The following is a 223,665-nucleotide window of genomic DNA, read 5'->3' on the forward strand; positions in this document are numbered from 1 at the left end:
CGCCGACCTTCGTGGAAACTTCGTTTCCACTCAGTCCCGGCAAGTCAACTGCGACCAGTCGAAAAAATTGCTCGACCAATTACCACATCTGACCATCAACTCATAGATTAGTACCATCGCAGTATCGAGTAGACCGTGATTTCATAAAATAACGTAAAACTGAGCGGGACTTCCGTGGTGCGATTTCAGGTTGCCCTGTGGCATTTTCAGCGGCGGATAGTTCGTACTCTCATCTCATCAAATAACATCGAGTTTCGCAAATGACACGTCTGCTATCTATCGTATAACTAACACCAGACTATCCGTAGTCGGGTTGTCATGAAGCAACGAATGGCAGGGGTGAAGGTCGCCCACTCTGTAATCCGGTCGCCGGAGACGTTCTACGCGAATCTCGAACCGGGTGCGAGCTATCGGTTCCCCCTCATATACGCCGCTGCCTCGGCGGTACTCGGTGGCATCGTCCTCGGCGGTATGAGTCTCGTGTTCGAAGTGACAGTGCTTACGGACACCCTTCGAAGCCTGTCGACTCGAATCTTCGTGTTTGGCCTGCTTGGCTACTTGCTCTTCCTCGGTCACACCCTCGGGACGCACGTTGTTGCGGTTGTGTTCGGCGCACACGGCTTTCACAAGACAGTCGAGGCGATGGCGTATCCGACCATCTTGATACTCACCTGTGGGTGGATTCCGGGCATCAACCTCATCGTTGGCCTCTACGGACTCTCGTTACAGGTGACGGGCCTCTCGCGTCTCCACAAGCTGAACCGCTTTCTCGCGGGGACGTCCGTCGTGCTGGGCGGCGTTTTCGGCCTCATATTCGTGTTCGTACTTGCCTCGCTCATCGGCGCACTGGTCGTGGCTTGATCGCAAGTAACGGGATTTCTCCGACCGACACGAGACAGTCAGCCGTTCGTACCACTGCCCAGTAACACTGCCCAGTAATACTATATATGGCGTCCTCCCCACTACGTTCCTCACTCCTGTGAGACGTTTAGTTGCCAATGAGCGAGGAGGGACTCATCGTCGAAACCCACCCTGCGCTCCACGGCTTCCTCTACGACCGGGGGATCGACCCACAGGAAGCGCCGACGTGGCGGCTGTTCGGGTCGGGCGAACTGGAAAGCACAGTCGACGACTCCCGCGTGACGGTTGCAATTACTATCGACGGCGAAACACTGATGGCGACGGTGGATTCAACTGGCACGGTCACGAGCAGCAGTCGAACCGACCGATAGCCGAGAATACAGCGTCCCTCGCACCTAGAATTATCACGGAGGGCGATGAGCACTCTAGCGATGGATTCAGACACCTATGACGACCTGGTGCAGTCGCTGACGCCCCACGAAGCCGCAGGTGGCGTGACGACCTACCGGAACACGGTGCGCATCGCGTGTCCTGCCTGCGACAAACCGTTTGACGACCTCGTTGTCTGCGAAGACGACTACAACAGCCTCGAACTGAGTCGGTTGCTCGACCTCTGTGTCTCGACGCACGACAACGACGTGTTGTTGTTCACCCACCAACACTGAGCGACCTGTAATCGAGCCTAGCTTTTTGGACTGGCCCCGCGTCTGTTCAGGTATGAGCAACATGCACCCCGCGGAAATGACTGAAGGCGAGATTCAGCAATTGCTTGACCGCGGTGGGTCGGGTGTGCTTTCGCTTGCGATGGACGCAGACGCCTACGCGATTCCGATTTCTTACGGCTTTGACCCCGGTTCGACTCGTTTCTACTTTCGCCTTGGATACGGCACCGAGAGCGAGAAACGGAGCTACGTCGAGCACACCCAGACCGCGAGGCTCGTGGTGTATGAAAACATAGACGGCGAGTGGAAGAGTGTCATCGCGGCCGGTACGCTGCGCGAGATTGCAGACGACGAGTTGAACCTCGAAGTCGTCCGCGCGCTCCGCCAAGCAGACCTTCCACTGCTCGATATCTTCGACACGCCACGCGACGAACTGGTGTTCTCGATGTACGCCCTCGACGTGGCGGAGCTGACGGGTCGAAAAACGACTGCTCACTCGATGTAGCGCGGCGATTCGTCTGCGTCCTCGGCCGCTTCCTCCGCGTTTGCGCGCGCTTCGTGCATCTGCTCTACGTCTTCTTCTCGAATCCGCACCGTCAACACGGGTGCATCCGCATTTCTGACGACTTCCTCTGCGACACTGCCGAGAATGCGCTTGTGCTCCCCGGTTCGGCCGTGGGTTCCCATCACGATGAGGTCGATGTCCTCTTCGTCTGCGTATTCGAGAATCGCCTCGTGGGGGACACCTTGGAGCAGTTCGTAGATGGTCGGAATATCGTCACCTTCTGCATCGATGCGCGTTTCGACCTGCGCCAGCGCGCGTTGGCCCTCTTCGATGAGCAGTTCGATGATGCGTTGTTGGGTTTCTTCGGGGAGAATGATGTACGACCGTACATCGACGATGTAGACAACGTGCACCGTTGCACCGCTTTGTATTGCCTGATAGAGACACTGGGTGAGCACGTTCGACATCCCGAGACTCCCATCGGTTGGAAACAGAATTTTGTCGTACATCTCGGCTACTTGTACTGTCGTTCGGAAACAATATAGCCTTCTTGCCGAGTCTAAACCGCTGACACATCAAACTGTTAAACTTTCATCATTTACCAGATTATTTTATTGTCTGACAAACTAAGCACGTATCAATGACTGGGCCATTCGGGTTGCGAGCGTACATCTCTCGCGCGCTTACGCGTGACTCACGTGGACAATCAGCGCCCATTGGCACTGTCCTCCTGCTAGTAATCGTGCTACTTGGAACAACGGCCGTCGCCGCCCTTGGCGCGGTGGTTATCGAAGATACCCGCCAGCAGTCGGAGCTCGAACGCGCAGAGCAGTCGATGACGCTGTTCGACTCGCGCGCCGCGCTGGTCGCGCTTGGCTCGTCGAACCAACAGACGATTGAGTTCCCGAACGGCGACGGACAGTTCGAAGTGCGCGAAGACCTCGGGTGGATTCGGATAACGCACAACGACTACGACGGAATGGGATCAGAAGAGACGATTTACAATCGAAGTCTCGGCGCGGTTGTCTTTACCACCAGTGACGCAGAAATCGCCTACCAAGGCGGTGGCGTCTGGCGCAGAGACGGTGGCGGCCCCGCACGTATGATCTCCCCGCCGGAGTTCCACTACCGAGAGGCAACCCTGACGCTCCCGCTGATACGGACTGTCGGGTCTGAAACGTCATCCGGGGCGACCAGCATCTCCATCGACCAGGGTGAAAGCGGACACGCCATCTTCCCGAACACCACCGCGAGCGCCCAAGCCGCAGACGGGACGGAGATTGGCGCACCGTACAACGGCACGAAAGACGCATATGAGAACCCCCTCAAAAACGGGACCATCAACGTCACCGTGAAAGGCCCCTACTCTGAGGGGTGGGAGGAGTACTTCCGCACGCACACGACGGGCACGGTGTACGCAGACCACGACAACGACATTGTCACCCTCCAACTCGAATCGACCGGTGAGGCGCTCCAAGACTTCCAGATGCCAGAACGCGACGGCTCCGTCTCAGTGCCCGCCATGGCCTCGAATCACAAAATCAACAACTTCACGATTCACCTCTCTTCTGAGAAAAACGACTTCAACCAGCTCCACTGGTCGTTCTACACCGAAGACACGGCCGACGTCGAGTTCGAACTCCACGTTGCCTCACAGCAGAAACTCTGTGGCGGCGGTGCGGGCGACCTCGACGTGAGTCTCTACTACTACAATGCCACCTCGGGAACACACCACGAGTGGCAAAACACGTCGATTGACCCCGCAACAGACCCGAACTTCAACATCGATTGCGCTACGGAAGTGCTCACAATGAACTTCACGAGCGATACGCCGCTCACCTATGGCGACATCGACACACAAGGCAGCGACAACAAGTGGCACTACGGGCCTGAGATTGAGAGTCGAAACGTGAGTGCATCTGCGACGGCAAACGAGCACATCGCAGACTGTGACACAGACGACGACGGCATCTGCGACGCAGGAGAAAACTACCCAAGCTACACAGAAGATGCGAGCAAAGCGTCGCTCGACTTCCTCACCAACCACTACTTCTCGCTGATGAGCCCGGATTTCGAACTCACCGTCCACGAAGGCCCCGGAAAGGGGAAGGGGAGTCAATCGACGCGAGTCGACACCGGGAACTCAGGCGGCACGCTCGACTACGAAGTGACCGCAGACTCACGGTTCATTACCTTCCTCCACATCACTGAAAACGAGATTGCGGTGCGGCTGCGCTGAGTTGCGTCACTCGATTTCGATAGTCGTCCGAATCGTCGTAACGGAGCCTTTCTGCACGCCGTCGAGCCGACACGCGACTGTGTTGTCGTCGGTCACAACCTCCGCACAGCTTCCGTCGTCGTTGAAATACGATTCCCACGCTTCACTTCGAGGACTCGTGACGTTCAGCCACATTTTGTAGGGTTCGTCGTCCCCCGTCTGGTCGAGCGTCGTCGCGTCGTGAATTGCGCGCACGCGCACCGTTTTCGACCCGCCTACGTCTTCGTTGGTCGGCGTCCACGTCCGGACGAGCAGCACCATTGGCTGGTCACCGTCTAAGATAAACATCGGTTCGTTCACCATCCGCGAGGTGTCCGATTGGTGGCGAATCACTGCACCACCCTCGTAGACCAAGTCCGTACCCGTGTGCGACGAGTAAACGATTGGCTTAATCGAAACGTTGTAGGCGTACTCGCTGATGCCACTCGCATTGATGAAGTTGTACTCGACATACACCTCCTCGTTTACGGAGAGTTGGGCGTCGTCCAGTCGCACCTCGGTCGCCCGACTCGGCGCGCCGTGTTGCGTGATATCGCCGATGTTGTGCGCCATCACGTCGAAGGCGCGTTCTGCGTTGTTGACGCGTTCGGCGTCCCGCGTGTCGTCGAGGCCACCCACGCCCGAGACGTAGATGATGCCGATGGTGACCGAGATGAGCGAGAAGATGAGGATGAATCCGAGCACGTCGCTCACGGCACGATTATCCATTTTGCACCTCCACTGCGGTACCGTCGCCCACGATGGACACCGACCCGCCATCAACCGACGATTCGGTGATGGTCGTCTCGGCTCTGAAATCAATTTGCACCGAAACGTCTGTCCGAGAACTTCTGAGCAGGAGCGAATACTCGTCACCCGTTTCGTGGATCACGGTGATTCGATAGTGCTCACCGGCGACCAACGTCGGCAAGTCGCGTTCGATGGTGATAGCCCCACCTTCTGCCGTGAATCGATCTGCCGCCGAAATATCGTTTACCATCTGCTGGCCAAGCACGGACAGTTCGTTGCGAATGACCTGTTCGCGCTGGTCTTCGATGAGGTTCCCGCCCGCGATGAGTATCCCCACCACGAGCACCGTCGCAATCCCAAGCCCGAGGATGTAGTTGAGCGTCGAGGCAACCCCTCTGTTGTCCATCATGCTGACTCCTCCGGAACCACTTCGACCGTGTTAGAGTACGTGAGGTCGGGATGCTTGTAGGTGATGTCAATGGTCGTCGCGTAGATGGCATCCTCGTAGTCCGGTTCGCTGTCGGTACTGCCGTACTGCGCCGAGTCGAACGAATTACTTCCGATGACGAGTTCGTAGGTGCCGACGGTCTGGTCGCCGTTTACGAACCGCACGTCGTAGTCCGGTGAGAGTCCTTGCCCGAACTGTAAGGCGTCACACGGCTGGCCGCCAACCGTTCCAGCGGTTACGTTAATCCACGCCGTTGCGCTGGTTGTCGAGCACGTGTAGGTTCCCGTGGCGTTTTCCACAGCGACTTCGACATTCCCGCTACCGTCTTCTTCGACGTTCATCCGCCACGTGTCACCGCTTGCATCTTCGAGCTCGACGTAGAAGCAATCAGAGAACTGGGTGCAGCTCGTTGACTCAGGGTTAACGTTCATTCGGAAGTTACGCACGCCTTCTGCGTCCGTCGCAAGCGTCCAGCTAGCCGTTCCCGTTCGGTTCGTGAGCGTCGAAGACGCGCGCTGTTCGACCTGAATGCCTCGCGTGTGCGATGTGACCACAGCGTCGGTCACTTTCCCGTTTCGCGCGTTGTGTATCGAACTCAAATTATTGTAGTCGCGAACGCTCTTTTCGACGCTCGCTTCGAGCGTGGGATAGTCCGCGTTATCGTTCGCGTTCGCGTACTCAATCGCGTCCTGTGTGCTCGCGATGGCGTCGTGGTGGTACTCGATGGCACTGTCTGCCGCGCCGTCGTTACTGCGCGTCGCGAGGTTCTCCGTGAAGATGGCCGTGTTCAACACCAGCGAGAGGGCGACGAACATCACGGCGAGGACGAGGCCGATAACCAGAATAATCTGGCCACGGTCGCCTACATCCGCCATACGACCACCTCGATTTTGACCACGTTGAACACCGCGCTGTCCGGCGCGGCATCGGTCATGTAGAACTCGTCTTTAGTCGCCGCTTCTGAGACCGTGTAGTCAGTTGGGTTGCCGTCTGCGTCGTACAGCACGTCGTCGTCGTAAATCGTCACGAGTCGGGTGGCGGTGACCGCGTTATCGCTTGGCACCCCGCGGTAGACGAGTTGGCGGGTACGTTCGTCGCCAGACGTAGTCAGGTGGACGAGGTTTACGTTGAACGCAATCCCTGAATCCCCGAACGTGCGTTCGAGCATATTCCCGAACGTCAACGCCGAAGGCAGGTTATCGACGTAGTACTGGCGCGACGTCGTATCGTGGAATTTGTAGGTCGAGTTGTTCCAGTAGAGCGGTGCGACGTGGAGCGACTCGTTTTCGAGCGCGCTCGCTAAGACGCCAGTTGCGATCGCGCGTTCTTGATTCTCGATGTGCTGGCTCGATGTACTCGCAGACAGCGGGGTCACGGCCGTCGCCTGCAGCGCGAAGACCAGCCCAGTGATGAGCAAGAACGACGCGATGATTCCTTCGAGCGTGTGTGCTTGTGCTCGCATGATTACCACATCCTCACGATAAGTGACACGTCCTGCCCATCGAGGTAAACGACCCGTCGGGCAACGACCACAGACCCCGTCGACGTTGGCGGACTCCGACCCTCTTTGAGGAGGAAGCCGCCGGAATCGACGATGTTGCCAGCACCGTCCATCCGCAGAATTTCGCGGTCGCCATCACCATTCGTGTCACGCTCAATGGTGATGTTGAGTTGTTGCGTGCTCGAAAGCCCGAATCTATCCCCGACTGGCGTTCCCGGGTCGAAATTGCAATCTCCTGGGTCGTCTGTTTCATCGAAGAACGCCTCCGTACACTGGGCATCTAAGATGAACGGCTCCGCGGTTGACCCAAGCATCCCCTTCGAGAGCTGCGTCGCTACGCGGTCTACGGCGACCGTATCCTCTTGGACGCTGTCGTTGAACGGCTCGATGAGGCCGGGGACGAACGAGAGGACGAAGATGACGATGATGAGGAACATGCTCATCCCCACCAGAAAGTCCATCGATGTTTGTGCGCGTTCGGTCATATTAGCATGAAGACGAGCAGGGCGAAGGTTGGCAGGATGACTGCGTACTTCACGCCGCTCATGAGACTTGCATCGCGCATGTAGCCCGCGATGAATCCGGACAGGACGGCCTGTAAGGTCACGGCGTGGAAGAACAGCATCGACAGCATCTGCGTGTCGATACCGCCACCGAAGCTTCCTGAATCGCCGCTTGCCTGCGCAGAGAGGCCAGCCATCACGTCAAGGAATTTTACCTTTAGGATGGCCATGACGCCGAGCAACACCAGATAGGTCATGATGATGATGACGATCTGCATGCGCGTGCGGCCAACCCGCTCGCGGTCGATGTCGTCTTGATTCTCGGAGGCCTGTGCGGCCGTCGAGAGAACCGCGGTGATGTTACTCGAGGTCTCTTGGGCCTTGCTGATGAGCTTCACCGTGCGGGCGAGACGCGGAATGTGGTAGGTGTTGTTGAACTCGATGAGCGCCTCTTTCAGGCTCATGCCGTAGTTCACCTTCGCGTGAATGGCTTCGAACTCCTCTGCCAGTTTTCCGCGCGACGTATCAGAGACCACTTTCAGCGATTCGAGCAGGGTCAACCCCGTGTCGTTCGCGCTCGACAGCTTGCGCAGGTCATCAGAGAGGTTCTTGATGATTTTCCAGCGCGAGCGGAGGTTCCACTCGTTGAACACCGCGAGCGGGATGAGCGTGATGTACACCGGCATGTACACCCAGAAGAACGTCCCACCAATCGGATTCGCGATGAGTTCTTCGAAGGAAGCAGGCGCGAGACCGGACAGGATGGCGAACGCGAGCAACACGAGTGCTGCGGGCACCGTGAGCGCGAGCGTTGCCACCGGGTAGTCACGGAAGAAGTGGTGCGGATTCTTGAGCAGCTCCATCGTGACGAACGTCCCTTCCTTGCTCTTGATGCGGTCGAAGATGGCGTACGTTCCCGTGTAGCGCTCGATGATGCCGAGGCTGAAGATGCCTTGTTCGCTCTGTTGAATTTCCATCCCCTTCTCTTGGAGGTAGCCGTCGCCGGGTTCGTCCTGCTTGACCGTCGCGACGAGTACGAGGAAGCCAACGCCCGTCATCGGGATGAGGCCGTAGACGGTCCCGTAGAGCAGGAAGTCTTGGGCCTCCCCGAGCATACTCATGATGACGAGGATGATGATGAGCAGGAGTGGGAACAGCGAGAGCGTCATGTACATCTCACCGAACAGCTCTAAGGTTTCGAGCGTGAGTTCCTGTTCCTGCTTTGCCGTGCGCATGTGCTTTTCTTTCTTGTCGTCCAAGAAGCGCGTCATGTCGCCACCAGAGTTGACGATCGAGAGCATGTCCGTGAGGAACTGCCCCAGTTCGTCACTCGGTGACTGCATTGCCTGGTTGCGAATTGCAGACCGGTAGTCCGTGTCGAAGTAGTCGGTTTCGAGGACGATGCTCTGGAACTCCTTTGCGACCTCGCCGTAGGTGTCTTCGGCTTTCGCCATCGCTTGGAGAATCTCGATCTGGTTCATCCCCCCAACCGAGAGGGCGTACATGAACGAGATGGCGTCCGGCAGGAGCATGTTTATCTCCCGCTTTCGCTCACCCGCCCGGTAGTACGGCACGAAGACGATCGAGCCAAAGCCAATCCCGAAGCCAATCAGCCCAAAGACGAGGCCAGTCACCAACACCAACGCCGGTATCTTGATGGCGTTGACGAAGGCGAGCATGTCGGGTGACAGATTCAATCCGAGCAACACCGGCGTCCCGTCGATAAACAGGACGAAGATGATGTAGCCAAGGGCAATCCCCGCGAACCAGAGCATGAGCCCGAGTAAGACGCCGATGGCGAGCGCCCACGAGAGGAAAAACTCCACCGTGTGGGGCATTCGTGCCGCGCCGAGTTTTTCTTCTACGTCAGAGACGAACTCGCTGTCGTCGCTGAACAATCGTCGGTAGAGCGGGTAGAACGAATCGCTGATGGACTTTTCTTCAAAGCCACTGCTAGCGCTCATCGTTTCTGGGGCCATTTACTCGTCGTCCTCCAGTGGCTCAAACCCACCGCCGAAGTCGAATGCCTCGAACGGGTCGTCCTCGTCGTCGTCGGTATCGTCGCCGCCGTCAGTGGCGGCTCCCGCCTCGTCAGCACCGGAGGCAAGCGCCGGTTCGATATCTGGCATCTCTTCCGTGCGGTAGCGTGCAAAGAGGTCTTCCTCGGCTTCCGCGAGGATTTCATCCGTGTGCGCCCGCAGCTCTGCGTACGGATCTGGCCGTGGAATCATCGCCTCCTTTTCGGGGTCAATGTCGATCATGACGCTCTCCATCTGCCGGAGTTCCTCAAGGCGTGCTTCTAACTCGTCGCTTGCGATGAGCGACATGATGGTGTCGTTGTCGTTCATGAACCCTTGCAACGCGGCGGCCACCTGTGGGTAGCTGTTCAGCCCCTTGTTGATGAGATAGGCAAGGACGATTTTCCGCAGGTAGATTGCTTCGTCCAACTGGTCGTACGACCAGCCACGGTCGAAGCGAATCTCGTCGAGCGTGTTCGACTCACCCATCCGCAGGAACTCGTCGGATTCTGCTTGCCACTGGAACACGTCTTGAACGTTGATTTCGTCGTTCTCCGGGTCGTAGTGGTTGATTTCCGTGATGGACTTGCTGCGGCGCACTTTGTTCCCGTGGACGCGCGTCGAAGTCTGAATGCTCACGAGGTCGAGCGCGGTGAACATCGTCTTCGAGACGTTGATTGGGTCTGTCGTAAAGCGCTTGATAACCTCACCCACCGAGTCCGCGTGGAACGTCGTGAGCGTGGTGTGACCCGTGGACATGACCTGGAACAGCGTCCGGCCCTCTTCCCCACGAATCTCACCCATGACGATGTATTCTGGGCGCTGCCGGAGTGCGGCGGCGAGCAAGTCGAACTCGTCTACGTCACCTTGGTCGTCAGCCGTAAACGAAGGCCGCGTCGTCGAGGCAATCCAGTTGCGCTGTGGCAACTCGACTTCGCGCGTGTCTTCGATGGACACAATCTTCGACTTCGACGGGATGAACAGCGACACCGCGTTCAGGCTGGTCGTCTTCCCGGATGCAGTACCGCCTGCGAAGATGAGCGACTTGTTGTTCTCGATGCACACCCAGAGGTAGGCCATCTCATCAAGCGAGAAGGTGTGCCAGTTGATGAGGTCCACTGGCGTGAACGGCACCTCCTTGAACTGCCGGATGGTGTAGTTCGTCCCGTGGTCTGACACCTCGCGCCCGAGTGTGAGCTGGGCACGCGAGCCGTCTGGCAGGGTTGCCCCGACCTGTGGCTGGCGCTTCGAGATACCTTTGCCAGAGCGCTGGGCGAGTTTGACGACGAAATCGTCGAGGTCTTTCTCGCCGTGGAAGATGTTCGAGATGATTTGCTCGTAGTCAGAGTGGTAGACGAAGACGGGTGAGTTGTACCCGTCACACGAAACGTCCTCCACGTTGATGTCGTATTTCACGCCGTCGATGCGCTCGAAACCAATGAAGTCGCGTTTCAGCATGTAGAGCAGCTTCTCGACCTGGTACTCCGTGACCATCCGCGCGTCCTCTTCGAGAAGCGCGGGCTCCGGTCGAGTCAACATACCGTTTAAGTCGCGGATGACTTCTTCCTCTTCGAGTTCTTCGGCTCGGCCAAGCAGTTCTAAGAACTGTTGTTTCAAGCTCTGCTTTTCGTCCGCTGGCCGGGCGTAGAGGTCGTAGCGTTCGAGGAGTCGTTCGGTCTCGCGCGCGATGACGGCTCCGCGGTCTGCCTCGTCGCCTTCGACGATGACATCTTCATCAGAGTATTTGATTGCCGTGCGGAGTTTGTTCGTCAGGTACTCCTTTAGCTCGCGCTCGATTGGCGTGAGGTACGGCTCTACGAGGTAGTACTTGTGTTCGTTCTCCTTGCTCGAGTGGAAGATACTCACGAACGCAAACGGCTTGTTGACCCAGTACCGGTCAACCTCGTGGAAGTGTGATTTCTTCGAGAGCGGCACGGCCTTTTCTAAGTCGTACCGATTGACGACGGTCTTCGTCCCGTCTGGGTTTCTAAAGAAGGCGTCCTCATCGAGATCTTCGAGCACGTTGACTGTGCGTTCTTCTCTAACGTCACCGATGCACTCCCCAACGACGTTCCCGTAGCTGAGAACGCTCGGCAGCGAGGTTGGGTCGAAGCCGAGGTACTCGCTCGCGTCGAACTCGACGACTTCTCCGGTTTTCTTATCAACCGGCGGCTTGCCCTCCTCGTCGTAGTAGTACTCGATTTTGAAGTGTTCCCAGTAGTAGTCTCCGACCGCAACGTCGGTTGTCTCTACGTCTAGGAACGAATCGAAGTGGTCATCGAGGACGGCTGCCTTGCCTGCTGCCTTCGCCAACCGAGCCTCTATGTCGGTCGGGTCGAAGCCAAGGTACTCACTCGCGTCAAATTCGATGACGTCTCCGATGAGGTCGGTTGGGCGTGCTCCGTTCTCGTCGTAGTAGACCTCTCGCTTGAAGTCTTCCCACGTGTACGCACCCATTACTGCACCGACAGAGGTTTCCTCAGTCGTTTCCGTGACGGCGTCCCCCCGGTCGCCGTGCTGGTCAGAGCCAGCAGTGTCGGCGTTATTCTTCCCCATATCCTCTGATAATACTCTGTATGAGAGAAAAAGTGTTGCGCTTATATATCTGATTTCTTACACTGTATGGTTATGAAGAGCTAAATTGACCAAAATACCTGATTCTCTGGATTAAGCGACAATTTCCACGTCATAACTGCTGGAAACATAGGTTACAGTTGACTACTATCTAAAGAGTCTTTCACAGTCAACGTGTAATAATCACGACTTCACGCGCAACAGGTGATAGAGAAGTACTTTTCAGAAAATCTGATGAAACCGGTATTCAAACGGGCTGCTCGCTGGCTATCCCCACTCGCTGTGTCTGAGCCAGTGTCTACGAATTGGGCACATTTATATCATATTCCGTGAAAGAACCGCCATCCATGCGCTACGATGCGGTCATTTTCGATAACGACGGTGTGCTCGTTGAGCCACCGAATAGAACGACCGTTCGTCGCGTGGCAGAAGCAACGTTCCATAGCTTCGACCTTCGCCGTCCAACGCAGGACGACCTCCGCCAGCTCGGCGCGCACAATCTCGAAACGATTCGACAACTCGCCCAGCAATACGATATTACTCCGGTGCGGTTTTGCGGGAAGATGACCGACTTCATCGAATCCGAGCAACAACGTGAGTTCAGACAGGGGGTTCGGTCGCTCTATGAAGACGTGACCGCGCTGTTCGACCTCGACCTGCCACTCGGCATCGTCAGCGACAACCCGCCGAAAGTGCTGTCCTACATTCTCCGTTTTTTCGGCCTCGAAGCGTACTTTTCTACGGTTTACGGCTGCCCGTTCACCCCCGAGGGCCTCAGTCGAAGAAAGCCGAGCCCCTACTACCTGAACGCCGCACTTTCCGACCTCGACACACAGAACGCGGTGTACATCGGAGACCAGCCCTGCGATGTGGCCGCCGCCGAAAACGCGGGCATCGATTCAGCGTTGCTCACACGCGATGACACACCAGTTGACTGGGACGTCGCCCCAACCTACCAGATCGCCAGTCTTAGCGAACTCCCCGCGCTCATCGCGTAAGACGTCGGAACCTCGCCCGAATTGCTGCGTGTCGTCAGTTTTCAACTCACTAGTGCTCACACAAGCCGCTGACCCAGCCGAGCGGCCAGTTCTATCCAAGTACGCGCTCGAATACGCCAAAGAGACGGCGATTCTATATCTCAATATGTGGTTTATTGAGAAGAGAGGGCCGCGTAGCTCGAACGGTAAAATCGGCTGAAAACCGGGGTCTCACCCGAGGAACGCTTCGATTCGTGCCATCGCCTCGCGCAACTCGTTCAGGCCCGCTGCATAGGACACTCGAAGATGGCCGTCCCCGCTCTCGCCGAACACATGGCCGGGGACGAGTGCGACGCCCTGTTCTTGTAACAGCGCCTCTGCGAAGGCGTCGGTGTCGTCCCACGGACACTTGGGGAAGACGTAGAACGCGCCTTTAGCCTCGAAACAGTCGATACCCATCTCCTCGAACCGCGAGAGGACGAACTGGCGACGGCGGTTGTACTGCTTTCGCATCTCGATGACCTCGTTATCACACGACTGCAGGGCTTCGAGCGCGGCGTACTGCGCCGTCGTCGGCGCAGAAAGCATCGTGTACTGATGGACGCGATTCATCGCAGCGATAACCTCGGGTGGCGCCATTGCGTATCCCAGTCTGAGGCCGGTCATCGCGTAGGCTTTCGAGAAGCCGTTGAACACGACAGTTCGCTCGCGAAGCCCCTCAAATGTGGCAATAGAGGTGTGCTCGTCGCCGTAAGTGAGGTCTGCGTAAATCTCGTCTGCGAGCACCGTGAGGTCGTGTTCGCGCACGAACTTTGCGACTTCTGCCATCTCCGCTTCGGTCATGATGGCTCCCGTCGGGTTGTTCGGGTAGCAAAGCACCAGCATGTCGGCATCGGCCACGCCGTGTGCATCGAGTATCTCCGTGGTGAGTTTGAAGTCGTCTTCCTCGCGGGTTGGCACGGAGAGCGGCTTGCCGCCTGCGAATGTGACTCCCGGGACGTAAGAGATGTACGACGGTTGGGCGATGGCGACCACGTCGCCCGGGTCAACGAGGGCGCGAAACGCCACGTCAAGCCCTTCGCTCGCCCCTGCGGTGACCAGAATCTCGTCGTCAGGGTCGTAGGCGAGGTCGTACTGGGAGGCGACGCGCTTTGCTATCTCCTCGCGCAGTTCACGCATCCCACGATTCGCGGTGTAGGAGGTTTTTCCCGCCTTGAGCGAGTCAATCGCGGCTTCGCGTGCCGCCCACGGCGCGGTGAAATCGGGCTCACCGACCCCAAGCGAGATGACGTCGTCCATCTCCTCTGCGATTTCGAAGAATTTGCGGATCCCAGACGGCGGAATCTGCTGGACGCGGTCTGCGATTTTCATGGCGAAAACGAGAGCCGGCCATCGTCGTGGCCGTCGCCCATCTCGAGGCCGCGGTCTTTGTACGTCTCCATGATGTAGTGGGTCACCGTCTGCGTGATTTCGGGGACGGGAGCCACCTTCTCGCTGATGAATTTCGAGACTTCTCGAAGCGAGTCGCCCTCGACTTCGAGCGCGAAGTCGTAGTCGCCGCTCACGAGCCGCAGCGATTTCACCGGCGGGAATTTCACGAGACGACCGGCGATGTCGTCGTAGCCGGTTTCGCGGTCGAGCGTGACGTTCAACTCGACGAGCGCCCGGATGCGCTCTTGGTCTGCTCGGTCCCAATCGACGACCGCTTGGTAGCCGCGGATGAGGCCCGACGCTTCCAATTCCTCGATTGCTGCTGCTACTGCTTCCGCGTCTGCGCCCGTCTGTCGGGCTAAGTCTTCAGTCGAATAGCGGGCATTTTCGAGTAGGAGCGCTAAAAGCTCATCTCGCGTGCTCATACTCCGTGAGAACAGACGCCTCACAAAAAGACTTGCTACCGGTGCAATAAACTGGATGTCACGATATGGAATCGTAAGAGAGGCAGTTGCCTTATTCGCGCTCTACGCGTCTATTCTGCTATGCAACGGGTGGAGGGTACTGATGAGCGGTGACGAGCCGGATGCGGAGTTTGATTTCAACGAATCATACGTCGGAACGCCGCCGTGGGACATCGGTCGGCCACAACCAGCACTCGTTGAACTCGAGACTTCGGGCGTAATCGAGGGAACCATTCTTGATGTGGGCTGTGGAACTGGTGAAAACGCCCTCCACTACGCATCCCAAGGACACTGTGTTCTCGGTGTTGATGCAGCCATAAACGCGATAGAGAAAGCACGAGCCAAAGCAGCACACCGCGGACTCAGTGACCGGGCTCGCTTCACCGTACACGATACGTTCGACCTTGCTTCACTCGGCGAGCAGTTCGATACCATCACGGACTGCGGTCTGTTTCATATGTTCGGCCCCGAGGACGCAGTCGCCTACGCAGAGAGCCTCAAGACCGCGCTCAGGTCCGACGGGCGCTACGTCATGCTTGGGTTCAGCGAACGCGATGGCCGCATCGGTCCAAGCACGAATGAAACCCTGATTCGAAAAGCGTTCGCTGTGGACTGGAAGATTGAAGAAATCCGTGAAACAACGTTCGAGACGACAGATCCAGCCACCTACAACCATCACGCGTTACTCGTGGTCGTGAGGAACGTCTGACCCTCAGCTATCGGTGCGCGCCTCACGTTCGATACGGTGGATGAACTCGTCTTTACCGTCGGTGTACGCGCCGATATCGTTTCGATGGATTTCTGCAAGGTCTCGTTTCAACGCGGCGTACTCGTCTGCGATGGCTGGGTGTTCTCTGAGATAGTTGCGGAACGCGAGATGGCGCGTCCAGAATTCGCGTCCCGTTTCGACCATATGTAGGTGGTGGGTTCGCGTTCCACCCACTGTTTTCCGGAAATACCGGCGTTCCGGCATAACGTCCTCGAACGATGGCACGTACTCGTAGCCGAGTTTTTCGAGTGGTTCGATACATTCGACTGCGTCTTCGAGCGAGGCAACACCGGCCAGCATGTCGATGATGGGCTTCGCCGGGAGGTTTGGAACCGCCGTGCTCCCGATGTGTTCGACGCGTTCTATGTGGTCGCCAATGGCGTCACGTATGTCGGTGGTTTCCGCGTCGAATTGGGCTGGCCAGTCGGGGTCATACTCGGCGATGATGATTGGTGTCTGGCTCATGTGGCGGGTGATTTTGTAGTTCTGAAAGGTTTTACTGGACAGTATTACTTAGCAGTAATACTAGCCAATCGACATCCGCAACCGCGTCGCGTACTCGACAATTTCCGTCCCGAGTTTCTCGATGCGCGCTTCGAGCGCGTCATTGACGAAGCCGTCGTCGTCGAACTGGCTCCGAACGCTTGGAATACCGACTTGGTGGGGCATCACCCAGCCATGGACACCCCGAACCGTGATTCTGAGGTGGTCGAGAGTGCTCCCATAGGAACTGCCACCGGCGACTGCGAGGAGGCCAACTGCGGTGTCGGAAAACTCGTCAAATCCACAGTAGTCGTGGAAGTTCTTGAACGTAGAGGAGTAGGAGCTGTGGTACACTGGCGAGCCGATGAGGACGCCATCCGCCTCGCGGACGATTTTGAGAAGCCTATCAAGCTCCTCGCTCTCGTCGTGTCCGGGGTGATAGAGCGGGAGTGATGCAGCACCAAGGTCGATGAGGTCGGTCTCTGCCCCGGCCTCTGCAGCGGCGCCGAGTGCGTGTCTCAGTGCACGTTTCGTGTAGCTCTGTCGACGTCTACTGCCCGAGATTGCGACAATTGTGGGGGTCGTCATTGGTCACCGTTGGCCACTCGCAGTGAAAAACTCCCTTACTCCGCACACCAGTTCTGTTCATCACAGCACAATATTTTATTTTATTTAAATTCGTAGTAAAATTTATAATTATTACACTCGGTTGTTAAGTCGCACCATGGGTGACAAACTCCCGATTGGACGGCGTACATTTTTAAAAGCAACCGGTTCTGCGGCACTTCTCGCTTCGATGGGGCAGGTGACTGCACAGGGACCAAACAACGGGCGGCGTCGCGGGTCAAAGGAAAACGAAGTTCTCGTCGGCGTTTCAATAGGCGCACCCGACCACCGTGCGGAGGTCGAAAAACACGTTCCCGAACACGCAGAGGCAGTCCACGACTGTTCGTGTCTTCGCTACGTTGCGGTCAAGTTTAACGACAACGCGAGCGACCAAGCAAAGGAGAAGTTCAAGAAACGCATTCGCAAGAAAGCGTACATCAAATACGCAGAAGACAACGCAACGGTCTCGACGGCGTACACGCCAAACGACACGCGCTATGGCGACCAGTACGCAGACCAGATGGTCAACGCACCAACGGCGTGGGACACGACGCTCGGCAGTTCTGACATCACCGTCGCCGTGGTAGACCAAGGGGTCAAATACGACCACCCAGACTTAGACGGCAACATGGACGGGGGCGTTTCGAACTACGGCTACGACTTCGTTGACGACGACGCAGACCCGTACCCAGACGTGCTCGCAGACGAGTACCACGGCACGCACGTCGCCGGAATCGCGGCCGGTGAAGTGGACAACGGCGAAGGCATTTCCGGCATCGGGAACTCCTCAATTCTCTCTGCCCGCGCTCTGAGCGAGGAAGGGACGGGTTCGACCTCCGACATCGCAGACGCCATCGTCTGGGCCGCGGACAACGGTGCAGACGTCATCAACCTCTCGCTCGGTGGCGGCGGCTACACGCAGACGATGAAAAACGCCGTCTCGTACGCCTACAACACCCACGGTGTCTTCATCGCCGCAGCCGCTGGGAACGACGGTGCAGGCTCGGTGTCGTATCCAGCCGCGTACTCTGAATGTCTCGCTGTCTCCGCGCTCGACCCGGACGGCTCGCTCGCCTCGTACTCGAACTACGGAAGCAACCTCGAACTCGCCGCACCCGGCACGAACGTCCTTTCGACGTGGACTGACGACGGCTACAACAAAATCTCTGGCACCTCGATGGCGACGCCGGTCGTCGCCGGGGTTGCCGGATTGACGCTCGCACAATGGAGCCTCTCAGCGTCTGAACTCCGGACGCACCTGAAGAACACGGCGGTAGACGTAGGTCTTTCATCGAGCCAGCAAGGCAGCGGCCGCGTAGACGCCGGAAACGCCGTCACGACCGACCCTGACGACGGAGGCGCAGGCGGTGGCGGCGGCAGCGGCGAAACCGACACGACGACGGTGAACGACTCGCTATCGAGCAGTGCTGACGCAGACTGCTGGTCGTACGCGTGGAGCTATTCGGCCCCAAGCGAGGTCGAGATTACGCTTTCGGGTCCGAGCAGCGCTGACTTCGACCTGTACGTGAGCGACGGCACGGGTGCCTGCCCGACGACGTACTCGTTCGATTACTACTCCTACAGCGCGAACAGCGAGGAAGCGGTCATCATCACGAACCCGGACGTTTCGACCGACCTCCACATCCTCGTCGATTCCTACAGCGGCAGCGGGAGCTACGAGCTGACCATCACCGAGACACAGTAAGTCTTGGCTGAGACTCCTTTTTGAGTCGCGTTGACGGCCATTGCTGTAGACGTAAGCGTTACCCGTGAGCGTCTGATAAGCCCGCCAATGAGCGACGCCGCGTTCGACGCAGACCAGTGGGCCTCGGAACTCGAAGCCCACCGCGAAGAGAAAGACCAGTTTTTCAGAGACCACAAACAGTCGCCGGTCGCCCCCGAAAACCGAGACCAGTTCGACGGCCTCCAGTACTTCCCACCCGACCCTGCCTACCGTATCAACGCGACGGCAACCGTCCACGACGACCCCGATACCGTCTCACTCGAAACGACGGCGGGACCGGAAGTCGAGTACGAACGCTCACTCACGCTCAGCTTCGAGGTGCGCGACGACGAGTTCACGCTCGCAGCCTACCGCCAAGGTGACGGCCCGTACTTCGTCCCCTTCCGCGACAAGACAACCGGCCAGCAGTCGTTCCAGTACGGTCGCTACATGGAGTTTGAGACCGACCACGCGGTCGAAGACGGTGACGTGCTCACGCTCGATTTCAACCTCGCGTTCAATCCGTTCTGTGCGTACTCAGACGCCTTTACGTGCCCATTGCCACCGCGCGAAAACTGGCTCGATGTGGTCATCACTGCGGGCGAGAAGTGGGAGTAAGCCCTCGATTCCGGCTCCGACACTTCCCGACGCACTGATAAATTCCCGGCGAAGAACGCGAAACTGTTTATACGGCCTTATTGGGTATTATGCACCAATGGTCAGTATCGAACTTCGTGATATTCGGGCAGCGCGAAAACGGTTCGACAACGAGGCCGTTGTTCGCCACACGCCGCTCGAAACGAGTCGCTCGCTGAGCCGAATGTCCGGCGCGGACGTTCACCTCAAAATGGAACATCTCCAGCGGACGGGGTCGTTCAAAACGCGCGGGGCGTACAACAAGCTAAAACAAGTCGCCGCCGCAGGCGGAGTCAACCGAGTTGTCGCCGCAAGCGCCGGAAATCACGCACAGGGTGTTGCCCTCGCGGCGACGACGGTCGGCATCGAATCGACCATCGTGATGCCAAAAAGCGCCCCACAGACGAAAATCGACGCAACCCGCGACTACGGCGGCGACGTCGAACTCCACGGGAGCAACTTCCCCGAGGCGATGGCGTACGCGAAGACGCTCACTGAGGCCGACGACACTATCTTCGTCCATGCCTACGACGACCCGGACATCGTCGCCGGGCAGGGAACCATTGGTTTAGAGATTCACGCAGACCTCCCGGAGGTCGATACGGTCATCGTCCCAATCGGTGGCGGCGGGCTGATTGGCGGCATCTCGACGGCGCTCAAGGCGCTCGACCCCTCGATTCACGTCGTTGGCGTCCAAGCCGAGGCGGCGGCAACGGTACCAGAAAGTCTCGATAAGGGGGGCCCTCACTCGATTGACCACCCGGACACGATTGCAGACGGGATTGCGACCGGCGGCATCTCCGAGTTGACCTACGACCTCATCGAACGCCACGTAGACGAAGTCATCACCGTCTCAGACGACCAGATTTCGAGCGGGATTCTCATTCTCTTAGAGCGCGCAAAGCAGTTGGTCGAAGGAGCCGGGGCCGTGTCGGTCGCCGCCCTCCTCAGCGACGACCTCGACGTCGAGGGTGAAACTGTCGTCCCCCTGCTCTGTGGCGGGAACATCGACATGTCCATGCTCCAGACGGTGTTGACCCACGCGCTCACCGAACGCGCACAACTGCTTCGCCTGCGCGTGAAAATCGACGACCAGCCGGGCAAGATGACCCAGATTTCCGGCATCATCGCAGACGAGGGAGCGAACATCCGCGACGTGCGACACGACCGTGCCGTAGACGACCTGCGCGTTGGCGAGGCCTACCTCGTCTTCCAAGTCGTCACGAGCGGGACCGAACACGCAGAGTCAATCGGGCGAGCTATCGAGAGCGCAGGCTACGAAGTCGAGCGGATGAACTAACCCGCGCAGTTGGTTTTCTTTCTCGCAGAACAGTCGTCAAAAACCGACAGACGGCCCTGCAGTAGACCTCCCGCTGTCTGTGCCGGATAATAAACGGACGCACATATGTGGCAGAATGGTATTGGTCTACAGCCCAAAATCTTGTCAAACGTGACCGAGGTGCCTGATAGCATACATGTTGCTCAACACTGACACTATCGGCACGCAACCGAGGTCGAGAAACCATGAGAGATGAATTAGAATTTTCGAGACGAGAATGGATGAAAGCAACTGGTGCGCTGGGTGCAACCGCGGTGTCCGGCCTCGCTGGCTGTCTTGGCGGTGGTGGCGGCGGTGGCGAGGGTGCCCCGCTGTCGATGATTGAAGCCGAACCCCACCCCGGGTTGTACGAGCCATCCGAGGAAGAGAAAAACAACCAAGAAACGCTCGCACACCTGACCTGGACGGGCTACGATGCAGAGAACGTCCAAGGGCCGTTTCGCCAAAAGTTCAACGCCGAGACGAAAATCGACCTGTTCACGTCGAATCCGAAGGCGTTCAACCGCCTGAAATCGGGTGAGTGGCAGCAGTTCCACCAAGCCACGTTCGACATGGCGTGGATTCCGCGGCTCGCAGAGGCCGACCTTATCCGGCCGATGGACTACGAGTCGTGGAAGCCCTACACCTTCGACCAGTACATCGACCTGTTCAAGCGCGAAAACGGGTACAAGTACGCCTTCCTCAATGAGGACGATTACACGTTCGACACGGAGGGCAAACTCTACGGTCTCCCACAGCGGTTCGGGTGGGCCTCGTTCGCGGTGAACACCGACACGGTCGCAGAGAACGATTACAAGAGCTACGACGCCGCGTGGTCGGGCGACTACAACGTCGGTGTCTACGACCTGATGTTCTGGGGCATCCAGATTATCATGCTCCGGGAGGGCATCGACCCGTTCAAAGAACACACCGAAGAGGAAGTAGAACAGGTCAGACAGGCCACGTTCGACCTGTTCGACAACGCGACCACGTTGCTCCCTGATTTCGCGTCGATGAACCAGGCACTCAAAGCCGGCGAAATCGACATCGGATTCATCAGCGGTAACTGGATTAACGGCACGCTTCGGCGCGACGGGAACTACGAGTTCGAAGCCGTCGTGCCAGACGAAGGGAGCGTCATCTGGGTCGAAACGACTGCCTTCGTCAAAGGCGAGCAGCCGGACATCTCTGACAACTACATGGCCTACATGATGAACGGCGAGAACGCCCTCAAACTCTCGTGGCCGAGTTCGGGCGGGACGAACGTTGTGCCCCACAAAACGGCGTGGGAGAACTACAACGACGAACAGCGCAAGGTGCTGCGCGTAGACGATGTACCAGACATCATCGACCGGAGTGTCTTCTACGAAGGTATCCCGGACTTAGACAAGTTCGAACCAATCTGGCGCGAAGCGAAGACCCGCATCTAGTCCCCCTCCCCCATTTCGACATACACCACACACATGTTACAAGCGACAAATCTACGCAAGGAATACGGCTCGCTCGTCGCCGTCGAGGACGTCGATTTCGAAATCGAATCCGGAGAGTTCGCCACCATCGTCGGCCCCTCTGGCTGTGGGAAGACAACGCTCCTCCGGATGATCGCCGGGCATCTCACGCCAACCTCCGGGACGCTCGAATTCGACGGGCAAGACATCACGACGCTCGAACCACAGGAACGGCCGACGAGTCTCGTGTTCCAGTCCTGGGCGCTGTTCCCGCACATGACCGTCCGAGAAAACATCGAGTTCCCCATCAAAGCCCGCGGCGGCGAGGTAAACGGCAAGGTAGAGGAGCTGCTCTCACTCGTCCGCCTCGAACCCGACGTGTATGCAGAAAAGCAGGCAACAGAACTCTCTGGCGGGCAAAAACAGCGCGTTGCACTCGCGCGTTCGCTCGCCTACGACCCGGACATCCTCCTGCTCGACGAACCGCTCGCCTCGCTCGACTACGTGCTTCAAAAGCGGCTCCAGCGTGAGTTGGCAGACCTGAACGTCGAACTCGACATGACGTTCATCTACGTCACTCACTCGCTCGAATCTGCGCTCGTCATGAGCGACAAACTGTTCGTCATCGACGACGGCAACATCATCCAGACGGGCCCGCCAGAGGAGATCTACCGCAACCCGAACAACAAGTTCATCGCGGAGTTCATGGGTGACGCGAACGTGTTCGAGGTGGACACCACGGTGCGCGAGGACACGGTACTCGTCGCCGGAGCAGAGTTCGACGGTTCGACCGAAGTCCCACGACGGGGGTCGAGCGACGACCGCCTCACTCACCTCGTCGTTCGCCACGACGACTGCGCCGTCGAACCGACGTTGACCCACGACATGGGCACCGAGGTGAAAGTCACCAACGTCCTCATCAAGGGGAACACCGCGCTCATCGAGGTCAAGTCGACAGACGCAGGCGCTGAGTACGTCGCAGAGATGAGCTTCGACCGCGTCCAGCAACTCGGTATCGAGATGGGCGACACTGCTATCCTCCAGTGGGAGGCAGCGAAAGCAATCCCGGTTCCGGAGTGACCATGTCTACGATAGAAAAACTCCAGCACCAGCTTGGCACTGCGGGCGACGAGAGCATCCTGCGGACGCTTGCCCGCCCGCCGACGGTGTTCATGATTCCGCTCACGGTGCTGTTGGTGTTCATGTTCATCGGCCCGATTCTCTCCATCGTGCTGTACTCGATGATGCCGAGCAACGCACTGTCGCTCAATCCAGCGACGTGGACGGTCGCCAACTACGCAGAGATTATCGGCGGCGTCATCGACGGGACGGGCGTCTACGGCGAAGTGATGTCGAACACCGTGCTCATCAGCGTCGCAACGACGCTCGCCACGCTTGTGTTCTCGTATCCGGCCGCCTACGCGCTGGCCCGCAAAATCAAGCGGTTCAAGCTGCTGTTCTTGCTCGCACTCATCGTGCCGCTGTTCACGAGCGTCAACATCCGCGTGTTCGGGTGGGTGTTGTTCCTCGTCAAACGCGGCGTTCTCCAGAGCCTCCTCGGGCAGTTCGGCATTGCGACGCCGTCGTTGCTCTACCAAGAGTGGACCATCATCCTCGGGACGACGTACGTCTACATGCCGTTCATGCTGTTCCCGATTTACCTCTCCATCGGCGCGATCTCCGATGAGACGTTCGAGGCCGCCCGTGACCTCGGGGCGAGCCGGTACATGCTGTTTCGGGACATCGTGCTCCCGATGAGCAAACCCGGCATCATCATCGGCTGTCTGTTCGTGTTCGTCCTGAGTCTGGGTGCCGAAGTCGAGGCGCTCTTGCTCGGTGGTGGGTCGATTTACACTGCCGCGAACAACATCAGCTACTCGTTTGGCTACTCACAGAACTGGCCGCTCGGGTCGGCACAGGCGGTTGGCCTGCTCATCATCACGGTCATCGCGGGCATCGTCATCCTGCGGACAATCGACCTGCGCGAAATCGCGTCACGGGGGAGCTAACATGAGTACCGAACAATCCACCTCACTCGCATCGCGCATCGGGGGCGGCCTCTGGTACGGCTACGTTGGACTCGTGGCACTGTTTTTCATGTTGCCACTGTTCAGCCTCGTCATCGCGTCGTTCTACGACGGCCAGATTTTCTCGTTCCCCTACGAGTTTACGACCGACTGGTACGCGAAGGCGCTCGCCTCTTCGAGCGTGCAGTCTGCGGTGCTGACGACCGCGAAAATCACCATCCCGGTGACGATTCTCTCGACCATCATCGGGACGGCTGGCGCGCTTGCCTACACCCGCCACGAGTTCGCGGGCCAAGAGCTGTTCAAAATCTTCGCGCTGTTGCCCATCTTCTTCCCGCTCATCTTGCTCGGACTCGGGATGTCGATGTGGGCGAACCTGACCGGGCTTGGCTACGGCGTGCTTCCGGCGATTATCGGCGAACTCGTCTGGATTTCACCCATCGTGATGTTCGTCGTCTCCATCACCGCGCTCAGCGTCGACCCGAACTTAGAGGAAGCCGCGAAAGACCTCGGTGCGGACACGGTGACGCTGTACAAGGACGTTATCTTGCCGCTCGTCTCCGATGGCATCGTGTCGGGGGCGATCTTCGCGTTCGTCCTTTCGTGGAACAACTACTACATCGTCTCCTACCTCAAGGGGTCTGACATCACCGTCACGACGTGGATTCACGGGCGGATGACCCAAGGGTTTACGCCCATCGTCCCAGCGCTCGCGTCGATGATTTTCTACCTCTCACTCACGCTGCTCGTCATCGCCGTCATCATCGAGTTGCGCGGCGACAAAATCAAGGCAGCGCTCAGCCGCGACTAGGCTCGCTCACGACGTTTTTTCTCACAACCGAAACAGTCTGACTGGCGGTCCATCTCTCACCCAGTAAGGACAATCCGCAGGTATATGTGGTGTGCCAGCTAAGCGCATTCAATCCCCGGACTCCTATGCTCGAATACACCTTTAGCATCAAACATCGAGGATGCTGGACGGAAGCTGTCAACGTCACGTTTCCCGACATCGAAGCGACGATAATCTATTCCTATCGCCTGGGAAGCACGAGCGTGACGATGATTGAGGCGACCAACGTCGCAGACCCGGATGCGTTCGTCGCGTGGCTTTCTGACCACGAAGTGATGACGACAGCCCACCTCATCAACTACGACGAAGCCCAACAGACGGCGTTCGTGAGTCTCGCTGGCGACTACGACACCGAGACGGAGCCGGTGCTCAACGTCCTCCTGCGAAACGAATGTTTCCCGACTGTCCCTTCGACGGTCGAAAACGGGTGGGAACACTGGAGCGTCGTGGCTTCCTCACACGAACTCGTGAGCAAAGCCCACAAAGACTTGAGCGAGCTTGGAACCGTCGAGGTCGAATCGCTCAAATCCCCTGAACTCGACCGGATGCTCACTGGATTGACGGAAGTAAAACAAGCCGTCCAGAACCTCTCACCTCGCCAGCGAGAGGTGTTGGGTCGGGCCATCGACGAGGGCTACTACGACTCGCCGCGAGCGTGTAAGCTGGCCGAACTCGCGGAACTCGATTCTGCGAACACTTCGACGGTTGGCGAGCATTTGCGTCGGTCTGAAGCGAAAATCCTCAAAGCCGTAAAACCGCTGCTCACCAAAGAAGCGAACGCCTAGAACTCGTCTAAATACTCGTCGCGCTCCCACGACGTGACGTGGTTCTGGTAGCGGTCAAACTCGTCGCGCTTGATTTTGATGAACTCGGTGACGAGATCGTCGCCAAGCGCGTCACGGAGCACTTCGTCTTGCTCTAAGTGCTGTAACGCGCCCCACAGCGTCCGCGGGAGCGTCTCGTAGTCTTCGTTGTACGCATTTTTCGTCGTTGGCTCGCCCGGGTCAGTTTCGTTTTTGATGCCGTCGAGTCCGGCCGCGAGCGTGGCGGCCATAGCGAGATACGGGTTAATCGACGTGTCAGGGACGCGGTGTTCGATGCGACTTGCGCTGCCGAGTTCCGGCGGGATGCGGAGCACCGTCGAACGGTTGTCCGGCCCCCACGCAATCGACGAGGGTGCCCAGATGCCGGGGATGAGTCGCTTATACGAGTTGACCGTCGGCGCACAGATTGCGGTGAGCGCTTTCATGTGGTCGAGCAGGCCGCCGATGAAGTAGCGCGCGTCGTCCGAGATTCCGGCTCCCTCTGCGGGGTGTTGGCCTGCTGGGAAGTCGAGGTTGTTCTCGGCTGCGGCGAACTGGTTTTCCTCAACGGTACTATCCCACAGGCTGAGGTGGAAGTGCATCCCGTTTGCGTCCTCGCCCGAGTAGGGGCGGGGCATCATGGTCGCTTTCAGGCCGTGGCGTCGCGAGACGGCTTTCAGCATATGCCGGAAGAACATGACGCCATCTGCCGCCGTGAGTGGGTCGTCGTACTTGATGTTGACCTCGTACTGGCCGGGCTGTGACTCTTGGTGTGCGCCGGTGACTTCGTAGCCCGCGGCGGCCATCGCCTCGCGCCAGTCTTCGAACTGCGAGCGCGCTTGGTCTACGGCGTCCATGTCGTACGAACAGCGCGTATTGAACGGTTCGAGGCCGTCTTCGGTCTCGACCATGAGCGAAAATTCCGTCTCGATTCCGGCGAGCGGCGTGTAGCCCTCCGCTTCGAGTTCCGCGATGACGTTCTTGAGCACGCCGCGCGAACAGAGGTCGAGTTGCGAGCCATCGACGCGCGTGAGGTCTGAGAACACCATTGCGGTGTTCTCTTCCCACGAAACCGGCTTCAGCGAATCCGTGTCAGGGATGGCCATCATATCCCCAGATTCTGGCCCGTACTTTGGGTCGTCGAGCAGGCCGGGCTCGAGCGTGAGTTCTGCGACACCGTTTGCAAACCCGACACCCTCGTCTGTGGCGTGTTCATACTCCGCTTTCGGCAGCGAAATACCGCGGGCGACACCGTTTAAATCCGTCCACACCAGTCTGACCCAGTCAATGTCGGCTGTATCAAGTTGCAAACTCATCTAAGCGTCTGTGTAGTCAACGCATGGCACAGTCCATAGCCTTTGACCCGCAGACTTGCGATATATTATAACTGCACCCGCTCCTGCAATCGGTTTTTCCGAGAACTACCCGTTTCGACCCCATATAAAGAGTCCCAACATGGTGGAGTAACCGATAGGCGTGTCACCGATGTTCACACTGGTATGGTCGAATATGAACTGCTCATCGACGGCGACGGGCGGGAGGGAGAAGCGACCCTCTCCGTCACGAATCCAGCCACTGGCGAGTCGCTTGGCAGCGTTGCGAAAGGGACGCGCGAGCAGGCTCGAGAGGCAATCGCCGCGGCCGCGCGGACGAAAGACGAGTGGGCAAGCGCCGCACCCAGTGAGCGCACAGCCGCGCTCACCACGGTCGCAGACGAACTCGAAGCGGTCGCGGGCGACCTCGCGTATCTGCTCGCAGAAGAGACGGGCAAACCACTCGCCACCGCAGAGGGCGAGGTTGGTGAGGCAATCGCCCAGTTCCGATTTTACGCGGGCGTGACCGACAAGGTGAGAGGCGACACCGTTCCAACCCCCGACCACCGGTTCAACTACACGAAGCGGGTACCCTACGGCGTGACGGCGCACATCGTCCCGTGGAACTATCCGCTGTTGCTCGGCACGCGGAGCATCGCCGCCGCGCTCGCCACCGGCAACACGCTGGTCGTCAAGCCGCCGAGTCAGGCACCGCTCGCAACGATGTGGGTGTGTGAACTCTTAGTCGAGGCGACCCCTGCAGGCGTCGTGAACGTCGTCCCCGGGTCGGGCAGCGAAGTCGGCGACGAACTCGCATCGAACGCCGACGTCGATGCCATCACGTTCACCGGGTCGGTCGGCGTTGGCCAGCACGTCCTTTCTGCGGCGGCCGAGCACATCACGCCCGTGGACGTGGAACTCGGCGGGAAAGCCCCCGCCATCGTCCTCGACGATGCCGACGTGGAAAATGCCGCCCGCGGCGTGGTACAGGGCATTTTCTCGAACAATGGGCAAAACTGCGTGGCCACCTCTCGACTCGTCGTCCACGAATCGCTCCACGACGAGTTGGTCTCGCGCATCCTCGAAAAGACCGAACGCATCACGCTCGGGCCGGGAACCGACCCCGAGACGGACATGGGACCGGTCATCACCGACAGCGCACTCGAAGAGATGCTGGCGTACGTAGAAGGGGCAACGGCAGAAGGTGCGACCGTCATCGCAGGCGGGAAGCGCCCGGACGACCCCGCCCTCGAAGACGGCCATTATCTTGAACCGACGATTATCGATGGCGTCACGAACGACATGACCGTCGCGTGCGAGGAAATCTTCGGGCCAGTGCTCTCGATTATCACGGTCGATTCGACCGCCGAAGCCATCGAGGTGGCGAACGATTCGCGCTTTGCGCTCGCCGCCTCGCTCTGGACAGACCGACTCGAGGCGACACAACTCGCAGACGACTTAGACCACGGCCTCGTCGCCGTGAACTCGTTCCCCGTCTCGATGCCACAGAGTCCATGGGGCGGGAACAAAGAGTCAGGCATTGGCAGAGAAGGCGGCCTCGAAGGCGTCGAAGCGTTTACGACGGTCAACAGCGTCGTCGTCGAGTTCGATGAGATGGAGGACCCCTACCTGTGAGCGGTGAAACCGTCGTTATTGGGCGCATCAAACACGAGACGCACACGTTCTCGTCGCTCACGACCGATTACGACGAGTTCGCGGCCACGTCGCTGTTTTACGGCGACGAAATCGTCCCCGAGTTCACCGACACGAATACCGACCTCGGCGGCTTTCTCGACGTTGCAGACGAGCAGGACTGGGAGGTCGTCCCGACCGTTGCGGCGAACGCTACGCCGGGCGGCATCGTCACCGACGAGGCGCTCACATCCTTCCTCGACTCGCTCGTTTCAGGCATTGAGGAGGCAGACCCAGACGCGGTGTTGCTCGGCCTCCACGGCGCGATGGTCGCAGCGAGCCACCCCGACGGAGACGGCTACATCCTCGAACGTGTCCGCGAGGCAGCGGGCGACGTGCCAGTGATGGCGACGCTCGACTTACACGCGAACATCTCAGACCGAATGGTCGAGTTGGCAGACGGGTTGTTCGGCTACGACACCTACCCGCACGTGGACATCGGGGAGACCGGCAGGGAAGCCGCAGAAGCGATGGCTGCCACCCTTGCTGGCGATCTCGACCCAGTCGTCGTCGTGGGTCGCGAGCGGTTACTGCCGCCGCTGCCACCGCTCCAAACGGCCATCGAACCGATGCGGTCGCTTCTCGATTCTGCGTCGCGGTCAGAACACGCCCACACCCCCGACATTTCGGTGTTTGGGGGCTACGCCTACGCGGACGTGCCGGAAGCAGGCTTCAGCGTGGTTGGCGTCACGGACAAAGGCTGTGCAGACGAGACGCGAGCCGTCTGTGCAGAACTCGCGAGCGAAGCGTGGGACAGGCGAAGCGAGTTCGACCGGTCGTACACGTCGGTCGAAGCCGCGGCCACCGAAGCCGCGGAGTGGAACGGAGAGAACCCACTGTTGCTCGCAGACATCTCCGACAACCCCGGTGGTGGGGCCGCAGAGGACGGTACCGTGCTCCTCGATGCATTGCTCTCTGCGGGCGTCGAGAACGCCGCGCTCGCCATGCTGTACGACCCTGCAGCCGTGGAGACAGCCGTCGAAGCCGGTGTGGGTGCTGCGGTCAAAGTCGAACTCGGCGGGCACACGGAAGCAAACGGCGACCCGCTCTCGGTGACGGGCACGGTTCGGCGCATCACCGACGGAACGTACAGAAATCGCGGCCCGATGTCCACTGGGTTGCAAGTGAGTTTCGGGAAAACGGTCGTCTTCGACGTAGATGGCATCTCGGTTATCGTCGGCTCACACCGGCAACAGCCGTACGACCCCGAGGCGTTCCGAAGTCAGGGACTCACGCCCGAAGCCCACTCCGTACTCGTCGTGAAGAGTACGGTTCATTACCGCGCTGGCTTCGAGCCACTCGTTGGTGAAATCCGAGAGGTAGCGACGCCGGGAATGGCAGACCCAGACCTCACGCAGTTCACGTACGAACACGTTTCGCGACCCATGTATCCGCTCGATAGCTAAAACTCGTCGTCTTCGAGGGGGAGCGCCTCGTCAAGAAGCGCGTTGAGTTCGTCGTCGTCTGCACCTTCTTCTTTGGCAAGTTCGCGCATCGCCGCCCGTCGTGACCGGTCGCGAGCGGTTGATAGTTCGTTGATGAACTGGTCTGCCTGACCAGCGGTGAGTAGAATTTGGTCTGACCACTCGCCGTCGTGCACCTTTATCCGAACCCCAACGGCGTACTGTTCGGGGGTACGGATGAAGCGGACTTCGAACTCGTCTTGTCCTGTGATTTTCGCCATTCCTCACTTGTACGTTACGTGCAATATACTTAGGCGGGCCGGTGGGAACCGGCGGAAAGTCCTATTTAAACATCCGCAGGTATGTGGCAGAACCACCTTGCACGCTAGACAGCAACACACAGGTTGCATGACCGGTGTGTTCGGCTCCGAAACACTGACGTGGGTTGCCAGTTGCTCGCGTCGTTGACTCGGCGGACACACCATCCACGTAGCATATCATGACTCAACAATCTCAGATGTGGAACGTCCCCAACCGAGTCCTCTTCGGTGCGGGTGTGGCGTCCCAGACCGGCGACTATGTCGAACGATTTGATGCAGACACCGTCCTCGTCGTCACCGATAGTGGCGTCAGAGACGCGGGCGTGTTAGCGCCCATCCTCGAATCGCTTTCGGCGGCGGGCAAAACGTACGAAATCTTCGACGGGGTCAAACCCGACCCGACAGATACCGTCGTTCACGCGGCCGCAGACGCCTACGACGACGCGGACGCAGACCTCTTGCTCGGCGTTGGCGGTGGGTCGTCGATGGACACCGCGAAGGCGGCGAGCATTCTCACGACGAACGACGGCCACATCCTCGATTTCACGGGGTCTGGCAACGTTCCGAACGCTACCCCACCAAGCATCTACATCCCGACCACCTCGGGGACGGGAAGTGAAGTCGGCCACTGGTGTATTGTCAAAGACTCAGAAACGAACATCAAAGAGGAGATTGGCGACGTCAAACTACTCGCTGACCTCGCACTCATCGACTCAGACCTGACAAAAAGCGCGCCGCCACCGGTAAAAGCCGCGACGGGAATGGACGTGCTCACTCACGCGGTGGAAGCGTACGTCTCGATTAAAGCGCAGAGTCAGACCTCAGCACTTGCGCTCGATTCAATCGAGAAAGTCGGCGCGAATCTGGTTCGCGCCGTCGAATATCGCGGTGGTGACGACGACGCCCTCGCGAAGATGGCACGCGCGAGCACCCAAGCAGGGATGGCGTTCAACGGGGCCGGACTCGGTGCAGTACACGCCCTCTCGCATCAAGTCGGCGGCAAGTTCGGCGTCCCGCACGGTCTCGCGAACGCGATTATCCTCCCGTACGTGATGGAGTTCAACCTGCCGCAGGTTCCGGAGAAAATGGTTGAGATAGCCGCCGCGCTCGGCGAGTCCATCGACGAAGACGAACCGGCGCGCAAAGAGGGGTACAAAGCGGTGCGGGCAACCCGGCAGCTCGCAGACGACGTTCGGATTCCGCGGACGCTCGAATCGACGGCCGCAAAACGCGAAGCCATCCCCGAACTCGCAGAGCAGGCGCTCTCGGACGGCAGTCTCACGGGGAACCCACGCATCACGACGCAAGACGATATGGAACGGCTCCTCGAACGCGCGTTCGACGGCGTCTTCGAATACGAGACGATTTTAGACGAATGAGTCTGCGCGAGTCACCGCTCGGGGCCATCCACCGCGGGCACGACGCGAAAATGACGGACTTTGGCGGCTGGGCGATGCCCGTCAAATACACCTCGATTACCCACGAACACGCTGCCGTCCGCGACTCGGTCGGTATCTTCGACGTGAGCCACATGGGAGAGGTGTTCGTCTCGGGACCGGACGCGACGGAACTCATGAACCGGCTTACGACGAACGATGTGGCCGACCTGTCAGCAGGCGACGCCCAGTACGCCTGCATCACCCGCGAAGACGGCGTCATTGTAGACGATACAGTGGTCTATCTGCTTCCAGACGGCGAGACGTACCTGTTCATCCCGAACGCGGGCCACGACGAGGAGATGGAAGCACGGTGGCGAGACCACGCAGCCCAGTGGAACCTCTCGGTCACCATTGAGAATCGCACCGCCTCGACTGCCATGGTCGCCGTGCAGGGGCCACACGCCGTCGAACGGGTGAACGAAGAGGCGTCCACGGACGTGTCTGCGCTCGGCCGGTTTTCCGTCTGTGAAACCACCATCGGCGGCGTCGAGTGTCTCGTTGCGCGGACGGGGTACACCGGCGAAGATGGCTTCGAAATCGTGTTCGATGTCGAAGATGCAGCGGCGCTCTGGAACACCTTCGAGGGGGTCCAGCCCTGCGGCCTCGGGGCGCGCGACACGTTGCGCCTCGAAGCCGGACTCCTCCTCTCTGGACAGGATTTTCACCCCGAGACTGAACCGCGGACGCCCTTCGAAGCAGGACTCGGTTTCGTCGTTTCCCTCGACACCGAGTTCGTCGGCCGCGACGCGCTCGCAGACGCAGAACCCGACCAGTCGATGGTCGGCATCGAACTCGACGGGCGAGGCGTCCCGCGAGCGGGCTGTTCTGTTCTCGAAGCCGGCGAGTCGGTCGGTACGCTCACGAGCGGGACGATGAGTCCGACGCTCGACCTTCCAATCGGGATTGGCTACGTTGACGAGGCGGTTGCAGAACCCGGTACCGCAGTCGAAATTGAGATTCGAGGGCGTACGATTCCAGCGACGGTCGAAACACCTCGATTCTTACAGCGACATCAGTAATCATGTTTGACATCCCAGACGACCTGAAGTACGCAGCATCGCACGAGTGGGTCGCCGTCGAGAACGGCACCGCAACCATCGGTATCACGGAGTTCGCCCAAGACGAACTCGGAGACATCGTGTTTGTCGAACTCCCGAGCGTGGGCGAGGAGCTTACCAAAGACAGCGAGTTCGGCGTCGTCGAATCCATCAAAGCCGTCTCCGACCTCTATGCCCCCGTTTCGGGGACGGTCGAAGCCGTAAACGACGATTTGACGAACGCACCCGAGTTGGTGAACGATGACCCGTACGGAGACGGCTGGTTCATCACCGTCTCACTCGCCGATACCCGTGAACTCGATGCGCTCCGCAGCCCCGAAGCGTACGAAGAACAGACCGCGTAGAGTGGTTTAGAAGTATACTTCGTCGCGCTTGTGTTGGAGCGACGGGAGGTCGCGGCGCACTTCGTGGAGGTAGTCTAAGTCGATTGGCGCGGTAATCAGTTCCTCGCGGTCGCTCGCCTGTCGGGTGACGTTGCCCCACGGGTCGATGACCATTGTCTTGCCGTAGGTGTGGGCCGAATCCTTCTTGTCTCCTACCTGGCCGGGTGCGACGACGTAGCACTGACTCTCGATGGCACGCGCTCTGAGGAGTGGCTCCCAGTGGTCTTTGCCAGTGAACAGCGTGAACGCCGCGGGCACGAAGATAACCTCTGCACCGTTTCGCGCGAGGGTGCTGTAGAGTTCGGGGAAGCGCAGGTCGTAGCAGATAGAGAGTCCGAAGTTCGCAAGCGCGGTTTCCGCGACGACGGCCTCGTCGCCGGGGGCGACGCGCTCTGATTCCTCGTAGGTCACGCCACCGGGCACGTCGATATCGAACAGGTGGACTTTGCGGTAGGTCGCCGCCACCTCGCCGTCGGGGTTGATGAGCGCGGTCGTGTTGTAGACCCGGCCGTCCGGTGCCGGTTCGAACATGCTACCGGCGTGGATGTACATCCCGTAATCCTCTGCGCGCGCGGCGAGACGGTCGGTGAGTGGCCCGGGAATCTCCTCTGCAACTTCTGGATAGGCGTCTTTCGACCCGATATACGGGAACATCTCGGGGAACGCGACGATGTCTGCGTCCTTACTCGCGGCCTCATCGACGAACGAGAGCGCACGAGCTACGTTGTCCTGTTTGTCGTCGGTCGAATCGAGTTGACAGGCAGCGACGGTGAACTGGCTCATACCCGACGTTTCGCGCCAAAACCCAAAATCGTTCGCCCCGTTGTCGCAGTCGGGAGGGCTAAGCAGGCGGAGCGATGAGAGACGATACGTCGTGTCCACCGGAACTGCCCTCTCAGACAACCGCGAATCTGCGCTCGTCGTCTCGCTCATCGGCGGGTCACACTTCGTGAACCACATGTATCTGATGTTGCTGCCGCCCGCGTTCGCGCTTCTTGGCCCGGCGTTTTCCGTCTCGACCACCCAGCTCGGTCTCGCGGTGGGCGTCCTCGGCGGCGTCGTGACGCTGTTCCAACTGCCGTTTGGCTACGTTTCCGATACCTACAGCCGAACGCTCGTCCTCGGCATCTCGCTCGGCTTCGGCGCGGTGGGGGCCGCCCTCGCCGCCATAGCCCAGAGCTACGAGTGGCTGTTGGTCTCACAGGTCGTCCTCGGCATCGGCGTCGCGGGCCACCACCCTGCCCATTATCCGATACTCGCCGCTGCCACCGACGAATCGAGACGTGGACGAGCCTACAGTATCCACGGGTTTACCGGCGTGCTCGGATTGGCCGCGCCGTTCGCGCTCGTCCCGCTCGTGCTCAGTCTCGGCGGCGGGTGGCGCGAAGCGTTCCTCACAATCGCCGCCTTTGGCGGACTCTACGCCGTGGTGTGTCTCGGCGCGTTCTGGCGGTACGTCAGCAGGGACGTGACCCACCCCCCAAAAACACAAGCCACCGGTTCGACACCAAACTTTGCAAACGAACTCAAAACCCTGCTCACGACACCACTCATCCTCCTGCTCACGGTTCTCTGGTTCGTGAACTCGCTCGCCGCGTGGGGCATCCGCACCTACTCGCAGACGCTGCTCTCTGCGGGGTACGGGTTTGCGAGCGCAGACGCCAGCCTCGCCTCCTCTGCGATGCTCGCGGTGGGCGCGGGTTTCATTCTGCTCGGCGGGTGGCTCTCAGACCGCGCGCTTGCAGAGTACGTCCTCTACGCCGGATACGGCGCACTCACCGTACTCGCCGCCGTGCTCGCCTCCTCGATGGTGCCCGTCTTGCTGGCGCTCGGCTTTGTCTTGCTCCTTGAGAGTACCATCGACGTGAGCAGACCCGCCCGTGCGAAACTGACAGACCGCGCCTCGGCGCGCAAAGACGTGGGCAAGAATTTCGCGCTCATGACCATCGGCATCTCCGCGGGCGGCGCGATTGGCCCACCCGTGTTCGGTTACGTCATCGACATTGCGGGAGTGGATGTGGCGTTCTATCTCATCGCCGCGCTCGCCGCGCTCGCCATCGGATTGACAGCCGCAATTCGAGCGGCGAGCAGTCAGCCCGCACCCACCACGTCCCCGGCGACGGAATAGCGCGGAATCACTGGCAGAACACACTTTTCCCCTGAGGCCCTTTGCGTAGCCATGGTACTGCTCGAATCCGAAGAGGAACTAGACGTTGGCGACGACGCACCCGACTTCTCGCTTCCGGGAACCGACGGCGAGACCTACACGCTCGACTCGTTTGCCGACAACGACGCCCTGCTCGTGGTGTTCACGTGCAACCACTGCCCGTACGCAAAGGCGAAATTCGAGCTGCTGAACGACCTCGCCGCGGACTACGACGACGTTGCGGTGGTCGGCATCAGCCCGAACGATGCAGACGAGTACCCAGATGACTCCTTCGAGAAGATGCAGGAACTCGTCGAAAACGGCACCATCCAGTACGACGCCTACCTCTACGACGAGTCCCAAGACGTGGCCCGCGCCTACGGTGCGGTCTGTACGCCAGACCCGTTCTTGTTCCGCAAGGAAAACGACGCGTTCGAACTCGCGTGGCACGGCCGACTTGACGATGCACACTCGCCAGACGACGAGCCAACCCAACACGACATGCGCGAGGCAATCGACGCCGTGCTCGCGGGTGAGGATGTAGACAAAGGGTTCCTACCGTCGCGTGGATGCTCGATTAAGTGGAAAAACTGAGACCCGCTACTGATTAATCCGCGCTTTCTGGCGACCCGCTCGCGCCGTCGTTACCGCGGCGCTCGAAGAACGTCTGGAAGTCCTCGTCGTCTTCGGCAATCGCCTGCCAGACGGTGAGCCCACGTTCGTCGTCCGAGCCGGGGATGGTGTTGTCGAGCACAACGGCGACGAGGCCGCCGACCGCCATGCCCGTGCCGCCGATGACGAACAGGGTGTCTGCGACGAGTTTCGTGCCGAGCACTGCGCCGAGGAGTGGGACGCCTTCGAGACCCATGCGGAGCATTTCTGGTCCAGCAATGTTCGGGTCGACTGCAGCGACGTTGTTCATGTAGGCTGGAATCGCGAGTCCGGCGAACATGGCAGTCCCGAGAACGAAGATGTTGCGCGAGGAATCTAAGTCAACGTACTTGAGATTCGAGAGCCCCACGGCCACAATCTGGCCGAACATGGCAATGAACAGGCCGCCGATGATTGGGCTTGGTATCGTCGCAATGAGTTGGCCAAAGTAGCCGATGAAGCCCATCACGAGCATGATGGCCGCGCCGACCTGCACGACGTAGCGAGAGGCGACACCGGTGAGTCCGATTGCGCCGATGTTCTCTGAGTAGGAAGTCGAACCGCCCGCGCCCATGATGCCCGCGAACACGTTCATCAGGCCCTCCATGCCGATGCCGTGGTTGATGCGCTTTTCACTTGGTGCGCCGATGCCCGAGAGGCGGGCAACGGCGTGATAGTCGCCGAAAGACTCGACAATCGAGGCGACGACGCCCGCGAACATCCCGACGATGAACGAGGTTTCGATGACTGGTGTCCCGAACTGAAGCGGGTGAATTGGGAGCAGCGCCGGTGCGCTCGTCACCATCGAGAAGTCAACGTAGCCGGGCGTTCCGGGTGCGTAGAAGCCAGTCACCGAAAGCACCGCGGCCACGACGTAGGCGACGACAATCGCGAGCAAGACGGGGAACAGTTTGAACACCTTGTTACTCTCTTTCAGGTACTGACTGAACAGCACGATGAGGAACAGGGTGAGCCCGAGCAGCCACCAGTTTTGGGTCGCACTCGTGACCTGTGGAACCGAAAACAGCGAGAGGCCGATGAGCGCAATCGTCGGGGCGACGACGACCGGCGAGAGGAACTGCCGGAGTTTGCCAACGACGCCGAAGTAGCCGATTGCCACCTCCGCGAGGGCGGCGACGATAATCGCGCCTTGGAGGTGGACAATCATCACTTCCCAGCCGGGATTGCCGGGGAAGCTGCCGACGACGCCGATGATGGCGAGCGCCGGAGCCAGCATCGAAAACGGCGCGCCTTGGACGATTGGATACCGGTTTCCGAACGTCGTCTGGGCGAGCGTTGCAATCCCCGAAACGACGAAAAACGTGCCGACGAGCCGCGCCGTAGCGGACGCGGGCATCCCCATCGCCCCGGCGAGAATGAGCGGAACGGCGATGTTCGCGCCGACCATCGTGAGGTAGTGTTGGAGGCCAAGCAAGGCGGATTCGCCGAGCGGCGGTTTGTCGTCGATGCCGTATTCGACAAAGCCAGCTTCAGAAGGCGGTTCGTTATCTGCCATCGGTGCACTCCTGTCCGGATCCAACCATGTGGTGCATCTATCCATCATCCTGTATGGGATTGTCATAAACACATCGGAACGACCGCAAGAGGGTGTGCTTTTCTTACCAGCAAGCTAGTAGGTTCGCACATACATCTCTGAGCACAAGCGGACCGAGGAGCACACCCATCAGATGGACTCTGCGGGTCCCAACGCGAACAGGCACCATGCCGAGAACGATCGCCGCCGCGAGTACACAGACACCAAGCAAGCCAGCAAAGGCCCACGAAAGAACGACGAGTAGGCAGAGGACGATGAGTGAGAGCATCGTGTAGTCGAGTCTGCCAACAGTTCCGAGATACCAGTCACCCAGCCGAGGGACGAGCACGAACCCGGCCGCCGCTGCAATCGAAATCCCCGAAAGGAGGACGGGCAGATTGAGCGGCACGCCAGCGTCGTCAAGCGCGACGAGCACGCCGGTTCGTGGGGTGCCAAGCGAGACGAGCGCGAACAGCGCGAAAATCGTATTCGCCGTGTTCACGCCACTTGTCGCGACGATGAATCCGCGCGTTCGTTCGCCAGCAGGGAGGGCGGGAAGCACCGCAGTCGCGGCAATCGCACTTGACACACCGGGCAGATAGCCGACGATTGCGCCCGAGAGCGTTCCGGCAACCGCAGTTCCACAGACCAGTTTTTTCGACGACGTGACCGCAGCCGTCGCCTGTTCAGGGACGCCTGCACCGTCCATCGCATCGATGAGGACGGGTGCGCCGAACAGCCCCGCGAACAGGGGCATGAGCAGGTCGCCCGTGGGGAACAGCCCGCGTGCGGGCAAGTCCAGTGTTGCCACTCCGAGGGCGCTACTGGCGGTGAGAATCGCCATCGCCCATAGTTTCCGTCTGGTCGTTGGCTCACCGGCGAGCAGTGCGAGCGCAATTGCGCCAAGAACGGCCCAGAGATGGGCGTCGATGAGGGGATACGCCCACGTCATCAGCTCTGTCACTGGAATCGCCAGTGGAACGGCGAAAAAGACCGCAAGACCGCTCCCGAGCGCGGAGAGTCGGAGCGATTCTCTCCCCTGTCCCGCGAGCACGAGCCGGTGGCCGGGCAGTGCACCGGGGGCGAACGCCGGATCTGGCACCCCAAGTGCGAGTGCGGGAATCACGTCGAGGAAAGTGTGGACGACCCCTGCTGCAAGCATCGAAACGCCAACGAGCGTGGGCGGGCCGGGAACGAGCGGTGCGCCTGCCGCGAGCAAGAGCGCGAAGTTGTTCGCGTGGAGGCCGGGGATGAGGCCGCTCAGCGTCCCGAGGAAGATTCCACCGGCGACGAATCCGAGGGTCACGAGAGTGGTTTCGGGGGCGAATTGTATGCTAACGCCAGCGAGGGTCATCCAGCACGGACTGGTTCCGGCTTTGCGTATAAACTCAGGGACTGGCTGTGAGAAGGTATCGAGTGATGACTCTCAGGACACAGCGTCCAATAAAAAGTTGTAGGTTGGAGTGACGTGACGTTTAGCCGAAGAGGGAGCCGAGACCTTCGCCGCTGGCCTCTTCGTCCTCTTCTTCTTCGTCGTCGTCGCCCTCGTCCGCTGCTTCGGCTTCGTCGTCGCTGTCGTCGGAGTCGTCGCCACCCTCTGCTGGGGCTGCGGCGCCACCGGCGGCAGGGACTGCGGCTGCCTGCTCGATTGCGTCTTCGATGTCGACGTCCTCGAGTGCGGCGACGAGCGCCTTCACACGGGACTCTTCGACGTCAACGCCTGCGGCGTCGAGCACTGCGGTGAGGTTTTCTTCGTTGATCTCTGCGTCCGTCTCGTTCAGGATGAGCGCTGCGTAGATGTATTCCATTGTAGCTTATCCGAATAGGTTGCCGAGACCCTCACCAGCGTCCTCTTCGTCCTCTTCGTCGTCTTCGTCCGCGGCGTCGGTCTCAGCGGCTTGGTCATCAGTCGATTCGTCTGCTTCATCAGCTTCAGCCGACTGCGCGGGAGCGGCGGCTTCGATGCCGCGAAGCTCCTCGGGCAGGGCGTCCTCGTCGTCGATCAGGGCAGCGAGCGCGCGCATCTGCGCGTCTGCTCGGCTGACCAGGTCGGGTGCGAGGTCCGGGCTGGCGATGGCGGCCTGGAGACCCACGCTCTTTGCCTCGCCCGTTGCTTTGGCAATGAGTGCGGGTGCCGTCTGGGCCGTTGGGTAGACCGCGTTGATCGAGAGGTTCCGGGCCTGGGCCACGGCACGCTCTAAGTCGCTGCGGTACTCGTCCACATCGATGGCGAGTTCCTCTGGGGCGAACAACACGCCTTCTGAGTACACACTGCGCAGGTCGAGACCGACCTCTTTCGGCTCGATGCCGAGTTCGGCGAGGACGGACGAGAGCTGCTGGGTGACTTCTTCGCCTTCTTCGAGAACCTTCGAGTCCTCTAAGACGTGGATGGAGCCATCCTGGATGCGGGCGTTTGCGCCAACTTGCTGGAGTTCACCCACGAACGGACCGGGGTCTGCGCCGGTGTCACCTGCTGGGATGACGATGTCGTTGGGTGCAACTTCGCCAGCGTTGATTGGGGCTGGCGTCTTCGAGTCTTCGAGCTTCTTGAAGAGACCGAACGGGTTGTCGTTGGTGCCGATGAGGCCGACCTGCCCGTCTACGTGCTCTACGAGTTGCTCTAACCCGTCGTTGATCTGTTCCAGCGCACGCGTCATCAGCGTGTTGCGGCTGACGCGGAGTTGTGCGCTTCCGTGAAGGTCGCGGCGCATGGCCTGCAGTTGCTTCGATGGGATACCGGAGATGCGGACGACGCCGACACTCTGGTATTCTTCGAAGATGTCGACGAGTGCGCCGACTTCCTCGCGCTTCCACTCGGGAATGACCTCTGTTTTGCGCTCGGCTTCTGCAGACATTATGCCACCCTCACACTCGGGCCCATCGTCGTCTTGACGTAGACGCTGTCGATGTTGAGCGGCCCTTTTTCCAGGTTTGCTTCCAGACGCCGGAGGATAACGTCGACGTTCTCGCCGATGTCCTCAGGAGACATGTCTTCTGCACCCACGCGGGTGTGGAAGGTCCGCCGGTCGCGGCTCCGGAGCTGGACGGTGTTTTTCATACGGTTCACTACCTCGACAACGTCGTCGTCGGGCTGGAGTGGTGTTGGCATCTTACCGCGTGGACCGAGAACGGTACCAAGGTGCCGACCGATGTCCTGCATCTTCGAAACTTCTGCAACGAAGAAGTCGGTCTCGTCTGCTAAGTCCTTGGCTGCGTTCGTGTCATCTCCGAGGTCTTCGATTTCGTCTTTACCCATGACGGTAGCGACGTCTTCTGCTCGGAGTGCGGTTTCACCATCGGCGAAGACCACAATCTGGGTCTCCTGACCGGTCCCCTGTGGGAGGACGACACTCTCATCAACACGTTTCGACGGCTCGTTTAAGTCGAGGTCGCGCAGGTTAATCGCGAGGTCGACCGTTTCGCGGAACTTCCGCTCAGGTGCCTCGTCGAGTGCGCGCGAGACTGCTTGCACTATATCATATTCTGCCATCATTCACCTCCGTAGTACGCTTTCGTAGCTTCTACGGGATGAAACAGGCTGCGTGCCTGCCTCACCCGATTTCACGCCTAAGACGAACTTAAAAGCGTCGAACGGCGCGTGGCCGTGAGAACAGTTGTGTAGGTTATTCGACGAGGATGTCGTCGTACGTGCCCGAGTCGACGCGCTGTTTGAACGTGCGAGCGTCCTCGCCGTCGATGGTGACACCGAGGGAGGCACACGTGCCGCCGACTTCCTTCGCCGCGTTCTTCACGTCGTACGAGAGGAGGTCGGTCTGTTTCTGTTGTGCGATTTTCTTGACCTGTTCGACCGTGATGTCAGCGACGAAGTCCGCCTGTGGGCGGCCGCTGCCGGTGTCGAAGCCGACTTCGTCTTTGATGAGGGCGGCCGTTGGTGGCACACCGACGTCGATGTCGAACGAGCCATCGTCGTCGTACGTGATGGTGACGGGCACTTCCATGCCGTCGAACGCTGCGGTCAGGTCGTTAATCTCGGAAACAACAGCCTGCACGTCAACAGGGGTGGGGCCGAGCTCGGGACCGAGCGGTGGGCCAGGGTTGGCCTTACCGCCGGGTACGAGTGCTTCGATAGTTCCAGCCATATCCGACACAACCGCTCGGTCGGTTTTAAGAATTGTCTTTTGGCGACAGCGTCCTTAGCGCACTGGGATACCGTGACGTGCGAGGTAATCGCTCGCGGCTTTGACGTCGATTGGGCTCCCAATCAGTCGAATCGCGTTCGGGTGCTCTTCGATTGCTGTCAGCATGAACTCGGCTTCGAGGCCGTCGCGTACCGTCGCATACACGTCTGCGGGAAGCACGATTTGGGTGCTGTCGCGGAAGCGTTCGGCATCAGACATCAGGTACGTAGGGCCACACGACACCCTTGCAAAAGCATGTCGAAATTGCCTGTTTGTGTTCGCTCCTGAAGGGCATCTTCGACGCAGAACCAATCGACACAATGGAAAGGGTTTTTCGACGGGCGACGCGGATACTGAAGTAATGGGGCTCGAAGAGGAGATTGAATCCATCCGCGAGGAGATAACCAGCACGCCCTACAACAAGTCCACAGAGGCGCATATTGGACGGTTGAAGGCGAAGCTCGCGGAGAAAAAAGAGAAGTTGGAGTCGCAAGCCTCCGCGGGCGGTGGCGACGGTTATGCCGTCGAGAAGCACGGCGACGCGACGGTCGCGCTCGTTGGCTTCCCGAGCGTTGGCAAGTCCACGCTCCTCAACGCGCTCACCAACGCAGAAAGTGAGGTGGGGGCCTACGAGTTCACGACCATCAACGTCCACCCCGGGATGTTGCAGTACAACGGCGCGAACATCCAACTAATGGACGTGCCGGGGCTTATCGAAGGCGCAGCGGGCGGCCGCGGTGGAGGGCGAGAAGTGCTCTCTGTCGTCCGAACCGCAGACCTCGTCATCTTCATGCTCTCGGTGTTCGAAATCGAGCGCTACTCGCGCTTACGCGAGGAACTGTATAACAACAAGGTCAGAATCGACACCGGGCCACCCTCCCTCAAAGTCACGAAAAAGGGGAAGGGCGGCATCAACGTCACGTCGAGTGTCGATCTCGATCTTTCAGAAGAGGTCATCAAAGAGATCCTCCGGGAGAAGGGGTACGTCAACGCGGACGTGGTCATCCGCGAGAACATCACCGTAGACCGCCTCATCGACGGCCTGATGAAAAACCGCGTCTATCTCCCGTCGATGGTCATCGCCAACAAGGCAGACCTCATCGACCACGACTATCTAGAGAACGTCCACGAAGACCTCCGCGAAGAGGGACTCGACCCGGACGACGTGGTGTTCATCAGCGCCGAGGCAGAGAAGGGCTTAGACGCGCTCAAAGAGACGATTTGGAAGAAACTCGGTCTCATTCGCGTCTATATGGACAAACCCGGTCGGGGGACGGACTTCGAAGAGCCACTCATCATCAAGCGAGGGGAAACCATCGAAGATGCCTGTAAAAAGCTCGGCGCGAACCTGCTCGACCGATTCCGCTTCGCGCGCGTGACGGGCCCGAGCGCGAAACACGATGCCCAACAGGTGGGTCTCGACCACGTCCTCGAAGACGAAGACATCCTTCGCATCATCGCTCGCAAGTAGATGGATTCGTCCTCGAATCGGGCTGCTGTCCGTCGCCTGCTCGCGCTTCTCGTCGTCGGACTTCTTCCGTGGACGATTATCCTCGTAAACGGCCAGTTCACGTTTATCTTCTCGTTTGGCCTCGTGAACACGAACCCCTTCCATCTCACGAATCTCTTTGCCTACCTTACGCAGTTCACACTTGGTCTTCCCCGCTCGCTCCAAGCGTGGCCCGCGAGCACCTTACTCTACATTGGCGCGCTCGTGAGCGCAGCGACCGGATTTTTTGGCAGTGAAGACGAACGCCTCACCGGCGGGCTGCTCGTGTTCGCCGGTGGCGCGCAGTTTTATCTCACGGTCGGTCTCATCGCCTCACTCGGCACCCGCGTATTCCCGCTCGGGATGATTGCCCTCTGGACGGTTGCGTGGTGGTTTTACGCCCCGGCGCTCAAACGAATTTTCCGGCACGACGGGTAGGTGGCCGGTGTGCTTTTTGGTCGCCAGACCACAGCCTGCAGCATGGACGGAACCCTCGACCACGTGATGATGCGAGTCGAAGAGTTAGACGAATCCCTCGACTGGTACCAAACCCATTTCGGCTACGAGGAGAAAGGGCGCTGGGAGGCTGACACCTTCACTAACGTCTATCTCGGCCCGCCGGACATGCACGAAGACGGTGCGACCATCGAACTCACCTACAACCACGACGACCGAACCTACGACTTTGGCGACGCGTGGGGGCACATCGCCGTGCGCGTCGAAGACGTGTACGACGCCTACGAGGAACTCATGGACGCGGGCGTCGAGGACTACCGCGACCCCGATTCGTGTGGCGGCTCCTACGCCTTCGTCAAGGACCCAGACGGCCACGAAATCGAACTCGTCGAGCGCGACCACGGCGCGCGCTGGTCGCTCGACCACACCATGCTCCGCGTCGAAGACATCGAGAAAGCCATCGGCTGGTACACCCACAAACTCGATTACGAACTGTTCCGCCGCTCCGAACACGACAGCTTCGCGCTTTACTTCATGAAACCGCGCGGCGCAGCAGCCGAAGAAATGTCCATCGAACTCACCTACAACTACGATGGGCGCGCCTACGAATTCGGCGACGCGTGGGGACACGTCGCCGTGCGGACCAGTGATTTAGAATCGTACTGGGAGACGCTCGTCACGCGCGATGTAGACGAATACCGCGACCCGGAGAGCTGTGACTTCCGCTATGCGTTCACCCACGCGGCAGGCGGTCACGAAGTCGAAATTCTGAATCCATAGACTGCCAGCGACTGCTGAGTGTGGCGGGGTTGTGAGACTCAAGCTTTCGTTATTGTCTGGCGCGCGCACGTGTGTGAAAGTCAAAATCAACGACAACTACGGGCTGCATCGCAGCTTGCTTGCGCCACCTTGCGTGTGGAATTATCGACCGCCGTAACGTGTTGTACAGTCAAAACAATCAGATTGTGTGAATAAGTTGGCGTATTGTCTGACTTTCGTCAGACGCAGATTAGTGGGTTTGTAAAACCCCCATCTGACAGGCGACTCGTTGGATGATACGAGTTATCACAATTCGCAGAATACCACAAAGCATTTATAATGAGAGGCTATCTTTTGCACTGTACCCCTACCCATGGTGACAGTACGGAGTAACGCTCGCCGGACCCGAGATCTCTCGGGTTATGCGACTCCCAAACTCGGTCGACGCGAAAGTGCTGTTGCCGGTGTGTACAACACATAAATAAACCATGACAGACACAAACACAAAAATTCGGAGTCTCCTCCTGGCAGGGCTTATGGTCCTGTCCGTGTTTGCTGGCACAGTAGCCTTTGCAGGCTCTGCGGCTGCAGCAAACGCAGGCGACGCCGATGATACTCTGTCCTCTGCCTCGACGTATTGGCAGGGTCAAGAGTTAAAGATCGACGCAAGTACCACTTCAGAAGCAGGTGCTGGAGATACTCTCCAGATTCGTGAAAACGACGATAGTGAAATTGGTTCACTCGTAACCGAATTCACTCTCGACAGCAACCAGACGGCTATCGTTGACACGTCTGACCTTGATGGCGAATACGTCATCACTTCAGACAGTAACACAGTCCATAATGTCACCAACGGTGACATCCAGGATGGTGTGACGAGCCCGAGCGAAAGCCAAGTTGATGCGGCTTCGTTCGAAGTTGCCGTCCAGACGCTGACCACTGAAACCGACGAGGACGACACAGAAGTTCTCCAAGGAAGCAACGCAAACATCGACGTCACGTCCAACCGTGGTGCATTCCAGGTTGACATCACGGCGGACGGTCTCGACAGCGAAGACCTCGACGATATCTTCAACCAGAGCGACAACGACTTCGTCTCTGCAAACGAGGATGACGACGAGGTCACGCTCAATGTCACGGGCGACGACACCGTTGTTGCAAACTTCTCCGAGTTCGACGATGTTGGTGACTACACGTTCGAGTTCAACGCGAACGACACCACCGCATCCGACACCGCATCCGTTACGGTCAACGAACTCGACACCGACATCACCTTCGGCCAGTCCGTCACGGCCGAGGAAGTTGGTGACAACGCTCAAATCACGATTAACATGGAAGATTCCACCGAGGCGTGGGTCTTCATTGGCAGCGAAGATGTCAACTACCTCGAGCGCGTCCACGTTGTCGACGACGACGAAGACGGCGAAGTTGTGCTCGAAGTAAACACCTTCCTTGCCGGTCGAACCACCGACAACACAACTACCGCCTTCGACGTTCTTGACGACGACAAATTCGGTAGTGACGGTGTGACCAGCTACGACTCCGGTAACACGGACCTCGATATCGCATCGAACCTCACCTCACCACTCGCCGCTGGCGATTACGACCTCCGCGTCGCATCGTCCGATGAGATCACCGCTGACGGTGACGTGACCGATGAGAAGGGCGTTGGTACCCTCGCACTTCGCGAGCGCTCTACCGATAGCATCAAGACGTGGGTTGCACCAACGGGTGCAGCGAACTCTGACGACCTCGAAGACCTCCTCGGTGAGGTCAGCGAGAGCGACACTGTTACAGTTGGCCCACAAGGCGACCGTCTTGTTGTCCAAGTCGAAGCAAGTGGCCTCTACGGCTACGTTAACGATGGTGACCTCGAAGACCTCGCCGCAAACGGTCTCGAATTCCGTCTTGAGCAAACCAACCCTGACGCAAACCAGGACGAAGTTGTTCTAAACGCTTCAACTCTTGGAACCGACGACACTGACGCGACGCTCTACACTGACGAAGACAACAACACGTTCTTCGTCGTGATCGACACTCGCGCGTTCTCTGAGCTTGAGGACGGCCAGAACTACGAAGCATCCTTCACCGTTGGCGACGAGGACGAGACGACGAGTCCGAACCCATACGTCGACGATGAGGAAGAAGAGAGCGTCTCCACGGACTTCTCTCTCGACGACCCTGACGGAGAATTCGACAACCTCCAGAACGGCGACCTCACGGTTGCGAAGAGCTCGTCCAGCATGGTCTCGGGTACGACCAACGTTGCACCCGGCACCGAGCTGACAATCCGTCTCCGCTCTTCCAACAGCGACTCGCCATTCCTGAAGTCCCAGACGGTTGACGTCCAGGCCGACGGCACCTTCTCGGCTGAGTTCGACATGTCCGATGTCGCAACCGGCGCTGAATTCACGGCAACCATCCGCAAAGGTAGCACCGTGCTCGGCGACGAAGTCGACGGCGTTGTCGGCGAAGGCGCATCCGCAGAAGTTACGTTCGACGACCAGGAAACCGACGGCTCGTCCGTTGTTGTTTCCTCGGTCACGCTCTCCGAGGGCGGCTTCGTGACGATCCACGACGCAACGCTCCTCGACGGCGACGCACTCGGTAGCGTTGTCGGCACCTCCGAGTACCTCGACGCAGGTACGCACGAGGATGTTGAGGTCTCCCTTGACTCCAGCCTCGAAGAGGACCAGGAGCTCATCGCGATGCCTCACATGGACTCGAACGACAACGAAGAGTACGACTTCGTCACGTCCGAAGGCGCTGACGACGGTCCGTACACTGGTGACGACGGCAACGCAGTGACTGACTCCGCTCAGATCACGATCGGCAGTGGCACGACCACGGCCGAGCCGACCGACACCACGACGGCTGAGCCAACCGACACCACGACGGCTGAGCCAACCGACACCACGACTGACGAGCCAACCGACGAGCCAACGACCACTGAAGAAGAAGGTCCAGGCTTCGGCGCGCTTGCAGCAGTCATCGCGCTCATTGCAGCCGCACTCCTCGCAGTGCGCCGCAGCAACTAAGCGTAACACCGGGATTCACTCCCGTTTCTAACTTCCACATTTCTTTCGCGCTCACCCGATGAGCGACAGCTATCCTGTGAGCCATCGGTGTGGCGACTGCACCGCACAAACACGGCCAAAGACAAAGCATTTAGTTCAGATTCGCTTACTCACCATACTTGAAAATGCTCGGAGAGCTACTGGCGGCGCTGGCGTGGCTGACGCAGTTTTCTGACCCCCTAGCGTGGCTGGTCATCGTCACGTTCTCTGTGGGTGCGGTCATCGAACTCCGCGACCGCGACCTCGCGCGCCCTGTATCGGTTGGTGCGTGGGTGCTGTTCGCCGCGTTCTGGCTCTCGCTCGTCTATCATTTCGCCTTCGTAGCAAAGAGCATCATCGAAGGTGTGGGCAGTGCGGCGGCGGTCCCGCTCAGCCTCTATGTCGCATATTTACTCTGGAACGGGAGAGATTCGCTCTTTGTGCTGACGCGTGCGGTGGCACTCATGGGTGTCGTGTTCATGCCGTTTGAGGCCATTATTCCGCTCCAGAAGGTGCTCATCGAGCTGGTCGCGCGCCAGACGGAGCTCCTCATGCAACTGCTTGGCGTCGACCCAACCGTCGTCTCTGGAGCCGAGTACGGCCATCACGACTTCCGTTCGACGTTCTACTTCACCGCCGAAAACGACCCGAACCACGCGCTCACCTATACCATTCTCATCGCGTGTACCGGAATCGGGAGCATGGCCATCTTTGTGGGGCTGATTGGTGCAGTCCGCGCACCGCTTCGCAACAAGCTCCGTGCACTTGCCGTGTCACTGCCAGTGATTTACGGACTGAATCTCATCAGAAACATTTTCATCGGACTCGGTTTTGGGCTCCAGAAGTTCCACATCGCACCCGATCTCGTCATGTCCGTGTTTTCGCTCTCTGACCCGTACAGAGTATCCTACATCATCGCAGACCGTCTCATCAGCCAAAGTCTTGCGGTCGTGGCACTCGTGTTCATCACGTGGTTCGTCGTGCGCGAGTTGCCGGACGTACTCGTCATCATCGAAGACCTACTGTTTCTCGTCACTGGCGACGAGTACGACCTGCGAAAGGCGTTCAATATGGACGCCCCGATGCGCGCAGACGGCGACGGCAGAGTGGAGTAAGTAGAAGCTTAGTTCGGACTCAGTTCTTCGACGGCATCGCGTGGCGCACCAGCGAGTTCTGCGAGCGCTTCTCCTTCCATGTGGTGGAGGTCGCCGGGGATGACGAGCAAGTGGAGTGGCTCACCGAAATCTCGCGTGGCGAGCGCGTCAAGGCGGTCTGCGGCGACGATGGGGTCTGGACTACCCGCACGAGCGACGACGACGGCGAGCATGTCTTCGTCCCAATCCTCAGCTAACAGCGACGCAGCCACATCCGCCGTCATATAGTCACCTCTCTCTGCTTTGATGTCGAGATAACAGAGGGTGTGGTGGCCGCGCTCGCGGTTGGCTTCGATGGTGTCGATGACGCTCTGGGGGATGCCCATTGACTCGGTGTAGGGGAACGGAAGCGTGGTTGCCTTCCCGAAGCGGTAGTTCTGAAGGCCGGTGAGCGAACTAGCGGCGGCTTCGGCGGTGGTGCCGTGGATGATTCGGGTTTCGATGCCGCGTTCTGCCGCCCGAAGTCTGAGGTCTACGTGCGTCGTGGAAATCATCGTATCACCGGCGGTGAGGAATGCAACGGATTCGCTTTCTGCGGCGTCCAAGATTGGTTCTGGGTGTTGTTCGACGCCTTCGCGGTCACGCACCTCGATGGTGATGTCGTGGTACTCCTCGACGGCTTCGAGGGTCGTGCCGACGAGTTTGCTGGTGTAGAACTCTGCAAAGACGCGGTCGGTCTCGCGAAGGGCTTCCTGCCCTTCGATGGTGATAGAGCGTTCGTCGTAGAGACCGAGGCCGATGAACGTGAGCATACGCCCTCTCGGCCACGCGCCGAGTTAAGCGAACCGCACTGGCGTTGGGTGAGCAGTTCCACGACGACCGAAGACCTTACGCCTGCTCCCGGGTGAAGACGAATATCCATGGAGGTTACGTGCGTCCGGGTTCCGGTGACCGAGGGGGAGGAAACCCGCCAGCAGCTTGCCGGACAGGGCGTGATAGACGACGAGCACGAGATTACAGTCGAAGACGGACAGCTCTACATCCCCGTCAGCGAAGCAGTCTCCGGCTACGAACTCGTCACTCACGACGCCCCCGCCCGCGATACGCTCACGATGCCAGCAGAGCTTCTCGGTTTCGAGCCTGCTTACGAGCGCATTGGGAACATTGCCATCATCGACGAGGACGACGAGACCCGCGCACGGGAGATTGCAGACGCAATCGCACAGTCTGATTTACCGCTCGATACGGTGATCAATCGCGCCTCGAAGGTGCAAGGCGAGTTGCGGGTGCGCGACTGGGACATTCTCGTCGGCGACAGCACGGAAACCGTCCACCGAGAGTACGGCTGTGAGTTTCGCTTAGACCTCGCGACGGTGTATTTCTCGCCACGACTCGCAACCGAACGCCACCGCGTGACCGAACAAGCAACCGCGGGCGAACAGGTGTTCGACATGTTCGCGGGCGTCGGGCCGTTCGTGATTCCATTCGCAAAACGCGAGGCGACCGTCGTCGGAACCGACCTGAACGAAGCCGCAGTGATGTACATGGAAGCGAACGCCCGCAGAAATGACGTGGAAGACCGCGTAACCGCCATCCACGGCGACGTGCGAGCGGTCGCGGCAGAGTACACCGGTTGGGCCGACCGCATTGTGATGAATCTTCCACACACTGCAAACGAATTTCTCGACACGGCCGTGGCTCTCGCGGGCGACGACTGTGTGCTCCACTACTACGATTTCCAGTCAGACGACGACCCATACGGCCCCGGCGAAGCCGCCATCCGCGCTGCCGCAGAGCCAACGTATGACGTGACGGTTGAAACCCGCCACACCGTGCGGTCGTACGCGCCCCACGAAGTGAACGTGTGTCTCGATGTTCGCCTGACGAAAGCGTGAGAACCGTGCGCTTGGGGAGTCCGATTCGCAACCCTTATTGCGGTTATCCGACCACATTAGAATGCGTAGAACGCGCCAAAGTAGCTCAGCTGGCAGAGCGAATCCTTCGTAAGGATTAGGTCGAGGGTTCAAATCCCTCCTTTGGCTTTCTTGTCGCGAACAACACCGTGAGCGACAGTAGTTTTCACGAGGGATTTGAATCAGGGAGCGAATGGGAGAGCGACCGTGGTTCAAATCCCTCCTTTGGCTTGGCAAACTTCTTACACCTCTCAGCTTAACTAGGGCACCCTCCGTCGATTCTAAACATTCTATAAAATCCAGACATGGTGGAGTTCCAATTGATACACCTGAAACCCACGTTTTGCTATTCAGGACATTGTGTCTTTGTCCAATCCCATCCAAAGTGTGGCAAATCGATGATTACTGGAATCTCTACAATTGGACGGCGGGGCGTTCCCCCATCAACCGGCAATTTCTTCTTCATTAACTATTGAATGTTGTAAAAAGATATGTATCAAGTGTTGTAATATTAGGAAATGAATGCGGTCGAACGATGGATCCGAGTGAATACGGGATTTCCATTTGCTGTGATGGGTCTTATCTTGGTAATTGGCGGGATTTCCCATGCATTAACCCACATGCAAAATCCCTCTCGAGTAATGGCTGAAATGATTGTGCCGGTCTTAGCCGGCTTCTCACTGCTATATGCAAGTTATCGGGTAACAAAAAACAGAATGACAGTAGGTGAAGCCTTCCATATGCTGGTCATTGTATTTTCCCTTCTCACAATCGCCCTCTCCATTACTGTGTTTAATATTGCACTTAACGTGTGGACGAACCAACCGATCGATGACCCAGTATATGGGCTTCTCGTTTCAAGTGGTGTCGGAGCGGCAATTGGCGCTCCACTTGGGTTTTTCTACGTGAACTTTCAGAAAAGCCATATGAAACTCGACACCCAGTACAAGAAGTCTCGTAAGTTGAACAAGCAACTCTCTGTGACCCACCGTGTTCTCAGACACAACCTTAGGAATGAACTTACCGTTCTTAACGGTGCCACAGAACTGTTGAAAGACGATCCTTCTCCTGAAAACTTAGATGAATACGTTCCCCTACTGGACAGGCACATCCAACGTCTGCTTAACATTACGGAGACAGCACAACTTCTCGAACGTACCTTAGAACCAAGTAAACCAATCCAAGTCGATATCACCGATATCGCACTGGAATCGTTGGCGAAATTCAGAACTGAATATCCTTCAGTCGACTTCAAACTATCCGCACCAGAGACTGCCCCAGCCCTTGCACACCCACTATTTCAAGAAGCAATCGACGAGCTATTAGATAACGCAATCAAGCATAACAGTCTCACAGATTTACAAGTTGAGATTTCAGTGACGACCCATAAGGAAAACTTGACGCGTCTGGAAATTTTAGATACAGGGTCTGGGATACCTAACGTCGAGATTGAAGCACTCTGGCAACCAGAGGAAACGCCCCTCTCTCATGGTGCTGGTCTTGGTTTGTCGTTCGTTTATTCTATAGCCAACCAATCAAACACTGAAATTCAGTTTGAAGAAAACTCCCCGTCTGGAACTATCGTCACAATCGATCTACCTTCTCCAACCGCTGAGAAAACCCGCCAGACAAAAAATCGCTCACACCTGTTAACCGATATATTTCGTGCGGCCAAGTCTTTCAAGTCGGATTTCTGAGGGCCATGTACCTCTGCTGTGAGTTGAGGTGGGCTTAGCGAAACCTCCCAAGTTTGCCTTCAGCATTCAAACCGCGAAACGTTCACCTCCCATATCATCAGAAACAGTACCAAGAGCTGCATTCGATGGTGAAGCAATGCCGATGTCCACCAACGACCAATTGACGAGCGTCGTCACGACCTCGATGTCGCTCCAAGTCACGTGGTACGACAACCGAGCCCGGGCGTGCACGACTCAGCGAATCGTTGCACCGCATCGAGCAACCGCGCTGTCACCGGCAACGGCGGGTCGCCCACGAAGAAAATGTGGCTCTTGTCGCGGGCAGCGTGCCACCCGGGGCGTGTCGAGCCCACGACGCGAGAATCTGCAACCATGCCGAAGCCACCAATTAACACTGCTCAGTAACACTGTCCAGTAATACCTCACTGTCTGACGGGTGTTTTTGTAGGTGTTCGGCCATCACTGTATCATGCTCACGTACACGGTTTATTCGGAGGCCGGTGGTGTCGGGAAAACCACGCTTTCTGCAAATCTCGCTAAGGCACACGCCCGAGCCGGGCAGGACGTGCTCGTCATTGATTTAGACCCACAAGAAGGGAGTTTGACCTATTTACTTGCTGTCGAAGCCGCTCGCAACGAGGGTGGGTCGGACAATCTCGTCCGGCATATGATTGGGCGACCGGGCGGCGCGTTTGCGGACTTGGTCCGAACTGCCGAACCGGGTATCGACGTCCTTCCGAGCCACAACATGCTCGAACGGTTGACCGAGTTGCTTCTTCGGACTTCAGAAATCGAAGAGCAGACGAATCCCGACCCGGAGTACACGTACCCGCGCTACGAACAACTCCACCGGGTGCTCGCGGAGGCTCGGATTCACGAATCTTACGACGTGTTGATCGTCGACCCACCGGCGACGACGGGCGACCATCTGTACAACGCAATCTACGCGACGCGCAACGTGGTCATCCCACTCGAACTCTCTGGGAAAGGTCACCAGAGCGTCGAAGGGTTACAGGACATCGTGGCTGGGCTCGAATCGGAACTTGATTTAGAAGTCGGTGTGCTCGCCGTGGTACCAAACGAAGTCAAAGACACCGCAGACCAACGCGAGTACGAGGCAGCGCTCTCGGAACTCGGCTTTTCGGTACCTGTTTCCATTCGCGACCGCACCTCGCTGTTCGAGGGCTGTTGGAAACAGCAGGTGAACGCGTTCACCTACGTCGAAGAACACCGGGCGCGAAAACGCCAGTACGAACTCGACACACTCGCGCAGTTCGACGAGCTTGCGGCGTTCATCAGCGAGCAAGTCGATGGCGAAGCCGCGGAGCACGCGGAGGTTTCGGCATGAAATCCGGTGCCGGAGACGACCCGTTTGCGGACATCTTCGAGGAAGAGACGGCTCCACAGGACGCAGACAGCGCCACTGAGGGAGGCGATAGCACCGGCGAACCAGCCGGTGTGGACGCCTCGGGGAATGGCTCCGCACAATCTACAGCGGAGACAAGCGATGCTGCAGAGATTCCGTGGATTTTCCGCCGAGACAAAGTCAAGTCTGACCGCGACAAGGTACACCAGCTGTTCGTCAAACCGGAGACAGACCGTTCATACCGCCGGTTCGAAAGTGACCTTGAAGAGGCGATGGACACCGACTTGAGCCGCCTCGACGTGCGCGAAGCCGCGTATCTCGTAGGGATGCAACACCCCGAGATGGTTATTTCGCTCCTCGAATCGTGGGGCTACAACTACTTCGACTGACCTATTCTGTCCAATCTCCACTGACCGATCCGCTCTGACAGACTTACAGCGGTTGGTTGCTCATTTTGTCTGTACCGAGAGTCTGTACCGAGACAGTGTCTTTGCGAGTATAGACACCGCGTTTCCGGTGAACGAGTTGCGGATGTATCCGTGGGTGGCTGGATAATTCCCGCGAGTAGCCATTGAAACAGCCGCTGTGAAACACACACCGCGTTTCCGGTGAAATACCGGTGGAGCTGTGGAGCGTCATTGGGTCGAGGCTGGATCTGATGAACACCGGATTTCCGGTGAACCACACTCGATGAACTAACGCAACGGGATAGAGCGCGCGCACACCACGTTTCCGGTGAAATCGGTGTTGGTGGTGGGCTATGAGGTGAACGTCTCGAAAAAGGAGATGCGCGCTGAGGGTGACAGCAGTACAGTGAGACGCGCACACCGCGTTTCCGGTGAAACAGTGAACTCTACGGACGGGACTGAAAGACGACTCATTGAACAGGAGACGTGGACCTCTCTGTGGTGTTGAAACTCAGCTAGAGACGTCAGAACCGAAGGGTGGACCAGAATTATAAAAATTATGACGGTAAATATTTGGGCGCTTCCGGTGAGATATACTCAAACAAGACGAGTCTCTGATATAGGAATAATTAAGTAGTATTCCTGAATAACAGTCCATTAAGTCAATCGCAAACAAAGCTTTTGAACGGAATCGCTCTGCTTGCTGGTGCGCCCCATTTTCGCAGACAGTTTCACCGGAAACCCGGTGTGCGCGTGAACTCCGTTGGTCATACGCTTCGCAGCCTGTGCAGGCAACCAATACCGCCCGTAGACAGAAAACGTAAAGCCATTTCACCGGAAACGGGGTGAATATCCAGAATGTCTGAGGCTGACGAACTTTTCACTCGAGAAGACCCCATCTTTGCGAACAAAGAGCTTCTCGAAATCAACCATCTACCGGACGGCGGACGAATCGTCGGGCGAGACGAGGAAATCGGTCACCTTGCAAACGCCGTGAACCCAGCAATTTTCGGACAGAGTCCGAGCAACGTGCTCATCTACGGAAAGACAGGCACCGGAAAATCACTCTGTGCGAAATACGTCTCCCGTCGGCTCATCGAGACTGCAGACGAGGAGGGCGTGACGGTTGCGATGGCGTACGTCGATTGTGCCCAGGACACGACTGAAACCCAAACGGTCCAGACCATCGCCACCGCGGTCAACGACCCAGCGGTGACGGACATCAAAATCCCGGATAAGGGCATCTCGACTGCGACCTACTACAAGCGCCTCTGGAAGATTTTAGACCAGCAGTACGACGTGGTGCTCGTCATCTTAGACGAAATCGACAAACTCGACAGCGACGGCATCTTGATGCAGCTCTCTCGGGCGGGCGAAGCCGGAAAGCTCCACCACTGCAAGGTTGGCGTCATCGGCATCAGCAACAAAATCAAGTACAAAGACCGAATGGACGAGCGCGTCCGTTCGTCGCTCTGTGAACGCGAGTACGTCTTCCCGCCCTACGACGCGAACCAACTTCGAGAGATTATGGACGCCCGCTCTGACTCGTTTCGCGACAACGTCTTAGAGGAGTCCGTGATTCCGCGGGCCGCCGCTCTCGCCGCGCGCGAACACGGTGACGCCCGCAAGGCAATCGACATCCTTCGCTACGCCGGAGAAATCGCCCAGTCAACTGGGGCGAAAACGGTCAAAGAGGCGTTCATCGTCCAAGCGCGCGAACGCGCAGAAACCGACCGCTTTAGAGAACTCATCCGCGGTTCGACGCCACACTCCCGGTTCGTCCTCCAAGCGCTCACCGTCCTCTCGCTCAACAACCCGAATCAGGACGGCTTTCGTACGACCCGAATCTACGACGTGTACAAAGAAATCTGCAGGCAGGAGGGCTCTGACTTTCTCTCGCTCCGTCGGGTCCGCGACCTCCTCAAAGAACACGCCTTCCTCGACATCATCGAGCAAGCCCACCGCAGCGGCGGTAGTGCCGAAGGCAGCTACACCGAACACCAGCTGCTCGAGGAACCAGCCGTCGTAAAGAAGGTTCTCGTCGAAACAACTGAGTAGTAGCGTCTCTCAGCGACCGCACTCCCTGCGCCCGCATTTCACCGGAAACCCGGTGCGCGTGCGACACAATTTATCCTTCCTACTTGTGCCCTTCAGCGACTCGTTCACCAACCGACACGCCGTTCCAAAACGCCGCGTGTACCCGCCCCTCGCCAACGACCCAATCTCCGGCGAAGAACAGCCCTTCGTCTTCTGCGCTCCGAACGGTCTCTTCATCGACACGGACATCCGGGAGTGCATAGCGCCACCCTTGGGTATCGACCCAATCAGGGTCTGCCAGTCGAGAATCGTCGAGTAACACCGCAACGAGTTGTGCAACACGGCGTCCCGCTCGCTCCGTGGGCAGGTCGTAGTGTTCTTCCGACCATGCCGGGCTCAACTGGACGACGAGCAGACTCTCGCCGTCCGGGACGTGTCCGGGCTTACACTCCTCGCGTGAAAGCCAGCCAACCGGATGTTCGCGGTCTCCGTTGACGAGCGCGTAGTAGGGCACCTCAATCGAGAAGGGATAGTGGAGCAACACCGAGCGAATCGTTCGGTAGGGCACAGCGTCGATGGCCTCTACGAGTTGCCGCCGTCGAGCGTCAATCCACTGGCTTCGCCGGAGAATCCCAGATGTTTGCGGTGCGGGCGGTGTAAGAATCACCGTCTCGAACCGACCAACAGCCGTATCGGTCGTATCGAAAAGCTGCCAACCAGCCCAATCGCCGTCGGCTGTCCGTTCGAGCCGAGCGATTTCCACGCCCTTTTCGACCGTCGCAGCCGCCTCCCCGAGCAACCGCTTTGCAAACTGGGTGAGGCCGGTTTCGTAGCTCCACTTGTGGGCTTCCTCCCTGTCTCCACGACGAATCTGCCCGCTCGCATCGTGCGTCCAGACGGGAGCGTCGATGTCTACGAGCCCGTCGGTTCCAAGCGAGGTAAGCAACGTCTCTGTCCGGTCGTCTGCGGGCTTGATGTAGTTTGCACCGAGGTCGTAGTAACATCCGTTCCGACGCCGCGTTGCCGCTCTGCCACCGACGCCGCGGCTCTTTTCGAAAATCGTCACGTCGAAGTCTGCTTCTCGAAGGGCGTAGGCGACACCACACCCCGCGGCTCCGGCCCCGACGACTGCGAGCGGTTCAGTCATACCAGCGTTTCGGGCCACGACGCCAAAGCCTGTGGCATGGACGGAATGATTTCCAGTGTCGATTCCAGACCTGCTTTCAGAGGAAGCTTTGAGATGCTCCCCTGCTTACCCCACCACAGTGCCCACGCCAACCCTCGACCGAATCACCGTCTATCCAATCAAGTCGCTCGATGGCGTCACCTGTGACCGGGCGACGCTGGTCAAAAACGGCGGCCTCTCCCACGACCGTACGTACGCACTCGTTGCTGCGGACGGCCGGTTCGTAAACGGCAAACGCACGGCGACAGTCCACGGGCTCGCGCTCTCGATGAACCTTGAAACGAATCGAGCGACCATCGGCGTGCGCGGAACTGACCAGTCTGTGTCCGGCCACGTAGACGACCACCGCGACCGGTTCGAGGCGTGGCTTTCTACCTACTTCGACCGGGAGGTCTCGCTCGAAAAACAATCGGAGGGCGGCGCGCCTGACGACACGGACGCGTCGGGTCCAACGGTCGTCGCGACCACCACGCTCGCCGAAATCGCCTCGTGGTACGACCTCTCGGTTTCGAACGTCCGCAGGCGCTTTCGGGCGAACCTCGAACTCGGTGGGTGTCCGCCGTTCTGGGAAGACCAGCTCTATGGCGACCCCGGCACAGCCAAACCATTCACCATCGGTGAGACAACCTTCGCAGGGACGAACCCGTGCCAGCGATGTGTCGTTCCAACCCGTGACCCAGACACCGGCGAGGCGACACCGGCGTTTCGAACAAGGTTCGTCACCCGCCGTGAGGAAACGCTTCCCGAGTGGGCCACCCGCGAGCAGTTCGACCACTTCTTTCGCGTGACGGTGAACACGACCGTCCCCGAGTCAGATTGGGGGAACGAGATTCACGTGGGAGATCGCGTCACGGTGTTGTAACGCTCTAGAACACTGTGTACGAACCTCGTCAACCGGCACAGTCATACACCACACGTCCCTACTGCCGCTATTAGACATGTCGGTCGAATCGACCTCCGGACTGTTTACCCAAGCGCAGTTACACGAGGCACTTGACGACGGCACGCTTCCTGCATGGGCAGAACGCCACTACGAGGGTTTTCGAAACGCGATGCTTGGAACCCACGACGGTGCACCATTCCCGTGTTATTTCGGCATGGAATCAGAACGAAGCGGCGACGCACTCTACACCTTCTGTGACTCGATGACCGAGGAGTCGGCACTGCTCGCCCTCACGGACACCCTCTTCGAGTACGTCCAGGTGTTCGAAGAGTACGGCGAGCGAACATCGCTGGTCATCTTCTTTAGACCACCTGAGCAAGCATTGGGCGAAGCCGAGTACAGAGACCACTTCTGGAACATCCTCCAGTTCCTCCACGACCACGACCCGGAACCGTGGCCACACCACATCCCAACCGACCCAACAGACCCCTACTGGGAGTTCTGCTTTGCCGGTGAGCCGATGTTTCCAACCGCCCGTGCGCCATTTTACGAACAGCGCATGAGCCGGCACACGCCACACGGCCTCGAAATTACGGCCCAACCACGCGCCATTTTCGAGGGTATCACAGGCGACACCGAGGCTGGAAAAGAAGCGCGGCGCATCATCAGAGACCGTATCGAGGACTACGACGGCGTCTGCCCGCACGCGGACATCGGTGACTGGGGCGATTCACACACCCGCGAGTGGAAACAGTACCTCCTCCCCGAGCGAAACGAGGACACCATCGAGGCGTGTCCGCTCACTATTACCGCACTCAGATGACTGAACTTTCCGACAACACAGCGCTCATCACCATCGACGTACAGGCTGGCTTCGATGACCCCGCATGGGGGCCGCGAAACAACCCTGACATGGAAGCGAACCTCGACACCTTGCTCGCCGCGTGGCGCGAGGCCGGTCGGCCCGTCTTCCACGTCAAACACCATTCGACAGAGCCCGACTCACCGCTGCGACCAGACCAGCCCGGAAGCGCGCTCAGAGAGGGGCTTGCCGCAGCAGGCGAACCCGTCATCACCAAAAACGTAAACAGTGCGTTCATCGGGACGGACTTGGAATCCCGACTCAAAACCGAAGGAATCACGACGCTCGTTCTCGCCGGATTGACGACAGACCACTGCGTCTCAACGACGGCGCGAATGGCAGAAAATCTCGGCTTTACGGTGTACGTCGTCGCAGACGCGACAGCGACGCACGAACGCACCGGGTACGATGGGACAGCGTACGATGCAGCCCAATCTCACGCACTCGCACTTGCACACCTCAATGGCGAGTTTGCGACAGTGCTCGACACCGCGACGCTGCTCGGTGTGGAGGCGAAATAGCCGACAGCCGCTTGTTTTCAGGACCACCAGCTATGCGCGCTCGCCGTAGTTCATTGCCTAGACACCACCTCTGTAGGCCACACCGGATTTCCGGTGAAAATCGCTAGAGGAAAATGCTCGCCACAACCCCAATGAAGATGAGCACGAACGTCAGGATGATGACCAGCCGGAAGAATCGGTCTGCGCCTTGCATGACTGGACCTTCGCCCGCAGACAGTATATATGCTTGCAGACTGGGGAGTCATCTCTGAAGATAGGTTTTCGGTGGCACTTGGTGCCCAACTCGGCAGAACTCACCGCAACGGGCAGGACTATGCTATGCCACCCCGAACCAATCGATTGCAACATTCGGTGTAGCGCTCCACCTACCCGATGTTCGAGAAACCGGGCTGTGGTGTTTCTCTTTGGTGCCATACCAGACACCGGGCCACCGCGGCCACTAGCCCGCTTCCTGCAATACGAGACACAGTTCCTCGTTCGTTGAGCACCTGCGCCGCCCCTTTTGCATTACTTATGGTAATCTATACGTTTGCAAAATTATTTCTGGTATTATCGGACAAAAACTAAATCTATTTCACGGTTTTTACCGTAATGTATCGTATGGATTGGCGAGCGCGTTCCACGGATACACAGCATGTCGAGACGGTGTCGGTCACCTGCGGGGAGAAAGCACAGGCTGGCAAGGACCACGTTGGCGACGTGACGGTGCCCATTCACCTCTCCTCTACGTTTGCGGTCCCGGGTATCGACCCGACGGCCGATCTCCTCTCGCTTGACCCGGACGCAAACGAGTACGTCTACTCTCGGCTCTCGAATCCGACGCGAAACGCGGTCGAGACCCGTCTCGCTGCCCTTGAAGGCGGCGACAACGCGTTCGCCTTTGCCTCTGGCACTGCCGCAATCGCAACGGTGGCGATGGCCGCGCTCACCCCGGGCGACCACGTCGTCGCCTTCGACGACCTTTACGGCGGCACCAAAGCGATGTTCACGCTATTTCTCCCCGAAAAACTCGGCATCGAAGTCAGCTTCGTGGACGCACGCGACACCGAAAACGTCCGTGACGCGATGCAGGACAACACCGCGCTCATCTGGATGGAGACGCCGACGAACCCGCTGCTCCACCTTTGTGACATCGAAGCCATCGCGGGCGTCGCACAGGAACACGGCGCGCTGTTCGGCGTCGACAACACCTTCCTCTCGCCGTACTTCCAACAGCCACTCGCCCTCGGCGCGGACGTGGTCGTCCACAGCACGACGAAATATCTGAACGGGCATTCCGATTCAATGGGTGGCGTCGCCATCACCAACAACCCCGACCTCGCAGATAGCCTCAAGTTTCTCCAACAAATCGGTCTCGGAAACATGCTCTCGCCGTTCGACTCCTACCTCCTGCTTCGCGGACTCAAGACGCTCCCGATGCGGATGCGCCAGCACGCAGAAAATGCCCAAGCCGTCGCCGAGTTCCTCGACGGTCACGACCTCGTGGAAACCGTCTACTTCCCCGGCTTAGCGAGCCACCCACAAGCCGACCTCGCCCGCCAGCAGATGTCCGGCCCCGGCGGCGTCGTGACCGCGGTGTTCAACGGCTCGCTCGAAACCGTCGAACACCTCGTTGCAGAACTCGACGAGTTCACGTTCGCCGTCAGTCTCGGTGGGGTTGAATCGCTGGTCGAACACCCCGCGTCGCTCACGCACTCAGAACTCTCGCCGGAAGAACGCGCAGCTCTCGGCATCACTGACACACTTCTGCGATTCTCCGTCGGTGTCGAACACATAGACGACCTCATCGCAGACCTCGAGTCTGCCCTTGCGGCGGTCGAAGACCGCGCCGTTCACACCGCAGACTAGTATTCGCCAAGCGCGACCGCAAGCAGTTCGATTGGCGTTTTCGGCTCCTCGGTCGCACCCTCGCGGTCGCCGAGTTGCGTGCGACAGGACGCCCCCGGCGCGACAATCTGGTCGCCGGGACTCTCCTCAACTTGCTCGAATAGCACGGTTCCGATTGCCTTACTCAGCGAGAAATGCTCTGCTTCGTAGCCAAAGCTCCCAGCCATGCCACAACACCCCGAGTCGAGCGGGTCGACCTCGAAGCCCGCCCGGCGAAGGACGCCCACTGCGTGGTGGTCTTTCTTCGTCGCCTTCTGGTGACAGTGGCCGTGGTACGTGAGCGAGGTATCAACCTCGCGGTAGGCGATATTCTCGTCTAACTGGAACACATCGAGATACTCACAGACGCCGTAGGTGTTGGCCGCGAGCGCCTCCACGTCCTCGCCGGAGAGGAGGTCTCGGTAGTCAGATTGGAACATCACGGCGTCGGAGGGCTCGACCAGCACCACGTCCCAGCCGTCTTCGACGTACGGGGCGAGTGCGGCGACGTTTCGCTGGGCAGTGGCGCGCGACTTCCCGAGGAAGCCTTTCGAATGGGCCGGACGCCCGCTGTCGGTCTCGTCTGCGAGCCTGACGTGGACGCCAGCGGCTTCGAGCACGCGAACGGCGGCCCGGCCCGCCGCTGGGTGGCTGTAGTTCGTGTACGTATCCGGAAACAGGATGGCTTTCCGGGCTGCGTCTTCCTCGCTCAGCATCGACCCGCGTGCGCGGAACCACTTTTTGAGCGTTTGGCGTTGGAACTCCGGCAGGCTTCGTTCCTTTGCGATGCCGACCGTGCTTTGGATGGCAGTCCGAACGCCGGGAATCTTCGTCCCGAGGTTCGAGACGGGCGCGAACAGACTCCCGAGCGCGGACAGTCGGTCGATGTTCGCAAACAGCTTATCCCGAAGACTCGACCCCTCACGCTGATGGTGGGCGTGTTGCACCTCAGCTTTCAGCTTCGCCATATCGACGCCGGACGGACAGTCTTGGGCACAGCCCTTACAGCCGATACAGAGGTCGAGCACTTCGTGCTGGAACTCGGCTGAGAACAGTTCGTCTTTCGGGAGGTCACCGCTCATCGCTTGTCTGAGCATGTTTGCCCGGCCGCGCGTGGCGAGCGTTTCCTCGTTTGCTGCGCGGTAGGTCGGGCACATCACGCCGCCTGAGGTTTCTTGGTGGCCGCGACAGCCGCCACAGCCGTGACAGAGCTCTGCCATCCCCTGAAAGCCGTTGTCGTTCTCCCAGTTGAGCGCGGGCGTGAATCCGGCGTCAAATTCATAGTCCGTGCCGTAGCGAAGATTCTCGGTCATCTTCACGTCGCCACAGACCTGCCCGGGATTCAGGAGCCAGTCTGGGTCGAACGCCGTCTTCAGGTCACGGAACGCCTCCCAGAGCGTCTCGCCGTAGAGTTTCTTGTTCCATTGGGTTCTGGCCCGCCCGTCGCCGTGTTCGCCGGAGACCGAACCGCCAAATTCGACGACGAGGTCGGTCACGTCAGCTGCGATCGACTCCATCATCTCGATGTCGGCTTCGTCTTTGAGACTCACCAGCGGTCGGACGTGGAGGACGCCCGGACCGGCGTGGGCGTAGAAACTCGCCTCCGTCCCGTGGTCTTTGAGAATCTGCTGGAATCCCGCGACGTACTCGGGGAGGTGTTCTGGGGGTACGGCCGCATCCTCGATAAAAGAGATGTGCTTTCTGTCCGTTGTCCGGGAGAGCAAGATTGGAAGACCCGCCTTCCGGAGTTTCCAGAAGTTCGCCTGCTCCTTTTCGGTGTAGGCTTCGACGGCGTCGAAGGCGTGGCCCTCTCCCGCAACGCGGTCTGCGACGAGTTTCGCAACCTGTTCTCTGCCGTGGTCGTCGTCAGTTGCGTAAAACTCGACTAACAACACGGCTTCGGTTCCGTCCGGAACGAGTTCCGAGATATTCTCGAACGCGGCGGTCTGACTGGCTAAGTCGAGCAACACGTCGTCTACGAGTTCGACGGCGGCCGCGTCGTGGGCGACGATTGGGTCCACGTCATGCATTGCGTCAATAATGTTCTCGTAGGCGAGCAGCGCCATCGCCTTCGACTCCGGAACGTCGACAAGCGAAATCGTGACCTCGGTGATGAGCGTGAGCGTGCCTTCGCTCCCGGCGAGCAGGCGACCGAGGTTCACCGACCCCGATTTTGCTTGTTCGACAAAGGAGTCCAAGTTGTACCCCGAGACGTTGCGTTTCAGGTCGGGGTAGCGCGCTTCCACCTCGTCGTGCAGGTCATCGAGGATGTGACAGGCTTCTGCGTAAATTCTCGCCTCTAAATCCTCGTCGCCTGCGCCCGCTCTGAGTTCGTCGAGCGTCACCTCCCCGAACGTCGTCACCGTGCCGTCCGCGAGGATCACCTCGCATTCTTCGACGTAGGCTTCGGTGAGGCCGTATTTGAGCGAGTGCGACCCGGTCGAGTTGTTGCCAATCGCGCCGCCGATGACGCTTCGGTCGCCCGCCGCCGGGTCGGGGGCGAACTTGAGGTCGTGGGGTGCAAGCGCGTCGTTGAGTACGGAAAGGGTAATGCCGGGCTGGACACGGGCGGTTTTCGCCTCGGGGTCTACCTCCACGAGACCGTCCATGGAGCGGGTAAAGTCGAGGACGACGGCCTCGTTTACGGCCTGTCCGGCGAGACTCGTCCCCCCGCCGCGCGGGAGGACGGGAATCTTCCGGGCGGCACAGTACTCCATGACGGCTTGCACGTCGGCGGTCGATTCCGGGAACACCACGCCGATGGGCGTCACCTCGTAGGAACTCGCGTCGGTGGCGTAGAGTTGGCGCGTGTAGGTATCAAAACGAACATCGCCTGCGACATGGGTTTCTAAATCTGAAACCAGCCCCGGCCGGGCGACGGTGTCGTCGTGGTAGTCGTAGTTCGCGCGCTGGTCGCCTGCTGGCGTCCTCGCTGGTGTGTTACTCATTTATTGTTCAGTTCAGACGATGTGTTTGGTGTCGTAGGAACCGAGCACGTCCACGGTGCCCTTCGAGACCGTCTTTCGAACCTCGTCGATGGCGGCTTGGGCGCGTTCTTCGTACATGCCTGCCTCGAAATCGAGGTGGAACAGATAGTCACCGAGACGGTTCCCACTCGGCCGCGACTCGATGCGCGAGAGGTTGATGTCGCGGTCTGCGAACGCTTCGAGCACGTCGAGTAAGAGTCCGGGATAGTTGGCGTTCGGATGGACAACGGCAGTCGATTTCCCGCCTGCAACGCTGCGCTCTTCGGGCGGGGCAATCACCAGAAACCGGGTTTCGTTCGACGAGCGGTCTTGGATGTCCTCTGCGAGGACGGTGAGGTCGTCGCCCGCGGTGTCCGGGTGGCCAATGCCTGCCACGGTCGGGTCTTCGCGGGCGAGTTCGACGCCGCGTGCGGTGCTCGCGACGGCTTCGATGCTGACATCCGGGTAGTGTTCTTCGAGATAGCCACGACACTGGGCGAGCGCCTGTGAGTGGCTCGCGACCGTTTCGAAGGTCTCTCCCTGAGCGAGCAGCGCGTGGCGGATGGGCGTGACCAGCTCTGCGACCACGGCAAGGTCGTGGGTAGCGAGCGCGTCGAGACTCTCGGTGACGCTCCCTTCGATGCTGTTCTCGATGGGGATGACTCCGCGGCGGTACTCGCCCGCGACAACCGCCTCTACGATGGCGGTCATCGATTCGCGGAACTCGACCTCGTCTGCGACCGCGTTTGCCGCACGATGGGAGTACGTACCAACCGGACCCAAGGTGACTGCTCTCATATACCTCAGTTCATCGAGATTCACACAAGTACTCATCGGTGGCTGCGACGCCTGCCGGAGCGTCGTGGGTTACTCGGTGAGCAGACGCTGGTGGCCCTGTGCCCGAATCGCTGCTGCCTCTTCTGCTGCGCGTTCGGCATCGACGTAGTTGCCCACTTCTTCGAGCGCACGAGCGTGTTCTTCGTAGACGGAGGCTGAGCGATAGCCAAGCGTAATCGCCTTCTCGAAGCAGTCTACGGCGTCCTCCCAGAGCGCCCGCTCTGCGTAGAAAAAGCCGAGGTTGTACCACGCCTGTGGCATTCGTGGGTCGAGTTCGACAGCCCGCTCTGCGTGTTCGAGCGGGTGTGACGAATCGTCGCCTTCCCACAGGGCAAAGGCGAGGTTCAGTTCTGCGAGCGCGGCGAACTCGTTTCGGTCGTTGATGCGCAACGCCTCGTAGAACGCACCAATCGCCTCGTCGAACTCCTCTATCTGTGAGTGGGCAACGCCTTTGTTCACCCACGCCTCTTGGGCGTCGAGTGAGTCTGCATCGGCGAGGCGCGCTGCGCGCTCGAAAGCGTCTGCGGCCTCCGTGTGAAACCCAAGCTGGAGGTAGGTGAGACCGAGGTCGATGAGTTCCTGTGGCGTGATGTCGTCGCGTTTGATGTTCCAGTCGTCTACGAGGTCAGCGAGCGCGTAGTCGTCGACGGGGTCTATCTTGGTGTTGTCTGCGCGTAGGATATGTGGGTCGAGCGTCACGCCTTCGTACGGATTCCCAAACCCTCGACTGTCAGAATAACGGTGTTTACGATGTGTGGCCACGACCATGTACATTGGCGCGCAGATAGCTTATCCGTGGCGCTCTGTGTGCCTATTTTTCACACGCAACGGGAGGATACCACTCTTAGCAATTTATTTCCCACCCATCACTCGTGAATTATTGTATGTTCGAAACCACGAGTCGTCGAACCTTCCTGCAGGGAACCGGTGTCACCCTCGCAGGCACTGCCTTCACAGGAACCGCCGCCGCAACTGACAGGGACGCGGGTCACGAACACAAAGACGAGATGGACGCACCTTCGCTCATCGCCCACCGCGGGTTCGCTGGGATGTATCCCGAGAACACGGTCGGGGCGTTCAAAAACGCCACCAGCGGGCGAACTGCTGCCGACATGGTCGAACTCGACGTGATGCCGACCGCCGACGGGACGGTCGTCGTGTTCCACGATAACGATCTCGCAGAGCGCGACGGCGGTACGCAGGGTCTCACCGACGTCTCGGGGCTGGTCTGGGAAACGCCGTGGGACACGGTCAAACGGGCAGCGGTGCTCGAAAGCGGCGAGACGGTTCCGTCGCTCGCCCAGGTCATGGACGTACTGCCGACGCACGTCGGCGTCAACGTCGAGTTCAAAAACCCCGGTTCGACCGAGACGAAGTTCGCGGCGAATCTCTCGGGCGATGAATTGACCGCCCAGAAGGCGCTCTGGGAGGACTTCGCTGTCTCCGTCTTCGACGTGCTCGACGACTACGACCACGACATTCTCGTGTCGTCGTTCTACGAAGGTGCTCTCACCGCCGTAAACGAGCTTGCACCAGACGCCTCGCTCGGAACGCTGTTCTGGGACGATATCGAGGCCGGACTCGACATCACGCGAACCTATGACTGTGAGGCGATTCACCTGCCGAAAAACATGGTCAAAGGGACACCATTCTTTGGTGACGAGTACTACCTCGACGGGCCGTTTGCCGACATCGACCTCGTTCAAGTCGCGCACGACGAGGGTCGCGACGTCAACGTTTGGACGGTGGCGACGTGGTACGAGGCGGCGCAACTCTCGCGTGCTGGCGTCGACGGCATCATCGCAGACTACCCCTTCAACCTGTTGTAATTTCCACACATTTCCCGGAGAAACAAGGGGTGTTCACCCACCATTATACGGGTGGTTGTGTTCGGTTCACATGAGTAGTGAAACCAATGGCCACGACCAACGAACCCACTGAAGAAACACGCAACGATTTAGACCTAAACGCCCTCTTTTCGACCATCGACGCCGTCGAAGACGACCCGACACTCGGTGAAGTCACCTTCCGGGCAGAGACAGAGTGGACGGGCGGTGTCTCCTGTGAAACGCGGGTAAGCGACTTCGACCACGCAGGCGAGACTATCGACTCAGAGGAGTTCGTCATCGAGAGCGACGAGCCGACCCAATTGCTCGGCGAGCGGTCTGCGCCGAATCCCGCAGAACTCTTGCTTGCGGCGCTCGGGTCGTGTCTCACGGTAAGTTACGCGGCGCACGGTGCAGCCCTCGGCGTCCAACTCGAAAGCCTGCGCTTCGAGTTCGAGGGAGACATTGACCTGCGTGGCTTCCTCGGGCTCGCAGACGACGTGAGAAACGGATTTGACGAAATCGAGGTGACGACCCATCTCGAAGCAGATGGCACAGCAGAGGAGCTTGCGGAGCTGAGAGAAGCTGCTGAGGGTGCATCGTCCGTCATGGACAACGTCGCGAACGCTGTCACGGTTTCGACAGAGCTCGTCACGAACTAACCCGTTACCTGCCCACCGGTTCTATCGACCGCTGTCGGTTCGTCCGGGCGAGAACGTCTGTGCCGACGGGTTTCCGGGCAGTTCGCCAAGGCGATACACCGAGTACGCACCTGTTCCGCAGACGAACAGTGCCATGGCGCCGAGTAACACAACGGCATTTTTCCAGCCCGGTCCGACGGTCGCCATCGCCACCATCATCACAGGGATGAGCGAGAGCGCGGCAACGCGACCGGCGATACCGAACGCAATCATAATGACGGCTGCGACTTCGATGACCCCAACCACCACGACGAGCGCTTCGGGGACGGGGAACCCAAGCGACTCGAAGAAGCCAGCACTCTGGCTGAAGTTCAGGAACTTGTTCATGGCAGGCATCGTGAGGATTCCCACCACTATTGCACGGATTGGTAGCGGCGCGAGTTCAGTAAAACGGGTTCTCATACAAAGCAGCCACGAACTCCTGTAAATTCATTATGAAGGTTCTAAACGGTTTTTAGCCACGGGGCTAGTCGTGCCATCGGGTAGCTATTTGCGTTCTCACCCGAGTTATTCGGACATGACCACAAAAACTGGCCGCCGCTGGCAGCGCGGGACGGCTCCGGGGACGTTTTCAATCGCCGCCTACGACCCCGGTGCAGACAGCTTTGGCGTCGCCGTCACCACCGGCGCTGTCGCCGTCGGGGCAACCTGCCCGCACGTGAGCGCGAACGGCGCGGTACTCACCCAATCGTGGACGAAAACTGCCCATGGCGTTCACGCGCTCGAACTCATAGACCGCGGCGTCTCCGTTTCGACCGCCTGTGACGCGCTTCTCGAGGCAGACGAGTACGCGAGCTATCGACAACTCCACGGCATCGACCGCGACGGCGAGCCGTTCACCTTCACCGGCGCAGACTGCGTCGAGTGGGCTGGCGAGACAACGGGAGAAAATCACACCGTCGCTGGGAACATGCTCGTCGGTCCCGAGGTCGTAGACGCGGTGAGCGAGGCGTTCACCACGACAGATGGCGACCTCGCAGACCGCCTACTCGCTGCACTGACTGCGGGGGCTGACGCAGGTGGCGACAAGCGCGGGAAAGTGAGTGCAGCGTTGCTCGTCCACGCGCCAGAGCCAAAGCTGTATCACAACCTCAGAATCGACAGTTCGGAGACGCCAATCTGCGACCTCTGTGACCTCTATGAGGAGACGAAACAGACCGTCCGCGACATCCCGAACGAAGCAGAAAAAATGCTCGGGGGCGTCCCCGACGAAATCGTCGACTTCGGCGTGAAGTACTAGTTACCGAGCGTCGTCTCGCTCATCTCGGCAACCGAGAGGTGACAGGACAGTTCGTGGCCCGTCCCGTCTTCTTTGACCTCCAATTCAGGGACGTCAGTCTCACACTCTCCACCAATCTTCTTCGGACACCGCGTCTGGAACGGACACCCAGACGGCGGGTCGATTGGACTCGGCACGCTCCCCTCTAAGAGGATGCGCTCGGTCTCCCGTTCGGGGTCTGCGTGGGGCACCGCAGAAAGCAAGCTTTCTGTGTACGGGTGGAACGGCGCAGAGAACACCTGCGGAACCGTCCCCTGTTCGACGATGTGTCCGAGGTACATCACCGCGACGCGGTCACAGATGTGCTGGACAACGCCGATGTTGTGTGAGATGAACAGGTACGACAGCCCGTAGCTCTCCTGAATATCTTCGAGCAGATTCAGAATCTGGGCTTGCACGGACACGTCGAGGGCGCTCACCGGTTCGTCACAGATGATGAGCTTCGGCTCTGCAGCGAGGGCGTGCGCAATCGCAATCCGCTGTTGTTGCCCGCCCGAGAATTCGTGGGGATACTTGTTTGCAGCCTCAGCAGAGAGGCCCACGCGCTCTAACAACGCTTCTGTCCGCTCGCGCTTCTCGTTGCCCGTGGCGATGTCGTGTTTCTCCATCGCCCGGCCGATGATTCGCCCCACCGTCTTGCGCGGGTTGAGCGAACTCTGTGGGTCTTGGAAGATAATCTGCATCTCCTTTCTGAGACTGCGAATCTCCCGGCTCGACAGTTCGTGGAGCGGTTGGTCCTCGAAGTACACTTCCCCGCCCGTCGGTTCGAGGAGTTTGAGCACGGTTCGTGCGACCGTCGATTTCCCGCAGCCGGATTCGCCGACCAACCCAACCGTTTCGCCGGGTTGGATGTGGAAGCTCACGTCGTCAACTGCTTTGACGTGCTTGCGCTCGATGGTGGGCAACCCACCGTCGGCTAAGGTGAACGAAAGGCTGTCAACCAGCCCGTCACCGGCCGAGAAGTACTTCTTCAGGTTGTTCACCGTCAACACTGGGTCTGCGGCCGAATCGACCGTCTGCGCGCCTTCGCCCGCCGCCTGTTTGGGGATGTCAGGTTCGCTCAAGTCGAGTTCGTCGCTACGAAGACACGCCGCCTGCGACCCGCTCTGAAGCGATTCGAGGGCCGGGTCGCCGCCGGTTCGACACGCCGGTTCTGCGTACTCACAGCGGTCTGCGAAGTTACAGCCGTCAGGCAAGTCGAGGAGGTCTGGCATCGACCCTGGAAGCGTTGGGAGCACGTCGTACTCCAACTCGGGGTCGGGAATCGAGTTGATGAGCCCACGCGTGTAGGGGTGGCGCGGCCTGCGGAACAGCTCGTGCATCTCCGCTCTTTCGACCAGATTCCCGGCGTACATGACGCCAACGTGGTCGCACGTCTGGGCGACGACGCCGAGGTTGTGGGTAATCATCAGAATACCCATTCCTTTCTCCTCTTGGAGGTCGTTCAACAGGCCGAGAATTTTCGCCTGCGTCGTCACGTCAAGCGCGGTGGTTGGCTCGTCCGCGATAATCAGGTCAGGCTGACAGGAGAGGCCAATCGCAATCAGCACGCGCTGGCGCATCCCACCGGAGAACTCGTGTGGGTAGTCGTCAAAGCGCGAGGCTGCATCGGGGATGCCGACTTCCTCCATCGAGCGGATGGCTTGTTCGCGGGCTTCTTTTTCGCCTTTGTTCTGGTGTTCGGTGATGGTTTCCACAATCTGCGAGCCAACGGTCAACACCGGGTTGAGCGCCGTCATCGGGTCTTGTGGAATCATGGCGATTTTGTTCCCGCGCATCGCTCGCATCTCTTTTTCTGAAAGCGTGCGGAGGTCTGTACCCTTGAATAGAATCTTTCCGCCGACGATTTCGCCCGGCTTGTCGATGAGCCGCATGATAGAGCGGGCGGTCACGCTTTTTCCGGCGCCGGACTCACCGACTAAGCCCATCGTGTCGCCGGATTCGAGCGTAAAGGAGACGTCGTTGCTGGCGACGACGGGGCCGTCTTCCGTGCGGAACTGCGTGCGGAGGTTTTCGACTTCTAAGAGTGGCGTAGTCATGGAATTGTCCTGAGTCATTCGACGGTGTCCACCTTGGGGTCAAGCACGTCGCGCAGGCCGTCACCGAGCATGTTGAACCCGATGACGGTGATGGCGATGGCCATTCCCGGGAAGATAATCATCCACGGTGCAGTTTGCATAAAGTCACGTCCGGTGTCGATCATCAGCCCCCACGACGGGTTTGGGGGCTGGGTGCCAAGCCCGAGGAACGAGAGACTCGCTTCCTGTAGCATGGCAAAGGCGATGTTAATCGACCCTTGGACGAGCAGTGGGGCGATACAGTTTGGCAACACCTCGCGGAAGATGATGAATGAATCACTCTCACCGCGGGCAGTTGCTGCCTCGACGAACGACTCGTTGCGCACCGAAAGTGCGGCACTCCGAGCCACGCGGGCGATGTACGGCGTGTACACGAATCCGAGCGCCAAGATGACGTTGTTCAGGTCGGGACCGATGACGACCATCACGGTGAGCGCGAGGAGAATCGGCGGGAAGGACATGAGCGCGTCCATCATCCGCATCAACACCTCGTCTACCACACCGCCGTAATACCCGGAGACAGTTCCGATAATCGTCCCGGCGGCGAGGGCTGCAGCAATCGACCCAAAGCCGACCTTCAGCGAAATACGCGTTCCCATGATGACGCGACTGAAGATGTCGCGCCCGAGGTCGTCCGTGCCGAACGGATGTTCGAGCGACGGTGCCTGTGACCGGTCCGGGATGTTCGTCTCTTGGATTGAGTGTGGGATGATGTAGGGTGCAAACAGCGCGGTCAAGATGAGCGTGAATACGATGACGAGTCCGATCATCGCCTTCTTGTTGCGTCGGAATTTCCGGACAAAGCGCTTTGTGCGCTCTATCTGTGGGGCGTACTGTTCGCTGAGCGACTCCGATTTATCAGCAGAGTTCGTAACTTCTGCATTCGACATCTATTCGTCACCTCCGTAGCGGATGCGTGGGTCGAAGTAGGCGTACAACAGGTCGGCCGTGAAGTTCGAAAGCATGAAGATGAGGGCAACCACGATGATGCAGCCTTGCAACAGCGGGATGTCCCTGCTCTGGATGGCGGTGAGCGTGAGATTCCCGATGCCCGGCCAGACGAACACCTTTTCGAGCACAACGACGCCACCGAAGGCGTAGCTGAACTGGAATGCGATGACCGTGATGACCGGGATGATTGCGTTGCGAAGCGCGTGACGCAGGACGATGACTCGCTGAGTCATGCCCTTTGCCTTGGCAAAGCGGATGTACTCCTCGCTCAGCACTTCAATCATGCTGGAGCGAGTCATCCGCATCACGTAGGCGGTGAGCGCAAAGCCCATCGAGGTGGCTGGCAACACGAGGTGTTTGAGCGTGGCAACCGGGTCTTCGCTCGGCGGGACGTACCCACCGGTGGGGAACCAGTCGAGCCATACCGCAAACACGAGGATGAACACTAGCCCCCAGAGGAAGATGGGGATGGAGACGCCGATGAAACTGAACGAGGAGGCCGCGAGGTCGGGCCCTTCGTTCTGCTTGACGGCGGCGATGACGCCGAGGGGGATGGCGAGCATGATGGCGACGAACGTCGCAGCCACCGCAAGCATCAGCGACCGTGGGAGTTTTTCAGCGATGAGCTGGGCAACGGGGTCTCCAAAGCGAATGGAGGTGCCCATGTTCCCAACCACGACATCCTGTACCCAGCTGAGATACTGGATGTAGAGTGGCTGGTTGAGGCCGAGTTGGGTCTGGAGTTGGTGGAGACTCTCTTCGCCGGCGTTCGGGCCGAGAATCAACAGTGCAACGTCGCCCGGGAGGATGTTCGTGATGGCGAACGTGATGAGTGACACGAGAAACAGTGTCACCACCATGAACCCGACCCGGCGAGCGAGATAGTTGTGCAGGGACATCGTTCAGAGTCGAATTATTGGTCGAGCCAGTTGTCTTCGAAGCGCAGGGTAGAGCCGTCCGGTGCGCCGATTTTGCCCTGGTAGCTCGAATCTGCGGCGAACAGGTTCGCTTGCCAGAACAAGAACAGGTGGCCTGCACGGTCTTCTTGCAGGATTTCTGCGGCGCGGTGGTACTTTTCTGCCCGCTCGTCGGTGTCGTAGATGCGGCGGGCGTCTTCGACGAGCGTGTTGTACTCGTCGTTCTCCCAGCCGGTGAAGAAGTACGCACCGTTCGGGTGGAGGAACTTGTAGTACGACACGTCAGGGTACCAGAGTGCGAGGTACGACGACGTGGTCGCTTGGAAGTCCTGTTTGCTGTAGACGTCAGAGAGCCACAGACTCCACGGAATCTTCTGAATCTCTAAGTTGATGCCGACTTCGGAGGCGGAGTCTTGGATGATTTTCGCCGCAGTAACCTGTGCTGCGTACGGCTCTGGAATCTTGAACGTCGCCGTGTAGCCGTCTGGGTAGGCCGACTGTGCGAGGTGTTCTTTCGCCTTCTCTAAGTCCTTTGGCCGTGGTTCTAAGTCCGTGTTCTCCCACGGGCTGCCCGGTGCGGCTGGGGTCGCGGCTGGCTTGCCCGTACCGTAGAGGGCTGCCTCTGCGACTTCTGCTTTGTCAATAGCGAAGTCGAGTGCGAGGCGAGCGTGTTTGTCGTCGAACGGTTCGCGGTTACAGTTGAGCCCCATGTAGACAAGCGCTTTCGGGAAGGTGGTCTCAAAGCGCGTGTTCGACTGTGATTCGACGCTCTGGACGTCTTTTGGTGGGACGTCGTTGATGAAATCGAGTTCGCCAGCCTGGAACGACTGGAGTCGGACGCTTGCGTCCGACACTTCCTTTTTGACGACCTTGTCGAGCATCGCTGGTTCGCCCCAGTAGTCCTCGAACTTGGTCATCACGAACTCGCTCTCGATTTCCATGCTGTCGAACTGGAACGGACCCGTGCCGATTGGCTCTTTGATCTGGTCTTGTTGAGCCTGCGCTTCGGGGACGACGTGCATCTCCGAGGTCGCCATGCGAGCAAGGAACGGCGCAAACGGTTCGGTGAGCGTGATTTCGAACGTGTAATCGTCCGGCGCTTTCATCGAATCGACGTTCTCGAAGTAGCCGTTGGCGAGGTATTGCTCGCCGTTTGCGACGCGTTCGAGCGAGGCGAGCACGTCGGCTGAGGTCATCTCCTCGCCGTTGTGGAACTTCACGCCCTCTCTGAGCTCGAAGGTGAGTTTCGTGTTGTCTTCTGACGTTTCCCACGACTTTGCGAGGTCTGGCTGGAGGTTGTATTCCCAGTCGACCGTCAGCAGGCCTTCGGTGATGTTTTCGAGAACGCGAGCCGATGCGGCGGCGCTCTCAAGGTGTGGGTCGAGGGTCTGGACGGGGACACTGCCGCCCCAGTTGAGGGTGCCACCGGACTGTGGCTCACCACTGCTGCCACCGTCGCCGCCCGAGCCACCATCTCCGCCGCTGCCACCGTCGCCACCATCGCCACCGTCGCCGCCACCCATACAGCCAGCGAGCGCAAGCGCGCCAGTCGCCGAGGCTGCGGTGATGAATCTCCGACGATTCAAGCGGTTTTCCGGATGCGGAGAGGAAGCCTGTTCGTGTTGATTTTCGTTTGCATTGCCATCCCGAGACATACCTTCGGCTATCCAAGTTACTGCACTTAAATCATTCGGTGTCCCAGACAGTTCACTCTTACTTCTTACATAATACTCCCAGAAACATTCTCTGAAAGCGGGGGTGGGGTTTGGGAATCTCCGCAGCGCAGAACTATGGTGCACCCGCTCGAACGACGACACTTGTTGTTATTCAATGGAGATTTACTCAAATAACTACTGAGACACTGTGATACCGTGTACAGAGTTAGACAATTGTGCGCCTCACTCCGACCTGTCTACGACGAGTTCTGCCTGTCTACGGAGCCACAATCGCGTCGCTAGAAAACCAAATTCACTGAACCCCCTATTTCTGTCAGAACTACTACTATCTCTCGACTGGCAGTTTTATTGCTCTTTATATACTGTGAGGAGTTTCTACGCGATCCCATCTCCCTCTCGAAAATAGGCGTTTGAGCAACTCATGAGCGGAATTTCGAAATAACGTTCCTCATTGTTGTTTATACTCGAAACGAGCTGTCTCACTCTCAATGCGGTACTTCCGATAGCTCAGCGATGCGTTGTTTGAAAACATACCGTTCTGCTGTGTGGCTCTCGCTCGCACGCGAAACATACAAATTGGAAATTTTCCAGAATTTCCCCGCAATAGGAAGAATAAAATACTACTTCTCCACAAAGTGCTGGCCATATATGGACGTATGCACAGAGCGATTGCAGAATGACCTCGAAGCGAACGCCGAATTCGGCGCTGTCGCTGTCGAACGCGGTCGAAGTCGGACTGTTCTCACCGGCACCGAGGCAGATCGCAAGGCTCGTGATTTTCTCATCTCACGGCTCGAAGCCGCGGACCTGGCCGTTCATGTCGATGCTGTCGGGAACATCGTAGGTCGGTGGGAGCCAGAAAGTGCAGACCCCGATGCGCCACCAATTGCCGCGGGCAGCCACCTCGATTCGGTTCCCCGTGGTGGCATCTTCGACGGGCCACTCGGTGTCTACGCCGCCCTTGAAGCCGTCCGGGCCATGCAAGACGCAGCAATTGCACCGGAACGACCGATTGAGGTTGTCTCGTTCACCGAGGAGGAAGGCCAGCGCTTCGGTGGGGGACTGCTCGGCTCTGCGGTTGCCACTGGAGACTACACAGTCGAAGAAACGCTCGCGCTCACCGACGACGACGGTGTCTCACTCGAACACGTCCTTTCTGAGATTGGTTATCTTGGTGAGGGCATCGTTGATGCCAGTGCGTGGGACGCATGGTTCGAACTCCACATCGAACAGGACACCCGACTCGAAGCCGAAAACGTGAGTGCGGGGGTCGTGACGACGATTACCGGTATCACCCGCTGTACAATCGAGATTCTCGGTGAAGCGAACCACGCCGGAGCCACGCTGATGGGTGACCGAACCGACGCCCTCGCTGCGGCAAGTGAGTTCATCCTCGACATCGAGGCGGCCACCAACGAGTACGTCGAACAGGAAAGCGAAACCGCGGTCGGAACCGTTGGCAAACTCGGCGTCTCACCGAACGCTCCAAACGTGATTGCCGGAGCAACCACGCTCACCGTAGACGTAAGAGACGTTGCCGAAGCGTCGATGGAACACATTGTGTCTGCGGCCAAAACGAGCCTTGCACGTCTCGAGAACGAACGCAATGTGGAAACGAGCTTCGACCGACCGTGGCATCGCGAACCCGTCCCAATGGCAAATCGGTGTCGCGACGCACTCCACGTCGCTGGCGAAACGGCCGATATTTCGACGCTCGACCTCCACTCCGGGGCTGCCCACGACACGATGAACGTGGCGGCAGTCACGGACGCAGCGCTGTTGTTCGCGCCATCCAAAGACGGCATCTCTCACTCACCGCTCGAGTGGACCGATTGGGAGGACTGTGCAGCAGCAACCCGCGTTCTCGCCGGGGCGATGGCTGACCTCGCCTGTCAGTAGCGCTCGATTCGCTGTTTGTCCACCGTTCATCACCATCTCCTCGTCCGATTGTACCTACGCGACAGACTGTATTGCATCGGTTGTCGCCAAAAAACAGCTGATTAGAGTAATAAATATTAGTTTGCGCACGCGCACGCGCGCGGAAAGTAATAATAATTTACCCCAAATGTCGCTTCTGAGGTTGTCGCAAATGAGAACACCCCCTAAATCAGCCGTCTCCTACCGTTTCAGTTCGTCTCTGATTCGTTTGTGCCATTCGTAATTTTGACAGTCAGGTTATAATTCGACCCACGCATGTGGGTTTCAACCGTTTTCCACGATTGTTCGAGGGGGAAACGGCTATGTGCCAACGGTTCATGGTTTACACATGGCTGAATTGCCGGGCGATCGCTCTTCTCGCACGTTACAGACGGTGAGCACGTCGGCCGACATCATCACCACGCTTGTCGAACTCGATGGCGCTCGCGTCACCGAACTTGCGAATCACCTCAACCTCTCGAAAAGCGCCGTTTACAACCACCTCACGACGCTTCGACAGAAGAATCTCGTCGTCAAATCGGGCGATGACTACGAACTGAGCTACCAGTTCCTCCTCCTCGGAGAGTACGTCCGCAACCGCTCACAGATTTATCGCGTTGCCCGCCCCGAACTCGACCGACTCGCAGAGGAGTGTGGCGAGTACGTCCACCTCTCGACCGAACAACATGGGCTTGGCATCAACCTCTACAAAGTCCACGGCCCGAAAGCAGTCGGCAGCGACTACCAGACCGCGAAACTCCAGAAACCGGATTACTTACACTACTCTGCAACCGGCAAAGCACTCCTCGCGGAACTCCCGCGAGAGCGCGTCGACACCATCGTCGAGCGCCACGGTCTCGTCTCTCGGACGGCGAACACGATTACCACTGCAGCGGACCTCCACGAGGAGTTAGCGCGTATCCGCGAGCAAGGCTATTCGTGCAACGACGAAGAAGAAATCGAAGGGCTGCGGGCTGTTGGTGCGTCCATCTGCGACCGTGAAGGAACCGTCCTCGGCTCGCTCAGCGTTTCCGGGCCGACCAGTCGCCTCAAAGGCGACCGCTTTCACGAGACGATTCCAGAACTGGTGATGAGCACGGCAAACGTCATCGAAGTGAACATCAATATGTCAGACCAAAGCTCGAATTTGCCAAACCTGTCGTAGCGTTCCTCTCCACTCGCTAGTACGTCTTTTCGTTTTCACCTCCTCCGTTTCACAAATGTGGGGTCAGTGTTTTCGCTTCCAAAACTGTTGTTTTGGTTTCGTAAAGACCACTCACTCAAACGAGGTGTTTTATACGCAAAATATGATTGAATTTCGATAAATCAGTGAAACGAAGAGAACGGTGGGCGGTTAGTCGTCGCCGAGCGACGAGATGGCGCCCTTGAGACCAGCCTGTGTCTCTTCTGTTTGCTTCGTAATCCGCCAGCCAGTCAGCCCCATCGCGACGAGGATGAGCGGCGAGAGGAAGCCAAGGAAGTAGTACGGCGCGTAGCCTTGGAGCCCCATCGAACCGGCGAACGGCGCGACGCCGAGGACGCCAGTCATGTAGATTGCACCGGCGTTCCACGGAATGAGCGCGCTCGTCGTCGTCCCTGCGGCTTCGATGCCACGAGAGAGGTTGCGGCTCTCTAAGTCGAAGTCCTCGTAGAGGCCACGGAGGCTCATCCCGGGGACGACGATGCTCATGTACTGCTCTGCGGCGAGGATGTTCATGCCAAAGGCGGAGACGGCCGTCCCGATGGTCAGGCCAGCGACCGACGTGATGGCCTTGCTCAGGTGGTGGGTCAACACGGCGATAACGCCCGTGCGTTCTAAGATACCACCGAGTGCGAGTGCGGCGACAACGATGGTAATGGTCCATGCCGAATCGCCTACGACGCCGCCGGAGGCGAGGAGGCCATTGACAAGCTCAGAACCGGTCTCTGGTTCCGTGCCATACATCGGCACTTCCCACGCGGCGACGAAGTTCGCAACCGTGAGTGGCCCTTGGAGGAAGAACTGCGTGAACACACCCGCGAAGATGCCCGCGCCGAGTGCTGGCAGGGCGGGGAAGCCGGTGAGTGCGAGGCCAAAGGTGATGAGCAGCGGCAAGAAGACGAGCGGCGAGAGGTTGTACGTTCCTGCAATTGCCGACTGGATGTTCCCCACGCTCTCTGCTGGAATCGCGCCAGCGGCGTTGAGCCCGAGGATGGTGTAGAGGACGAGCGAAATCCCCATCGCAATCGACGTCCCGACGCGCATGGTGCGCACGTGGGTCATGAGGTCGGTGTTCGTGACGGCCGCAGCGAGATTCGTGGTGTCTGAGAGCGGCGAGATTTTGTCGCCTGTGTACGCCCCCGTGAGGACCGCGCCAGCGGTCATCTGCTCGGGGACGCCAAGCCCGGCTCCGATGCCGATGAACGCAACACCGAGCGTCCCGGCGGTGGTCCACGAGGAGCCAATGGAGAAGGCGACGATGGCCGCGAGCAGTGCAGTCGCGGGGAGGAACACCTGCGGATTCAGGATATCGAGGCCGTAGTAGATGAGTGCGGGAATCGTGCCCGACCCCGTCCACGTGGCGATGAGCAGGTAGATGATGAAGATAATCAGTATCGCTTGCATCCCCATGCGCAGTCCATCAACGATGCCTTCGTACATGCGAGTCCACGAAATGCCAATCCAGTAGCGCCCGACAAGCCCGGTGAGGACGATGCCCCACAACAGCGGCATGTGGGCGTCGAGGCCAAGCCCGATTGCACCGACACTCAGGAAGGTGAGCATCCCGAGAACGGGCACCAATGCCTGGAACAGCGTCGGTCGTTCCTCGACTGGAATGTCGTCGTACGAGAGCGGTTCGAATGACAGTGTTGCCATCTCTGCTTCGGCTTATTTCCAAGGCGCATATGAAGGTGTCTATCGTATGCACGAAGGACATTCAATGGCATGGGAGAGGTTGCTTCTCGCGGGTGGCTCTGGCATACGTTGGCACAAGAAACTGTTTGAGAATATTATCTGTCTGGTGTCTGCTCTAACGTCGTCTGCTCGAACTGCTCTCGCAATCGCTTCTTATCGAACTTTCCAGTTGCAGTTTTCGGCACTTCATCGACGAACAAGATGGTGTCGGGGAGCCACCAGCGCGGGTAGGAGTCGCTCAAAAATTCCCGCACTTCGTCTGCGGTGAGCGTGCTTTCAGGTCGCAGTTTCAGCGTCGCTGCGGGGCGCTCTTGCCACTTCTCGTGGGGGATTGCGAACACCGCGGCTTCCGTGATTTCGTCGTGACCCATCAGCTGATTTTCGAGTTCGATGCTCGAAATGTACTCGCCACCGCTTTTGATGATATCTTTGTCTCGGTCGACGAGCTCGATGTAGCCGTGGTCGTCTACGGTGACGATGTCGCCTGTTTTGAGCCAGTCGCCTTCGAAGCTGTCTGCGGTCGCATCCGGTCGATTGTAGTACTCGTCTACGACGGTTGGCCCGCGGATCCAGAGTTCGCCAAACGTTTCGCCGTCCCACGGTATCTCTTCACCTTTGGTGTTCACGACTTTCATGTCGAGGCTTGGAGCTAGAATGCCCTGCTTGGCCCGTTTTTCGAACTGGCGTTCTTGTGGCCAGTCGCGCATGTAGGATTTTGGCCGCGACACACTGGAGATGCTCATCGTTTCGGTCATCCCCCATGCTTGGTCGATGGTGACGCCGTACTCCTCTTCGTAGGTTCGCATGACACCTTCGGGGACGGCGCTCCCTCCCGCGACGATGCGGTCGAGCGAGGAGATGTCCACGTCGTGTTCGTCGAGATATTCGAGCATGGAAATCCACACCGTCGGCACACCGCCGGTGAGCGTCACGCCTTCTGTCTCGATGAGATGGGCGAGTTCTTCGACGGTCGGTGAGGGGCCGGGGAACACCTGTTTTGCGCCCGCGACGGTCGCTGCGTAGGGAAGCCCCCACGCATTGACGTGGTACATCGGAACGGTATGGAGCACCACGTCAGATTCGTCAATGCACATGCTCGCAGGCGACATGAGCATCATGCCGTGGGCATACAGCATCGACTGGGTGTACTCGACACCCTTTGGCTTGCCCGTGGTGCCCGACGTATAACACATGCTCGCCGGTTGGCCTGGGTCGAGTTCCGGCCACTCGACCGTTGCGTCTTCGACTACGATGTCGTCGTAGGCAACTGCTGGAAGGTCGGTGTCAGGGACAGAATCGCTCATGACCACGACGTGTTCGACACAGTCGATAGCATCCCAGACGCGCTCGACTGTTTTGAGCGGGTCACCCGGGTCTACGAGCAAAACGGAATCTTGGGCGTCGTTTACGATGTACGAAACGTGACTGTCGGGGAGGACGGCGTTGATGGTGTGAAGCTGGCCACCAGAGAGCGGAACGGCGAAGTACGCCTCGTAGTGGCGGTGGTGGTTGTAGCCAATCGTCCCGATGCGCGCCCCTTCAGCGACGCCAAGTTCAGCAAGCCCGGCGGCGAGTCCGGCAACGCGGTCTTCGAACTCCGCATACGTGTACCGTCGGTCTCCATCCGGCGGGCACGAAACGACTTCTTTCTCCGGAAAGAGCCGTGTCGCCCGGGTGAAGTACGACAGAAGCGTCATGTTTGAAGATGGCATTCAGTACTCTCACAGTTGTCCCATTGTAACATATAACACGTTGGGTACCGGGCAAAACTTGTCTAGTTACCATTTCTGAAAATTCACCACACGCGACATTGGCGATTAACCATTGTATTTGATTTTGCACAAGTTACGTTTATCACTGCGCTCCGGGAACGTGTGAGCCATGGGAACGATTGAACCACCAGAGCTCGCTTCCGATGACCTCGTCGAAAACCTCATCGAAGCCGGTGATCTGCTCCCAATTGGCGCACCGTTCTATCCTGGTGAAACCGACATTCCTCCGTACCAGCTTGCATGGGGTATCATTGGCGACGACGACGGCGAACCTATCCACGGCGAACCGCTCAACGATGAGGCAGAAAAAGAAATCGTCGTGCCGGTCGAAGAGCCCGGCCCGATGGACGCCCTCGTCTACCTGCTCACTTCCGAAGTCAACTTCAACGACTCGTGGGCAATCGCGGGTGACCCCGTCTCGACGTTCAAAGGCCACGACATTCCGTGGCACATCACCGGCTCCGGCGGCCTTGGCTACGTCGTCTCCGTCGGTGAGGCAATCGAAGAACAGGGCCGCATCGAAGTTGGCGACCTCGTAAACGTCTACGCCGGACAGTTCGACCCAATCGACCCGAAAGCGTCGAAAGACCCGATGTTCTCGAGCTACGAGATTCAGGGCTACCAGACGCCGGACGGCTCTCACCAGCAGTTCATGGTCGCCCAAGGCACGCAGCTGTTCAAACCACCACAGAACTTAAACCTCACCGAGGCCGGTTCCTACATTCTCACGATGGGCACCATCTACCGCGCCCTCTTTACCAGCCTCGACGTGGAGCCGAACTCGAACCTCTTCGTCGAAGGTGCATCCACCGGGACGGGCCGCGACGCCGTCGTCATGGCCGCGAGTCAGGGACTCAACGTCACGGGTCTCGTCTCCAGTGACGAACGCGCCCAGCGCGCTCGCGACGCCGGTGCGACCGCGACCATCAACCGCAAAGATGCGTCGCTCGTAGACGCCATGACCGACGTGCCACACGACCCCGACGAGTGGGCCGAGTGGGAAGCTGCGGGCGAACCGCTCCTCGACACCTACCGCGAACAAAACGACGGCGAACTCGCAGACTACGCCGTCTCGCACGCAGGGAAACTCGCCTTCTCGCGCAGCTACCAACTCCTTGGAGACGGCGGCCGCCTCACGTTCTACGGCGCTTCGACGGGCCACGAACTCTCCTTTATCGGGAAAGGCAGCAGCGTCGAACCCGAAGAGATGTTCTCGCGGGCACACCTCCGGCCCGGCCAGTCGGTGCTCGTCTGGTACGGCACGCCAGAAGACGTTTCCGGCACCGAAGACGCGGTTGCTGAGGACGCCATCGAGTCTGCACTCGGTAGTCGCGCACGCGTCGCCGTCATCACCGAAACCGACGAGCAGGCAGATTACGTCGAGAGCGAGTACGACGTGACGGGCGTCATCAGCCTCGAAACTCTCGCTGCAGAAAACGACTCCTTCGAGTTCATGGACAGCTTCCCATCGATCGACGACCCGAGCAATCTGGGCGCGTACATGGGCAAGATGTTCAAGCCACTCGGCATCGCGCTCGGTGGCATCCTGAAGTCGCCGAACAACCCGCGTGGCAACCCCGACGTGGTGTTCGAGCGCGCGGGCCAGAACACGCTCGCCGTCTCTTCGATGCTCTGTTTCCCATATCAGGGAAGCGTCGTCTTCGCAGAGGAGATGGCGGGCCGTCGCTACTCGTTTTACGCCCCGCAGGTCTGGATGCGCCAGCGGCGTATCTACATGCCGTCCACCGAAATCTTCGGGACGCACATGAAAAATCCGTGGGAGGTCGCCCAGATGAACGAAGCCATCGAACTCGATGCCTTCGGCGTCCCAGAAACCCACCTCACCGCGTGGGACGACGCGCCGAAAGCCCACCAAGACATGTGGGACAACACCCACGAGGAAGGCTCCTACGTCATCAACCACGCCCTGCCTGAAGACGGGCTTGCGGACGAAGCGGCCTTACTCGAAGCCTGGGACGAGCAGTAACCTCGCAATCCGCTTTTTCGGTGTGTTCTTCGCTCGCACGTATCTCCAATGAGTTATCCGTCGTGACCACATAATCCCACTGTGAGTGAAGAAGAAGGTGGGCGGAGGAACCTCCGCATGCCAAACAGCGACGAGATGTTCGCGGTCGTCACCGAGATGCTCGGTGGCAACCACGTCCGTCTCCAGTGTCAAGACGGGGAAACCCGGCTGGGACGCATTCCCGGCCGGATGAAGTATCGGACATGGATTAACGAGGATGACGTGGTTCTCATCGAACCGTGGTCGTGGCAAGACGAGAAGGCCAACATCGAGTGGCGCTACACCAAACAGGACGCCGCCCAGCTGCGCCGCGAAGGCCACATCCAGTAACGATTCTCCTCTGAACCCGCAGTCGGGTGTCAGCCTGTTCTTTTCGCTTTGTGACTGAGAGCACTGGCTCTCCGCTCGAAAAAGTAAAATGAAGCCTGCTCAGCGTCCGACGTTTGCTGCACGCTCGACGATGTCTTCGCCGTACAACGCCGCCAAGTCGTCGTGTTGGTCTGGCCGATTCTCGTAGACGTCTTGGAAGAGTGCAATCGGGGTCATCGCTGCTTGGAAGGTCGCTTCGTCCCACATCCGGTCTTTGTTGATGGCGATGTCGACCTCGCCGATGCGAATCGTCGCCGACTGCGTGATGGCGATTGCGCCTCTGCCCGCGTCGCGCGCCGTCTCGAACTCTTCCATCGAGTCCACGATATCGTCCATGCTCGGGACGTAGACGGTCAGATTCAACAGTTCCTCTCGGAGTTCGTCTTCTGTGAGTTCCTGCTCGTCGGTGCCCACGCGGAGGACGTAGCCACCGTCGGTCTCTGTGACCGACACGCGGTCGCCGTCGTACACCTGCACGCCGTCTTCGGGCGTGAGTTCGACCCGGCGGTCTCCGGCTTCGATGTGCCAGCTTCCGGTCTTCGGTGGGAGTGGTCCTTTGTTCGCTTCGACCACTTGGCCGGGTGTGAGCGACCAGATGCCAAGCATCCCCTTCGCGTGATTCTCGGTCATGCGAGTGTGGTAGCCTTCGACGTCGCGGATATTGTCGTACGGTCCATCGACCGCGATGAGACCCGCGGCGCTCGCTGCACGCGAGGTGTTGTGGCGCAGTTCCGGCCACGGAGGGAGCGACCCGGTGGGCGTCATCCCGCGCATGTCCTTCGTGTAGTCCACTTCACCGTCGACGAGCATGAACAGGCGTTCTAAGTTGTTCGTTGGCTTGCCCATCTCGTCGCGGAGGTGGCCCATCGCCAACTCGGCTTCACCGCTTTCGACGATGACGGACATGTTGATACTGCCCTCTGGCAGGCCGTGTTCGTGTTCGACGATGGTGATGAACTCGTCCGCTTTTTTCCAGTCGTCGATGTCGCCCACTTCGGGGATGACGAACCCGTCGATGTGCTCTATCGCGCCGCGCTCTGGGTCTGCGATTTCGAGCATGTGCTTGAAGCCTTGATAGCGGGTTGCCGGGCTGTCGCGGTGCCAGACAATGCGCGGATGGATTTCGCCGGGGAACTCCGCGCCGCCTTCTGAGACGACGTCGATGATGTTTTCGGCGCCTTCGTCGCGCATCGAGGGGGCGGTCGCGTCTTCATTGTCCGGAACCCACACGTCTGGGGCTTTCATCCCACGGAGCTTGATTGCGCTCCGGAGCATCTTCGCTGAGTCTTGCTCTCCTTCCACCGCGGTTGGCGTGGTGAAAAACGTTCGAACAAACTGTCTGCCGTGTATTCGTTCTGTCATTGGTAGTCTGCTTTGTCGGGTAGTTGATTAAATGCTATGTCAACTGCATGAGTGATACGGAAAAACGATTCGAGAGCGCTCAGTCGTCTGACTCTGCGAACCCTTCTGAAGATTCGATGCGCTCTCTGGCGAGTGGGTCGAACTGCTTTTCGATGTCCTGGTAGCGTGGAACGTTCGAGAGTTCGTGGTGGCTCTCGGTTGGGTGGCCGATGTACTTCTGTTCTAAGTCGAACTGCGCCTGTTCTGCGTTCTCTGCAAGGTTCTTCATGTCCTCGTAGGCGGCGTATGCGCCGGAGTGGAGCGCGAACAGCGTGATGAACTGGTACTTGTAGCCAAGGTCGCCGAGTTCTTGGAAGGTGAGTGGGTCTTCCTGCTCAGACCAGCGGAACGACGACGAGTAGTTGAACGCGAGTTTGAGGTCTGGGTGGGTCTCGTGAATCGTCTCTGCGTAGTTCACGGCGTCTTCGCGCGATGGGTCTGGCATCTCTGGCCAAACGAGGTCGACACCGGCGTCGGCGTAGATGCGCCCGCGCTCTAAGTGTTCTTCCCAGTCGCCGTTTGCGGAGCCGTAGGCGTCCGTGCGGGCGATGATGATAGTGTCTTCTGACTGTTTTGCGTCCACGGCGGCCTCGAAGCGGGCGCGGGCTTCGTCTCGGGAGACGATTTGCTTGCCCGCGATGTGGCCACAGCGCTTTGGCGAGACTTGGTCTTCGATGTGGACGGCGGCGACGCCGGCCTTCTCGTACTCTCGGACTGCACGTCGGACGTTGTGGATGCCGCCGTAGCCCGTGTCACAGTCTGCGATGACTGGGAGGTTCGTGGCTTCGCACATTCGCTTTGCGTTCTCGACCATCTCGGTCATCGTGACCATTTCTAAGTCAGGGAAGCCAAACTGGCCAAGCACGGTCGAGTAGCCGGACATGTAGGCTGCATCGTGGCCAGCCATCTCCGCGAGCCGGGCGTCTAAGGCGTGATAGAGGCCCGGGGCGAACACGTAGTCTTGGGTGTTGAGCTTGTTTCGGAGTTCGCGGGCTTTCGGGTTGTCGATGTCTTTGATGTCGAAGTTCGTGTCGGTGATGTAGTCGTCTAACATTGGAATGAGTCTCTCAGGTCTGTTTCGAGTTGGTCGAGTTGCGTTCGGAGCTGCGTGAGTTGTTCGTACAAGTCGGTCCGCGTTGGTTCTCGGTCGTCCTCGCCATCCGCGTAGATGTGCGGGACGAGTGGTGCGGTCAGGTCGTCAGTGTGTCGTGGCATGTGGTTCGACTGGGTGGGGTTGCTGGCTGGTAGGGAAGCTGTGCAGACCGGCGATGTACTGCTGTATGTACGCTCATGGTTTGTCACTACAACAAAGCGAACTACGAGCCAGTAAAAAACCTTTATGATTTATAATGTTAATATTCTATAATGGGGTTAATGGCTCTAGACAAATTCAAACAATATAAGTGACAAACCGTGACAAACCATTGTGGCCACTCGGCCCTCGGCTTCCGAAAAAGGCGCGTTCAGACCGACAGTTTGGTGTCGAGGTCGGGGCTACTGAACAGCATCTTTGCCTTTCGGGCGGCGTCGGTCGTTGCCTCCTTGTGATTTTCGAGCAACACCGTTTCGCTCGGGAACAGTCGTTCGCCGAGTTCGAGGCCATAGTCGCGCGCCGTCGAACCAGTCACCGTGAGATAGACGCCGAGGCCAACGTCCGCAATCGCTTCTTCTTCCTCGGTGCCTTCGTCTGGATAGCAGAAGGTGACATTCTCGATGGCCTCGGTGCCGAGGACGGCTTCCACGAGGCGTTCGTATCGCGGCGAGATACACAACGGCCCGTCGTGGGCTTTCACGAACTCGTGACCAAGGGGCACGTCTGGGCCGTCAGCCTTTTTCTCTTGACTCACGAGCAGCGTGTGATACACCGTATCGCCGAGGCCGGTCACGACGCGCACGTCCGTATCACGCGGGCTGATACGCGCGTTCAGGTCGGCAATGCGCGCGAGCGGCTCTTCGCGCAACTCGACTACCTCCTCTAACACGAGGTCTGCGCTATCAAAGCCAAGCGCAAACTCGTGTTTTCTGAGCGCGCGAAACGGTTCTTCACGCCCGACGAGTTGGACTTCCACGTCACCAACAGGCACGGTGACGCTGTCGAACACGATGCGGCGGGGCATCGCCTCGCGGTCGTCACGCAACAGCGTAAACTCGGGCGCTTCCGGGTCGGCTAAGTCGCTATAGTCGGCGAGCCGGTCGTAGACGGACTGCTCCGCGGCTTGCTTCCCCTTCGTGATGGCCTTCTCGTAGCGGAGCGTCGAGATGACGTGGTCTGCAACATTGTCGAACGGCGCGGTCTCGTCGAGTTCCCGGGCGCGAGCCGCGAGGCGCTCTAAGACGGCTTCGAGCGGGCGGCCCTTGCGTGGCACGGCGACCGGAATCGTCTCGGTCATTACCGAGTCCAAGGGACTGCCTGTAAAACAGATTGCGGTCCTTATTCGGAACTGCCGCCAAACACGCCAGCGAGCTGGTCGCGCCACTGCTTCATCTCCGCAACCGTCGCTTCTAACTCCGCTTGGGTTGCCTGTACCTCATCAAGGCGGCGCTTTTGTTTCTCGGTGAGTTCTGCAAGTTGTTCTTCCTGTTCTGCAACCACGTCGTCTATCGTCTCGTCGAGTCGGCTCACGTCGCCTTCGATGTCGTCTACGTCCCCGCGCACCTCTAACACGTCGTCTTCGAGCGCGCCCAGGTTACCGCGGACGGTCGCGGCTTGCTCATCCAGTTCGTTGATGTTGTCGCGCAGTTCGAGCGAGTCGTCTTCGAGCGTGCGAATCGATTTGTCGTTGGACGCAACGCGCTGGTTCAGGTCGTGGAGATCGTCGTTTATGTTTGCGAGTTCGCTCTTGAGATTGTCGAGGAGGTGGCGACCGGGGCCGTTTTCGTCGATAAACTCTTCGAGCGCGGACGTGTACGCTGTGAGGTCTGCGACCTGCGCCTGAATGTGTTTTACGCGCACGTCGTTGCTGTCGTCGTGGGCTTCTTCGGTCAGTTCCTCGCGCAACACGTCAAGTGCATCGCTCGACACGCGCCCTTCGCGCACTTCGGCTGCGAGCGCCGCCGCGACGTTGCCCGGCATGATGGAAGGCCCGCGACTCTCTGCTTCAGTCTCCTGTTCTGCTTCGTCCTCCGCGTCACTCTCTGCGGGTTCTGCAACTGGTTCGACAGGCTCGTCGGCACCGGCTGGGTGTTCAGCGTCGGCTTGCTCTTCGACTGCAGTTGGCGCTGGGTCGGGGTCTTCGAGTTCGAGTGGTTCGATTTCGTCTTCCTCGTCTGCTGGTTCGGGGTCTGGAATCTCGATCTCCTCGTGGTCCGTGTCTGCTGTATCTGCGCCTGGAAGCGTCTCTGTGGTGCCCGCGAGCACCTCGCGGACGACTTGATTGTTGTCCTCGCCGAGGACGGCTTCGACGTCTGCGCTCGCATCCACGACGACGAGTTCAGGCTCAGTGAGGAACGCCTCGATTCCCTCGTCGTCTACGTCTCGAATCCCGTAGACGGTCGTGTACGATTCGCCCGCCGCAACCGTCCGCTCGAAAACGATGTGGTCCTCTGCGACCGTCCAGTGACTCGCGCCGAACTCAGGGTGAAAGCCGAGGTCATCTTTCGGAATATTCTCCGGGGGGTAGTCAATGATGCGAACGAGCGCGTCGGCGTCGCGCTTGGATTCGACCACGAATTCGATAGCAGGAACCGGAAACTTCTCTGCTTGATAGGATTTCGTGACCGTGACATCCTCTAGAGAAACCGCGAGTTCTTCTGCGACGGGTGAGTTACTCATACTTCTGAATCTCTCCGGAAAATACATAAAACTACCCGAGAAATTCCATAAAAAATACAGTATTCGGCCCGTGCAAACGGGCTATAGAGAGGCGCAGTCGCCAATTTCTGCTATTTCAAGTCGTTTCGGATACTCGAAACGCCGTGCGTGGTCGTGGAGCGCAGTCGGGTCTGCGGTTAGCCCTTTCCACATATCCCAGTGACTTGGCAGTAAACGCTCGAGTTTGAGCGCCCGTGCGGCGTCGATAATCTCGTTTTCGTCCGCGTACCACTTCGTGTACTTCGGGACGCGCGTCTGTTTATCTGGAATCATCCCCGCAGAGCCGAAGGCGAGCACGCCGAGGTCGATGTCGTACTCCTCGCCGACCCGCTCGAATTTTTCGTGCGGCTTCGAGTCGCCGCCGTGGAAGAACGTCCCCGCGTCGTGTTCGATGACGTAGGAGACGGGGTGCGTGGCGTCTGGGTCGTGAGCGACTTCGACGGTGATGTCGAACTCGCCAACGGTGAGCGTGTCGCCTTCTGCGACCTCGTGGAACTGCCGCTCTGAGACGTCCCACGTCTCAGCCCAGCCTTCTTCCTTCGCCACCGCGAGGCTATCATCGGGAGCGTACATCGTCGCGCCCGTGTTTGCGAGGATGGGCGCTTGGCTCTCGCCGTGGACGTGGTCTGAGTGTTCGTGCGTACAGAGCAGCGCGTCAGCCTCAACAACGTCTTCGGGGTCGAACGGAACCGGAACCATGCGGAGCGTCCGGCCGGGGTCGCCCGTGCCGAGATACGGGTCGATGAACAGCGTCGTTCCTTCTGCGCCTTTGAGGATGAAGCCGTTGCATCCAAGATACCAGACGGAAACGCCCTCTGGCTCTGCCTCCGCAACCGTTTTCGGAAGCCAATCGCCCCAGTCTGAGTGAATCATGTGCGACACTGTGGCCACCACCGGCCTAAACGTGTCGTCTCCCCGGTGCTGGGCAAATCACCGGACGGAGGAACAAAGAGGCAGGAGGTTCTCACTCATTGTTAATGGTCTCCCTCCCGTCCGGGCGCTTCCTCTGGCAACTGGCCACCGTGCTTGCCGTTCTCGTCTCGTTTGTTGCGGTCTGGTGGCTCGACCGGCACGAAAGCCGGTGGGGCGACCCGCTCCGGAAACGACTCGTCCTCGGCGTGCCGTGGGGCACCCTCATCGTCATCGTCGGCGTCCTCTTCGTCTACCTGTTTCTCCAACAGGGCATCGCAGACTGGTATCGCCCGCTGGTCATTCCCTTCCGGGCGTGGTCGTATCTCTACCCGCTTGGTATCATCGCCGCGCCGTTCTCCCACGCGAGTCCCGGACACCTGCTGGGCAACCTCATCGGCACGCTCGCGCTCGCCCCGATTGCCGAGTACGCCTTCAGCCACTATCCCACAGAACGTGGCACGCAGACGTTTACCTCGTTTCGCACCAATCCGTTCGCGCGTATCCTCGCGTTCGTCGGCGCGGTCGTCGTCGTCGGCATCTTCACCGGCATGTTCGCGCTCGGCCCGGTTATCGGCTTTTCCGGCGTCGTGTTCGCCTTCGCCGGGTTCGCGCTCGTGCGCTATCCACTCACCACCATCATCGGGCTCTCTGCGAGCAGCGTCATCAGTCTCGTCTACAGCGCGCTCCGCACGCCAATCACTGAGGCCCAAGCTGGCCCCGTCTTCCAGACGCCGTGGTGGGCGTCGATTGCGATTCAGGGCCACGCACTCGGCCTGTTCGCGGGCGTCGTTCTCGGCGTGTTCCTCATCCACCGGCGCAAGGTCAGGCCAAACGCCTTCCGACTCTGGCTCGGCGCGCTCCTGTTCTCGGTCGGTCAAGGGCTCTGGGCCGTGTACTGGTTCCGCGGCGCTGAAACGTTCGTCCTCTATCGGGCGCTCGGCACGGCGCTCGTCTTTTCGCTCGCCGTCCTCATCGCCGTCGGCGTGAGCGCCTCAGACCGACCGCTCATCCGCGCACTCGACCTCTCTCGGTGGGAAGCAGCGTCCGGCCTGCTCGTTGTGGGACTGTTGCTCCTCAGCGTTCCGACTGTCCCGGTCAATCTCACGACGGTTGACGACCCGACCGCCCCCGGACTGAACGCCGTCGAGGTTCGAGACTACACCATCTCCTACGCAGAGGACGTACCGAATCAGATGATTCTCGCCATCAACGTGAGCGCGTTCAACGAGACGACGCGCGTGAACACCTCCGGCGTCATCGTCATCAGCGAACAACGACATATTTGGACAACGGCAGTGACGAGGGGGCGGTTGGCCTTCTCCGGTCAAGAAACCGTCCGCGTCGGCGGCGTTGGCTGGCAGGAAACCATCACGGTCACGAGAGACGGCTGGACGGTCGTTGACAATGCTTCTGTGTACAAAGTCCACCTCCAGCGCCCCGGTGCCCCAGAAACCCTCGCGTTCGTCTCTGACGAATCGCGCGCTGGATTCACGATCTCGAACAAAAACATCTCGCTCGTCCCATCACAGCTCGGCTACGACGTCATCGTCACGCGTGAGAACGAAACGCTCGACCGAGCCCTGCTCCCCGCGCCGAACGAAACCGTGGCGGTCGGCGGCCTCGACTTTACGCGAACAGATGATAAAATCTACGTGCGCGACAACGGCACACGCATCCAGGTGGCGGCGCGCGAAACCTACGAGGGGTAGCTTACCACTCGATGCGGAACACTTCGGTATCGAGCGTTCTCGATGCCTCGGTGTGGAACTCGAACTGTTTTGGCACCTCGAAGGCGGCCTGAAACGCGTGGGTGACCTCGCCGCCGTGGTCTGTGGCGAACGATTCGATGAACTGCTGACTTCCGGCGTTGTGTACCGAATAGGACACGCCCGCGAGCGCGGCGGCGGTCGCTAAGAATGCGCGGTCTGCGTGGACGTTGTCGTCCTGTGCGCCAAACGGCGGGTTCATCACGACGGTCGTTTGCTCGTCGGGGCAGAGCGGCAGGCGCGTGGCGTCTGCGTTCACCCATTCGATGTCGGTGCGCGTGCCGACACGACGTCTGTTCTCGCGGGCGGTTTGCAGCGGTTTTGGGTCTACGTCCACGCCCACGACGCGTGTGGGGCCGCGGAGGGCGGCGGCGAGCGCGAGCATGCCGGTGCCGGTACCTAAATCGACCACAAGGCGGTCTTCGACGTCGCCTTGCAAGTCGGCGATGTGAATGAGGTGTGCGGCAAGGTCGGGCGGCGTCCGGTACTGTTCGAGACTCGCTTTCGGTCGCTCGAACCCGGCGACGACAGCCAACTGTTGTTCGAGTGCGCGTTTGGTTCCCATTAGAGTGTAATTGGGCCTGTCACCTCAAGGGTGATTCCTTCTCGGTCTGCGCGCTCTCGGCACGCAGAGAGCGCGGGTCGCACCTTCTCAGGGTTTTCAACGGCATCGACGCTGACTGAGAGCGTCGTCGCGCCGAGGAAGTCCGCGACGCGGACGTACTCGCGCACGCGGTCGATTTCGCGCTGGGTGGCAAGCGAACAGTCCTCATCGAACGCCGCCGTGAGCCGCAGGCGTGAGGGGACGAAGTTGTTCTCTTTGAGTGCGCCGCGAAGCGACCGGAGGTACGCAGCCCCCGTCGAATCGAGTTCGGTCGCATCAAGGGTCACGGGAGTTGCATCATCTGGCTCACAGCAATCGAGGGCTCGGCTGACATCGTGGGTTGCGCTCATTGACACACCATTCCCCATAGACATACTAATAGTTTTGTGTATGCACAATAGTAATTATCTGGTGTGTGAGACGGGACGGTCACGTCCGCCTGAACTACCGCTAAGCACCGTGCACGCGTCTGTTTCGTATGAACGAGAAAGTGAAGCTCAACGAACTAGACGACGTACTCGGCGAACTCGACTATCCGCTCTCTCGGGGAGCCGTCACAACTGCGTGCGCGGACGTGACGCTGTTGCTCGCAGACGGCCACGAGAACCTGGGAGCGCTTCTCGAACGGTCACACGAAGATACGTTCGAGTCACAGGACGACCTGCTGAACGAAATTCTCGGCTTGCTCCCGCAACACGCGGTCGGAGAACCGTACCAGTCGGAAGGGGAGGGGTAACTTATTCGGTCTCGACGCTTCGCACGACGCCGAGAACCTCCCAGTCGTCATCACCGAGTTCGTAGCGCCGAACCGTGACCGGCGACCACCCCGTTTCCTCGACGACGGCCCGAATTTCGTACCGCATGGACGAGTCGTCTCGGGGACGCAGTTCCAGTCTTAGGCTCTCTGTCGGAACGTAGTCGATGGGCCCCGTCGTCCCTGAAATGACCGCGCCACCGAGGAGCGCCACCCGCACGTCTGCGCCGAGGTCAAGCCCGCCGAGTTGGGCTGCCTGCGATTTCACGTGGTGGTGCGAAACGGCGTGCCCCGGTGTGCCTTCTTTGAAGAATACAGCTTCGGTGACCGGCGCTAACCCCTCGGCTTCGAGTCGCACGTTTTCTTGCAGTACTCGCATGCTCAACAATCGTTGAATCTCGCGTAATCGAAACCCAATCGTGCGCAGTTCGGTGTTCGACTCCGGCCGTCGGCCCTCTCCCTGCGTCCCCGTCAATGCACCCTCGCTCATACCTGAAAATAGGCGATGGGAGCGGATAAACGTGCGCTGCGAGCGATGTTCACCAGGTCCCGTGGAACGTGTCGAATTCGAGTTCGTCGAGTGGTTTCTCGCCAATCGCAATCTCGTACTCACCGGGCGTGAGCATCGGCTTTTTGAACCGTGGTCCGTCGTCGGTCGTGATGCGCGGACAACCGGTGTTCACGTAGGCGTCGAACCCGAAGTTGAGCAGGCGGTCTGGGGTGACCTCGTCCATCGTGATGAGGTAGGCGTTCTCGTTGGTCTCTAAGATTTCTTGGGCAATCTCCCAGCGACCCTGCCCGATTTTGGTACAGAAGATAACGCCCCACGTCTCTGCATCCATCGCCTTGTGCACCGAGGCGTAGCGCTGTTTGAGGAACTTGTCGGTGTCTGCAATGGTGACGACCATGTTGACGGGGTCTGCGATGACGACCTTCTTGTCGGGGTGCTCCATGGCGAGCCCGAGCGGGTGGAACTTGCCGCCGCCCACGTAGAGCACGTGGTCTGCGTCGATGTCTGCAGAGGCGTAGTTACAGCCGAGCACCTGCCCTTCGTGGGTGAGGCGGTCGTCGCCGCGGCGGGTGTGGACGGTAAACCCTTCGGCTTCTAAGAAGTCGCGCATCTCGTCGAAGCGGTTCATGTGCTGGGCCGTGGTGACGAGGCCAACCTCATCGCCGTCGAGTTCGGCTAACGCCTCCTCCATGATGGGCGTGACTTCGACGTTCGAAAAGAGTGGCACGTAGATGATTTTGTCAGACTCCTTCATCGGCGAGTGGCCGAAGTGGACGAACACGTCGGTGCGGCGCATGAGGAAGGTATCGAGGTCGCAGGCACCGTAGCACGGCTGGCCCGAAATCATCACGGTCACGTCGTCAGGCAGGAGCGTGCGGAGGTCGTCTGCGACGGCAGGGCCGCGACGTTTTAAGCCTTCAGGAAATTGGAGGCCGACTTTCTTCGCATCGCGGTCTTCGACAGCGTCGATGATGCGGTCGAGTTCGTAGTCCCACTCCCGGTCGTGTTTGAGCGAGAGGCCCGTGTTTCGGAGGTCGCCTTCTGAGTACTCCGATTCGTTGGTCATTGCGCCTTCGTAGCGGCTACTGACGTTTAACAGCGACGTTTCCCCGACTGACCGTGTGTCCTAGCCACTCGTTAGGCACACGCTTCTCCGTTCACAGCTCCATAGACCGGCCTCAGTATGCGTAAAATTCGTCGTTCAACTCACCCGGCCAGTGCTCGTGGTGACCGGTCACCGTTTGCTACATTCTCCGCGTGCAGAATTTAGCATCGGCTTACACCAATCGTCCTTCTCTCGCGGATATTCACGTTGTCCATAACAAAACCGACTCCAGTCGGAGAGTGACATATGGGTGCCACAGTCGACGAGCGAACTCTGTTTCACCACCGAACAGCAGGAGGACGGACGTGAGAGGGCGTCCTCGACGCGGAACCCCACTTGTCGTTGTGGCGTTCGTGTTCGTGTTGGTGTTCGCCCCGGGGCTCGCGTTCGCCACCCCAGACAGCGCGGCCGCTGGCGACTACGGTACCGCCTCGTTCAACGGAGACGGCCCATCTCATGGGCACAACGAGACGGACGACCGCGACCACGATAACACAGACAACTCGAAAAAACACACCACGCACGCCTCCCACGACGGCGTCACGCATCCGGACAAGCGCGGCGGCCACCGCCATGACACGGATGACGAGAGCGATTCCTCGTGGGGTGGCAAGGGTACTGGGCACGACGAATCGTGGCGTGACGGACACCGCGGGACGGACAAACACGACTGGAACGACGGCTGGCACAAGGGCCACAAGGACTGGCATTGGGGACACGACCGGGACGGAGACGACGGCGACAGCGAAACCGACGACGATGGAACCACTGACGACGGTGACACGACTGACCCACCAGACTCCGACTCAAACGACACGGACACGTCCGACGATAGCGGAACGGACACGCCAACAAACGACACGGACTCGTCAGGCGATACGACCGACCCCCCAGACGACACGGGTGGCAACGAAACTGACACGCCAGACGCGGGTGGCAACGAAACTGACACACCCGATGTAGGTTCTAACGAGACGGACACGCCTACTGACCCAGCCACGACCGAGACGGATACCTCGGGCGAGACGGGTGGGAACGAGACCGACACCCCGACCGATACGAACGAAACCGACACCGGCGACACCGAGCCGTCGGTGACCGGTGACAACGAGACGGATACAGAACCCCCTGCGACCGACAACAATACGACCGACGACACACCCAGTGAACCAATCACCGACGACGATACAGATTCGGTGAACGGAACCGATTCAGACGGGGTGTCGGATGAGCCTGCAGACACCGCCGACACGTCGAATAGCGACGACGAGTCGATAAATTCGGGCAGTGACTCCACCGAGACGGGAGCTGACTCGACGGGCGGCGACACGAGCGACTCGGATGGTGCAGACACAGGCGGCTCAAACGGCGGTGAAGACGATACAGCTGATAATGATGGCAGCGATTCGAGCAGCTCGTCCAGAGACCGCGACCGCGACAGTTCCAGCACCGATGAAGCCACGGATGGCTCAGCCGACACGTCACAGAATCAAGACGACGTGACGCCTGAACCAACGCCAGCGCAGGCAACGCCGACGCCTGACACGAACGATGACTTACCACCTGCCTCGACTGAGACGGCCGACCAATCCGACCCAGAGCGAATTGATGAGGTGTTTAACGACCAGACCCCGGCGCGTGGCGATGTGTTCGACGTCAACCTCAATTCGTTTGGCATGAATATTTTCACGCTCGCGGCAGCGCTGTTGGTCCTTGGAGTGGTGCTTACGACGGTTTTCGCGGTCCGCTACCTGCGGCGGCCGTGATAGAATCGACGGGTTAGCCCAAGTGCTGTGAGGCCGAGTGTGGCCACACCAAGGCTGCCAAGAACCGACGTCTGTCCGATGCCTGCGAGGCCGAGGGGTGTGACCGCTTCGCGGGCTTGGTGCATCACCCACGGCGTGGACAGCGGTTTCAGTGGGTCGCGTTCGTACACTTGTTCCCACAGCCAGTCGTCCACCGACTCGCCTGCGACCGATTCGACGGTCTGTTCGAACACCTCGTAGGTGATGGTTCCGTCGTACGTATTGAGTCGAGTCAAAACGTCAGCGAGCGACCGCTCGCCGTCGGTCGCGGTCTGAATGCGTTGGTCGAGGGTTGCGAGCGTGCGCATCCCTTTCGTGTACGGTACCGCCCGACTGTCCCACGACGCAGGCTCTGCGAGGACGGCGTCTTCGTAGCCCGGCTTGGTGACGAACTGCTGGGCTTCGCGTTCGCTCACGAGCCCCTGTTCCGCGGCCAGTCGTGCGCCGTAATATTCGGCTGAGGCTTCCCGAAGCCACTGCATTTCGGGAGCCAGCGTGAACGCTTGGCGGGTGTGGACGTACTCGTGGAGCCAGACGTTGTTCGGCGTGTCGAGCCGTGAATCGGCGTGTACCCAGAGTTCTCGCATCCGGAGGAAGGACTCGCCACCGCGGCGGGCGGGGTCCGGTAACGCGAACAGGAGGACCGACCCGCGCGGTTCGCCAATGCCGAGTGAGCCACTACTTTCGCTCAGCGTGTCGAGAATGCGCGAGGGCTCGTCTACCGTCTCCGCGCCGCGTGGGATGACGAGCCGGATGGTTTCACCGTTTGCGGTGCGCTGATACTGGTCGTACGGGCCGAGGAAGGCATAGCGTTTCCCGACGACGCCGGGGCCGTTTGTGGCAATTGTAACGCCGGTCTCACGCTGTTCGAACGGCCGGAGGGTGTGTTGGTCGCCGTCTTGTTGCCACGTCACTTCGAGCGCAGGGACGGGGCCGAGCACCCACTCGTCGGTTTTGGTGTATTCGGGGCCACCCGAGACAGCGTGTGAGTTCGTGACCGTGTATTCGAGCGTCAGTTTTGCGACCGACGACGACCCGTCCCACCGATAGAAGCGTCGCTCACCAGATTTGGTTTCTGTCAGTCCAGAAACTCCGACGACGTCGAACTCGACACCTGGGTCAACCCAGAGACCATCGGCAGTTGTCGGTTCGACTGCGATGTCATACCGCACGCCGTCGGAAGTTTTCGAACTCGTGACCGTGATTGCAGGCGACGACGTCGGCTGGTCGGCCACGGCTGCCATCGGTGCGAGCACTAGCAGAAGCCCTACCAACGCCACTGCCCGCACCCATGCCATTGAGACGGTCATCGACTGTGTTCACTTAACGATTGTGGCGGTTTCCTCGGGCAGTTGACGGGTTTCCCGGCCATTTTTATCCGAGACACCCACAGTGTTACCAAATGGCAGCCCCGTCGCTTTCACTGTTCATCGTCGCCTCGGTCGGCCTCATCCTCGCGCCGGGGCCAGACACCATCTACGTCCTCACCCGCGGCGTGAGCGACGGCCGCAGAGCAGGGCTGCTTTCGGCTGCCGGTATCAGCACCGGCATTCTTGTCCACACGCTCGGAGCCGTTCTTGGGCTCTCTGTCCTCTTACAGACCTCTGCAACCGCCTTCTCGATTGTCAAGTACGCGGGTGCGCTGTACCTCATCTATCTCGGCATCCAGACGTTTCTCGACGACGAACCGCTCACCATCGAGGACGACGACGAAAGCGACCACAGCTACCTGCAAGGCGTCGCCATCAACGTCCTCAACCCCAAAGTCGCGCTGTTTTTCCTTGCCTTCCTCCCGCAGTTCGTTGACTCTGCAACCGCGACCGGCCAGTTTCTCTTACTCGGGGGCATCTACGCCGTGTTGACGCTCACGTATCTCACGACTGTTGCCTTCCTCTCTGGGCGGGTGCGCGCCCTGCTCGCCGCGCGGCCGTCGCTCAATCGCGGGCTTCGCTGGGTCACGAGCAGTATCTTCGTCGCACTCGGCGCGCGCCTCGCCGTCGGCGACCACTTTTAGCCACACCGTCCCAAAATGGCGGTGACCGGCACTTTCAAACGTCTCGCTCACTAAGCGACGGCCATGAGTATGGAAACCGCACGACTGGAGGACATGGGCACGGAACTCGGCAAATCGATTGCCGACTCACCGACCTACCAGCGGTTCGAAGAAACCAAAGCAAAGGTCGAGAACTCAGAGGAAGCCCAACAGCGCGTCCAGAAGTTCGAACAGCTCCGCCAGGAGTTCATGCTGGCTCGTCAGACGGGCGAGGCGACCCAAGAAGACCTTCACAACCTCCAGAACGCACAGGCAGACCTCCACGAACTGCCCGTGATGGACGAGTTCCTCACCGCACAGGCGGAACTCGACGCGAAACTCGCCGCCGTAAACGACGCGATTTCCGCGGAACTCGCCGTTGACTTCGGCGAGAAGGCAGGCGGCTGCTGTCAGGACTGATCACGAGCGCTGACTTTTATCGAATTTAACATTTGTGGCGATTCTCAGCGAGTAGTATCGTCCAACATTCATATTCCCATCCTAGCCGTCGTTCCACGTGGGAGGGATGATAACATGGAACACTGTTTGAACTGTGGGGCAGGGGTATCGGGGCATTTCCGGCGGGTTTTTGGGGACAACAACAATCGCGTTAGTGCGTGTCTGGAATGTGCGTCTTTCAGGGATTTACAGGCAGGCGGTGCCGTCTCAGTCGCGCCAGTAGCGCAGCGCGACAGACGGTAGAGGCGTCACAACGTCACTCGTACTTCGAGGAGTGCTGGGTTTCTTGGTGGTGGTGCAGCGACCACCTGAGCGTAGCCCTTCGAAAGGTACAAACGCCCGGCTTTGGCACTAATGGGTATGGAACTGCGGGTCATCGAGAAGACGGAGAATGAACTCTCCATCGAGATTGCGGGCGAAGACCACACGTTCATGAACGTCCTGAAAGGCGCGCTCCTCGAACTCGAGGACGTGTCTGCGGCGACGTACGACATGAACCCTGAGCAGTCCGGTGGGCAAACCGACCCCATCCTCACCGTGAAAACGGTCGAAGGAGTCGACCCACTCGAAGCACTCGAAGAAGGTGCCGCGCGCGTCCGTGAGAAGGCCGGTTCCTTCCGCGCCGCGTTCGAAGCTGCTCAGTAACCCCGTTCTCGTTAGAGACGTACTGGAACGTCCCGTTCTGCGAGGTATTCTTTGACCTCGCGGATGGTGTACTCATCGAAATGGAAAATAGACGCCGCGAGCGCCGCGTCCGCGTTCGCCTCGGTGAACACCTCGTAGGCGTCTTCGGGGCCGCCACAGCCCGACGAAGCGATGACCGGCGTCGAAACCGCGTCACAGACCGCCGAGGTGAGCGGGATGTCGTAGCCGTCTTTCGTCCCGTCGGCGTCAATGGAGTTGACGAACAGCTCGCCAGCACCGCGCGACTCGGCTTCAATTGCCCACTCGACCACGTCTTTTCCCGTCCCTTCACGGCCGCCTTTGACCGTACACTCGAACCAGCAGGACTCACCGTCTATTTCGACGTAGTGTTCGCCCTGTTCGTCGAAACGCCGCCGGGAGTCCACGCTGATGACGATACACTGGCTGCCGAACGCCGCTGCGCCCTCCTCGATGAGTTCGGGGCGTTCGAGCGCACCGGTTGTAATCGAGACTTTGTCTGCACCCGCGCGAAGGGTTTCTTTGATGTCGGCTTTCGTTCGGATGCCGCCGCCGACGGTGAGCGGGATGAACACCTCGTCTGCCACCCGCGAGACGGTGTCGAGCATCGTCTCACGGCCATCGGAACTCGCGGTGATGTCGAGGAAGACGAACTCGTCTGCGCCCGCTTGGTTGTACGCCTTCGCCATCTCGACGGGGTCGCCGGTGTACTTGAGGTCGGTGAAGTTCACGCCCGTATAGACCGCCGCGTTTCCGTCGTCGTCCAACGCCACGTCGATGCAGGGGATGATCCGCTTGGTGAGCATTCTTTATCGTGTGTAGGGTCTCCGAGTATCAAAAGGGGCGCGACTGAAGCAACTTTCTACAAACTGTTCAATATCTCCAACTGAATTAATTACTATAAATTTTCACTTCCCTCTTAGTAATTTCCGTCAATGAAAGTCAAATAAGACATCAAAATTAGAGTGCCTGGTGCTAGCAAAATACCAAATAAAATAAACGATGCTGCAATTTCAATTGGTCCAGGCAAGTTGAGAGATAGAAAAAGGGTGACTAGTCCCATAGTCAATAGAATACTAGAAATACCTCCAATTGTGAAAATAAACCACCGAAATTCTTGCGGACCTAATACACCCACTCCTCCACTTAGGCCTTTTTTCTGCTGTCGTCTGTGAGAATAATCGAGTAATATCTGAATTAGAATTACTAAGACTGGGAGAAATAATGCTACTAATTGAACTAGACCGAGAGTGAATTCTCCGAGTGGTTCAGAGGGGGAAATGAACGATTGGTCAACAAACAAAGAGGGAATCCAGACAACTAATCCTCCTAAAATAAATGCGATTATTATCATTTTCTTCCAACGAGATTGCATATGCAATCCCAAACATCTATTCTTTGAAATGTCTTGCTTATCGTTCTTTTATCGCCGTAACTACACTCCGACATAGCAAAGTACCACCGGCCAAATGCTCCGATATGGACGACCACACACACGACGGCGACCACGACCACCACGAAGGCGAAGTCGAAGGCCGCGTCACCTCCCCGATGCAAGAGTTCTCGATGGGACAGGTCACGACGGGCTTCATCATCACCCTCATCGGGCTTGCGGTCGTTTTCGGTCTCGCGTTCGCACTGGCGTAACGTCCTGATTTTTCTACTGTGGCTTTCGTCACCAGCCCAGAGCGACGCCACTCTCCAGTGATTAAGGACCTGAAAAACGAGACATCCGAGTTATTCGAGTTCGCGCTCGATGATGGCGCGCAGGTCGGCAATTGCTTCTGACGAGGCTGACAGTGCTTCGTCGTTGACCGTGAGCGAGAGCGTCCCCTCGGTCGTCGCCGTACCAAGGTCGTACACCGGCGCGACGCCGTCGAAGGCTTCTTTGACAGCCTCTGGGTCGGTCGTCTCGATGACGGCGCGACCGGGCTGTTCGTGAAACAGGAGTTCTGGCGCGGAGGCGTCCCCCGAAATCGCCACGTCTGCGCCCGTCTCCTCGGTGACCATCTCGGCGAGCGTCACGGCGAGGCCGCCGTGGCTCGCGTCGTGGGCGGCGAGCGTGGTGTCCTGATTCACGACTCCGGCGAGCGTTTTGACGAACGCTGGGGCGTCGTCTGGGAGCGTCGGGAACTCGTCTTCTCCGCCGAACTGGGCGACGTACTCAGAGCCACCGAGTCCAGAGTTTTCGCCAGCAAGGACGGAATCGCCGACGAGCAGGAGCGTACCTTCTCCGGCGAAGAACGCGGGTGGTGCTTTGTAGCTGTCTTTCGTCCCGACCATCGCAAGCGTCGGCGTTGGTGGAATCGGTCCGGCCTGCGAATCGTTGTAGAGCGAGACGTTCCCGCCGACCACGGGTACCGAGAGGGCTGCGCACATGTCCGCGAGGCCATCGACAATTGCCTTGAAGCCGTGGTACACGTCGGGCTTTTCGGGGTTGCCGCCGTTCAAGCAGTCCACTGCTGCGAGTGGGGTTGCGCCTTTCACGGCGAGGTTCGTCGCGTTTTCGAGCGCCACTGCGCGGGCACCCTCGTAGGGGTTCGCGCTCGTCCAGTTCGGGTCTGCGCCCGCGGTGAACGCGAGGCCCAGCTCGGCTTCGCGGATGGCGAGGACTGCGCCGTCTTGGCCCGGCCCGATTGCGGTTCGGGTGCCGACTTCGTGGTCGTACTGCCGGTAGACCCAGCGCTTGCTCGCGGTGTTCGGACTGCCGACGAGCGTTTCGAAGGCGTCTGTGAGGTCGATGTCGGGCAGGTTGCGTTCGACTTCTTCTGGGGCTTCCGTTGCGAGGTCGTTCATCGGCGCGCCTTCACAGAGGAATTCGACGGGCACGTCGACGACCGTCTCGCCTTCGAAGGTGCAGATGTAGCGTCCGGAGTCGGTCACGTCGCCGATGACCGAACAGCCGAGGTCGTAGCGCTCTGCGAGTGCTTCGACGCGTGCGACGTTTTCGGGGGTGACTTCGTACACCATCCGCTCTTGGGATTCGGCGAGCAGGATTTCGAGGGGGACCATGTTCGGCTCGCGCTGGTGGACAGTTTCGAGTTCGAGCACCGCGCCCTTCCCGCCTTTTGCGATGAGTTCGCTGGATGCGCCGCCGAGGCCCGCCGCACCAAGGTCGCGGGCCGATTCGATTAGCTCCTCGTCCAAGAGTGCCTCGTTGCACTCGATGAGGAGTTTTTCCGTGTACGGGTCGCCGACCTGTACGGCAGGGCGGTCTTCGGTTTCTGCGTCTTCTGCGAGGTCTTCGGAGGCGAACGATGCGCCGCCGAGGCCGTCTCTGCCGGTCGAATTTCCGACGAGGACGAGTTTGTTGCCAACGGATTGGGCTTCTGCGGTGACCATCCGGTCTGCGGGCAGGAGACCCACGCACGCGACGTTCACGAGCGGGTTGCCGACGTAATCGTCGTGGAAGGCCACGCTCCCGGCGACGGTCGGTACGCCAATCGAGTTGCCGTAATTGCTAATCCCTTCGACCACGCCTTCGAAGAGGTAGCGCGAGTGTTCGCGGTCGAAGCCGCCGAAGTAGAGGCTGTCGGCGAGCGCGATTGGGTAGGCTCCCATTGAGAGGGTGTCGCGGACGATGCCGCCAACGCCCGTCGCCGCCCCGTCGTAGGGGTCGACGTACGACGGGTGGTTGTGGCTCTCGATACCCATCGTGATGTACACGTCGTCGGTCAGTTTGACCACGGCGGCGTCGTCGCCGGGGCCGATGACCACTTGGTCGCCCTCGCTTTCGAACGCGCCGAGGAGGGGGCGCGACGAGCGATAGGCGCAGTGTTCGCTCCAGAGGTTTTCGAACAGGACTTCTTCTGCGTCAGTCGGCTCTCGGCCCAACTGCGCAACCACCAGTTCCTTGTCCGACTCGGCAAGACTCATTCACCTATCTGTTGAGATAGTCGGGGTAAAGACCTTTTCATGTGCATGAACGTGCCCAAAATTGGGGCGCGCTGTGATGTGCCAGCGCAGGCGCTCGTGATTCCGAGGCCCTTTTCAAGACCGACGCGCTACCTCCGGGTGTGCTGTCGGTCGAGCTTCACACACACTCACAGCTTTCGTTCGACGGGCGCGACCCCGTCGACCTCCTGTTAGAACAGGCAGCAGCCGTTGGCTTGGACGCCCTCGCCATCACGGACCACGACGAGATAGACGCCAGCCTCGAAGCCGCTGAGAAGGCAGAAGCGTACGGGCTGGTTGGCATTCCCGGTATGGAAATCACGAGCGCCGCGGGTCACATTCTCGCCTTTGGTATCCACGAGAAAATCCCGTCCTACCGGCCGTTCGACGAAACGCTCGACCGCATCCGCGACCAGGGAGGGCTCGCGGTCATCCCCCACCCGTTCCAGAAATCCCGGAGCGGCGTCGCCCCCCACATCACCACTGAACAGCTTGCAAGCGCAGACGCCATCGAGGTGTACAACTCTCGGCTTCTCACCGGCCGGGCAAACCGGAAGGCAGAGCGCTTCGCCCGCGCTCGGAGCCTCCCGATGACCGCCGGGAGCGACGCCCACATCAGCGAGATGGTCGGGCAGGCGGTCACCGAAATCGATGCAGACGAACGGAGCGTTCCCGCCATTCTCGAAGCCATCCGCGACGGTCGCACGAGCGTTGTTGGCCAGCGCACCCCGTGGCACATCAGCTTCGCACAGGCTGCCGGTGGCGCGAAACGCCGCGTGAAAAACCGGCTGTCCTCGATGCTTGAGTGATGGACGGCACGGACCCGGCCACCGTCCGCCGGGCGCTCGATTCAGGAGATTCACTCCCCGGAACCGGCGGTTTCGCGGGCGACCTTGACGGCGCGCTCGTCCGCGACGTGCTCGGCCGCTATCCCATTTTCTCGGAGACTGATGACCCGACGGCGTGGAGCTTCGACCACCGCGACCTCACGAATCCGAGTCTCGTCCCAGCAGGTTGTCAGCGGACTACAGACGGCGACGAGCAGGTGTGGCAGTTACCCGAACCGCCACTGTTCGAGTCTCGTACAGAGGCCATCGAATCGACCAGAACCGCGGTCGAAACACAACTCTCTGCCCTTCCCGAAGACACGCCCGTCGCCTTCTCTGGCGGTGTTGATTCGGCCGCCCTCGGCGCGTATCTCGACGGCCCGCTCTACGTGACTGGCTTCCCCGGCAGCCACGACATCGAGGCCGCCCAATCAGCCGCGCGACTGCTCGGCAAAGACCTCACGGTCATCGAAGTGACTCACGATGTACTCGAAGCAGCCATTCCCGAGGTCGCGCGTGCGACTGGGCGAACAAACCCGATGGACGTGGGCATCGCCCTCCCGCTCTATCTCACCGCGAAACGCGCCGCCGCAGACGGGTACGACACTCTCGCGGTCGGGCAGGGCGCAGACGAGTTGTTCGGCGGCTACGAGAAAATCACCCGCGCGCCAGACGACCACCGCGTCGAAGCGGACACCGTTCGGGGTGCGGCCCGCGAAGTGATTGCGACGCTCGCAGCCCAACTCCCCCGCGACGTACTCGCGCTTCGTGCCGCGGGCGTCGAACCCGTCGCGCCCCTGCTTCACGACGAGGTAGTCGAAGCGAGCCTTCGTCTGCCGGAGGACTTGCTCGTGAGTCCGCGTGGCGAGCGCAAATTCGCCTTCCGGATGGCCGTCCGAGAGTGGACGCCAGACCCGATTGCCTTCCGCGAGAAAAAGGCGGTACAGTACGGGAGTCTCATCGCCCGCGAACTCGACCGACTCGCGCGGCAGGCGGGCTACAAAAAGCGGATGGACGACCACGTCGGTGAGTACATCAAGTCGTTGCTGTAGGCCGCGATACGTTGACTCTTCTCGCCGCCGTAGTTTTGGTATGGCAGTACACATCCGACCAAAAGAGCTGGTTCGTCGCTACACGGAAGAAGTCTGGAGCAAGGGCGACGTAGACGCCATGCCCGAGATTCTGACACAACACCAGATTTACCACGACCCCGCAGGCTCTGGCGAGGAGCATCTGTCTGAGTTCGCCACCTTTATCCAGCGATACAGAGACGCATTCCCTGACCTGCGCTTTGACGTCTCGCACATGGTCGAAGAAGGCGACCACGTCGCCTTTTGGGGGCGCGTGACGGGCACCCACGAGGGGCCGTTCATGGGTCTCGAACCGACGGGCAGACAAATCGACATCATGGGTATCAGCGCGGTCAGGCTCGAAGACGGAAAAATCGCAGAACGGTGGGCGAATTTCGACATTTTGGGAATGCTCCAGCAACTCGGCGTCGAACCGCTCGGTACGCTGTAGCTACTGGGCTGCTTCGACGGCGTCGATGGCTTCGATGCCGTGGACAATCACGTCGGGTTCAAGTCGGTCGCCATCTTCGCGCAACTCGGCTTTCGTAAACCAGTGCCACGTCTCGATTTCGCCGTCTTCGGGTGTGATGTCGCGGTGTTCGACTGACCCAAAATAGACGAAATCGATGTGCTGGTGGCCAACGTGTTCTGCAAAAACGTTCACGTCCGCGAGTTGGAGATGGGCGGGTTCGGGGAGTGGTTCGACGGTGAGGGAAGACGCACCGGTTCGCTCTGCGAGCAGGGTCACGTCCAAGCCCGTCTCCTCTTTCACTTCGCGGATGGCGGCTTCGTGGGGGAGTTCGTCGCGGTCGATGTGGCCACCGGGCGGGAGCCACATGTCCAGATGTTTGTGGTCGTGGAGAGCTGTGGCTCCGTCGTTGACGATGTAGACGGTCGAAGTGAAATGGCGAGTCGTCTCCATGGGTCGAAAAAACCCGGAAAAGCCGTCAGTGTTCCGCTTAGATGACCTGCTCTTCTGCTTCGAGCAGTTCGTGGTAGCGGTTGCGGATGGTGACTTCGCTGATGTTCGCGATATCAGAGACTTGGCTCTGGGTCACCTTCTCGTTCGAGAGCAATGCGGCGGCGTAGACGGCGGCGGCGGCGAGGCCGACCGGCGACTTCCCGCTGTGGACGCCTTGCTGTTTCGCGGTTTTCAGGAGTTGTCGGGCGCGCATCTCGACCTCGTCTGAGAGGCCAAGCGAGGAGGCAAAGCGCGGGACGTAGCTCTCTGGGTCAGCGGGACGCACTTCGAGTTTGAGTTCGCGGGCCACGTAGCGATAGGTGCGCGCGATTTCGCTCTTTTCAACGCGAGAGACGTTGGTAATCTCGTCTAAGCTCCGGGGCATGCTCGCTTGGCGGGCGGCGGCGTAGAGCGCTGCCGTGGCGACGCCCTCGATGGAGCGGCCGGGCAGGAGGTTCTCCGTGAGTGCGCGGCGGTAGATGACCGACGCGGTCTCACGAACGTCTTTCGGGAGGCCGAGTGCGCTGGCCATGCGGTCGATTTCGCCGAGCGCCTGTTTCAGGTTGCGCTCTTTGGAGTCACGCGTGCGGAAGCGTTCGTTCCACTTGCGAAGCCGCTGCATCTTCGCGCGCTGGCGGGAGCCGAGGGATTTACCGTAGGCGTCTTTGTTCTGCCAGCTAATGTTCGTTGACAGTCCCTTGTCGTGCATCATCTGGGTCGTCGGTGCGCCGACGCGGGACTTTTCGTCGCGTTCTGAAGAATCAAAAGCGCGCCATTCCGGGCCGCGGTCGATAGTGCCTTCGTCTACGACGAGGCCACAGTCTTGGCACACCGTCTCGCCGTGTTCTGCGTCGGCGAGGAGGTTGCCACTACATTCCGGGCAGACAAGCTCTTCTTCCTGTGTTTGTTCGGGCTGTTCTCGCTCGCTCGTCCGCTCGTCTGTTCGGGTTCGAATACTCGTATCAGTCATTGTCTGGTGTATCACACTGCAGAGAGAAGTAGCAGAGACGGCGTCGATACACCGTTTTGTTGTATCTCTGGCGACTTAAATGCTTCGGGCGAATCAGGCCTTCTGTCTGTCGATTTCGACAAATTAACTGAATTCAAATTTACTTCGGGTCAGTGTACCTGTCAGGCGTTCACGTCCTGAAACCCGAGCATCGAAACCCTTACCGCTTGCCCGCGTGTGCAAAAAGCCATGAGCGATACGGTTGTCGACGCAGACGAGGTTCGCCACATCGCAGACCTCGCGCGCATCGACCTTGACGACGAGGAGGTCGAACTGTTCGCCCGACAGTTCGGGGACATCCTCGACTACTTCGGTGCGCTTGACGAAGTGCCCGAGGTTGAACAGGAGGCAGACCTTGTGAACGTAATGCGCCCCGACGAAGTTCACGACGGGCTCACGCAAGCAGAAGCGCTCCAGAACGCTCCAGAGACGGAGGATGGCTACTTCAAAGGACCACGCGTCTCATGACTGATCTCAATATCTTCCTCACTGAGGAGTCCATCGACGGTGCGGACGATGGCCCGCTTGCGGGCAAGACCGTCGCTGTCAAAGACAACATCTCCACGAAAGGCGTCCGCACGACGTGCGGCTCAAAGATGCTCGAAGAGTACGTGCCACCGTACGACGCAACTGTCGTCTCTCGCCTGAAGGAAGCAGGCGCGACCATCGTCGGAAAGACCAACATGGACGAGTTCGGGATGGGGACGACGACCGAAACCTCCGCCTACGGCCCGACACTCAACCCCCTCGACGAAGACCGCGTGCCGGGCGGGTCGTCTGGTGGCAGTGCCGCCGCCGTCGCCGCGGGCGACGCAGACCTCGCGCTTGGCTCTGATACCGGTGGGTCGATTCGCTGTCCCGCCGCGTTCTGTGGCGTCGTCGGCATCAAACCGACCTACGGGCTCGTCTCGCGCTACGGCCTCGTCGCCTACGCAAATTCGCTAGAACAGATCGGGCCAATCGCCTCGAGCGTCGAAGCAGCCGCCGCGCTCTTGGACGTGATTAGCGGGAAAGACCCACACGACGCGACCACTCGCGAGAAGCCCGACGTGACCTACGCTGACGCCGCAACCGGCGACGTTGAGGGCCTCACCATCGGCGTCCCGACCGAACTCGTCTCCGGCGCAGACGACGGTGTTGTCGAGCAGTTCCACGACGCACTCTCGGAACTCGAAGCGCAGGGCGCAACCGTCGAAGAAGTCACGCTCCCCTCCGTCGAACACGCCGTACAAGCCTACTACGTCATCGCCATGTCGGAAGCCTCCTCGAACCTCGCCCGGTTCGACGGCGTCCGCTACGGCATCTCCGGTGGCTACGAAGGCAACTGGAACAAAGCCTACGCCCGCTCGCGCGAGGCTGGCTTCGGCGACGAGGTCAAACGCCGCATTCTCCTCGGCACGTATGCCCTCTCTGCGGGCTATCACGACCGCTACTACAAGAAGGCACAGGACGCCCGTGAGTGGATTAAACAGGACTTCAACGCGGCGTTCGAGAGCGTGGACGTGCTCGCCAGCCCAACGATGCCAACGCCGCCGTTCAAGCTCGGCGAGAGTCTCTCTGACCCGCTTCAGATGTACCTCGCAGACGCGAACACGGTGCCCGTGAACCTCGCAAACCTGCCCGCACTCTCCGTGCCCGCAGGCGAAACCGATGGCTTACCAGTTGGCCTGCAGCTCATCGGTCCGGCCTTCGGCGAAGAAGTCATCATCCGCGCCGGCAGCGCGCTCGCCTGAGCTAACGTAGCTTTTTCTCGGTCACCACCGATTTTGAGCCATGGCTGACGACACGATGTCACTGGGTGCGTGGATTGCGATTGGTACAGGGATGGGTGCTGCGCTCGGCGTCGCGATGGACAACATTGCGATTGGCGTGGCGATGGGAATCGCAATGGGCGCCGCAATCGGCACGGCCTACCAACAGCAAAACGAGGAGTGAGTCTATCCGTTGTAGGCGAGGTTCATAATCCAGTGACTCAGGGCGTCACTGCGCGGGTCGATGTCTTCTTCACCGATGAACGGCGAGAGCAGGTCGCCCGCCATCAGCAGTGAAAAGTCTAAATCCTTGGGCGCGGGCGTGACGAAGTACGTCGTGTGGCCGTTGTACACCGCTTCCTCACGGCGGATGAAATCTTTGGCCAGCAGTGACTCCACGATGCGACTCCCTTTTCGGGAACTCACATCGAGTTTTTTCCAGAAGTCACTCTGGTAAACGCCACCCGTCTCGCGGATGAGTTCGAGTCCTGCCCGCTCGTCCTCGGAGAGTTCAGCCTCCGCTTCTGCCGTACTCATGGATTGAACCAATTGCCCCAAGGAGGTTAAATCTGACCTTCGACGGGTTCGTATTCGGTCGTACACGGCGACCCGGCGGCGAAGTCGTAGGTCCCGTCGCCGCTCGCGCCAATCGTGACGAGCGATGACGAGCGCGTGCCGTAGCCATCCTCATGGATACACACGCCAAAGTCGTGGTCAGAAATCGCGTCTCGCGCCCGGTGGAGCCAGCCCGTTGCAGTCTCTGCCGGCGTCGGTTCGAGCGCGTTGAGGAGACGAATCGCGTTCTGTGACTGCTGTTCACCCGCTTCGGGGAATCGCGGCGGCTCGAAGAACTCGCCGTCTATTCCAACATTGACGACGACGTGGACGCCGGGGTCGAGATTTCGAATCTGTTTGCGCCCGTCCCACTCAACGAACAACGCGGCGTTCGCATCCGCAAGCACGAGGTTGAACCCATCGTACTCTTGCGCATCTAACTCACGTTCGACGTATCGCGTCGCCGCTTCTGCCGTTTCGTAGGAAAGTGCGTCTCTGACGAGCAGGCCGCGCGAGCGCGGGGCGTTGAGTTCTGTCTCAATCCAGCGGTTGGTGATGGCGACGAACACGCCGTGTTCGTTGTAGCCAATCCACGTTCCACCGGCTTCGCTGTCGCCCGGCGCGACGATTTTTGGGTCGCCGTCGCTGACCTGCGGCGGCGTCGAGGGTCGGTCTACACGTTCGTCACGGTTGGCAGCGACGACGAGCGGCGTGTCGTCGAACACCTGCCACGCGAAAGTGAGCGTACACACAGCCCCTCATAGGTCGCGTGCGCTTCTAAACCCTTGGCGTGGACGTTATCGGCGAAGCGCCTCGCGCACTTTCTCGCGCTCGACTGTCCCCGACGCCGTTCGAGGCAACTCTGTGGCGAACCCAACCACGCGCGGGCACTTGTAGCCCGCAAGCGTGGCTTTGCAGTGGGCTTTCAGTTCGTCGCTGGTGACGTCTTCGTCACCCTCTGTGATGACGAGCGCACAGACGCGCTCGCCCCATTCAGCATCGTCGATGCCAACCACGGCCGCGTCGGCCACAGCCGGATGCGTGCACAACACAGCCATGACCTCTGCCGGGTCGACGTTCTCACCGCCCGTGATGATGCGGTCTGCACGCCGGTTCGCCACCCAGAGTCGTCCGCCCTCGTCTTGATATCCCATATCGCCCGTGTGCAAGCCGTACGCTGAAAAGGCGTCGACGGTCGTCTCGTAGTCGTCGTAATACTCCTTCATGACTGTCGGTCCGGAGACGACGAGCTCGCCCGGCTCGCCCGGCTCGACGGGGTCGCCGTCGTCACCGACCACGGTCACGTCTGAGCCAAAGAGCGGTCTGCCGACCGTTCCGGGATACGTAAACGCCTCGCTTGGCGTCGCGGTGGCAATCTGCGAGGCGGCTTCGGTCATGCCGTAGGTTGGGTAGACGGGGACGCTCTCGCGTTCGCATCGCTTGATGAGGTCGTCGGGTGCTGGCGCACCGCCGAGCAACACGAATCGGAATGAGCCAAAGGAGACGCCAGCATCGAGCAGGCGCGAGAGCATCACAGGCACGAGCGAGATACCCGTCGGCTGGTAGGTAGCGATGGCGTCGCCCACCGCCTGTTCGTCGAAGTCTTCGACTAACACAACAGTCGAACCGTAGCGCGCCGCGCGCAGAATCGGGGACAGCCCGCCCATGTGATAGAGCGAGAGGCAGACGAGCCACCGGTCGTCGGGGAGCGTGCCGAGGCGGTAGGCCGAGGCTTCGGCGCTCGCCGCAAAGTTGCCGTGGGTGAGGACGACGGCCTTCGGCTGGCCGGTCGTCCCGGAGGTGAACATGATGAGTTGCGGGTCGTCTGCGTCCCACGTCGCCGGCTGAACCTCTGCTGTCGGCTGAGAATCGAGTTTCGTGACGTGGTTTCTGCGACTTGCATCGAGCGACACCACCGAGACGCCCGTCCCCTCAGTTGCGGCGGCGGTCGCTTCTGTGTCGTCGCTACAGACGAGCACCGACACGCCCGCTCGCTCAATTTGCGGGGCGAGTTCAGCCTCGGTCAGGCGCGTGTTCAGCGGGACGAGCACCGCGCCCAGCCGCGCGACAGCGTGGATGAGCCGGACGTAGGCGACGCTCGTTTCGAGCAGGACGCCAACGTGGTCGCCAGGAAGCACACCCACACCGGCGAGGTGTCCGGCGGTTTCATTCACCGCTCTGGTCAACTCGTGGTACGTCCAGTGTGTGTTATCGCTGGCGTCGATAAGCGCAGTCGCGTCGGGCGAGGCACGCGCTCGCTGGGCAACCCAGTCTCGCATCATAGTCCACTCAGGACTGGGTGAACATTGCCCTTTCCCTGTGGGACCGCGATTGTGCCGTCTGTGACGGGCACGGGGTCTGACTCCGCCACATCCGCGGCAAGAAAACTTGCGGTGGCAAGCCCACATGCCGCCACGTCTTGCAGACTTGCGGCGAGATGCACTGCTGCCGCCCGCGCCACCGCGCCGTCAATCGTGGTCGTTACGATGCAATCGACACCGGCCTCGCGTGCGGCAACCGCCGCTTCACGCGCCACATCGACGCCGCCGAGGGCCATTGGTTTGAGCACGAGCACGTCGGCCGCCTCCGCGTCGAGAATTTCTGCGATAGTTCGCTCAGTGAGCGATTCATCGAGGCCGATACGCACGTCACCGCCGCGAAACCGGGCATGCTCTTTGAGGTGCGTCGCAGGGAGGGGCTGTTCGAGCATCGAGAGAGTTGCCTTCTCGAAGCCGTCGATTGCGCGCTTCGCCGTGGGAACGTCCCACGCGCCGTTCGCGTCAGCTCTGAGTTCGATTTGCTCACCAACTGCAGCACGGACGGCAGCCACGCGCTCTACGTCGGCAGCGACCGTGTCTGCGCCGACCTTGAGCTTGAGCGTACGAAAGCCGTCTGCGACCGCCTGTTCTGCGGCTTCGACAGTCTCTCGAACGGTTCCCGCGCCAATCGTCGCGTTCACGGGAATGGTTTCGACGCGCATTTCGCCGCCGAGAAATCGGTAGAGCGGTTGGTCTGTGGCCTGCGCACGGGCGTCTGCCACCGCGAGCGAGAGGCCGTGGCGGGCGGCCGGATTCTCTGAGAGGGCGGCTATCGCTTCGTCGACCTTCTCTGACTCAACCGCCGGGCGAACTGCGTTGAGCGCGATTTCACAGGCGTCGAGCGATTCAGTCCAGCCGGGGAGTGGTGTCGCCTCACCGAGGCCGGAGACGCCGTCTACGGTCACACGGACGAGAAACCCCTCGCGCGCTGCGATGCCGCCTGCGGCTGTGTTCAGGGGTGTCTTGAGCGGCAACGAGAATCGGGTGCGTTCCATCAGAGTACCGCCGGTGCGGCGAACCCGAGGGCGAACAGAATCGAGTGAATCGCAAGCAGTTGGCCGGTCTGTTCGAGCGCGGGATTGAGCGCCGCGCCGTCAGTTCGGGTCAGTACGGTCCGCGCGACGCGCACCGCAATCGGCAGCGAGAGGAGTGGCAGAAGCGCGAACTGCGAGTACGCCGGGTCGAGGGCGAACATTGCGGGCACGGCGTAGGCAATGGCGAGCATGAGCAGGTATTCGACGCGACTCCACCGGTAGCCGAGTCGCACCGCGAGGGTTCGCTTTCCGGTTTTCGTGTCGGTTTCTTTGTCCCGAATGTTGTTCACGACGAGAATCGCCGTTGAGAGCGCGGCGGGCGCGAGACTCGCCACCAATGCGGAGAGTGGGAGCGTTCCCGGTGGGACGGTCATTGGAATGCCCGCCACGGCATCGACGGCTTGCACGTAGTACGTCCCGGTTACGGCGACGATGCCGAAAAAGACAAACACGAACACGTCACCGAGGCCGTGGTAGCCAAGGGGATACGGGCCACCGGTGTAGGCGATGCCGCTCGCCACACTTGCGAGGCCGATGACAACGATGGGAAGCCCACCGACGGAGACGAGGTACGTCCCCGAGACGATGGCGATGGCGAAAGTGAGGTACATCGCGCGTTTGACTTCCTCTGGGGCGATGATACCGGCCTGTGTCACCCGGGTGAAGCCCTGTCGCTCGTCGGTGTCTGCGCCCTTTACGGCGTCGTAGTAGTCGTTTGCGAAGTTCGTCCCAATCTGGATGAGCAGCGCGCCAACGAGCGCGGCGAGCGCCGGCAGCGCAGCGAAGACACCGTTGTGGACGGCAAGTCCGGTGCCGACGATGACGGGGGCGGCCGCGGCGGGAAGTGTCTGCGGGCGGGCGGCCATCACCCACGCCTTCGTCGGCGAGATGGTCGCGGTGTCAGTCATTCTGTTGGCAGTTAGGAAGGCAGCGACATAGCGACTGTGGTTCTGTGGAACGCAGAAAGCAGTAAATTCGTCGTCTTGCCTACTCGACGACGCTCTCGGTTCCGGCGAGTGCGGGCGCTAACACGCGGTACATCCCCGGCAACGTCGAGAATCTGAGTGCAAGGTCGCGGGCGGTGATGTGCCACTTCGTCGGCGGGATGAGATAATTCGCCGTCTGACGGCCAGACGCCTGCTTTTCGCGCGTTTTCGGCTTCAGGTACGCTTCGTACGCTGCCAATCCGGCTTCGAGAGAGTCGGCCGCTTTGAGTTTCTTTGCCAGCACGTACGCCCCACCCATCGCCATCGACGCGCCCTGTCCGGCGAGCAACGAGACGGCGTAGGCAGCGTCACCGACGAGCGTGACGCGTCCTTTCGACCACTCATCGAGCTCGATTTGGGCGACTTGGTCGTAATAGACCGAACCGTTTTCGGGGCAGTGGTCGAGCGCGTCGGGGACGAGCCAGCCGAGGTCACCGAACCGGCGGCCGAGTTCGGCACACGGGTTCTCCGGCAAGTCGCTCTCAGGCTCGCGGTGGGCGAACCACGTCGCAACTTTGTCCCCACGAATCGGGTAGAAGCCAGTTATCTTGTTCGGGACGGTGAGATTCCTGAACTCGCCGTCGAGGGCGGCGCGAAACGACGCATCCTCGAAGATGTACGCCGCGGTGTGATAGCCGAGATACCGCAGATAGTGCGTCTCCGGGCCGAACACGAGTTCTCTGACCCGCGAGTGGATGCCGTCTGCGCCGACGAGTAAGTCTGCTTCTTCCTCTGTGCCGTCGCTCAGTGTCATCGAGACTGTGTCGCCGTCCTGCGCCACGGCGTCGATGGTGGTGCTGTAGCGCAGCTCCACGGAGTCGGGGAGTGCTTCGTACAATACGCGCTCTAAATCCCCGCGCATGAGCGAGAGGAGCCGCCCGTCTTGGAGGCGTCTGAACAGGTTGTAATCGGGCGCGGAGACTGGCTTTCCCGCCTGATTCACGTTTGAAATCGTGTCGATGGTGTACTGGGCGGCATCCAACTCGAAGAGAATCCCCATCCGCTCTGCGACGTCGTAGCCGGAGCTGAAGAAGTCTATCATGTACCCCTCGTCTCGCAGACCGGGTGCGAGTTCGAGGACGACCACGTCCCAGCCGGTCTTGTCTAACCACCACGCGAGGGTGAGGCCCGCGATTCCCGCCCCACAGATGAAAACTCCCCCAGCGTCTCGGGCGTCGTGACCGTCGTTCGCCGCAGAATCCACCATATATCAAAACAAACGAACGAGGTGCGTTTAGCTGTTACTTGGCTCTCGCACTCAGTAGTGCCACGGGAACACTTTTCTTGGGTGCATACAACGCAAACAAGAATTCTACCAACCGTACTCAAAGACTTAGACTCATAGGTAATTCAGAACGGCAGAATCATCAGTACGTCTTCAAAGACTCGAACTGCCAAGCGACGGATAGTAAAATAAAAGCAAGTGCGGTGACACCTATGCGCTAGTTGTGTCTGGTTTTGATTTTCAACAGGCTTCCTTCATCCTACTTATATTCACCTCGTACTTGGGCATCCAAACACACACTTTCCAGGTAAGAACCAGCATCAGAGAATCAATCGAACAACTGGATGATTACGAATTTCGTAGGGGAAGCGTGAAGCTAAAACCGATACTACACCGGTTCAAGTATCGAAGTCGATGGAGTACGTCAGAGGTGCAACTCCAATGGCGTACTCCTGGTAACCATGCAACAACCAGCAGTGTTCACGGGAGTCCTTTCTGGTGGCTAAAGCCAAAGGGTAGGGACGATTTTTGTAGAGCAGTCGAAAATCTAGAAAAAGTTGTGGATTGTGAACGAGACAGCAGAGGTATTCAGTTCACGATTAAGTCGAAGGATCCAGTTGAGGTTCGTCGCATTGTCCAAGCAGTGTGTGATATTACCGAAAAATCATACGACAACCAGCCGTGAGCAGGCTGTAAATTCATTCCGGTTAGGACATCAGACGTGTTTGAACACCATATTGGGCGTATGGAGATCTACCACTAGCACATCCAAGTTTGACAGTGTATATAGTGCTGGCATTGAGTGTGAATCAACTGACTCAATGCATTGAGGCCCGTAGGGTTACAACTGGTATTGACTGTGCTGTATGTACACCGTTCAATAGTGCCACGGGTACTTCGAGAAGTCGGGATCGCGCTTCTCGACGAAGGCCTCGCGGCCCTCTTTTGCCTCGTCGGTCATGTAGCCAAGCCGGGTCGCTTCACCGGCGAACACCTGCTGGCCGACCATCCCATCAGTATCCATGTTGAAGGCGAATTTGAGCATCCGCATGGCGGTTGGCGATTTTGCGTTGATTTCTGCGGCCCAGTCGAGCGCCACGTCTTCGAGGTCTTCGTGGGCGACAACCTCGTTGACCATGCCCATCTCGGCGGCTTCGTCGGCCGAATAATCCTTCCCGAGGAAGAAGATTTCGCGGGCTTTCTTCTGGCCGACTTGGTGGGCGAGATACGCGGAGCCGAAGCCGGCGTCGAAGCTTGCCACGTCCGGGTCGGTTTGCTTGAAGATGGCCTTCTCGGAGGCGAGGGTCATGTCGCAGACGACGTGGAGGCTGTGGCCGCCGCCGACCGCCCAGCCCGGCGTGACGGCGATGACGGGCTTTGGCATGAAGCGGATGAGTCGCTGGACTTCGAGGATGTGCAGGCGGCCCGTGTCAGAGGCTCCGGCCTCGTCGCCCTCGTACTGGTAGCCGTCGTCGCCGCGGATGGTCTGGTCGCCGCCCGAACAGAACGCCCAGCCGCCGTCTTTCGGCGAGGGGCCGTTGCCGGTGAGGAGCACGCAGCCAACATCCGTCTGGCGACGCGCGTGGTCGAGCGCGGTGTAGAGTTCGTCAACCGTCCCGGGGCGGAAGGCGTTTCTGACCTCGGGGCGGTCGAAGGCGATTCTGACGGTGCCCTGGTCGGTCGCGCGGTGGTAGGTGATGTCCTGAAAATCGAATTCTGCAATCGCGTCCCAGCGGTCGGGGTCGAAAATATCTGAAACCATACGACCACTCGGGTCGGGCGGCGCAAAAAGATTCTGCGCCGCGGCTCGCTTACAGCGTCTCGGTTACGCGTGCTGTGAGTTGCTCGCGGAATCGATGGCTTGCCTCTGCGTCCGTCTGCACTTCGATGACGCGAGTTCCGGCCTTGCCAACAGACTCCTCGAACGCCTCGCGGAACTCGGCTCGACCTTCTGCGCGCACAAAGTCGAGGTCGTAAAGGTCGCCAGTCGGCTCGAAATCCAGCCCGTGTGGTGTCTTGAACTGGCTCGTAAACGGTGGGTCGAACGCCTCGATGGGGAGCATGTGGAAGATGCCGCCGCCGTCGTTGTTGATGAGGACGATGGTCGCATCCACGCCACACCGGGCGAGCGCGAGCAGGCCGTTCATGTCGTGGTAGTAGGCTAAGTCGCCGGTCACGAGCACCAGCGGGTCGTCTGTCGCACTGGCCGCGCCGAGCGCCGAACTCGTGATGCCGTCGATGCCGCTCGCGCCACGATTTGCGAGCGCCGTAATCGTCGCTTCGTGGGGTTTTCCGAAGCGATCTGCGTCGCGCACGGGCATGGAGTTTGAGACGAACAGCGTCGTCGGGTCGGGCGCGAGTTCGACCACATCAGAGAGCACCGTCCCTTCGAAAAACGCCTCCTCGTGAGCGGCTGCGACGAGTTCCCAGTAGCGGGTTTCCGCTTCCTCGAACGTCTGTGTCCACTCGCCCGCGTCCATTGTGAGCGCCTCTGAGAGCGCCTCAGCCACCTGTGTTGGGTCTGCGACGACGAGGTCACTCGCGGTGAACGTCGCCTCTCGCCACTCACCAACGGGGTCTACCACGAACTGGCGCGCACCCGAGTCACGGAGATAGTGTTGGAGCGTCTTTGAGGTCGGTGCGGCTCCAAAGCGGAGGACGACAGCCGGTTCGGGGAGGGTGGTTATGTAGGAATCGTAGCCGCCGAGAATTGGGCGGTCGGCGATGTGTGGCCCCCACCGAACCCGCGAGAGCGGGTCAGCGAGCACTGGGAAGCCAGTCGCGTCCGCAAGTGCGCCAATCGCCGTTGGGGCCGGGCCGTGGTCGTCTGGGCCGATGACGATGAGGCCGCGCTCTGCCTGCTCGAAGGTTTCTACCAGTTCATCGCGCGTCGTTGCATCGAGCGTCGGGCGTCCCTCTGCGACTTCGACAAACGGCCCGTCTCGGCCGGCCGTGGCGAGTGGGTACTCCTCTTCGAACCCATCGGGAACGTCGCCCGGAACCTCAATGGGGTCGAGCGGTTTCCGGAAGGGAACGTTCAGATGCACGGGGCCGGGATGGGTGCCTTCAGCCTCCGCGACCGCTCGCGCACAATCAGTCCGAAGCGAGCGCAGTTTGCGGTCTTCGACCGCTGGCTCAGGAAGGTCACGATACCACCGGACGGCGCTCCCGTAGAGTTTCTCTTGGTCGATGGTCTGGTTCGCGCCGCTGTCTCTGAGTTCGGGTGGGCGGTCTGCGGTGAGCACGAGCATCGGAACGCGCGCCTGCGACGCTTCGATGATCGCCGGGTGGAAGTTCGCGGCCGCGGTTCCCGACGTGCAGACAAGCGGCGTTGGTCGCCCGGTTCGTTTCGCCCGGCCAAGCGCGAAGTATGCGGCAGACCGCTCATCGAGGTGGGAGAACACACGGATGTCGGGATGGCGCGAAAAGGCGACGGTGAGCGGCGTCGAGCGACTGCCGGGGGCGATGCAGACGGCGTCGAGGCCAGCCTTTGCAAACTCGTCTACCAGCACGCGCGCCCAGAGGGTGTTTTTGTTGGGTGCGCTCATTCGAGTTCGTCCAACATCGGGCGGTATTTGAGCTGTACTTCGTCCCACTCGGCGTCGGGGTCTGAGTCAGCGACGATACCGGCTCCGGCGAACAGCGTCGCCTCCGTGCCGCGAGCCACCGCAGAGCGCAACGCGACGGCGAACGACCCATTCCCGGCGGCGTCGAACCAACCAACAGGCGCGGCGTACCACCCACGGTCGAACGTTTCGGTGTCGCGGATGGTCTGTTTCGCGCGCTCGGGTGGCAGGCCGCCGACGGCGGGCGTCGGGTGGAGCGCCTCAACCAGTGAGAGCACGTGTTCATCGTGGCTGAGTTCGGCGCTGATGGGCGTCTGGAGGTGCTGGACGGTTGCGAGCCGACGCAGGCCGAGTGGCCCGAGCGTCACGCTCGACGCGAACGGTTCGAGTTGCTCGCGGATGGTTTCAGCCACGACGTTGTGCTCGTGGCGGTCTTTCTCGCTCGTAAGCAGTTCCTCGCCGAGCCACTCGTCTTCTTCCGGTGTGTCGCCGCGGCCCGTCGAACCGGCGAGCGCGACCGTCGAGACCGTACGCCCGCGCAGCGAGACGAGTCCTTCAGGAGTTGCGCCGAAAAACGCTCCCTCCTCGTCAGGCGAGACGAGAAAACGGTGACAATCGGGATACGTGGTGGCGAGTCGGGCAAGTGCACCAGGCACGGAGAGTTCAGTGTCGAGGGTTGCGGTGAGCGCCTGTGCGAGGACAACTTTCGTGAGTTCGCCGCTGTGAATGCGCGAGAGTGCCGCTTCGACCTGTGCGTTCCACGTTTCGCGCGGCGTGGTGAGTTGCACGGAGGAGACGCCGGGTGGTTGGGTTTCGGGTTCGGCTGTCGGCAGCGCAGCGAGTGTTTCGCGTTCGCGTTTGAGCAGATTCGCCGCTGTCGCAGGGGTCGCGTTTGGCCCCGAGAGCGTGACCGTCAGATACGTTTTCGCGTCGGTCTGGGCGAGTTGCACTCGCGGGAGGACGAACTGGGCGTCGGGAAACCCAGCCCACGCAGAGTTGTCGTCTTCAGTTGGCCCTTCGTTGAACGAAAACCCCCCGAACAACCGCGGGCGGGCAGCTTCGGGGAGGCGCTCTGGGGTGATACTCTGTGAAAACAGTGTCTCTGCCTGCGTGCGAATCGCGTCGAAGCGAGTGGCGCCCGACGCGGTGAGGGTTTCTGTCGAACCGAAGGCGACGATAGACGGGGCGTTCGGCGCGCTCCACGTGAATCGTGGCGCGTCTGCGGTGTCGAGAAGGCGATGGAGAGAAACGGGCGCGACCTCGCAGGCCCGACTGACGAAGGTGGCGTCGTCCGCCGCGTGCGCCACCGTCTCGTCGCTGCGCAGGGGTTCCATTACCGGTATTCAGTGCTGGCGACTATTTAGCCTAACTATAGCGTTCCTCGTTCCACGGATTTGCCGTCTGGGAGTAGCCGCGCTTCTCCCAGTAGCCGCGCTCTGGTTCGGTGAGGAACTCGACGCCCTTCACCCACTTCGAGCCCTTGTAGGCATAGCGGTGGGGCATCACGACCCGAAGCGGGCCGCCGTGGTCGGGTTCGAGCGGCTCGCCCTCGTACGCCCACGTGAACAGCATTTCGTCGCGCATGCACTCTGCGAGCGGGAGGTCAGTCGAATAGTCGTCCATCCCGTAGAACATGACGTGGGTGGCGTCGTCGCGCACCTGTGCCAACTCTGCGAGCGTCGGGAACGTCACGCCCGTCCACGAACAGTCGAGTTTGCTCCACCCGGTGACGCAGTGAAAGTCCTGTAATTGGGTCTCGCTCGGTAGGTCGGTGAACTCCTCCCACGAGAGCGTGAGCGGGTTATCGACGGCTCCCCACACCTCGAACTTCCACGTCTCTTTGTTCCATTTTGGCGTCCCGCCCTTCGAGAGGACGGGGAACCGAGACGTCTCTCGCTGTCCCGGCGGCAGGCGTTTTTCACCGAACTCTTTGTAGACATTCGTCACGTCTCGCTCGCTCATACCCATTCTACGTGTCGGAAAGTCGTAAGAGTTGTCGAACCGTCGCGCACTGGGCGAGTTCTCATTGGCACCCGCGGACGCACCTCTCACGCTGTGCACGCGTCTTTTCTGGGCCACTGGCACGAACGAACATCGTCACATGTCTTCACGTAGCGCGAATCTCGTTCCCCGTCAGAGTTAAATACGGCTCCCACGAAGCGGCGACTATTCCGATGCCCAAAGTTGAGCTAACAATCCCGGAGCACCTCGAGATGCAGATTACGCAGATGGTAGAGAGCGGCGAATTCATGAACCGCGAAGAGGCCGTCCAGCAACTCATCTCAGCCGGGCTCAAAGCGTACAAGACGAGCGGGCCGATGGACGACGAACCGATGGGTGGGTTCGAAGACGACGGGATGATGGGTCACGAAGACGAATACGTCTTCTAACCCGGCCAATTGTGGTACCAGTTGTCAGAAATTCTTAAGCGGCGTTCTCGCTAAACACCCGCTAATGCACAAAGATGAACTTCTTCAGCTGCACGAGCAGATGGTGACTATCATGGAGAACTACTCGGAGATTTCGGGTGTAGACGCGACCCTCTTTGACCCGTACTACCAACTCGACGTCACGCCAGCCGATGTTCACAAGTCAAAAAGCGAGCACAAACACGCCGTCTTCGTCCTCGGTAACGCACTCGCGAACGCGATGAGCGAAGACGAGTTCTCGAACGCAGGCCGTATCGGCAAGCGTATGCAGGAACTTGCAGAAGACGCAGAGTCCAAACTCTGACCGGTCATCTCTCTCTCTCACCTTTCTTTCCAGAATATGATGAGTCGTGCGGAAACTATTTGCCGTTATTCTTGCTTTTGTGACTATGGACCAAACTACGGTCGAGCGAATCCAGGCGTGGGACGCTCGGTCGTTCGCACAAGGCTACCGAGGCCTGCATACGCTCGCCGACGAGGCGTTCTCCGGCGCGGTATCTGCAGGCGGCGCGTGGCTCTTCATGCTGAACGGCCGCGTCGTCGGCATCGCAGACGGTGATATTGCGGCGTTCGAGGACGCCTCCGGCACGGCGTACGCCGCGCCCCACTCGTCGCTCCCCCTGCTCTTGTTCATGCAACAAGCAGACGGCGAGACGCGCGCGAAGTACTATACCAACGACACACCGCTTCGTGAGGTGAACGACCAACTCACGAGCGGCAACTTCAGCGGCTACATCGAGCTGTCTGAAAACGTGCTGTCTGGCGACTACTACGTTGTCTACTACGCCGGGCGCGCAAAGAGCATCGCCTTTGTCGGCACCAGCGGTCGGATGCTCACCGACGACGAAGCCTTCGACCGCGCGGCCGACGAAGTCGGGATTTACTCGGTCAACGCGGTCGATATCGACATCATTGACCTGCCAGAACCAGAGCCAGAGCCGGAGCCGGAACCCGAACCAACGCCCGTCGCTGAGCCAGACGTTGTGGACGACCCTGAGCCAGAACCGGAGCCGGCGCCGACAGATGAAGCGGAACCCGACGCTGACGATACCGCTGAAGAGTCCTCCGTTGCTGCTGACGATGCACCTGCGGAGCCAACCATGGCTAACAGCGAGGCAGCGTCAGTGGAGGCCACCACGGACGTCGAACCGGAACCAGCGTCGGACTCTGAGCCGGAGCCAGCACCCGAACCCGACGCCGAGTCCGCTCCAGACCCGCTCGCAGAGCCAGAGTCACCGCCTGCGTCGCGCCTGCCCCGGTCTGAAGAGCGCGAACCCGCGGAGGTCAGCCGCGCACCCAGTGCGTCGAGCCTGAGCGCGAAGGCACTCGAAACGCGGACGATTCCGTCGCTCGACCCGGCGAAGACAGAAGACTCCGGTGCGCGCATCGACACCTCGAAGCGAGTGAATGAGGCGAGCAAGCCAGACCGCTCGCGCGTCCGCGAATCGGTGTCAGAGCGGGCGACGGGCACGCCAACCGCGCCGCCAAAGCAGCCAACAGCGTCACAGCCAGCTCCCGAACTCGAAGACCTCAAAGCCGAGTTGCAAAACCAGAAAAACGAGGTGACACGCCTCGAAGCACAACTCGAACAGGCCAGCACGGAACGCGATGACCTGCGCGCAGAGCGTGACGACCTCGCGGCAGACGTCGAGCGGCTTGAAGCCGAGGTGACGCGACTCGAAGACCTGCTCTCACAGGCAGAAGCGAGTGGCGCGGCCGTTGGCCGCGAACAGACCCTCTCGCCCACGGACGCCTTAGACGGCACGAACCTCTTCATCCGCTACCACACGAAGGGGAAGGCAACGCTCGAAAAGGCCTTCCACGGCGAAGCGAAGCCAGACGGGGTCATCGAGAACCTCCGTATCGAACACCACACGCAGTTCGACGCGTCGTCGGTTGCCGTAAACGGCGCGCAGTTCGAGACGTTCCTCACGAACACCGTCGAATACCGGTTCGTCGCGTGGACGATTCAGACGCTCATATTCGAGATTGCGGACACGCGAAACACGAACGCGCTTGGCGACCTCTACGAGGCGATTCCGAAAATCGACCGCGCAGAGCTGAACGCGAACGTCGGCGTGAAATACATAGAAAACGGCGAAGAACACCGCGAGCAGTTGAAATTCGACGTGGTGTTGCGCGACCGGATGGGCAACCCCCTCGTGGTCGCAAACTTCAACGATTCGCGCGACCCGGCCACCGAAGCAATGCTCGCGTCGCTCGTCAAACAGGGGACGCGCGTCGCAGAAACCTCGGACAGCCTGAGTGCTGCGTTCTTCGTCACGACGAGCTTTTACGAGCCAGAAGCGCTCGAAACGGCCGTCGATGCTGCAGGTGGCGGCCTGCTCAGTCGGGATAAGCGAAAGAGCTTCGTGAAACTCTCGCGCAAGCAGGGCTATCACCTGTGTCTCATTGAAGCACGCGGCGGCGAGTTCTATATGAACGTCCCAGAACTGTAGGGACGTTCAACGACATAGCTAAACGAAAGAGAGGCGTCTGCGCGTTGCAGACGGTAGTTGGGGTAGCTAGCGAAGAACGATTATGCGAGTTCGGTCGCGCCTTCGATTTTCATTCCTTCGAGCTTTTCGATGATCTGGTCGACCTTGCCGTCGAGTTCGGCGACGAACTCTTTGGTTCGGTCGGTTGTGATTGCACCTTGACTCGATGGCTCGATGAGGTTCTCCTCTTCGAGCACGCGGAGGGAGTAGCGTACTTTGTGGTGCGGGTAGCCGGTTTCGTTGGACATCTTCACGATCCCGATGGGTTCGTTTTCGATGACCATCTTCAGGACTTGAAGGTGACGTTCCAGCATATCGACTTCCTTCTCAAGTCGGTCTATCATGGCATTTGTTAACTTGTGTTTGAAGCTTTTAAAGGTTGCTGTCGCCACACCCGAATAGAATGGTAGATTCGGTCTTTGCGTGTGGCATTAATTAACGCTTCGGCTTGCGACACAACATGACACGTATTGTGAGTTTATCGCGTCGGCAATTCCGTAATCTGTTTACCCCGGTAACAGGAACTGCCGCGTATGACCGTAACCATCGTCGGTTCGCAGCTCGGCGACGAGGGCAAAGGCGGCGTCGTTGACCTCTGGGGCGACAATGCCGACATCGTTGCCCGCTACCAGGGCGGCGACAACGCAGGCCACACCGTCGTCCACGGCGGCGAAAAATACAAACTCTCGCTCGTTCCGAGCGGGGCCGTCCGGGGCAAAATCGGCGTCCTCGGCAACGGCTGTGTCGTGAATCCAGAAACGCTCTTTTCAGAGATTGACGCGCTCGCAGAGCGCGGCCTCTCACCGGACGTCCGCGTCGCAGAGCGCGCCCACGTCATCCTCCCGTACCACAAAGTGCTGGACGGCATCGAGGAGACAGCCAAGTCCGACTCCGACTTAGACGCCGGCACCACGGGCCGCGGCATCGGTCCGACCTACGAGGACAAAGCCGGTCGCCGCGGCATCCGCATCGGCGACCTCTTAGACCCCGACGTGCTCCGCGAGCGCCTCGAATACGTCGTCCCACAGAAACGCGCCCTCGCAGAGGACGTCTTTGGCGTCGAAACCGGCGCAGAGTTCGACGTGGACGCACTGTTTGATCAGTACAAACGCTTCGGCGAGCGCCTCGCTGAGGGCGACATGACCGTGAACGCGGGCGAGTTCCTCACGAACGCCATCGAAGACGGGAAGAACGTGATGTTCGAGGGTGCACAGGGCACGTCCATCGACATCGACCACGGCATCTACCCGTACGTCACCTCCTCGAACCCGACCTCCGGCGGCGCGTCCGTCGGCACGGGCGTTGCACCCACCATTGTCGGCAAAGGCGACGTCGTCGGCATCGTGAAATCCTACCTCTCCCGGGTCGGCACGGGGCCGCTCCCGACCGAACTCGACGGCGACATGAAAGCCCTCGCAGACCAGATTCGCGAGAAAGGCGGCGAGTTTGGAACCGTCACCGGTCGCCCACGCCGCATCGGCTGGCTCGACATGCCGATGCTCCGCCACGCAGAGCGCGCGAGCGGTTTCACTGGCCTTGCAATCAACCACATCGACGTACTCGCCGGGCTTGGCGACCTCAAAGTCGGCCACTCCTACACCCTCGACGGAGAGGAAATCTTCACGGTCCCACCGACCACCGAACAGTGGGCGCGCTGTGAGCCGACCTACAAGGAGTTCGCAGGCTGGGACGACGTTGACTGGAGCGCCGTCGCAGAAGACGGCTGGGACGCGATTCCGGACAACGCACAGACGTACTTAGAATACATCAGCGACGAACTCGACACCGACATCTTCGCCGTCGGCATGGGTCCAGACCGCGAGCAGACGGTCATCTTGGAGAACCCGCTCGAATAAAACGGAGCGGAGACCCGTCACGCTTTTAGCGATACCTTCCCACACGTTCAGTATGACCACGGGTGAGCTTCGATGAAGGAATCGCTGATGGACATTCTTTGCTGTCCGATGGACAAGAGCGACCTCGAACTGGAGGTCGACGAGCGCGACGACGAAGAAATCCTCTCTGGAACCCTTGTCTGCACCGAGTGTGGCGAGACGTTCCCAATCGAGGACGGCATCCCGAACCTCCTCCCGCCGGACATGCGGGAGGACATTGCGGCCTGAACCTTTTTCTACTGTCCCGTTGACTTCAGTGACGTGTCCGATACGCTTCCCGTGCACGTCAACCGCGGCCGACTCCACGCACTTGAGACACCGGACTCTTTTGAGACGGGCGGGACGTTCACCGTCAATCTCGTCAATCACGGCGAGCCGGTGCACGTCCACCTGCACTTAGACGACGCGCTCTCGGAAGTCGCCACCCTCGAAGCGGGGAACCACCACGTCAAATCCGAATCCACCCGGCCGGTTCGTATCTCCGTTTTCGACGGCAAGCGCCCCGTTCGCGGGAAACTCAAAGTCGTCTCCGCCTACGGTGCAGAGACGAAGTTCATCGACGTGAAAATCGCTGAGCCGACGGTCGAAAAACAACCGGTCGAGGTCGATGAATCGCTCGGGAAACCGGTTCCGAACCCGGAGTCATCCGGCGGGCTGTTCGAGGGCTCCACGTTTGAGTCGAAAGACCTGCCCGTGTTGATACTCGGGGTCGCCGCGCTCGTCCTCGCGCTCGTCGCGCTGCTCACCGCAAACAGCACGGTCTTCTTGTTTGGCGTGCTCGCGGTGCTCGCGGGCGTCCTCGTCGCGGTTTATTTCATTCTCTCGTGACGCTCACGATATTTGAAGTATATAAACCGTCCTACACCCGTCTGACTGAAATTTATAATCTCTGCTGAATTAGAAGGTCGTCATGTTTGGTGCGTGGCGCATTCCGCTCGGAGACCGAGTGAAGTCGAAAGCGGTGTTAGCGTGGCTGTACCTGTTTGCCTGCCTCGTTGGCCTGCTCATCGTCGATAGCCGAACAACTGTTACCGGAGTTACGTTCATGCCACTCATTCTGGCGGTCGCCGTGACGCTTGCGTTGCCGTTCTGGCCGCTGTTCCGGAAACTTCGCTAGCGCTCGAATCGCCCGTCGGTCAGTCGCTTTGCCCGCAGGTAGCGCGCCCGATACCGGTTTGCACCATCGTACACGTCGGCTTCTCGAATCTCAGCTACGCGCCCCTCCGAAACCGCCTCCACCAGTTCTCCTAACTGCTCGAACTCGCTCTCGGTCAGCGTCAACTCGTAGGTTTGCTCCGATTCCTGTTCGAGTTTCGTCCACTTTCGCGCCGCGGCGACGACGAGCGAACACGGTTCTCGACACGGGAACTCACCCTCACCACGCGGTACCGAGAGGGGCGTCTCTGCATCTTCGTCCCACTCGCGGCGTTTCAGGCACTGGGAATCGACACAGCACGCTTCGGCCACCCACTCGACCGCCTCCACCGGAAGCTCGTCGATGATGTCGTAGATTCCGGTCTGGCGTTCTGCGGTCTCGCGGAAGTGCGTCACATCAAGTTCGCTTTCCCGCTCTCGATACCAGTTTGCGACCGTCGCTGGGTAGAAAAAGTCCACCGTCCGCAGCAGGTCGCGCCCAGAGAGCGAGACGAACTCCCACCCACCGGCGAGCGTCGGCGCGGTCTTGAGCGGTCGATACCGACCATCCGCGTCGCGTTTCGCGATATCGCGGGCGTCGAGTGGGTCGGTGTAGCTGGCTAACGTTTCAGCATTCACGCCTGCATCTGTGACGTGGCACACGCGATACGTCCGCTCGCCCGTCTCAGTAATTGCCGCGGTGATGTGAAGTTCGCCCCACTCCGTAGAGAGACCGTCGCTGAGCGTTTCATAGCGGGTCGCCACGCTCGTCCCGTCTGCACCTTCCAGATCGCGCAAAAACGCGCGGCGTGCCGGGTCGTCGAGGCTTTGCCAGTAGTCCCAGTTCGACACGAGCCACGGGTGGTCTGCAGCGACGGCGTCGAACGCTTCCTTGCTCAGGCCCTCGTGGCGCGTCGCGGGCGTTTCGAACGTGTAGCCGTTCTCGTTCTGTGAGACAACGAGACCGTCACACGAGACGCCGTCTGCGGCGGCTTCTCTGAGCGCGGCGCGGTGGGGTTCCGTCATTGCCCACCTCCCACGGCGCGGGTTGCTTCACGCACTGTTTCAACGGCGTCGCCAACGGGCGCGCCCGCATCAGCGGCGCGTTCGAGAATCACGTCTGCCATCAGGCGCTCGGTACCGACCGCCCCCGAGTACCAGATGCGGTGGCCATCGACCGTTGCGGGAACGTCGTATCCCGTGCGGTAGTCGTCGGTGAGGCCCATGTCCTCGGGGATGTCCTCTTGGGTGTGGAAGCCATCCGCGATGAACAGCGGGACGACGACGATATCCTCCGACTCGAAGAAGTCGGTCACGTCGTCAACCTCTGGTTCCTCATCCATGAACAGCGCCTCGACCTCCGTGAATCGCCCGGAGTCGCGGATGCGGTCTGCGTGGTAGTGAATCGCCTTCGCGGAGTTCGCGTTGCGTTCGGTGCCGTGGCCGACGACGGCGAGACCGAAGTCCGGCCCGACCTCGGGGTCGCCCGTCACCGACTCTGCTCGACGAATTATCACGTCGGTCATCGACTCGTGGGTACCAACCGGTCCGCAGTAGTGCACTGTCTTTCCGGTGTCTTCACTCGTGAGCGTGACGTGGGTCGCGCTCAACCCGTCAGAGTCCCAGTCGGCCACGTCCCAGCCAGCAAGGCGCAGTTCCCGGGGAATCACCTGTTCGGTGAAGTAGCCCTCGCTGATGAACAGTGGAACGACGTACACCTCGTCACTTTCGAGCGTGCGAATGACCTCTCTGAACGACGGCTCTTCTTTCCAGAACGCCTCGCGCACCTCGTCGAACACGCCCGCGGCTCGAATCGTGTCCGCGTGGGCGAACGTCGGGGTGCTCGACTCCGCGTTCAGATGCGAACCGTGGGCGGCAATCACGAGCGCCTTCATTAATAACATCTCTTGGGAGAGGTCGGCCTTAGCGGCTTCGCCCGCGGAAACCCACACATGCAGGGGGAAATCGTTTGGTCGTTGCTTTCCTCTTTTCACCATGAAACTGCTTGACGTCACCCTCCGAGAGGGAGAGCAACGACCGGGGCGGCGTTTTTCGGTCGATGAAAAGGTCGCCGCCGCCCGCCACCTTGACGCGCTCGGCGTGGACTACATCCAACTCGGGTTTCCCGTCGCAGACGACCGCACGAAGCGCGTCGCAGCCAGGTACGACGGCACCGCCAAAACAACGGGTATCGCCCGCGCCATCGAAGGCGACATCGAAGCCACCGTCGACGCGGGCGTGGACGTTATCGACCTCTTCGCGCCGACGAGCGACGCCCAGCGCGAGTTTATGCTCGGTGACTCCCGCGACGACCTGCTTACGTCCATTCAGAAGGCGCTCGACGTTGCCCACGACACCGGCCTCGAAGTCCACTTCACCGCGATGGACGGGTTTCGCACGGACCTCGACTTTCTCACAGAAGTCGTCGAAGCCGTCGATGCGGAGTACGTCACCATCGCAGACACCGTCGGCAGTCGGACACCGAGAGGCGTCGAAGAAACGCTCACCGCCCTCGATACCGACCTCACGCGCGTCGGCGTCCACTTCCACGACGACATCGGCGTCGCCACCGCAAACGCGCTCGCTGCTGCTGACATGGGCGTTGGCCGCGTAGACGTGTCGGTCGCAGGCATCGGCGAGCGTGCCGGAAACGTCCCGACAGAGGAGTTCGTCGTCGCCGGATTGCTCGGCGAAGAGGCCGTCGAGTCGAACATCGACACCACGAATCTGCTCACCCACGCTCACGCCGTTCTCGACGCGCTTGGCGAGGACGTGGCCGACTGGAAACCCCTCCTAGGCGACCAAGTGTTCTCCCACGAATCGGGATTACATACCGCCGCGATGTTGGACGACCCGGCGCTGTTCGAGCCGTTCGACCCCGCAGCGTTTGGCGGGACCCGTCGCCTGCTGTTCGGCCCTGATACGGGACGCGGCGCAGCGCGACGACTCCTCACTCGTGCGGACGTCGAACCGACCGACAAGCGGGTGGCCGCGCTGCTTTCTGCACTTGGTGAAAGAGAAGAAGTGGAACTGGACGACGCGCTCTCGCTCGCCCGCGCGGTCAGATAGCGCCCTGTTCTCTGAGCGCTTCGATTTCTGTACTCGAATAGCCGAGGCTGGCGAGAATCGAGCCGGTGTCCTCGCCGAGCGTCGGCGGATCGTCCGAGTCAATCGGCGAGAACGCAGACGAGCGGATGGGAGAGCGCGGCACGTTCACGCTGTCGCCGTCGCCCTCCGCGACGTGAATCGACGTGAGCGCGTCCGTGGCCGCGAGGTGTGGGTCGTTACAGACCTCACGGATGTTGTTCACGGGCGCGACGGGGACGCCCGCCTCGTGGAGTTTGTCCACAATCGCTGCCCGGTCGAACTGTCGAAGTTCGACGGCGAGCAAGTCGGTGAGCACCTCGACGTTCTCGCGGCGGTCTGCGAGCGTCTCGAAGCGGCTGTCTTCGTGGAGCGAGAGGTCGAGCGCGCTGCAAAATGCACGCCACTGGTGTTCGCCAGATGGCCCGACAAACACCCACTTCTCGTCTGCGGTCTGGAACACGTCGTAGGGTGCCCAGTTCGGATGGCCCGCGCCGAGGGGTTCCGGCACGTCGTCGTAGGCTTGGGTGAACGAGAGCCAGTAGCCCATGAGCGCGACGGTGCTCTCGAACAGCGGCGCGGACACCTTCTGTCCCTCGCCGGTCTCTTCGCGTTGGCGGAGCGCAGCGAGGATGCCAATTGCGCCGTAAAGCGAGGCGGCCATGTCCGCGACGCTCGTCCCCGACCGGACGGGTGGTTCGCCGGGATGGCCGGTCACGCTCATCAGCCCCGAGAGTGCCTCTGCGACCGGGTCGAGGGCGGGATGTTCCTCATAGGGGCCTTCGTTGAACCCCTTTATCGAACAGTAGACGAGTTTTGGGTATTGTTCTCTCAGCGAGTCGTAGCCGACGCCGAGGCGTTCTGCTGTGCCCGGCTTGAAGTTCTCGACGACCACGTCCGCATCCGCGAGCAGTTGGTGGAAGATGTCGAGCCCGTCGTCGGTTTTCAAGTCGAGCGTGATGCTCTCTTTGTCCCGATTGACGTAGTTGAACGAGCTGTTGCCAAGCGGCGACGAATCGCGCACGAGGTCGCCGCCCTTTGGGTGTTCGACCTTGATGACGCGCGCGCCCATGTCTGCGAGCAACAGCGAACAGAACGGCCCGGCGATGATGTGCCCGAGTTCGAGCACGGTCACGTCTGAGAGAGGTCTGTCACTCATGGAAGCTGGGTTTGGTTCGCCGCGAGGTCGTCACCGAAGCAAATCGTCTCGCCGTTCTCCCCGAAGATGTAGCAGTCCTCGCGGTCGAACCCGACGGTGAGTTCGTCACCCGGTTGTGCGTCATCGACTTCGGCAGAGACCACGTCTACGCGAGTGCCGTCTGCGGTTTTGCCGTGTACCACCGATTCCGTACCGAGCGGTTCGACGACCTCTGCGGTCACCGTGAATCGAATGTCGCCGCCGGACGGTCGGAGATATTGTGGCCGGACGCCGAGCGTCACCGTCTCGCCGACGTGTCCATCGAGGTGGGAGCCAACGGGCAACCGAATGCCGTGGCCTTCGATGGTTGGGGTGCCGTCTGCGTCCGTGACCGAACACCGGAGCAGGTTGGTCGAGGGCGTGCCGATGAAGCCCGCCACGTACTCTGACTGTGGCCGGTGGAACAGCGTCCGTGGCGGGTCGAACTGCGCGACGTGGCCCTCACGCAAGAGCACCACGCGGTCTGACATGGTCATCGCCTCCGTCTGGTCGTGGGTGACGTAGACGATGGTGGTGTCCAACTCCTGGTGGAGGCGCTGAATTTCGACGCGCAACTCGGATTTGAGCTTCGCGTCTAAGTCGCTCATCGGCTCGTCGAGCAGGAGCACCTCCGGGTCTTGGACGAACGCGCCGCCGAGGGCGACGCGCTGTTGTTGTCCGCCCGAGAGTTCCGCGGGCATCTTTTCGAGTTGCTCTTCGATTTGGAGCACGCGGGCGGCCTCCTCGATTTTCTCGTCTCGTTCGGCTTTCGGGACGCCGTGAATCTTGAGGCCGTACCCGATGTTCTCGCGGACGCTCATGTGGGGGTAGAGCGCGATGGATTGGAACACCATCGAGACGTTCCGCTTCTGGGGCGGGAGGTCGGTCACGTCGTCGTCACCGAAGTGAATCCGCCCTGAGGTGGGCGTCTCGAGCCCGGCGAGCATTCGCAGCGTGGTGGTTTTCCCACACCCAGAGGGGCCAACGAGTGTCGTGAAGGAACCGGCGGGAATCTCCAGTGAAACGTCGTCTACTGCGACGTGCGTCTGGCCGAGTGTTGTGAACTCTTTGCGAACCGTGTCGAGTCGAATGGATTGTGCCATAGTTATTCGAGCCCTCCGACGCTGAACCCCTGCAGCAGGTATCGCTGGAGGAACAGCGCGATGAGGAATGGGGGGATGGAGATGAGCAGCGAGACGGCCATCGTCTCGCCCCATCCGATGGTGACGCGGTCTAAGAACAGACTCGCGCCGACGTTGATGGTGTACATGTCGTCGTTGCTCATGACGATACGCGCCATGGTGAAATCGTTCCACGCGACGGCGAAGGCGAAGATCGCCGCCGAGATGTAGCCCGGCCGGGCGACGGGCAGGACAACGTCCCAGACCGTCCGGAAGCGACTCGCGCCGCGCACCCACGCCGCCTCCTCAAGCGAGAGGGGCACCGTCTGGAAGTACTGCCACATGAGCCAGATGGTGAACGGCGCGGAAATCGCGGTGAGCGCCAGCGTGAGCGCGAAGTAACTGTTCAACAGCCCGAGGCTGTAGAAAATCACGTACAGCGGGATGGCGAGCACGATGGGGCTGAACATGTAACTGAACAGCACCGCGCGTGCTGCGATGGACTTCCCGCGGAACTCGAAGCGGGTGAGGCCGTAGCCTGCGGCAATCGCGATTGCCGTCGAGAGAATCGTCGAACTCGCCGTGACGATGAGGCTGTTCGTGAAGTAGCGAACCGTCTCGGTGGTGTTCAAGAGAACGAGGAAGTTTCGCGCCGTGAAACCCTTCGGAATCAAGTTCACCTGTCCGCCCGCGAAGGTGGCCGCCGGAGACTGCAGGGCGATGACCACCATCAGGTAGACGGGCACCACGACGAACGTCGTGATGAGCAAGGCGGTGACGTACAAGGCGATGCGCTGAAGGCGCTGTTGGGTTCGGTGGCCGAACCAACTGGAATCAGCGGTCGCCATCAGTGGGCCACCTCCGTTTCCGGCGCAAACGTACGGAAGTAGACCACAGCGGCCGCCGCGAGCAGGAAGAACATGATGCCTGCGAGCGCGGTCGCCTCACCGAAGTTCACCTCGTTGAACGCGATTTGGAACACGCGAATCGGGAGGGTGGTCGTCTCCTGCAGTGGCCCGCCGCGCGTGGTCAGATAGATGATGTCGAATTTATTGAACATCCAGATGCCCCGGACGAGGAGGATGATGAGGATGGCTCCTCGGAGGTGGGGCATGGTGATGTCGCGGAACGCCTGCCACGTCGTCGCGCCCTCGACGCGCGCCCGTTCGTACAGGTCGGGGTCGATGGCCTGCAAGCGGGCGAGCAGGATGAAAAACGCGAACGACGCGAACTTCCAGACGCTCGTGATGACGACGGCGGGCATCGCCCACGTCAGCGTCGAGAAGAAGGCGATTGGCTCTGCGATGAGACCGGCGTTTTCGAGCACCTGATTGAGGACGCCGATGTTCGGGTCTAAGATGAATTTCCACATGAAGATGACCACGAGCGTCGGCAACAGATACGGGAAAATCATCAGCGTCCGTAGGGCCGCCCCACCGCGAATCTTCTGGTTCACGACGAGTGCAAGCCCAAGGCCGAGCACGAGGCTGAGCCCTGTCGTCGCAATGGCGTAGACGACGCTGTTCCAGAGAAAGCCCCAGAACGTTGGCTCTGTGAGGAGTGAGACGTAGTTGCCGAGCCCGACGAACACCGGATTTCGCACCGGCTCTTGAAACAGACTCATTCCGAGGGCGTACGCTATCGGGACGACCCAGACGACGATGAAAAACGCCACCAACGGGACGAACGACACGAGCAAGAGCCACGTGCTCCCGTCTAAGTCGGGGGTTCGAAGGCGGTTTTTCAGGCTGACGCTCATCGCTTGAGACTACGGAGCTTTTCAGCGAGCCAATCGACGGTCTCCTCCGGAGATTTCCCGCCGACGAGCAGTTGGTCTGCGGCCTGTCCGAACACCTGGTTGCCGTAGCCGTCTGCGGCGAGCAGGTTCGGCGCGCCGCCGTCGCCCGTGGCGAGGACGGAGGTGAACACGTCCCAGTTGTCCTTGACGAGTTGGAGGACTTCTGGGTACTCGTTCAGCGTCTCGTTGTTTTTGACCGCGTCGCTGTCGAGCTGTTCGCGGCTTGGTGGGAACTGGAACAGCGGCGCAGAGAGCACGAAGTCGAAGAACTTCTCAGACTGGTTGAAGAACTTCACGAACTCCTGTGCGCCCGTCGTCGCTTGGCCGTCGTTTCGCACGAGGTGGCCCTCCATGTACGCCCACCACTTGTCCTGGGCCTTCCCCTGTGGAACGGGGAACGGCATCGGGCTGAACTGCTTCACTAAATCTGGGCGGTTACTGGACATGATGAGGATGGGCAGTCCACCTACGGAGACGCCCGCGGCGGCGTTTTCCTGTTGGAGCGCACCAATCGCGTCGCCCCACTCCCACCCGCTGCCGTTGGGCGAGTACTCGGCCATCTGCTGGACCCACTCGAACGTCTCGATGGCGGCGGCGCGGTTGTCGCCTTTGTCCACCGTGACCTCGATGTTGTCAGACGGCCCGGAGTAGATTTGGACGTCATTTTGCCAGAGGTACTGGGTCATCTGTGTGTCGGCGTTGTTCGTCTGCCCGGACTGGACGATGTACCCCTGCATGTCCTCTTCTTCGGAGACGCGCTGTGCCTCTGCCTGCCAGTTCTCCCACGTCTCTGGATTCTCGTCGTAGATGTCGCTTCGATACCACCCCATCAGCGGTTCGACCATCGCCGCCGCGAAGTAGGACTCGCCGTCTACGTTCACGGGGTCAGGGAGGTCGTTGTTCGCCACTGCGTCGGTGAGCGGCGCGAGGACGCCGTCTCGCTGGAGGCGGTAGGCGTCGGTCGAGGTGTCAAAGAGGATGTCCGGTGGGTTGCCCGCCGCCACCATCTTCTGCATCTCTTGGTCGGTCGAAGTCCCCTTCGAGGTGTACGTCACTTCGACAGTGTACTCTGATTGCTCTTCGAACTCGGCGATAATCGCGTCCATCACTTCCTTCGAATCGCCGCGGTCTGAGAGGTAGCGGACGGTGGTGCTCTCGCCGTCGCCTCCGCCGCCACCGCCGCCAAGACAGCCGGCGAGTGCGAGTGCGGATGCGGTCGCGCCCGTGCCCTGTAAGAATCGTCGTCTGGTGTGCTTCGCTGGTCGGTTGCCTGCCTCGTTAGCCATGGTTTGGTATACCATGGTCTACCATGAACGACTTTATCCTACAGATGTAGGTTCTTTAAGTACACTTCCGGAAACACGCGGGGGTTATCTCCCTCACGTAGACGGGCCGGGAGCAACGGGTGGGTTGCCAACGGCCACCTGCGTCGACGACTGGTGGAGCGCCTCGGTGAGGAGCTTTTTCTCGGCTTTCCGCAGGTGTTCTAAGAGCGTCGTGTGCGTGATGTCGAGTTGGGCGGCGAGCGTCTTCGCGTCGATGCGTCGAGGCCAGTCGAAGTAGCCCTGTTCTATGGCGGCTCTGATGACCTCCTCTTGTCGCGTCGAGAGCGAACTCGTCGTGTCGTCTACTGGCGTCAGGCGGCCGAGTCTGACACTCCCGATTTTCCGAAGGTCTGTAACGATGGCTTTCAGGTCTTCGCGTCTGAACACGATGACGTCGAACACGCGCTCGTTGCCGTTGACGCGGTCTAATCCGTGGAGCATGCCGTGATTTTCACGGATGATGGGCAACGCACCACATGAGCGTTTGGTGACGAGCAGCCCGGAGGTTCCGATACGCTCGACCTCGGTCACCATCTCGTCCTCGCGCAGGCGCGCCTCGAAGCGGTCGCTTCGTTCACCGGCTTCGATGAGGAACGTGATGTACTCGTCGTCCAGCACTTCTTCTTGCGTGACGGTGAACGATTCGTCTCCCTCGCTTGTGATTTTGCTCAGGACACAGTCACACTGCAAGTCGAGATAGAGGGTCGCGCGAAGCATGTGGTGTGTTCTCATCTCTCGACTAATGAGTATTTGCATCGATTCCACCGAACGACTAAATCATCGTGACCGAAATGAGACAGTATGTCTTCACTCGCCTCGGAGACGCGGGCCGCGGTTCGCGGGCATCCCTTTCTCCACTTCGCACTCAGAGCAGACGTTGTCAACTACACCGCCGCCGCTCGCTTTCTCGACATCGGTGACACGGAAGCCGTCACGGCCGCACTCCGTCGCTTCGCGGACGACTTGCCAGCGTTCGAACAGACGGACTGCGCCCCGCGCGTCTCGATGCAAAGCGGGCTTGGTGAGGGCGACTCAGAGGACGCACTGGTCACCGTTGGCGACACCCACCTTGTCGCTGGCGCGGGTTCGCTGACAGGCATCGTCGTTGCGGGCGACGTGTCAGTGACCGCACTGGGGCACGTGCTTTCCTGTCTCGCGCTCGCTGACATCGAACCGTTCGCTGCCGCAGGCACAGAAGGGACGCTCATCGTCGTCGTCGCTCGACGGGACGGCCCGACGGCGTTGCGAACGGTCGAACGGGAGTTGGAAGCAGTACCAGCGTATTGAGATACGAGAGAGTAATATTCATTTATGATACATATAGAATAGATATACTAATGGGTGATTCCATCCACACCGAGGAGCAGTTTCAGGCACTGATTGAGGGCTCCTCTGATATCATCGCAATTCTCGATAAATCGGGGGCAATTGTGTATCAAAGTCCCTCTACTTCACGGGTACTCGGCTACGGGCCGGGCGACCTTCTCGGCGATAACGCCTTTGACTATGTCCATCCCGACGACCAAGAGCACACCATCGCAGAGTTCTTTCGCGCGCTCGAGGACCCAAACTACATCCCGACTATCGAATACCGGTTTCGACACGCAGACGGCTCGTATCTGACGCTCGAATCTCGTGGCCAGAACCGCTTTGACGACCCGAACGTCGAGGGGTTCGTCGTGAACACCCGCGACGTGACCGAGCGGGTCCAACGCGAACAGACGCTCACCGCGCTCAGAGAGGCAACCAACCGCCTCATCACAACCGGGTCACAGCAAGCGGTCGCAAAGGCGGTCGTCACGGTCGCAGAGGACGTCCTCGGCGAATCGCTCACCGCGGTGTGGCTCAAAGAGTCAGACCCAGACCGCTTGACGCTCACCGCCCAGACGGAGTCGCTAGCCGATTTCGACCTCTATGAGAGCGTCCGTCCGAGCAACGGACTCATCTGGCCGGTGTTCCGCGCGGGACGGACCTACGTGTTCGACGATATCCAAACCCAAGATCTCGCCATCCCGGAAACGCCGATTCACAGCGCCATCATGGTTCCACTCGGCCACCACGGCGTGCTCGGTATCGGCGCACGGGAACTCGAGAAGTTCACCGACAACGACGTCGACTTCGCAGAGATTCTTGCGAGTAGCGCCACGGCCGCCTTAGACCGGCTCGAACAGGAACGCGAACTCGAATTTCAGAACCGTCGCCTCGACTTTCTGAACCACATCCTCCGCCATGACGTGTTGAACAGCATGTTCGTCATCCAATCGCGTGCAGAGTTGCTCCAATCCCACACCGACGAGGAGGGCGCACGTCACCTTGCGACGATTCTCACCTGGTGTGACGACATCGTTTCGATGACAAAGGAGATGCGCCTCATCGTCGATACCATGAGCGGCGGTGAGGGGAAACCCGTTGGCCCAACCAACCTCTCTGCGTCGCTGCGCGCGGCGACCGACAAGATTGAAAACACCCACGACGAGGTCACCATCACGACGCAGATTCCCGATGGCATCACCGTCTCCGCGAACGACACCCTCTCGCAGGTGTTCGACAACCTACTCGGCAACGCGGTGACGCACAACACAACCGGGACGCTCTCACTCGACGTGTGGTGTGAGGTGTACGCAGACGAGGTCATCGTCGCCATCGCCGACAGCGGTGGCGGCATCGCCGATGACCGGAAAACCGAAATCTTCAGACGCGACGTGAAAGGCTTAGAAAGCGGTGGCTCCGGACTCGGTCTCTACTTCGTTGATACGCTCGTTCGAAGCTACGGCGGAACAGTCTGGGTCGAAGACAACGACATGGGCGGTGCAACGTTTTTCGTCTCGCTTTCTCCCGCAGATGCGAGTGCGTGAACCCGCCACCGACGGATTCAAACACCTTTGCTCAGTATCCTTTGATAATGACGCTACACGTGACGAATACGCTCACAGGTGAGCGCGAGGTGTTCACGCCACAGAACCCGGACTCCGTTCTTCTTTATTACTGTGGCCTCACCGTCTCTGATTTCGCGCACCTCGGCCACGCCCGCTCGTGGGTGCACGTTGACGTGATGCACCGGTGGCTCGAATTTCTTGGCTACGACGTTCACCACGTCGAGAACTTCACCGACGTAAACGAGAAAATCGTCGCGCGAATCGGTGCCGACGTAGGCGACGACGAGGCGTCGGTGGCGCGCCACTTCATCGAGCAGACACTCGCCGACATGCGCTCGCTGAACCTGAAGCGCGCAGAGATTTATCCCCGCGTCTCAGAGCACATCCCCGAAATCGAGTCGCTCATCGAGACGCTCATGGAGAAGGGCTACGCCTACGAATCGAACGGGTCGGTCTACTTCGACGTGACCACGTTCCCCGACTACGGCAAACTCTCGAATCAGTCGGTCGAGGATTTGGAGTCACAGGGCGACCCGACCGAACGCTCTGAAAAGCGCAACCCGGCAGACTTCGCGCTCTGGAAAGCCGGAGAAGCCCACCCCGACGACGCTCCGCCGGGCGGCGACGTGTGGGACGCACCGTGGGGCGAAGGCAGACCGGGCTGGCACATCGAGTGCTCTGCGATGTCGATGACGCACCTCGACGAAACCATCGACATCCACGTCGGCGGCCAAGACCTCGTCTTCCCGCACCACGAAAACGAAGTTGCCCAGAGCGAGGCGGCCACTGGCAAGCAGTTCGCGCGCTACTGGCTTCACGTCCGCCTGCTCGAAACCGAGGGCGAGAAGATGTCCACGAGTCTTGGCAACTTCTCGACGGCCAAAGACATCGTTGCAGAGTATGGAACAGACGTGGTGCGAATGTTCCTCATGTCCGCCGCGTACAACCGCACACAACTGTTCAACGAGGCGACGTTCAGCGAGGCCGAAAAGCGCTGGGAGACGCTTTCACGGGGCTACGAACGCGCGGTCGAAGCCTGCGACAGCGTGGACGCCTCCGGCAAGGTCGTAGACGAGGCACTCAGAGCTGCTCTCGACGCAACCCGCGACTCGTTCACCGACGCGATGAACGACGACTTCAACACCCGCGAGGCGCTCGCGGCACTGCTCGAACTCGTCTCTGCGGTCAACCGCCACGCGGACGACACAGCCCAGTTCGACTACAAAGGCCTCCACGAGGCGGTCACGCTGTTCGAGGAACTCGGTGGCGGCGTCCTCGGCTTCACCTTCGGCGGCGAGCCAGAAAGCGACGTTTCGCTCGCGGGTGAGGTCGTTGACCTCGTGCTCCGGGTGCGTGAACAGGAGCGCGAGGCAGGGAATTACGAACGCGCAGACGAACTGCGCGACGAACTCGACGCGCTCGGCGTCACCATCGAAGATTCGGACAACGGCCCGACCTATCGCCTCTAACGTCGGTTGCGTCGACTTCCGTTTGTGGAGGGGTGGTACGTGCACCCATACTGATTGGTAGGCCAAGAGACTTATATGGAACAAAGAGTAAGACGCGCACAACAGATGATATCACGGCGTAGAGCACTTGCCCTGTTTTCGATGGGGGCAGTTGGTTCACTGAGCGGATGTATTGGCTTCTTGACAGGGTCGGAGGCGCTCAAATTCTCGGCTGAAACTGCGACAGTCGCCTCGGCGTCCCTCGACGAGACCGGCTACGAGAAAGCGCCGGATTCCTCCGGTGAGCAGACGGTCGAACGGTCGTTCTCGGTTGCAGACCAAGAACGGCAGGTCGAGGTCACGAACCACATCCAGGAGTACAAACGCAAGGTCGACCTCGGCCTCCTCGGTGAGCAGGAACTCGCCCGTTTCATCGTCCTCTCGACGCCGAAAGTTGACATCGCGGGCAAGACGTTCAACCCCGTTGGCGAGTGGTCTGCAAAGGAGTTCGTCATGCAGATTCAGTCGGCCTACAAGGGGCTGAGCGACATCCAACAGGAAGGCGAGCGCTCGGTTTCGATGCTCGGAGAGAGCCGAACGGTGACCAAATTCAGCGCCCGTGCAGAGGTCGCAAACGGCGAGAAGGTTGACGTGTACATTCACGTCACCGAAGCTGTGGGCGACGGCGACGACTACGTCGTCGGCATCGGCGTCTACCCACAGCAGATCGACGGCGAGCAGGCACGCGTAGACGAACTCATCGCGGGCATCGAGCACTAATTCGCGGCAATCCTTTTTGCGTGGGCCCGTGTCACGGTGCGTATGAACACCGTACTGGGTGCGGGGATTGCGATTACGGCTCTCAGCCTGTTCGGCTACGCCCTCGGCATCGTTGCACCCTACCCGGGACGCGAGCTGTCACTGACCGGTGCGATGGTCGGCGTTACCTTACTCTCTATTAGTTGGATTACCGGGGCGGACGCATGACCACCGAAGCGGTCGTTTTCGTTGACGGCGAAATCACACAATACGACGACCTTGACGCTGCGAAAGCCGCACAGGGAACGACATGGGTGAGGGCAACCGAAGCGAGCGAAGGGGAGCTGCTCGATGTGGCGGCCGTGTTCGACATCCACCCGCTCACGGTCGAAGACCTCGTAAACGACGTCCGCCCGAAAACCGAAGAGTTTCGCAACTACACGTTCGTCCTCATGAAAACCGCGCGGCTCCGGAAAGGTGATACGACGTTCAACGAGGAAATTCGCGACATTCCCGTTGGCGTCTACATCGGCGACGACTGGGTCGTCACGCTCTCGGCGGCCAGAATCAAAGCCATCGACACCACGTGGGAGGCAGTGTTACGCGAAGACGAGCGGTTGCTCGAACGGGGGCCTGACTTCACTGCCTACCGCGTCATCGACGGCATCGTAGACGGCTACTTCGACGTGTTAGACCAGCTCGAAGACCAAATCGAAGCCATCGAAGACGAGGTGACGACCTCGACGGACATCGAGACACTTGAAGCCATCAACGCGGTTCGCCGCGACCTGCTCTCGTTTCGGAAAGTTTCGTGGCCCTCGCGCGAAGCGGTGGGCATCCTCGCCCGCGGGGACCCGAAGCAAATCCAACAGCCCACAGAAAAGTACTACCGCGACGTGTACGACCACATCGTGCAGGTAGTGGACCTCATCGAAACCTACCGTGACCTCGTAAGCGGCGCGCGAGACATCTACCTCAACGTGCTCTCACAGTCGACAAATGACGTGATGAAAACGCTCACCGTCGTCGCAACCATTGTCTTGCCGCTCACGCTCGTCACGGGATTGTTCGGCATGAATTTCGCTGGCAGCGCCTACAACATGCCCGAGTTGCAGTGGCCCTACGCCTATCCCACCGTCCTCCTCGGGATGTTTCTCATCACGATTATCCTCGTCGTGTACTTTCGCGAACGGTCGTTTCTTTAGTTCGGTGTCGTTCGACACCCCCGATTGGGGGCGCTGTCGCTCACGACGAGTGAATAATTATCAAGAATCGATACTACTTACTTCAGGAAGGGGTCTGCCATGTGGTCAGTCGTGCGAGTCCACACCGCCGTCGCGCGAGCGAGGCGGAACGTCATGACACTGAAGGCAACCACGAGAGCGAGAACGAACGTTGCAAGCCCCGTTGTGGTTGTGAGCAGACTTCCTGAGAACTCTCCGATGACCGCGAGTGCGACACCGAGAAGCGAGATTGCTGAAAGCGTTTCGAGTGGTTCCATCGTGTGTGGTGAAGGGAACCTCCCCGGGGTTCATAAACCTGTCGCAGAATTGATAATTATGATACTGGTTGTCTAGGGTCTCCGTGTCATGGAAATCCGTGAGAGATGTGTTGGACAACGGTTTTGGTTCGGGGGTGTGATTGCACGAACAGTGAAACGTCCACTTGGTGTCATCTCGTTTTTGCTCGCTGCGGCGTTCTCTGTGGTCGCCGTCTTTGTAAATAGCCTCCCACCAGATGAGTTCATCATCAACGGGTTTCAGGCAACCGTCGTCATCGCAAAACTCCTCTCAACGTTGGCGATTGCGTTTCTCGCCTACGGGCTCTATCTGTTTACGACCCGGCTCATCAACACGCAGTTCGCAGACCGCAGGCGCCAACACGACATCAAAAATATCGTCCAGTTAGTGTTCATCGTCTTCGCGCTCGTGAGCGCCTTCGCCATCATCACCGAGCAGTGGGTTGGCCTGCTCGTCTCGCTCGGCGTCGTTGGCTTTGCCATCACCTTTGCGCTCCAACAGCCACTCTTCTCGTTCATCGGCTGGTTCTACATCATGGTCAAACGACCGTACCAAGTCGGCGACCGAGTGGCCATCGAAGGGTCGAAAGGTGACGTGGTCGCGGTTGACTTCTTCGTCACCACGCTCTGGGAGATAAACGGGGAACTCGTCTCCTCGAATCAACCCTCCGGGCGCATCATCACGCTCCCAAACAGCGTGGTGCTCTCCTCGCACGTCTACAACTACTCGTGGGAGGAGTTTCCCCACGTTTGGAACGAACTGTCTATCCAAGTGGCGTTCGAGACCGACCTCGATTTCGCCGAATCGTTGCTCGTCGACGTGGCCGACGACTACCTCGGTGACGAGATGGCGAACAGCATCGCAAACTACCGCGAAAAACTCGCAGAGACCCCCGTCGAATTAGAGGTGCGCGACCGCCCAACGGTGAACATCAAACAAGAAGAGTCCTGGGTTGACCTCCGACTCAGGTATCTCACGCAGCCACGGCAGGGCCAGCGCGTGAAAAACGACCTTTACAAACGGATTTTGACCGCGTTCAACGAGCATCCAGACCGCATCATGTTCCCGCTCGGGCGCAACCGCTAGAAGCGTTTTGCCGGTGGGGTGAGAATCCCAACGTATGACGGAGATTGTCCCCGAAGAGACCGCTCGCTTCGTTCGCGCACTCGGCCCGGACCCAGACGAGATTCTCGAAGAGATGGACGCCTACGGCGAGGAGATCGGGTTCCCGACGGTCGGCCCCGAAGTCGGCGGCTGGCTCCAACTGCTCGCCACGATGGTCGATGCGAGACGCATTTTCGAGTTTGGCTCCGGCTTTGGCTACTCCGCCTACTGGTTCGCCCGCGCATTGCCCGCAGACGGTGAACTCGTGCTCACGGAAATCGACGCCGATGAATTAGACCGCGCCCGTGAGTATCTTGAACGCGGCGGCTTCGCAAATTGCGCCCAGTTCGAACACGGCGACGCCATCGACATCGTAGACGCGTACGACGGCCCGTTCGACGTGGTGCTCATCGACAACGAAAAAGAGCGCTACAAAGACGCATTCGACGCGGTGCGAGACAAAGTCGCGCCGGGGGGCGTCGTCATCGCGGACAATGCAATGACGTCGGGGGTACAAGACTTCGAAACACTCCTCGCGTGGGCCGAGGGCGACGACCCGGCGATGGACGCGGGAACGCAGGGCATTGCGGACTATCTTGGGATGGTTCGGACAGACCCGGCGTTCGAGACGGCGGTGATGCCCGTCGGCGAAGGAATTGCGGTCAGCTACCGGGTTACCTGACGGTGCGCATGAGCGAGAAAATCTCGTCGCGGTAGGCAGTTGGTTGCAAGCCGAGGTCGATGTCGACGGTGACGCTCACGCCAGCAGAAAGCTCTTTTTTGATTGTCTCTGCGTAGTTTGTCGCCGGAGCCGCCCCGCCTGAAATGAGAATCGAATCGTCGTGATGCCAGATGGCGAGCCAGCCGTTGATGACGATGTCCTCGCCTTCGACGGTGACGGATTTCTCGTCGGTCACGTCGAAGCTGAACCCCTCGAAGGGGTAGGCGGCGGTGTATTTGATGAGGTCGCCCTCCTCGCCAGTTTCGGGCGTGAACGAGGTCGTCTCTCCTTCTTCTATCTCGACTAAGCCGCCGTCTTTGAGGCGTTGCTCGAAGTTGTCTTTCGCCGTCTGTTTGGTCTCCTCCATGACCTCCTTTCGCCCGGCTCCGGCGGGCATGTTGTCTAAGTTCGGGGAAAAATCCACCCGGCTGGCGAAGAAGACGGCCATTTGGGCGTCAATGGTGTCGAGGGTGCGCTCTGTTATCTGCGCGGTGAGGTCGCTGTCCTCGTAGGTGAGGGTGTGGGCGGCCGCAGAGACTGTCGCCCCGCTGTACGACTCGGTGAACATATTCTTGTCTTGTTCGTCGATGAGCGTCCAGCCACCGGATTCGAGTTTATCTTGTGACAGTTCAGGTGCCGGGACAGATGCGAGGACAGAACCGCATCCAGCAAGCCCGGTCAGCCCGACGCCAGCCGTCATGCCCAAGAACATTCTTCTGTTCATGCACATGTCGTTTGGAGTAATTCCTGATAGGTTTGCCGGTGGGAAAAATTGGTGCCACATGCTGTGACTGTTTGCAGGTCCCGCGGGCGTTGTGGTAACAAGAATCATAAGTCGGCGGCACTGTCTACTGAGTATGCCAGGTGGTACTGACCAGACCCTTCGACCATTCTTGTGGCGCGCAGAAAAGATGTATCCCGACCGCGAGATCGTCTCGCGGACAAATCGGGGTGTAGAACGCTACACGTACACCGAGTTTGCAGACCGCACGGCCCAACTCGCAAACGCGATGACCGCGGCGGGCATTGAGGAGGGCGACCGCGTCGCCACCTTCTGCTGGAATCACCACCGACACTTCGAGACGTACTTCGGGATTCCGACGATTGGCGCGCAGTTGCACACCATCAACCCACTGCTCCCGGACGAACACGTCCAGTACATCGTCGAGAACGCAGACGACCAGATTATCTTTGTTGACCCGTCGCTTCTGCCAAAACTCGAAGGTGCCGCAACGGACGCACCCGAGTTCGGCGGCGTCTCACAGTACGTTGTGATGGATTCTGAAGTTCCGGACACGGGCCTCGACAACGTCACGGACTACGAGTCGTTCATCGACGGCCACGACGCCGAATTCGACTGGCCGGTGCTCTCAGAAGACCAGCCAGCAGGTATGTGTTACACCTCGGGCACCACCGGCAAGCCAAAGGGTGTCGAGTACACCCAGAAGATGCTCTGGGCGCACACGATGATGACGCTCACGCCACAGGGCCTCGGCATCCACGACACCGACGTGGTGATGCCCGTCGTGCCGATGTTCCACGTCAACGCGTGGGGGCTTCCCTTCTCGACCACCGCTGCGGGCGCGAAACACGTCTATCCCGGCCCGTCGCCAAGCCCCGAAGACCTCGCGAGTCTCATCGAAGAAGAGGGCGTCACCATCACCGCCGGGGTGCCAACTGTCTGGCTCGGCTTGATGGACTATCTCAAAAACAATGACGTGGATATTTCCTCGCTCGAACAGGTCATTATCGGCGGCTCTGCGGCCCCTGAAGCCATGATTCGCTACTTCGAAGACCAAGGCATCGAAGTGCTCCACGCGTGGGGCATGACCGAGATGTCGCCAATCGGCTCCGTCGCGCACATGAAAGCCGGCCTTGAGGATGCGGACGACGAGACCTACATGGAAAAGCGCAAGACGCAGGGCCTGATGGTTCCCGGCCTCGAATTCAAAGTCGTCGGCGACGATGGCGATGAGGTGCCGTGGAACGGCGAAGACTTCGGCGAACTCTGGATTCGCGGCCCGACCGTGACCCAAGAGTACTACAAACGCCCCGACGCGAACGAAGAGGACTTCGAGGACGGCTACCTCAAAACCGGCGACGTGGTGAGCATTGACGAAGACGGCTACATGCAAATCGTCGACCGCGCCAAAGACGTCATCAAATCCGGCGGCGAGTGGATCTCCTCGGTCGAACTCGAAAATACGCTCATGGCCCACGACGACGTCGCAGAAGCCACCGTCATTGGCGTGCCTCACGAGCGCTGGCAGGAACGCCCGATTGCGTTCGTCGTCCCGGTCGAAGGGGCCGACGAAGCGGCGCTGAAAGACGAACTGCTCGCACTCGTCAAAGACGAGTATCCGAAGTGGTGGGTGCCAGACGACGTGGTGACCATCAAGGAAGTGCCGAAGACGGCGACGGGCAAGTTCGACAAGAAGGTACTGCGCGACCAGTATGCTGACGCCTCGATGTTCGAAGGGTCGGTTCCGGAGGACGCCGCACCGGAATAGCCAGTCTTTCGTTCAGCCACAATCATTATATATTTCCATGTAGTTTGTTAGCGAGTAGCACACAAACTATGTCGTTGAAAATCGTCATCGAACGTCGGGAACGCCTCCCCGTCGACGCATCCGTCTGCGATTTCGACCAACTCACCGAGGCGGAACAGCACGCCTTACCGCGGCTGTTGGACGGAGACGCACAGGGCAGAGACCTTTCGCCATCGCTCATCGGCGAGTTAGAACAGCGAGAATTCGTGAAGTTTACCGGCTTCTATCGGATTCGCGTCGTGAAACCGTCGGTTATGGCCACACGCCCCGTGCCTGATGTGCCTCGGCAATCCGCCTGAGGCCAACGATATAGGCCGCATCGCGCCACGACACGTCGCGCGTGTCGAACTCTTCTTTGACGCTTTCCCACGCCGTGTTCATCTCCGTCTCTAGCTCTTCGTTCACGCGGTCTAACGACCAGCGACGGCGGTTGATGTCCTGGAGCCACTCGAAGTAGGAGACGGTGACGCCGCCCGCATTCGCGAGGATGTCGGGGATGACGTGGATGTCGTTTGCTTCGAAGATTTTGTCCGCGCCGGTCGTGGTCGGACCGTTCGCGCCTTCGATGATGAGGTCTGCTTTCACGTTGTCGGCGTTGTCCTCGGTGAGCACGTTCCCGATGGCCGCCGGGATGAGCACGTCCACGTCAAGTTCGAGGAGTTCGTGGTTTTCGAGTTTCTGTGGCGCGTCGTACTTCATGACGGCTTCCGGTTCCTCTTCGTGCGTTGGCACGTCATGGGTGTCGAGGCCGTCTGGGTCGTAGATTGCGCCGTTCACGTCGCTCACGGCGACCACGTTCGCGCCCCACGAGTCGAGCAGGCGGGCGGCGTTCGCGCCGACCGACCCGAACCCTTGGACGGCAACCGACGTATCAGAAAGTGGCATGTCGTAGTAGTCACACGCGAGACGGGTGATGATGGCCACCGACCGACCAGGGGCTTCTTCGCGGCCGTACGAACCACCGATGACCGGTGGCTTGCCGGTGACGACGCCGGGCGTGGTCTCGCCTTCTTGCATCGAGTAGGCGTCCATAATCCACGCCATCGTCTGGGCGTCGGTGCCCATGTCCGGCGCAGGAATGTCCTGCATCGGGCCAATGGCGTCGCGCAGTTCCTGGGTGAACCGGCGGGTCAGGCGCTCTTTTTCTGCCTCAGAGAGCTTTTTCGGGTTGACGACGACACCGCCTTTGGCACCGCCGAAGGGGAGGTCCATCACGGCGCACTTCCACGTCATCCACATCGACAGGCCAATACACTCGTCCTCTGAGACGTGTGGGTGGAAGCGAAGGCCACCTTTGTACGGGCCGCGGACGGCGTCGTGCTGGGAGCGGTAGCCCGTGAACACGTCGAGGCTGCCGTCGTCGCGTTCTAAGGGAACGGCGACGCGGTGGACGCGGGCAGGGTGGTTCAGACGTTCGACGATGTTTTCGTCGATGTCGAGGTGAGCGGCGGCCTGTTTGAGTTGACGTCGGGCCGTGGCGAGCGCCGACTCGGAATCTTGTTCTGTCACTTCGTCAGTCTCCTCTCGATTGGGGGGTAGTGTTGTGGACATGACTTAGGTGAGCGCGCAGGGAAGCCCGCGTGCGTCTTGCCCGGCGTGGAGTCCCACGAACCGCCCTGCCGAAAACGGCGGGCGCTCCGCAGAACTCACACCATTGAATACCCCCTATCCACCGCCACCTAATAATATTAATGACCTTATGTTATATTAACACGCGCTAGGTGCATAGGTTCACACACTATCGTGCGACCCAATCATCCAATGAGAGCGCGAGTCACGAAAACTGACGGATTCGGCGCGGCCGCTCTGGCCCACCTGCTCAGTCGAGGACGGTGAAGCCTTCTGCGGCCAACAGCGCGGGCAGCCGGTCGCGGTGGTTGCCCTGCAGTTCGATGGTGCCGTCCTCAACCGTCCCGCCCGTTCCGAGTTTCTTCTTGAGCGTCGACGCAAGCTCTTTCAAATTAATCGCAGCGTCGAAGCCTTCGATGATGGTTACTGGCTTGCCATAGCGTCGGCTCTCCGTGCGAATTCGGAGTTTCTGTTCACTTCGAGCGAGGTCTTCACCGAGCCCAAAGTCGTCTGGCAGGTTGAGTATCGAGCTGAAATCGTCCTTTGCCACGGGGGAGGTATGGTGCCCGAGTACGATACGTGTTGCTAGCAACTAGCGTACCGTCTCACTCCCCATCAGTTTCGCCAAAAAACGGAGAACTCAGCGCTCGTTGACTTTGAGCACTTTGCCGGCCGCGATGGTCTGGCCCATGTCGCGCAGCGCGAACGAGCCGAGTTCGGGAATCTCAGAGGACGGCTCGACTACGAGCGGTTTCTGCGGGCGCATCGTCACGACGGCGGCGTCACCGGCCTTGATGAAGTCCGGGTTCTCCTCTGCGACCTCGCCGCTTGCCGGGTCGATTTTCTGGTCGATGGATTCGACCGTGCAGGCGACCTGTGCGGTGTGGGCGTGGAGCACCGGCGTGTAACCCGCCGTAATCACGGACGGGTGTTGCATCACGACGATTTGGGCTTGGAAGGTCTCTGCGACCTTTGGCGGATCATCCGAGGGCCCGGCCACGTCACCGCGGCGGATGTCGTCTTTGCCAATGCCACGGACGTTGAACCCGACGTTGTCACCGGGGCGCGCCTCCGAGACCTCTTCGTGGTGCATCTCGATGGACTTCACCTCACCCGTCGCATCCGAGGGCATGAACGTCACGCTCTTGCCGACTTCTAAGATGCCGGTCTCGACGCGTCCGACTGGGACGGTCCCGATACCGGAGATGGTGTACACGTCCTGAATCGGGACGCGAAGTGGCGCGTCGGTTGGCGGCTGTGGTTCTGGGAGGTCGTTCAGCGCCTCTAAGATGGTCTGCCCATCGTACCACGGCGTGTTGTCGCTGTGCTCAGAGACGTTGTCGCCCTCGAACGCCGAGGTCGGGATGAACGTCGCATCCTCAGAGCGGAAGCGCACCTGTTTGAGGAGAGTTTTCACTTCGTCTACGACGGTGCGGTAGTCGTCTTCAGAATAATCGACGACGTCCATCTTGTTGACGGCGACGATGAGTTCTTCAATCCCGAGGGTGCGCGCGAGGAACACGTGTTCGCGGGTCTGTGGCGCAACACCGTCGTCTGCGGCGACGACGAGAATCGCGTTATCCGCTTGGGACGCGCCCGTAATCATGTTCTTCACGAAGTCGCGGTGACCCGGCGTGTCCACGATGGTGAAATAATACTTGTCCGTGTCGAATCGCTGATGGGCGATGTCGATGGTGACACCGCGTTCGCGTTCTTCTGCGAGGTTGTCCATGACGTAGGCGAACTCGAAGCCGGACTTCCCCTTCTCTGCGGCCTCCTCACGGTACTGTTCGATGACGTGGTCTGGTACGCTTCCCGTCTCGTAGAGGAGGCGTCCAACCAGTGTGCTTTTCCCGTGGTCAACGTGGCCAATGACGGCCAGGTTCATATGCGGTTTATCTGCCATGGTAATCACCAACGACGTGGGTACCCCACGCGTGTCAATGTATATTCACCACGATTAACGAAAAACGTATCGTGCATTGACCCGAGAACGACCGTTATTGCCGCAGATGCCCTCTCTTACGTGATGGAACCAACCCTCCCACACCTCGACGGACCGCTCGCCTCCGTCATCGAGACCGTCTCCGCGTGGCCCGGAGTCAGCGCTCACGCCCACCGGTTTGGCGGTGTCGAGTTCAGGCTCGCGGGCCGCGAAATCGGCCACCTCCACCGCAACGGCATGACCGACATCCCGTATCCCAAACGCCTCCGTGACGCGTTGGTTGAAGCCGACCACACCGGCCCACACCATCTGTTTCCCGACTCGGGGTGGACGACCTACTCCGCCACCGACGACGAGGGAGCAGCCCGAGCCGTCTGGTTGCTCCGCGCGAACTACCTCTATTACGCGCTCATCTTCCGCAAAAAGCCAGACCACGAGGCCCTCGCAACACTCGATATCGATGCGGCACTCGACGACCTCGACCCGCCTGCTGGTGCGCGGGCGGTGTACGAGCCGCTCTTAGCTCGGACCTGAGCCCATGCCTCGACTCACGGCAACGGCACGCCGAAGTCGTACCGGATCCCGGTGAGTGCCTCCGACGCCGCCCAGAGTCTCGTCGCTACAGCTGAGTCCGCAATCGCGGGAAGCGAGAGTTCGGTTGGCGGCCCGCGCATCTCGAACAACCGACTCGGTCCGTAAAAGCGCCCGCCGACCACGTCGGGAGCCGTCGCCGCGTACAGCACGTAGCTGGCCCCTTGTGCTGGAGACACCCCAACGAGATGGTTCAAGAATCGATAGACGAGTGGCCGGACGCGCCCACCGTCCATCGAAACGCCGTGTGATTGCAGGTTAGTCGCCGCCCAGCCCGGGTGCGCGGCGACGCTCAGCACGTCGAGTCCGGCCTCGTCAATTCGTCGGTGTAACTCGACGGCAAACAGCAGATTCGCCAGTTTGCTCTGTGCGTACGCACCGTAGCGGTCGTAGGCGTCTTCGCTCTGTAAATCCTCGAAGTTGAGGTGACCCTGTCGCTGGAAAAAACTGCTTAACGTGACCACGCGAGCCGCCGTTGTCCGGGTGAGCAACGGCAATACCAGCCCAGTGAGTGCAAAGTGGCCGAGGTGGTTCACCCCGAACTGGAGTTCGAAGCCGTTTTGGGTCGTACGGTAGGGTGCGTGCATCACGCCTGCGTTGTTTACGAGCACGTCGAGCCGGTCGTGGCGCGCGGTGAGCGCGTCCGCAAACCAGTGAATCGCAGACAGATCGGCCAAGTCGAGTTCGAGCACTTCGAGCGAGGCGTCCGGGTGCGCGGCTGTTATCTCGTCGCTCGCCGTCTGCCCGCGCTCGACACTTCGACAGGCGAGGACGACGTGCGCACCCTTCTGCGCGAACGCACGGGCGGTCTCGAAGCCGATTCCGCTGTTCGCCCCGGTCACGACGACCGTCTTGCCAGTCTGGTCGGGCATTCTCGCGACCTCCCACCCCGAGTCAGTCATCGCGGGGGCAGGTGGTGGGATGTGTGCCACGAACGACGCATGGTACTCTCTGTGAGGCGGAGTCGAATGAAGCTATCTTCAGACTGTGTGAATCTCGTGTCTGTGGACTTCTCTGCCTCTCCGCTCCGCATTTTGCGCGCCTGCGCCGAGCTATAATAGGCTGGCCTCCCAACGAAACGCATGGACTTACTCGACGCCCGAATTGTCCCCGAGTACGCCCGTGACGTGAAAGAAGAGGCTCGCGCTTTCGCAGCAGAGTACATCGCGCCAAACGCAGCAGAGGCCTTCGAACGCGGTGAATATCCGTGGGAGATATTGGAGGCCGGCCAAGAAGCCAACTTGATTGCTCAGGATATCCCCGAAAAGTACGGTGGTCGCGGGCTCTCGTTGCACGAGACGCTCGCGATTGCAGAGGAGTTTTTCAAAGCCGATGCTGGCATCGCCCTCACCCTCCAACTCGCCAGTTTCGGCTGCGAACTCGTCTACGAGTACGGCAGCGAAGAACAGAAAGAAACCTTCCTCCGGCCGGTCGCAGAGAACGAACAAATCTCCGGCCTCGCCGTCTCAGAACCCCAGACTGGAAGTGACCTCGCCGGGATGACCACCACCGCCGAAAAACGCGACGGAGAGTGGGTCTTGAACGGGGAGAAGTACTGGGTTGGCAACGCTGTCGAAGCCGATTGGCTCACCATCTACGCGAAGACCGGTGACGGCGACGACCGCTACGGGAACTACTCGTTGTTCATCCTCCCAACCGATGCGCCCGGCTACGAGGCAGAACACATCCCCGAGAAGATGGGGATGCGCGCCTCCAAGCAAGGCCACATCGTCTTAGACGACTGTCGCATCCCGGAGGCGAATCTGGTCGGCGTCGAGGGAGCCGGGTTCTACATGCTCGCCGAGTTCTTCAACCACGGCCGCATCGTCGTCAGCGGCCACGGCCTTGGCCTCGCAGCTGCCGCCATCGAAGAGGCGTGGGAGTTCACCCACGACCGACAGGCGTTCGGCCGCGACGTGAGCGAGTTCCAAGCCGTCCAACACGACCTCGCCGATATGCGCCTCGAGTTCGAAGCCGCGCGGTCGCTCACGTGGCGCGCAGCAGATATGGTCGCCGAACAGGAGAACTCCGGCTTCTGGGCAGCCATGGCGAAGACGAAAGCCACAGAGACGGCGGTTTCGGTGGCAGAACGCGCCATGAACCTCCACGGCGGGCGTTCTGTCCTCTCAGAGCGCCGCATTGCCCGTGTCTACCGCGACGTGCGCATCCCCGTCATCTACGAGGGAGCGAACGCCATCCAGCGCAACCTCATCTACCGGCAGGGCTGAGCTTTTACTGACAGCGGTTCAAGGGGTTTCATGGGAGCTACGTCCCTTACCCTTGTCGACCGGGGAACCATCAGCGCAGACCTGAACTTCGTCTTAGACGGCTACGTCATGGGAACCGCAGCCGAGCCGACTCCGGAGCAGGCCTACGAAGACTTCGCCGTCTGGAACCTCGTTATCGACCACCCCGACGCGACGATTCTCTGGGACACAGGGCCACACCATGACGCCGCCGCTGGCTACTGGCCAGCCCCGCTCTATCAGGCGTTCACGCCGAACAACCCCGCAGGTCACCGCCTCGACGACGACTTAGACGCCGCTGGCTACGACCTCGCGGACATCGACGCCGTCGTGATGAGCCATCTCCACTTAGACCACGCGGGCGGTCTCCACCACTTCGCCGGGACGGACGTCCCCATCTACGTCCACCGTGCGGAGATTCCGTTCGCCTACTTCAGCGCCAAAACGCCGGAAGGCTCTGTGGCCTATCTCGCGAGCGACTTCGACCACGAGTTGAACTGGCAGCTCATCCACGGCCACCGACACACCTTGTTCGAGGGAATCGAACTCCACCACCTCCCCGGACACACGCCCGGCTTGCTCGGGGCACTTCTCCACCTCGAAGACGAGTCAGTCATCGTCGCCGGTGACGAGGTGTATCTGCGCTCGAATTACGAAGAAGCGTGGCCCATGGCGACCAGCCTACTCTGGGACAACCGGGCGTGGGAAGACAGCCTCCATCGCGTGCGCGAACTCCAACGCCAACACGACGCAACCGTCCTCTTTGGCCACGATTTGTCGCAGTTCCACGACCTCCAAGAACGCTGGGGGTAGTCACAGAAACAGTCATGCTGTCTGGACACATCATATAGTATGACTGTCAGTAGTTCTGTGGAACCGGCAGGGGGGTAAACATGAAAAAACAGGGGATACGCTTGGTGGTTGGGTCGGTCGCATTCGGGATTGCGTTGTACGTGTTTTGGCTCTTGTTACGCGGGCCGTTTTTCACGGATCAATTTCTCGCGCCGCTCGAGATGACAACGGCGCTCATCGCATTTATTCCATCGACGTTCACCGCGGTGTGGGGGCTTTCGCCCCTCCTCAACGATTAGTCGTCCGCTGGAACGCCGCTTCGAGCTGACGCGTAGGTTGGCATACCGCGGTTGAAATAGCGGTCCCACACGACGAGCGTCGACGGGAGAATGACCATCGAGGCAATAAACGAGTACACGACGCTGAGCGCTGTGAGCGTCCCGAACTGGCCAATCGCGGGGAATACAGAGAGGAACAACACTCCAATCCCGAAGACGGTGGTGAGCATGCTTCCGGTGAGTGCGCCACCCGTGCCAAGCACCGTCCGTTCGAGCGCGGGCATCGTCGCTCCCTGCTCGTCGAGTTCGTCCACAAACCGGTGGACAACGTGAACGGAGTAGTCGATGCCAAGCCCAATGGTGATGGCGAGAATCGTCGCCGTGAAGGCGTTAAACGAGATGCCAAGATAGCGCATCGTCCCCGCCAACAACGCGACGGTAATCACGATTGGCACGACGTTCGCGAGGCCGAGCGACGGCCGCCCTTCGAGCACCCAGAAGATGAACATGAGGAAGACAATGGTGCCGCCAAGCGCCACCGCGAGACTCACCAGCGCCGAGTTGAGGATGAGGTCGGAGATGGCTTGGAAGACGATGGTGCCCCCCGTCGCGGTTGCTGTGTAGCGGAACTGGGACGCAAGCGCATCGCCGTCTGTGGCGATCTCTTTCTGTGAGGCACTCGACTTCACCGAGTAGACGGCGCGGGTGCTCCGGCGGTCTTCACTCAGGTAGCGAAGCGTCTCCTCACGTGAGGTGGAACTGAGCAGGTAGTCGTACACCTCGCCTAAGTTATTGTCTGGAATCCCGTTTCCGTCCATGTCGTTTCGGGCGACGAGTGCAGCAAACTCAGGGTCGCTCGCCGTGCGGCTCTGGATGACGGTGATGAGGCTTTGGCCCTCTGCGTGTCTGCCGTCGCGGATGAACGACGACGGCGGGTCAACGCTCCCGCGGTGGAGCGCTTCCAACGCGAGGTCCTTCTCCATTGGCCCCTGTATGTATATGGTGACAGAACTGTCCTGACTCGCCTCGAAGTTGTCTTCTAAGAAGTTGAGCGTCCCGACGATGGTGTACTCGCTTGGCTTGAACGGCTCTGGAAGCTCTGAGAGATATACCGGCGTCTCTTCTGGTGGCAAGAACTCCTCTTGGGTGAACGAGGTGTCGATGCCGGTCGCGTAGTACGCAGAGCCGAAGCTCAGCAACACCATGACGACGAGGAAGGCCCGTGGCGCACGCTTTGCGATGAACACCCCACCGGTCAGCGCGCGGCCAAGGCGCGACCCTTCGCTGCCGAGTGGCGTCTGGCTGAAGGTTGGAATCGGATACTTCGTGCGCGCTCTGTCGAGCGAAACTTTCGCAGACGGGAGGAAAATCCCGAACACGAGGAAGGTGAAGATGATACCGACACTCGCAACGATACCGAAGTCACGAATCGGGAGCAGTTGGCTCGTCAGGTTCGACATGAAGCCGATGACCGTCGTCGTCGTGACGATGAAGAAGGCAACGAGGAGCTGTTTTCCCGTCACCGTCATCGACTCGTCGATGCCCTTGCCCGTGACGCGCTCTTCGCGGTAGCGATTGACCGCGTGAATCCCGAAGTCGATACCCACCGCCAACATCAGCGGTGGGACTGCAATCAAAATCTGGTTGAACGCAATCCCTGCAAGTCCCATAAACCCGAACGTCCAGATAATCGCCATCGCAAGCGAGATGACACCGAGCAGCAGGTCCATCAGGTCGCGGTAGGCGAACACGAGGAAGAAGATGATGAAGATGACCGCCGCGGGCACCACGATAATCATGGTATCGACGATGACCGAGGAGAACTCATCGGAGATGATACCGCTCCCGAACACGCGGATGTCGCCGCCTTGCTGGGTGGCAATGCGGTCCATCTCGACTTGGATGCTCGTGAGCGGTGAGGCACCACCGGTCCCGGCCCCTTGACTCAACTCAAGTGGCAGGTCGTGTTGGACGACGGCGATGGTCGAGGAGGCGTACGCCTCGTTTGGGTTGAAGTCGTTGCTGAGCAAGCCCTCGAAGCCGGGACGAGACGCTGCGGTCCGAACGGCCGTCCGAAGCTGGATTGGCGTGGCGCGTTCGAGCGTCATAATCTGGGTTTCGAGCGTCGTCGCGTTCGGATTTATCGTCTGAGCGACGATAGCCGCAGCACTCGACGCACTCGAAATTCGCAGGTGTTCGCGGTCGCGCATCTGTTCTTGGGCGCGCAACATCCGCAACATCCCTTGTTTCGAGAGGACGTTTTCGTTCGTTTGGATGAGTTGTGTGCTGCCGCCGCCTGTCGAGAACGCGGGTGAGAACTCGGTGTTGATGGCTTGGAGCGCCTCTTCTGCCGGAACTTCCTCTGCGAACTGTTCTGTTCCAGCTTCCGTTTCGACGCTGCTGAGGCCGACAGCAAACAGCGCGCTCACGACGAGGAACGCGAACACGACTTGCAGCGACCGCTCAACGATGAGGTGGTCAGCCCAATCGAGGAGGCGGCTCGTGTCCATTATTGCCGCCGGTAGAGGACGTAGAGACCAATCAATGCAATTGCGAGTGCCCCTGCCGCGATGGGGATGACCGGGAGGCCACCGTCCTCTGGTTCAGTAACCTGCACCGGCAGTTGGTAGGTGTCAGAGAGTTTCGTATCGCCCTGCTGGTTGTCGTACTGGAAGTCCATTGAGATGGGGTAGTTCTTCTCTAAGGCTGCCGCGTCAGCGCTCACAGCGAACTCGATGGTCGCCGTCTCGCCGGGTTCGAGCGACTGGATGAACGCCTCATCGTCGCTCGTCGAGAGTGGGCTGTCTGCGAACAGTTTTGCCGAGATGTCGGTGAGCGTCTCGTCGCCGTTGTTGGTCACGGCGACTTCGAGGATCGTACTCTGTCCGCCGGTGACTGTGGCGTTCACTGCAGCAACGCTGAACTCCTTTTTCTTCTCGCCAACGGCGACCTGCGTGTCGAGCGGGTCGCTCTGGCGTTTTTCGCCCTCGTTGTTGCGGTACTCTAAGTGGAACGTGAACTGGCGTGGACCAGCACTCGCTTCTTCACCCACTTCGATGTCGAAGGCGAACTCGCTTGCTTGGCCAGGTTCGAGCGTTCCAAGCGCGACTTCCGTCTCAACTGGATTCAGATTCTGCGTCTGGGTATCGATGACGAGCACGGCGTTCCTTGCGACGATGTCGCCGGTGTTCGCAATCTGGCCGCGAATCGTCCCCTCAGCATCGACGCGCAGGTTGCTCTCTACGTTGCCAATGTCGAACTCCTGTGCGCCGCTCGGAACGAAGCCAGTGGCGAGTGGGCTCGTTTGGACCTGCTCGCCCTCTTCGTTCTCGTAGGACACCGTTGTCTGGAGCGAGTACGACCGGCGCTCTGCGTCGTCTGCGACGTTCACGCGGTAGGTAACGGATTTTGTCTCACCCGCGGCCCACGAGCCGACGAACGACTCTGCGGTCTGTGCGCCCGCACCGAGCGTCACGTCCGAGTTCGGTGACTGGACGGAGATGGTTGCGTCTTCTGCCGGGGCACTCCCGACGTTTTGGACTTCGACCGTGACTGTGCCGGAGTCTCCGACCGAGGCGTCACTCGACGTGCCAACGACTTCGAAGCGCGACTCCTCTTCGACCACGATGGTCACGTCGTGGGTTTCGCTCACGCTGCGCTGTTGTTGGGCGAACGGACTGCGGTCTGAAATCTGGTTGGTGTACGTGTAGGACACCCGAATCGGGATGGTGTAGGTGCCGGGTTCTGCGTCTTCATCGACGACGACGGAGAACGGAATTGGCGGACTCGTCCCTTCGGGGACGGAGCCAGCAGCAACTTTGCCGGATTTAATCGTAATCGGCGCGTTGCTTTCACGCATTTCGAGCGTCGTTCCGCGTGCGGTGGTGACCCGCGCTTCGTTTGCAGGACTGCCGCCGCTGTCGATGTCTCCAGTGTTCTGAATCGTGACCGATAGCTGGGTTTCCTCACCTGGAGTCACGCGATTATCTGCGAGATACAAGTCGAGGTCTGGTGACCCACGAACCGACGCCGCAACGACGCCAGGGGCGACTGCCGCGACGAGTAGCATGCATGTAATGACAAGAACCCGCTTCATCTGTTCCTCCAGAATTCACTGTGTATACCCAGCGATTGCATGCGGAGAATGTCGTACCCTGTACGTATAAGGTGGTGTGAACGATTACAAACTTGAAAATCGTTTGTTTGCGTATGAGCCGCTCAAACGCCGGATTTCGTAGTCATTCGGTTCAATCACACTGGCTGTCAAATCAGCGGATTCACACGACCTGAAACCGGCGTCGAGAATGCAGAATACATAGATAGATGGCGTTATACAGGTCTATTCACGGCGTGTGTTCCTGGGTTATCTTTCGTGTTAATATATACCAATACCTCATAATTAATCTGTGCCAATGGATGGCAAATTCTTTAATCACAAGGCTTCAATCTTCGCTATGGCCCACACAGGCGCCGTGATTTCTCAATGACTGAGGACCTTGTATGGCGAATCGCTGGTGGTTCGGGGGACGGGATTGACTCGACCAGCCAGAACTTCGCAAAGGCCCTGATGCGTGCAGGTCTGCACGTATTCACGCACCGTCACTACCCATCGCGGATTCGCGGTGGTCACACCTACGTCGAAGTCCGCGCAAGCGAAGACCCCGTCAATTCGCGCGGCAACGGCTACAACTGCCTTCTTGCCCTTGGTGACTCCTTCGCGCGCAATCCAAAGGAGAACGCCATCTACGGCAACGAGGAGATCAAGCCACTCGCAGAGAACTTAGACGAACTGAACGAAGGCGGCATCATCATTTACGACGAAGGCCTCGTTGACGTCTCCGAAGTGCCGAACTTCGAAGCGCGCGCAGAAGAGAACAACTGGCACGTCTACCCGATGGACCTCCGGTCACTCGCCCGCGAGCACGGCCGTGAGGTCATGCGCAACACCGCCGGGGTTGGGGTAACTGCAGCACTCCTCGACATCGACCTCACATACATTGAGGAACTCATGCGCAGCGCCATGGGCGGCGACGTGCTCGAAGCCAACCTCGACATCCTGCAGGAGGCCTACGACATCATCTCCGAAGAGGAGTTCACCCACGACCTTCGCGTCCCGACGGGTGACCACGACGAAGACCAGCTCCTCATCTCGGCGAGCGCGTGTATCGCCTACGGCGCGCTCGACGAGGGCTGCCGGTTCATCTCGGGCTACCCGATGACGCCGTGGACCGAAGTGTTCACCATCATGTCGCAGAACCTCTCGCAGTTCGGCGGCATCTCTGAGCAGGTCGAAGACGAAATCGCCGCCGCGGCCCTCGCCATCGGTGCCAGCCACGCTGGCGTCAAGGCAATGAGCGGGTCGTCCGGTGGCGGCTTCGCCCTGATGGGTGAGCCACTCGGCCTCGCAGAGATGACCGAAACGCCGGTCGTCCTCATCGAAGCAATGCGCGCAGGCCCATCCACGGGGATGCCAACGAAGCCGGAGCAATCTGACTTAGAGTCCATCCTGTACTCCAGTCAGGGTGACTCGAACCGCATCGTCTTCGCGCCCGGCAACGCCGCAGAGGCCTACGACCAGACGCGCGAGGCGTTCCGCATCGCCTACGAGTACCAGATTCCGTCCATCATCGTCATCGACCAGAAGGTTTCCGGCGAGATGGTGAACGTAGACGAGTCCTTCTTCGACCGCGAGCCGAACCCAGACCTCGGCTCCGTGCTCACGGAAGACGAAATCGCCGAGGCTGCCCACCACGAGTCGGGCAAGTTCAAGCGCTTCCTTCACGACACCGAAAACGGTGTCAGCCCGCGCACGATTCCGGGCCAGAAGGGTGGTCGTTTCCTCGCAGCTGGGAACGAGCACTCAGAGGAGGGGCACATCAGCGAAGACCCAGTCAACCGCATCAACCAGATGGCTCGTCGCGCCCAGAAGCTCGACTCCATCCGTGAGGACTTAGACTCCCAAGAGTCGAGCAACCAGACCACGTTCGGTCCGGAGGACGCAGAGTACGGCATCATCACGTGGGGCTCCCAACAGGGTGCCGTCATCGACGCCGTTTCCACGCTCAACGACGCGGGCCACTCGGTCAAAGGCCTCGGCGTGAGCGACCTGATGCCGTTCCCGAAGAACGACCTCGCTGCGTTCTTAGAGAGCGTCGACAAGGCTATCGTCGTCGAAATGAACGCAACCGGTCAGTTCCGCGGCCTCGCCCGCAAGGAACTCGGGCTGTACGGCGAGAAGATGTCGAGCCTTCTGAAGTTCGACGGCAACCCGTTCATCCCGCGTGACATCGTCACGGCGTTCGAAGAGACAATCGTCGAAGGCAAGGACGACGTTTCGAACGAGCGGACGAAGTACCTTCCAGAAGCAGGTGTTACCCAATGAGTGTATTCAGCGCAATCGGTGAAGAGCGCGAGATTGACAGCAACGAGTTCACGCCCGGCATCGAACCGCAGGCGACGTGGTGTCCAGGCTGTGGTGATTTCGGTGTCCTGAAGTCACTGAAACAGGCCATGCCCGAAGTCGGGCGCAGTCCCGACGAGGTGCTCATGGTCACCGGTATCGGCTGTTCGGGCAAGCTTTCGTCGTACTTCGAGAGCTACGGATTCCACACCTTACACGGCCGCAGTCTGCCAATCGCCCGCGCGGCGAAGCTCGCAAACCCCGGCCTCGAAGTCATCGCCGCTGGCGGTGACGGTGACGGCTACGGGATTGGTGGCAACCACTTCATGCACACCGCCCGCGAGAACCACGACATGACCTACATCGTGTTCAACAACGAGATTTTCGGCCTCACGAAGGGCCAGACCTCGCCAACGAGCCCGAAAGGTCACAAGTCGAAGACCCAGCCCCACGGCAGCGCGAAGGACCCAGTCCGCCCACTGTCGCTGGCGCTCGCCTCCGGTGCGTCCTACATCGCCCGCACCGCCGCGGTCAACCCGAATCAGGCAAAGGAAATCATCAAAGAAGCCATCGAGCACGACGGCTTCGCCCACATCGACTTCCTCACCCAGTGTCCAACGTGGAACAAGGACGCCCGCCAGTACGTCCCGTACGTGGACATCCAGCAGTCTGACGACTACGACTTCGACATCCACGACCGCCGCGAAGCCGCGGACATGATGTTCGAAGCCGAAAACGCCCTCCACGAAGGAGAGGTGCTCACCGGCCGCTTCTACGTCGATGACGACCGTCCATCCTACCAGCAGGAGAAGCAGGCAACCGGCGAAATGCCAGAAGAGCCGCTCGCAGAGCGCTACTTCGACGAAGACTACGAGTGGGAGCGCACCGCAGACTCCCTCCTAGCGCGCCACAAGTAACTTTCCAACTCCGATACGGAGTTTTCTTTAACGGAAGATATTTTTTCGCGGACGGAAAAGTGCGTCTCATGAGCGCGGAGTCTACGGAGAATCGCATTCTCGCCGTTCTTGAGAAAGACGCACAGGCGTCGTATGCTGAAATCGCTGAACTGGCGGGGGTCTCGAAGCCGACGGTTCGCAAGTACATCTCGAAGCTCGAATCTGAGGGCGTCATCGTGGGCTATTCTGCCGATGTCGACCCAAAGAAACTCACGAGCCAGACCATCGCGCTTGTGGGAATTGAGGTTGCCTCAGAGCGCTACGTTGAGGCAACGCGCGCACTCACCGACCTCGACTCAGTCGAATCCCTGTTCTCCTCGAGTGGCGACCATATGCTGATGGCAGAGGTGCGCGCGCCTGACGGCGCGTCGGTTGGCAAAGTCATCTCCGAAGACATCCTCTCTATCGACGGCGTGACCGCGGCACATCCTTCGTTCCTCCAAGAACGGCTGAAGTAAGCTGTCTCCGTGACTTCCGCCACCACGGAAGATTTACGTCTCACTTCCCTACTCTGAGCCATGCCCGTATTCGAGCGCGAAACCCGTGTTCGTGCCCCGCTCAGCGAGGTGTGGGCCTTTCACTCTCGTATCGAGGGACTGGAGGCGCTCACCCCCGACTGGCTGCACCTCACCATCGACGCGGTGATTGGGCCGGACGGCGAGCGCGACCCCGACACGCTCGTCCCCGGAACGCGCATTTCGATGTCGCTCAGGCCGTTCGGTGTCGGCCCGAAACAACGCTGGACGTCGGTCATCACGAAACGCACTGAAGGCGAGGAACGTGCGATGTTCGAGGACTTCATGCAGGGCGGCCCGTTCTCACGGTGGAATCACACCCACTCGTTTCGCGCAGACGGTGAGGACACCATCGTCCACGACCGCGTGGAGTACGAACTGCCCGGTGGCAAACTGGGGAAGGCGGTCAGCCCGATTTCGAAATTCGGCTTCGAGGGGATGTTTCGCGGCCGCCATCGAGCGACCAAACGCGCACTCGAACAGGCCTAACGCTTTTTCCCGTAGTTGATGTATGTCAACACATGCCAGACGTAGCAATCATCGGCGGTGGCCCTGCGGGACTGAGCGCCGCGCTGTTCACGGCGAAAAACGGGCTTGAGACGGTGGTGTTCGATACAGACAAAACCGCCCTCCACTACGCCTATCTCTACAACTACCTCGGCATCGAGGAAATCAACGGCGACGAGTTCCTGCGCATCGGCCGCGAGCAGGTTGACGCACAGGGCGCAGACCGCCGCGACGAGGAGGTGACTGGGGTGGAGCAAACCGACGACGGCTTTCGCCTCACGACCGACGGCGGCGAGTACGACGCCACCTACGTCGTGTTCGCCACAGGGGAGTCCCGAGACGTAGCGGAGGAACTGGGGTGTGACCTGAACGACGACGGAACCGTCGCCGTCAATTCGGATACTGAAACTTCAATCGAGAACGCCTACGCCGCAGGCTGGGCCGCGCGAAAGGACAAGATTCAGGCGGCCATCTCGGTCGGCGGCGGCGCGGCGGCCGCCCTCGACATTCTCTCGAAAGAGCAGGGCAAGCCCTTCCACGACTTCGACACGCCAGAAGACGACGAGTAGTCACCCACGTTGGATGAGGATAACCCCCGACAGGACGACGGCCCCGCCGACCATCGTCGAGAACGTGACCACTTCGTCGAGCACCAGCGCCCCGAGGACGACGGTGAAGACGGGTTCGACCGTGCTCACGATGCTCGCTCGACTGGCTTCGATTCGTGAGAGTCCGGCGAAGAACGTGAAGATAGGCATTGCCGTGGCGACCAGACCGAGGCCAACGATGAGGGCCCACTCGGTCGCACCGGCCGGGACTGAGAGCGTGCCCTGGAGCATGCCGAGCACGGCGAGGCTCGCCCCTGCCGCTGGCATGACATGGGCGGTCAGTATCGAGGAATCGACAGCGGTGAGTGTCGCTCTGCTTGCGGTGATGTACGTGGCGTAAACGAGCGCGGCGAATAGGAGAATACCAACCCCAACCGGGTCGGCGTTCGCGGGATTCGCACCCGTGATGAGGGCGACGCCGCCGAGGGCCACCCCGAGGGCGAGAACCGTTTTCCTAGTCACGCGCTCGCCGAGGAACGCCACCGAGAGCAACACGACGAATGCGGGGTAGGTGTAGAGGACGATGGCGACGAGGCCGGCGGACATGAACTCGAGGCCGAGGAAGTAGAGACCGCTCATGGTTGCGTACCCGAGTGCTCCGAGACCGAGGCCGGCCAGCAAGTTCCGTCCGCGAAGCAGGCGCAGTGACCCGGTGGCGAGGAGGTACGACCAGATGGCGACGGTGGCGACGATGAACCGAAACACGAGCATCGTCGTGGTAGAGAGGCCGGCGCTCGCCCCGAGTTTACCGAAGATGCCAAGCGTGCCGAATCCGACGGCTGAGAAGAAAATCAGCCCCGTCCCAAGTTGCTCGGATTTCATACGTTTGCTCCCACGTGGCAGCCACTAAGGTGGGCCGGTTCCGCCACAAGTCCGCCAGAATCCATACACGTAAGTCGAATCGGGAGCGAACGTCCGCTGTGACTGACCTGTCCGGAATCGAAACGCGCGTTCCGCCAATGGCTGCGCTCGCCGTCGCCATCGTGGCGGTGAGCACGAGCGCCATTCTCGTTCGCTGGAGCAGCGCGCCGAGCCTCGTCAAAGCGTTCTATCGGGTGGTGTTCACGCTCGCGTTGCTCGCTCCAATTGCGGCGACACGCTACCGCGATGACCTCCGCCGATTTTCCGTCCGCGACCTGTTCTTTGCCGCTCTCTCGGGCGTCGCCCTCGCCGTCCACTTCGCAACGTGGTTCGAGAGTCTGAACTGGACGAGCGTCGCCGCCTCTGTCACCCTCGTCCAATCTCAACCGCTGTTCGTCGCGCTCGGCGCGTTCTTCTTGCTCTCTGAACGTGTTACCCGACGCACCGTCGTCGGCATCGGAATTGCGCTTGTCGGAATGGTCGTCATGTCGCTCGGGGACGTGTTGACGGGTGCGACCGTGACGGGAGCCAATCCACTTCTCGGCAACGCACTCGCCGTGGCGGGTGCCCTTACGGCCGCCGCCTACGTCCTCGCCGGACGCTCGCTGCGCCAACGCATCGCGCTCGTCCCCTACGTCACCGTCGTCTACGGCGTCTGTGCGGTGGTCCTCCTCTTGCTCACGCTCGCGGAGGGTGAACCACTCACGGGCTATCCACAACACGAGTGGCTCCTCTTTTTCGCCATGGCGCTCGGGCCGGGCATCTTCGGACACACGGTCATCAACTGGGCGCTTGCCCACGTCGAATCGAGCGTCGTGAGTGTCTCGCTGCTCGGTGAACCCGTCGGGAGCACGCTCCTCGCGCTCGTCTTGCTCGCAGAGATGCCGACGCCGCTCACGGTGGTCGGCGGTGCGGTCGTGCTCGCCGGAATCTACGTCACGACGACGGCGCGGAACACCGAATGAGGCCAGTTTCCTCCTCGCACACGTCGATATCGTAGCCGAACCGCGAAATGACCTCGCGGTTGGTTTCGACGTGTCCAGACAGTTTGGGGGCGACAAACTCGCCACCGCAGAGCGCGAGCCAGAGCAGCAACTGGTCTGCGAGAAACGAGTCGACGGTTGCGCCGCTCGCGTGGAACTTTCTGAACGTATTGACGGCAGCGGCGGCGACGTTTTCTGCCGTTTTCCCTTTCTCTCCGAGTGCATCGAAGCCTACGACCGTCGAGTCGTAGGCGGCCCGCACGAGCAGCGACGACCCCGGTGAGGCGCTTTCGACGGTGGACACGGTTTGGGCGGCCACCTCGTGCCCGTCGGCTTCGAGCAGTCTGCGCGCTTCGATTGCTTGGCGTTCCGCGACGTTCGCCTTCCTGAGGTGTGTCGATGCTTTCGAGCTAATCGTAACCGCATTGAGTGTGCCACGTATTGGAATCGTGATCGGAGCCAGCGTAGAGGGTGTGAGCGTCAGTGTGGCCTCACCGCCGCCCGACGGGTAGAAGCCGGTGTGGTCGAGTCTGAGCGCGGCATCGAGCCCAAAATGGGCGAGCAACGGGAGTTTGACCTGGTCGTACCACGCGACGGTCGGCGCCCACCGCACGTCCGTCCCGCCTGTCGCCCGCACCGTGAGCGGTTCGTCGATGACGGTTGCGAGCGGGAGCAGCGCGTCGAACAGGAGCGTGAGACTGCCTGCGGTGCCAATATCGACGGTGAACTCGCCGCCGGTTGGCACATCTGGTTCGAAGGTGAGCGTTTCCGTTCCGACCGACACGTCGCTTACGGTTGCCTCACAGATTTTGGCGAGCGTTTCGACCACTGCGCAGTGCTGGCGTTTGAGGCCGGGCGTCGGACGCGAGGAACGAATGTCCCGCACGGTGACGGGTCTCCCGTCGAGCGCGCTGAGGCTCAACGCAGTTCTGAGGATTTGCCCGCCACCGGTTTGTCCTGAAACGACTCGCATCACGCTCTTTCGGTGGGCGACAGAGAAATGTCTGTTGTCAACTTTCTGTGATGGGCCCTCGACGTTCTCCAGCCAAGTTTCATACGACTCACAGAGAAAATATGTCGGAACAGAAGATATTTACAATTGGTTGATGAGTCATACGTGAACACATATGGAATTTGATGGAATTTCTCGACGGCGTATGCTACGGGGTACCGGTCTATTGGTCGGTGCTGGTGCGATGGGTGGACTCGCGGGGTGCAGTTCGATTCCGTTTGTCGGCGGTGACACGACGTGGACCAACTGGCTCCCGGAACCCGGCACGTTCCGTGACCAAGACCATTACCAGACCTACTACATGGAGCCACAGGCCATCGCAGAGTACGAAGACGAACTCGATGATGGGTACGACTCATTCGAGGATTTCTTCTCGCCACCGGGTGCGCTCGACGTGGACTTCGATGAAGTCGAGCGCATGGTGCTCAACCCAACGATGCGAGTGTTCATGGGTTCATTTACCGTCGAAGATGTGGTGGACGAACTCGAAGACGAGGATTTCGATGAGGAAGACGAGTACGAGGGCTACACCCTCTTTCTTGGGCCGGAAGCAAACTTCGGCAGTCGTGCAGCCGCAGGGGTGTCAGAAAACACGCTCCTCTACGGGACTGCGTCCGAAGACGGTCCGATAGACGGTCTCGAAGCACTCATCGACACCTCGAACGGGGAGGAAGACCGGTACACGGCCGAAAGCGAAGATTTCGACACGCTCGTGGACGAACTCGGCGGTGGCCATTTCCTGTACGCGACCACACACGAGGAAACCGAGATTGACGCCCCCGAGAACGGCCAATTCGAACACGAGGTGGCGCGTGGGGCGCGAATCCAATTCGACGCTGAAACGTCTTCCCGAAAATGGGTTCACGTCTTCGAAGAAGCAGACGACGTAGACCTTGACGACGTCGAAGATTGGGTTGACGAAAACGACGGGAGCAACGAGGCTTTCGACGACTACGACGATATTTCCGTCTCGCAAGCTGGACGTGCCGCCGTCGTTACCGGGACGATTGACACGGACGACCTGTTCAACTGAATCTGGTCGCTGACTGTCCGCACAGTTGATTATTTCTCCTTTCCCAACGTCCTAGACTGCGTCTGTGGGGGGATACGAATGAAAGTCGCATTAATCGGGGTCGGGCAAGCGGGGGGAAAAGTGGTCGAATCACTCATCGAATACGACCTGAAATCGCGTGGTGGTTTCGTCGCCGCGGCGATTGCCGTGAACACGGCGAAGGCGGATTTGCTGGGGCTCAAACGAATCAGCGAGCGCCATCGTGTCTTGATTGGCCAGTATCGCGTGAAGGGCCACGGCGTCGGTGCCGACAACGAACTCGGCTCGGTCGTCGCCACAGAAGATATGGGCGAGGTGCTCTCGGTCATCGACGACATCCCGCTACACAACGTGGATGCGTTCCTCATCGTCGCCGGGCTCGGCGGCGGAACGGGCAGTGGCGGCGCACCGGTCATCGCCCGCGAGCTAAAACGCCTCTACACCGAACCCGTCTACGGCCTCGGACTCTTACCAAGCCCCGATGAAGGCGGCATCTACACGCTGAACGCCGCCCGCTCGTTCCAGACGTTCGTCCGTGAGGTGGACAACCTCCTGGTCTTCGACAACGACGCGTGGCGACAAGGCGGCGAGAGCGTCCAAGACAGTTACGCCGAGATGAACGAGGAGATTGCACGCCGCCTCGGCTTGCTGTTCAGTTCGGGCGAGGCGACGAACGGCCTCGTTCCCGAGAACGTCGTTGACGCGAGTGAACTCATCAACACGCTCGGGTCGGGCGGCGTCTCCACGATTGGCTACGCCGTCGCCGAAGCGAGTCGGCCACAGGGCTTGCTCGCACGATTCAAGACGGAAGAAAAACCGGACGACAACGCGACCAACCGCGTGCTGTCGGTTGTACGCCGAGCAACGCTTGGCCGACTCAGTCTCCCGTGTAACATCGAGAGCACAGAGCGCGCGCTTCTCATCGTCGCAGGCAGGCCAAAGCACTTAGACCGAAAGGGTATCGAGCGCGGCCGCAAGTGGCTCGAAGCCGAAACCGGGAGCATGGAGGTGCGCGGTGGTGACTACCCAATCGCGGATACAGACCACCTCGGCGCGGTCGTCCTTCTGTCCGGGGTGTACGACGTCCCGCGCATCAAAGAACTCCAGCAGGTCGCCATCGAGGCGCAACAGAACATGGCAGACCGCGCGGAGTTCGCCCCCGATGCACTCGCGTCGCTCATGGATACGGACGAGACGATAGAACCGCTGTTCTAAGGTGGCGAGGTCGCAGAAAACTGGCTCATACGGAATCGGTTTGCCGACTGGTCTGGTGAAGAATCACGCGTCGTCCGCGCGGTGGCTCCACACCATCTCTTGGAGGTACTCTCGTGTCGTGTCTGTCCCGCCATCTGTTGTCAGCATTGTGTCTGTGACCAGCGGAACGAGTGGTGCGCCGGTGTTTTCGCCGTCGGTGTACGTTGCAGGTGTCATGTTGCGTCTGGGTCAATGAGGAAGACGCAGATAAATGTAATGGTCGTTCATGTAGAATCTACATATCTGTATTAGGTGTTTAATCATTATAATTTAAAACACGCTACCACTCGTCGTCAATTCGTTTTCGAGCGCGCTCGTATCCGGCCTCCGACTGCCAGGATTTTCCCGACGCAACGTGCGTGACCACCAATCTGCTCTGACACGCACCACATCGGTAGCGCCCCGGATTCGTCACGACTGTCGAGGCGCGGTGGCGCTCTGCGCGCCACTCACACCGCTCTTCTGTACACGAGAGGGTGAGTCGGCCATCGGTGAACCGTTCGCAGGAACATGGTGCGTCTACCTCACGAGCCTTCTTCGTAAAGCGTCGTCCGTGGTTCGACTCTCCGAACTGCTGGAACTCCCACGCATGGACGAGTTCATGGCGGACGACGCCCGAAAACTGCTCCCAACCATACGCCTCGAAGGCGGCCCACGTCAGTCGGATCGTCACCGCTCCGGTTCGAGCGTTGTAGAGACACTGGCCCGCGCGACGGCGCGCCCGCTCTGAGACCTCCCACGACACCATCGAGTAGTCGATGGGCAACGCCACCGTTTTCGCGTGGCGTTTTGCCCGTTCTACAAGCTGAGTATGGGTCGTCGCGCCCGACTCCATCCTTACTTGTTCGCCCGCTCTACGAGCGAGTGGCCAACCAGTCGTTCGGTTCCGCGTCGAAGCCGTTCTGAGGCGGCCTGACTCGACACGCCGAGTTGCGCTGCGAGGTCTGCAAGCGAGACCTTCCGCGGAATCTCGAAGTAGCCAGACTCGTGGGCAGCGAGGAGGGCGTCTTGCTGGCACTCCGTGAGGTTGTAAGCGGCATCTTCGGTCGAGGAGTCGGTCTGGTTGTAGATGGTGTACAGTTTCACGTCAACGCCGACTTCCGCACACCGCGTTCTGAATTCCTTGAACGTCTCACGGTCTGGGAACTGCATCTGGAGGAACCACCCTTCGTTCGTGCCTCGTCCTTCGAGCATGACGGCGTCGAGTTCGACGTACGCCTGATGGACGGTCGTTGCCTTTCCGGCTTCGGTCAACTCGACACGATAGAGTCGCTTGTCGTCGACTTCGTGTAACACCGACGGCGCCGTGATGGTTGGGTCTGCGTTGAGTGCTTCCTCAAAGGTCTCGAACTCCTCGCCACACGCCCAGAACAGAAAGCGAACGACGCCGGAGGGAAGCGCTCGTTTCTCTTCGACGGTCACCACGACGTCCGCGTTGCTCGTCAACGCTTCTTGGAGCACCGGGGTATCGAGATGTACTTCAACGAAAATCATCGGTGGTCTCGAAATTCGGTCCGCTTCGCTCCGTCACCGGCAGGTTTGACAGCACCCGCTGGGTCATCGGTGAAAAGCCCGGAACACGCCCATGTCGTGTGAGCAGGTACGTGCCCACAAGTTCCCTCCACGCTCATTGATACTCTAAGGCTTTCGAGAGTCGGTAAATAATTGTTGTTCGTAAACTATCGTGTTTACAGAACAGACAGTGTGGCTGTCAGTTGGAGTGGCTACGGTCCGTGCGTCGCTCGCGTGGGATGGGGAAGGCAGTAAACCGCAGTAGCGACCGTGTGCGAAAAACCGCACACAGTCACTCAGCTTTCACAGGACACAGACTAACACTCAGACGCTCGCCGTAATCGGGATCGCCTCGTCTGTTTGAATCCATGCCTCGGGGTTCGTTCGGTCATAAATCACGATTTCGCCCGTTGCGAGTTTGAGCTGTCCGTACTCAAGGTAATCGTCGGCTGGGGGTTCATCCTGGCGTTTCGGGTCAGTTGTGGAGGTCATTTGGTGTGGTAGCAGTGGGGTGTCTCACGCTACGTCCACTGCTACCAACCCCTAGGCCATAACCCTTGCTACCATCTGTCATACCGTTGTCTGACCACTCGTGACCGAAGCGTCCCTCAATCTGTCAATCCAACCGCTCGAAGGTGCCTGTCGAGCGCCGCTTCGCTCTCAAACACCCTCCCACATGCTTGACAGGTGTGTTCCCCTCTCCTCTCATTCATAGACTACGTACGTACAGAATCCGGTAAAGCGTGTCGTCAGGAGATCTGTCCAGTAGAGTTACAGGAGGTTAGTAGGTACCTTGAAGTAACCTTATGGTACTGCCTCGTGTATCAGCCTCATGAACGATGAGACAGCCCCGCTCGCCGTCTGGTGTGCTGGCGAGGAATGGTGTCCGATTACCTCGACGGCGACGATTCTCGGCAAAAAGTGGCATCCAGTTATCATCCACCGATTGCTAAAATACGGCCCGTCGGGTTTTAACGCGCTCAAAGACGCTGTCGACGGCATCTCTGCAAAAGTGCTCTCTGACAGCCTCGAAAACTTAGAGGAGTACGGCCTGGTCAATCGTGCGGTCATCAGCGAAAAGCCGTTTCGCGTCGAATACTCACTCACCACCCGCGGCAAGTCGCTCGAACCCATCATCATCGCCATGCGCGACTGGGGAAAAGAACACCTCATGCCCGCGGACGAACCGGCTCCATAGCAGCGTTTGTCTCACACTTGTGTGCGATTTCTTTCCGGACAGTCCCAAAATGAGAAACGATTAATACGTTTGCCGATATTCTCCCAGTATGCTCTCAAGAACCTCGGGGCGCGATGACCTGTCGCTTACCGAGCACGTCCACGAACTCAGAATCGGCCACGACAGCCCGATTCGTATCAGCAGTGGACATCGCCTTCTGCACCACGACGGCAAGTGTAGCCGTCCGCACGGTCACAACTACGAAATTTCCGTCACCGTCCGTGGCAACCTGACCGAAGACGGTTGGGTGGTTGACAAGGGCAACGTCACCAGTGTCATCGACGACTGGGACCACCGCTTTCTCCTCCAAGACGGCGACCCGCTCATCGAGGCGTTCGAAGCCGCGGGCGACGGCGACGCACTCGTCGTGTTCGACCACCCGCCAACAGCAGAAGTGATGGGCATCATCTTAGAACAGCGCCTGCTCGCAGAACTGCCCGACAACGTCGCTGAAGTCTCCGTGCTGGTTCGTGAGACGAGCGAACTCTGTGGCGTGACCTGCTGATGCCGGTCAACGCAGAACGACCACCCCAAGAAGGCCCCACAGACGGCGACGGACTGCCAATCAACGAACTGTTCTACTCGCTCCAAGGTGAGGGGAAACTCGCCGGTGTCCCTTCGGTGTTCATCCGCACGAGCGGTTGTAACCTCCGCTGTTGGTTCTGTGATTCGTATCACACCTCGTGGGAACCCACCCACGCGTGGATGTCTGTAGACGAGATTGTTGCGGCAGTCTCTGAGCACACGGAAGCAGACCACGTCGTTCTCACGGGTGGCGAGCCGCTCATCCACGACACGTCTGTGACACTGCTCGAACGCCTCTCTGCAGCGGGCTATCACACCACCGTCGAAACGAACGGGACGATTTTCCGCGACGCGCCAATCGACCTCGCGAGCGTGAGCCCGAAACTCGCCTCCAGTACGCCCACGCCCGAACGCGACCCGAAGGGCGACGGCGAGTGGGAAGTCCGCCACGACGACGCCCGCATCGACATTTCTGAACTGTCTCAGTTCGTCACCGCCTTCGACACGCAGTTCAAATTCGTCGTCACCGGTCCCGACGACATGGCTGAAATCACCGACATCGTCGCGGATGTTCGCGCGACTGGCGCGTCGCTCGCAGACGACGACGTGTTGTTGATGCCCGAAGGCCAAACCCGTGAGGCTTTAGACGAGACGCGCAAACGAACGGCTGACTTGGCGATGGAGTACGGTTTCCGCTACACGCCTCGCCTCCACGTTGACCTCTGGAACGACGCCCCTGGAACTTGAGATGACTGACGCTACGCTTATCCCCGACACGGAATCGACCTACGACCACGAGAAGGCGCGACGAGCCGTCCGGATGCTGTTAGAAGCCGTCGGCGCAGACCCCGACCGCGACGGGCTGGTTGACACGTGGGAGCGCCGCGTTCCCGACGCCTTCGAGACACTCACCGAGGGCTTTCGCGAAGAAGAAAAGCCGACGATGCGCACCTTCCCCGCAGAGGGGTCAGGACTCGTCATCAAGACGGCAATTCCCGTCTACAGCCTCTGTGAGCACCATTTACTTCCGTTCTACGGGACGGCCCACGTCGCGTATCGTCCCGGCGACGAGGTGGTTGGCCTCTCGAAACTCACGCGCTACGTGCGCTGGCAGTCGCGCAAACTCTCGATGCAAGAGCGTTTGACCCGCGAGATTGCAGACGGCCTCGCCGAGGAACTCGACGCCGAAGCAGTACTGGTCGAGATTTCAGCAAGCCACATGTGCGAGGCCATGCGCGGCGTCGAAACCGAAACCGAGACGCGCACGAACGTCGTCGTTGGCGAGCCAACCGACCAAGAGCGCACCCAGTTCCAGAACGCCATCGACCGGGCAGAGGGCGGGCGATGAGCCAGCCAAAAGCGGTCGTCCTCGTCTCCGGTGGGATGGACAGCGCCACCGCGGCCGCGGAAGCGAAGGCGCGGGGCTACGACCTCTACTTCCTGCACACCTCCTACGGCCAGCGTACCGAAGGAAAGGAGTACGAGTGCGCCCGCAAACTCGCTGCGGATTTCGACGCGGCCGACTTCCTCCATATCGAGACGAGCCACCTCGCCCAGATTGGCGCGTCCGCGCTCACCGACGACGGTATCGACGTAGCCGACGCCGATTTAGACAGCGAAGAGATTCCAGACACGTACGTGCCGTTTCGGAACGCAAACCTGCTCTCGATGGCCGTCTCCTACGCCGAAGCGAATGAGTGTGACGCCGTGTTCATCGGCGCACACAGCGAGGACTTCGCAGGGTATCCCGACTGTCGCCCCGAGTTCTTCGAGGCGTTTCAGACCGTCGCCGACGTGGGAACCAAACCGGATACCCAGATCTCGCTCGAAGCACCGTTCGTCGAGTGGACGAAAACGGAGATTGCCGCCCACGGCGTCTCCCTCGATGTGCCGTTCGAGCACACGTGGAGCTGTTATAAGGAGAGTGCACCCGCCTGCGGTGTCTGTGATTCCTGTGCCATTCGGCTCAGAGCGTTCGAGGACGTCTCTGTCCGCGACCCAATTGAGTACGCAAAACGGCCATCGTATCGAACCTAAGGCACGAAATTGCGCGATGGAATGAGGTATTGAGGTGGAAAGAAGGGTCTAGAGGCACTGACGAGCGGTCTCTCCACGAGCGTTCGTCAACCCTGCGAATGGACAGCCATGTGGTCTATACGGGTACTCAGGCCTGTTGACCACGGATTCGTGCAGCTTCTGCAATTCCAGCATTTGCTGAACAGTGTGGACATGCGAGTATCCGACCACGTGAGTCAGCGAATACCTGGGCGAATCGTTTCGAGACGTGTGCATCGCAGTTGGTACAGGTTGGCATTGGTCTACGTGGGGGATTGCAACGTGTGCCTCACCCACACCTAAACAAATGCCGGATGTGGACTAATTCTCACTCCCTTACTAGTGGGGGCTCTGTGGGTCGCTCGAACAGCTCGGCGCACAGTTTTCGCTCTGCAGCGCGCAGGTGCTCGTGGAACGTCGAACGCGAAACGCCCATCGCCGTGGCGAGGTCGTCGCCGTTGACCGGCCGCGGCCAGTCGAAAAAGCCCGCGACGTACGCCCGCTGGAGCGTCGAAAGCTGGCGTTCGGTGAGCCGCTCTTTGAGCGACCCGACAAACTCCTGTTTCGTCGTCGGTCTGCGGTGGTGTTCGTGGTAGCTCACGAGTTCGGTGCCGGGATACTCCTGTTTCACCAACTCCACGAGTTGGCGGACGTTCGCCTCCTGTGGCAGCTCGATTTTCATTCGCCCACCCCCGTCGTAGGCGGTGATTTCCTGCGTTTTCGCCCCGTAGTTGGCGAGGTCAGTCACAATTGAATCGCCCGCGAGCGTGAGTTCGAACAGACTCTCGTCGTCCTCTGAGGCGACGAGTTGTACCGCCGCAATCTCTCGACACTCAGCGGCGGCCTCGGCGACCGCCTCCGGTTCTGCACCGCGAGCGGTGAAAAAGAGCACGAGCGAGTCGTCGGGCTGGTACATTGCCTGTTTGAAGTCGAGTTCGGCTCCGGTTTTCGCCGCAATCTCGACGAAAAACAGCGCCCGACTCTCGAACTCTAGCTCGATTTCCACGATGTTGTCCGCGGTGATGATTTTCTTGCTTTCGAGTGAGTTGATGCCGCTTGCGACGGCCCGACCCACGGATTCGAGGATGACGCGCTCTCGATTGTTGAACACGTCGTCGCGGTCTGTACACACCGTGAGCACGCCGTAGGTCACGTCATCGTAGACCAGTGGGATGGCCGCGACTTCGGTGACGCGCTTTGGGTAGCCGCGGCCAAAGCCTCGAACGCCCACGCGAGCGGTCTGCATGGTTCCGGTTTTGACGGCGCGGACGACCGGATTGCTCGCCGCGTCGGGGTCGTTTAGATCGACGCCGATGTCACCGACGGAGACGAGTGCCTCGCCCGACCACTGCGTCGGGACGACTTCGTCGGTTCCCACATCGACCTCGCCCACCCACGCATACACGTAGGGGTCTGCGCTCGCCAGTTGCTTACAGACGGTTTCCTCTATCTCCTCGCGGTTCACCGACCGGACGAGTGTCTGGGTCACGTCTTGGACGAGCCCCTGCACGCGGTCGAGCAGGTCTGCTAAGTGCTCGCGCTCTCTCGCAAGCGCGAGTTCGGCCTCTTTGCGGGCTGTCACGTCGTTTTGGAAACCCACAAAGTAGCGAACCTCGCCATCTGCGTCTCGAATCGGCGCGATGTTCACGCGATTCCAGAACAGCTCGCCGTTTTTGCGGTAGTTTTTCACCTCGACGACGACTTCCTCTTCTGCGGCGATGGCCTCGCGCATGGCCGTCACGGCTGCTTGGTCTGAGTCCTCTCCCTGTAAGAATCGGCAGTTACGCCCGAGGATTTCCGCCTCGGTGTACCCCGTCATCTCCACGAACGAGTCGTTTACGTAACTCAGTGGATTGTCCGGCTGGGTCGCATCCGAGATGGCGATGCCGACCGGCGCTTCGTTCATTGCCCGTTCTTTGAGGCTGAGTTCGTCCGTCGGCGTCTCGAAGCGCGTTCGGTAAGCCCGCACTGCCGCGAGCACGTCCGTTGCCAGCTCGGTCGTGTCCGTTTCCGCCGCGAGTCGATACTTCGTGACGCCAATCGCGGTGACGTGGCTCGCAAGCGCCTCGCTCGCCCCGTGCGAATAGACGATGAGCGGGAGGTGCTGGTCGAATTCGTTTACGGTCTGGACGACCGTCTCCGTGTCGCCAGCTGCCAACGGTGCGTCTGTAATCACACAATCAATCGCAGGAGAGAGTGCCGCTGAAACGTCGTTTTCCGTGGTCACGACGCGCACCGCTCCCACGTCCCGTTCGAGGGCTGTCGCAACCGCGTCCGCAGTTTCCTCGCGTCCGATGTAGAGCACGCAAAGCCGCGAACTGTCCTGAGTACCCATAGCAGTGACTCGGTTCCGGCCGTGCAAATAGGTATGGCACGGTCAGACGAACTTGAGATAGAGCAGGCCTAAAAACAGCCAATAGCCGACGATAGCGGCAAGAATGAGCAGAATAACCCCGACATCTTCCACCATGCGGTGCATATCTCAGATGTACTCAACTTACCACATTAGTTACGAACCACTTTCACGAGACCCAATACTCATCAATGCGGTTACACACAGATTACACCCGAGGCAGTGATGGCCTAGCCGACGTCCACCATTGGCGCACACGCTCGCTTGCGATGTCGGTGTCCACCGCCAACGTCTTGTGCACGCTGTGGCTCCGTTAATTTCCCATTTCCGTGGAGCATCGACCGCCGTCTGCGGCTTTTTCACTCACTTGCTTCGACTACCTGCTCGTAGGCGAACAGCGGTGCGGCGAACACTGCCTGGAACTGTGCGGTTGCCTGCTCGGGGTTTTCTGCGAGCAACCTGATACGCTCTGCCTGCCGCCCCGCCAATTCGCGGCGAAGGTCTGGGAGTGTCGTCTCCCCGCCGGAAATCCGGTCGCTGTCGCCGAGGACGAGCAGAAGGTCGTCGACGCCGTCTAACTCCTCGGTCAGGTGGGCGAACGTCGCGCCCGTCCCCGCCTCGTTTGGCGCGTAGGCGAACAGCAAGCGGGCGTTGTGAATAATCTCCGAGGCCTCCTCGTGGAGGTTCGTCTCGGTTCCCACCTTTCGTAGGTCAAGCTCGACGCCAACGACGTAGACTGCGGGCCCATCGGGAAGTTCGCCCGCCGCCTCATGGAGGGCGTCGAGCACCGGGCCGAACACGATTTCGAAGCGGTCGTCGTCCATCCGCAAGAGATCTGCGCCAATCGCGTCCGCCCGGTCTTGATTCGGCGTGAGCAACGCGGCCACCTGTGGCGACACTGTTGCCTCGGCCGTCGGGTCGTCCTCCGCGAACGTCACGCCCGTATTCGAAAGCAGGGAGTCCTCGGACATGGTACAGCGTTCACTGTCGAGCGGTAAAATCATACACCTTCGCTGAAACTTCACTTCCGGCACGCGACTTTCCGTGCTAGCGATCTAAAACCCACAGACTGCGGGCCACCGTTTGCCACAACCGTCTCCACTTTCACTTTCACCGTGGTTGGATGGGTCGCCATTATCCCACTCTTCGCCGACTGTTCAGCTAGGAAACACGCATGACTGCTGGCTCTCACTCCTCGGCGCTGCCCTCGCTCGGGGACGGCGTGACACAGTTACACCGTCCCGCGGGGCGTTCGCTCGCGCTCCCACAACTCGTCGTTAACGACCTGCTCACCGGCGACGGCGAGACGTTTTGGGTCGATACCCGCGAGACGGCGACGACTTACGCGCTCTCCGACCTCGCCCCGAGCGAACGCACCCTTCGCGGCGTCCACATCGCGCGGGCCTTTACCGCCTACCAGCACCACACGCTCGTCTGCAAACTCGTCGCGCAGGCCACGCCCGAAACGAACCTGCTCGTCGTCCCCGAAATCGACGCACTGTACGCCGACGATGACGTGCCCGAGTACGAGGGCGAAGACTTGCTCACGGCGTCGTTGACCATCCTGCGCGAACTCGCCACGTCGCTCGGCGTTCGCGTGCTCGTCACGTCGGCAGGAACCCACCTCTCACAGCTCGTCGCAGCCCATGCAGACACGGAAATCACGTGTACAGAAACCGCTCTCGGCTTCCACTACGAAGCGCCCGACTTCGAGACGCTCGTCTACTGGGGCGACGGCTTTTGGCAAACGACGATTCCGTACTGGGTTGAACTATTTGGCACAGTCGACGAGTTCGACCCCGTCATCGCCGCCGCCGACAACGGCTGGTTCGACGCGGAGGCCTGAGCCATGGGCCGGACGAACCCAACCTATCGACAGTTTCTCCGGCGCTACGAAACGCGCATGGCTCCCTTCCGCCGGGCGCTCAGAGCCGACGCACAGCCGCATTTCGACCGTCTGCTCGCTCGCGCCGATGAGTACGCTGACGCCGCGGGCTACCTGAACGCCCCCGACCCGGAGCGCGCCATTCTCTTCTCGATGTTGCTCTCACAAGAACGCGAACTCACCACGCTACGCCGTGAACTCGACGCGCTGCGCGACCACCACGCAACCCACTCAGATCACGAGCGATGACGTTCACCATTGACTTCCTCGGAGACGAGGTGGTCGAGTGGCGAAAAACTCCTGACGCTGTTGCGGCAACGCGAGTCACCGAGTACCACCCGCGCATCTACGTGGCTGGCCCGACAGACGCCCGCGACTGGTTGGAAGCGCGTCTCCGCACAGACCCGAAAGTTGCGCATCTCTGCACCAAGCAGTGGCGACTTGACTTGCGCTCGGCCACCCCCGACTCGGTTCTCCGCGTCGATATCGAACGAATCGACGACGTCCAGCCGCTCGCCTGTGAACTCAGACACACCCACGAACGAGGGCGGTTCGCACCGGGGACGTTCCGGCTGTTCAACGTCGATTTCGCCCCGCAGTTTCGCTACTGTCTTGAGGAGGACGTTGACCCGACGCCCGCCCATCCGCTTTCGACGTTCTCGATTCGGCTCTCCGAAAAGGCGCTCGCAGACGGCGACCTCTCGCACATCATCATCGACGGCGAAGACGTGAAAGGGGCTGAATCGGCGGTTTTACAGGCGCTCAGCCACCGTCTCGACCGCGCCGACCCGGACGTACTCGTCGTGAGCAACGGTGACGTGATTCCCCTCCTTGGACGGAAAGCCGAGGAACACGACGTGTCACTCTCGCTCGGCCGATTGCCGGGGTGGTCGCAGCTCGCGGGCGAAAACACCTATCAGAGCTACGGGCAGGTCGGTTTCTCTGCGGCCAGATACACCGTCCCCGGCCGGGTCGTCCTCGACACGTCGAACAGTTTTCTCTGGTCGAAATCGAGCCTCGACGGCTTGCTCGACCTCGTCCACCGGTCGTGGCGACCCTTACAGGAAACTGGCTGGGGAAGCATCGGAACCATCCTCACGTCCATCCAGATTCGAGAGGCGCTTTCCCGGGGCGTCCTCATCCCGTGGAACAAGTGGGACCCAGAGCAGTTCAAAGACGTGCGCACCCTCCATGCCGCAGACCGTGGCGGCTTCATCTTCGAACCTCGAGTTGGCCTCCACGAAAACGTCTACGAGGTGGACTTCGCCTCCCTGTACCCGACCATCATCTGTCGGCACAACATCAGCCCGGAGACGGTCTGCTGTCCGTGCGACCGCGAACACGCTGTCGTCCCCGAACTCGGCTACGAACTCTGTGACCGCCCGGGCTTTCTCCCCGAGGTACTCCAACCGATTCTCGACGACAGAGCGGAATTCAAAGCCCGTCTCGCGCAGAACCCATCCGAGGACGAACGCGCCTCGCTCGAAGCGCGCTCCAGCGCGCTCAAGTGGATTCTCGTCACGTGTTTTGGTTATCAGGGCTACCGAAACGCCAAATTCGGACGCATCGAGTGTCACGAAGCCCTCAACGCCTACGCCCGCGACATCCTCCTCCGGTCGAAAGTCCACCTCGAACGCGCGGGTTGGAACATCGTCCACGGCATCGTCGATAGCCTCTGGGTCACTGCCCGCGACCCCGCACCGACGCCAATCGAGGAGGTGGCGCAGACGGTTTCAGACGATATCGGCATTCGTCTCGAATTCGAGAACCACTACGACTGGGTCTGTTTCGTGCCGAGACGCGGCGCTCCGGGCGGGGCACTCACCAAATACTTCGGGAAGATTGCGGACGAAGACGCGTTCAAAATTCGGGGTATCGAAGCCCGCCAGCGGAGCACGCCCGCGTTCGTCCGCGAGGTGCAGTCAGACTTGCTCGACACCCTCGACAGCCACCGCGACGCGGCGGCCGTCTGCGACCGCCTCCGCCAGCATCTCCGCGTGCTTCGTCAGGGTGACGTAGACCCAAAATCGCTCGTCATCAGAAAGCGCGTCTCGAAGCCACTCGCGGGCTACAGCCAACGTACCCACACCGTCTCCGCGCTTCAGCGATACGCCAACCACGGCATGGCGCGAAATCCCGGCCAAGACGTGCGCTACGTCGTGGTGAACGACGGCGCGCGCTCAGCAGAACGCGTCCGCCTGCATTTTGAAGAGTGCGACAGCTACGACGCCGACTACTACGAAACGCTCCTCATTCGCGCCACAGAGAGCGTCGTCTCACCGCTCGGCTGGAATCGAGAACGAATCAGGCGCTACCTACGGGGTGATCGACAACTCGGCCTTTCAGCGTTCGACTAACTCTCCTTCTTTGCCGTGTTAGCGCGTCTCGCCGGGATACTCCACGTCTTCGCCCGCCCCATCGAGCGCCATGTGGAGCGTGTCGTTGGTTTCGACCGCATCGAGGCCGTCTACGGCGGTGATCGCTTTCACGTCCTCGTGGTCTGCGACGATTTTGAGGCCGCCCGTCGAGAGGCGCTTTTTCACCTCGCCGCCTTCGGATTCGACGGCGGCGGCGACGCGTTCGAGATCGCCATCCGTGTGCGCGTCCGGAAGTCTGAGGATGAGCGTGATGGTCTCACCAGCATGTGGCTCCTCGATGATGGCTCGGACGGGCCGTGAGAGGTACATGGCTGGTGGTACGCACTCGGACGTAATCAGTTCCCCTTTCTCTCACGGCGCGTAGGTTCCGGTTAGCAGCGCCTCTGCAAGGACGTGGCTCTCTATCGCCGCTTGCAGGTCAGCTTTCGTGGCTCCCGCTTCGAGCGAGAGCGTCGCGTCGAGTGCGTACGCGAAAAACCGGTAGGTGTGTTCTTTGTCGGGCGGACTCGGCCCGCCGTAACCCGACTCGCCAAAGCTGTTCTGTCCAACCGTCGCCCCCTGCTGATTCCAGCCTTCCGGAATCTCGGTCATCGCCGGGTCTATGTTCCAGACTACCCAGTGGTCCCACACCTTCCCCGCAGGCTCCATCGCGTCCGGGTCATCCATGACGAGCGCGAGCGATTGGGTCCCCTCGGGTACGCCTGCAATCGAGAGCGGCGGGTTCACGTTTTCTGCTCTGTAGCCGTATTTTCGTGGAATCGGTTCACCGTCTGCGAACGCCGAACTCGTCAGTGCAAACGTGGTCATCTTAGTTCCCTCACTCTGTGGCGACGAGTCGTTTTGTTGCGTACAACCAGCCAGTGTTACCAGTAATACCGCCATGTAATACCGGCGTGAAATCGCGGTACGCACTGCAACTCGCCCTCGTAGATATTCGCTTGCCGCGAGCAAAAGCGTGTGCGTGTGAGAAGGTTTTCTCGCCGCCGGGCGTATCTAGGAGAATGGCATCGACTCGTCGGCTTGGGCTTTTGGGCGACGTGATGCTCGGACGCCTCGTAGACGAACGCCAGCGCTGGCGCTCCCCACCTGCCGTCTGGGGCAACCTCTTCTCGCAGCTCACCGACCTGGACGGACTCGTCTGCAATCTCGAATGCTGTCTTTCTGCGAACGGGATGCCGTGGTCGAAAACCTACAGACCCTTCCATTTCCGGGCAGACCCGACGTGGGCGATTCCCGCACTCACCGCCGCCGAAGTGTCTGCGGTGAGTCTTGCGAACAACCACATCCTCGACTTCGGCCCCGTCGCCCTCGGCGACACAATTGACCACCTCGACCGCGCTCGCATCGCCCACGCGGGGGCGGGGCGCAACCTCGACACGGCGCTTGACCCGGCGGTGTTCACCATGCGTGGCGTCCGCGTCGCTATGGTGGCGCTCACCGACAACACCCCTGAGTACGCCGCAGACCACGACAAGTACGGGACGGCGTGGGTGGACGTAGACCACCGCCATGGGCCAACCCGTGAACGAGTCCGTGGCATTCTCTCACGTGCGCGCGAGCGAAACCCCGCGCTCGTCATCGCCGCGCTCCACTGGGGGCCGAACATGACGACACAGCCGCCCGCTAACTTCGTCGAGTTCGCCCACTGGCTTGTCGATGAAGGCGTTGACATAGTCTACGGCCACTCCGCCCACCTGTTCCATGGCGTCGAGGTGTACGACGGTGGGCTAATCCTCTACGACACGGGCGATTTCGTGGACGACTACGCGGTGGACAGCCACCTCCACAACGACCACAGCTTCCTCTTCGAGGTGACGCTCACCCCTGATGGACTCGAAGAGTTACGACTCGTCCCGACCGAAATCTACGACTTTGCGGCCCACCGCGCCCGCCCCGAAGCTGCGATGTGGTGTCGTGAGACGATGCGAAACCGGTCGGAACCGTTCGGCACCGAGTTCGAACGCGACGGAGAGGCGTTGGTGTGCAGCCTTTAGGAAACGGTGACGAGGACGCTCCGCGTACGCGGCCCATCCAACTCCACGAGAAACACCGACTGCCACGTCCCAAGCTGTAGCTCCCCATCCACGACCGGAATCGAGAGACTGCTGTCGAGCAGCGCGGCCCGGAGATGCGAATCTGCATTGTTGTCGATTTCATCGTGCCCATAGCCATTGCCCGTCGGAACCACTGATTCGAGCATTCGGACGAGGTCACCTTTGAGCCGCGATTCGTTCTCTTGGACGAGCAAGCCAGCAGAGGTGTGCTGTAGAAACACGGTACACACGCCGCTCGCGTCGGGCGGAATTTCACCGGAAATTCGGTCGGTGAGGTCAACGAGTTCGACGCGTGCTGTGGTTTCGACGCTAACGGGCATACTGTCCTAGTGGTGCGGGCGACGGGAAAACGTGTGTTCTCCTACCAACCAACGGGGTGAGTTACTCAATCTTTAATATCGAACTGGCCTTGAGTTAATACATGACCGTTGTCAGCGTCTCCATGCCGGACGAACTGTTAGAACGAATCGACGCCTTCTCAGAAGAACACGGCTATACGGGCCGCAGCGAGGTTATCCGCGAGGCCAGCCGTAATCTATTGGGAGAGTTCGAGGACAAACGCTTAGAAGACCGCGAGCTGATGGGCGTCGTCACGGTGTTGTTCAAGTTCCAGACGACGAGCGTCGAAGAGAAGATGATGCGCCTGCGCCACGAACACGAAGAACTCGTCGCTTCGAACTTCCACAGTCACGTCGGCGACCATTACTGCATGGAACTGTTCATCCTCGAAGGCTCACTCGAAACGATTTCGACGTTCGTCGGGAAGATTCGCGCCACCAAGGACATTCTCACCGTCGATTATTCGGTGATTCCAGTCGATGAGTTCGGCGCGTTTGCGAATCTCGAATAAGCTACGCGTGCTGTCGTGACGCACCAAGTTTTCCGACGACCACCGCGCCTGCGTACACCGCGATTGCGACGAGCACGATGACCCCGCCCGTGGCGAGGTCGTAGACATAAGAGAGGGTGATGCCGACGATCACTGCGAACTCGGCTGCGAGAATTGAATACCAGACCGACTGCTTGAAGCTGCGGGCGACCTGTGCGGCGGCCGCGACCGGCACGACGAGCATCGCGGCGACGAGGATGACGCCCATGAGCTGCATCGCCGCGACGACGACGACCGCGGTGAGCACGACGAGCAGGCGATTGTAGCCACGCACGTTCAGACTGGCTACCCTCGCGGCCGTTTCGTCGAACGTGATGAACAGCAGTTGGCGGTAGGTGAGCGCGATGACGGCGCAAACGACCACACTCAACACCACGAGAATGCCCGTGCTCTCACGCGTGACCGTCGAGAGACTGCCAAAGAGGTACTGATTGATGCTCACCGCGATGCCGCCGGTTGCGGTGATGATGACCGTCCCGAGGGCGAATCCGCCTGCTAAGACGATCGCCATGGACACGTCGCCGTAGGCGTCCGTGTACTCGGAGATGACTTGGATGAGCAACGCTGCAATTACTGCGACGACAAGCGCGGTCAGGTATGGCGAGACGGCGATGGCGAGCGCCGAACTGAGAAAGAGGCCGATGGCGACGCCAGAAAACGCGGTGTGCGCGAGGGTTTCACCGATGAGCGAAAGTTGGCGATGGACGAGAAACGACCCGATGAGCGGGGCGACGACGCCGATTGCGACACCCGCGATGAACGCCCGCTGCATGAACGGCAGACAGAGCATTTCGATGCCGAACGGGGCTGTGAGCGCACACATCCCCTCGCCAACGCCGTCGAGCGCCCAGTTGAGCAGGTCGGTCGCAGCCGAGAGCACGACGAGAGTGCGAAGCATCACGTCCCATCACCTTCGTCTTCGTCGGCTGGGTCAGCAGGATGCGCGTGGTCGTGGTGAAGCACGCGCTGGTTCGCGCCGTACGCTTCTGCGAGTGCGTCGCTCTCGGTGAAGCCCGTCGATTCGCCGTGAAAGAACAGCCGCCGGTTGATACACGCAATCTTCGTCGCGTGGTCGGTGACGACGCCGATGTCGTGGTCGATGAGGATGATCGTCATCCCCTCGCCGTTGAGGCGTTTGAGCAGGTCGTAGAACGCTTCGCGCGATTCTGCATCCACGCCAACTGCTGGCTCGTCGAGTGCGAGCAAGTCGGCTTCCGCTGCGAGCGCACGGGCGATGAACACGCGCTGGCGTTGGCCGCCAGAAAGGTGGTTGAGCTGTCGCTCGGCGAGATGGGCGATGTTCACCGTTTCCAGTGCATTGGCTACAATTTCGCGGTCGCGCGCACCAAACTGGCCAAAGCCGACGTGTGGGTAGCGTCCCATCGTGACCACTTCACGGACAGTGATTGGCATCCCCTTTGCCGAACTGGTCACGTCCTGTGCCACGTAGCCGATGCGCTCGCCCTGACCGAACGCCGTCGCTGGTTCACCGAACAACGTGACGCGCCCTGAATCGGGAGCAAGCAACCCCAACATGAGCTTGAGGAGCGTGCTCTTGCCAGAGCCGTTCGGCCCGACGAGGCCGAGGAACTCTCCGGCCTCGACCGTGAGGGACACGTCTTCGACGACGGGGAGCGACCCGTAGCCAAACGAGACGTTTTCGACTTCGATGACCGCCGTCATGCGCCGAGTGCCTCCCGGAGGGTTGGGAGGTTCACCTCCCGCATGATGTCGATGTATCCCCAGTCGTTTTCCATCCATTCCTCTGAAGCCGTCGGAATCGACGTGATGGGCAGTAGGTCCGTGGCATCCGTTTCCTCGACCAGTTGCCGGGCGGCTCGGTCTGATTCGAACACCGGCGCGAGGACGTGCTCGATGCCGTGTTCTTCGATGACTGCTTGGGCCTCGCGCACGTCCTGTGGCGTTGGCTCCGTGTCGGGCGAGAGCGACGACAGCGCGTGGACCTCGAAGCCATAGCGGTCGGCGAGATACTGGAAGGCGTCGTGGCCGGCGACGAGGACGGTGTCTCGCGTGCGCGACGACAGCGTCTCTTCGATTTCGCTATCCAGTTCTGCGAGTGCGTCTGCGTAAGACGTTGCTCCGTCCCGGTAGCGTTCTGCCTGCGCTGAATCTGCAATCGTAAGCCCTGCTGCGATGGTATCGACGGCTTGTGCGGCGCGCTGGGGGTCGAGCCAGAAATGCGGGTCGATGCTCGCGTGGTCGTGGTCACCGTCTTCTGTGTCGTGGTTGTCTTCGTCTCCGTGGCCGTCTTCTTCTGCGTCGTGGTCGCCTTTCTCATCGTCGTGACCACCCGCTTCGAGCAGCGAGATGCCGTGTCGCGCTTCGATGACGACGAGTTCGGGGGCGTCGCGTTCGAGATTCTGGACGACGTTGTCCGCCCACAGTTGAAACCCCTCGCCCATATAGACGAACGCCGCCGCGTCGAGGATTGCTTGTTGGATACTCGGTCCAGGTTCCCAGCCGTGGCCGTGTTGGCCAACAGGGACGAGAGTATCAATTTGAGTGGCGTCATCGGCGACTTTGCTGGCGAAATCGCCGAGCACGAAAAACGACGCCGTTGCGAGTTTGTCTCTATCTGTGCTTTCTGCTCCCGTCAAGCAGCCAGCGCACACGCCTGCCGCAAGTGTGCCTCCAAGCTGGAGTGCCGCTCGGCGCGAAAACCCATCCATTCTGTTATTAGAATTGGGTCGAAGATTAATAACTTATGCTATTTCGTCCGGCTTAGATGCTAGCGCTGACGATCTGCGAAGTGTATGTGTTGTGAACCGCTCGCTAGTGCTAACTGGTGCCATATTTCGCCCGACTCCCCACAGCAGAAACTGCTGAAAAACGCATAAAATCTACCAAAAATGGCTATATTTTTGTAACATTTGGTAATTTTAGCAATAATATCTGGTATTTGTAATACTTATTCACCAATAGATATGTTCAGTTAGTGGCCATTGAACTTATCCGAGGGGACTCGTAAGCGCCTTTGAGATGACTCGTGCTTCCAGCGGGGACGACCTCCACACCCCGTTGACTGACGACTGCGATGAGGCGGTGCACGCCTTTGAAACAGTTGTCGAAGTGACGGATGTTGGTTCCATCACGCTCGACGGTGTCGGGACCATCACAACCGCAAACGAGCGGTTCTGTGAGTTAGTCGGCCATGAAGAGCAAGCGATCGTCGGGGCTGCATTCACGCAGTTCCTCGGCGACGCAGCGGTATCGTTCCAGTCGATATACAACCAGCTCAACGCCGGTGACCCTTCGACCGAACACGTCTCGACTACCTTGTCAAACGCAACCGGCGGGGCTGTTGAGTGCGACCTCCACCTTCAATCGCTGTCGGGTGACCCCATGTCCGAGACGGTGTTGGTCATCGTCGATCCAACACCCGATTCGACCGATGACCCGGCTGAGCCGCCTGCAAGCCGAGCGCAGATTGAAGACCTCGAACGCTACAAGACCATTCTTGAGACCATCCACGACGGCGTCTACGTCGCAAACGAGGACTACGAGTTCGAGATGGTAAACGACGGCTACGCCTCGATGGTTGGCTACGACCGCGATGACCTCATCGGCGAACACATTTCGACTGTCGTTGATGAGGACATCGTCGAAACGGGCGAGGAGCTCCGGCGGGAACTGCACACTGGCGACCGCGAGACGGGCACCGTTGAAATCAACTTACAATGCAAAGGCGGTGAGAAAATCACCGTAGAGACGCGCTTTGCCCGGCTCCCAACCGACGACGGCTCGTTCAAGGGAACGGTCGGCGTTGTCAGAAACTTCGAAGACCGCACTACACACGTCCAAACCCTCGAACGCCGGGTGCGCCAACAGCGCGCCATCGCAGATTTCGGCCAGAAAGCGCTTCGAACCCGTGATACAGCGGAGTTGCTACAAGCGGCGACAAACGTCGTCTCCGATGGGCTCGGCGTCGAGTTTACCAAAGTCCTTGACCTCAACGCAGACGCGAGCGAACTGCAGCTCAGAGCCGGGATTGGCTGGGACGACGGTCTCGTCGGGGAGGCAACCGTTAAAACTAACACCGCTTCACAGGCCGGATATACACTTCTCTCAGAAGAACCCGTCGTCGTCGAAGATTTCGCAACGGAGACGCGATTTACGGCGCCGCCGCTCCTCGAAGACCACGACGTAGAGAGCGGCATCAGCGTCATCATCGGTGACTACGAGAACCCGTGGGGCGTGTTCGGTGCACACAGCACCACCCCCCGCGAGTTCACCGAACAGGACGTCTCGTTCGTCCGGAGTATCGCAAACGTCCTCGCCACGGCTATCTCGCGGGCTGCTCGCGAACGAGAGCGAGAGCGCTATGAAACCATCGTCGAAACCATCTGGGACGGCGTCTACGCGCTCGATGGCGACGACAACTTCGTGATGGTCAACGACGCCTTTTGCGAGATGACGGGCTACAGCCGCGAGGAACTCCTCGGGAGTAGCGCAACGCTCGTCCACAACGAAACGATTCAGGAGACCGCTCGAGGGATGGCCGCAGAGATGCGCGGCGGCGACCGAGAGGCGGCCACCATCGAACTCGACCTCCAGAAGAAAGACGGCACCACGATTCCAGCCGAGTCACGCTTTGGCCCGTATCCCTACGCCAACGATTCAGACGGGAGAGCGGGCGTAGTCAGGGACATCACCGACCGACGCGAGTGGGAGCGCCAAGTCGAGATGCTGAACGACTTAAACGAGGTCGTTCGCGAAATCACTCACGCGCTCGTCGAATCGAACGCCCGCACGGACATCGAGAAACTCGTGTGTGAGCGCTTTGGAACCGCGGACCTCTACGACTTCGCGTGGCTCGGGTCGGTTGCAGACGATGGGACGACCGTCGAAACGGTGGCGGAAACGGGCGTCTCCGACTATCTCGCGGCGGTTCCCATCACGACAGCCGACAGCGAAACGCGCGACCACCCACTCAATCGGGCACTGCGTACCCGAGAGACGGTGTTTGCAACCGATGTCCTCGCTGACGACGACTACGCGCCGTGGCACGACGACGCCCGCGAGCGGGGCTATCGGTCGGTGGCTGCCATTCCGCTCACCTATCAGAACATCTCCTACGGTGTGTTGACCATCTACTCGGCGCGAGCCGATGCGTTTGGCGAACACGAACAACGCATTCTCTCGCAGGTTGGCGACGTGATTGGCCACGCCATCAACGCCATCGAACGCAAGGAAGCGCTGATGGCAGACCGCATCACGGAAGTCACCTTCCGAACGAACGACCTCCCGGACGCGCTCTACGCGCTCCATGGAGAGATGGGTGAGGTGACCATAGACCGTGTCGTCCCGCTCAACGATGGGACGGTGTTGAAGTACCACTCGGTACGCGAAATGTCGCCGGACGCGTACAGAGACGCGCTCGAAAACGTGCCGTGGGTCACTGACGTCCGAGAAATAAACACCTCGCCCGACGTGACGCGCTTTGAGGTGGTGACCGAAGAGCCAACGGCGAGTTCGACGCTTGCGACCTACGGTGGTCGTCTCCACTCGATTACACTCACCCACGACAGCGTCGAAATCGAAGCTGAGCTACCGGCGTCCGTTGACCTGCGACAGGTGAGCGAGGCGCTTTACGAGCGCTACCCCGGCCTCGAACTCGTGTCGAGAAACACCATCGACCGGAAAGTTGCGATGCCAGAAGAACTCGCAGAGAGTCTGATTGGCCAACTCACCGAACGCCAACGCACCGCGCTCAAATCTGCGTACTACTCGGGCTTTTTCGACTGGCCACGCGAGAGCGCCGGAACGGACGTTGCTGCCTCGCTCGACGTGTCACCGGCAACGTTCCACGAACACCTCCGCAGAGCCCAGCGAAAAATCTTCACGACCCTCTTCGAAGTCAGTCCAACCGCGGACTAACGCGGTCAGTCAGACTGGACTCTGTTCTCTTCTTCGCTCAACTTTCCCGGTGACTGGGCCGTCACCGGCTCGTCGAAGCCGTTTGGTGCGAGTTCCGGTTCGCAGATGATTTTCTCGCGGCCCAATCGAAATCGGTTGAGCGACTTCTTGGTTTCCATGTCTTGCAAGAGCCGACTCACGGTTGCATCAGACCAGCCAACGAGGCTTGCGAGCTCTTTCTGACGCATCCGCCCGTCGTTTTCGGTGACCAATTCAAGGACCATCTCTTCTGGCGTCATCCCGGTTTTCACGACAAAATCCGCCTTCGAGTGTTCATAGGTGTAATCGATGAACTCCTGTGTAACGGACTGGTATGCCCTGGATTCCTCCCCTGCTGTCCCATCCAACTCACTCGCCGCTATACTTCCGCCGGTGTCGTCTGCGCCAATCCGGAACACTCCACGCAGACGTGCCAGTATCGCCTGCACTGGAGTAAAACCAGATTGTTCCTTCTTATCCATCTCAACTCGTGGTATTACATCGACCAAACAGATACTCCCTGCCCCTAAACAATTGGGGCGTTGCTGTGGCTCTGGGTGGTACAATGTGGCACAGCCTGTCGATTAGTGCCCTCCTGCACCCTGACTTTGCGCGTCCCACCGGGTCACGCCGCCAAAAGCGTGTCAGATACTGGATTTGATGGGCGTGTTGGGTTTTGAGTGGCGCGCGGTCGGAACCAACCGGCGACAATCACCAAGTACACACTAGTACACCGAAGCCGCGCATACCAGCGCTCCCAAACTAGTTGGGCTTGTCCGAAAAATCCCTGATGGCGTGGCTGTCTCTCATTCGGTGAGATTCGCTGTAAGCGCGGCGCGGTGAAACGTAACGGCGTCCACACCGGTTCGCTCTGGAAAGCCGGGGCGCGTAACGTACCCGCTCGAATCGACCGCCGAGTGGACGATTGCCGCGAGTCGGTATGCCGCCGTCATGGTGGGGTACGGCCGCACGCGTTCGTACCCCTGCTTGAAGGCTTCTCAAAGAGGCTCGCCAGATTCGACGTACCAGCCACAGACGAGGTGCTCCGCCTTCGCAACCGACAGCCCCGGCGCGGCGGCGAGTGAGTCGCCCCAGTCGAGGACGGCGGTGAGCGTCCCATCTCGAACCAGCGCGTTCCCCGGGCGAAAATCCCACGGGTAGAGACACGACTCGGGGCGGTTGGGTATCACTGCATGCACAAACACGTCTCGCAGGCGCTCACGGAAATCATCGAACGCAGCAGGGAGGGTATCGACACCGGCAATCGAATACACACGGAACCACGCCGCCCAGCTGTCGATTCCGTTGACCCGAAGGGCGCCTGTCTCACTGCTCTCGTTCACAACCACCGTTCCAAATGCGTCGAACGAACACAGTTCGTGGACTTCTGCGAGGTACTGTCCGAACGTCGCGGCGAGGGTTCGCTGGCGGTTCGTCTCGAAGCTCGCAAACCGCTCGTGGAGGTCGACTCCGTCAGCGTGTTCGACCACGACGTATACGCGCGTTTCAAGCGTGCCCTGTGCCAGTTGCCGAGGCACTGGAATCGACGTTCCAGAACGAATCTGCTTTGCGAGCACCGACTCGGTGACGAGCGCGCCTGTGTCGTCTGTGCTGTACGACCACCGACAGCCCGTCTGCGAGCGAGACGACTGCCGTCTCCTTTTGAGTCCCACGCTTCGCGGGGGTTACTGACGCGACGTCACGGTCGGGAAACTCTCGGGCGATGATGTTCCGGACGGCATCCATTATTGGCAGTATCGGCCGTGAGTGGATAGGTACACCGCCGACTCAGTGGTCAGCGTCAGCAAGAATCGCGCCGAGTGATCCGAGGTGCGAAAGGATGTAGTCGGGGTCGTACCCCTTCGTATCGGGGTTCTCTGCACGTGGGTACCATGCAGCGAGTAAGCCTGCTTGCTGTGCCCCAACCACGTCGTATTCGAGCGAATCACCGACGTGGAGCGCCGCATCGGGAGCCACATCAAGGGCGGCGAGTGCCCGGTCGAACGGGTCGCGGTGGGGTTTGCGCCGTGGCATATCGCCTGCGTACACGATAACGTCGAACGCGTCTGTGAGGCCGAGCGCCTCGACTTTCACCGCCTGTCGCCGCGACGGACCGTTGGTCACGAGGCCGACCTGTCCGTGAGCGCGTGCGTCGCCGAGTGCCTCTGTTGCACCGGGGTGAAACGAGACGGCGGTCAAATCGACCGTCTCGACGAAGCCGCGAGCGAGGGCAGTTGCGTCGATTTCCGCTCGCCCGTATTTCGCGGCCACCGCCGCGAATCCGCCTGCGAGATACCCGACCTCGTCGTTCGGGTCGGGCGGGCCGGGCAGCGCCTGCCAGAGGTCGGTTGGTTCGCCAAAGGGTGCGACACCAGCGACCTCGAATGCACTCGCGTAGATGGTGGCTACGTCCTGGTCGTTTCGACAGAGCGTGCCGTCTAAGTCGAACAGCGTCACCGAAATCGTGTGCACACCGCTCGTAGGTGTGGCGGCGAGAAAAAGACGGTGTCGCTCTCCGGGTTCGGAACCCATTTTGGCGCGCCTGCTGAAATGTCTCGTAGTGGTCCGCGTTCCGAATCCGCTGAGTTTCTTCCTTCTCAGTATCGGCCTCGCACTCGCCCGTTTCGGTTTCATTGCCGAGGAGCGAGCGCGCCACACCGCAGACCTCGCGTGGCCGCGCATTGTCACCGGCCTCGCGCGGATGTCGAAGAACGCCGCAGACGTTGCGATGGTCGGCGTCGCGCTCGGTTCGACCGCCATCACGGGCGTCGGTTTCGCCGGTCCCTTCTGGGGGATGGTGTTCAGCATCGGTGGCGGCCTCGCCGCGGGGACCATCGCCCTCGTCTCCCAGCGGTTCGGCGCGGAACGCTTCGACCAGCTCGGGCAGGCCATCCGCTCCAGCGTTGCGCTCGTCGTCATCGTGACGATGCCCGTCGCGGCCCTCTACTTCCTGTTCCCGGTCGAACTCATCTCGTTGCTTTCGTCTGACGCGCAGGTGGTCGCCTACGGGGCAGACTACCTCAGAATCGTCGCCTTCGGCGTCCCCTTCGGCGCGCTGAATCTCATCGGGAGTCGCGCCCTCATCGGCGCGGACGACGCGTGGACGCCGATGGTCCTCCGGGCGACCGGCGCGGTGTTGAACATCCTCATCAACGCCGTGCTCATCTTCGGCCTCGGCATGGGCGTCGTCGGCGCGGCCATCGGGACTGTCGTCTCGAACGTCGTCGTGACGGCGGCGTTCGTCGTCGGCCTCTCGCGAGGGTCGCTCCCCGGCGTCGGGGCGCTCCCAGTCACCGTGTCGCCAACGGGTCGCTTTCTCGACGGCGAAACGATGCGTGACGTGGTGACCATCGGTGTTCCAGTCGTGGGTCGTAATTCCGTCTGGACCGTCGCTCGGTTCCCAGCGCTCGCAATCGTCGGCATGTTCGGCCCACCGGTCGCCGCCGCGTACATCATCGCCCGGCGGATCTGGGGGCTCATCAACACCCCCGGCTGGGGGTTCGGCCTCGCCGCGAGCAGTCTCGTAGGCCAGGAACTCGGCAAGAACAACGAGCAGAACGCCGAGTCCTACGGCCGGGAAATCGTCCGGTTCTCGGTGGCGACCTACGTCGTCGCCGCGATTGTCGTCGTCATCTTCGCCCGCCCCATCGTCTCGCTGTTCGTCGGGAGCTCGAGCGATCCGACGATTCCGGTCGCCGTCGATATGGTGTACGTCTCCGCCATCGCGGTGATATTCCAGGGGGTCACGAGCACCGTCTCCGGGGCGCTCGACTCGACTGGCGACACGCGCTGGCCGTTTTACGCCTTCGTCATCGGGATGTTCGGCGTCGCCATCCCGTTCATGTATCTCGGCGCGACGACCGCACTCGGCATTTGGGGAATCTACCTCGCCTTCTTCGGCGAGACGCTCGTGCCGGCGTTCATCACCTACTACCGATTCACGACCGGGAAGTGGAAAGCCATCAGTCGGTCCTATCGTCCGGATGCGGTGGCGGACGACTGAAAAACTCACTCGTCGGGGAACGGTTCGCCGGGAGCGATGCCTGTTAGATCGATGATTTTTGCCATCCACGCGAGTTTGAACGCCATCACCAGCGCGGTTGCGAGAACGGCATGACCCGGACGGCGTCGGAGCGTTGCCCACCCCAAATACGCCGTCGCTGGCACGTTTACAAGGTTGAGGACGTTCGGCCACGAAAGCCCGACCGTGCCATTGCCTTGGGCCAGCCACTCGCGCTCTGCGAGCACCCCACGCGTCATCCACGCATCGGTCGTTTTCGGCGCGGGAAACGCGGCCGGGTTGACGACGAGCCAGACGGCGAGCGCCGCCACGAGTCGCCAGTTTCGCTGATAGAGCGCGTACACGAACACGGGGGTCGTCGCCGCCCGCGTCCACCCACTCCACGGGTTCGCGTGGCGCTTCCACACCCATTCCGGGAGAACGGTTTGCTCGGTGCCTGTTGGGTCACTTTCCATGACGAGCCATTGGGTCGCCCCACTCCTAACTCTTTTATCACTCTATGGCTGTCTTCGAGTATTGTATCCTGATTCCGACGACGAACACGTACGACGAAAACGAAGAAATTCGTGTTGACGCCGCTCGGACGATGGAGGTGGCGGATGATGAAGACGTGGCAATCGGGCCACACGTCGTGGAACGGGCGGCTCGCGAACCCATCAGCCACTGCGGTACGTTCATCCATCCAGGCACGAAAGTACCCGGTCATGGTGGCTCCGTCTCATCGACTTCGTTCTACACACCTGTTGCTCGTCGGCGAAACCGAATGGGTGTCCGCGTTCACATCGTTGCTGGACAGCCAAACTGACGCCACCGTTTCGTCGGTTCCTGATGCGGCATCAGCCCTCGACGCCGTCAGCGACGGCGCTGTCGATTGTCTTCTCTGTGAACAGCTTCTCGAAGCCGAATCGGGGCTGGACCTCCTTCACGAACTTCGCGAACGAACCACGACGCTCCCTGTATTCCTCTGTACCAGCGAGGGGAGCGAGACACTCGCGAGCGAGGCGATTTCCGCCGGTGTCACCGAGTACATCCCCGTGGATGGCGACATCGCAGACCGCTTTGACGACCTCGTGGCGCGAATCGACCACCACATTCGAACTGCTCGGCGGTCGATAACCCAGCGCGACAGAGCACGCCAGTTTGACGCAATTTTCCACGACGAGCGGACGGCGACGTGGGTTCTCGACACCGACGGGACGGTCGTCCGCGCGAACGAGATGGCCCGAGACGCGACCGAGGATTCGGTCGCTACCATGGTCGACCAGCCGTTCTGGTCGCTCTCGTGGTGGGCAGCGGACGCTACCACGCGGGCCGACGTCGAGCATATCGTCGAGACGGCGCGCGGCGGTTCGTTTGCGAATGCGGTGATTATGCGTTCGACACCCCGAGACGGGAGCGCTGTTGTTGACCTCTCCGCGCGGCCGGTGTTCTCTGGGCGGGGCGAACTCGCGTCCATCGTGGTCGAAGGCGTCGATATCAGCGAACGTGTGAACCTCGAACGAGACCTTCGACGGTCGGAGGAACTCCATCGAGTCACGCTTAACAATATGACAGACACGGTTCTCATGACCGATGACAACGGCGAGTACACCTACGTCTGTCCGAACGCCCACTTCATCTTCGGATACACCGACGCGGAGATTCGCGAGTTGGGAACCATCGACGACCTGCTCGGAGCGAGCCTCTTCGATCGCGACGAACTCGCGGAGGCGGGCGTGTTGAAGAACATCGAATGTACCGCCACGGATAAACAGGGTCGAGAGCACACCCTGCTGGTCAACGTCCGCGAAGTCTCGATTCAAGACGGGACGATGCTGTACAGTTGTCGTGATATCACGAAGCGCAAGCAGCGAGAGGAGGCGCTCGCGACCTTACAGGAGCTGGCGCGTGACTTCCTGTACGCGGAGACTCACCACGAAATCGCCCACCACGTCGTTGCGGACGCAGCGGGCGTCCTCGACATGGACGCGAGCGCCGTCTACCTGTTCGACGCGGACGAAAACGAACTCGCTCCGACCGCCTTCTCAGACTCTCTCGAACGACTTCACGGCACGCTCACCAGCGTCGGGGCGGACGGGTCGGGACTCGTGAGCTATAGTTTTCTCGAAGCCGAGTCGCTCTTTTTCGACGACGTCCACGAATCGGCCCTCCTCGACCACCCGGCGACCGACCTTCGGAGTACGGCCTACATCCCGCTTGGCGACCACGGCGTGTTTTTCTGTGGATCCCCCACCGTGGGTCGGTTCGACGCGGTGACACGGGAACTCGCAGACCTGCTCGCGGCGACCGCAGAGGCGGCTCTCGACCGAGTTTCTCGCGAGAGCAGGTTGCGCGAACAGGACCGCGAACTCCAGCGACGCAACAGCCAACTCACCGCACTCAACCGCATCAACGAAATCATCCGCGAAATCGACCAGGCACTCGTGCAGGCAGAGACTCGCACAGAAATCGACCACGCGGTTTGCGACCGCCTCACCGCAGACGACCGTTTCTCGTTCGCCTGGATTGGCGTCGCCGACTCGATTTCTAATACCCTCGAGCCGCGGGCCTGGGCGGGCGAAGAGCAGGGATATCTCGACAGCATCCCGTTCTCGATGAAAGACGCAGACGGTGACCCGGCGGGCCGAACCGCCGCCACCAGAGCGGTCACGATGGTCGGAAACGTCGCCGCCAGACTCAGAGACGAACCGTGGCGAAAGGAGGCGCTCTCTCGGGAGTACCTCTCGGTGATTAGCGTCCCGCTCGCGTACGACGAGTTCACGTACGGTGTCCTGACTGTCTACGCGAATTCCCAGGATGCCTTCGACGAGACATCACAGGCGGTGCTCGCGGAACTCGGTGAAACGATCGCGTCTGCGACGAGTGCCATTGAGCGAAAGAACGCCCTCCTCACCACCTCGGTCACGCGCCTCGAATTTGACGTCGCAGACCCGGCATTCGTCCTCTCGCGGTTGGCCCGGGACGTCGGGTGTTCGATTACGTTCCAAGGTGGGGTTCAGCAGACAGACGCGGGAACGTACGTGTTCATCACGGTCGAGGGGGCCGACGTCGAGGCCGTAGAAGCGACAGCGAACCGATTGATTGCCATCGACGACGTCCAGCGGATAAGTGCAAGCGGACCTCAGGGTGTGCTTCGCCTTCGCCTCTCACAGCCGTTCCTCGCCCTCGAACTGGCAGATCACGGGGCGGTGCTCCGGAGTGCGTCGTTCAGTCCCGAAACGGCGACGGTGGTCATCGACGTTCCAGACAGTGTTGACGTTCGGCACATCACGCAACTCGTCGCCGATTCCTTTGCCGACATCGAGTTACGCTCGAAGAAGACGGTCGCCCGCGAGGATACTCAGAACCTGTACGCGAAGTTCCTCGGCCAACTCACCGACCGGCAACTCGAGGTTATTCAAACAGCGTACTACAGCGGGTTTTTCGAATCGCCGCGTGCGCGCACCGGCGAAGAGATAGCCGAAACCCTCGGTATCTCCCCACCCGCGTTCTACAAACACGCCCGAGTCGTCCAGCGCAAACTCTTTACGACCCTGTTCGAGGACATCGGGGTTCCCACCGCGCCATCGACCTGAGCGTGCCGGATGGTTTAATAACGAACCATACCGATTTGATGGCGTTTACTATTCAACTACTTCAGTCATTTTTGCGGACTGCGTATGCTCGCTCGTCGAATGAGAGATATTCCCTACGACCCGACGGAAAAATCGGCCTACGAGTGTTTCGCGTGTGGAACCATCGAACGTGCAGCATCGAACCCCGGCCCGTGTTCGGACTGCGGAAACGAGATGCGAAGTCGGAACACCCCAATCGAGTAACTGATGGCGACCCACTCATCCACCGCGCAGGCTGACCGCGAATCGGTCGAATATGAATCGGCTCTCCAGACCGCCCGCCGACAGCTCGCCCGTGCAGCGAGTCTCCTCGATATCGATTCGAACATCGTCGAGCGATTGAAGTACCCCGCGAAAATCCACGAGGTGACCGTCCCGATAGAGCGCGACGACGGCACCGTCGAGGTGTTCACGGGATACAGAGCCCAACACGACAGCGTCAGAGGGCCGTACAAGGGCGGGCTCAGATACCACCCGAGCGTTACCCGCGACGAGTGTATTGGCCTGTCGATGTGGATGACGTGGAAGTGCGCCGTGATGGATATCCCATTCGGTGGTGCGAAAGGCGGCATCGTCGTCAACCCAAAGGACCTGAGCCCCGGCGAACGAGAGCGCCTGACCCGTCGGTTCACCCAGGAGATGCGGGATGCGATAGGCCCCAATCGCGACATTCCTGCGCCGGACATGGGCACCGACGCCCAGACGATGGCGTGGATTATGGACGCCTATTCGATGCAAGAAGGCGAGACCACGCCCGGCGTCGTCACCGGCAAGCCACCGGTCATCGGCGGCTCGTACGGCCGCGAAGAAGCACCTGGCCGCTCCGTCGCCATCATCACCCGTCTCGCGTGTGACTACTACGACATGCCACTTTCTGATACGTCGGTTGCCGTCCAAGGGTTCGGGTCGGTCGGCGCGAACGCCGCCCGCCTGCTCGATTCGTGGGGCGCGAACGTCGTCGCCGTGAGCGACGTAAACGGCGCAATCTACGACCCGGACGGCCTCGACGTCGCGGAAATCCCCTCTCACGACGAAGAACCAGAGGCCGTCACGCGCGACGTGGAAGGCCTGCTCTCGAACGATGAATTGCTCGAACTCGACGTGGATGTGCTCATTCCTGCCGCCGTTGGCAACGTCATCACCGAAACCAACGCGAACGCCATCCAGGCCGACATCATCGTCGAGGGTGCAAACGGCCCGACGACGTCGGGCGGCGACGCGATTCTCGACGAGCGAGAAATTCCCGTCATCCCCGACATTCTCGCGAATGCGGGCGGCGTCACCGTCTCCTACTTCGAGTGGCTCCAGGACATCAACCGCCGTGCGTGGTCACTCGAACGGGTCAACGAGGAACTCGCCTCGGAGATGGAGACCGCGTGGGACGACGTTCGCTCCGAAGTCGATTCACGCGGCGTGACCTGGCGCGACGCGGCCTACATCGTCGCCCTCTCTCGCATCGCCAAAGCACACGAGTCGCGCGGCCTCTGGCCGTAACCCTGTCCTTTTCGAATCTATCCAGTATTCGTTGGCGAAGCACTGACGCCAGAATCAGGCTTTCGTAGCTCCGAGAGCCACCAGCGTCCAGAGCGTAAGAAGACGGGAGAACGCAGAGTTCTGTGCGTGTTTTCTGTGGAGAGGCTCCTGGACTATTCGACGCGTTTGGCCTCCGAAAAGCCGCGTTCACGCGTCGCTCGGGAATCTCTATTAGCGTAACTCACGAATCTGTGGTATGGACTCTGCAATAGCCGACATCGAGTTTCTTGCTCGGTCAACACATCGCGTCGGCGTGCTCGAAGCGTTGGAGACGAGTCCGCGCGACCGCGCCGACCTCAAAGCCGTGACGGGCGCTTCGTCACCGACCATGGGGCGTATCCTTTCGGACTTCGAACACAGACGGTGGATTGTCCGTGCGGGACGCACCTACGAACTGACGCCGTTGGGTGAGTTCGTCGCAGACCGCTTTCTGAACCTTTGTGAGGCGATGGAGACCGAGCACAAACTCCGTGACGTCTGGCAGTGGCTTCCCCGCGAGATGGAAGGCTTTAGCGTCGAGCTCTTCGCCGACGCGGTGGTCTCCGTCCCCGGGCCCGGCTATCCATACGAACCCGTTGAACGACTCACACACCTGATACAGGAAACGACCCGCATGCGCGGATTCGACACAATCGTCCAGAAGTCGATCAACAACGAGGCGGTCTGTGATGCCGTCCTCGACGGCATGGAACTCGAATACGTGTTCTCACCGACCGCGCTCGAAGGGACGTATGCGTGGAATCCAGAACGGGTGCGGGCGGTCGCAACCAGCGAAAACTGCACGGTGTTCGTCCACGACAACCTTCCCGATGGCGACCGCTGTGGCATCGGCATCGTCGACGACCGTGTGGGCATCTGCTGTCATGATCGCACTACGGGTGCACTGGTAGCCATTATCGACACCGACTCGCCTGCGGCCAGAGAGTGGGCCATCTCCGTTTACGAAGGTGTCCGAGCAGACGCGAGCCCCGTCGAAGCGACCGCGTTCGAAACCTTCATCGAAGCGAACTAGGCTGGGCAAGCAGAGCCGTTGCTGGCGGCGTTCGTGACCGACCGCTTTCACGCGATGAAATATTTCACGAGGTAGTTAGATGTCGTCTCCAAGCGTATTTGCTGTGAGCTACCATGACACAAACGACGCTCGTGACACGAGACGGTTCGACGACGACGCTATCAGCAGAGACGGTCGAAGCCTTCCGCCAACAGCTCCGCGGCCCGCTGTTCACACCCGAAGAAGCCGGATTCGAGGACGCCACCCGTATCTGGAACGGCATGGTCGAGAAAACCCCCGCGCTCGTCGTCCAACCAACGGGCACCGCAGACGTGGTTGCTGCCGTAAACTTCGCCCGCGAGAACGACATCCTCGTCTCGGTGAAGGGCGGCGGCCACAACATCGGTGGGACGGCACTCGCAGATGGTGGCCTGACTATCGATATGTCACAACTGTGCGGCGTCATCGTCGACGCCGACCGACGACAGGTCACGGCACAGGCTGGCTGCAAACTCGGCGATGTCGACAGAGAGACGCAACTCTACAGCCTCGCCACGCCGCTCGGATTCATCTCCGAGACCGGTATCGCTGGCTTGACGCTCGGCGGTGGGTTTGGCTATCTAACCCGCCGTTTCGGATGGGCCGTCGACAACCTGCTCGAAGTCGAAATCGTCACCGCAGACGGGGAGGTCCGCCGCGCCAACAGCGAGACGAACGACGACCTCTTCTGGGCCCTTCGCGGTGCTGGCCACAACTTCGGCATCGTCACCTCGTTCACCTATCGCCTCCACGAGGTCGGCCCGACCGTCTACGGCGGCCTCATCGCGTGGCCCGCAGCGCGTGCGGAAGAAGTTCTTGCTACCTATCGAGAGCTAACCGCCACTGCACCGCCAGAACTGACCGTCTTTCAGGTGCTCATGCGCGCCCCGCCAGCGCCCTTCGTTCCCAAAGAGGCACACGGTGAGCGTATCTGTGCATTCGCCGTTTGCTATACCGGCGACCTCGACAAAGTCGACGACGCACTCGCCCCGATTCGAGCACTGGGCGACCCCGTCGTAGACCTGCTTCAGCCACAACCGTACGCCCAACTCCAATCCTCGCTGGACGACACCGAGCCAAAGGGCCAGCACTACTACTGGAAAACGGAGTTCGCCGCCGAACTGACCGCGGCGTTCCAAGCGACGCTCGCAGAACTGGCCGCGGAGTGTCCGATTCCAGGCGGCCAACTGGTTCTCGCCCACATCGGTGGGGCCATCAACGACCGAGCCGACGACGATGGCGCAATCGGCAACCGGGACGTCCGATTCGTCTACGGCGCAGCCGGAATGTGGGAACCAGACAACCCCAACGCAGACGAGTTCCGCCAGTGGGTCAAAGATGCTGGAACCCGGCTCCAGCCGTTCTCGACCGGTGGGAACTACATCAATTTCCAAACCGCAGAAGATGGCGAAGAACGCGTACGGGCAACCTACGGCGCGAACTACGACCGACTCGTCGAGCTCAAGCAAACGTACGACCCGGACAACGTGTTCCGGGTGAACCGGAACATTCGGCCACAGGCGAGAGCCGAGCGACCCTGAGGGGTAACCAATCGGGGTACTGAGCTCCAACTCAGCCAACTGCCCTCACTGTCAAAACCACAGTCATAATCGACACGGAACGTGGCTGCACTATACCGAGCGTCGAAGCTGAGATGGGCGCGTGGCCCGGGTCAGAAGGTTCAGTACGCCGTGGTCGATGATTCACTGCGAGACATAGATCGGGTTGCACTCGCAAGCAGATACCTGAGTAAGTACGACGTCCCGTTCTACTGCGACCTCGTACTCCGGGCAACAGAGAGTGTGATTTCCTCGTTTGGGTGGCGTCAGTCGCGGATTTCGTCGTATCTGTTTGGGCGGGTTAATGCGTCGCTCAGTTCGTATTGACACGTGTGTTTCCAACAGCTGTGTGCCTTCTACATTAGAAACCGCGGGGGTTGGGGGGGAAGACGTAGTCTCTGGAACAAACCTTCAAAATTACGCTCTCAGCTACTACGTCAAGTTCAGAGAGTACATGTACCAATATAACATTTTTTGCCGGTAATCATTCCATTCACTCGTTATATGTCGGTTCAGGTGGGACACAACCTCCCGTTTCAGATTCCTTCTGACGCCATTTGTTTGCATTGAGACGACATGTGAGCGGTACCGTGAGCCACTCAGAACAGTTCTTTGAGAACGTCAATCGGGCTGGGACTCGTGTCGTCGGAGACAGCCCCGGAGCTATTTTCATCGGTAGTCGTGGCAGTGCTGGTTTCTGTGGCTGCGCCAGTTTGCGTTTCAACTTCGACGTCTCTTGTCTGTGCTTGCTCCGTGAGGTGGCCGGTGGCCTGGTCGTACGCAGCCTGATTCATCGTTCGAGTTGTAAACGCCAGGTCGATCTCCTGGCTTTTGTACTGGTAGGTGCCGTGGTGTTCGACGCCCATAACGCCAGATTGATTGACTGCAATTCGATGGGTTCCTCGAAAGTGAGGCGTTTCGACTCGAACGATTTCGGAACTGATTTCGACACGCGTATTGGATTCGTTTCTGAGGACTGCTTTCGCGAGCGTGCGGGCTTGCTCATGGTTTCCCTGCTGATATAGCTCCTGAAGCCGCTCGTCAAAAGTCATTAGTTCCTGAATGTCAGATGAGAATAAATACGCTTCGTACATGTTTATGCTATGATAGCTACTGTCTAAGTCGACGTTGGCTGAATTGCATTCGAGGTAGTACGTCGTTGATAAAACGCATTACTGCGTCCGAGTTGTGCATGTGAGCGAGCGCTGTGCTGAGTGCGATGCCGTGTGTCAAATTATTACACTCAGAACTCAGTTACACGCGTTGGAATTGACTGTTCCAGGTTCCGATTTCAACTGTATAACCGATTTATTCCGGTTCGTGTTGAATTCGCTGCCTGTTCAACAGTTCACCAGACAATATCCTCGAAGAGTTCGTGCCCATGGAACTGGATTTCGGTGACGATGTTTCCCGAACGAAGCTGATTGCCTTTCGTGGCGACCCGCTCGCTATCGTTGCCGACGTAGATTATGTTTGAGTGCTGAATATAGAGCGTGTATGCCGTAAAGAGCCTCGAGGAACCGATTGATGAACCCACGACGCACTTCACGGTTACAGGCGGGTCGATACGCTCCTATCTAGTCTGCCAACCGATGAACTTCTCGAACCCATACGTGAATCCGAGAAAGACAATGGCAAACACGAACCAACGGAATATATCGAATGTGCCCGTAAAAGCGAGGACATTGAAAATATACGATAACGACGCGCCAACAAACGCGGCTGCGTAGAGATTGCGTCGGATGTCCATGAAGAATCCTCTAACTAGAGCCAGTTAATCGTTCTTCCGAAGAGTGCCCCTTTGCGTCTACCCGACGAACCACATCTCACGATTTCGTTCCGTGGTGGATATACACCTGCAGTACCGCTTGGATGGACATCAGAGGCGACTCCTTCCTCACAGAAGTCAGTTACGCTGCGTCGACGCCACTCGGTCCCCGGGGGAGGTATTCGCCGATTCCCTTCTCCGTGAGAATCTCGTCGTCTTCGACGACCACTTTGCCGCTCGTGATGACGTGGCTCGGCGATCCACGAAGAGTCCGGTCGTACGCCGAACACCAGTCGTTACCCAGGCCCTCGAGCCACTCGGAGTCGACGTGAACCTCCTTGTCGAGGTCGACGATCAGCATGTCCGCGTCCGCACCCTCGACGAGTGCGCCCTTCCGGGGGTACAGTCCGAAGCGCTTCGCCGTGTTCGTCGAACACGTCTCGACGAGTCGCTCCATGCTGATGCGGTTCTTGTTGACGCCTTCGTGGAGCATCAGAGGCAGGAACGTCTGCAAGCCCTGGTCGCCCGGCGGGCCCTCCCAGAAGCTGCCGTTCCTTTCGCCCTTGAACTCTCTCGGATATGGACAGTGGTCGGTTCCGACGTGCTGGAGTGCGCCTGTTCGGAGACCTGCCCACAGCGCCTCCTGGTCCTCCTTGTACCGGATTGGTGGGGAGATTTTCCCCCACAGCCCGACGTCCTCGTCCTCACAGTGGTTCGCGAGGAAGGAGGGGAGCGTCTCTCCGTAGAGTTGGACCCCGCGGTTCTGGTACTTCTCGAGGACGGGGATCGTCTCTTTGGCGCTGTTGTGAACGACGTACGCAGTGGCGTCGGTCTCTTCGCACAGCATGCCAATCTGCTCAACCTGCATCGCCTGCGCGATGCCCGGGGAGCTGTCGGCCCACGCCCGCAGGCTGTCACGCCCCTCCTCGTCTCGGACCTGGGGGATCGTCTTCTGGAGCAGGTCGTCGTTCTCCGCGTGGAACATCACGACTGCACCGCCCATGTCCGACGTCTTCCGGAAGACTTCGTACACTCGACCGGCGTCGGAGTGGCCGATTCCCAGCTCCGGCGCAGACTTCTTGTACATGTTGAAGAAGAGCTTGAACGAGCGAATTCCCGCGTCGTCCGCGAGTTGTTCGATCTCCTCGACATGGTGGTCCTGGTGGATGATCGCGTGGAAGCCGAAGTCGATGTACGACTGCTCCTCGCCGGTGTTGACGAAGAAGTCCATGTCCGACATGTACGGCTCCTCCTGAAGGAGGAAGGTAAAGAACGAGGTCACGCCGCCCTTGAGGCAGGCGCGGGTCTCGGTCTCCATGTCTAGCTCGAATTGGGTATGGTAGTCGTTCTCGTAACCCGCCGAGAGACCCATGTGGTTGTGCGGGCAGATGATCCCCGGAATCAGGTGGTTCTGCTCCGCGTCAATCTCCTCGTCGGCCTCCGGGAGCGTTTCCTTGGATCCCACCGCGGTGATCTTGCCGTCTTCGACCGCTACGCCTCCGCTTATCGTTCCGGCCGGCGTGACGACACGGCTGTTAACAATCCTCAAATCTGCTGGCATGTGACTGTCCTATCTTCGGCCCAGAGCATAAGTATCATGATTATTTCACCGATGGGGCACGTGGTGGCAATGGTGGACTTGATACACCGTGATGCAGGTAGTGACTGAACGCCGAGACTCCTGAGTTCTTTTACCTGTTACGAAATGACCGACTTGCGCACGCTATTCAGCACAGCTACTGAAACCTCTTACCGAGCAAAAATTCCAGTCCTGCCTACTGTGGGCTCTCTGAGCGACCGTCGAATAGTGAGGTGAACCGTGTCAGCAGTGCAAGCGCGATGGCAATGCCGAGCATCGGATATTCGACACTGATGACCATCCACTTCAACGCCTCAGTACTGTTCATGAGACCGATTAGGATGGTTGCGTAATCGTCGGGATTTGTGTAGATGAAGATGGCCCAGAGGTTCTCCAGAGAATCGAGAAGTCGAGAGACAACTGTCAGCCCCATCCCTACCTTCGGTATCTGGACTAACTCACCCCTCAATTTTGTGATGACACTAACTCTGTGGTTGACCTGCTCGCGACAACTGCGAAACCGCAATCGCTCGGCAGTTTGAGTTTGAGAAAATGCTCCGTCAGGGATTCGAACCCTGGTCCTTGCCGTGAGAGGGCAAGATGATTGGCCGGACTACACCAACGGAGCGCTCGTTACACTCGCGCTCCGAGCATCGACGAACTCCGTTCGTCTCAGCAACGGAGCACACGTACGCTCAACCACCGCATACGACCGCCCGTATGACGACGGAGCGTGCTTCGGAACGCATCCAACCGTAGACTGGGGAGTATTTTAACAGTTCCGTTTCGGGGTGCGGGGCGGCGATACGGCGTGTCACTTGTCGTCAAGTGACGACTGGGTTGCCTCGGGTTCGTGCCCCGAGAGACTGACGATGTTTTCCCGGCCCATCCGGAGTTTGCTGATGGTTCCATCGTCTTCCATATCCGAGAGGAGCATGCTGACTTTGGACTTCGACCACCCGGTTTCATCGACGATGTTGACTTGGCGCATCCGCCCACCACGCTCTTCGAGCAGGCTCACAACGCGGTCTTCGTCCGTGAGGAGCTCTTCATCGGAGACACCGTTCGGCCCTCCCGTGGGAGCCGCCGAGGCAGCTGTTCCGCGAGCCTCCCCTGCCGCTGCGCCCGAGTCGTCGTCATCGTCGCCCAGATTCAGCAATGGAAGCGCACCAGAGCGGTAGGCGAACGCGCCGGCGGCCATCACGAGGAGGAACACGACGGCGGCGATTGGAACGATTGGAAGCCCGCCGCTCTCGGCTGGCCCGCCGGCGTCTGTCGTTGCAGACCCACCAGCCCCGGACTGCCCGAGGACGATGCGTGGCTGTTGGTCTGCGAACTGCCGCTCGCCAAACCAGGTCACTGATTCGCTTGCCGAGAGATCCTCACCGGATACCGCGTCTGGTTGCGGGGTCGCTTCGGTAAACTGGAGTGGGCCGTCGTGTTTGATGGTGAGTGACTGATTCGGGCCAATATAGATGCCGCCTTCGAATACATCACCGACGACGAGTTGGCCGCTTTCTGCGGTTGCGAAGTTAGACCACGTGAACTGCATCTCGACGATGCCCTGATTGCCGAGTTCGTTCACCTCGGCTCGTTTCGAAAACCCGCTCACGCTCATTGACCGACCCGTGGCCTGCTCACCGGAGGTGGCGAGCGCGCTTGACTGGTTTTGGAACTGTCTGTACAGGTCGGTCTCGTTTTGATTGAACTCCGCCGCGTACTCCTCGAACTGCTGGCGGTCTTCGTCGGTCTCCAGCGTTAGCTTATAGGCGAACGTCCATCTCGCAGAGCCGTTTTCGAACACTTCGACGGTAAACTCTGTGCGGTCGAACTCTTGGGCGGCGGCGACCGCATCTGTCGAACCGCCGGGGCTGTCGGGCGTGGCGACAGCCAGAGGGGCAGTCGCTACGACTACGAAGAGGAGTGCAAGACACGCCGCAGACAGCCGTTTCATCTAATCTAATCCTTACTTGGTCGCTATAAAAGTGCTGTGACTCTTCATATAGCAGAATGTCCGCATTTCATGTGACGCACTCGTTTGCCCGAAAGAGCCACAATAGGTGCTGACGACGCGGGTTAACGGCTGGGTAGTGTTCGTGTTCGTCCCGCTTGTTTGAGTTACCACCAATCAGTGATTGCGCCCTTGTCGAATTGGTAAGGACGGGTTCAAGCGCTGCTATTTCGATTTTTCGTAGCCATCGCGCGCGGCCTGTTCTGCCTCCTCGCGACTCAGTACTGGGTCGTTGTCTGTTTCCGATTGGATGAGGAAATAGAGCACGAGCGGGCCAGCGACCGCGAAGAAGAGGAACACCAAGAGGATGAACGCTTCAGCAGCCATACAGTATTGGTTCTCACTCATTCCCCTAATTGTTTCTCACTCACCCGGAGATTTTTAGGAGTTGCTTGTGAACTGTCGGCTGTATGAGTCCTCCAACAGACGACGACAGTGGCTGTCTCAAATGCGGTCACGACGAAGTCTCGACCGACAAAATCGCCACCTCTGGGACGGGACTATCGAAAATGTTCGACATCCAGAATCGGACGTTCCAGACGATTACGTGTACGAACTGTGGCTACACGGAAATCTATCGTGGACAGTCGAAAGGCAATATGCTCGACCTGTTCCTCGGCTAGCTACGGTGCGAGACGGTTCTTCCGTCCCTTCATCTTCTCGTTGTAGTATTCGAAGGTAATCGGACACCACTCTGTGGCGAGGTCTAACACCTTGTTCGTGAGCTCGCGGATTTCCCACTGGCTGTCTGCGGCGGCGCGCATGTCCGCGACGTGCATGAGCATCCGAACGTTCATCGACATCACGAGGTTGACTTCGGTACCGATGGGGAGGACGAAGCGTGCGTCTTCGGGTGGCATCCCGAGGTCGAGAAGCTCCTGATACGTCTCGACGGAGTTCGTGACCGAGTCGCGGAACAGCTGTTCGCGCTTTTCCATCATCTCATCGCTCACGTCGCCCGTTTTCTGGTTGCGGCCGACCCAGTTTTTGTCAGTCGCAGACGGTGGCCAGACGACCATCTCGCCTGCGGCAACATCGTCGATGTCCACGTCGTCGAACGCGACGTAGCGCATCGATTGCACGTCGAATGAGACGTGTCGGTGGCGCGTGAGTTGTGCCATACACGACCGGCTAATTCCTTCGACGGCGAACGTCGCTTGGACGTGTTCGAACGGGCCGAAGTGACCGTGATTCAGGAGGTGGCTGATGAGGGTGCGCTGTTTGTCTTCGAGGCTGTCGCCTTTGACCGTGGCCATGATGTCCTCAAAGGCGGTGTCTCCGACGAAATCGGCCATGTAGTCGTTTCGCGCCGCCTTACAGATGAGTTCCTCAGGGTCGTCCGTGGATTCGAGAAGCCGAACTTGCATACCTGAAAGCGCGCGGGAAGTACAATAAACGTTGATAACCCCCTCCACTACCCCGGCCATGCCGTATTAACAACCTCGCCCCCAATCAGGGGGTATGGGATACCGAAAATCGACCCCCAACGACGTTGACTCGCTGATTCCCGAAGAATGGGGCGGCATGTGGATGTTCCGCAACTCGCTCGAAAGCGAGGTCGTTGGCCTCTCGGTGATGGAACTCGAACCGGGCGGGAAAAACAAGCCACACGACCACGAATCGGACGGCGAAGAGGAAGTTTATTGCGTCGTAGACGGTGAGGTGACGATTACCGTTGGCGTGGAAGCAGTCACGCTCGGTGAAAACGAGGCGCTTCGCGTTGATCCGGGAGAACACCGCCAAATCGAAAATACCGGCGACGAACGCGCCCGACTCGTCATCGCAGGCGCGGGTCGACCTGCGTAGAGCGACACACCCAAACCCTCCCCACCCAATGAATTTGGCATGATATCAAATCTCGCACAGGGCGTCCAAGCCTTCACGAGTAACGTCTTTCTCGTGACCGGCGAGCGCACCGTCATCGTTGACCCCGGTAGTGGCTTCGACGTGGTCGAAAAAATCGAAGCCCGGACTGACTCCCTCGACGCCATCGTACTCACGCACACGCACCCTGACCACGTTGGCAACGTCACCGCCGTGAAAAACGCATTCGACGTGGACGTGTGGGGATACGACCCGGATTCACCGTTTGTAGACCACGCCATCGAAGACGAAGCGTCGGTGAAAATCGGGGACGACACCTACACTGCGCTTCACACGCCCGGCCACAAAAACGACCATCTCTGCTTCTACTCGAAGGGTGCGCGCACCCTCTTTGCGGGCGACCTCGTGTTCCAAAACGGGAGTTTCGGTCGCACCGACCTGCCAGAAGGCGACCGCGAGGTGCTCATAAAGAGCATCAACCGCCTCATCGCAACCGTTGCCCCCGATTTAGCAGTGATGCACGTCGGCCACGGCCCGAGCATCACGAGCAACCCCTACGACGACATCGAACTCAGCGCCCGCATGGCGCGGATGACGGGCTAAGCTAGTCGAGCGCGAGCCCACAGAGCGCCTCGTAGGCGACTTCGTAGGCATCACAGACCGCATCAGGGTCGGTTCGCGTTTCTGAGTCCAGTGCGGGAAGCCCCACGCTCGCTCGCGGCTCGATGAGGTCTACGACCGCGTCCACAACTTCTTCTAGCTGACCCTCACGCGGACTGTTTCCCGCAACGGCGCAGGCTTTCGTGTAGCGACTGCCTTCGTAGATGCGCGCTCGCGCAGGTTCCACGACGGCCACCGCGTCCGGTTCAAACTCACGGAGTGGGCGGGCGATGTCGGCGTAGGACTCAACCACGACGCGGTCTTCATTTTCAACCTGCGCTGCGCAGGCTTCGAGGGCGGGCAGGTGGTGGTCCCCCATTACCTCGTTCAGTTCTTCGACGGTCGAAATTTCGATGGCGTCGGTGAGTTGTGCTCTCACCTCGGGCGGCATTTCGGCGGTCGCGTTGACGACCATCGCGTCACCGGCGCGATCACAGACGAACTCGCGGTCGTGGCGGCCGAGCAGTCCCGCGCCGCCGCCGGGAGCGGGTCGCCAGAGGCGGTGAACTGGATTGATGTCCTCCGGTGTGACGTCTGCCACACTCGCTTCGGCCAATCGTCGGGCATCCTTGCCGTAGAGCCGCCCTTCACTAACCGCTTTGAGATAATCGTCGTGGTCGAACCAGTGGTCGTTGCCCGCACGTGGCTTGAAGCCCACCCCGTCGATGTACCGGAGCAGGCCGACTGAGAAGGTGGTCTTGCCAGCATCGACTTGGTCGCTTCCGGCAACGAGCAGCTTCATCGAAGGCCGTAGAAGCCGGGGTCGTCGTCAGCCATTGGGTCTGCGAACGAGAGGTCGTCTGCGTTCACCATGACCCACGGAATCGCCCACGAGAGAAGCACGTCTTCGGTGTCGTAATCTAAGTCTGCCTCGGCGTCTAACCCCTGCAGCAGCCGAGCAATCTCGAAGACGGTGTACATCTTGTCCTCGTCGAGCACCTCGTCTGGTGAGCGGAAATCAAGCGGTCGAATCGTGTCGAATGCGTCTTTGTCGCGTGGCATACCCGGCGCTTGGCACGCGACTGAATAAAACGTCCCGCTCCTAGTCTGCGAGTGCCCCGGCGAGTTTCTCGATTGGGTGTGGCGGGCGCGTCTCGCCCTCGCGCTCGCCGAGTTGCGTGCGACACGACGCGCCGGGTGCGACCACCTGCGCCGCCTCGCTTGCATCCACCTTCTCGAACAGCAAGCGGCCGATTGCCTTCGAGAGTTCGTAGTGCTCTGCTTCGTAGCCAAAGCTCCCAGCCATGCCACAACACCCCGAGTCGAGCGGGTCGACCTCGAAGCCCGCCCGGCGAAGGACGCCCACTGCGTGGTGGTCGCGTTTGAGTGCCTTCTGGTTGCAGTGGCCGTGATACGAGAGCGATTCGCCAGGTTCGCTGAAGGTCATCTCTTCATCCACGCGGAACCGGTCGACGAACTCACAGACGCCGTAGGTCGCCCGCGACACCGCGGTACAGGCCTCGTCGTCGGGGAACAAGTCCAGATACTCGTCTTGGAACATGACGGCGTCAGAAGGTTCTGCGAACACGACCGACCAGCCATCGGTCACTTGCGGCGCGAGCGCACGGACGTTCGTTTGCGCCTGCGCTTTCGCCTTGTCAAGAAAGCCCTTCGAGTAGGCCGCGCGCCCGGTTGCCGTCGTTTCAGTCGGCAGTTTCACGTGACAGCCACCGGCTTCGAGGACGCGCACGGCGGCTTTGCCAATCTCCGGCGAGGCGTAGTTCATGTACGTATCCGGGAACAGGAGCACGCGGTGGGTGGCGTCCTTTTCCGGAACCTTCGGTCCGCGACTCGCGTACCAGTCGCGGAACGATTCGCGCTCGAAGTGGGGCAGGTCGCGGTCCTTTGCGATGCCGAGGGTTTTCTCCATCACTGTCCGTGCGCCCGGCAACTCGGTCGCCCAGTTAGAAAGCGGCGCGAGCGCGCTCCCGAGTTTCGAGAAGCGGTCGATGTCGGCGAACAGCCGTTCGCGCGGCGAGGTTCCCTTTTCTTGGTGCGTTTGGTGTTTCACCTCGGCTTTCAGCTTCGCCATGTCCACGCCGGTCGGGCAGTCGCGCATACAGCCCTTACAGCCGACACAGAGGTCGAGGACTTCCTCATGGAACTTCTCGGAATGAATTTCTTCTTCTGGTAAATCGCCGCTGATGGCCGCCCGAAGCAGGTTTGCCCGACCGCGCGTCGTCTGAATCTCCTCTTTCGAGGCCCGCCACGTCGGACACATCGTGGCCGTCTCCGTCTGGCGACAAGTGCCACAGCCGTTACAGAGTTCGACAAGGTGCGAAAACCCGCCTTCGTCGGAGAAGTCTTGGGCTGTCTGTGGCTCAATCGAACTGTACGACGCGCCGTAGCGCAGGTTGTAGCGCATGTCCGTCACCTCGTCGCGGAAGACGACCTTCCCGGGATTCATGCGCCAGTCGGGGTCGAACGCCGTCTTTAGGGCTTGGAACGCGTCCCACAACTGCGGGCCGTACATCTTCGGATTGAACTCGGTGCGCGCGAGGCCGTCGCCGTGTTCTCCTGAAAACGAGCCGTTTCGCGCGAGCACGAGGTCGGTCACGGCCTCGGCTATCGAATGCATCGTCTCGATGCCGTCTTCCTCCTTGAGCGAGAGAATCGGCCGGATGTGGAGTGTGCCACTGCCTGCGTGGGCGAAGTAGGCCGCAGACGTTCCGTGGTCTGCGAGCACCTGCTCGAACTCAGCGACGTACTCCGCAAGCTCTTCGGGTGGCACCGTCGCGTCCTCGATAAACGGATAGGGTTTGGCGTCACCTTGCAGGCTCATCAACAGCGGAATCGCCGCCTTCCGAAGCTTCCAGATGTCGGTTTGTGCTTCGCTTGTGTAGGCTTCGAGCGCGTCGAACGCGGTGCCGTTCTCAAGAAACCGCTCGTTGGTCGCCCCAATCGCCGCCTCGAAGTCGTCGTGACACTCCGAATCGAACTCCAGCATGAGCGCCGCCTGCGCGCGCGCTGGAATCGCGTCGGCGTACTGGGCGTACTCCTCTGACTCGCGGGCGAGACGAAACACCTCCGCGTCCATGAGTTCCACCGCGCCCGCGTCGTATTCGAGCGCGACGGGAACCGCGCGCATCGCGTCACCGAGCGAGTCGAAGCTGTAGAGGACAAGCGCCGTCTCCTCGGGTTTCGTGACGAGCGAGAGCGTCGCTTCGACCACGACGCCAAGCGTGCCTTCGGAGCCAACGAGCAGTTTCGAGAGGTTGATGACCTGTTCGCCTGCTTCCTCGCGAATGACTTTGTGCAGGTTGTAGCCGCTGACCGAGCGCTTGAGCGTCGGGTAGCGCGCCTCGATTTCGTCTTCGTTTTCATCGACGAGCGCGCGAACGGTCTCGTAGATCCGCGCTTCGAGCGTGTCCTGTTCGACAATTGCGTCCCACTCGGGGCTGTCGACGACGATGTCACGGGTGTGGATGAGCGACCCGTCTGCGAGGACGACCTTGCACGCCTCGGTGTAGGCGTCGGTGATGCCGTAGCGAACCGAGTGTGCGCCCGTCGAATTGTTTCCGATGCTGCCGCCAACTGTCGCGCGATTCGAAGATGCGGGGTCGGGCGCGAACTTGAGTCCCCACTGTGAGAGCTGGGTGTCGAGGTGGTCTTGGACGACGCCGGGTTGGACGGTCGTCAGCTTTGCCTCGGGGTCTACGTCGAGAATCCCGTCCATGTGCCGAGAGAGGTCAAGGACAACACAGCCGGGCCCGACGGCCTGCCCGGCGAGTGAGGAACCGGTTCCCCGCGGGAGGATGGGCGTGTCGTGGGCTGTGGCAATGCGCACGGCAGCCTGCACGTCGGCGGTGTCTTTGGGAAACACCACTCCTGCCGGGCGGGCTTTGTAGATGCTTCCATCCGTCGCGTAGAGCACCTGTGAGTACTCGTCAAAGCGCACTGCACCCCGGACAGATTCTGTGAGTGCGTCGGCCAGTGCGTCGTGGCCGGCGGGGGACGACGCCGAACCCTCAGTATTTTTTGTGGCCATTAGGGTGGCCTACAGACGAGACTGAGATAAATGCTGGCGTCACACGCAGTTTTGCGAGTGCTGTCGCTCACGGTGTGGGCGGCGATAAAATGGTGAAGGTGTAGACTTACTCGAACAGCTCGACAGCCTGCTCGTAGCGGGCCGATGGCTCTTCCCAGTCGACGACGTTGAAGAACGCTTCGACGAAGTCGCCACGGGCTGGGCCGTAGTCGTAGTAGTACGAGTGTTCCCAGACGTCGAGGGCGAGGATTGCGTGGCTGCCCCAGAGTGCGCCTTGGTCGTGCTTGTCAACGACGACGTTGCGAAGCTGGTTACTGAACGAGTCGTAGACGAGGAGTGCCCAGCCACCGGCGGCGGATGCGGCGGCTTCGAACTCGCCCTTCCACGCTTCGTAGGAACCGAAGTCCTGCTCGATGCGGTCTGCGAGGTCGCCTTCCGGCGCGTCGCCGCCTTCTGGGGACATGTTCTGCCAGAAGAGGTCGTGCAGGATGTGGCCACAGCCGTTGTGGGTCACAGAGCGCAGTGCGCCGCCCGAGGAACCGAAGTCGCCGGACTCACGGTTTCCTTCGAGGGTCTCCTCTGCGGAGTTCCACCCGTTTACATAGCCTTGGTGGTGGGTGTCGTGGTGCCACGTGAGCACCTGTTCTGAGATGTGCGGCTCGAGTGCGTCGTAGTCGTACGGAAGCGGTGAAAGTTCGTAGCTCATGAGATAGTCCTCCACCTAATCCATGCGGCGGAATCCTGTTAAACCTTAAGGAGGCGATTGCTAGCAACCCACACTGTTCGGCTGCTTGCTAGCGGTCTCAAGACCCATACACTGCGTCGCGTCGCTCGTACTCGAGTTCGGTTGCTACCCGCGTGGCGACCTCCGCGCCTGCCTCGCGTTCGACCAAATGAAGCGCGAGGTCGAGGCCTGAAGTGACGCCTCCAGCGGTGAGCATATCGCCATCGTCTACGACGCGCGCATCCACGACCTTAGCGGCCGTCTCACGCAGGTCAGAGAGCGCAGAGGCGTGGGTCACTGCAGGCCGCCCGTCGGTGAGTCCGGCGCGCGCGAGCAACATCCCGCCGGTACACACAGCGGCGACGGTCGCACCCGCGTCGTGGACGGCGACGAGCGCGTCGGGAACCGCTCCCTTCTCTGCTTCCGCCCACGCGCCTTGCTCACTGCGAGTGTTCCAGCCCCCGCCGGGGACGACCACGATGTCGGCTGGTTCGCTGCGGTCGAGAACGGCGTCGATACCGACTCTGAGACCGTGGCTCGCGGTCACCGTCTCGCGAGCAGTCAGCGTCACCAACCGCACGTCGAACGGCGCACCGAACGCGGTGGCGGTCTTGAACACCTCGTAGGGACCAATGGCGTCGAGTTCGTCGAACCCGTCGTAGCACAGAATGTCGATTCGTGTTGTCATGAGTTGACATCGGGGGGACGGCGCAAAGCCATTCCGGGGCTGTCAGTTTTGCTGTGACAGTGGAATCTGAATCGTCACGACGGTTCCATGCGGGTCGTTTTCTGAAAATGAGAGGTCACCAGCGAGCACTTTGACCGCCCAATTGACGAGCCAGAGGCCGAGGCCGCGGCTGTGCATGAGGCTGGTTTCTTGGCCCGCGTTCAACACTTCAATCTCGTTTTCGGGGATGCCGGGGCCGTTGTCCGCAATCGAAATCGTGAGCCAGTCGTCTTCGACGCTGGCCGCGATCGTTGCTGTGGGCTGTTCGTCTGTGTTGTGCTCTGCGGCGTTTTCAAGCAGATTTTCGATGGTTGGTTCGATAACCCACCCACAGGTCACCGTGTCTGCTGGCACCGACTCGACGGTTACGTCGAGTGCGGGGAACCGACGTTCGACCAGCGCAACTTTGTCTTCGATGACCTCCGCAACCGAAATCTGCGTCAGGTCATCGTGAGTGGTGTCGATTATCTCTTGGACGGCACGCGCTTTGTTCCCCATATCGACGAGGTGCAGCGATTTTTGTTTGAGCCGACCGGTGAGTTCTGCGTCCGCTCCTGCTTCTTCGAGGCGGTCTGCAAACCCGTAGACGACGTTCATCTCGTTTCTGAGATTGTGACGTAAGACGCGATTTAGCACGTCGAGGCGCTGTTGGTAGCGGAACCGCTCGGTCACGTCACGGAACACGAGCACCTGCCCGATGGTGCGCTCGTGGTGGTCGCGGAGATTCGAGCGACTCACCTCGTAATGGCGTACGTCGTTTTTCGAACCGAGCGTGATGAGTTCTGCTTCGTCGTCTGCGGTGTTCGAGAGCGTCTGGTATTCAGAGAAGACAGACTGGATGGGGCTCCCGAGAAGCGAGAGCGCGGGTTCGCCGACGATGGCCGCACCACTCCAGTTTATGTCCACGATGGTTCCTATCGAATCGATGACGATGACGCCGTCTGCCATCTCGTCTAAGACGAACGTGCGCGCGAGTTGACCCGGCGCTGGACTCGCCTTGAACAGTTTGTACTGCGAAATCGCACCGAAACTGGCGACACCGGAGACGGTGAACGCAACCGGTGTGGGGTCGATGGCGACCCACGGAAGCAGGTCGCCAACGTAGATGAGGTTGCCAATCCACGGGGCGAGCGCGGCGAGCAGGATGGCAACCGCCTGCTTGCGGTGAATAATTGGCGAGTTGCTGAGCAGGTTGATGAACAGCAGGTCGCCCACCAGCGCGAGAATGTAGGTGTACCCAATTATGACCCAGAACCACGGGCCGAAACGTTGGGTGAGAATGAACATCTCACCGACTTGTTCGATGCCCACCGAGTGACGGATGAGGTGGTGCCAGCTGTTCGTCCAGACGAGTACGAGCGTAATGAGGGGGATGACCGTGAGCAGCGCGATATTTTTGGGTCGAACGTAGTCGTCGTTGCCGGTGTATTCGAGCGCGAACACGACCCACGCGACGGCGAGCGTCACCGACCCAAACCACTGGAAACGAGCCCAGAGCAGTTTGGCTGCAAGCGTCGTCGCGTTAAGCTCGAGCATGTAGAACAGCGACCACCACACCGCGGCCGCCATCAAAATGGCGAGTGCCGTCGCTCCCGGCTCTGGACGCTGTCGCCACGCTAAGATGGCAACTACGCCGCCGATTACTGTGGCGGTAAGCATTATCACGAGTAAATCGAGTGGGAGTGACACGGTGCTTGATTCAACTCTTCGTGCTGATACGTAATTACATTATGTGCGTGAAAATAGCGGAAGTATACGTCTTTTAGAAGAAGAAAACCACGACAGAGAGTGACAGCGCCATGACGAAATACTCAAAATCGCGCACCATTTCTAACTGAGCAAAGTTCACGTCTGCACCAAGCGACGTGGTGATGCAAGCCGAATACGCAATTGCGGGGACGAGTGCGAAGCCGTGAACCGGGGAAAACACGCCAAGCACGCTCGCACCGACGATGAGACAGAGTGAGAGGGCGTCGAGTCCGTAGAGTACCATCTGCGTGCGTTTGACGCCAACGAGCACTGGCAGCGTCGTGATGCCTTCGCGGCGGTCGCCTTCCACGTCTCTAACGTTCAACACTTCTCCGGCGATGAACGTGCGGATGAAGAAAAAGCCGAACACGAGCAGGCTTGCGCTCGTCGTGGCTCGCCCGGCGAACGCGAGCGGGAGGAACGCAACGGGAACAGCCCATGAAACGGCCACGAACGACGTGTTCACCAACAGAATTTCTTTGAGCCGGTCTGCCTCGAAAAATGGTAACACCGGTTCGCTGTACAGAATCGCGCTCACGCCCGGAAAGAGCGTGAGTAAAAATGCTTCAATCCCGCCAAACAGCGAGACGATGAGTGCGAGTACGTACGCCCCAGCTGACAACGCGATGAACAGCCGTTTTTTCGGTTTGATGAACGCGACTCGGTCAGGATTGTTGACTGCATCCTCATTCAAATCTGTCAGTTTGTTGTGTGAATAGACGGTGAATGAGACGAGGAACGCAATAATGACAGCGGGGTTTAACGAGAGTGAAAGCAGCGTCGCAACCACGTAAATTTTTGTCGCCCCAACGAGCCCGAGAAAGAGGGTGCCGTGAACCACGACATTGTAGAGTTGTGTTTTGGTTTCACCGTATGATTCTGGTGCCTTGATTGCGGTGCCAACGTTGTGCAGTTGCGCGCCAACTTTGGTCGCTGTCTCGTTTCGAATGGACATACCATTTTATACCAATCGGCTGGTTTATTTGTATCTTTGTATACATAAAATGTTTGAAATAAAAAATGTATTCTACACTGACTATTCTCCGCGTGCGTTCTCGAACATCGAGAGCGCCTGCTCACGGCGCACACTGTGGTCCACAATCGGGTGTGGGTAGTCAGGGGCGACTTTTTCCCGGAGTTGGTCGGGAAGTTCGTGCCACCCATGGATGGTGTCCGGGTCCACGTCACGCAGTTCCGGGATGTAGCGTTTGATGTACGTCGCCTCGGCGTCGTAGCGTTCGCCTTGGGTCATCGGATTGAAGATGCGAAAGTACGGTTGGGCATCCGTGCCCGTTGACGCCGCCCACTGCCAGCCGCCGGTATCGTTCGCGGTGTCGTGGTCTACGAGTTGGTCACGGAACCAGTCGTACCCCTCGCGCCAGTCTATGAGCAGGTCTTTGGTCAGAAACGAGGCGACGATCATCCGCACGCGATTGTGCATGTAGCCCTCCGCACGAAGTTGGCGCATTCCCGCATCCACGATTGGGTAGCCGGTCTCACCGGTTTTCCACGCAACGAGTTCGTCGGCGTCGTTTCGCCATTCGATGGCGTTCTCGTAGGTCTTGTAGTTCGCCCACGTCACGTTTGGGTTGTACCAGAGGACGTGCGCGTAGAACTCGCGCCACGCGAGTTGGGACTGAAATTCGTAAACCGACTCGGCCGTCTCGTCACTTTCTGCCTGCTCCTTCGCCCGCTCGGTCGCCGCGTACACCTCCCTGATGCCAATGGTGCCCCACTTCAGGTGTTCTGAGAGTCTGGATGTATTCGACTCCGCCGGGTAGTCACGCCTGTCTTCGTACCGGAAGATACCGTCGTCACAAAACTCGGCCAGTCGCTCGCGCGCTGCGTCCGTTCCCGCAGGAGTGATGTTGGCGGTCGGCTCCTCGAAGCCGAGTGCGGAAAGCGACGGCAGCTCCTCGCCTTCGAAGTCGGCGATACTGCCCGACACAGGTGACTTTACGGGCGCGTCCTTCTCGCGGTCGTGCCACTTGCGCCCGAAGTAGGTGTACACGGAGTACGGGTCGCCGTCGTTCGTGAGGATGCTCCCCGGTTCGTGGCAGATGGCGTCGTGGAGCGACTCGCGGGGAACCTCAGCCTCGGCGAGTGCCATACGCACCGCTGCGTCGCGCTCGCGGGCGAGGCCGGAATAGTCGGTGTTCCACCACACCTTCTCGACACCGTGTTCTGTAGCGAGTTCGGGCAGTATCTCGGTTGGGTCCCCGTAGGCGAGGTACAGGTCACCGCCCAATTCGCGGTAGTCGGCGCGCAGTTCTGAGAGCGCGTCGAGCATGAAGGAAACGCGATTTGCGGCGGCGTGTTGGAGAATATTCGGGTCGAAGATGAACACGGGAAGCACGCGACCGACTTCAGACGCGGCGGCGAGGGCGCGGTTGTCGGCAGTTCTGAGGTCACGACGATGCCAGCACACCTGCATACCGCTTCCCACGGACTCCGCGGCCAAAGTATACCGCGTTCGGGGCAGTTAAGGGGGGCGACAGACAGAACCACCCATGGACGCTGTTATGGAGCAATTCGATTTGACCGGGCGCGTCGCCGTCGTAACGGGTGGGAGCCGCGGAATTGGCCGCGCAATCGCTATCGGCCTCGCTGACGCGGGCGCGGCCGTCGTCCCCGCCGCACGCACCGAAGATGACGTTGCCGAGGTCGCCCAAGAAATCAGAGACCGCGGCGGCGAGGCGCTCGCCGCGACGGTTGACGTGACCGACGAAGCCGACATCCGCGCGCTGATGGAGACGGCCGCAGACGAGTTCGGCGGCATCGACTGCGTCGTGAACAACGCCGGTGTAAATCCCGGGAGCGCCCTCGGCGAACCGGAGCAAGTGGACGTAGACGGTCTCGACTTCGTCATCGACGTGAACCTCCGCGGGGCATTCCTCTGTACGAAAGCCGCAGCCGAGTACCTCCACGAGAGCGACGGCGGGTCGGTCATCAACGTCGCAAGCGTCGGCGGCCTCGTTGGCCTCCCGCGCCAACACCCCTACGTCGCCTCCAAACACGGGCTCGTGGGCATCACGAAGAGCATGGCTTTAGACTGGGCCCCAACGGTGCGGGTGAACGCCATCGCACCCGGCTACGTCGATACCGACCTCACCGAAGGCGTCACCGGCAACGACAAACTCGCCCAATCAATCCGCGACCGGACGCCGCTCGACCGCTTTGCCGACCCAGAAGAGCTGGCTGGCCCCGCCGTGTTCCTCGCCAGTCGCGCCGCCTCCTATGTGACCGGCGAGTGTCTCGCCGTCGATGGCGGGTGGACGGCCCGGTAAGTCGGCGGTAGAATCAAGTGCGCAACCCGTCTCGGTGTGGGTAGTATGCCCGCGGATGCCGTCTTGCTCGACATCGAAGAGGGAATTGCGACCATCACGCTGAACCGCCCCGACGTGCGAAACGCCCTCACCCACGAGGTTTCTGGTGGGATTCTTGACGCCCTCTCTGAAATCGAAGCCAGCGACGCACGCTGTGTCATCATCGAAGGCGAAGGTGGTGCGTTCTCCGCCGGCGGTGATATCAACGCGATGATGAAAGGACTCGAAGGAGAATACTCGCTCCCCGAGCGCGAGCAACTCATCGTCCAGCGCACCTCGCGCGCCGTCGTGCGTGTGGCTGAGTTTCATCTCCCAACCATCGCCAAAATCGACGGCGTGGCGTTCGGCGCGGGCGCGAACCTCGCCATCGCCTGTGACATCTTACTCGCTACCGAGGACTCGAAGATTAGCTTCGGCTTCCGGCAGGTCGGCCTCACCGTCGACTCTGGAACCTCGTATTTCCTGCCGCGCATCGTCGGCGAAAACACGGCCAAAGAACTCGTGTTCACCGGCGAACTCGTCGATGCCGACCGCGCAGCGTCACTCGGGTTGTTCAATCACGTCTACCGCGAAGCCGAATTTGAGACGAAAGTCGAGGAGTTCGTCGAGAAGATTGCGACCGGGCCGAGTGTCGCCCTCCGTGCTTCGAAACGGCTCATCCGGCAGGGAATGGAACAGTCGCTCGACCAAGCCATCACGAACGAAGCCACGGCGCAGGTGATGTGTTTCGCCACCGACGACCACGTCGAAGGAGCAACCGCGTTTATGGAAAAGCGCGCGCCTGAGTTCGAAGGCGAGTAACGCCGCGCCGTCCTCGACTTCGGTGCGTGGAGGGTTGGACACGAAAAAATTCTGCCGTCGAACGAAGCTATTTGCATCGTGCTATCATGGTTCGACCATGTCCTTCCAGCTCACGCCAGAGCAAGAGGCGATTCGACAGGCGGTACGCGAATTTGGCGACGCCGAAATCCGTCCGGTCGCCCGCGAATACGACGAGTCACGCGAGTACCCGGAAGCGATCCGTAAGAAGGCTGCCGAATACGACTTCGTCGCGCCGAACATCCCCGAGAAATACGGCGGTGCAGGCCTCGACTTGCTCTCCGTTGCCGTCATCACTGAAGAACTCTGGCGGGCGGACGCCGGAATTGGCAGCGCTATTTCGAGCGCCGGGTTTGGGACGGCCATGCTCATCAAATACGGCGACGAGTGGATGAAAGCAGAATGGCTCCCAAAAATCGCCGCCGGAGAATCGGTTTCTGCAAGCGCCATCTCAGAGCCAGCCCACGGGTCGAACGTCGCCGGAATGGAGACGCAGGCCGAACGGGATGGTGACGAGTGGGTCATAAACGGCACCAAGATGTGGATTACGAACGGCAACGTCGCGGACGTGGCCATCGTGATGGCGAAAACCGACCCCGACGCGGGCCACCGCGGCATCACGGCCTTTCTCGTCCCGACGGACACGCCCGGTTTCACGGCGCACAAAATCGACAACAAACTCGGTATCCACGCCTCAGACCTCGCCGAACTCACCTTCGAAAACCTCCGCATTCCGGAAGCAAACGTGCTCGGTGAAGTGAACAAAGGTTTCTACCAACTCATGAACTTCTTCGCCCACGGCCGAATTAGCGTCGCCTCGCAGGCGCTTGGCGTCGCACAGGCCGCGGTTGACGAGGCCATTTCGTATGCCGGAGAACGCGAGCAGTTCGACCAGCCAATCGCCGAATTCCAAGCGATTCGCCACAAAATTGCGGACATGGCGACGAACGTCGAAGCTGCGCGGTCGCTCAACTACCGCGCAGCCACGGCCGTTGAAGCCGACGACGACGAGCTCGCCGCAAAGTTCGCATCGATGGCAAAACTGTTCGCAAGCGAGCACGCGGTTCGCGTCGCAGACGAGGGCTTGCAGGTCCACGGCGGGGCGGGCTTCGTCACCGACCACCCCGCAGAGCGCTTCTACCGTGATGCGCGGATTACGAAAATCTACGAGGGTACGTCAGAAATCCAGAAAAACATCATCGCAGACCGACTGCTCTAAAGCGTTCGCGCACGCCTCAGTCGTAGGTGTAGAAGCCTTCGCCTGTGGCTTTTCCGGTTTTCCCCTCTTCAACGAGCGAGACGAGATACGAGCTTGGCACAAAGCGGTCTGCGTCCGTGCGTTCGTCGTAGTCACGAAGGGTATCGAGCACCACGTCAAGCCCAATCTCGTCTGCCCGCGCACATGGCCCCTCGGGGAAGCCCGCACCGAGTTTCATCCCCGTATCTATCTCACTCGGGATGGAGACGGCTTGGTCTACGAGTTTCGCCGCCTCGTTTATCATCCGCGCTTCGATGCGAAGGGTATCGACTTCGCCGGATACGTCGTCTTCGGTGTAGTCAGCGCCTCCGTCGTCGTAGTCGTACCAGCCTTTGCCCGATTTTCGCCCGTACTCCTCTGCGTCCACACGCGCTTGCATGGCCGGAGCGATTGGCTTATCCGCTTCTTCTCGCACGCTATGGGAAATGTCGATGCCAGTCATGTCTGCGAGTTCGAACGGCCCCATCGGGTAGCCCCGCTCGTACACCATCGTCGCGTCGATGTCGCGGACGGTTCCCGCGTCTTCTGAGACCATCCATGCAGGTTCATCGAGAAACGGCCCGAGCACGGAGTTCACGACGAAGCCGTTCACATCCTTGCGGACGTAAATTGGCGTCTTGTCGATGGATTCGACAAAGTTGGCCGCCTTCGTGGCAATCGCTTCGCTCGTCTCCTCGCCGTAGATGACCTCCACGAGCGGCATCTTTACCGGTGGGTTAAAAAAGTGCAAGCCAACCACGCGCGCCGGGTTTTCGACCACCTTCGCAATCTGCGTAATCGACAGCGACGAGGTGTTTGTCGCTAGAATCGCATCGGCTGGTGCGTATTCGGAGAGTTCTGAGAAAATGCTCTGTTTTATCGAAAGTCGTTCTGGCGCGGCTTCGATGACGAGGTCTGCGTCCGCGATGGCCTTTTCTAAGTCAACCGCGAGGTCGATGCGGTCGAGGATGGCTGACGCTGATTCGTCGAGTTGTCCTTTCGCTTCCAGCTTTTCGAGACTCCACTGTATCTGGCCGTGTCCCTTCTCTACGTACTCGCGTTCGATGTCGCGGAGCGTCACGTCGTAGCCCGCGATGGCAGTCACCTCCGCGATGCCGTGACCCATGTTCCCCGCGCCGAGCACCGTCACGCGCTGTATCCCCTCTACTACCATGTGTTAACCGCTGTCAGCAACCGAGTTAATTCCACCGCCGATAGTGGTCGATTTTCACCGGAAAAGCGGTGTGTTCAGAGCGACTCTTTACCGTCGATGATGCGTTTGGCGCGGTCTGTGAGCTGTTGGACCTGCGTCTCCATCTGCGGGTAGAGGTCGTCGTCGCTGTTGCCTTCGAGATATCGCCGGTAGAACATTTCACCGAGACCGATGAGTTTGAACACCGCGAGCGTCCGGTAGAAGCGCTCGTGGACGAACTCTCGGCCAGTCTGTTCTTCGTAGCGGTCAACGAGGGCTTGGCGGCTTGGGTAGCCCTCGCGCTCCATGAATCGCGCCATCAAGTCAGGCACTGCGGGCGGTTCATCACCGTCGTCGCGCCAGTAGGCGAGCATCCAGCCGAGGTCACAGAGTGGGTCCCCGAGCGTCGAAAGTTCCCAGTCGAACACGCCGACGATTTCGGGAGGCGTCCCCGGCCCGAACATCACGTTGTCGAGTTTGTAGTCGCCGTGGACGAGCGTGTGGTCGTGGCTTTCTGGCGTGTTTTCGACGAGCCAGTCGTACACTTCTTCGACGCCGGAAACGGTACGGTCTTTTTCCGTGACTTCGCTCGCCCAGTCGAACTGCTTTTTCCAGCGGCTAACCTGCCGCTCGGTGTAGCCCTCTGGATAGCCAAACTCACCGAGACCGACGGCTTCGTAGTCCGTCTCGTGAATCTCCGCGAGCGCATCGACGAGCTGTTCGCCGACCTGTTCGCGCGGCTCGGGGTGGGCAAAGCGCTCTGGTTCGTCTCGGCGGAGCACGTCGCCCGCTTCTTTTTCCATCACGTAGAAGTCACACCCGAGCACGGAGTGGTCGTCCGTGCCGAGGATGGTGCGCGGCACGCGGACAGGCGTGTCCTGCAGGGCGTTCATCACCTTGTACTCGCGGAGCACGTCGTGGGCGGACTCTGCAGTCTCACCCGGTGGTGGGCGGCGAATAACGAGTTCGAGGTCGCCCCACGTCACGAACAGCGTCTCGTTTGAGTGGCCCTCTTTGTGGTGGCGAACGTCGTACTCTGTGACCGCGCCTAACTCGGCTTCGAGGAACTCGGCGAGTTTCTCCTCGTCTACGATGCGCGAGAAGTACTCCTCTGAATGATCGCTCACAGTGCCCACCTCAGATAGATGTTCCCTAACATGGTCGCGGCTACAACGTCCGGCTACGAAAACCTGCGGGTATCGGCGGCTGTTGGTGAGCAAAATTCGGGACACGTCTTTTGTCTCTCACTCCAATGTGGCCCTATGGACGAGGCACTCTCGCAGGCGGCCACCGCAATCCAGGAGGCAGACGCTGTTGTCGCGCTCACGGGCGCAGGCGTTAGCACTGCCTCTGGCATCCCCGACTTTCGCAGCGAAGACGGTCTCTGGCAGAAACACGACCCACAGAGCTTTCACTTCAGCCGGTTTCACGCAGACCCCGAAGGATTTTGGCGCGACCGCCTTTCGATGTTCGAAGACATCTACGCCGGGGGCGATATCGCGCCCAACGACGCTCACGTCGCGCTCGCGGCCCTCGAAGCTGCGGGCCACCTCGACACGCTCATCACCCAGAACATCGACGGCCTGCACCGCGAGGCAGGCTCTGAAGACCTCATCGAACTCCACGGTACGGGCGCAGCAGTCGCCTGCATGGACTGCGGCGAGCGCGCCGACGCAGCCCCGACGTGGGAGGAAGTCAAAGCCGGAAACGTCCCGCCGCGCTGTGCGTTGTGTGACGGTATCGTAAAGCCTGCCGTCGTGCTGTTCGGCGAATCCATGCCCGAGGTGGCGATGTCGCGTGCGCACTCGCTCGCCACATCCTGTGACGTGTTTCTCGTCGCGGGGTCATCGCTCTCGGTTGAACCGGCCGCTTCACTCCCACGCATCGCGGCGAGAAACGGCGCGACGACCATCTACGTGAACTTAGCCGACACCGGCTTCGACGCTGACTACACCTTCGACGCTGACGTGACCGACGTGC

Annotated in this window: 223 protein-coding genes and 2 tRNA genes (1 of these 225 cut by a window edge); 111 read left to right on the forward strand and 114 right to left on the reverse strand. The window is 60.0% G+C overall.

The features are described from left to right. Positions 1-318: 318 nt before the first annotated feature. From V5N47_RS13495 to V5N47_RS13510, 4 genes are all read left to right on the forward strand, one after another. Positions 319-861, forward strand: a complete 543-nt coding sequence (locus V5N47_RS13495) for a hypothetical protein (RefSeq protein WP_338728223.1) — start codon at positions 319-321, stop codon at positions 859-861. A 137-nt stretch (positions 862-998) separates the two neighbouring features. Then, on the forward strand, positions 999-1,232 hold the full coding sequence (locus V5N47_RS13500; RefSeq protein WP_338728224.1) for a hypothetical protein: 234 nt from the start codon (positions 999-1,001) through the stop codon (positions 1,230-1,232). Between the two features lie 60 nt (positions 1,233-1,292). Next, positions 1,293-1,526 carry a hypothetical protein gene (locus tag V5N47_RS13505; RefSeq protein WP_338728226.1) on the forward strand — a complete coding sequence of 78 codons (234 nt, stop codon included), beginning with the start codon at positions 1,293-1,295 and terminating at the stop codon, positions 1,524-1,526. A 52-nt stretch (positions 1,527-1,578) separates the two neighbouring features. Next, positions 1,579-2,028, forward strand: a complete 450-nt coding sequence (locus V5N47_RS13510; protein ID WP_338728228.1) for a pyridoxamine 5'-phosphate oxidase family protein — start codon at positions 1,579-1,581, stop codon at positions 2,026-2,028. Here the strand turns inward: V5N47_RS13510 and V5N47_RS13515 are convergent. Continuing rightward, positions 2,016-2,537, reverse strand: a complete 522-nt coding sequence (locus tag V5N47_RS13515) for a universal stress protein (RefSeq protein ID WP_338728230.1) — start codon at positions 2,535-2,537, stop codon at positions 2,016-2,018. The genes V5N47_RS13510 and V5N47_RS13515 overlap by 13 nt on opposite strands. Before the next feature lie 233 nt (positions 2,538-2,770). Between V5N47_RS13515 and V5N47_RS13520 the strand changes: the two genes are divergently transcribed. Beyond that, a complete protein-coding gene (locus V5N47_RS13520; RefSeq protein ID WP_338728231.1) occupies positions 2,771-4,267 on the forward strand; it encodes a hypothetical protein in 1,497 nt (498 codons plus the stop codon). Between the two features lie 6 nt (positions 4,268-4,273). On the opposite strand, the gene V5N47_RS13525 is transcribed toward V5N47_RS13520, so the two are convergent. The 7 genes from V5N47_RS13525 to V5N47_RS13555 are packed head-to-tail and all read right to left on the reverse strand — an operon-like array spanning position 4,274 to position 11,962. Continuing rightward, the gene (locus tag V5N47_RS13525; protein ID WP_338728232.1) at positions 4,274-5,014 is read right to left on the reverse strand and encodes a hypothetical protein; all 741 of its coding nucleotides are present in this window, start codon (positions 5,012-5,014) and stop codon (positions 4,274-4,276) included. Further along, complete coding sequence (locus V5N47_RS13530; protein WP_338728233.1) at positions 5,007-5,444, reverse strand: hypothetical protein; 438 nt, start codon at positions 5,442-5,444, stop codon at positions 5,007-5,009. The genes V5N47_RS13525 and V5N47_RS13530 overlap by 8 nt, the downstream gene beginning before the upstream one ends. Beyond that, positions 5,441-6,358, reverse strand: a complete 918-nt coding sequence (locus V5N47_RS13535) for a hypothetical protein (RefSeq protein WP_338728234.1) — start codon at positions 6,356-6,358, stop codon at positions 5,441-5,443. Before V5N47_RS13535 ends, V5N47_RS13530 begins: the two co-directional genes overlap by 4 nt. After that, a complete protein-coding gene (locus tag V5N47_RS13540) occupies positions 6,346-6,945 on the reverse strand; it encodes a hypothetical protein (RefSeq protein ID WP_338728235.1) in 600 nt (199 codons plus the stop codon). Before V5N47_RS13540 ends, V5N47_RS13535 begins: the two co-directional genes overlap by 13 nt. Before the next feature lie 2 nt (positions 6,946-6,947). Continuing rightward, entirely contained in the window at positions 6,948-7,469 is a 522-nt protein-coding gene (locus tag V5N47_RS13545) for a hypothetical protein (RefSeq protein WP_338728236.1), read from the reverse strand. Continuing rightward, positions 7,466-9,466 carry a type II secretion system F family protein gene (locus tag V5N47_RS13550; protein WP_338728238.1) on the reverse strand — a complete coding sequence of 667 codons (2,001 nt, stop codon included), beginning with the start codon at positions 9,464-9,466 and terminating at the stop codon, positions 7,466-7,468. The genes V5N47_RS13545 and V5N47_RS13550 overlap by 4 nt, the downstream gene beginning before the upstream one ends. Continuing rightward, the gene (locus V5N47_RS13555) at positions 9,467-11,962 is read right to left on the reverse strand and encodes a type II/IV secretion system ATPase subunit (protein ID WP_338730303.1); all 2,496 of its coding nucleotides are present in this window, start codon (positions 11,960-11,962) and stop codon (positions 9,467-9,469) included. Between the two features lie 464 nt (positions 11,963-12,426). Between V5N47_RS13555 and V5N47_RS13560 the strand changes: the two genes are divergently transcribed. Next, entirely contained in the window at positions 12,427-13,077 is a 651-nt protein-coding gene (locus V5N47_RS13560; RefSeq protein WP_338728239.1) for an HAD family hydrolase, read from the forward strand. Positions 13,078-13,287: 210 nt separating this feature from the next. Here V5N47_RS13560 and V5N47_RS13565 read toward each other — a convergent pair whose 3' ends face one another. Beyond that, complete coding sequence (locus V5N47_RS13565; protein WP_338728241.1) at positions 13,288-14,427, reverse strand: aminotransferase class I/II-fold pyridoxal phosphate-dependent enzyme; 1,140 nt, start codon at positions 14,425-14,427, stop codon at positions 13,288-13,290. Then, positions 14,424-14,912, reverse strand: coding sequence for an Lrp/AsnC family transcriptional regulator (locus V5N47_RS13570; protein WP_338728242.1), 489 nt, complete (start codon positions 14,910-14,912; stop codon positions 14,424-14,426). The genes V5N47_RS13565 and V5N47_RS13570 overlap by 4 nt, the downstream gene beginning before the upstream one ends. A 142-nt stretch (positions 14,913-15,054) precedes the next feature. Here V5N47_RS13570 and V5N47_RS13575 point away from each other — a divergent pair, with 142 nt between their 5' ends. Beyond that, the gene (locus V5N47_RS13575; protein WP_338728243.1) at positions 15,055-15,660 is read left to right on the forward strand and encodes a class I SAM-dependent methyltransferase; all 606 of its coding nucleotides are present in this window, start codon (positions 15,055-15,057) and stop codon (positions 15,658-15,660) included. A 3-nt stretch (positions 15,661-15,663) separates the two neighbouring features. Here V5N47_RS13575 and V5N47_RS13580 read toward each other — a convergent pair whose 3' ends face one another. Next, positions 15,664-16,185, reverse strand: a complete 522-nt coding sequence (locus tag V5N47_RS13580) for a GrpB family protein (RefSeq protein WP_338728244.1) — start codon at positions 16,183-16,185, stop codon at positions 15,664-15,666. A gap of 60 nt (positions 16,186-16,245) precedes the next feature. Next, the gene (locus tag V5N47_RS13585) at positions 16,246-16,791 is read right to left on the reverse strand and encodes an NADPH-dependent FMN reductase (RefSeq protein WP_338728246.1); all 546 of its coding nucleotides are present in this window, start codon (positions 16,789-16,791) and stop codon (positions 16,246-16,248) included. Between the two features lie 136 nt (positions 16,792-16,927). On the opposite strand from V5N47_RS13585, the gene V5N47_RS13590 reads away from it, so the two are divergent. The 8 genes from V5N47_RS13590 to V5N47_RS13625 all read left to right on the forward strand — a co-directional run bounded on the left by V5N47_RS13590 (position 16,928) and on the right by V5N47_RS13625 (position 25,596). Beyond that, on the forward strand, positions 16,928-18,514 hold the full coding sequence (locus V5N47_RS13590; protein ID WP_338728247.1) for a S8 family serine peptidase: 1,587 nt from the start codon (positions 16,928-16,930) through the stop codon (positions 18,512-18,514). 87 nt (positions 18,515-18,601) lie between these two features. After that, positions 18,602-19,150, forward strand: a complete 549-nt coding sequence (locus V5N47_RS13595; RefSeq protein WP_338728248.1) for a DUF1684 domain-containing protein — start codon at positions 18,602-18,604, stop codon at positions 19,148-19,150. 97 nt (positions 19,151-19,247) lie between these two features. Next, positions 19,248-20,468, forward strand: coding sequence for a threonine ammonia-lyase (gene ilvA, locus V5N47_RS13600; protein WP_338728250.1), 1,221 nt, complete (start codon positions 19,248-19,250; stop codon positions 20,466-20,468). 224 nt (positions 20,469-20,692) lie between these two features. Further along, positions 20,693-21,916, forward strand: a complete 1,224-nt coding sequence (locus tag V5N47_RS13605; protein ID WP_338728252.1) for a PotD/PotF family extracellular solute-binding protein — start codon at positions 20,693-20,695, stop codon at positions 21,914-21,916. Between the two features lie 33 nt (positions 21,917-21,949). Then, the gene (locus V5N47_RS13610) at positions 21,950-23,014 is read left to right on the forward strand and encodes an ABC transporter ATP-binding protein (RefSeq protein ID WP_338728254.1); all 1,065 of its coding nucleotides are present in this window, start codon (positions 21,950-21,952) and stop codon (positions 23,012-23,014) included. A 2-nt stretch (positions 23,015-23,016) separates the two neighbouring features. Then, a complete protein-coding gene (locus V5N47_RS13615) occupies positions 23,017-23,943 on the forward strand; it encodes an ABC transporter permease (RefSeq protein ID WP_338728255.1) in 927 nt (308 codons plus the stop codon). Between the two features lies 1 nt (position 23,944). Continuing rightward, positions 23,945-24,772 (forward strand): ABC transporter permease, encoded by an 828-nt coding sequence (locus V5N47_RS13620; RefSeq protein WP_338728256.1) that lies wholly within the window; start codon positions 23,945-23,947, stop codon positions 24,770-24,772. 125 nt (positions 24,773-24,897) lie between these two features. Further along, positions 24,898-25,596, forward strand: coding sequence for a helix-turn-helix domain-containing protein (locus V5N47_RS13625; RefSeq protein ID WP_338728258.1), 699 nt, complete (start codon positions 24,898-24,900; stop codon positions 25,594-25,596). Here the strand turns inward: V5N47_RS13625 and V5N47_RS13630 are convergent. Continuing rightward, on the reverse strand, positions 25,593-26,930 hold the full coding sequence (locus V5N47_RS13630) for a glutamine synthetase family protein (protein WP_338728260.1): 1,338 nt from the start codon (positions 26,928-26,930) through the stop codon (positions 25,593-25,595). The genes V5N47_RS13625 and V5N47_RS13630 overlap by 4 nt on opposite strands. 183 nt (positions 26,931-27,113) lie before the next feature. Between V5N47_RS13630 and V5N47_RS13635 the strand changes: the two genes are divergently transcribed. Then, the gene (locus tag V5N47_RS13635) at positions 27,114-28,562 is read left to right on the forward strand and encodes an aldehyde dehydrogenase family protein (RefSeq protein ID WP_338728262.1); all 1,449 of its coding nucleotides are present in this window, start codon (positions 27,114-27,116) and stop codon (positions 28,560-28,562) included. Continuing rightward, positions 28,559-30,025 (forward strand): M81 family metallopeptidase, encoded by a 1,467-nt coding sequence (locus tag V5N47_RS13640; RefSeq protein WP_338728263.1) that lies wholly within the window; start codon positions 28,559-28,561, stop codon positions 30,023-30,025. Before V5N47_RS13635 ends, V5N47_RS13640 begins: the two co-directional genes overlap by 4 nt. On the opposite strand, the gene V5N47_RS13645 is transcribed toward V5N47_RS13640, so the two are convergent. Beyond that, positions 30,022-30,303 carry a hypothetical protein gene (locus V5N47_RS13645; RefSeq protein ID WP_338728265.1) on the reverse strand — a complete coding sequence of 94 codons (282 nt, stop codon included), beginning with the start codon at positions 30,301-30,303 and terminating at the stop codon, positions 30,022-30,024. The genes V5N47_RS13640 and V5N47_RS13645 overlap by 4 nt on opposite strands. A 218-nt stretch (positions 30,304-30,521) precedes the next feature. On the opposite strand from V5N47_RS13645, the gene V5N47_RS13650 reads away from it, so the two are divergent. From V5N47_RS13650 to gcvH, 3 genes are read left to right on the forward strand one after another with little or no spacing between them, the layout of a single operon-like run. Further along, positions 30,522-31,721 (forward strand): iron-containing alcohol dehydrogenase, encoded by a 1,200-nt coding sequence (locus V5N47_RS13650; RefSeq protein WP_338728266.1) that lies wholly within the window; start codon positions 30,522-30,524, stop codon positions 31,719-31,721. Beyond that, positions 31,718-32,800, forward strand: coding sequence for a glycine cleavage system aminomethyltransferase GcvT (gene gcvT / locus V5N47_RS13655; protein WP_338728267.1), 1,083 nt, complete (start codon positions 31,718-31,720; stop codon positions 32,798-32,800). The genes V5N47_RS13650 and gcvT overlap by 4 nt, the downstream gene beginning before the upstream one ends. Next, the gene (gene gcvH, locus V5N47_RS13660; RefSeq protein WP_338730304.1) at positions 32,800-33,183 is read left to right on the forward strand and encodes a glycine cleavage system protein GcvH; all 384 of its coding nucleotides are present in this window, start codon (positions 32,800-32,802) and stop codon (positions 33,181-33,183) included. The genes gcvT and gcvH overlap by 1 nt, the downstream gene beginning before the upstream one ends. A gap of 6 nt (positions 33,184-33,189) precedes the next feature. Here the strand turns inward: gcvH and V5N47_RS13665 are convergent, their stop codons facing one another. Beyond that, positions 33,190-34,005 (reverse strand): carbon-nitrogen hydrolase family protein, encoded by an 816-nt coding sequence (locus V5N47_RS13665; protein WP_338728268.1) that lies wholly within the window; start codon positions 34,003-34,005, stop codon positions 33,190-33,192. A gap of 91 nt (positions 34,006-34,096) precedes the next feature. On the opposite strand from V5N47_RS13665, the gene V5N47_RS13670 reads away from it, so the two are divergent. Both V5N47_RS13670 and V5N47_RS13675 read left to right on the forward strand, forming a co-directional pair. Beyond that, positions 34,097-35,350, forward strand: a complete 1,254-nt coding sequence (locus tag V5N47_RS13670; RefSeq protein ID WP_338728269.1) for an MFS transporter — start codon at positions 34,097-34,099, stop codon at positions 35,348-35,350. 51 nt (positions 35,351-35,401) lie between these two features. Next, on the forward strand, positions 35,402-35,962 hold the full coding sequence (locus tag V5N47_RS13675) for a thioredoxin family protein (protein ID WP_338728270.1): 561 nt from the start codon (positions 35,402-35,404) through the stop codon (positions 35,960-35,962). A gap of 13 nt (positions 35,963-35,975) precedes the next feature. Here the strand turns inward: V5N47_RS13675 and V5N47_RS13680 are convergent, their stop codons facing one another. From V5N47_RS13680 to V5N47_RS13710, 7 genes are all read right to left on the reverse strand, one after another. Then, positions 35,976-37,535, reverse strand: a complete 1,560-nt coding sequence (locus tag V5N47_RS13680; protein ID WP_338728271.1) for a solute carrier family 23 protein — start codon at positions 37,533-37,535, stop codon at positions 35,976-35,978. A 103-nt stretch (positions 37,536-37,638) separates the two neighbouring features. Beyond that, positions 37,639-38,907 (reverse strand): tripartite tricarboxylate transporter permease, encoded by a 1,269-nt coding sequence (locus V5N47_RS13685; protein ID WP_338728273.1) that lies wholly within the window; start codon positions 38,905-38,907, stop codon positions 37,639-37,641. Positions 38,908-39,028: 121 nt separating this feature from the next. Next, entirely contained in the window at positions 39,029-39,361 is a 333-nt protein-coding gene (gene rpl12p / locus V5N47_RS13690) for a 50S ribosomal protein P1 (RefSeq protein WP_338728275.1), read from the reverse strand. Positions 39,362-39,367: 6 nt separating this feature from the next. Further along, entirely contained in the window at positions 39,368-40,408 is a 1,041-nt protein-coding gene (locus V5N47_RS13695) for a 50S ribosomal protein L10 (RefSeq protein ID WP_338728277.1), read from the reverse strand. After that, entirely contained in the window at positions 40,408-41,043 is a 636-nt protein-coding gene (locus tag V5N47_RS13700) for a 50S ribosomal protein L1 (protein WP_338730305.1), read from the reverse strand. The genes V5N47_RS13695 and V5N47_RS13700 overlap by 1 nt, the downstream gene beginning before the upstream one ends. A gap of 133 nt (positions 41,044-41,176) precedes the next feature. Next, positions 41,177-41,653 carry a 50S ribosomal protein L11 gene (locus V5N47_RS13705; protein WP_338728279.1) on the reverse strand — a complete coding sequence of 159 codons (477 nt, stop codon included), beginning with the start codon at positions 41,651-41,653 and terminating at the stop codon, positions 41,177-41,179. Between the two features lie 54 nt (positions 41,654-41,707). Next, the gene (locus V5N47_RS13710) at positions 41,708-41,911 is read right to left on the reverse strand and encodes a hypothetical protein (RefSeq protein ID WP_338728281.1); all 204 of its coding nucleotides are present in this window, start codon (positions 41,909-41,911) and stop codon (positions 41,708-41,710) included. A gap of 142 nt (positions 41,912-42,053) precedes the next feature. On the opposite strand from V5N47_RS13710, the gene V5N47_RS13715 reads away from it, so the two are divergent. The 5 genes from V5N47_RS13715 to artA all read left to right on the forward strand — a co-directional run bounded on the left by V5N47_RS13715 (position 42,054) and on the right by artA (position 48,567). Next, on the forward strand, positions 42,054-43,163 hold the full coding sequence (locus V5N47_RS13715; protein WP_338728283.1) for a GTPase: 1,110 nt from the start codon (positions 42,054-42,056) through the stop codon (positions 43,161-43,163). Further along, positions 43,164-43,619 carry a TIGR04206 family protein gene (locus tag V5N47_RS13720; protein ID WP_338728285.1) on the forward strand — a complete coding sequence of 152 codons (456 nt, stop codon included), beginning with the start codon at positions 43,164-43,166 and terminating at the stop codon, positions 43,617-43,619. 42 nt (positions 43,620-43,661) lie between these two features. Then, a complete protein-coding gene (locus V5N47_RS13725) occupies positions 43,662-44,417 on the forward strand; it encodes a VOC family protein (protein WP_338728287.1) in 756 nt (251 codons plus the stop codon). An 851-nt stretch (positions 44,418-45,268) separates the two neighbouring features. After that, a complete protein-coding gene (locus V5N47_RS13730; protein WP_338728288.1) occupies positions 45,269-47,434 on the forward strand; it encodes a BGTF surface domain-containing protein in 2,166 nt (721 codons plus the stop codon). 164 nt (positions 47,435-47,598) lie between these two features. Further along, complete coding sequence (gene artA, locus V5N47_RS13735; RefSeq protein WP_338730306.1) at positions 47,599-48,567, forward strand: archaeosortase A; 969 nt, start codon at positions 47,599-47,601, stop codon at positions 48,565-48,567. Positions 48,568-48,575: 8 nt separating this feature from the next. On the opposite strand, the gene dph5 is transcribed toward artA, so the two are convergent. Continuing rightward, a complete protein-coding gene (gene dph5, locus V5N47_RS13740; RefSeq protein WP_338728289.1) occupies positions 48,576-49,358 on the reverse strand; it encodes a diphthine synthase in 783 nt (260 codons plus the stop codon). A 108-nt stretch (positions 49,359-49,466) separates the two neighbouring features. On the opposite strand from dph5, the gene V5N47_RS13745 reads away from it, so the two are divergent. From V5N47_RS13745 to V5N47_RS13755, 3 genes are all read left to right on the forward strand, one after another. Continuing rightward, positions 49,467-50,441, forward strand: coding sequence for a class I SAM-dependent methyltransferase family protein (locus V5N47_RS13745; RefSeq protein ID WP_338728290.1), 975 nt, complete (start codon positions 49,467-49,469; stop codon positions 50,439-50,441). A 74-nt stretch (positions 50,442-50,515) separates the two neighbouring features. Then, positions 50,516-50,588: transfer RNA gene (locus V5N47_RS13750), tRNA-Thr, on the forward strand. A 389-nt stretch (positions 50,589-50,977) separates the two neighbouring features. Beyond that, the gene (locus tag V5N47_RS13755) at positions 50,978-52,156 is read left to right on the forward strand and encodes an ATP-binding protein (RefSeq protein WP_338728292.1); all 1,179 of its coding nucleotides are present in this window, start codon (positions 50,978-50,980) and stop codon (positions 52,154-52,156) included. Between the two features lie 197 nt (positions 52,157-52,353). Here the strand turns inward: V5N47_RS13755 and V5N47_RS13760 are convergent, their stop codons facing one another. Next, entirely contained in the window at positions 52,354-52,530 is a 177-nt protein-coding gene (locus V5N47_RS13760; RefSeq protein WP_338728294.1) for a hypothetical protein, read from the reverse strand. A gap of 95 nt (positions 52,531-52,625) precedes the next feature. Here V5N47_RS13760 and V5N47_RS13765 point away from each other — a divergent pair, with 95 nt between their 5' ends. From V5N47_RS13765 to V5N47_RS13775, 3 genes are all read left to right on the forward strand, one after another. Further along, entirely contained in the window at positions 52,626-53,504 is an 879-nt protein-coding gene (locus V5N47_RS13765; protein ID WP_338728296.1) for a ParA family protein, read from the forward strand. Continuing rightward, the gene (locus V5N47_RS13770) at positions 53,501-53,911 is read left to right on the forward strand and encodes a hypothetical protein (RefSeq protein WP_338728298.1); all 411 of its coding nucleotides are present in this window, start codon (positions 53,501-53,503) and stop codon (positions 53,909-53,911) included. The genes V5N47_RS13765 and V5N47_RS13770 overlap by 4 nt, the downstream gene beginning before the upstream one ends. Positions 53,912-54,787: 876 nt before the next feature. Next, the gene (locus V5N47_RS13775; protein ID WP_338728299.1) at positions 54,788-55,987 is read left to right on the forward strand and encodes an orc1/cdc6 family replication initiation protein; all 1,200 of its coding nucleotides are present in this window, start codon (positions 54,788-54,790) and stop codon (positions 55,985-55,987) included. Between the two features lie 79 nt (positions 55,988-56,066). On the opposite strand, the gene V5N47_RS13780 is transcribed toward V5N47_RS13775, so the two are convergent. Further along, positions 56,067-57,113, reverse strand: a complete 1,047-nt coding sequence (locus V5N47_RS13780; RefSeq protein ID WP_338728300.1) for an FAD-dependent oxidoreductase — start codon at positions 57,111-57,113, stop codon at positions 56,067-56,069. 118 nt (positions 57,114-57,231) lie between these two features. On the opposite strand from V5N47_RS13780, the gene V5N47_RS13785 reads away from it, so the two are divergent. The 4 genes from V5N47_RS13785 to V5N47_RS13800 all read left to right on the forward strand — a co-directional run bounded on the left by V5N47_RS13785 (position 57,232) and on the right by V5N47_RS13800 (position 61,266). Continuing rightward, the gene (locus V5N47_RS13785; protein ID WP_338728302.1) at positions 57,232-58,014 is read left to right on the forward strand and encodes an MOSC N-terminal beta barrel domain-containing protein; all 783 of its coding nucleotides are present in this window, start codon (positions 57,232-57,234) and stop codon (positions 58,012-58,014) included. 76 nt (positions 58,015-58,090) lie between these two features. Continuing rightward, positions 58,091-58,858: a YqcI/YcgG family protein gene (locus V5N47_RS13790; RefSeq protein ID WP_338728304.1), complete on the forward strand. Its 768-nt coding sequence runs from the start codon at positions 58,091-58,093 to the stop codon at positions 58,856-58,858. Beyond that, entirely contained in the window at positions 58,855-59,418 is a 564-nt protein-coding gene (locus tag V5N47_RS13795; RefSeq protein WP_338728305.1) for a cysteine hydrolase family protein, read from the forward strand. The genes V5N47_RS13790 and V5N47_RS13795 overlap by 4 nt, the downstream gene beginning before the upstream one ends. A 600-nt stretch (positions 59,419-60,018) precedes the next feature. Next, a complete protein-coding gene (locus V5N47_RS13800; protein WP_338728307.1) occupies positions 60,019-61,266 on the forward strand; it encodes an aminotransferase class I/II-fold pyridoxal phosphate-dependent enzyme in 1,248 nt (415 codons plus the stop codon). Here the strand turns inward: V5N47_RS13800 and V5N47_RS13805 are convergent. The 3 genes from V5N47_RS13805 to V5N47_RS13815 all read right to left on the reverse strand — a co-directional run bounded on the left by V5N47_RS13805 (position 61,263) and on the right by V5N47_RS13815 (position 65,786). After that, positions 61,263-64,232 carry an FAD-linked oxidase C-terminal domain-containing protein gene (locus V5N47_RS13805; RefSeq protein ID WP_338728309.1) on the reverse strand — a complete coding sequence of 990 codons (2,970 nt, stop codon included), beginning with the start codon at positions 64,230-64,232 and terminating at the stop codon, positions 61,263-61,265. The genes V5N47_RS13800 and V5N47_RS13805 overlap by 4 nt on opposite strands. 12 nt (positions 64,233-64,244) lie before the next feature. Then, positions 64,245-65,048, reverse strand: a complete 804-nt coding sequence (pheA, locus tag V5N47_RS13810; RefSeq protein ID WP_338728311.1) for a prephenate dehydratase — start codon at positions 65,046-65,048, stop codon at positions 64,245-64,247. Positions 65,049-65,117: 69 nt separating this feature from the next. Beyond that, the gene (locus V5N47_RS13815; protein ID WP_338728313.1) at positions 65,118-65,786 is read right to left on the reverse strand and encodes a tetratricopeptide repeat protein; all 669 of its coding nucleotides are present in this window, start codon (positions 65,784-65,786) and stop codon (positions 65,118-65,120) included. 185 nt (positions 65,787-65,971) lie between these two features. On the opposite strand from V5N47_RS13815, the gene V5N47_RS13820 reads away from it, so the two are divergent. Together V5N47_RS13820 and V5N47_RS13825 are read left to right on the forward strand one after the other, a co-directional pair. After that, a complete protein-coding gene (locus tag V5N47_RS13820) occupies positions 65,972-66,916 on the forward strand; it encodes a glycerophosphodiester phosphodiesterase (RefSeq protein ID WP_338728315.1) in 945 nt (314 codons plus the stop codon). Positions 66,917-67,002: 86 nt separating this feature from the next. Then, positions 67,003-67,575, forward strand: coding sequence for an OsmC family protein (locus tag V5N47_RS13825; RefSeq protein ID WP_338728317.1), 573 nt, complete (start codon positions 67,003-67,005; stop codon positions 67,573-67,575). A 21-nt stretch (positions 67,576-67,596) separates the two neighbouring features. Here the strand turns inward: V5N47_RS13825 and V5N47_RS13830 are convergent, their stop codons facing one another. After that, on the reverse strand, positions 67,597-68,016 hold the full coding sequence (locus tag V5N47_RS13830) for a DoxX family protein (RefSeq protein ID WP_338728319.1): 420 nt from the start codon (positions 68,014-68,016) through the stop codon (positions 67,597-67,599). A gap of 115 nt (positions 68,017-68,131) precedes the next feature. Here V5N47_RS13830 and V5N47_RS13835 point away from each other — a divergent pair, with 115 nt between their 5' ends. Then, the gene (locus V5N47_RS13835) at positions 68,132-68,854 is read left to right on the forward strand and encodes a DUF1028 domain-containing protein (protein WP_338728321.1); all 723 of its coding nucleotides are present in this window, start codon (positions 68,132-68,134) and stop codon (positions 68,852-68,854) included. On the opposite strand, the gene V5N47_RS13840 is transcribed toward V5N47_RS13835, so the two are convergent. Genes V5N47_RS13840 through V5N47_RS13855 form a run of 4 tightly spaced genes read right to left on the reverse strand, consistent with a single transcriptional unit; the run spans position 68,851 to position 74,494 of the window. Further along, positions 68,851-70,932 carry an ABC transporter ATP-binding protein gene (locus tag V5N47_RS13840; protein ID WP_338728323.1) on the reverse strand — a complete coding sequence of 694 codons (2,082 nt, stop codon included), beginning with the start codon at positions 70,930-70,932 and terminating at the stop codon, positions 68,851-68,853. The genes V5N47_RS13835 and V5N47_RS13840 overlap by 4 nt on opposite strands. A gap of 14 nt (positions 70,933-70,946) precedes the next feature. Further along, positions 70,947-71,861, reverse strand: a complete 915-nt coding sequence (locus V5N47_RS13845; RefSeq protein WP_338728325.1) for an ABC transporter permease — start codon at positions 71,859-71,861, stop codon at positions 70,947-70,949. After that, positions 71,862-72,821 carry an ABC transporter permease gene (locus V5N47_RS13850; protein WP_338728327.1) on the reverse strand — a complete coding sequence of 320 codons (960 nt, stop codon included), beginning with the start codon at positions 72,819-72,821 and terminating at the stop codon, positions 71,862-71,864. A gap of 14 nt (positions 72,822-72,835) precedes the next feature. Continuing rightward, positions 72,836-74,494 (reverse strand): ABC transporter substrate-binding protein, encoded by a 1,659-nt coding sequence (locus V5N47_RS13855; protein WP_338728329.1) that lies wholly within the window; start codon positions 74,492-74,494, stop codon positions 72,836-72,838. A 669-nt stretch (positions 74,495-75,163) separates the two neighbouring features. Here V5N47_RS13855 and V5N47_RS13860 point away from each other — a divergent pair. Beyond that, positions 75,164-76,414, forward strand: coding sequence for a Zn-dependent hydrolase (locus V5N47_RS13860; protein ID WP_338728331.1), 1,251 nt, complete (start codon positions 75,164-75,166; stop codon positions 76,412-76,414). Positions 76,415-76,781: 367 nt separating this feature from the next. Continuing rightward, positions 76,782-77,597 carry an IclR family transcriptional regulator gene (locus V5N47_RS13865; protein WP_338728333.1) on the forward strand — a complete coding sequence of 272 codons (816 nt, stop codon included), beginning with the start codon at positions 76,782-76,784 and terminating at the stop codon, positions 77,595-77,597. Positions 77,598-77,786: 189 nt separating this feature from the next. Here the strand turns inward: V5N47_RS13865 and V5N47_RS13870 are convergent, their stop codons facing one another. Both V5N47_RS13870 and V5N47_RS13875 read right to left on the reverse strand, forming a co-directional pair. After that, positions 77,787-79,289: a Na+/H+ antiporter NhaC family protein gene (locus tag V5N47_RS13870; protein WP_338728335.1), complete on the reverse strand. Its 1,503-nt coding sequence runs from the start codon at positions 79,287-79,289 to the stop codon at positions 77,787-77,789. A 134-nt stretch (positions 79,290-79,423) separates the two neighbouring features. Next, a complete protein-coding gene (locus tag V5N47_RS13875; protein ID WP_338728336.1) occupies positions 79,424-81,040 on the reverse strand; it encodes a long-chain fatty acid--CoA ligase in 1,617 nt (538 codons plus the stop codon). 169 nt (positions 81,041-81,209) lie between these two features. Between V5N47_RS13875 and V5N47_RS13880 the strand changes: the two genes are divergently transcribed. Next, the gene (locus V5N47_RS13880) at positions 81,210-83,087 is read left to right on the forward strand and encodes a zinc-binding dehydrogenase (protein ID WP_338728338.1); all 1,878 of its coding nucleotides are present in this window, start codon (positions 81,210-81,212) and stop codon (positions 83,085-83,087) included. A gap of 81 nt (positions 83,088-83,168) precedes the next feature. Further along, positions 83,169-83,456: a translation initiation factor eIF-1A gene (gene eif1A, locus V5N47_RS13885; protein ID WP_338728340.1), complete on the forward strand. Its 288-nt coding sequence runs from the start codon at positions 83,169-83,171 to the stop codon at positions 83,454-83,456. Between the two features lie 99 nt (positions 83,457-83,555). On the opposite strand, the gene aceB is transcribed toward eif1A, so the two are convergent. From aceB to V5N47_RS13915, 6 genes are all read right to left on the reverse strand, one after another. Further along, positions 83,556-84,857, reverse strand: coding sequence for a malate synthase AceB (gene aceB / locus V5N47_RS13890; RefSeq protein ID WP_338728341.1), 1,302 nt, complete (start codon positions 84,855-84,857; stop codon positions 83,556-83,558). Between the two features lie 79 nt (positions 84,858-84,936). After that, complete coding sequence (gene aceA / locus V5N47_RS13895; protein ID WP_338728343.1) at positions 84,937-85,950, reverse strand: isocitrate lyase; 1,014 nt, start codon at positions 85,948-85,950, stop codon at positions 84,937-84,939. Next, positions 85,944-86,111 (reverse strand): hypothetical protein, encoded by a 168-nt coding sequence (locus V5N47_RS13900; RefSeq protein WP_338728345.1) that lies wholly within the window; start codon positions 86,109-86,111, stop codon positions 85,944-85,946. The genes aceA and V5N47_RS13900 overlap by 7 nt, the downstream gene beginning before the upstream one ends. 248 nt (positions 86,112-86,359) lie before the next feature. After that, the gene (locus V5N47_RS13905) at positions 86,360-87,286 is read right to left on the reverse strand and encodes a hypothetical protein (RefSeq protein WP_338728346.1); all 927 of its coding nucleotides are present in this window, start codon (positions 87,284-87,286) and stop codon (positions 86,360-86,362) included. 41 nt (positions 87,287-87,327) lie between these two features. Next, complete coding sequence (locus V5N47_RS13910; RefSeq protein ID WP_338728347.1) at positions 87,328-88,668, reverse strand: hypothetical protein; 1,341 nt, start codon at positions 88,666-88,668, stop codon at positions 87,328-87,330. An 81-nt stretch (positions 88,669-88,749) separates the two neighbouring features. Then, positions 88,750-89,580, reverse strand: coding sequence for an MBL fold metallo-hydrolase (locus V5N47_RS13915; protein ID WP_338728348.1), 831 nt, complete (start codon positions 89,578-89,580; stop codon positions 88,750-88,752). A gap of 104 nt (positions 89,581-89,684) precedes the next feature. Here V5N47_RS13915 and V5N47_RS13920 point away from each other — a divergent pair, with 104 nt between their 5' ends. Continuing rightward, on the forward strand, positions 89,685-91,328 hold the full coding sequence (locus V5N47_RS13920) for a rhomboid family intramembrane serine protease (protein ID WP_338728349.1): 1,644 nt from the start codon (positions 89,685-89,687) through the stop codon (positions 91,326-91,328). Position 91,329: 1 nt separating this feature from the next. On the opposite strand, the gene V5N47_RS13925 is transcribed toward V5N47_RS13920, so the two are convergent. Together V5N47_RS13925 and V5N47_RS13930 are read right to left on the reverse strand one after the other, a co-directional pair. Further along, positions 91,330-91,950, reverse strand: coding sequence for an METTL5 family protein (locus V5N47_RS13925; protein WP_338728351.1), 621 nt, complete (start codon positions 91,948-91,950; stop codon positions 91,330-91,332). After that, entirely contained in the window at positions 91,950-92,339 is a 390-nt protein-coding gene (locus V5N47_RS13930; protein WP_338728353.1) for a hypothetical protein, read from the reverse strand. The genes V5N47_RS13925 and V5N47_RS13930 overlap by 1 nt, the downstream gene beginning before the upstream one ends. A 128-nt stretch (positions 92,340-92,467) precedes the next feature. Here V5N47_RS13930 and V5N47_RS13935 point away from each other — a divergent pair, with 128 nt between their 5' ends. Then, on the forward strand, positions 92,468-92,725 hold the full coding sequence (locus tag V5N47_RS13935) for a hypothetical protein (protein ID WP_338728355.1): 258 nt from the start codon (positions 92,468-92,470) through the stop codon (positions 92,723-92,725). A gap of 1 nt (position 92,726) precedes the next feature. On the opposite strand, the gene V5N47_RS13940 is transcribed toward V5N47_RS13935, so the two are convergent. Together V5N47_RS13940 and dph2 are read right to left on the reverse strand one after the other, a co-directional pair. Next, positions 92,727-93,233 carry a hypothetical protein gene (locus tag V5N47_RS13940; protein WP_338728357.1) on the reverse strand — a complete coding sequence of 169 codons (507 nt, stop codon included), beginning with the start codon at positions 93,231-93,233 and terminating at the stop codon, positions 92,727-92,729. 49 nt (positions 93,234-93,282) lie between these two features. Further along, complete coding sequence (dph2, locus tag V5N47_RS13945; RefSeq protein WP_338728358.1) at positions 93,283-94,320, reverse strand: diphthamide biosynthesis enzyme Dph2; 1,038 nt, start codon at positions 94,318-94,320, stop codon at positions 93,283-93,285. Between the two features lie 344 nt (positions 94,321-94,664). On the opposite strand from dph2, the gene V5N47_RS13950 reads away from it, so the two are divergent. Then, positions 94,665-96,125 carry a hypothetical protein gene (locus V5N47_RS13950; protein ID WP_338728360.1) on the forward strand — a complete coding sequence of 487 codons (1,461 nt, stop codon included), beginning with the start codon at positions 94,665-94,667 and terminating at the stop codon, positions 96,123-96,125. Here the strand turns inward: V5N47_RS13950 and V5N47_RS13955 are convergent. Further along, on the reverse strand, positions 96,107-97,462 hold the full coding sequence (locus tag V5N47_RS13955) for a hypothetical protein (protein ID WP_338728361.1): 1,356 nt from the start codon (positions 97,460-97,462) through the stop codon (positions 96,107-96,109). The genes V5N47_RS13950 and V5N47_RS13955 overlap by 19 nt on opposite strands. Before the next feature lie 104 nt (positions 97,463-97,566). Between V5N47_RS13955 and V5N47_RS13960 the strand changes: the two genes are divergently transcribed. The 3 genes from V5N47_RS13960 (at position 97,567) to V5N47_RS13970 (ending at position 99,300) form a co-directional block, all read left to right on the forward strand. Then, positions 97,567-98,178 (forward strand): LysE family translocator, encoded by a 612-nt coding sequence (locus V5N47_RS13960; protein WP_338728362.1) that lies wholly within the window; start codon positions 97,567-97,569, stop codon positions 98,176-98,178. A gap of 63 nt (positions 98,179-98,241) precedes the next feature. Further along, the gene (locus tag V5N47_RS13965; protein ID WP_338728363.1) at positions 98,242-98,616 is read left to right on the forward strand and encodes a YlbF family regulator; all 375 of its coding nucleotides are present in this window, start codon (positions 98,242-98,244) and stop codon (positions 98,614-98,616) included. Between the two features lie 399 nt (positions 98,617-99,015). Beyond that, on the forward strand, positions 99,016-99,300 hold the full coding sequence (locus V5N47_RS13970; RefSeq protein ID WP_338728365.1) for a DNA-directed RNA polymerase subunit L: 285 nt from the start codon (positions 99,016-99,018) through the stop codon (positions 99,298-99,300). Between the two features lie 11 nt (positions 99,301-99,311). Here V5N47_RS13970 and hisF read toward each other — a convergent pair whose 3' ends face one another. Both hisF and V5N47_RS13980 read right to left on the reverse strand, forming a co-directional pair. Beyond that, a complete protein-coding gene (hisF, locus tag V5N47_RS13975) occupies positions 99,312-100,124 on the reverse strand; it encodes an imidazole glycerol phosphate synthase subunit HisF (protein ID WP_338728366.1) in 813 nt (270 codons plus the stop codon). 113 nt (positions 100,125-100,237) lie between these two features. Continuing rightward, the gene (locus V5N47_RS13980; protein WP_338728367.1) at positions 100,238-100,693 is read right to left on the reverse strand and encodes a hypothetical protein; all 456 of its coding nucleotides are present in this window, start codon (positions 100,691-100,693) and stop codon (positions 100,238-100,240) included. Positions 100,694-100,797: 104 nt separating this feature from the next. Here V5N47_RS13980 and V5N47_RS13985 point away from each other — a divergent pair, with 104 nt between their 5' ends. After that, complete coding sequence (locus V5N47_RS13985; RefSeq protein WP_338728368.1) at positions 100,798-100,965, forward strand: hypothetical protein; 168 nt, start codon at positions 100,798-100,800, stop codon at positions 100,963-100,965. A 90-nt stretch (positions 100,966-101,055) separates the two neighbouring features. Here V5N47_RS13985 and purL read toward each other — a convergent pair whose 3' ends face one another. Then, the gene (gene purL / locus V5N47_RS13990) at positions 101,056-103,194 is read right to left on the reverse strand and encodes a phosphoribosylformylglycinamidine synthase subunit PurL (RefSeq protein WP_338728370.1); all 2,139 of its coding nucleotides are present in this window, start codon (positions 103,192-103,194) and stop codon (positions 101,056-101,058) included. Between the two features lie 140 nt (positions 103,195-103,334). On the opposite strand from purL, the gene V5N47_RS13995 reads away from it, so the two are divergent. From V5N47_RS13995 to V5N47_RS14005, 3 genes are read left to right on the forward strand one after another with little or no spacing between them, the layout of a single operon-like run. Continuing rightward, positions 103,335-104,021 carry a PHP domain-containing protein gene (locus tag V5N47_RS13995; protein WP_338728372.1) on the forward strand — a complete coding sequence of 229 codons (687 nt, stop codon included), beginning with the start codon at positions 103,335-103,337 and terminating at the stop codon, positions 104,019-104,021. Continuing rightward, positions 104,021-105,091, forward strand: coding sequence for an asparagine synthetase B (locus V5N47_RS14000; protein WP_338728374.1), 1,071 nt, complete (start codon positions 104,021-104,023; stop codon positions 105,089-105,091). The genes V5N47_RS13995 and V5N47_RS14000 overlap by 1 nt, the downstream gene beginning before the upstream one ends. Before the next feature lie 40 nt (positions 105,092-105,131). Next, a complete protein-coding gene (locus V5N47_RS14005) occupies positions 105,132-105,560 on the forward strand; it encodes an ester cyclase (RefSeq protein WP_338728375.1) in 429 nt (142 codons plus the stop codon). Here the strand turns inward: V5N47_RS14005 and V5N47_RS14010 are convergent, their stop codons facing one another. Together V5N47_RS14010 and V5N47_RS14015 are read right to left on the reverse strand one after the other, a co-directional pair. After that, on the reverse strand, positions 105,561-106,031 hold the full coding sequence (locus V5N47_RS14010; RefSeq protein ID WP_338728376.1) for an NUDIX domain-containing protein: 471 nt from the start codon (positions 106,029-106,031) through the stop codon (positions 105,561-105,563). Between the two features lie 37 nt (positions 106,032-106,068). Then, on the reverse strand, positions 106,069-107,040 hold the full coding sequence (locus V5N47_RS14015; RefSeq protein WP_338728377.1) for a transcription initiation factor IIB: 972 nt from the start codon (positions 107,038-107,040) through the stop codon (positions 106,069-106,071). Between the two features lie 228 nt (positions 107,041-107,268). Between V5N47_RS14015 and gatC the strand changes: the two genes are divergently transcribed. The 3 genes from gatC to V5N47_RS14030 are packed head-to-tail and all read left to right on the forward strand — an operon-like array spanning position 107,269 to position 109,014. Further along, positions 107,269-107,547, forward strand: a complete 279-nt coding sequence (gene gatC / locus V5N47_RS14020; RefSeq protein ID WP_338728379.1) for an Asp-tRNA(Asn)/Glu-tRNA(Gln) amidotransferase subunit GatC — start codon at positions 107,269-107,271, stop codon at positions 107,545-107,547. Next, a complete protein-coding gene (gatA, locus tag V5N47_RS14025) occupies positions 107,544-108,812 on the forward strand; it encodes an Asp-tRNA(Asn)/Glu-tRNA(Gln) amidotransferase subunit GatA (RefSeq protein WP_338728382.1) in 1,269 nt (422 codons plus the stop codon). Before gatC ends, gatA begins: the two co-directional genes overlap by 4 nt. Before the next feature lie 40 nt (positions 108,813-108,852). After that, positions 108,853-109,014: a hypothetical protein gene (locus V5N47_RS14030; protein ID WP_338728384.1), complete on the forward strand. Its 162-nt coding sequence runs from the start codon at positions 108,853-108,855 to the stop codon at positions 109,012-109,014. Between the two features lie 2 nt (positions 109,015-109,016). On the opposite strand, the gene V5N47_RS14035 is transcribed toward V5N47_RS14030, so the two are convergent. The 10 genes from V5N47_RS14035 to V5N47_RS14080 form a co-directional block, all read right to left on the reverse strand. Continuing rightward, on the reverse strand, positions 109,017-109,367 hold the full coding sequence (locus tag V5N47_RS14035) for a MarR family transcriptional regulator (protein ID WP_338728385.1): 351 nt from the start codon (positions 109,365-109,367) through the stop codon (positions 109,017-109,019). Between the two features lie 26 nt (positions 109,368-109,393). Then, entirely contained in the window at positions 109,394-110,137 is a 744-nt protein-coding gene (locus V5N47_RS14040; RefSeq protein WP_338728386.1) for an NRDE family protein, read from the reverse strand. Between the two features lie 45 nt (positions 110,138-110,182). Continuing rightward, positions 110,183-111,667 carry an o-succinylbenzoate--CoA ligase gene (gene menE / locus V5N47_RS14045; protein ID WP_338728387.1) on the reverse strand — a complete coding sequence of 495 codons (1,485 nt, stop codon included), beginning with the start codon at positions 111,665-111,667 and terminating at the stop codon, positions 110,183-110,185. Beyond that, on the reverse strand, positions 111,664-112,698 hold the full coding sequence (locus tag V5N47_RS14050; RefSeq protein WP_338728388.1) for an enolase C-terminal domain-like protein: 1,035 nt from the start codon (positions 112,696-112,698) through the stop codon (positions 111,664-111,666). The genes menE and V5N47_RS14050 overlap by 4 nt, the downstream gene beginning before the upstream one ends. Continuing rightward, positions 112,698-113,645 carry a 1,4-dihydroxy-2-naphthoate polyprenyltransferase gene (locus tag V5N47_RS14055; protein WP_338728389.1) on the reverse strand — a complete coding sequence of 316 codons (948 nt, stop codon included), beginning with the start codon at positions 113,643-113,645 and terminating at the stop codon, positions 112,698-112,700. Before V5N47_RS14055 ends, V5N47_RS14050 begins: the two co-directional genes overlap by 1 nt. 79 nt (positions 113,646-113,724) lie before the next feature. Next, complete coding sequence (locus V5N47_RS14060; RefSeq protein ID WP_338728391.1) at positions 113,725-114,930, reverse strand: FAD-dependent monooxygenase; 1,206 nt, start codon at positions 114,928-114,930, stop codon at positions 113,725-113,727. Positions 114,931-115,825: 895 nt separating this feature from the next. After that, positions 115,826-116,710, reverse strand: coding sequence for a 1,4-dihydroxy-2-naphthoyl-CoA synthase (locus tag V5N47_RS14065; protein WP_338728392.1), 885 nt, complete (start codon positions 116,708-116,710; stop codon positions 115,826-115,828). A 49-nt stretch (positions 116,711-116,759) separates the two neighbouring features. Further along, entirely contained in the window at positions 116,760-118,496 is a 1,737-nt protein-coding gene (gene menD / locus V5N47_RS14070; protein ID WP_338728393.1) for a 2-succinyl-5-enolpyruvyl-6-hydroxy-3-cyclohexene-1-carboxylic-acid synthase, read from the reverse strand. Next, positions 118,493-119,848: an isochorismate synthase gene (locus V5N47_RS14075; protein ID WP_338728394.1), complete on the reverse strand. Its 1,356-nt coding sequence runs from the start codon at positions 119,846-119,848 to the stop codon at positions 118,493-118,495. The genes menD and V5N47_RS14075 overlap by 4 nt, the downstream gene beginning before the upstream one ends. A 31-nt stretch (positions 119,849-119,879) precedes the next feature. Then, entirely contained in the window at positions 119,880-120,476 is a 597-nt protein-coding gene (locus V5N47_RS14080) for a sulfite oxidase-like oxidoreductase (RefSeq protein ID WP_338728395.1), read from the reverse strand. A 212-nt stretch (positions 120,477-120,688) separates the two neighbouring features. Here V5N47_RS14080 and V5N47_RS14085 point away from each other — a divergent pair, with 212 nt between their 5' ends. The 3 genes from V5N47_RS14085 to V5N47_RS14095 all read left to right on the forward strand — a co-directional run bounded on the left by V5N47_RS14085 (position 120,689) and on the right by V5N47_RS14095 (position 123,402). Continuing rightward, on the forward strand, positions 120,689-120,904 hold the full coding sequence (locus V5N47_RS14085; protein ID WP_338728397.1) for a cell surface protein: 216 nt from the start codon (positions 120,689-120,691) through the stop codon (positions 120,902-120,904). A gap of 64 nt (positions 120,905-120,968) precedes the next feature. Further along, positions 120,969-121,247, forward strand: a complete 279-nt coding sequence (locus V5N47_RS14090; protein WP_338728398.1) for a UPF0058 family protein — start codon at positions 120,969-120,971, stop codon at positions 121,245-121,247. Between the two features lie 85 nt (positions 121,248-121,332). Next, positions 121,333-123,402, forward strand: a complete 2,070-nt coding sequence (locus V5N47_RS14095; protein ID WP_338728400.1) for a hypothetical protein — start codon at positions 121,333-121,335, stop codon at positions 123,400-123,402. Between the two features lie 80 nt (positions 123,403-123,482). Here the strand turns inward: V5N47_RS14095 and V5N47_RS14100 are convergent, their stop codons facing one another. Further along, a complete protein-coding gene (locus V5N47_RS14100) occupies positions 123,483-123,785 on the reverse strand; it encodes a hypothetical protein (RefSeq protein WP_338728401.1) in 303 nt (100 codons plus the stop codon). Positions 123,786-123,974: 189 nt separating this feature from the next. On the opposite strand from V5N47_RS14100, the gene V5N47_RS14105 reads away from it, so the two are divergent. From V5N47_RS14105 to V5N47_RS14120, 4 genes are all read left to right on the forward strand, one after another. Further along, positions 123,975-125,297 (forward strand): adenylosuccinate synthase, encoded by a 1,323-nt coding sequence (locus tag V5N47_RS14105; protein ID WP_338728402.1) that lies wholly within the window; start codon positions 123,975-123,977, stop codon positions 125,295-125,297. Positions 125,298-125,369: 72 nt separating this feature from the next. Then, positions 125,370-125,564, forward strand: a complete 195-nt coding sequence (locus tag V5N47_RS14110; protein ID WP_338728404.1) for a methytransferase partner Trm112 — start codon at positions 125,370-125,372, stop codon at positions 125,562-125,564. A gap of 33 nt (positions 125,565-125,597) precedes the next feature. Next, entirely contained in the window at positions 125,598-126,164 is a 567-nt protein-coding gene (locus tag V5N47_RS14115; RefSeq protein WP_338728406.1) for a hypothetical protein, read from the forward strand. An 82-nt stretch (positions 126,165-126,246) separates the two neighbouring features. Further along, complete coding sequence (locus tag V5N47_RS14120) at positions 126,247-126,453, forward strand: hypothetical protein (protein WP_338728408.1); 207 nt, start codon at positions 126,247-126,249, stop codon at positions 126,451-126,453. Here V5N47_RS14120 and V5N47_RS14125 read toward each other — a convergent pair. Further along, positions 126,450-127,496 carry a DR2241 family protein gene (locus V5N47_RS14125; protein WP_338728410.1) on the reverse strand — a complete coding sequence of 349 codons (1,047 nt, stop codon included), beginning with the start codon at positions 127,494-127,496 and terminating at the stop codon, positions 126,450-126,452. The genes V5N47_RS14120 and V5N47_RS14125 overlap by 4 nt on opposite strands. Continuing rightward, entirely contained in the window at positions 127,493-128,365 is an 873-nt protein-coding gene (locus V5N47_RS14130; RefSeq protein ID WP_338728411.1) for a CbiX/SirB N-terminal domain-containing protein, read from the reverse strand. Before V5N47_RS14130 ends, V5N47_RS14125 begins: the two co-directional genes overlap by 4 nt. A 100-nt stretch (positions 128,366-128,465) precedes the next feature. On the opposite strand from V5N47_RS14130, the gene V5N47_RS14135 reads away from it, so the two are divergent. Continuing rightward, positions 128,466-129,539 (forward strand): LeuA family protein, encoded by a 1,074-nt coding sequence (locus tag V5N47_RS14135; RefSeq protein WP_338728413.1) that lies wholly within the window; start codon positions 128,466-128,468, stop codon positions 129,537-129,539. Here V5N47_RS14135 and V5N47_RS14140 read toward each other — a convergent pair. From V5N47_RS14140 to V5N47_RS14165, 6 genes are all read right to left on the reverse strand, one after another. Further along, positions 129,532-130,713, reverse strand: a complete 1,182-nt coding sequence (locus V5N47_RS14140; RefSeq protein WP_338728415.1) for a CaiB/BaiF CoA-transferase family protein — start codon at positions 130,711-130,713, stop codon at positions 129,532-129,534. The two genes, V5N47_RS14135 and V5N47_RS14140, sit on opposite strands and share 8 nt — an antisense overlap. Further along, positions 130,710-131,834, reverse strand: a complete 1,125-nt coding sequence (locus V5N47_RS14145) for an ABC transporter ATP-binding protein (protein WP_338728417.1) — start codon at positions 131,832-131,834, stop codon at positions 130,710-130,712. Before V5N47_RS14145 ends, V5N47_RS14140 begins: the two co-directional genes overlap by 4 nt. Before the next feature lie 2 nt (positions 131,835-131,836). Further along, complete coding sequence (locus V5N47_RS14150) at positions 131,837-132,700, reverse strand: carbohydrate ABC transporter permease (RefSeq protein ID WP_338728419.1); 864 nt, start codon at positions 132,698-132,700, stop codon at positions 131,837-131,839. Continuing rightward, positions 132,700-133,611, reverse strand: coding sequence for a sugar ABC transporter permease (locus V5N47_RS14155; protein ID WP_338728420.1), 912 nt, complete (start codon positions 133,609-133,611; stop codon positions 132,700-132,702). Before V5N47_RS14155 ends, V5N47_RS14150 begins: the two co-directional genes overlap by 1 nt. Beyond that, the gene (locus V5N47_RS14160; protein WP_338728422.1) at positions 133,608-134,936 is read right to left on the reverse strand and encodes an extracellular solute-binding protein; all 1,329 of its coding nucleotides are present in this window, start codon (positions 134,934-134,936) and stop codon (positions 133,608-133,610) included. The genes V5N47_RS14155 and V5N47_RS14160 overlap by 4 nt, the downstream gene beginning before the upstream one ends. Positions 134,937-135,029: 93 nt before the next feature. After that, on the reverse strand, positions 135,030-135,692 hold the full coding sequence (locus tag V5N47_RS14165) for a helix-turn-helix domain-containing protein (protein WP_338728423.1): 663 nt from the start codon (positions 135,690-135,692) through the stop codon (positions 135,030-135,032). A gap of 84 nt (positions 135,693-135,776) precedes the next feature. Between V5N47_RS14165 and V5N47_RS14170 the strand changes: the two genes are divergently transcribed. From V5N47_RS14170 to corA, 6 genes are all read left to right on the forward strand, one after another. After that, positions 135,777-136,262 (forward strand): hypothetical protein, encoded by a 486-nt coding sequence (locus V5N47_RS14170; RefSeq protein WP_338728424.1) that lies wholly within the window; start codon positions 135,777-135,779, stop codon positions 136,260-136,262. A gap of 50 nt (positions 136,263-136,312) precedes the next feature. Then, positions 136,313-137,830, forward strand: a complete 1,518-nt coding sequence (locus tag V5N47_RS14175) for a PAS domain-containing sensor histidine kinase (protein ID WP_338728426.1) — start codon at positions 136,313-136,315, stop codon at positions 137,828-137,830. Positions 137,831-137,877: 47 nt separating this feature from the next. Then, positions 137,878-139,320, forward strand: a complete 1,443-nt coding sequence (gene cysS, locus V5N47_RS14180) for a cysteine--tRNA ligase (RefSeq protein WP_338728427.1) — start codon at positions 137,878-137,880, stop codon at positions 139,318-139,320. A 105-nt stretch (positions 139,321-139,425) separates the two neighbouring features. Beyond that, complete coding sequence (locus V5N47_RS14185) at positions 139,426-140,079, forward strand: DUF6517 family protein (RefSeq protein WP_338728429.1); 654 nt, start codon at positions 139,426-139,428, stop codon at positions 140,077-140,079. Between the two features lie 42 nt (positions 140,080-140,121). Beyond that, complete coding sequence (locus tag V5N47_RS14190; protein ID WP_338728430.1) at positions 140,122-140,286, forward strand: hypothetical protein; 165 nt, start codon at positions 140,122-140,124, stop codon at positions 140,284-140,286. Beyond that, on the forward strand, positions 140,283-141,263 hold the full coding sequence (gene corA, locus V5N47_RS14195; RefSeq protein ID WP_338728431.1) for a magnesium/cobalt transporter CorA: 981 nt from the start codon (positions 140,283-140,285) through the stop codon (positions 141,261-141,263). The genes V5N47_RS14190 and corA overlap by 4 nt, the downstream gene beginning before the upstream one ends. Before the next feature lie 77 nt (positions 141,264-141,340). Here corA and V5N47_RS14200 read toward each other — a convergent pair whose 3' ends face one another. Next, entirely contained in the window at positions 141,341-141,559 is a 219-nt protein-coding gene (locus V5N47_RS14200) for a hypothetical protein (protein ID WP_338728432.1), read from the reverse strand. Between the two features lie 151 nt (positions 141,560-141,710). Between V5N47_RS14200 and V5N47_RS14205 the strand changes: the two genes are divergently transcribed. Together V5N47_RS14205 and V5N47_RS14210 are read left to right on the forward strand one after the other, a co-directional pair. Next, the gene (locus tag V5N47_RS14205) at positions 141,711-142,664 is read left to right on the forward strand and encodes a mechanosensitive ion channel family protein (protein WP_338728433.1); all 954 of its coding nucleotides are present in this window, start codon (positions 141,711-141,713) and stop codon (positions 142,662-142,664) included. Between the two features lie 34 nt (positions 142,665-142,698). Next, positions 142,699-143,364: an O-methyltransferase gene (locus V5N47_RS14210; RefSeq protein ID WP_338728434.1), complete on the forward strand. Its 666-nt coding sequence runs from the start codon at positions 142,699-142,701 to the stop codon at positions 143,362-143,364. Here the strand turns inward: V5N47_RS14210 and V5N47_RS14215 are convergent. Beyond that, the gene (locus V5N47_RS14215) at positions 143,357-144,127 is read right to left on the reverse strand and encodes a hypothetical protein (protein WP_338728435.1); all 771 of its coding nucleotides are present in this window, start codon (positions 144,125-144,127) and stop codon (positions 143,357-143,359) included. The two genes, V5N47_RS14210 and V5N47_RS14215, sit on opposite strands and share 8 nt — an antisense overlap. A gap of 133 nt (positions 144,128-144,260) precedes the next feature. Between V5N47_RS14215 and V5N47_RS14220 the strand changes: the two genes are divergently transcribed. Next, positions 144,261-145,913 (forward strand): long-chain fatty acid--CoA ligase, encoded by a 1,653-nt coding sequence (locus V5N47_RS14220; RefSeq protein ID WP_338728436.1) that lies wholly within the window; start codon positions 144,261-144,263, stop codon positions 145,911-145,913. A 68-nt stretch (positions 145,914-145,981) separates the two neighbouring features. Next, the gene (locus tag V5N47_RS14225) at positions 145,982-146,251 is read left to right on the forward strand and encodes a hypothetical protein (protein WP_338728438.1); all 270 of its coding nucleotides are present in this window, start codon (positions 145,982-145,984) and stop codon (positions 146,249-146,251) included. Here V5N47_RS14225 and gdhB (V5N47_RS14230) read toward each other — a convergent pair. The 3 genes from gdhB (V5N47_RS14230) to tuf all read right to left on the reverse strand — a co-directional run bounded on the left by gdhB (V5N47_RS14230) (position 146,205) and on the right by tuf (position 149,427). Then, positions 146,205-147,503: a glutamate dehydrogenase GdhB gene (gene gdhB / locus V5N47_RS14230; RefSeq protein WP_338728439.1), complete on the reverse strand. Its 1,299-nt coding sequence runs from the start codon at positions 147,501-147,503 to the stop codon at positions 146,205-146,207. The genes V5N47_RS14225 and gdhB (V5N47_RS14230) overlap by 47 nt on opposite strands. 268 nt (positions 147,504-147,771) lie before the next feature. Next, positions 147,772-148,047 (reverse strand): stress response translation initiation inhibitor YciH, encoded by a 276-nt coding sequence (yciH, locus tag V5N47_RS14235; protein WP_338730307.1) that lies wholly within the window; start codon positions 148,045-148,047, stop codon positions 147,772-147,774. A 114-nt stretch (positions 148,048-148,161) separates the two neighbouring features. Next, the gene (tuf, locus tag V5N47_RS14240; protein WP_338728440.1) at positions 148,162-149,427 is read right to left on the reverse strand and encodes a translation elongation factor EF-1 subunit alpha; all 1,266 of its coding nucleotides are present in this window, start codon (positions 149,425-149,427) and stop codon (positions 148,162-148,164) included. Positions 149,428-149,550: 123 nt separating this feature from the next. Between tuf and V5N47_RS14245 the strand changes: the two genes are divergently transcribed. Beyond that, the gene (locus V5N47_RS14245) at positions 149,551-150,000 is read left to right on the forward strand and encodes a luciferase family protein (RefSeq protein WP_338728442.1); all 450 of its coding nucleotides are present in this window, start codon (positions 149,551-149,553) and stop codon (positions 149,998-150,000) included. Between the two features lie 14 nt (positions 150,001-150,014). On the opposite strand, the gene V5N47_RS14250 is transcribed toward V5N47_RS14245, so the two are convergent. Next, positions 150,015-150,959, reverse strand: coding sequence for an oxidoreductase (locus V5N47_RS14250; RefSeq protein WP_338728444.1), 945 nt, complete (start codon positions 150,957-150,959; stop codon positions 150,015-150,017). 180 nt (positions 150,960-151,139) lie between these two features. Between V5N47_RS14250 and V5N47_RS14255 the strand changes: the two genes are divergently transcribed. Both V5N47_RS14255 and V5N47_RS14260 read left to right on the forward strand, forming a co-directional pair. Next, positions 151,140-152,285 (forward strand): acyl-CoA dehydrogenase family protein, encoded by a 1,146-nt coding sequence (locus tag V5N47_RS14255; protein WP_338728446.1) that lies wholly within the window; start codon positions 151,140-151,142, stop codon positions 152,283-152,285. Positions 152,286-152,315: 30 nt separating this feature from the next. Continuing rightward, positions 152,316-153,116 (forward strand): N-acyl homoserine lactonase family protein, encoded by an 801-nt coding sequence (locus tag V5N47_RS14260; RefSeq protein ID WP_338728447.1) that lies wholly within the window; start codon positions 152,316-152,318, stop codon positions 153,114-153,116. 274 nt (positions 153,117-153,390) lie between these two features. Here V5N47_RS14260 and V5N47_RS14265 read toward each other — a convergent pair whose 3' ends face one another. Further along, positions 153,391-155,883 carry an MMPL family transporter gene (locus V5N47_RS14265; protein ID WP_338728448.1) on the reverse strand — a complete coding sequence of 831 codons (2,493 nt, stop codon included), beginning with the start codon at positions 155,881-155,883 and terminating at the stop codon, positions 153,391-153,393. Further along, entirely contained in the window at positions 155,883-157,442 is a 1,560-nt protein-coding gene (locus tag V5N47_RS14270) for a COG1361 S-layer family protein (RefSeq protein WP_338728449.1), read from the reverse strand. The genes V5N47_RS14265 and V5N47_RS14270 overlap by 1 nt, the downstream gene beginning before the upstream one ends. A gap of 414 nt (positions 157,443-157,856) precedes the next feature. Here V5N47_RS14270 and V5N47_RS14275 point away from each other — a divergent pair, with 414 nt between their 5' ends. The 5 genes from V5N47_RS14275 to V5N47_RS14295 all read left to right on the forward strand — a co-directional run bounded on the left by V5N47_RS14275 (position 157,857) and on the right by V5N47_RS14295 (position 162,320). Further along, a complete protein-coding gene (locus V5N47_RS14275) occupies positions 157,857-159,755 on the forward strand; it encodes a 2-oxoacid:acceptor oxidoreductase subunit alpha (protein WP_338728450.1) in 1,899 nt (632 codons plus the stop codon). After that, entirely contained in the window at positions 159,752-160,690 is a 939-nt protein-coding gene (locus V5N47_RS14280; RefSeq protein WP_338728451.1) for a thiamine pyrophosphate-dependent enzyme, read from the forward strand. Before V5N47_RS14275 ends, V5N47_RS14280 begins: the two co-directional genes overlap by 4 nt. Before the next feature lie 68 nt (positions 160,691-160,758). After that, a complete protein-coding gene (lrpA1, locus tag V5N47_RS14285) occupies positions 160,759-161,187 on the forward strand; it encodes an HTH-type transcriptional regulator LrpA1 (protein WP_338728452.1) in 429 nt (142 codons plus the stop codon). A 60-nt stretch (positions 161,188-161,247) separates the two neighbouring features. Next, positions 161,248-161,733 (forward strand): SRPBCC family protein, encoded by a 486-nt coding sequence (locus V5N47_RS14290; RefSeq protein ID WP_338728453.1) that lies wholly within the window; start codon positions 161,248-161,250, stop codon positions 161,731-161,733. A gap of 32 nt (positions 161,734-161,765) precedes the next feature. Further along, positions 161,766-162,320, forward strand: coding sequence for an FAD-dependent oxidoreductase (locus V5N47_RS14295; protein ID WP_338728455.1), 555 nt, complete (start codon positions 161,766-161,768; stop codon positions 162,318-162,320). On the opposite strand, the gene V5N47_RS14300 is transcribed toward V5N47_RS14295, so the two are convergent. Further along, positions 162,321-163,181: a DMT family transporter gene (locus V5N47_RS14300; RefSeq protein ID WP_338728457.1), complete on the reverse strand. Its 861-nt coding sequence runs from the start codon at positions 163,179-163,181 to the stop codon at positions 162,321-162,323. 137 nt (positions 163,182-163,318) lie between these two features. Here V5N47_RS14300 and V5N47_RS14305 point away from each other — a divergent pair, with 137 nt between their 5' ends. Beyond that, positions 163,319-164,185: a DMT family transporter gene (locus tag V5N47_RS14305; protein WP_338730308.1), complete on the forward strand. Its 867-nt coding sequence runs from the start codon at positions 163,319-163,321 to the stop codon at positions 164,183-164,185. On the opposite strand, the gene rtcA is transcribed toward V5N47_RS14305, so the two are convergent. Then, positions 164,157-165,176 (reverse strand): RNA 3'-terminal phosphate cyclase, encoded by a 1,020-nt coding sequence (gene rtcA / locus V5N47_RS14310; protein ID WP_338728459.1) that lies wholly within the window; start codon positions 165,174-165,176, stop codon positions 164,157-164,159. The genes V5N47_RS14305 and rtcA overlap by 29 nt on opposite strands. A gap of 223 nt (positions 165,177-165,399) precedes the next feature. Between rtcA and V5N47_RS14315 the strand changes: the two genes are divergently transcribed. Further along, positions 165,400-166,248, forward strand: a complete 849-nt coding sequence (locus V5N47_RS14315) for a hypothetical protein (RefSeq protein WP_338728460.1) — start codon at positions 165,400-165,402, stop codon at positions 166,246-166,248. A gap of 78 nt (positions 166,249-166,326) precedes the next feature. After that, positions 166,327-167,481: a tubulin/FtsZ family protein gene (locus V5N47_RS14320; protein ID WP_338728462.1), complete on the forward strand. Its 1,155-nt coding sequence runs from the start codon at positions 166,327-166,329 to the stop codon at positions 167,479-167,481. 63 nt (positions 167,482-167,544) lie between these two features. Here the strand turns inward: V5N47_RS14320 and V5N47_RS14325 are convergent, their stop codons facing one another. From V5N47_RS14325 to V5N47_RS14340, 4 genes are all read right to left on the reverse strand, one after another. Continuing rightward, a complete protein-coding gene (locus tag V5N47_RS14325; RefSeq protein WP_338728464.1) occupies positions 167,545-167,697 on the reverse strand; it encodes a hypothetical protein in 153 nt (50 codons plus the stop codon). Positions 167,698-167,800: 103 nt separating this feature from the next. Then, positions 167,801-168,355: a SprT-like domain-containing protein gene (locus V5N47_RS14330; protein ID WP_338728465.1), complete on the reverse strand. Its 555-nt coding sequence runs from the start codon at positions 168,353-168,355 to the stop codon at positions 167,801-167,803. A gap of 2 nt (positions 168,356-168,357) precedes the next feature. Beyond that, positions 168,358-169,014, reverse strand: a complete 657-nt coding sequence (locus V5N47_RS14335) for a helix-turn-helix domain-containing protein (RefSeq protein WP_338728467.1) — start codon at positions 169,012-169,014, stop codon at positions 168,358-168,360. 342 nt (positions 169,015-169,356) lie between these two features. Continuing rightward, positions 169,357-169,524, reverse strand: a complete 168-nt coding sequence (locus V5N47_RS14340) for a hypothetical protein (RefSeq protein ID WP_338728469.1) — start codon at positions 169,522-169,524, stop codon at positions 169,357-169,359. A 340-nt stretch (positions 169,525-169,864) separates the two neighbouring features. Between V5N47_RS14340 and V5N47_RS14345 the strand changes: the two genes are divergently transcribed. From V5N47_RS14345 to queC, 5 genes are all read left to right on the forward strand, one after another. Continuing rightward, complete coding sequence (locus tag V5N47_RS14345; RefSeq protein ID WP_338728471.1) at positions 169,865-170,230, forward strand: helix-turn-helix domain-containing protein; 366 nt, start codon at positions 169,865-169,867, stop codon at positions 170,228-170,230. An 88-nt stretch (positions 170,231-170,318) separates the two neighbouring features. Next, positions 170,319-170,774: a 6-pyruvoyl tetrahydropterin synthase family protein gene (locus V5N47_RS14350; protein ID WP_338728472.1), complete on the forward strand. Its 456-nt coding sequence runs from the start codon at positions 170,319-170,321 to the stop codon at positions 170,772-170,774. Beyond that, a complete protein-coding gene (locus V5N47_RS14355; protein ID WP_338728473.1) occupies positions 170,774-171,541 on the forward strand; it encodes a 7-carboxy-7-deazaguanine synthase QueE in 768 nt (255 codons plus the stop codon). Before V5N47_RS14350 ends, V5N47_RS14355 begins: the two co-directional genes overlap by 1 nt. Position 171,542: 1 nt before the next feature. After that, positions 171,543-172,142: a GTP cyclohydrolase I gene (gene folE, locus V5N47_RS14360; RefSeq protein WP_338728474.1), complete on the forward strand. Its 600-nt coding sequence runs from the start codon at positions 171,543-171,545 to the stop codon at positions 172,140-172,142. Continuing rightward, entirely contained in the window at positions 172,139-172,831 is a 693-nt protein-coding gene (gene queC, locus V5N47_RS14365) for a 7-cyano-7-deazaguanine synthase QueC (protein ID WP_338728475.1), read from the forward strand. Before folE ends, queC begins: the two co-directional genes overlap by 4 nt. A 346-nt stretch (positions 172,832-173,177) precedes the next feature. Here queC and V5N47_RS14370 read toward each other — a convergent pair whose 3' ends face one another. Both V5N47_RS14370 and V5N47_RS14375 read right to left on the reverse strand, forming a co-directional pair. After that, on the reverse strand, positions 173,178-175,184 hold the full coding sequence (locus tag V5N47_RS14370; protein ID WP_338728477.1) for a bacterio-opsin activator domain-containing protein: 2,007 nt from the start codon (positions 175,182-175,184) through the stop codon (positions 173,178-173,180). Between the two features lie 377 nt (positions 175,185-175,561). Further along, the gene (locus V5N47_RS14375; RefSeq protein WP_338728479.1) at positions 175,562-176,173 is read right to left on the reverse strand and encodes a hypothetical protein; all 612 of its coding nucleotides are present in this window, start codon (positions 176,171-176,173) and stop codon (positions 175,562-175,564) included. A gap of 203 nt (positions 176,174-176,376) precedes the next feature. Here V5N47_RS14375 and V5N47_RS14380 point away from each other — a divergent pair, with 203 nt between their 5' ends. Genes V5N47_RS14380 through V5N47_RS14390 form a run of 3 tightly spaced genes read left to right on the forward strand, consistent with a single transcriptional unit; the run spans position 176,377 to position 179,444 of the window. Continuing rightward, on the forward strand, positions 176,377-177,048 hold the full coding sequence (locus tag V5N47_RS14380) for a hypothetical protein (RefSeq protein WP_338728481.1): 672 nt from the start codon (positions 176,377-176,379) through the stop codon (positions 177,046-177,048). 3 nt (positions 177,049-177,051) lie between these two features. Further along, positions 177,052-177,336 carry a hypothetical protein gene (locus V5N47_RS14385; RefSeq protein WP_338728483.1) on the forward strand — a complete coding sequence of 95 codons (285 nt, stop codon included), beginning with the start codon at positions 177,052-177,054 and terminating at the stop codon, positions 177,334-177,336. Next, entirely contained in the window at positions 177,333-179,444 is a 2,112-nt protein-coding gene (locus V5N47_RS14390) for a type B DNA-directed DNA polymerase (RefSeq protein ID WP_338728485.1), read from the forward strand. Before V5N47_RS14385 ends, V5N47_RS14390 begins: the two co-directional genes overlap by 4 nt. Positions 179,445-179,462: 18 nt before the next feature. On the opposite strand, the gene V5N47_RS14395 is transcribed toward V5N47_RS14390, so the two are convergent. Continuing rightward, positions 179,463-179,774, reverse strand: coding sequence for a hypothetical protein (locus tag V5N47_RS14395; RefSeq protein ID WP_338728487.1), 312 nt, complete (start codon positions 179,772-179,774; stop codon positions 179,463-179,465). A 42-nt stretch (positions 179,775-179,816) separates the two neighbouring features. After that, positions 179,817-180,272, reverse strand: coding sequence for a YbhB/YbcL family Raf kinase inhibitor-like protein (locus tag V5N47_RS14400; RefSeq protein WP_338728489.1), 456 nt, complete (start codon positions 180,270-180,272; stop codon positions 179,817-179,819). A gap of 194 nt (positions 180,273-180,466) precedes the next feature. On the opposite strand from V5N47_RS14400, the gene V5N47_RS14405 reads away from it, so the two are divergent. Next, positions 180,467-181,459 carry a CapA family protein gene (locus V5N47_RS14405; RefSeq protein ID WP_338728491.1) on the forward strand — a complete coding sequence of 331 codons (993 nt, stop codon included), beginning with the start codon at positions 180,467-180,469 and terminating at the stop codon, positions 181,457-181,459. Here the strand turns inward: V5N47_RS14405 and V5N47_RS14410 are convergent. Beyond that, positions 181,456-181,839 carry a secondary thiamine-phosphate synthase enzyme YjbQ gene (locus V5N47_RS14410; protein WP_338728493.1) on the reverse strand — a complete coding sequence of 128 codons (384 nt, stop codon included), beginning with the start codon at positions 181,837-181,839 and terminating at the stop codon, positions 181,456-181,458. The genes V5N47_RS14405 and V5N47_RS14410 overlap by 4 nt on opposite strands. A gap of 101 nt (positions 181,840-181,940) precedes the next feature. Here V5N47_RS14410 and nikR point away from each other — a divergent pair, with 101 nt between their 5' ends. Next, positions 181,941-182,369 (forward strand): nickel-responsive transcriptional regulator NikR, encoded by a 429-nt coding sequence (gene nikR, locus V5N47_RS14415; RefSeq protein WP_338728495.1) that lies wholly within the window; start codon positions 181,941-181,943, stop codon positions 182,367-182,369. A gap of 1 nt (position 182,370) precedes the next feature. On the opposite strand, the gene V5N47_RS14420 is transcribed toward nikR, so the two are convergent. The 3 genes from V5N47_RS14420 to V5N47_RS14430 form a co-directional block, all read right to left on the reverse strand. Further along, positions 182,371-183,231, reverse strand: a complete 861-nt coding sequence (locus V5N47_RS14420; RefSeq protein WP_338730309.1) for a metal ABC transporter permease — start codon at positions 183,229-183,231, stop codon at positions 182,371-182,373. Positions 183,232-183,305: 74 nt separating this feature from the next. After that, positions 183,306-184,091, reverse strand: coding sequence for a metal ABC transporter ATP-binding protein (locus V5N47_RS14425; protein ID WP_338728496.1), 786 nt, complete (start codon positions 184,089-184,091; stop codon positions 183,306-183,308). After that, a complete protein-coding gene (locus V5N47_RS14430; RefSeq protein ID WP_338728497.1) occupies positions 184,088-185,098 on the reverse strand; it encodes a metal ABC transporter substrate-binding protein in 1,011 nt (336 codons plus the stop codon). The genes V5N47_RS14425 and V5N47_RS14430 overlap by 4 nt, the downstream gene beginning before the upstream one ends. A 310-nt stretch (positions 185,099-185,408) precedes the next feature. On the opposite strand from V5N47_RS14430, the gene V5N47_RS14435 reads away from it, so the two are divergent. Next, positions 185,409-188,306, forward strand: coding sequence for a PAS domain S-box protein (locus V5N47_RS14435; protein WP_338728499.1), 2,898 nt, complete (start codon positions 185,409-185,411; stop codon positions 188,304-188,306). A gap of 5 nt (positions 188,307-188,311) precedes the next feature. Here V5N47_RS14435 and V5N47_RS14440 read toward each other — a convergent pair whose 3' ends face one another. The 4 genes from V5N47_RS14440 to V5N47_RS14455 all read right to left on the reverse strand — a co-directional run bounded on the left by V5N47_RS14440 (position 188,312) and on the right by V5N47_RS14455 (position 190,796). Further along, positions 188,312-188,806 carry a helix-turn-helix domain-containing protein gene (locus V5N47_RS14440; RefSeq protein ID WP_338728501.1) on the reverse strand — a complete coding sequence of 165 codons (495 nt, stop codon included), beginning with the start codon at positions 188,804-188,806 and terminating at the stop codon, positions 188,312-188,314. Between the two features lie 324 nt (positions 188,807-189,130). Continuing rightward, entirely contained in the window at positions 189,131-189,277 is a 147-nt protein-coding gene (locus tag V5N47_RS14445) for a hypothetical protein (protein ID WP_338728503.1), read from the reverse strand. Between the two features lie 45 nt (positions 189,278-189,322). Continuing rightward, entirely contained in the window at positions 189,323-189,997 is a 675-nt protein-coding gene (locus V5N47_RS14450; RefSeq protein WP_338728505.1) for a phosphotransferase, read from the reverse strand. A gap of 115 nt (positions 189,998-190,112) precedes the next feature. Beyond that, on the reverse strand, positions 190,113-190,796 hold the full coding sequence (locus tag V5N47_RS14455; protein ID WP_338728507.1) for an HAD family hydrolase: 684 nt from the start codon (positions 190,794-190,796) through the stop codon (positions 190,113-190,115). An 88-nt stretch (positions 190,797-190,884) separates the two neighbouring features. Between V5N47_RS14455 and V5N47_RS14460 the strand changes: the two genes are divergently transcribed. Then, complete coding sequence (locus V5N47_RS14460) at positions 190,885-192,327, forward strand: MATE family efflux transporter (protein WP_338728509.1); 1,443 nt, start codon at positions 190,885-190,887, stop codon at positions 192,325-192,327. A 5-nt stretch (positions 192,328-192,332) separates the two neighbouring features. On the opposite strand, the gene V5N47_RS14465 is transcribed toward V5N47_RS14460, so the two are convergent. After that, positions 192,333-192,800, reverse strand: coding sequence for a DUF6653 family protein (locus V5N47_RS14465; RefSeq protein WP_338728511.1), 468 nt, complete (start codon positions 192,798-192,800; stop codon positions 192,333-192,335). A gap of 44 nt (positions 192,801-192,844) precedes the next feature. Here V5N47_RS14465 and V5N47_RS14470 point away from each other — a divergent pair, with 44 nt between their 5' ends. From V5N47_RS14470 to V5N47_RS14495, 6 genes are all read left to right on the forward strand, one after another. Continuing rightward, positions 192,845-193,150, forward strand: coding sequence for a hypothetical protein (locus tag V5N47_RS14470; RefSeq protein WP_338728512.1), 306 nt, complete (start codon positions 192,845-192,847; stop codon positions 193,148-193,150). After that, the gene (locus tag V5N47_RS14475; protein ID WP_338728514.1) at positions 193,050-195,920 is read left to right on the forward strand and encodes a bacterio-opsin activator domain-containing protein; all 2,871 of its coding nucleotides are present in this window, start codon (positions 193,050-193,052) and stop codon (positions 195,918-195,920) included. Before V5N47_RS14470 ends, V5N47_RS14475 begins: the two co-directional genes overlap by 101 nt. Positions 195,921-196,019: 99 nt before the next feature. Continuing rightward, a complete protein-coding gene (locus tag V5N47_RS14480; RefSeq protein ID WP_338728516.1) occupies positions 196,020-196,163 on the forward strand; it encodes a rubrerythrin-like domain-containing protein in 144 nt (47 codons plus the stop codon). Positions 196,164-196,166: 3 nt separating this feature from the next. Beyond that, on the forward strand, positions 196,167-197,453 hold the full coding sequence (gene gdhB, locus V5N47_RS14485; RefSeq protein ID WP_338728518.1) for a glutamate dehydrogenase GdhB: 1,287 nt from the start codon (positions 196,167-196,169) through the stop codon (positions 197,451-197,453). A 235-nt stretch (positions 197,454-197,688) separates the two neighbouring features. Continuing rightward, a complete protein-coding gene (locus tag V5N47_RS14490) occupies positions 197,689-198,504 on the forward strand; it encodes a transcriptional regulator (protein WP_338728519.1) in 816 nt (271 codons plus the stop codon). A gap of 113 nt (positions 198,505-198,617) precedes the next feature. Continuing rightward, positions 198,618-200,063 (forward strand): FAD-binding oxidoreductase, encoded by a 1,446-nt coding sequence (locus V5N47_RS14495; protein WP_338728522.1) that lies wholly within the window; start codon positions 198,618-198,620, stop codon positions 200,061-200,063. 617 nt (positions 200,064-200,680) lie between these two features. Here the strand turns inward: V5N47_RS14495 and V5N47_RS14500 are convergent. From V5N47_RS14500 to V5N47_RS14525, 6 genes are all read right to left on the reverse strand, one after another. After that, positions 200,681-201,133 carry a hypothetical protein gene (locus V5N47_RS14500; RefSeq protein ID WP_338728524.1) on the reverse strand — a complete coding sequence of 151 codons (453 nt, stop codon included), beginning with the start codon at positions 201,131-201,133 and terminating at the stop codon, positions 200,681-200,683. Positions 201,134-201,991: 858 nt separating this feature from the next. Next, positions 201,992-203,410, reverse strand: coding sequence for an amidohydrolase family protein (locus V5N47_RS14505; RefSeq protein ID WP_338728525.1), 1,419 nt, complete (start codon positions 203,408-203,410; stop codon positions 201,992-201,994). Positions 203,411-203,624: 214 nt separating this feature from the next. Next, a complete protein-coding gene (locus V5N47_RS14510; RefSeq protein ID WP_338728526.1) occupies positions 203,625-203,861 on the reverse strand; it encodes a hypothetical protein in 237 nt (78 codons plus the stop codon). A 120-nt stretch (positions 203,862-203,981) separates the two neighbouring features. After that, a tRNA-Glu gene (locus V5N47_RS14515) sits at positions 203,982-204,056 on the reverse strand. A 186-nt stretch (positions 204,057-204,242) separates the two neighbouring features. Next, complete coding sequence (locus V5N47_RS14520) at positions 204,243-205,382, reverse strand: hypothetical protein (protein ID WP_338728528.1); 1,140 nt, start codon at positions 205,380-205,382, stop codon at positions 204,243-204,245. A 222-nt stretch (positions 205,383-205,604) separates the two neighbouring features. Continuing rightward, positions 205,605-205,766: a hypothetical protein gene (locus tag V5N47_RS14525; protein WP_338728529.1), complete on the reverse strand. Its 162-nt coding sequence runs from the start codon at positions 205,764-205,766 to the stop codon at positions 205,605-205,607. An 83-nt stretch (positions 205,767-205,849) separates the two neighbouring features. Here V5N47_RS14525 and V5N47_RS14530 point away from each other — a divergent pair, with 83 nt between their 5' ends. Beyond that, positions 205,850-206,062: a zinc ribbon domain-containing protein gene (locus tag V5N47_RS14530; RefSeq protein ID WP_338728531.1), complete on the forward strand. Its 213-nt coding sequence runs from the start codon at positions 205,850-205,852 to the stop codon at positions 206,060-206,062. Here the strand turns inward: V5N47_RS14530 and thyX are convergent, their stop codons facing one another. Continuing rightward, positions 206,063-206,806 (reverse strand): FAD-dependent thymidylate synthase, encoded by a 744-nt coding sequence (gene thyX, locus V5N47_RS14535; RefSeq protein WP_338728533.1) that lies wholly within the window; start codon positions 206,804-206,806, stop codon positions 206,063-206,065. A 94-nt stretch (positions 206,807-206,900) separates the two neighbouring features. Between thyX and V5N47_RS14540 the strand changes: the two genes are divergently transcribed. Both V5N47_RS14540 and V5N47_RS14545 read left to right on the forward strand, forming a co-directional pair. After that, the gene (locus tag V5N47_RS14540) at positions 206,901-207,245 is read left to right on the forward strand and encodes a cupin domain-containing protein (RefSeq protein WP_338728534.1); all 345 of its coding nucleotides are present in this window, start codon (positions 206,901-206,903) and stop codon (positions 207,243-207,245) included. A gap of 39 nt (positions 207,246-207,284) precedes the next feature. Beyond that, positions 207,285-207,866, forward strand: a complete 582-nt coding sequence (locus tag V5N47_RS14545; protein ID WP_338728535.1) for an MBL fold metallo-hydrolase — start codon at positions 207,285-207,287, stop codon at positions 207,864-207,866. Position 207,867: 1 nt separating this feature from the next. Here the strand turns inward: V5N47_RS14545 and V5N47_RS14550 are convergent, their stop codons facing one another. From V5N47_RS14550 to V5N47_RS14585, 8 genes are all read right to left on the reverse strand, one after another. Then, on the reverse strand, positions 207,868-208,665 hold the full coding sequence (locus V5N47_RS14550) for an ATPase (protein WP_338728537.1): 798 nt from the start codon (positions 208,663-208,665) through the stop codon (positions 207,868-207,870). Then, positions 208,662-208,925 (reverse strand): DUF5827 family protein, encoded by a 264-nt coding sequence (locus V5N47_RS14555; protein ID WP_338728539.1) that lies wholly within the window; start codon positions 208,923-208,925, stop codon positions 208,662-208,664. The genes V5N47_RS14550 and V5N47_RS14555 overlap by 4 nt, the downstream gene beginning before the upstream one ends. A 40-nt stretch (positions 208,926-208,965) precedes the next feature. Further along, entirely contained in the window at positions 208,966-211,911 is a 2,946-nt protein-coding gene (locus V5N47_RS14560; RefSeq protein ID WP_338728540.1) for an FAD-linked oxidase C-terminal domain-containing protein, read from the reverse strand. A gap of 106 nt (positions 211,912-212,017) precedes the next feature. Continuing rightward, positions 212,018-212,617 carry a superoxide dismutase gene (sod, locus tag V5N47_RS14565; RefSeq protein WP_338728542.1) on the reverse strand — a complete coding sequence of 200 codons (600 nt, stop codon included), beginning with the start codon at positions 212,615-212,617 and terminating at the stop codon, positions 212,018-212,020. Positions 212,618-212,714: 97 nt separating this feature from the next. Beyond that, positions 212,715-213,323: a DJ-1/PfpI family protein gene (locus tag V5N47_RS14570; protein WP_338728544.1), complete on the reverse strand. Its 609-nt coding sequence runs from the start codon at positions 213,321-213,323 to the stop codon at positions 212,715-212,717. Between the two features lie 42 nt (positions 213,324-213,365). Next, positions 213,366-215,021 carry a histidine kinase N-terminal 7TM domain-containing protein gene (locus V5N47_RS14575; protein ID WP_338728546.1) on the reverse strand — a complete coding sequence of 552 codons (1,656 nt, stop codon included), beginning with the start codon at positions 215,019-215,021 and terminating at the stop codon, positions 213,366-213,368. 103 nt (positions 215,022-215,124) lie between these two features. Next, positions 215,125-216,066 carry a UbiA family prenyltransferase gene (locus tag V5N47_RS14580; RefSeq protein ID WP_338728547.1) on the reverse strand — a complete coding sequence of 314 codons (942 nt, stop codon included), beginning with the start codon at positions 216,064-216,066 and terminating at the stop codon, positions 215,125-215,127. 81 nt (positions 216,067-216,147) lie between these two features. Continuing rightward, on the reverse strand, positions 216,148-217,545 hold the full coding sequence (locus tag V5N47_RS14585) for a deoxyribodipyrimidine photo-lyase (RefSeq protein ID WP_338728549.1): 1,398 nt from the start codon (positions 217,543-217,545) through the stop codon (positions 216,148-216,150). 76 nt (positions 217,546-217,621) lie between these two features. On the opposite strand from V5N47_RS14585, the gene V5N47_RS14590 reads away from it, so the two are divergent. From V5N47_RS14590 to V5N47_RS14600, 3 genes are all read left to right on the forward strand, one after another. Then, a complete protein-coding gene (locus V5N47_RS14590; protein WP_338728551.1) occupies positions 217,622-218,398 on the forward strand; it encodes a 3-oxoacyl-ACP reductase family protein in 777 nt (258 codons plus the stop codon). 45 nt (positions 218,399-218,443) lie between these two features. Continuing rightward, positions 218,444-219,238: an enoyl-CoA hydratase-related protein gene (locus V5N47_RS14595; RefSeq protein WP_338728553.1), complete on the forward strand. Its 795-nt coding sequence runs from the start codon at positions 218,444-218,446 to the stop codon at positions 219,236-219,238. A gap of 97 nt (positions 219,239-219,335) precedes the next feature. Beyond that, entirely contained in the window at positions 219,336-220,475 is a 1,140-nt protein-coding gene (locus V5N47_RS14600; RefSeq protein WP_338728555.1) for an acyl-CoA dehydrogenase family protein, read from the forward strand. A gap of 16 nt (positions 220,476-220,491) precedes the next feature. On the opposite strand, the gene V5N47_RS14605 is transcribed toward V5N47_RS14600, so the two are convergent. Beyond that, complete coding sequence (locus tag V5N47_RS14605) at positions 220,492-221,667, reverse strand: 3-hydroxyacyl-CoA dehydrogenase (RefSeq protein WP_338728557.1); 1,176 nt, start codon at positions 221,665-221,667, stop codon at positions 220,492-220,494. A gap of 74 nt (positions 221,668-221,741) precedes the next feature. After that, the gene (locus V5N47_RS14610; protein WP_338728559.1) at positions 221,742-222,812 is read right to left on the reverse strand and encodes a phosphotransferase family protein; all 1,071 of its coding nucleotides are present in this window, start codon (positions 222,810-222,812) and stop codon (positions 221,742-221,744) included. A gap of 135 nt (positions 222,813-222,947) precedes the next feature. Here V5N47_RS14610 and V5N47_RS14615 point away from each other — a divergent pair, with 135 nt between their 5' ends. Beyond that, positions 222,948-223,665: the 5' portion of an NAD-dependent deacylase gene (locus V5N47_RS14615; protein WP_338728561.1), read on the forward strand. The gene runs 35 nt beyond the window's last position; the window shows 718 of its 753 coding nt (coding positions 1-718); its start codon is at positions 222,948-222,950; its stop codon lies beyond the right edge, outside the window.

The organism is Haladaptatus sp. DJG-WS-42 (assembly GCF_037198285.1).
Classification (GTDB): domain Archaea; phylum Halobacteriota; class Halobacteria; order Halobacteriales; family Halococcaceae; genus QDMS2.

What these genes read in the sequence shown, in the direction of transcription:
- V5N47_RS13495 (WP_338728223.1), top strand. Translation starts at nt 319, where the DNA reads ATGAAGCAACGAATGGCAGGGGTGAAGGTCGCCCACTCTGTAATCCGG.
- V5N47_RS13500 (WP_338728224.1), top strand. Translation starts at nt 999, where the DNA reads ATGAGCGAGGAGGGACTCATCGTCGAAACCCACCCTGCGCTCCACGGC.
- V5N47_RS13505 (WP_338728226.1), top strand. Translation starts at nt 1,293, where the DNA reads ATGGATTCAGACACCTATGACGACCTGGTGCAGTCGCTGACGCCCCAC.
- V5N47_RS13510 (WP_338728228.1), top strand. Translation starts at nt 1,579, where the DNA reads ATGAGCAACATGCACCCCGCGGAAATGACTGAAGGCGAGATTCAGCAA.
- V5N47_RS13515 (WP_338728230.1), bottom strand. Translation starts at nt 2,537, where the DNA reads ATGTACGACAAAATTCTGTTTCCAACCGATGGGAGTCTCGGGATGTCG.
- V5N47_RS13525 (WP_338728232.1), bottom strand. Translation starts at nt 5,014, where the DNA reads ATGGATAATCGTGCCGTGAGCGACGTGCTCGGATTCATCCTCATCTTC.
- V5N47_RS13530 (WP_338728233.1), bottom strand. Translation starts at nt 5,444, where the DNA reads ATGATGGACAACAGAGGGGTTGCCTCGACGCTCAACTACATCCTCGGG.
- V5N47_RS13535 (WP_338728234.1), bottom strand. Translation starts at nt 6,358, where the DNA reads ATGGCGGATGTAGGCGACCGTGGCCAGATTATTCTGGTTATCGGCCTC.
- V5N47_RS13540 (WP_338728235.1), bottom strand. Translation starts at nt 6,945, where the DNA reads ATGCGAGCACAAGCACACACGCTCGAAGGAATCATCGCGTCGTTCTTG.
- V5N47_RS13545 (WP_338728236.1), bottom strand. Translation starts at nt 7,469, where the DNA reads ATGACCGAACGCGCACAAACATCGATGGACTTTCTGGTGGGGATGAGC.
- V5N47_RS13550 (WP_338728238.1), bottom strand. Translation starts at nt 9,466, where the DNA reads ATGGCCCCAGAAACGATGAGCGCTAGCAGTGGCTTTGAAGAAAAGTCC.
- V5N47_RS13555 (WP_338730303.1), bottom strand. Translation starts at nt 11,962, where the DNA reads ATGGGTGCGTACACGTGGGAAGACTTCAAGCGAGAGGTCTACTACGAC.
- V5N47_RS13560 (WP_338728239.1), top strand. Translation starts at nt 12,427, where the DNA reads ATGCGCTACGATGCGGTCATTTTCGATAACGACGGTGTGCTCGTTGAG.
- V5N47_RS13565 (WP_338728241.1), bottom strand. Translation starts at nt 14,427, where the DNA reads ATGAAAATCGCAGACCGCGTCCAGCAGATTCCGCCGTCTGGGATCCGC.
- V5N47_RS13570 (WP_338728242.1), bottom strand. Translation starts at nt 14,912, where the DNA reads ATGAGCACGCGAGATGAGCTTTTAGCGCTCCTACTCGAAAATGCCCGC.
- V5N47_RS13575 (WP_338728243.1), top strand. Translation starts at nt 15,055, where the DNA reads ATGAGCGGTGACGAGCCGGATGCGGAGTTTGATTTCAACGAATCATAC.
- V5N47_RS13580 (WP_338728244.1), bottom strand. Translation starts at nt 16,185, where the DNA reads ATGAGCCAGACACCAATCATCATCGCCGAGTATGACCCCGACTGGCCA.
- V5N47_RS13585 (WP_338728246.1), bottom strand. Translation starts at nt 16,791, where the DNA reads ATGACGACCCCCACAATTGTCGCAATCTCGGGCAGTAGACGTCGACAG.
- V5N47_RS13590 (WP_338728247.1), top strand. Translation starts at nt 16,928, where the DNA reads ATGGGTGACAAACTCCCGATTGGACGGCGTACATTTTTAAAAGCAACC.
- V5N47_RS13595 (WP_338728248.1), top strand. Translation starts at nt 18,602, where the DNA reads ATGAGCGACGCCGCGTTCGACGCAGACCAGTGGGCCTCGGAACTCGAA.
- ilvA (WP_338728250.1), top strand. Translation starts at nt 19,248, where the DNA reads ATGGTCAGTATCGAACTTCGTGATATTCGGGCAGCGCGAAAACGGTTC.
- V5N47_RS13605 (WP_338728252.1), top strand. Translation starts at nt 20,693, where the DNA reads ATGAGAGATGAATTAGAATTTTCGAGACGAGAATGGATGAAAGCAACT.
- V5N47_RS13610 (WP_338728254.1), top strand. Translation starts at nt 21,950, where the DNA reads ATGTTACAAGCGACAAATCTACGCAAGGAATACGGCTCGCTCGTCGCC.
- V5N47_RS13615 (WP_338728255.1), top strand. Translation starts at nt 23,017, where the DNA reads ATGTCTACGATAGAAAAACTCCAGCACCAGCTTGGCACTGCGGGCGAC.
- V5N47_RS13620 (WP_338728256.1), top strand. Translation starts at nt 23,945, where the DNA reads ATGAGTACCGAACAATCCACCTCACTCGCATCGCGCATCGGGGGCGGC.
- V5N47_RS13625 (WP_338728258.1), top strand. Translation starts at nt 24,898, where the DNA reads ATGCTCGAATACACCTTTAGCATCAAACATCGAGGATGCTGGACGGAA.
- V5N47_RS13630 (WP_338728260.1), bottom strand. Translation starts at nt 26,930, where the DNA reads ATGAGTTTGCAACTTGATACAGCCGACATTGACTGGGTCAGACTGGTG.
- V5N47_RS13635 (WP_338728262.1), top strand. Translation starts at nt 27,114, where the DNA reads ATGGTCGAATATGAACTGCTCATCGACGGCGACGGGCGGGAGGGAGAA.
- V5N47_RS13645 (WP_338728265.1), bottom strand. Translation starts at nt 30,303, where the DNA reads ATGGCGAAAATCACAGGACAAGACGAGTTCGAAGTCCGCTTCATCCGT.
- V5N47_RS13650 (WP_338728266.1), top strand. Translation starts at nt 30,522, where the DNA reads ATGACTCAACAATCTCAGATGTGGAACGTCCCCAACCGAGTCCTCTTC.
- gcvT (WP_338728267.1), top strand. Translation starts at nt 31,718, where the DNA reads ATGAGTCTGCGCGAGTCACCGCTCGGGGCCATCCACCGCGGGCACGAC.
- V5N47_RS13665 (WP_338728268.1), bottom strand. Translation starts at nt 34,005, where the DNA reads ATGAGCCAGTTCACCGTCGCTGCCTGTCAACTCGATTCGACCGACGAC.
- V5N47_RS13675 (WP_338728270.1), top strand. Translation starts at nt 35,402, where the DNA reads ATGGTACTGCTCGAATCCGAAGAGGAACTAGACGTTGGCGACGACGCA.
- V5N47_RS13680 (WP_338728271.1), bottom strand. Translation starts at nt 37,535, where the DNA reads ATGGCAGATAACGAACCGCCTTCTGAAGCTGGCTTTGTCGAATACGGC.
- V5N47_RS13685 (WP_338728273.1), bottom strand. Translation starts at nt 38,907, where the DNA reads ATGACCCTCGCTGGCGTTAGCATACAATTCGCCCCCGAAACCACTCTC.
- rpl12p (WP_338728275.1), bottom strand. Translation starts at nt 39,361, where the DNA reads ATGGAATACATCTACGCAGCGCTCATCCTGAACGAGACGGACGCAGAG.
- V5N47_RS13695 (WP_338728277.1), bottom strand. Translation starts at nt 40,408, where the DNA reads ATGTCTGCAGAAGCCGAGCGCAAAACAGAGGTCATTCCCGAGTGGAAG.
- V5N47_RS13700 (WP_338730305.1), bottom strand. Translation starts at nt 41,043, where the DNA reads ATGGCAGAATATGATATAGTGCAAGCAGTCTCGCGCGCACTCGACGAG.
- V5N47_RS13705 (WP_338728279.1), bottom strand. Translation starts at nt 41,653, where the DNA reads ATGGCTGGAACTATCGAAGCACTCGTACCCGGCGGTAAGGCCAACCCT.
- V5N47_RS13710 (WP_338728281.1), bottom strand. Translation starts at nt 41,911, where the DNA reads ATGTCTGATGCCGAACGCTTCCGCGACAGCACCCAAATCGTGCTTCCC.
- V5N47_RS13715 (WP_338728283.1), top strand. Translation starts at nt 42,054, where the DNA reads ATGGGGCTCGAAGAGGAGATTGAATCCATCCGCGAGGAGATAACCAGC.
- V5N47_RS13720 (WP_338728285.1), top strand. Translation starts at nt 43,164, where the DNA reads ATGGATTCGTCCTCGAATCGGGCTGCTGTCCGTCGCCTGCTCGCGCTT.
- V5N47_RS13725 (WP_338728287.1), top strand. Translation starts at nt 43,662, where the DNA reads ATGGACGGAACCCTCGACCACGTGATGATGCGAGTCGAAGAGTTAGAC.
- artA (WP_338730306.1), top strand. Translation starts at nt 47,599, where the DNA reads ATGCTCGGAGAGCTACTGGCGGCGCTGGCGTGGCTGACGCAGTTTTCT.
- dph5 (WP_338728289.1), bottom strand. Translation starts at nt 49,358, where the DNA reads ATGCTCACGTTCATCGGCCTCGGTCTCTACGACGAACGCTCTATCACC.
- V5N47_RS13745 (WP_338728290.1), top strand. Translation starts at nt 49,467, where the DNA reads ATGGAGGTTACGTGCGTCCGGGTTCCGGTGACCGAGGGGGAGGAAACC.
- V5N47_RS13755 (WP_338728292.1), top strand. Translation starts at nt 50,978, where the DNA reads ATGAATGCGGTCGAACGATGGATCCGAGTGAATACGGGATTTCCATTT.
- V5N47_RS13760 (WP_338728294.1), bottom strand. Translation starts at nt 52,530, where the DNA reads ATGGTTGCAGATTCTCGCGTCGTGGGCTCGACACGCCCCGGGTGGCAC.
- V5N47_RS13765 (WP_338728296.1), top strand. Translation starts at nt 52,626, where the DNA reads ATGCTCACGTACACGGTTTATTCGGAGGCCGGTGGTGTCGGGAAAACC.
- V5N47_RS13770 (WP_338728298.1), top strand. Translation starts at nt 53,501, where the DNA reads ATGAAATCCGGTGCCGGAGACGACCCGTTTGCGGACATCTTCGAGGAA.
- V5N47_RS13775 (WP_338728299.1), top strand. Translation starts at nt 54,788, where the DNA reads ATGTCTGAGGCTGACGAACTTTTCACTCGAGAAGACCCCATCTTTGCG.
- V5N47_RS13780 (WP_338728300.1), bottom strand. Translation starts at nt 57,113, where the DNA reads ATGACTGAACCGCTCGCAGTCGTCGGGGCCGGAGCCGCGGGGTGTGGT.
- V5N47_RS13790 (WP_338728304.1), top strand. Translation starts at nt 58,091, where the DNA reads ATGTCGGTCGAATCGACCTCCGGACTGTTTACCCAAGCGCAGTTACAC.
- V5N47_RS13795 (WP_338728305.1), top strand. Translation starts at nt 58,855, where the DNA reads ATGACTGAACTTTCCGACAACACAGCGCTCATCACCATCGACGTACAG.
- V5N47_RS13800 (WP_338728307.1), top strand. Translation starts at nt 60,019, where the DNA reads ATGGATTGGCGAGCGCGTTCCACGGATACACAGCATGTCGAGACGGTG.
- V5N47_RS13805 (WP_338728309.1), bottom strand. Translation starts at nt 64,232, where the DNA reads ATGAGTAACACACCAGCGAGGACGCCAGCAGGCGACCAGCGCGCGAAC.
- pheA (WP_338728311.1), bottom strand. Translation starts at nt 65,048, where the DNA reads ATGAGAGCAGTCACCTTGGGTCCGGTTGGTACGTACTCCCATCGTGCG.
- V5N47_RS13820 (WP_338728315.1), top strand. Translation starts at nt 65,972, where the DNA reads ATGTTCGAAACCACGAGTCGTCGAACCTTCCTGCAGGGAACCGGTGTC.
- V5N47_RS13825 (WP_338728317.1), top strand. Translation starts at nt 67,003, where the DNA reads ATGGCCACGACCAACGAACCCACTGAAGAAACACGCAACGATTTAGAC.
- V5N47_RS13830 (WP_338728319.1), bottom strand. Translation starts at nt 68,016, where the DNA reads ATGAGAACCCGTTTTACTGAACTCGCGCCGCTACCAATCCGTGCAATA.
- V5N47_RS13835 (WP_338728321.1), top strand. Translation starts at nt 68,132, where the DNA reads ATGACCACAAAAACTGGCCGCCGCTGGCAGCGCGGGACGGCTCCGGGG.
- V5N47_RS13840 (WP_338728323.1), bottom strand. Translation starts at nt 70,932, where the DNA reads ATGACTACGCCACTCTTAGAAGTCGAAAACCTCCGCACGCAGTTCCGC.
- V5N47_RS13845 (WP_338728325.1), bottom strand. Translation starts at nt 71,861, where the DNA reads ATGTCGAATGCAGAAGTTACGAACTCTGCTGATAAATCGGAGTCGCTC.
- V5N47_RS13850 (WP_338728327.1), bottom strand. Translation starts at nt 72,821, where the DNA reads ATGTCCCTGCACAACTATCTCGCTCGCCGGGTCGGGTTCATGGTGGTG.
- V5N47_RS13855 (WP_338728329.1), bottom strand. Translation starts at nt 74,494, where the DNA reads ATGTCTCGGGATGGCAATGCAAACGAAAATCAACACGAACAGGCTTCC.
- V5N47_RS13860 (WP_338728331.1), top strand. Translation starts at nt 75,164, where the DNA reads ATGGACGTATGCACAGAGCGATTGCAGAATGACCTCGAAGCGAACGCC.
- V5N47_RS13865 (WP_338728333.1), top strand. Translation starts at nt 76,782, where the DNA reads ATGGCTGAATTGCCGGGCGATCGCTCTTCTCGCACGTTACAGACGGTG.
- V5N47_RS13870 (WP_338728335.1), bottom strand. Translation starts at nt 79,289, where the DNA reads ATGGCAACACTGTCATTCGAACCGCTCTCGTACGACGACATTCCAGTC.
- V5N47_RS13875 (WP_338728336.1), bottom strand. Translation starts at nt 81,040, where the DNA reads ATGCCATCTTCAAACATGACGCTTCTGTCGTACTTCACCCGGGCGACA.
- V5N47_RS13880 (WP_338728338.1), top strand. Translation starts at nt 81,210, where the DNA reads ATGGGAACGATTGAACCACCAGAGCTCGCTTCCGATGACCTCGTCGAA.
- aceB (WP_338728341.1), bottom strand. Translation starts at nt 84,857, where the DNA reads ATGACAGAACGAATACACGGCAGACAGTTTGTTCGAACGTTTTTCACC.
- aceA (WP_338728343.1), bottom strand. Translation starts at nt 85,950, where the DNA reads ATGTTAGACGACTACATCACCGACACGAACTTCGACATCAAAGACATC.
- V5N47_RS13900 (WP_338728345.1), bottom strand. Translation starts at nt 86,111, where the DNA reads ATGCCACGACACACTGACGACCTGACCGCACCACTCGTCCCGCACATC.
- V5N47_RS13905 (WP_338728346.1), bottom strand. Translation starts at nt 87,286, where the DNA reads ATGACCGAGACGATTCCGGTCGCCGTGCCACGCAAGGGCCGCCCGCTC.
- V5N47_RS13910 (WP_338728347.1), bottom strand. Translation starts at nt 88,668, where the DNA reads ATGAGTAACTCACCCGTCGCAGAAGAACTCGCGGTTTCTCTAGAGGAT.
- V5N47_RS13915 (WP_338728348.1), bottom strand. Translation starts at nt 89,580, where the DNA reads ATGATTCACTCAGACTGGGGCGATTGGCTTCCGAAAACGGTTGCGGAG.
- V5N47_RS13920 (WP_338728349.1), top strand. Translation starts at nt 89,685, where the DNA reads ATGGTCTCCCTCCCGTCCGGGCGCTTCCTCTGGCAACTGGCCACCGTG.
- V5N47_RS13925 (WP_338728351.1), bottom strand. Translation starts at nt 91,950, where the DNA reads ATGGGAACCAAACGCGCACTCGAACAACAGTTGGCTGTCGTCGCCGGG.
- V5N47_RS13930 (WP_338728353.1), bottom strand. Translation starts at nt 92,339, where the DNA reads ATGAGCGCAACCCACGATGTCAGCCGAGCCCTCGATTGCTGTGAGCCA.
- V5N47_RS13935 (WP_338728355.1), top strand. Translation starts at nt 92,468, where the DNA reads ATGAACGAGAAAGTGAAGCTCAACGAACTAGACGACGTACTCGGCGAA.
- V5N47_RS13940 (WP_338728357.1), bottom strand. Translation starts at nt 93,233, where the DNA reads ATGAGCGAGGGTGCATTGACGGGGACGCAGGGAGAGGGCCGACGGCCG.
- dph2 (WP_338728358.1), bottom strand. Translation starts at nt 94,320, where the DNA reads ATGACCAACGAATCGGAGTACTCAGAAGGCGACCTCCGAAACACGGGC.
- V5N47_RS13955 (WP_338728361.1), bottom strand. Translation starts at nt 97,462, where the DNA reads ATGGCATGGGTGCGGGCAGTGGCGTTGGTAGGGCTTCTGCTAGTGCTC.
- V5N47_RS13960 (WP_338728362.1), top strand. Translation starts at nt 97,567, where the DNA reads ATGGCAGCCCCGTCGCTTTCACTGTTCATCGTCGCCTCGGTCGGCCTC.
- V5N47_RS13965 (WP_338728363.1), top strand. Translation starts at nt 98,242, where the DNA reads ATGAGTATGGAAACCGCACGACTGGAGGACATGGGCACGGAACTCGGC.
- V5N47_RS13970 (WP_338728365.1), top strand. Translation starts at nt 99,016, where the DNA reads ATGGAACTGCGGGTCATCGAGAAGACGGAGAATGAACTCTCCATCGAG.
- hisF (WP_338728366.1), bottom strand. Translation starts at nt 100,124, where the DNA reads ATGCTCACCAAGCGGATCATCCCCTGCATCGACGTGGCGTTGGACGAC.
- V5N47_RS13980 (WP_338728367.1), bottom strand. Translation starts at nt 100,693, where the DNA reads ATGCAATCTCGTTGGAAGAAAATGATAATAATCGCATTTATTTTAGGA.
- V5N47_RS13985 (WP_338728368.1), top strand. Translation starts at nt 100,798, where the DNA reads ATGGACGACCACACACACGACGGCGACCACGACCACCACGAAGGCGAA.
- purL (WP_338728370.1), bottom strand. Translation starts at nt 103,194, where the DNA reads ATGAGTCTTGCCGAGTCGGACAAGGAACTGGTGGTTGCGCAGTTGGGC.
- V5N47_RS14000 (WP_338728374.1), top strand. Translation starts at nt 104,021, where the DNA reads ATGGACGGCACGGACCCGGCCACCGTCCGCCGGGCGCTCGATTCAGGA.
- V5N47_RS14005 (WP_338728375.1), top strand. Translation starts at nt 105,132, where the DNA reads ATGGCAGTACACATCCGACCAAAAGAGCTGGTTCGTCGCTACACGGAA.
- V5N47_RS14010 (WP_338728376.1), bottom strand. Translation starts at nt 106,031, where the DNA reads ATGGAGACGACTCGCCATTTCACTTCGACCGTCTACATCGTCAACGAC.
- V5N47_RS14015 (WP_338728377.1), bottom strand. Translation starts at nt 107,040, where the DNA reads ATGACTGATACGAGTATTCGAACCCGAACAGACGAGCGGACGAGCGAG.
- gatC (WP_338728379.1), top strand. Translation starts at nt 107,269, where the DNA reads ATGAGCGATACGGTTGTCGACGCAGACGAGGTTCGCCACATCGCAGAC.
- gatA (WP_338728382.1), top strand. Translation starts at nt 107,544, where the DNA reads ATGACTGATCTCAATATCTTCCTCACTGAGGAGTCCATCGACGGTGCG.
- V5N47_RS14030 (WP_338728384.1), top strand. Translation starts at nt 108,853, where the DNA reads ATGGCTGACGACACGATGTCACTGGGTGCGTGGATTGCGATTGGTACA.
- V5N47_RS14035 (WP_338728385.1), bottom strand. Translation starts at nt 109,367, where the DNA reads ATGAGTACGGCAGAAGCGGAGGCTGAACTCTCCGAGGACGAGCGGGCA.
- menE (WP_338728387.1), bottom strand. Translation starts at nt 111,667, where the DNA reads ATGATGCGAGACTGGGTTGCCCAGCGAGCGCGTGCCTCGCCCGACGCG.
- V5N47_RS14050 (WP_338728388.1), bottom strand. Translation starts at nt 112,698, where the DNA reads ATGGAACGCACCCGATTCTCGTTGCCGCTCAAGACACCCCTGAACACA.
- V5N47_RS14055 (WP_338728389.1), bottom strand. Translation starts at nt 113,645, where the DNA reads ATGACTGACACCGCGACCATCTCGCCGACGAAGGCGTGGGTGATGGCC.
- V5N47_RS14060 (WP_338728391.1), bottom strand. Translation starts at nt 114,930, where the DNA reads ATGGTGGATTCTGCGGCGAACGACGGTCACGACGCCCGAGACGCTGGG.
- V5N47_RS14065 (WP_338728392.1), bottom strand. Translation starts at nt 116,710, where the DNA reads ATGGTTTCAGATATTTTCGACCCCGACCGCTGGGACGCGATTGCAGAA.
- menD (WP_338728393.1), bottom strand. Translation starts at nt 118,496, where the DNA reads ATGAGCGCACCCAACAAAAACACCCTCTGGGCGCGCGTGCTGGTAGAC.
- V5N47_RS14075 (WP_338728394.1), bottom strand. Translation starts at nt 119,848, where the DNA reads ATGGAACCCCTGCGCAGCGACGAGACGGTGGCGCACGCGGCGGACGAC.
- V5N47_RS14080 (WP_338728395.1), bottom strand. Translation starts at nt 120,476, where the DNA reads ATGAGCGAGCGAGACGTGACGAATGTCTACAAAGAGTTCGGTGAAAAA.
- V5N47_RS14085 (WP_338728397.1), top strand. Translation starts at nt 120,689, where the DNA reads ATGCCCAAAGTTGAGCTAACAATCCCGGAGCACCTCGAGATGCAGATT.
- V5N47_RS14090 (WP_338728398.1), top strand. Translation starts at nt 120,969, where the DNA reads ATGCACAAAGATGAACTTCTTCAGCTGCACGAGCAGATGGTGACTATC.
- V5N47_RS14095 (WP_338728400.1), top strand. Translation starts at nt 121,333, where the DNA reads ATGGACCAAACTACGGTCGAGCGAATCCAGGCGTGGGACGCTCGGTCG.
- V5N47_RS14100 (WP_338728401.1), bottom strand. Translation starts at nt 123,785, where the DNA reads ATGATAGACCGACTTGAGAAGGAAGTCGATATGCTGGAACGTCACCTT.
- V5N47_RS14105 (WP_338728402.1), top strand. Translation starts at nt 123,975, where the DNA reads ATGACCGTAACCATCGTCGGTTCGCAGCTCGGCGACGAGGGCAAAGGC.
- V5N47_RS14110 (WP_338728404.1), top strand. Translation starts at nt 125,370, where the DNA reads ATGAAGGAATCGCTGATGGACATTCTTTGCTGTCCGATGGACAAGAGC.
- V5N47_RS14120 (WP_338728408.1), top strand. Translation starts at nt 126,247, where the DNA reads ATGTTTGGTGCGTGGCGCATTCCGCTCGGAGACCGAGTGAAGTCGAAA.
- V5N47_RS14125 (WP_338728410.1), bottom strand. Translation starts at nt 127,496, where the DNA reads ATGACGGAACCCCACCGCGCCGCGCTCAGAGAAGCCGCCGCAGACGGC.
- V5N47_RS14130 (WP_338728411.1), bottom strand. Translation starts at nt 128,365, where the DNA reads ATGAAGGCGCTCGTGATTGCCGCCCACGGTTCGCATCTGAACGCGGAG.
- V5N47_RS14135 (WP_338728413.1), top strand. Translation starts at nt 128,466, where the DNA reads ATGAAACTGCTTGACGTCACCCTCCGAGAGGGAGAGCAACGACCGGGG.
- V5N47_RS14140 (WP_338728415.1), bottom strand. Translation starts at nt 130,713, where the DNA reads ATGAGTGACAGACCTCTCTCAGACGTGACCGTGCTCGAACTCGGGCAC.
- V5N47_RS14145 (WP_338728417.1), bottom strand. Translation starts at nt 131,834, where the DNA reads ATGGCACAATCCATTCGACTCGACACGGTTCGCAAAGAGTTCACAACA.
- V5N47_RS14150 (WP_338728419.1), bottom strand. Translation starts at nt 132,700, where the DNA reads ATGGCGACCGCTGATTCCAGTTGGTTCGGCCACCGAACCCAACAGCGC.
- V5N47_RS14155 (WP_338728420.1), bottom strand. Translation starts at nt 133,611, where the DNA reads ATGAGCGTCAGCCTGAAAAACCGCCTTCGAACCCCCGACTTAGACGGG.
- V5N47_RS14160 (WP_338728422.1), bottom strand. Translation starts at nt 134,936, where the DNA reads ATGGCTAACGAGGCAGGCAACCGACCAGCGAAGCACACCAGACGACGA.
- V5N47_RS14165 (WP_338728423.1), bottom strand. Translation starts at nt 135,692, where the DNA reads ATGCTTCGCGCGACCCTCTATCTCGACTTGCAGTGTGACTGTGTCCTG.
- V5N47_RS14170 (WP_338728424.1), top strand. Translation starts at nt 135,777, where the DNA reads ATGTCTTCACTCGCCTCGGAGACGCGGGCCGCGGTTCGCGGGCATCCC.
- V5N47_RS14175 (WP_338728426.1), top strand. Translation starts at nt 136,313, where the DNA reads ATGGGTGATTCCATCCACACCGAGGAGCAGTTTCAGGCACTGATTGAG.
- cysS (WP_338728427.1), top strand. Translation starts at nt 137,878, where the DNA reads ATGACGCTACACGTGACGAATACGCTCACAGGTGAGCGCGAGGTGTTC.
- V5N47_RS14185 (WP_338728429.1), top strand. Translation starts at nt 139,426, where the DNA reads ATGATATCACGGCGTAGAGCACTTGCCCTGTTTTCGATGGGGGCAGTT.
- V5N47_RS14190 (WP_338728430.1), top strand. Translation starts at nt 140,122, where the DNA reads ATGAACACCGTACTGGGTGCGGGGATTGCGATTACGGCTCTCAGCCTG.
- corA (WP_338728431.1), top strand. Translation starts at nt 140,283, where the DNA reads ATGACCACCGAAGCGGTCGTTTTCGTTGACGGCGAAATCACACAATAC.
- V5N47_RS14200 (WP_338728432.1), bottom strand. Translation starts at nt 141,559, where the DNA reads ATGGAACCACTCGAAACGCTTTCAGCAATCTCGCTTCTCGGTGTCGCA.
- V5N47_RS14210 (WP_338728434.1), top strand. Translation starts at nt 142,699, where the DNA reads ATGACGGAGATTGTCCCCGAAGAGACCGCTCGCTTCGTTCGCGCACTC.
- V5N47_RS14215 (WP_338728435.1), bottom strand. Translation starts at nt 144,127, where the DNA reads ATGAACAGAAGAATGTTCTTGGGCATGACGGCTGGCGTCGGGCTGACC.
- V5N47_RS14220 (WP_338728436.1), top strand. Translation starts at nt 144,261, where the DNA reads ATGCCAGGTGGTACTGACCAGACCCTTCGACCATTCTTGTGGCGCGCA.
- V5N47_RS14225 (WP_338728438.1), top strand. Translation starts at nt 145,982, where the DNA reads ATGTCGTTGAAAATCGTCATCGAACGTCGGGAACGCCTCCCCGTCGAC.
- gdhB (WP_338728439.1), bottom strand. Translation starts at nt 147,503, where the DNA reads ATGTCCACAACACTACCCCCCAATCGAGAGGAGACTGACGAAGTGACA.
- tuf (WP_338728440.1), bottom strand. Translation starts at nt 149,427, where the DNA reads ATGGCAGATAAACCGCATATGAACCTGGCCGTCATTGGCCACGTTGAC.
- V5N47_RS14245 (WP_338728442.1), top strand. Translation starts at nt 149,551, where the DNA reads ATGGAACCAACCCTCCCACACCTCGACGGACCGCTCGCCTCCGTCATC.
- V5N47_RS14250 (WP_338728444.1), bottom strand. Translation starts at nt 150,959, where the DNA reads ATGACTGACTCGGGGTGGGAGGTCGCGAGAATGCCCGACCAGACTGGC.
- V5N47_RS14255 (WP_338728446.1), top strand. Translation starts at nt 151,140, where the DNA reads ATGGACTTACTCGACGCCCGAATTGTCCCCGAGTACGCCCGTGACGTG.
- V5N47_RS14260 (WP_338728447.1), top strand. Translation starts at nt 152,316, where the DNA reads ATGGGAGCTACGTCCCTTACCCTTGTCGACCGGGGAACCATCAGCGCA.
- V5N47_RS14265 (WP_338728448.1), bottom strand. Translation starts at nt 155,883, where the DNA reads ATGGACACGAGCCGCCTCCTCGATTGGGCTGACCACCTCATCGTTGAG.
- V5N47_RS14270 (WP_338728449.1), bottom strand. Translation starts at nt 157,442, where the DNA reads ATGCTACTCGTCGCGGCAGTCGCCCCTGGCGTCGTTGCGGCGTCGGTT.
- V5N47_RS14275 (WP_338728450.1), top strand. Translation starts at nt 157,857, where the DNA reads ATGACTGAGGACCTTGTATGGCGAATCGCTGGTGGTTCGGGGGACGGG.
- V5N47_RS14280 (WP_338728451.1), top strand. Translation starts at nt 159,752, where the DNA reads ATGAGTGTATTCAGCGCAATCGGTGAAGAGCGCGAGATTGACAGCAAC.
- lrpA1 (WP_338728452.1), top strand. Translation starts at nt 160,759, where the DNA reads ATGAGCGCGGAGTCTACGGAGAATCGCATTCTCGCCGTTCTTGAGAAA.
- V5N47_RS14290 (WP_338728453.1), top strand. Translation starts at nt 161,248, where the DNA reads ATGCCCGTATTCGAGCGCGAAACCCGTGTTCGTGCCCCGCTCAGCGAG.
- V5N47_RS14295 (WP_338728455.1), top strand. Translation starts at nt 161,766, where the DNA reads ATGCCAGACGTAGCAATCATCGGCGGTGGCCCTGCGGGACTGAGCGCC.
- V5N47_RS14300 (WP_338728457.1), bottom strand. Translation starts at nt 163,181, where the DNA reads ATGAAATCCGAGCAACTTGGGACGGGGCTGATTTTCTTCTCAGCCGTC.
- V5N47_RS14305 (WP_338730308.1), top strand. Translation starts at nt 163,319, where the DNA reads ATGGCTGCGCTCGCCGTCGCCATCGTGGCGGTGAGCACGAGCGCCATT.
- rtcA (WP_338728459.1), bottom strand. Translation starts at nt 165,176, where the DNA reads ATGCGAGTCGTTTCAGGACAAACCGGTGGCGGGCAAATCCTCAGAACT.
- V5N47_RS14315 (WP_338728460.1), top strand. Translation starts at nt 165,400, where the DNA reads ATGGGTGGACTCGCGGGGTGCAGTTCGATTCCGTTTGTCGGCGGTGAC.
- V5N47_RS14320 (WP_338728462.1), top strand. Translation starts at nt 166,327, where the DNA reads ATGAAAGTCGCATTAATCGGGGTCGGGCAAGCGGGGGGAAAAGTGGTC.
- V5N47_RS14325 (WP_338728464.1), bottom strand. Translation starts at nt 167,697, where the DNA reads ATGACACCTGCAACGTACACCGACGGCGAAAACACCGGCGCACCACTC.
- V5N47_RS14330 (WP_338728465.1), bottom strand. Translation starts at nt 168,355, where the DNA reads ATGGAGTCGGGCGCGACGACCCATACTCAGCTTGTAGAACGGGCAAAA.
- V5N47_RS14335 (WP_338728467.1), bottom strand. Translation starts at nt 169,014, where the DNA reads ATGATTTTCGTTGAAGTACATCTCGATACCCCGGTGCTCCAAGAAGCG.
- V5N47_RS14340 (WP_338728469.1), bottom strand. Translation starts at nt 169,524, where the DNA reads ATGACCTCCACAACTGACCCGAAACGCCAGGATGAACCCCCAGCCGAC.
- V5N47_RS14345 (WP_338728471.1), top strand. Translation starts at nt 169,865, where the DNA reads ATGAACGATGAGACAGCCCCGCTCGCCGTCTGGTGTGCTGGCGAGGAA.
- V5N47_RS14350 (WP_338728472.1), top strand. Translation starts at nt 170,319, where the DNA reads ATGCTCTCAAGAACCTCGGGGCGCGATGACCTGTCGCTTACCGAGCAC.
- V5N47_RS14355 (WP_338728473.1), top strand. Translation starts at nt 170,774, where the DNA reads ATGCCGGTCAACGCAGAACGACCACCCCAAGAAGGCCCCACAGACGGC.
- folE (WP_338728474.1), top strand. Translation starts at nt 171,543, where the DNA reads ATGACTGACGCTACGCTTATCCCCGACACGGAATCGACCTACGACCAC.
- queC (WP_338728475.1), top strand. Translation starts at nt 172,139, where the DNA reads ATGAGCCAGCCAAAAGCGGTCGTCCTCGTCTCCGGTGGGATGGACAGC.
- V5N47_RS14370 (WP_338728477.1), bottom strand. Translation starts at nt 175,184, where the DNA reads ATGGGTACTCAGGACAGTTCGCGGCTTTGCGTGCTCTACATCGGACGC.
- V5N47_RS14375 (WP_338728479.1), bottom strand. Translation starts at nt 176,173, where the DNA reads ATGTCCGAGGACTCCCTGCTTTCGAATACGGGCGTGACGTTCGCGGAG.
- V5N47_RS14380 (WP_338728481.1), top strand. Translation starts at nt 176,377, where the DNA reads ATGACTGCTGGCTCTCACTCCTCGGCGCTGCCCTCGCTCGGGGACGGC.
- V5N47_RS14385 (WP_338728483.1), top strand. Translation starts at nt 177,052, where the DNA reads ATGGGCCGGACGAACCCAACCTATCGACAGTTTCTCCGGCGCTACGAA.
- V5N47_RS14390 (WP_338728485.1), top strand. Translation starts at nt 177,333, where the DNA reads ATGACGTTCACCATTGACTTCCTCGGAGACGAGGTGGTCGAGTGGCGA.
- V5N47_RS14395 (WP_338728487.1), bottom strand. Translation starts at nt 179,774, where the DNA reads ATGTACCTCTCACGGCCCGTCCGAGCCATCATCGAGGAGCCACATGCT.
- V5N47_RS14400 (WP_338728489.1), bottom strand. Translation starts at nt 180,272, where the DNA reads ATGACCACGTTTGCACTGACGAGTTCGGCGTTCGCAGACGGTGAACCG.
- V5N47_RS14405 (WP_338728491.1), top strand. Translation starts at nt 180,467, where the DNA reads ATGGCATCGACTCGTCGGCTTGGGCTTTTGGGCGACGTGATGCTCGGA.
- V5N47_RS14410 (WP_338728493.1), bottom strand. Translation starts at nt 181,839, where the DNA reads ATGCCCGTTAGCGTCGAAACCACAGCACGCGTCGAACTCGTTGACCTC.
- nikR (WP_338728495.1), top strand. Translation starts at nt 181,941, where the DNA reads ATGACCGTTGTCAGCGTCTCCATGCCGGACGAACTGTTAGAACGAATC.
- V5N47_RS14420 (WP_338730309.1), bottom strand. Translation starts at nt 183,231, where the DNA reads ATGTGTGCGCTCACAGCCCCGTTCGGCATCGAAATGCTCTGTCTGCCG.
- V5N47_RS14425 (WP_338728496.1), bottom strand. Translation starts at nt 184,091, where the DNA reads ATGACGGCGGTCATCGAAGTCGAAAACGTCTCGTTTGGCTACGGGTCG.
- V5N47_RS14430 (WP_338728497.1), bottom strand. Translation starts at nt 185,098, where the DNA reads ATGGATGGGTTTTCGCGCCGAGCGGCACTCCAGCTTGGAGGCACACTT.
- V5N47_RS14435 (WP_338728499.1), top strand. Translation starts at nt 185,409, where the DNA reads ATGACTCGTGCTTCCAGCGGGGACGACCTCCACACCCCGTTGACTGAC.
- V5N47_RS14440 (WP_338728501.1), bottom strand. Translation starts at nt 188,806, where the DNA reads ATGGATAAGAAGGAACAATCTGGTTTTACTCCAGTGCAGGCGATACTG.
- V5N47_RS14445 (WP_338728503.1), bottom strand. Translation starts at nt 189,277, where the DNA reads ATGACGGCGGCATACCGACTCGCGGCAATCGTCCACTCGGCGGTCGAT.
- V5N47_RS14465 (WP_338728511.1), bottom strand. Translation starts at nt 192,800, where the DNA reads ATGGAAAGTGACCCAACAGGCACCGAGCAAACCGTTCTCCCGGAATGG.
- V5N47_RS14470 (WP_338728512.1), top strand. Translation starts at nt 192,845, where the DNA reads ATGGCTGTCTTCGAGTATTGTATCCTGATTCCGACGACGAACACGTAC.
- V5N47_RS14475 (WP_338728514.1), top strand. Translation starts at nt 193,050, where the DNA reads ATGGTGGCTCCGTCTCATCGACTTCGTTCTACACACCTGTTGCTCGTC.
- V5N47_RS14480 (WP_338728516.1), top strand. Translation starts at nt 196,020, where the DNA reads ATGAGAGATATTCCCTACGACCCGACGGAAAAATCGGCCTACGAGTGT.
- gdhB (WP_338728518.1), top strand. Translation starts at nt 196,167, where the DNA reads ATGGCGACCCACTCATCCACCGCGCAGGCTGACCGCGAATCGGTCGAA.
- V5N47_RS14490 (WP_338728519.1), top strand. Translation starts at nt 197,689, where the DNA reads ATGGACTCTGCAATAGCCGACATCGAGTTTCTTGCTCGGTCAACACAT.
- V5N47_RS14495 (WP_338728522.1), top strand. Translation starts at nt 198,618, where the DNA reads ATGACACAAACGACGCTCGTGACACGAGACGGTTCGACGACGACGCTA.
- V5N47_RS14500 (WP_338728524.1), bottom strand. Translation starts at nt 201,133, where the DNA reads ATGACTTTTGACGAGCGGCTTCAGGAGCTATATCAGCAGGGAAACCAT.
- V5N47_RS14505 (WP_338728525.1), bottom strand. Translation starts at nt 203,410, where the DNA reads ATGCCAGCAGATTTGAGGATTGTTAACAGCCGTGTCGTCACGCCGGCC.
- V5N47_RS14510 (WP_338728526.1), bottom strand. Translation starts at nt 203,861, where the DNA reads ATGGGGCTGACAGTTGTCTCTCGACTTCTCGATTCTCTGGAGAACCTC.
- V5N47_RS14520 (WP_338728528.1), bottom strand. Translation starts at nt 205,382, where the DNA reads ATGAAACGGCTGTCTGCGGCGTGTCTTGCACTCCTCTTCGTAGTCGTA.
- V5N47_RS14525 (WP_338728529.1), bottom strand. Translation starts at nt 205,766, where the DNA reads ATGGCTGCTGAAGCGTTCATCCTCTTGGTGTTCCTCTTCTTCGCGGTC.
- V5N47_RS14530 (WP_338728531.1), top strand. Translation starts at nt 205,850, where the DNA reads ATGAGTCCTCCAACAGACGACGACAGTGGCTGTCTCAAATGCGGTCAC.
- thyX (WP_338728533.1), bottom strand. Translation starts at nt 206,806, where the DNA reads ATGCAAGTTCGGCTTCTCGAATCCACGGACGACCCTGAGGAACTCATC.
- V5N47_RS14540 (WP_338728534.1), top strand. Translation starts at nt 206,901, where the DNA reads ATGGGATACCGAAAATCGACCCCCAACGACGTTGACTCGCTGATTCCC.
- V5N47_RS14545 (WP_338728535.1), top strand. Translation starts at nt 207,285, where the DNA reads ATGATATCAAATCTCGCACAGGGCGTCCAAGCCTTCACGAGTAACGTC.
- V5N47_RS14550 (WP_338728537.1), bottom strand. Translation starts at nt 208,665, where the DNA reads ATGAAGCTGCTCGTTGCCGGAAGCGACCAAGTCGATGCTGGCAAGACC.
- V5N47_RS14555 (WP_338728539.1), bottom strand. Translation starts at nt 208,925, where the DNA reads ATGCCACGCGACAAAGACGCATTCGACACGATTCGACCGCTTGATTTC.
- V5N47_RS14560 (WP_338728540.1), bottom strand. Translation starts at nt 211,911, where the DNA reads ATGGCCACAAAAAATACTGAGGGTTCGGCGTCGTCCCCCGCCGGCCAC.
- sod (WP_338728542.1), bottom strand. Translation starts at nt 212,617, where the DNA reads ATGAGCTACGAACTTTCACCGCTTCCGTACGACTACGACGCACTCGAG.
- V5N47_RS14570 (WP_338728544.1), bottom strand. Translation starts at nt 213,323, where the DNA reads ATGACAACACGAATCGACATTCTGTGCTACGACGGGTTCGACGAACTC.
- V5N47_RS14575 (WP_338728546.1), bottom strand. Translation starts at nt 215,021, where the DNA reads ATGCTTACCGCCACAGTAATCGGCGGCGTAGTTGCCATCTTAGCGTGG.
- V5N47_RS14580 (WP_338728547.1), bottom strand. Translation starts at nt 216,066, where the DNA reads ATGTCCATTCGAAACGAGACAGCGACCAAAGTTGGCGCGCAACTGCAC.
- V5N47_RS14585 (WP_338728549.1), bottom strand. Translation starts at nt 217,545, where the DNA reads ATGCAGGTGTGCTGGCATCGTCGTGACCTCAGAACTGCCGACAACCGC.
- V5N47_RS14590 (WP_338728551.1), top strand. Translation starts at nt 217,622, where the DNA reads ATGGACGCTGTTATGGAGCAATTCGATTTGACCGGGCGCGTCGCCGTC.
- V5N47_RS14595 (WP_338728553.1), top strand. Translation starts at nt 218,444, where the DNA reads ATGCCCGCGGATGCCGTCTTGCTCGACATCGAAGAGGGAATTGCGACC.
- V5N47_RS14600 (WP_338728555.1), top strand. Translation starts at nt 219,336, where the DNA reads ATGTCCTTCCAGCTCACGCCAGAGCAAGAGGCGATTCGACAGGCGGTA.
- V5N47_RS14605 (WP_338728557.1), bottom strand. Translation starts at nt 221,667, where the DNA reads ATGGTAGTAGAGGGGATACAGCGCGTGACGGTGCTCGGCGCGGGGAAC.